This window comes from Chitinophaga sp. CF418 (genome assembly GCF_900142925.1).
Lineage (GTDB): Bacteria > Bacteroidota > Bacteroidia > Chitinophagales > Chitinophagaceae > Chitinophaga.
Genome location: NZ_FRCN01000003.1, coordinates 204,642 through 435,327, shown reverse-complemented (window position 1 = coordinate 435,327; position 230,686 = coordinate 204,642). Strand labels below are relative to the sequence as shown.

At 45.9% G+C, this 230,686-nt stretch carries 185 protein-coding genes (1 of these 185 running past the window's edge); 104 read left to right on the top strand and 81 right to left on the bottom strand.

The annotated features are described in order from the left end of the window. Window positions 1–184 precede the first annotated feature (184 nt). Window positions 185–1,069, bottom strand: coding sequence for a cysteine synthase CysM (gene cysM / locus F3I09_RS09435; RefSeq protein WP_149694780.1), 885 nt, complete (start codon window positions 1,067–1,069; stop codon window positions 185–187). Further along, window positions 1,070–1,885 (bottom strand): serine O-acetyltransferase, encoded by an 816-nt coding sequence (locus F3I09_RS09430; RefSeq protein WP_149694779.1) that lies wholly within the window; start codon window positions 1,883–1,885, stop codon window positions 1,070–1,072. 188 nt (window positions 1,886–2,073) lie between these two features. On the opposite strand from F3I09_RS09430, the gene F3I09_RS09425 reads away from it, so the two are divergent. From F3I09_RS09425 to F3I09_RS09405, 5 genes are all read left to right on the top strand, one after another. Continuing rightward, the gene (locus F3I09_RS09425) at window positions 2,074–3,258 is read left to right on the top strand and encodes a sigma-54 dependent transcriptional regulator (RefSeq protein ID WP_149694778.1); all 1,185 of its coding nucleotides are present in this window, start codon (window positions 2,074–2,076) and stop codon (window positions 3,256–3,258) included. 54 nt (window positions 3,259–3,312) lie between these two features. Next, window positions 3,313–3,969, top strand: a complete 657-nt coding sequence (locus F3I09_RS09420) for an alpha/beta fold hydrolase (protein ID WP_149694777.1) — start codon at window positions 3,313–3,315, stop codon at window positions 3,967–3,969. A 155-nt stretch (window positions 3,970–4,124) separates the two neighbouring features. Continuing rightward, a complete protein-coding gene (lepB, locus tag F3I09_RS09415; RefSeq protein ID WP_149694776.1) occupies window positions 4,125–5,303 on the top strand; it encodes a signal peptidase I in 1,179 nt (392 codons plus the stop codon). A 134-nt stretch (window positions 5,304–5,437) separates the two neighbouring features. Further along, the gene (cdd, locus tag F3I09_RS09410; RefSeq protein ID WP_149694775.1) at window positions 5,438–5,923 is read left to right on the top strand and encodes a cytidine deaminase; all 486 of its coding nucleotides are present in this window, start codon (window positions 5,438–5,440) and stop codon (window positions 5,921–5,923) included. A 93-nt stretch (window positions 5,924–6,016) separates the two neighbouring features. Further along, entirely contained in the window at window positions 6,017–6,649 is a 633-nt protein-coding gene (locus F3I09_RS09405; protein WP_188133750.1) for a lipopolysaccharide assembly protein LapB, read from the top strand. Between the two features lie 73 nt (window positions 6,650–6,722). Here F3I09_RS09405 and F3I09_RS09400 read toward each other — a convergent pair whose 3' ends face one another. Together F3I09_RS09400 and F3I09_RS09395 are read right to left on the bottom strand one after the other, a co-directional pair. Next, window positions 6,723–8,651, bottom strand: coding sequence for an arginine--tRNA ligase (locus tag F3I09_RS09400; RefSeq protein WP_149694773.1), 1,929 nt, complete (start codon window positions 8,649–8,651; stop codon window positions 6,723–6,725). Between the two features lie 142 nt (window positions 8,652–8,793). Next, window positions 8,794–10,137: an OmpA family protein gene (locus F3I09_RS09395; RefSeq protein ID WP_149694772.1), complete on the bottom strand. Its 1,344-nt coding sequence runs from the start codon at window positions 10,135–10,137 to the stop codon at window positions 8,794–8,796. A gap of 275 nt (window positions 10,138–10,412) precedes the next feature. On the opposite strand from F3I09_RS09395, the gene dnaK reads away from it, so the two are divergent. The 3 genes from dnaK (at window position 10,413) to F3I09_RS09380 (ending at window position 14,755) form a co-directional block, all read left to right on the top strand. After that, the gene (gene dnaK / locus F3I09_RS09390) at window positions 10,413–12,314 is read left to right on the top strand and encodes a molecular chaperone DnaK (protein ID WP_149694771.1); all 1,902 of its coding nucleotides are present in this window, start codon (window positions 10,413–10,415) and stop codon (window positions 12,312–12,314) included. An 86-nt stretch (window positions 12,315–12,400) separates the two neighbouring features. After that, window positions 12,401–13,411 (top strand): dipeptide epimerase, encoded by a 1,011-nt coding sequence (locus tag F3I09_RS09385; protein WP_149694770.1) that lies wholly within the window; start codon window positions 12,401–12,403, stop codon window positions 13,409–13,411. 27 nt (window positions 13,412–13,438) lie between these two features. Continuing rightward, a complete protein-coding gene (locus F3I09_RS09380) occupies window positions 13,439–14,755 on the top strand; it encodes a PmoA family protein (protein WP_188133749.1) in 1,317 nt (438 codons plus the stop codon). Here the strand turns inward: F3I09_RS09380 and F3I09_RS09375 are convergent. Further along, window positions 14,727–15,020 carry a hypothetical protein gene (locus tag F3I09_RS09375; protein WP_149694768.1) on the bottom strand — a complete coding sequence of 98 codons (294 nt, stop codon included), beginning with the start codon at window positions 15,018–15,020 and terminating at the stop codon, window positions 14,727–14,729. The genes F3I09_RS09380 and F3I09_RS09375 overlap by 29 nt on opposite strands. An 81-nt stretch (window positions 15,021–15,101) precedes the next feature. Further along, the gene (locus tag F3I09_RS09370; protein WP_149694767.1) at window positions 15,102–15,740 is read right to left on the bottom strand and encodes a redoxin domain-containing protein; all 639 of its coding nucleotides are present in this window, start codon (window positions 15,738–15,740) and stop codon (window positions 15,102–15,104) included. Between the two features lie 346 nt (window positions 15,741–16,086). On the opposite strand from F3I09_RS09370, the gene F3I09_RS09365 reads away from it, so the two are divergent. Further along, complete coding sequence (locus F3I09_RS09365) at window positions 16,087–16,944, top strand: DUF1266 domain-containing protein (protein ID WP_149694766.1); 858 nt, start codon at window positions 16,087–16,089, stop codon at window positions 16,942–16,944. Window positions 16,945–17,137: 193 nt separating this feature from the next. Here the strand turns inward: F3I09_RS09365 and F3I09_RS09360 are convergent, their stop codons facing one another. The 7 genes from F3I09_RS09360 to tssD (F3I09_RS09330) form a co-directional block, all read right to left on the bottom strand. Continuing rightward, the gene (locus F3I09_RS09360) at window positions 17,138–18,265 is read right to left on the bottom strand and encodes a hypothetical protein (RefSeq protein WP_149694765.1); all 1,128 of its coding nucleotides are present in this window, start codon (window positions 18,263–18,265) and stop codon (window positions 17,138–17,140) included. A gap of 10 nt (window positions 18,266–18,275) precedes the next feature. Continuing rightward, window positions 18,276–22,379 (bottom strand): DUF6531 domain-containing protein, encoded by a 4,104-nt coding sequence (locus F3I09_RS09355; protein ID WP_149694764.1) that lies wholly within the window; start codon window positions 22,377–22,379, stop codon window positions 18,276–18,278. A gap of 5 nt (window positions 22,380–22,384) precedes the next feature. Beyond that, window positions 22,385–23,767: a hypothetical protein gene (locus F3I09_RS09350; protein WP_149694763.1), complete on the bottom strand. Its 1,383-nt coding sequence runs from the start codon at window positions 23,765–23,767 to the stop codon at window positions 22,385–22,387. A 9-nt stretch (window positions 23,768–23,776) separates the two neighbouring features. Next, window positions 23,777–25,630 carry a type VI secretion system Vgr family protein gene (locus tag F3I09_RS09345; protein ID WP_149694762.1) on the bottom strand — a complete coding sequence of 618 codons (1,854 nt, stop codon included), beginning with the start codon at window positions 25,628–25,630 and terminating at the stop codon, window positions 23,777–23,779. A gap of 73 nt (window positions 25,631–25,703) precedes the next feature. Further along, window positions 25,704–26,513 (bottom strand): hypothetical protein, encoded by an 810-nt coding sequence (locus F3I09_RS09340; RefSeq protein ID WP_149694761.1) that lies wholly within the window; start codon window positions 26,511–26,513, stop codon window positions 25,704–25,706. 7 nt (window positions 26,514–26,520) lie between these two features. Then, entirely contained in the window at window positions 26,521–27,018 is a 498-nt protein-coding gene (locus tag F3I09_RS09335; RefSeq protein WP_188133748.1) for a type VI secretion system amidase effector protein Tae4, read from the bottom strand. Between the two features lie 84 nt (window positions 27,019–27,102). After that, the gene (gene tssD, locus F3I09_RS09330) at window positions 27,103–27,495 is read right to left on the bottom strand and encodes a type VI secretion system tube protein TssD (RefSeq protein WP_149694760.1); all 393 of its coding nucleotides are present in this window, start codon (window positions 27,493–27,495) and stop codon (window positions 27,103–27,105) included. Between the two features lie 959 nt (window positions 27,496–28,454). On the opposite strand from tssD (F3I09_RS09330), the gene F3I09_RS09325 reads away from it, so the two are divergent. The 7 genes from F3I09_RS09325 to F3I09_RS09295 all read left to right on the top strand — a co-directional run bounded on the left by F3I09_RS09325 (window position 28,455) and on the right by F3I09_RS09295 (window position 36,479). Beyond that, complete coding sequence (locus F3I09_RS09325; protein ID WP_149694759.1) at window positions 28,455–30,908, top strand: AAA family ATPase; 2,454 nt, start codon at window positions 28,455–28,457, stop codon at window positions 30,906–30,908. Between the two features lie 49 nt (window positions 30,909–30,957). Continuing rightward, window positions 30,958–31,404: a hypothetical protein gene (locus F3I09_RS09320; protein WP_149694758.1), complete on the top strand. Its 447-nt coding sequence runs from the start codon at window positions 30,958–30,960 to the stop codon at window positions 31,402–31,404. Between the two features lie 23 nt (window positions 31,405–31,427). Then, the gene (locus tag F3I09_RS09315; protein ID WP_149694757.1) at window positions 31,428–32,804 is read left to right on the top strand and encodes a DUF5458 family protein; all 1,377 of its coding nucleotides are present in this window, start codon (window positions 31,428–31,430) and stop codon (window positions 32,802–32,804) included. Between the two features lie 90 nt (window positions 32,805–32,894). Beyond that, window positions 32,895–33,764 (top strand): hypothetical protein, encoded by an 870-nt coding sequence (locus tag F3I09_RS09310; protein ID WP_149694756.1) that lies wholly within the window; start codon window positions 32,895–32,897, stop codon window positions 33,762–33,764. A 12-nt stretch (window positions 33,765–33,776) separates the two neighbouring features. Continuing rightward, a complete protein-coding gene (locus F3I09_RS09305; protein ID WP_149694755.1) occupies window positions 33,777–34,820 on the top strand; it encodes a lytic transglycosylase domain-containing protein in 1,044 nt (347 codons plus the stop codon). A gap of 349 nt (window positions 34,821–35,169) precedes the next feature. Then, a complete protein-coding gene (locus F3I09_RS09300) occupies window positions 35,170–36,261 on the top strand; it encodes an AAA family ATPase (protein WP_149694754.1) in 1,092 nt (363 codons plus the stop codon). Further along, the gene (locus tag F3I09_RS09295) at window positions 36,258–36,479 is read left to right on the top strand and encodes a DUF4276 family protein (RefSeq protein WP_149694753.1); all 222 of its coding nucleotides are present in this window, start codon (window positions 36,258–36,260) and stop codon (window positions 36,477–36,479) included. Before F3I09_RS09300 ends, F3I09_RS09295 begins: the two co-directional genes overlap by 4 nt. A gap of 49 nt (window positions 36,480–36,528) precedes the next feature. Here the strand turns inward: F3I09_RS09295 and F3I09_RS09290 are convergent, their stop codons facing one another. From F3I09_RS09290 to F3I09_RS09280, 3 genes are read right to left on the bottom strand one after another with little or no spacing between them, the layout of a single operon-like run. Then, a complete protein-coding gene (locus F3I09_RS09290; RefSeq protein ID WP_149694752.1) occupies window positions 36,529–38,358 on the bottom strand; it encodes a type VI secretion system baseplate subunit TssF in 1,830 nt (609 codons plus the stop codon). Window positions 38,359–38,367: 9 nt separating this feature from the next. Continuing rightward, window positions 38,368–38,799, bottom strand: coding sequence for a GPW/gp25 family protein (locus F3I09_RS09285; RefSeq protein ID WP_149694751.1), 432 nt, complete (start codon window positions 38,797–38,799; stop codon window positions 38,368–38,370). 17 nt (window positions 38,800–38,816) lie between these two features. Further along, window positions 38,817–39,854, bottom strand: a complete 1,038-nt coding sequence (locus F3I09_RS09280) for a PKD domain-containing protein (RefSeq protein ID WP_188133747.1) — start codon at window positions 39,852–39,854, stop codon at window positions 38,817–38,819. 181 nt (window positions 39,855–40,035) lie between these two features. On the opposite strand from F3I09_RS09280, the gene F3I09_RS09275 reads away from it, so the two are divergent. The 5 genes from F3I09_RS09275 to tssD (F3I09_RS09255) all read left to right on the top strand — a co-directional run bounded on the left by F3I09_RS09275 (window position 40,036) and on the right by tssD (F3I09_RS09255) (window position 44,220). After that, window positions 40,036–40,989 carry a type VI secretion system baseplate subunit TssG gene (locus tag F3I09_RS09275; RefSeq protein WP_149694749.1) on the top strand — a complete coding sequence of 318 codons (954 nt, stop codon included), beginning with the start codon at window positions 40,036–40,038 and terminating at the stop codon, window positions 40,987–40,989. Between the two features lie 74 nt (window positions 40,990–41,063). Continuing rightward, window positions 41,064–41,924 (top strand): TssN family type VI secretion system protein, encoded by an 861-nt coding sequence (locus F3I09_RS09270; RefSeq protein ID WP_149694748.1) that lies wholly within the window; start codon window positions 41,064–41,066, stop codon window positions 41,922–41,924. Between the two features lie 84 nt (window positions 41,925–42,008). Further along, a complete protein-coding gene (locus F3I09_RS09265; RefSeq protein WP_149694747.1) occupies window positions 42,009–43,184 on the top strand; it encodes a hypothetical protein in 1,176 nt (391 codons plus the stop codon). 21 nt (window positions 43,185–43,205) lie between these two features. Beyond that, window positions 43,206–43,718: a type VI secretion system TssO gene (tssO, locus tag F3I09_RS09260; RefSeq protein ID WP_149694746.1), complete on the top strand. Its 513-nt coding sequence runs from the start codon at window positions 43,206–43,208 to the stop codon at window positions 43,716–43,718. Window positions 43,719–43,833: 115 nt separating this feature from the next. Further along, on the top strand, window positions 43,834–44,220 hold the full coding sequence (gene tssD, locus F3I09_RS09255) for a type VI secretion system tube protein TssD (RefSeq protein WP_149694745.1): 387 nt from the start codon (window positions 43,834–43,836) through the stop codon (window positions 44,218–44,220). A gap of 647 nt (window positions 44,221–44,867) precedes the next feature. Here tssD (F3I09_RS09255) and F3I09_RS09250 read toward each other — a convergent pair. Next, on the bottom strand, window positions 44,868–45,263 hold the full coding sequence (locus tag F3I09_RS09250; protein ID WP_149694744.1) for a hypothetical protein: 396 nt from the start codon (window positions 45,261–45,263) through the stop codon (window positions 44,868–44,870). Window positions 45,264–45,271: 8 nt separating this feature from the next. Continuing rightward, window positions 45,272–45,805 (bottom strand): YceI family protein, encoded by a 534-nt coding sequence (locus tag F3I09_RS09245; RefSeq protein WP_149694743.1) that lies wholly within the window; start codon window positions 45,803–45,805, stop codon window positions 45,272–45,274. A 174-nt stretch (window positions 45,806–45,979) separates the two neighbouring features. Here F3I09_RS09245 and F3I09_RS09240 point away from each other — a divergent pair, with 174 nt between their 5' ends. Further along, on the top strand, window positions 45,980–46,426 hold the full coding sequence (locus tag F3I09_RS09240) for a DoxX family protein (RefSeq protein ID WP_149694742.1): 447 nt from the start codon (window positions 45,980–45,982) through the stop codon (window positions 46,424–46,426). 25 nt (window positions 46,427–46,451) lie between these two features. Here F3I09_RS09240 and F3I09_RS09235 read toward each other — a convergent pair whose 3' ends face one another. The 4 genes from F3I09_RS09235 to F3I09_RS09220 form a co-directional block, all read right to left on the bottom strand. Continuing rightward, on the bottom strand, window positions 46,452–47,027 hold the full coding sequence (locus tag F3I09_RS09235) for a Crp/Fnr family transcriptional regulator (RefSeq protein ID WP_149694741.1): 576 nt from the start codon (window positions 47,025–47,027) through the stop codon (window positions 46,452–46,454). Window positions 47,028–47,043: 16 nt separating this feature from the next. Next, a complete protein-coding gene (gene coaA / locus F3I09_RS09230) occupies window positions 47,044–47,985 on the bottom strand; it encodes a type I pantothenate kinase (protein ID WP_149694740.1) in 942 nt (313 codons plus the stop codon). A gap of 48 nt (window positions 47,986–48,033) precedes the next feature. Beyond that, a complete protein-coding gene (locus tag F3I09_RS09225; protein ID WP_149694739.1) occupies window positions 48,034–49,392 on the bottom strand; it encodes an NAD-dependent succinate-semialdehyde dehydrogenase in 1,359 nt (452 codons plus the stop codon). Window positions 49,393–49,495: 103 nt separating this feature from the next. Then, a complete protein-coding gene (locus F3I09_RS09220; RefSeq protein ID WP_188133746.1) occupies window positions 49,496–50,500 on the bottom strand; it encodes a helix-turn-helix transcriptional regulator in 1,005 nt (334 codons plus the stop codon). Between the two features lie 516 nt (window positions 50,501–51,016). Between F3I09_RS09220 and F3I09_RS09215 the strand changes: the two genes are divergently transcribed. Further along, window positions 51,017–53,863, top strand: coding sequence for a TonB-dependent receptor domain-containing protein (locus tag F3I09_RS09215; RefSeq protein ID WP_149694737.1), 2,847 nt, complete (start codon window positions 51,017–51,019; stop codon window positions 53,861–53,863). A 78-nt stretch (window positions 53,864–53,941) separates the two neighbouring features. Here the strand turns inward: F3I09_RS09215 and pyk are convergent, their stop codons facing one another. Together pyk and pfkA are read right to left on the bottom strand one after the other, a co-directional pair. Then, window positions 53,942–55,432 (bottom strand): pyruvate kinase, encoded by a 1,491-nt coding sequence (gene pyk / locus F3I09_RS09210; protein ID WP_188133745.1) that lies wholly within the window; start codon window positions 55,430–55,432, stop codon window positions 53,942–53,944. 11 nt (window positions 55,433–55,443) lie between these two features. Then, the gene (gene pfkA, locus F3I09_RS09205) at window positions 55,444–56,424 is read right to left on the bottom strand and encodes a 6-phosphofructokinase (RefSeq protein WP_089832908.1); all 981 of its coding nucleotides are present in this window, start codon (window positions 56,422–56,424) and stop codon (window positions 55,444–55,446) included. A 332-nt stretch (window positions 56,425–56,756) separates the two neighbouring features. Here pfkA and F3I09_RS09200 point away from each other — a divergent pair, with 332 nt between their 5' ends. Both F3I09_RS09200 and F3I09_RS09195 read left to right on the top strand, forming a co-directional pair. Beyond that, window positions 56,757–58,883: a prolyl oligopeptidase family protein gene (locus F3I09_RS09200; RefSeq protein WP_223233189.1), complete on the top strand. Its 2,127-nt coding sequence runs from the start codon at window positions 56,757–56,759 to the stop codon at window positions 58,881–58,883. Window positions 58,884–59,118: 235 nt separating this feature from the next. After that, a complete protein-coding gene (locus tag F3I09_RS09195) occupies window positions 59,119–60,012 on the top strand; it encodes an SDR family oxidoreductase (RefSeq protein WP_149694736.1) in 894 nt (297 codons plus the stop codon). Window positions 60,013–60,445: 433 nt separating this feature from the next. Here the strand turns inward: F3I09_RS09195 and F3I09_RS09190 are convergent, their stop codons facing one another. The 3 genes from F3I09_RS09190 to F3I09_RS09180 form a co-directional block, all read right to left on the bottom strand. Beyond that, the gene (locus F3I09_RS09190; RefSeq protein WP_149694735.1) at window positions 60,446–61,501 is read right to left on the bottom strand and encodes a hypothetical protein; all 1,056 of its coding nucleotides are present in this window, start codon (window positions 61,499–61,501) and stop codon (window positions 60,446–60,448) included. A 131-nt stretch (window positions 61,502–61,632) separates the two neighbouring features. Next, a complete protein-coding gene (locus tag F3I09_RS09185; protein ID WP_149694734.1) occupies window positions 61,633–63,282 on the bottom strand; it encodes a hypothetical protein in 1,650 nt (549 codons plus the stop codon). A gap of 17 nt (window positions 63,283–63,299) precedes the next feature. Then, window positions 63,300–66,371 carry a tetratricopeptide repeat protein gene (locus tag F3I09_RS09180; RefSeq protein ID WP_149694733.1) on the bottom strand — a complete coding sequence of 1,024 codons (3,072 nt, stop codon included), beginning with the start codon at window positions 66,369–66,371 and terminating at the stop codon, window positions 63,300–63,302. Between the two features lie 539 nt (window positions 66,372–66,910). Between F3I09_RS09180 and F3I09_RS09175 the strand changes: the two genes are divergently transcribed. Genes F3I09_RS09175 through F3I09_RS09160 form a run of 4 tightly spaced genes read left to right on the top strand, consistent with a single transcriptional unit; the run spans window position 66,911 to window position 70,534 of the window. Further along, on the top strand, window positions 66,911–67,318 hold the full coding sequence (locus F3I09_RS09175) for a DoxX family protein (RefSeq protein ID WP_149694732.1): 408 nt from the start codon (window positions 66,911–66,913) through the stop codon (window positions 67,316–67,318). A 39-nt stretch (window positions 67,319–67,357) separates the two neighbouring features. Further along, window positions 67,358–67,825: a thioesterase family protein gene (locus tag F3I09_RS09170; protein WP_223233188.1), complete on the top strand. Its 468-nt coding sequence runs from the start codon at window positions 67,358–67,360 to the stop codon at window positions 67,823–67,825. A gap of 3 nt (window positions 67,826–67,828) precedes the next feature. Further along, entirely contained in the window at window positions 67,829–69,085 is a 1,257-nt protein-coding gene (locus F3I09_RS09165) for a CinA family nicotinamide mononucleotide deamidase-related protein (RefSeq protein WP_149694731.1), read from the top strand. A 42-nt stretch (window positions 69,086–69,127) separates the two neighbouring features. Next, a complete protein-coding gene (locus tag F3I09_RS09160) occupies window positions 69,128–70,534 on the top strand; it encodes a dihydrolipoamide acetyltransferase family protein (protein WP_149694730.1) in 1,407 nt (468 codons plus the stop codon). A gap of 283 nt (window positions 70,535–70,817) precedes the next feature. Here F3I09_RS09160 and F3I09_RS09155 read toward each other — a convergent pair whose 3' ends face one another. After that, entirely contained in the window at window positions 70,818–71,144 is a 327-nt protein-coding gene (locus F3I09_RS09155) for an RNA-binding protein (protein ID WP_089832925.1), read from the bottom strand. Between the two features lie 191 nt (window positions 71,145–71,335). On the opposite strand from F3I09_RS09155, the gene F3I09_RS09150 reads away from it, so the two are divergent. Continuing rightward, window positions 71,336–72,055 (top strand): hypothetical protein, encoded by a 720-nt coding sequence (locus F3I09_RS09150; protein WP_149694729.1) that lies wholly within the window; start codon window positions 71,336–71,338, stop codon window positions 72,053–72,055. A 111-nt stretch (window positions 72,056–72,166) separates the two neighbouring features. Here F3I09_RS09150 and F3I09_RS09145 read toward each other — a convergent pair whose 3' ends face one another. From F3I09_RS09145 to murC, 8 genes are all read right to left on the bottom strand, one after another. Continuing rightward, a complete protein-coding gene (locus F3I09_RS09145; protein ID WP_149694728.1) occupies window positions 72,167–72,781 on the bottom strand; it encodes a DUF4230 domain-containing protein in 615 nt (204 codons plus the stop codon). A 257-nt stretch (window positions 72,782–73,038) separates the two neighbouring features. Then, entirely contained in the window at window positions 73,039–73,557 is a 519-nt protein-coding gene (locus F3I09_RS09140; RefSeq protein WP_149694727.1) for a cupin domain-containing protein, read from the bottom strand. A 96-nt stretch (window positions 73,558–73,653) separates the two neighbouring features. Then, entirely contained in the window at window positions 73,654–74,478 is an 825-nt protein-coding gene (locus F3I09_RS09135) for a DUF6597 domain-containing transcriptional factor (protein WP_149694726.1), read from the bottom strand. Window positions 74,479–74,875: 397 nt separating this feature from the next. Then, window positions 74,876–77,644: a S9 family peptidase gene (locus F3I09_RS09130; protein ID WP_223233187.1), complete on the bottom strand. Its 2,769-nt coding sequence runs from the start codon at window positions 77,642–77,644 to the stop codon at window positions 74,876–74,878. A 60-nt stretch (window positions 77,645–77,704) separates the two neighbouring features. Next, window positions 77,705–78,586, bottom strand: a complete 882-nt coding sequence (locus tag F3I09_RS09125; protein ID WP_149694725.1) for a DMT family transporter — start codon at window positions 78,584–78,586, stop codon at window positions 77,705–77,707. 6 nt (window positions 78,587–78,592) lie between these two features. Next, window positions 78,593–79,339, bottom strand: coding sequence for a polyprenol monophosphomannose synthase (locus F3I09_RS09120; protein WP_149694724.1), 747 nt, complete (start codon window positions 79,337–79,339; stop codon window positions 78,593–78,595). Window positions 79,340–79,408: 69 nt separating this feature from the next. Further along, window positions 79,409–80,182 (bottom strand): 3'-5' exonuclease, encoded by a 774-nt coding sequence (locus tag F3I09_RS09115; RefSeq protein ID WP_149694723.1) that lies wholly within the window; start codon window positions 80,180–80,182, stop codon window positions 79,409–79,411. Between the two features lie 9 nt (window positions 80,183–80,191). Then, window positions 80,192–81,544: a UDP-N-acetylmuramate--L-alanine ligase gene (gene murC / locus F3I09_RS09110; protein ID WP_149694722.1), complete on the bottom strand. Its 1,353-nt coding sequence runs from the start codon at window positions 81,542–81,544 to the stop codon at window positions 80,192–80,194. A gap of 332 nt (window positions 81,545–81,876) precedes the next feature. Between murC and ytxJ the strand changes: the two genes are divergently transcribed. The 3 genes from ytxJ (at window position 81,877) to aroQ (ending at window position 83,335) form a co-directional block, all read left to right on the top strand. After that, window positions 81,877–82,206 (top strand): bacillithiol system redox-active protein YtxJ, encoded by a 330-nt coding sequence (gene ytxJ, locus F3I09_RS09105; RefSeq protein WP_149694721.1) that lies wholly within the window; start codon window positions 81,877–81,879, stop codon window positions 82,204–82,206. A 92-nt stretch (window positions 82,207–82,298) separates the two neighbouring features. Further along, window positions 82,299–82,868, top strand: a complete 570-nt coding sequence (locus F3I09_RS09100; protein ID WP_106602662.1) for a UbiX family flavin prenyltransferase — start codon at window positions 82,299–82,301, stop codon at window positions 82,866–82,868. 53 nt (window positions 82,869–82,921) lie between these two features. Next, window positions 82,922–83,335: a type II 3-dehydroquinate dehydratase gene (gene aroQ, locus F3I09_RS09095; RefSeq protein WP_149694720.1), complete on the top strand. Its 414-nt coding sequence runs from the start codon at window positions 82,922–82,924 to the stop codon at window positions 83,333–83,335. Between the two features lie 883 nt (window positions 83,336–84,218). Here the strand turns inward: aroQ and bioB are convergent. From bioB to F3I09_RS09070, 5 genes are all read right to left on the bottom strand, one after another. Further along, window positions 84,219–85,214 carry a biotin synthase BioB gene (gene bioB, locus F3I09_RS09090; RefSeq protein WP_149694719.1) on the bottom strand — a complete coding sequence of 332 codons (996 nt, stop codon included), beginning with the start codon at window positions 85,212–85,214 and terminating at the stop codon, window positions 84,219–84,221. A 122-nt stretch (window positions 85,215–85,336) separates the two neighbouring features. Then, complete coding sequence (locus F3I09_RS09085; RefSeq protein WP_149694718.1) at window positions 85,337–86,437, bottom strand: M42 family metallopeptidase; 1,101 nt, start codon at window positions 86,435–86,437, stop codon at window positions 85,337–85,339. Window positions 86,438–86,514: 77 nt separating this feature from the next. Then, a complete protein-coding gene (locus F3I09_RS09080; protein WP_188133744.1) occupies window positions 86,515–87,291 on the bottom strand; it encodes a UbiA family prenyltransferase in 777 nt (258 codons plus the stop codon). A gap of 164 nt (window positions 87,292–87,455) precedes the next feature. Then, the gene (locus F3I09_RS09075; RefSeq protein WP_149694716.1) at window positions 87,456–88,994 is read right to left on the bottom strand and encodes an acyl-CoA carboxylase subunit beta; all 1,539 of its coding nucleotides are present in this window, start codon (window positions 88,992–88,994) and stop codon (window positions 87,456–87,458) included. A 71-nt stretch (window positions 88,995–89,065) separates the two neighbouring features. Then, window positions 89,066–89,509 carry a hypothetical protein gene (locus tag F3I09_RS09070; RefSeq protein WP_149694715.1) on the bottom strand — a complete coding sequence of 148 codons (444 nt, stop codon included), beginning with the start codon at window positions 89,507–89,509 and terminating at the stop codon, window positions 89,066–89,068. Window positions 89,510–89,638: 129 nt separating this feature from the next. On the opposite strand from F3I09_RS09070, the gene F3I09_RS09065 reads away from it, so the two are divergent. Next, entirely contained in the window at window positions 89,639–90,622 is a 984-nt protein-coding gene (locus F3I09_RS09065; protein WP_149694714.1) for an acyl transferase, read from the top strand. A 75-nt stretch (window positions 90,623–90,697) separates the two neighbouring features. On the opposite strand, the gene F3I09_RS09060 is transcribed toward F3I09_RS09065, so the two are convergent. After that, a complete protein-coding gene (locus F3I09_RS09060; protein ID WP_149694713.1) occupies window positions 90,698–91,396 on the bottom strand; it encodes a hypothetical protein in 699 nt (232 codons plus the stop codon). Between the two features lie 287 nt (window positions 91,397–91,683). Here F3I09_RS09060 and F3I09_RS09055 point away from each other — a divergent pair, with 287 nt between their 5' ends. Both F3I09_RS09055 and F3I09_RS09050 read left to right on the top strand, forming a co-directional pair. Next, on the top strand, window positions 91,684–91,878 hold the full coding sequence (locus tag F3I09_RS09055; protein WP_149694712.1) for a hypothetical protein: 195 nt from the start codon (window positions 91,684–91,686) through the stop codon (window positions 91,876–91,878). A 604-nt stretch (window positions 91,879–92,482) separates the two neighbouring features. Beyond that, window positions 92,483–93,907 (top strand): gliding motility-associated C-terminal domain-containing protein, encoded by a 1,425-nt coding sequence (locus tag F3I09_RS09050; protein WP_188133743.1) that lies wholly within the window; start codon window positions 92,483–92,485, stop codon window positions 93,905–93,907. Window positions 93,908–94,143: 236 nt separating this feature from the next. Here F3I09_RS09050 and F3I09_RS09045 read toward each other — a convergent pair whose 3' ends face one another. Together F3I09_RS09045 and F3I09_RS09040 are read right to left on the bottom strand one after the other, a co-directional pair. Then, entirely contained in the window at window positions 94,144–94,524 is a 381-nt protein-coding gene (locus F3I09_RS09045) for a response regulator (RefSeq protein ID WP_149694710.1), read from the bottom strand. Between the two features lie 9 nt (window positions 94,525–94,533). Beyond that, complete coding sequence (locus F3I09_RS09040) at window positions 94,534–95,262, bottom strand: sensor histidine kinase KdpD (protein WP_149694709.1); 729 nt, start codon at window positions 95,260–95,262, stop codon at window positions 94,534–94,536. 416 nt (window positions 95,263–95,678) lie between these two features. On the opposite strand from F3I09_RS09040, the gene F3I09_RS09035 reads away from it, so the two are divergent. The 25 genes from F3I09_RS09035 (at window position 95,679) to F3I09_RS08915 (ending at window position 122,923) form a co-directional block, all read left to right on the top strand. After that, complete coding sequence (locus tag F3I09_RS09035) at window positions 95,679–96,383, top strand: response regulator transcription factor (RefSeq protein ID WP_149694708.1); 705 nt, start codon at window positions 95,679–95,681, stop codon at window positions 96,381–96,383. Between the two features lie 144 nt (window positions 96,384–96,527). Beyond that, window positions 96,528–97,319 (top strand): polysaccharide biosynthesis/export family protein, encoded by a 792-nt coding sequence (locus F3I09_RS09030; RefSeq protein WP_149694707.1) that lies wholly within the window; start codon window positions 96,528–96,530, stop codon window positions 97,317–97,319. Window positions 97,320–97,366: 47 nt separating this feature from the next. Further along, entirely contained in the window at window positions 97,367–99,754 is a 2,388-nt protein-coding gene (locus F3I09_RS09025; protein WP_149694706.1) for a polysaccharide biosynthesis tyrosine autokinase, read from the top strand. A 184-nt stretch (window positions 99,755–99,938) separates the two neighbouring features. Further along, complete coding sequence (locus tag F3I09_RS09020; RefSeq protein ID WP_149694705.1) at window positions 99,939–100,496, top strand: UpxY family transcription antiterminator; 558 nt, start codon at window positions 99,939–99,941, stop codon at window positions 100,494–100,496. 19 nt (window positions 100,497–100,515) lie between these two features. After that, window positions 100,516–101,535 carry a mannose-1-phosphate guanylyltransferase gene (locus tag F3I09_RS09015; RefSeq protein WP_188133742.1) on the top strand — a complete coding sequence of 340 codons (1,020 nt, stop codon included), beginning with the start codon at window positions 100,516–100,518 and terminating at the stop codon, window positions 101,533–101,535. 15 nt (window positions 101,536–101,550) lie between these two features. After that, window positions 101,551–102,492 (top strand): GDP-L-fucose synthase, encoded by a 942-nt coding sequence (locus F3I09_RS09010; protein ID WP_149694703.1) that lies wholly within the window; start codon window positions 101,551–101,553, stop codon window positions 102,490–102,492. Window positions 102,493–102,527: 35 nt separating this feature from the next. Beyond that, on the top strand, window positions 102,528–103,874 hold the full coding sequence (locus F3I09_RS09005; protein WP_149694702.1) for a UDP-glucose/GDP-mannose dehydrogenase family protein: 1,347 nt from the start codon (window positions 102,528–102,530) through the stop codon (window positions 103,872–103,874). Window positions 103,875–103,913: 39 nt separating this feature from the next. Beyond that, a complete protein-coding gene (gmd, locus tag F3I09_RS09000) occupies window positions 103,914–105,011 on the top strand; it encodes a GDP-mannose 4,6-dehydratase (protein WP_149694701.1) in 1,098 nt (365 codons plus the stop codon). Between the two features lie 25 nt (window positions 105,012–105,036). Then, window positions 105,037–106,353, top strand: coding sequence for a lipopolysaccharide biosynthesis protein (locus F3I09_RS08995; protein ID WP_149694700.1), 1,317 nt, complete (start codon window positions 105,037–105,039; stop codon window positions 106,351–106,353). Between the two features lie 12 nt (window positions 106,354–106,365). Then, window positions 106,366–107,376 (top strand): polysaccharide pyruvyl transferase family protein, encoded by a 1,011-nt coding sequence (locus F3I09_RS08990; RefSeq protein ID WP_149694699.1) that lies wholly within the window; start codon window positions 106,366–106,368, stop codon window positions 107,374–107,376. Continuing rightward, window positions 107,333–108,454, top strand: coding sequence for a glycosyltransferase family 4 protein (locus F3I09_RS08985; RefSeq protein WP_149694698.1), 1,122 nt, complete (start codon window positions 107,333–107,335; stop codon window positions 108,452–108,454). The genes F3I09_RS08990 and F3I09_RS08985 overlap by 44 nt, the downstream gene beginning before the upstream one ends. Before the next feature lies 1 nt (window position 108,455). Continuing rightward, a complete protein-coding gene (locus F3I09_RS08980; RefSeq protein WP_149694697.1) occupies window positions 108,456–109,685 on the top strand; it encodes a glycosyltransferase family 4 protein in 1,230 nt (409 codons plus the stop codon). 14 nt (window positions 109,686–109,699) lie between these two features. Beyond that, window positions 109,700–110,893, top strand: coding sequence for an acyltransferase (locus tag F3I09_RS08975; protein ID WP_188133741.1), 1,194 nt, complete (start codon window positions 109,700–109,702; stop codon window positions 110,891–110,893). Continuing rightward, on the top strand, window positions 110,874–112,283 hold the full coding sequence (locus tag F3I09_RS08970) for a hypothetical protein (protein WP_223233186.1): 1,410 nt from the start codon (window positions 110,874–110,876) through the stop codon (window positions 112,281–112,283). Before F3I09_RS08975 ends, F3I09_RS08970 begins: the two co-directional genes overlap by 20 nt. Before the next feature lie 48 nt (window positions 112,284–112,331). Next, complete coding sequence (locus F3I09_RS08965; protein WP_149694695.1) at window positions 112,332–113,465, top strand: acyltransferase; 1,134 nt, start codon at window positions 112,332–112,334, stop codon at window positions 113,463–113,465. Window positions 113,466–113,501: 36 nt separating this feature from the next. Further along, on the top strand, window positions 113,502–114,509 hold the full coding sequence (locus F3I09_RS08960; RefSeq protein ID WP_188133740.1) for an acyltransferase family protein: 1,008 nt from the start codon (window positions 113,502–113,504) through the stop codon (window positions 114,507–114,509). A gap of 24 nt (window positions 114,510–114,533) precedes the next feature. Beyond that, on the top strand, window positions 114,534–115,664 hold the full coding sequence (locus F3I09_RS08955) for a glycosyltransferase family 1 protein (protein WP_149694693.1): 1,131 nt from the start codon (window positions 114,534–114,536) through the stop codon (window positions 115,662–115,664). An 11-nt stretch (window positions 115,665–115,675) separates the two neighbouring features. Then, the gene (locus F3I09_RS08950) at window positions 115,676–116,338 is read left to right on the top strand and encodes an acyltransferase (protein ID WP_149694692.1); all 663 of its coding nucleotides are present in this window, start codon (window positions 115,676–115,678) and stop codon (window positions 116,336–116,338) included. A gap of 47 nt (window positions 116,339–116,385) precedes the next feature. Then, window positions 116,386–117,513 carry an XrtY-associated glycosyltransferase XYAG1 gene (locus tag F3I09_RS08945; RefSeq protein ID WP_149694691.1) on the top strand — a complete coding sequence of 376 codons (1,128 nt, stop codon included), beginning with the start codon at window positions 116,386–116,388 and terminating at the stop codon, window positions 117,511–117,513. A 6-nt stretch (window positions 117,514–117,519) separates the two neighbouring features. Continuing rightward, window positions 117,520–118,386, top strand: a complete 867-nt coding sequence (locus tag F3I09_RS08940; protein ID WP_149694690.1) for a glycosyltransferase family 2 protein — start codon at window positions 117,520–117,522, stop codon at window positions 118,384–118,386. Further along, window positions 118,383–118,844 carry a VanZ family protein gene (locus tag F3I09_RS08935; RefSeq protein WP_149694689.1) on the top strand — a complete coding sequence of 154 codons (462 nt, stop codon included), beginning with the start codon at window positions 118,383–118,385 and terminating at the stop codon, window positions 118,842–118,844. The genes F3I09_RS08940 and F3I09_RS08935 overlap by 4 nt, the downstream gene beginning before the upstream one ends. A gap of 5 nt (window positions 118,845–118,849) precedes the next feature. Continuing rightward, a complete protein-coding gene (locus F3I09_RS08930; RefSeq protein WP_149694688.1) occupies window positions 118,850–119,416 on the top strand; it encodes a WcaF family extracellular polysaccharide biosynthesis acetyltransferase in 567 nt (188 codons plus the stop codon). Between the two features lie 27 nt (window positions 119,417–119,443). Further along, window positions 119,444–120,694 (top strand): WcaI family glycosyltransferase, encoded by a 1,251-nt coding sequence (locus tag F3I09_RS08925; protein WP_149694687.1) that lies wholly within the window; start codon window positions 119,444–119,446, stop codon window positions 120,692–120,694. A gap of 22 nt (window positions 120,695–120,716) precedes the next feature. Next, entirely contained in the window at window positions 120,717–122,102 is a 1,386-nt protein-coding gene (locus F3I09_RS08920; RefSeq protein WP_149694686.1) for an undecaprenyl-phosphate glucose phosphotransferase, read from the top strand. A gap of 134 nt (window positions 122,103–122,236) precedes the next feature. Beyond that, complete coding sequence (locus F3I09_RS08915; protein ID WP_149694685.1) at window positions 122,237–122,923, top strand: hypothetical protein; 687 nt, start codon at window positions 122,237–122,239, stop codon at window positions 122,921–122,923. A gap of 108 nt (window positions 122,924–123,031) precedes the next feature. Here the strand turns inward: F3I09_RS08915 and F3I09_RS08910 are convergent, their stop codons facing one another. From F3I09_RS08910 to nirB, 7 genes are all read right to left on the bottom strand, one after another. Then, window positions 123,032–124,519 (bottom strand): malate:quinone oxidoreductase, encoded by a 1,488-nt coding sequence (locus tag F3I09_RS08910; RefSeq protein ID WP_149694684.1) that lies wholly within the window; start codon window positions 124,517–124,519, stop codon window positions 123,032–123,034. Between the two features lie 158 nt (window positions 124,520–124,677). Continuing rightward, entirely contained in the window at window positions 124,678–126,159 is a 1,482-nt protein-coding gene (locus F3I09_RS08905; protein ID WP_149694683.1) for a rubredoxin, read from the bottom strand. A 2-nt stretch (window positions 126,160–126,161) separates the two neighbouring features. Then, window positions 126,162–129,719, bottom strand: coding sequence for a nitrate reductase (locus tag F3I09_RS08900; protein ID WP_149694682.1), 3,558 nt, complete (start codon window positions 129,717–129,719; stop codon window positions 126,162–126,164). A gap of 2 nt (window positions 129,720–129,721) precedes the next feature. Further along, window positions 129,722–130,969, bottom strand: a complete 1,248-nt coding sequence (locus F3I09_RS08895; protein WP_223233185.1) for an MFS transporter — start codon at window positions 130,967–130,969, stop codon at window positions 129,722–129,724. 87 nt (window positions 130,970–131,056) lie between these two features. Continuing rightward, window positions 131,057–132,412: an alginate export family protein gene (locus F3I09_RS08890; protein ID WP_223233184.1), complete on the bottom strand. Its 1,356-nt coding sequence runs from the start codon at window positions 132,410–132,412 to the stop codon at window positions 131,057–131,059. 60 nt (window positions 132,413–132,472) lie between these two features. Further along, on the bottom strand, window positions 132,473–132,841 hold the full coding sequence (gene nirD / locus F3I09_RS08885) for a nitrite reductase small subunit NirD (protein ID WP_149694680.1): 369 nt from the start codon (window positions 132,839–132,841) through the stop codon (window positions 132,473–132,475). Between the two features lie 44 nt (window positions 132,842–132,885). Beyond that, window positions 132,886–135,390, bottom strand: a complete 2,505-nt coding sequence (gene nirB / locus F3I09_RS08880; RefSeq protein WP_149694679.1) for a nitrite reductase large subunit NirB — start codon at window positions 135,388–135,390, stop codon at window positions 132,886–132,888. Window positions 135,391–135,585: 195 nt separating this feature from the next. On the opposite strand from nirB, the gene cobA reads away from it, so the two are divergent. Both cobA and F3I09_RS08870 read left to right on the top strand, forming a co-directional pair. Further along, window positions 135,586–136,344, top strand: a complete 759-nt coding sequence (cobA, locus tag F3I09_RS08875) for a uroporphyrinogen-III C-methyltransferase (protein WP_149694678.1) — start codon at window positions 135,586–135,588, stop codon at window positions 136,342–136,344. Further along, complete coding sequence (locus F3I09_RS08870) at window positions 136,331–137,023, top strand: Crp/Fnr family transcriptional regulator (RefSeq protein ID WP_149694677.1); 693 nt, start codon at window positions 136,331–136,333, stop codon at window positions 137,021–137,023. Before cobA ends, F3I09_RS08870 begins: the two co-directional genes overlap by 14 nt. On the opposite strand, the gene F3I09_RS08865 is transcribed toward F3I09_RS08870, so the two are convergent. Further along, complete coding sequence (locus F3I09_RS08865) at window positions 137,020–137,643, bottom strand: response regulator transcription factor (protein ID WP_089834170.1); 624 nt, start codon at window positions 137,641–137,643, stop codon at window positions 137,020–137,022. The two genes, F3I09_RS08870 and F3I09_RS08865, sit on opposite strands and share 4 nt — an antisense overlap. 22 nt (window positions 137,644–137,665) lie before the next feature. After that, window positions 137,666–139,594, bottom strand: coding sequence for a sensor histidine kinase (locus tag F3I09_RS08860; RefSeq protein ID WP_188133739.1), 1,929 nt, complete (start codon window positions 139,592–139,594; stop codon window positions 137,666–137,668). Window positions 139,595–140,020: 426 nt separating this feature from the next. Between F3I09_RS08860 and F3I09_RS08855 the strand changes: the two genes are divergently transcribed. Together F3I09_RS08855 and F3I09_RS08850 are read left to right on the top strand one after the other, a co-directional pair. Then, window positions 140,021–142,378 carry a histidine kinase dimerization/phosphoacceptor domain -containing protein gene (locus tag F3I09_RS08855; RefSeq protein ID WP_149694675.1) on the top strand — a complete coding sequence of 786 codons (2,358 nt, stop codon included), beginning with the start codon at window positions 140,021–140,023 and terminating at the stop codon, window positions 142,376–142,378. Next, window positions 142,378–143,742, top strand: coding sequence for a sigma-54 dependent transcriptional regulator (locus F3I09_RS08850; RefSeq protein ID WP_149694674.1), 1,365 nt, complete (start codon window positions 142,378–142,380; stop codon window positions 143,740–143,742). Before F3I09_RS08855 ends, F3I09_RS08850 begins: the two co-directional genes overlap by 1 nt. Here the strand turns inward: F3I09_RS08850 and F3I09_RS08845 are convergent. After that, window positions 143,735–145,417 (bottom strand): sigma 54-interacting transcriptional regulator, encoded by a 1,683-nt coding sequence (locus F3I09_RS08845; protein ID WP_149694673.1) that lies wholly within the window; start codon window positions 145,415–145,417, stop codon window positions 143,735–143,737. The genes F3I09_RS08850 and F3I09_RS08845 overlap by 8 nt on opposite strands. A gap of 213 nt (window positions 145,418–145,630) precedes the next feature. On the opposite strand from F3I09_RS08845, the gene F3I09_RS08840 reads away from it, so the two are divergent. Then, a complete protein-coding gene (locus tag F3I09_RS08840; RefSeq protein ID WP_149694672.1) occupies window positions 145,631–146,323 on the top strand; it encodes an alpha/beta hydrolase in 693 nt (230 codons plus the stop codon). Between the two features lie 65 nt (window positions 146,324–146,388). Here F3I09_RS08840 and F3I09_RS08835 read toward each other — a convergent pair whose 3' ends face one another. From F3I09_RS08835 to F3I09_RS08825, 3 genes are all read right to left on the bottom strand, one after another. Then, entirely contained in the window at window positions 146,389–147,894 is a 1,506-nt protein-coding gene (locus F3I09_RS08835; protein ID WP_149694671.1) for an RICIN domain-containing protein, read from the bottom strand. 41 nt (window positions 147,895–147,935) lie between these two features. Then, entirely contained in the window at window positions 147,936–149,642 is a 1,707-nt protein-coding gene (locus F3I09_RS08830) for an RICIN domain-containing protein (protein ID WP_149694670.1), read from the bottom strand. Between the two features lie 387 nt (window positions 149,643–150,029). Further along, window positions 150,030–150,446: a DUF983 domain-containing protein gene (locus F3I09_RS08825; RefSeq protein WP_149694669.1), complete on the bottom strand. Its 417-nt coding sequence runs from the start codon at window positions 150,444–150,446 to the stop codon at window positions 150,030–150,032. A gap of 200 nt (window positions 150,447–150,646) precedes the next feature. On the opposite strand from F3I09_RS08825, the gene F3I09_RS08820 reads away from it, so the two are divergent. From F3I09_RS08820 to F3I09_RS08800, 6 genes are all read left to right on the top strand, one after another. Further along, a complete protein-coding gene (locus F3I09_RS08820) occupies window positions 150,647–153,862 on the top strand; it encodes an AsmA-like C-terminal region-containing protein (RefSeq protein ID WP_223233183.1) in 3,216 nt (1,071 codons plus the stop codon). A gap of 279 nt (window positions 153,863–154,141) precedes the next feature. Next, a complete protein-coding gene (locus F3I09_RS34380; RefSeq protein ID WP_223233182.1) occupies window positions 154,142–154,789 on the top strand; it encodes a GNAT family N-acetyltransferase in 648 nt (215 codons plus the stop codon). Window positions 154,790–154,822: 33 nt separating this feature from the next. Then, window positions 154,823–156,652: an IucA/IucC family siderophore biosynthesis protein gene (locus tag F3I09_RS08815; protein WP_223233181.1), complete on the top strand. Its 1,830-nt coding sequence runs from the start codon at window positions 154,823–154,825 to the stop codon at window positions 156,650–156,652. Window positions 156,653–156,654: 2 nt separating this feature from the next. Beyond that, the gene (locus tag F3I09_RS08810; RefSeq protein WP_149694667.1) at window positions 156,655–158,160 is read left to right on the top strand and encodes an aspartate aminotransferase family protein; all 1,506 of its coding nucleotides are present in this window, start codon (window positions 156,655–156,657) and stop codon (window positions 158,158–158,160) included. A 1-nt stretch (window position 158,161) separates the two neighbouring features. Beyond that, window positions 158,162–159,481, top strand: a complete 1,320-nt coding sequence (locus tag F3I09_RS08805; RefSeq protein WP_149694666.1) for a lysine N(6)-hydroxylase/L-ornithine N(5)-oxygenase family protein — start codon at window positions 158,162–158,164, stop codon at window positions 159,479–159,481. A 113-nt stretch (window positions 159,482–159,594) separates the two neighbouring features. Next, complete coding sequence (locus tag F3I09_RS08800) at window positions 159,595–160,827, top strand: TCR/Tet family MFS transporter (RefSeq protein ID WP_149694665.1); 1,233 nt, start codon at window positions 159,595–159,597, stop codon at window positions 160,825–160,827. Window positions 160,828–161,000: 173 nt separating this feature from the next. Here F3I09_RS08800 and F3I09_RS08795 read toward each other — a convergent pair whose 3' ends face one another. Beyond that, window positions 161,001–162,443 (bottom strand): hypothetical protein, encoded by a 1,443-nt coding sequence (locus F3I09_RS08795; RefSeq protein ID WP_149694664.1) that lies wholly within the window; start codon window positions 162,441–162,443, stop codon window positions 161,001–161,003. 194 nt (window positions 162,444–162,637) lie between these two features. After that, complete coding sequence (locus F3I09_RS08790; protein ID WP_188133738.1) at window positions 162,638–163,645, bottom strand: hypothetical protein; 1,008 nt, start codon at window positions 163,643–163,645, stop codon at window positions 162,638–162,640. 695 nt (window positions 163,646–164,340) lie between these two features. Between F3I09_RS08790 and F3I09_RS08785 the strand changes: the two genes are divergently transcribed. From F3I09_RS08785 to F3I09_RS08740, 10 genes are read left to right on the top strand one after another with little or no spacing between them, the layout of a single operon-like run. After that, the gene (locus tag F3I09_RS08785; RefSeq protein WP_149694663.1) at window positions 164,341–165,546 is read left to right on the top strand and encodes an aminotransferase class I/II-fold pyridoxal phosphate-dependent enzyme; all 1,206 of its coding nucleotides are present in this window, start codon (window positions 164,341–164,343) and stop codon (window positions 165,544–165,546) included. Then, entirely contained in the window at window positions 165,547–166,731 is a 1,185-nt protein-coding gene (locus F3I09_RS08780; protein WP_223233180.1) for a hypothetical protein, read from the top strand. After that, window positions 166,728–167,711, top strand: coding sequence for an NAD(P)-dependent oxidoreductase (locus tag F3I09_RS08775; protein ID WP_149694662.1), 984 nt, complete (start codon window positions 166,728–166,730; stop codon window positions 167,709–167,711). Before F3I09_RS08780 ends, F3I09_RS08775 begins: the two co-directional genes overlap by 4 nt. A 33-nt stretch (window positions 167,712–167,744) precedes the next feature. After that, window positions 167,745–169,070: an inositol-3-phosphate synthase gene (locus F3I09_RS08770; RefSeq protein WP_149694661.1), complete on the top strand. Its 1,326-nt coding sequence runs from the start codon at window positions 167,745–167,747 to the stop codon at window positions 169,068–169,070. Further along, on the top strand, window positions 169,067–169,531 hold the full coding sequence (locus F3I09_RS08765; protein WP_149694660.1) for a phosphatidylglycerophosphatase A: 465 nt from the start codon (window positions 169,067–169,069) through the stop codon (window positions 169,529–169,531). Before F3I09_RS08770 ends, F3I09_RS08765 begins: the two co-directional genes overlap by 4 nt. Beyond that, window positions 169,528–169,923, top strand: coding sequence for a GtrA family protein (locus F3I09_RS08760; protein WP_149694659.1), 396 nt, complete (start codon window positions 169,528–169,530; stop codon window positions 169,921–169,923). Before F3I09_RS08765 ends, F3I09_RS08760 begins: the two co-directional genes overlap by 4 nt. 1 nt (window position 169,924) lies before the next feature. After that, window positions 169,925–172,471, top strand: a complete 2,547-nt coding sequence (locus F3I09_RS08755; RefSeq protein WP_149694658.1) for a DUF5686 and carboxypeptidase-like regulatory domain-containing protein — start codon at window positions 169,925–169,927, stop codon at window positions 172,469–172,471. Window positions 172,472–172,490: 19 nt separating this feature from the next. Beyond that, a complete protein-coding gene (locus F3I09_RS08750; RefSeq protein ID WP_149694657.1) occupies window positions 172,491–173,765 on the top strand; it encodes a DUF4833 domain-containing protein in 1,275 nt (424 codons plus the stop codon). A 26-nt stretch (window positions 173,766–173,791) separates the two neighbouring features. Further along, complete coding sequence (locus F3I09_RS08745) at window positions 173,792–174,412, top strand: sterol desaturase family protein (protein ID WP_149694656.1); 621 nt, start codon at window positions 173,792–173,794, stop codon at window positions 174,410–174,412. 6 nt (window positions 174,413–174,418) lie between these two features. Further along, entirely contained in the window at window positions 174,419–175,369 is a 951-nt protein-coding gene (locus F3I09_RS08740) for a phosphatase PAP2 family protein (protein ID WP_149694655.1), read from the top strand. On the opposite strand, the gene F3I09_RS08735 is transcribed toward F3I09_RS08740, so the two are convergent. After that, window positions 175,359–176,573: a tetratricopeptide repeat protein gene (locus F3I09_RS08735; RefSeq protein ID WP_149694654.1), complete on the bottom strand. Its 1,215-nt coding sequence runs from the start codon at window positions 176,571–176,573 to the stop codon at window positions 175,359–175,361. The two genes, F3I09_RS08740 and F3I09_RS08735, sit on opposite strands and share 11 nt — an antisense overlap. 291 nt (window positions 176,574–176,864) lie before the next feature. On the opposite strand from F3I09_RS08735, the gene F3I09_RS08730 reads away from it, so the two are divergent. Both F3I09_RS08730 and F3I09_RS08725 read left to right on the top strand, forming a co-directional pair. After that, window positions 176,865–177,557 (top strand): sulfite oxidase-like oxidoreductase, encoded by a 693-nt coding sequence (locus F3I09_RS08730; protein WP_149694653.1) that lies wholly within the window; start codon window positions 176,865–176,867, stop codon window positions 177,555–177,557. A 292-nt stretch (window positions 177,558–177,849) separates the two neighbouring features. Beyond that, window positions 177,850–178,695, top strand: a complete 846-nt coding sequence (locus F3I09_RS08725) for a hypothetical protein (protein WP_149694652.1) — start codon at window positions 177,850–177,852, stop codon at window positions 178,693–178,695. A gap of 114 nt (window positions 178,696–178,809) precedes the next feature. On the opposite strand, the gene F3I09_RS08720 is transcribed toward F3I09_RS08725, so the two are convergent. From F3I09_RS08720 to F3I09_RS08710, 3 genes are all read right to left on the bottom strand, one after another. Then, entirely contained in the window at window positions 178,810–180,405 is a 1,596-nt protein-coding gene (locus tag F3I09_RS08720; protein WP_149694651.1) for a hypothetical protein, read from the bottom strand. Window positions 180,406–180,467: 62 nt separating this feature from the next. After that, on the bottom strand, window positions 180,468–182,375 hold the full coding sequence (locus F3I09_RS08715; RefSeq protein ID WP_149694650.1) for an AAA domain-containing protein: 1,908 nt from the start codon (window positions 182,373–182,375) through the stop codon (window positions 180,468–180,470). A 75-nt stretch (window positions 182,376–182,450) separates the two neighbouring features. Next, window positions 182,451–183,440 (bottom strand): glycosyl hydrolase family 18 protein, encoded by a 990-nt coding sequence (locus F3I09_RS08710; protein WP_149694649.1) that lies wholly within the window; start codon window positions 183,438–183,440, stop codon window positions 182,451–182,453. Between the two features lie 412 nt (window positions 183,441–183,852). Between F3I09_RS08710 and F3I09_RS08705 the strand changes: the two genes are divergently transcribed. Next, window positions 183,853–184,449 carry an HD domain-containing protein gene (locus tag F3I09_RS08705; RefSeq protein WP_149694648.1) on the top strand — a complete coding sequence of 199 codons (597 nt, stop codon included), beginning with the start codon at window positions 183,853–183,855 and terminating at the stop codon, window positions 184,447–184,449. Between the two features lie 216 nt (window positions 184,450–184,665). Beyond that, complete coding sequence (locus F3I09_RS08700; RefSeq protein WP_149694647.1) at window positions 184,666–185,466, top strand: phosphatase PAP2 family protein; 801 nt, start codon at window positions 184,666–184,668, stop codon at window positions 185,464–185,466. An 86-nt stretch (window positions 185,467–185,552) separates the two neighbouring features. Here the strand turns inward: F3I09_RS08700 and F3I09_RS08695 are convergent, their stop codons facing one another. The 4 genes from F3I09_RS08695 to F3I09_RS08680 form a co-directional block, all read right to left on the bottom strand. Beyond that, window positions 185,553–186,089: a hypothetical protein gene (locus F3I09_RS08695; RefSeq protein ID WP_149694646.1), complete on the bottom strand. Its 537-nt coding sequence runs from the start codon at window positions 186,087–186,089 to the stop codon at window positions 185,553–185,555. A gap of 241 nt (window positions 186,090–186,330) precedes the next feature. Beyond that, window positions 186,331–187,017 carry a ribose 5-phosphate isomerase A gene (gene rpiA / locus F3I09_RS08690; RefSeq protein WP_149694645.1) on the bottom strand — a complete coding sequence of 229 codons (687 nt, stop codon included), beginning with the start codon at window positions 187,015–187,017 and terminating at the stop codon, window positions 186,331–186,333. A 20-nt stretch (window positions 187,018–187,037) separates the two neighbouring features. Further along, window positions 187,038–188,288 carry an adenosylmethionine--8-amino-7-oxononanoate transaminase gene (gene bioA / locus F3I09_RS08685; RefSeq protein ID WP_149694644.1) on the bottom strand — a complete coding sequence of 417 codons (1,251 nt, stop codon included), beginning with the start codon at window positions 188,286–188,288 and terminating at the stop codon, window positions 187,038–187,040. A gap of 31 nt (window positions 188,289–188,319) precedes the next feature. Continuing rightward, complete coding sequence (locus F3I09_RS08680; protein ID WP_149694643.1) at window positions 188,320–188,709, bottom strand: VOC family protein; 390 nt, start codon at window positions 188,707–188,709, stop codon at window positions 188,320–188,322. Window positions 188,710–188,921: 212 nt separating this feature from the next. Between F3I09_RS08680 and F3I09_RS08675 the strand changes: the two genes are divergently transcribed. Further along, a complete protein-coding gene (locus tag F3I09_RS08675) occupies window positions 188,922–189,929 on the top strand; it encodes an RNA ligase (ATP) (RefSeq protein ID WP_149694642.1) in 1,008 nt (335 codons plus the stop codon). Window positions 189,930–189,966: 37 nt separating this feature from the next. Here the strand turns inward: F3I09_RS08675 and F3I09_RS08670 are convergent, their stop codons facing one another. From F3I09_RS08670 to F3I09_RS08645, 6 genes are all read right to left on the bottom strand, one after another. Next, entirely contained in the window at window positions 189,967–190,668 is a 702-nt protein-coding gene (locus F3I09_RS08670; protein ID WP_149694641.1) for a porin family protein, read from the bottom strand. Between the two features lie 88 nt (window positions 190,669–190,756). After that, complete coding sequence (locus F3I09_RS08665; protein WP_149694640.1) at window positions 190,757–191,461, bottom strand: outer membrane beta-barrel protein; 705 nt, start codon at window positions 191,459–191,461, stop codon at window positions 190,757–190,759. A gap of 86 nt (window positions 191,462–191,547) precedes the next feature. After that, complete coding sequence (locus tag F3I09_RS08660; protein WP_149694639.1) at window positions 191,548–192,246, bottom strand: outer membrane beta-barrel protein; 699 nt, start codon at window positions 192,244–192,246, stop codon at window positions 191,548–191,550. A 288-nt stretch (window positions 192,247–192,534) separates the two neighbouring features. Further along, a complete protein-coding gene (locus F3I09_RS08655; RefSeq protein ID WP_149694638.1) occupies window positions 192,535–192,939 on the bottom strand; it encodes a PKD domain-containing protein in 405 nt (134 codons plus the stop codon). 169 nt (window positions 192,940–193,108) lie between these two features. Beyond that, window positions 193,109–194,956, bottom strand: coding sequence for a hypothetical protein (locus F3I09_RS08650; protein WP_149694637.1), 1,848 nt, complete (start codon window positions 194,954–194,956; stop codon window positions 193,109–193,111). Between the two features lie 98 nt (window positions 194,957–195,054). Next, window positions 195,055–195,783 (bottom strand): GntR family transcriptional regulator, encoded by a 729-nt coding sequence (locus tag F3I09_RS08645; protein ID WP_149694636.1) that lies wholly within the window; start codon window positions 195,781–195,783, stop codon window positions 195,055–195,057. A 215-nt stretch (window positions 195,784–195,998) separates the two neighbouring features. Between F3I09_RS08645 and F3I09_RS08640 the strand changes: the two genes are divergently transcribed. Genes F3I09_RS08640 through F3I09_RS08625 form a run of 4 tightly spaced genes read left to right on the top strand, consistent with a single transcriptional unit; the run spans window position 195,999 to window position 202,897 of the window. Further along, window positions 195,999–198,875: a glycoside hydrolase family 38 C-terminal domain-containing protein gene (locus tag F3I09_RS08640; RefSeq protein ID WP_188133737.1), complete on the top strand. Its 2,877-nt coding sequence runs from the start codon at window positions 195,999–196,001 to the stop codon at window positions 198,873–198,875. A gap of 17 nt (window positions 198,876–198,892) precedes the next feature. Next, window positions 198,893–200,749 carry a class I mannose-6-phosphate isomerase gene (locus F3I09_RS08635; protein ID WP_149694634.1) on the top strand — a complete coding sequence of 619 codons (1,857 nt, stop codon included), beginning with the start codon at window positions 198,893–198,895 and terminating at the stop codon, window positions 200,747–200,749. Then, window positions 200,733–202,049, top strand: coding sequence for an MFS transporter (locus tag F3I09_RS08630; RefSeq protein ID WP_149694633.1), 1,317 nt, complete (start codon window positions 200,733–200,735; stop codon window positions 202,047–202,049). The genes F3I09_RS08635 and F3I09_RS08630 overlap by 17 nt, the downstream gene beginning before the upstream one ends. Next, window positions 202,046–202,897 carry an ROK family protein gene (locus F3I09_RS08625; RefSeq protein WP_149694632.1) on the top strand — a complete coding sequence of 284 codons (852 nt, stop codon included), beginning with the start codon at window positions 202,046–202,048 and terminating at the stop codon, window positions 202,895–202,897. The genes F3I09_RS08630 and F3I09_RS08625 overlap by 4 nt, the downstream gene beginning before the upstream one ends. A gap of 6 nt (window positions 202,898–202,903) precedes the next feature. Here the strand turns inward: F3I09_RS08625 and F3I09_RS08620 are convergent, their stop codons facing one another. Further along, entirely contained in the window at window positions 202,904–203,470 is a 567-nt protein-coding gene (locus F3I09_RS08620; RefSeq protein WP_149694631.1) for a dihydrofolate reductase family protein, read from the bottom strand. 143 nt (window positions 203,471–203,613) lie between these two features. Here F3I09_RS08620 and F3I09_RS08615 point away from each other — a divergent pair, with 143 nt between their 5' ends. After that, window positions 203,614–204,594: a GlxA family transcriptional regulator gene (locus F3I09_RS08615; RefSeq protein WP_149694630.1), complete on the top strand. Its 981-nt coding sequence runs from the start codon at window positions 203,614–203,616 to the stop codon at window positions 204,592–204,594. Between the two features lies 1 nt (window position 204,595). On the opposite strand, the gene poxB is transcribed toward F3I09_RS08615, so the two are convergent. After that, window positions 204,596–206,320 (bottom strand): ubiquinone-dependent pyruvate dehydrogenase, encoded by a 1,725-nt coding sequence (gene poxB, locus F3I09_RS08610; protein WP_149694629.1) that lies wholly within the window; start codon window positions 206,318–206,320, stop codon window positions 204,596–204,598. A gap of 161 nt (window positions 206,321–206,481) precedes the next feature. On the opposite strand from poxB, the gene F3I09_RS08605 reads away from it, so the two are divergent. The 3 genes from F3I09_RS08605 (at window position 206,482) to F3I09_RS08595 (ending at window position 210,357) form a co-directional block, all read left to right on the top strand. Continuing rightward, a complete protein-coding gene (locus F3I09_RS08605; protein WP_149694628.1) occupies window positions 206,482–206,934 on the top strand; it encodes an AraC family transcriptional regulator in 453 nt (150 codons plus the stop codon). 97 nt (window positions 206,935–207,031) lie between these two features. Then, the gene (locus F3I09_RS08600) at window positions 207,032–207,796 is read left to right on the top strand and encodes an SDR family NAD(P)-dependent oxidoreductase (protein ID WP_149694627.1); all 765 of its coding nucleotides are present in this window, start codon (window positions 207,032–207,034) and stop codon (window positions 207,794–207,796) included. 197 nt (window positions 207,797–207,993) lie between these two features. Continuing rightward, complete coding sequence (locus tag F3I09_RS08595) at window positions 207,994–210,357, top strand: ABC transporter permease (RefSeq protein ID WP_149694626.1); 2,364 nt, start codon at window positions 207,994–207,996, stop codon at window positions 210,355–210,357. 142 nt (window positions 210,358–210,499) lie between these two features. On the opposite strand, the gene F3I09_RS08590 is transcribed toward F3I09_RS08595, so the two are convergent. The 3 genes from F3I09_RS08590 to F3I09_RS08580 form a co-directional block, all read right to left on the bottom strand. Continuing rightward, window positions 210,500–211,270, bottom strand: coding sequence for an alpha/beta hydrolase (locus F3I09_RS08590; protein ID WP_149694625.1), 771 nt, complete (start codon window positions 211,268–211,270; stop codon window positions 210,500–210,502). A 370-nt stretch (window positions 211,271–211,640) separates the two neighbouring features. Next, window positions 211,641–212,414 carry a response regulator gene (locus F3I09_RS08585; RefSeq protein WP_149694624.1) on the bottom strand — a complete coding sequence of 258 codons (774 nt, stop codon included), beginning with the start codon at window positions 212,412–212,414 and terminating at the stop codon, window positions 211,641–211,643. A gap of 5 nt (window positions 212,415–212,419) precedes the next feature. Further along, on the bottom strand, window positions 212,420–215,575 hold the full coding sequence (locus F3I09_RS08580) for a two-component regulator propeller domain-containing protein (RefSeq protein WP_149694623.1): 3,156 nt from the start codon (window positions 215,573–215,575) through the stop codon (window positions 212,420–212,422). A 191-nt stretch (window positions 215,576–215,766) separates the two neighbouring features. Between F3I09_RS08580 and F3I09_RS08575 the strand changes: the two genes are divergently transcribed. Next, complete coding sequence (locus tag F3I09_RS08575; protein WP_149694622.1) at window positions 215,767–217,320, top strand: family 43 glycosylhydrolase; 1,554 nt, start codon at window positions 215,767–215,769, stop codon at window positions 217,318–217,320. A gap of 148 nt (window positions 217,321–217,468) precedes the next feature. On the opposite strand, the gene F3I09_RS08570 is transcribed toward F3I09_RS08575, so the two are convergent. From F3I09_RS08570 to F3I09_RS08560, 3 genes are all read right to left on the bottom strand, one after another. Beyond that, window positions 217,469–217,993: an SRPBCC family protein gene (locus F3I09_RS08570; RefSeq protein ID WP_149694621.1), complete on the bottom strand. Its 525-nt coding sequence runs from the start codon at window positions 217,991–217,993 to the stop codon at window positions 217,469–217,471. 33 nt (window positions 217,994–218,026) lie between these two features. Continuing rightward, window positions 218,027–218,896: an SDR family oxidoreductase gene (locus F3I09_RS08565; protein WP_149694620.1), complete on the bottom strand. Its 870-nt coding sequence runs from the start codon at window positions 218,894–218,896 to the stop codon at window positions 218,027–218,029. Window positions 218,897–219,241: 345 nt separating this feature from the next. Further along, window positions 219,242–220,060 (bottom strand): helix-turn-helix domain-containing protein, encoded by an 819-nt coding sequence (locus F3I09_RS08560; protein WP_223233179.1) that lies wholly within the window; start codon window positions 220,058–220,060, stop codon window positions 219,242–219,244. Between the two features lie 562 nt (window positions 220,061–220,622). Between F3I09_RS08560 and F3I09_RS08555 the strand changes: the two genes are divergently transcribed. The 8 genes from F3I09_RS08555 to F3I09_RS08520 all read left to right on the top strand — a co-directional run. Then, window positions 220,623–221,057 carry a VOC family protein gene (locus F3I09_RS08555; protein WP_149694619.1) on the top strand — a complete coding sequence of 145 codons (435 nt, stop codon included), beginning with the start codon at window positions 220,623–220,625 and terminating at the stop codon, window positions 221,055–221,057. 378 nt (window positions 221,058–221,435) lie between these two features. Further along, window positions 221,436–222,320, top strand: coding sequence for a hypothetical protein (locus F3I09_RS08550; RefSeq protein WP_149694618.1), 885 nt, complete (start codon window positions 221,436–221,438; stop codon window positions 222,318–222,320). A gap of 585 nt (window positions 222,321–222,905) precedes the next feature. Further along, entirely contained in the window at window positions 222,906–225,989 is a 3,084-nt protein-coding gene (locus tag F3I09_RS08545; RefSeq protein ID WP_149694617.1) for a TonB-dependent receptor, read from the top strand. A gap of 26 nt (window positions 225,990–226,015) precedes the next feature. Beyond that, complete coding sequence (locus F3I09_RS08540; protein ID WP_149694616.1) at window positions 226,016–227,902, top strand: RagB/SusD family nutrient uptake outer membrane protein; 1,887 nt, start codon at window positions 226,016–226,018, stop codon at window positions 227,900–227,902. 171 nt (window positions 227,903–228,073) lie between these two features. Next, window positions 228,074–228,205: a hypothetical protein gene (locus tag F3I09_RS34585; protein WP_255479440.1), complete on the top strand. Its 132-nt coding sequence runs from the start codon at window positions 228,074–228,076 to the stop codon at window positions 228,203–228,205. Window positions 228,206–228,339: 134 nt separating this feature from the next. After that, complete coding sequence (locus F3I09_RS34375; RefSeq protein WP_223233178.1) at window positions 228,340–229,452, top strand: hypothetical protein; 1,113 nt, start codon at window positions 228,340–228,342, stop codon at window positions 229,450–229,452. Between the two features lie 183 nt (window positions 229,453–229,635). Further along, window positions 229,636–230,214, top strand: a complete 579-nt coding sequence (locus tag F3I09_RS08525; RefSeq protein ID WP_149694615.1) for a YdeI family protein — start codon at window positions 229,636–229,638, stop codon at window positions 230,212–230,214. 171 nt (window positions 230,215–230,385) lie between these two features. Beyond that, window positions 230,386–230,686: the 5' portion of a hypothetical protein gene (locus F3I09_RS08520; protein WP_149694614.1), read on the top strand. Its footprint extends 68 nt past the window's final position; the window shows 301 of its 369 coding nt (coding positions 1–301); the start codon lies at window positions 230,386–230,388; its stop codon lies beyond the right edge, outside the window.

Below are 230,686 nucleotides of genomic sequence, written 5' to 3'. Positions count from 1 at the left end.
AAAGAAAGCCGGTCTGTCCTACAGGCCGGCTTTTTGTTTTATAATTTTTTGAATGAGGTTTTGTGAACCGGTTTCCTGTGCTGTTCTCCGGGTCGATATTCAATATTTTCGGGAGCGGTAATATGGTTGAACCGGGAACCAACGGAAGTCAATCCGTTACGCACATAACAATCCCCGATGATATTTAATTCCCAAACAGATCTGACGACAAATACCTATCGCCGCGGTCGCAGATAATACATACCAACACCCCGTGGTCCAGCTCCCTGGAGATCCTTGCCGCTGCGGACACTGCTCCTCCGCTGCTCATACCGCAGAAAATGCCTTCCTCTTTCGCCAGCCGGCGGGTCATCGTTTTTGCCTCTTCTTCCGAAATATCCATGATGCGGTCTACCCTCGATCTGTCGAAGATTTTAGGCAGATATTCCTCCGGCCATTTACGGATACCAGGTATCCTGGAGCCTTCCGTAGGCTGACATCCTACGATCTGTACCTGGTTATTCTGCTCTTTCAGGAATTTCGACACCCCCATAATGGTACCGGTAGTGCCCATGGCACTTACGAAATGGGTGATACTCTGGTTGGTATCCCGCCATATTTCCGGTCCGGTGGTTTTATAGTGCATGCCGTAGTTATCCGGATTGCCAAACTGGTTCAGCATATGATAACCACCTTTGGCCACCTGCTCATTGGCATAGTCAATGGAGCCTTCCATGGATGCTTCTTTAGGCGTCAGTATCACTTTCGCGCCAAAGGCTTCCATGGTCAGTACCCTTTCGCGGGTAGCATCTTCCGGCATCACCAGTTCAATTTCTACGCCGAACAGGCTGGCAATCATGGCTAATGCGATGCCTGTGTTGCCGCTGGTGGCCTCAATCAGTTTAATGCCCGGTTTGATCTCGCCTCTGTCCAATGCTCCTTTGATCATACCGTAAGCCGCTCTGTCCTTTACACTGCCTCCCGGATTATTTCCTTCCAGTTTCGCATAAATCGTAACTCCGGGATTGGCGCTGATGTGATTGAGCGCCACCATCGGAGTGTTGCCAACAAGATCTAATATCGAATGCATCTAATAACTATTTTCTACTACACTAATACTGCCGTCCGCCCGGTAATAGATCCGGCTGAAGGGGGCAGTGCTTTTTATAAGCCATACATTTCCGCCTATAATACTATGATGTCCCACCACAGTATCGCCTCCCAGGATGGTGGCGCCGGCGTATATAATGACATTGTCTTCGATTGTCGGGTGACGCTTGCTTCGCGCCATATCCTTATCCACGCTTAATGCGCCCAGTGTAACACCCTGATAGAGCTTTACATTGGCACCGATAACGGTAGTCTCACCGATCACGATACCGGTACCGTGGTCAATGCAGAAATAGGGCGCTATCACTGCAGCAGGGTGGATGTCGATACCGGTACAGCTATGTGCCCGTTCAGTGATCATACGGGGCAGCAGCGGTATTTTCAGCTGATGTAATGCGTGCGCAATGCGATAAAAGGCGATCGCGTAAAACCCGGGGTAGGCGCGTATCACCTCGTACATACAGGTAGCCGCAGGGTCTCCTTTATAAATAGCTTCTGCATCTTTTTTTAACGCATCATAAATGACTTCCGCCTGCTCCATAAACTGACGGCTCAGTGCCTCTGCCGCCGCAGGCAGCTGTTGTTGCATAGGCACTAACAGGTGCTGCAACTCGGATTGCAGTCCATTTGCGTATTCTTCCAGTAATACGATATCGGCCATCACCTTCCCGGTATATTCTGGAAAAAGCCAGTTGATAAAATTGTTGGCAAAGTCGTTCACCGCACTGGTAGTCGGATAGGCAGTAGCTGCAGCCAGCTGATGCCTCCGCCTTAATTCTTCTAAAAGTTGTTGCATATCCAAGTGAATTACAGGATTGAGGGAAACGATCAATGAAATTACGTATTAATGTCGAGAGTCCATAAAGTTAGTAGACAAATGGCCCATATCGAAGATGGGCGCATGGTTGTTGCCCCATTTTGTTATCTTGGCGGGGGATCAGGTAATTTCCCTTAATTTTGTACGTTGTTCACTAAAATAATGATATGGCCAACATTCTGATAATTGATGACGAGAAAAGTATACGTAAAACGTTGTCTGAGATCCTTAGCTATGAAGGTTACAAGGTAGACGAAGCGGCTGACGGGGCAGAAGGCTTTAAGATGTTCAAAGAAAAACAGTACGACGCCATCCTGTGCGATATTAAGATGCCCAAGATGGACGGGTTGGAATTCCTGGAAAAAGCCAAAGAAACCAATCCGGATGTGCCTATTGTAATGGTATCAGGACATGGAAATATTGATACGGCCGTAGAAGCAGTAAAGAAAGGGGCTTACGATTATATCTCCAAACCACCGGACCTCAACAGGTTGCTGATTACCCTGCGTAATGCCATGGATAAAAGCACGCTGGTGACAGAGACGAAGACCTTGCGCCGTAAAGTGAACAAAACGCAGGAAATGATCGGCACTTCTGCTCCTATCCTGAAAATAAGGGAAACAATAGAAAAGGTGGCGCCAACAGATGCCCGTGTGCTGGTAACAGGTGAGAACGGCGTAGGGAAGGAGCTGGTGGCCCGCTGGATACATGAACGCAGCAACCGTGCTGCTGGTCCTATCGTAGAGGTGAACTGCGCGGCTATTCCCAGTGAACTGATTGAAAGTGAGTTGTTTGGACATGAGAAAGGCTCCTTCACATCCGCAGTAAAACAACGTATCGGTAAGTTCGAACAGGCCAGTGGCGGTACGCTGTTCCTGGACGAAATTGGAGATATGAGCCTCAGTGCACAGGCAAAAGTGCTGAGGGCCCTGCAGGAAGGAAAGATCACCCGTGTGGGCGGCGACAAGGAGATCAGCGTGGATGTAAGGGTGGTGGCCGCTACCAACAAAGACCTGCTGAAGGAAGTGGAAGAGAAGAACTTCCGTCTTGACCTTTATCACCGTCTCAGTGTGATCCTGATACATGTGCCTTCCCTGAATGACCGCCGGGATGATATTCCATTGCTGGTGGAACACTTCCTGGAAAGCGCCTGCCAGGAATATGGTATGGCGAAAAAGGTTGTCGATAAGGAAGCCATGAAGGTTTTACAGCAGCACAACTGGTCAGGTAATATCCGGGAATTGGGCAACGTGGTGGCCCGTCTTGTGATCCTCTCCGGCAAAACGATCATGGCAGATGATGTATATGATTATGTGTTGCCCGCCAGGGACAAAAAGAAAATAAACGCTTAGTAATATCAGGGCTGTCCGCCGAAAGCGGGTAGCCCTTTTTCGTGTTATTGACCTATGAACAAGCATGTGTACCTGATCAGCGGTATGGGAGCAGATGAAAGGATCTTTAGATACCTTAGTTTTCCGGAGGAGTATACCATACACTATCTGGATTGGCTGACGCCCGACCCAACGGAGACTTTTCCTGACTATGCTGCCCGGATGGCCGCGCGGATTGAACATGAAGATGCCATATTGTTAGGCGTCTCCTTCGGTGGTATGTTATCCCTGGAAATAGCCCGGCAAAGACCGATACAGAAAGTTATCCTCATCAGCAGTATTAAAAGTACCGGAGAAAAACCCCCTTACCTGGCCTGGGTGAGAAAAACAGGTCTGCTGCAATTGCTGCGGCTACCGGATGCAATCATTTTCAGACGTAGGAAAGGATTGGTAAAACTGTTCCTGGGCGCTGAAACAGCAGAGGAAAAGGAACTGCTGGCTGATTATATGAACAAAACGGCCTACGGTTATCTTCGATGGGGCATCCGGACAATAGTGAACTGGCAGAACGATTTTATTCCGGCTTCATTGGTGCACATCCATGGAGGCAGGGACAGGGCTTTTCCGCCAGGACTTGTCAAGGCTGATTATATAATTCCCACCGGTGGCCACTTTATGGTGTATAACCGGGCTACGGAAATCAATGAAATCCTGAGAAAGGAGTTGGTGTGACTTCAAAACTCCTATGAACCAATTGAATTACATGTAAAAAAGTTTATTAAATCAACCTAATCCCCTTATTTTAGCAAAACTTTTGATTAGTATTAATTAGCTTGCAGAACACAGAATATTATATTTGATCTTTTAAATATCTTAAACAAATCTTAATGAACCTGGCTTTTTGGAGAAGAAATAAAGAGGGTCAGCCAAAGAAGAAATCTGCCGTTAGAGAGTGGTTTGATGCCGCTATTTTCGCCATCATCGCAGCTACCTTGATACGCACCTTTATTTTTGAGGCGTACACTATCCCAACCCCATCTATGGAAAAGACATTGCTGGTAAACGACTTCCTGTTTGTCAGTAAGATTAGTTACGGGCCTCGTATTCCCATGACGCCACTCGCCGTACCTTTTACACATCATACACTGCCATTTACCAAGTATAGCAAGGCTTATTCCGAAGCAGTACATTGGAAATACAGACGTTTGCCAGGTTTTTCAGACGTTGAGCGTTATGATGTAGTGGTATTTAATTTCCCCGAAGGAGATACCGTAGCCCTGGAACAACAGGAGCAAAGCTACTACCAGCTGGTAAGAATTTTTGGACGTGACAATGTATGGGAACAGAACCATGTTACTTCCCGTCCTGTTGATAAACGTGAGAACTATATTAAACGCTGTATGGCTGTTGCCGGCGATACCCTGACCATCAAAGACGGTATTGTTTTCATAAATGGAACACAGGCGCCGATCCCGGCGGAAAGCGAGCGTACATATTGGGTAAAGACCACGGGAGATCCTCTGAATCCCAGCCGTCTTGATGAACTGAACATCGATCCGTCTCCACGCAGTGTTGATGACTCCAGCACCTTCAGGTATGATCTGACCCCTGGTATGGCCAACCTGCTGAAAACATGGCCGGCGGTAAAGGATATAACGCCGTATGTGAAGTCTCCAAGACAAGACGTACAGGTGTTCCCGCATGATACCGCACATTACAGATGGACAGAACATAACTTTGGCCCGCTGTATATTCCGAAGAAAGGTGTGACTGTCAACCTGGATAGCACCAATATTGCTTTCTATGACCGTATCATCAGTGTATACGAAGGCAACAAACTGGAGGCGAAGAACGGACAGTTCTATATCAATAATAAGCCAGCCAATACCTACACTTTCAAAATGAACTACTACTGGATGATGGGTGATAACCGTGATAACTCACTGGATTCCCGTTTCTGGGGTTTTGTGCCTGAAGACCACATCGTGGGTAAGGCATGGCTGATCTGGATGAGCTATGGTCATGGCAGCATCCGCTGGAACAGGCTGTTCAGAACAATCAAATAAACGCCCTGGAAGCGCTGTAACACAGGTTACAAGGTCTTTCCAGGTGCTGAACAATATTCTATTACGAATTACGCATGACATCCAATTACAAACACTAACTTGTAATTCGTCATCCGTAATTCGTAATTTAGTGTATGGACATCCGTAAACATTCTTTTGAATACAATTCCTTCCAGGACAGTGCAGCCTTACCCATTGCAGATCTCCGGTTGCTGGAAGAAGCCCGGGAAGTAACCGCCCAGGCCTATGCCCCTTATTCCAACTTTTATGTAGGCGCCGCCATTTTACTGGCCAACGGCATCGTGGTGAGAGGAACAAACCAGGAGAACGCTTCTTTCCCTGCCGGCATCTGTGCGGAAAGAGTGGCGTTATCTACCGCAGCATCCCTCTATCCCGGAGTACCTATACTCACTATTGCCGTCAGCTATCATAATCCTTCCGGAAGCAATGATACCCCGATTTCCCCTTGTGGCATCTGCCGGCAGACCTTATCAGAATATGAAGGCCGCCAGCAGCAGTCTATCCGTGTTATCATGAGCGGACAAACGGGAAAAGTGTTCATCATTCAGACTATCAGACACTTGCTGCCACTGGGATTCTCTGCAGAAGATATGCAATAAAATTGTTATCTTTGCCGTAGTCTATGAAACGCTATGTTGAACGTCCGTGTCTTATGTCCGCTGCTATGGACGGTTTTATTCGTGCAAGTTGCTATGGCTTTTCCAGGAAATAAGTTAAAGGGTCTCTACAAGGAAGGAGTGAACTGCCGCAATGAAGGCAGGTTTCAGGCTGCAAAGAAATGTTTCAATGAAATCTTACACCAGGATAGCAGTTACACGGTAGCATACCTGCAAATGGCAGAGATCCTGGCGTTGGAGGAAGAATATCATGAAAGCATCCGTTATTACCAGCATTTCCTGCGCCTGGATGAAGAACAGCCCTCTTCCTGGTATGCCATCGGAGTGTTATACTTCAATACTAAAGATTTTCACAACGCAGTAGGTGCTTTTGAAAAGGCACAAAAGAAAGGGCATCCTGTTGATGCGGATTATTATCTGCATCTGGGAACAGCTTATCTGCATATCCGCCAGATAGAGAAAGGTGTGAAACACCTGAAGTCCTGCCTTACTTTACGGGAGAACGATCCGCGGCCTATGCAGGCGCTGGCCCATCACTATTACCTGGCGGGCAACTACAGCGCTGCTATTACGTACTGGGATAAACTACTGACTATTCAGCCTGAGAATGCTTTTGCCATGTTTATGCTGGGCAAGTCATACATCGGCAATGGAGAGGTGACAAAAGGAGAGCAGCTGTGTGACAAGGCGCTGGCGGTAACGCAATAATATTATCCGAATAAAGATAAAAGAAAAAAGCTCCCGGAGATGGGAGCTTTTCGCTTTATAAAACAGTACGTTGTTACATTCTTTCAGGTACATCAATACCCAGCAGTTTCATGCTCTTTGCAATCGTTCTTGCAGTGAGCATAACGATCTGGGTACGGAGTTTCTGCTTCTCAGGAGTTTCTGCATCCTGTACAGAGTAGGTGTATTTACCTTCCACTTTTTCTGCATAGAATGAGTTGAACTGTTGGGCAAGCTGGAACACATAGTTAGCTATCACGGAAGGGCTCATTTCTTTCAGGGCTTCTTCCAGTACACTATCATACTGTTCGTTCAGCAGGATCAGTTCTTTCTCCAGCGGCAGTAAGCTGCCCTTATGACAGTAACCTTCCAGTTTATCCGCATTAGGTGCTACCTCACGCAGAATGGATTTGATACGGGCATGCGCATACTGAACGAATACGCTGGTGAACCCGTGGAGTTCGATAGACTCTTTCGGATCGAATACCATTCTCTTTTTAGGGTCCACACGCAGCAGGAAGAATTTCATGGCACCGATACCAAGCATCTTATGAAGCGTCTGAAGGTCTTCTTCAGGCATATCATCCAGCTTACCGGAGTTTGCCGTCTGTTCTGCCGCTGCGGTAATGGTTTCATCGATCAGGTCATCTGCGTCTACAACAGTACCTTCACGGCTCTTCATACGGCCGTGTGGTAACTCCACCATACCGTAGGAAAGATGGAAAATACCATCAGCACAAGGCTCCTGCAGTTTCTTCAGGATCAGCTGCAGCACCTTAAAGTGATAGTTCTGTTCATCTGCCACCACATAGATGCTTTGCTCCATCTGGTAGTCGTCATATTTAAGACGGGCGGTACCGAGGTCCTGCGTCATATATACAGAGGTGCCATCTCCGCGTAGTAACAGTTTCTCATCCAGTCCGTCAGCGGTCAGGTCTATCCAGATAGAGTTATCCGGTTTTTTGAACAGTACTCCTTTAGCCAGTCCTTCCTCTACCAGGTCTTTACCCAGCAGGTAGGTCTCGCTTTCATAGTACATCTTGTCAAAGTCGATGCCCAGGCGTTTGTAGGTTTCATCGAAACCTTTGTACACCCAGCCGTTCATGGTAGACCAGAGTGTCCGCACTTCATGATTGCCTGCTTCCCATTGCTGCAGCATGATCTGCGCCTGCTGCATGATCTCTGTCTGTTTACGGGAGAGTTCCTTGATCTCATCATTGAGCTTGGCGTGTTTCTCTTCATCCGCCTTTATTTCAGGCTTATGGAACAGGGTAACCAGCTTCTCTATACGTTCCAGGTCTGTACCCTGGAAATCTTTAAAGTCGTTTTCAAGCGCGCGGGCTATGATAGGTTCTGTCTGTTCTTTCAGGATGGTCTCAAACTTCACATAGTAGTCGCCTACCAGGTGGTCGCCTTTGATACCGGTTGATTCGGGGGTATCTCCGTGGGCAAACAGCTGCCATGCCAGCATGGACTTACAGATATGGATACCCCGGTCGTTCACCAGGTTAGCCTTGATCACGTCATAGCCGTTAGCTTTCAGGATCTCTGCGATAGAATAGCCGAGGAAGTTATTACGCAGGTGACCCAGGTGCAAAGGCTTATTGGTATTGGGGGAGGAGTACTCCACCATTACTTTTTTCCCGTTGGAAGGTTTCTTACCGATATTACGGTTATTGAAGTGTTGCTGCAGGTACTGCGCCCAGTACTGCTCACAGATCTGCAGGTTGAGGAAGCCCTTGATCACATTATAGCCGGCCACGAGGTCGGGATTATGTTCAACAAGGTATTTACCCAATTGATCAGCAGTTTCTTCCGGTTTTAAGCGGCTGAACTTAGTGAAGGGGAATACCAGGACCGTATATTCACCTTCGAATTCAGGTTTGGTAGTATTGATCGCAATGTCCTTTGCAGGAATTGTCTGTTCGTAAAGCGCCTTAATTGCTGCTGCAGCAGCAGATCTGATGGATTGTACAACACTCATGCTGATAAACGGTTAATGCCAAAAGTAACGTCAAAGGTATAAAAAATCCGGTGGGCAGCCCGGGGGACTGAATAATATAATAAAGAAAAAGGGCCGGCAAAAAGCTGCCAGCCCCTTTTCAGGGTTTATCGGATGCTGAGTATTAATAAATAGTAAACTCCACCCTTCTGTTTTTCTGCCTTCCGGCTTTTGTTTTATTGCTGGCTATTGGCTGTTCGGAACCATAACCTACGGCTTCAATTTTGGAAGGATTCGCTCCCTGGTTCACCAGGTATTGTTTTACTGATTCTGCGCGGTCTTTGGAGAGGGCCATATTTTTATTTGCATTGCCTACATTATCCGTATGTCCGCCAAGTTTCAGGCTGAAGCCCCTGGTCTTGAGCATTTCTGCCAGCCTCTCCAGAGAAGTATAAGAACCGGGTTTGATGCTTGATTTGCCGGTTTCAAACTCCAGGTTCTGGATAGCATTCCTGACTATCCGGCGGTCTTCATCTGTAATAATTACCTGGGTTGGAGGTTTTGTCTCGGTAATTTTCGGCAGTTCGCAGCCGCTGCCATCTACCTTGCTACCGGAAGCTGTGCCGGGGCATTTATCGAAAAAGTCGGATACGCCATCTCCGTCCGCATCGCCCGTCAGTTTATTCACTTCTGTGCTCAGACGGTTATTTTCGGCCCGGCTGGTTTCCAGTTCGCGCTGCAGGTTAGCCTTTTGCGCTTGCAGTTCATCATACATTACCTTAGCGGGGTTCTGCCAGCCCAGCTGTGGTTTATTCCGTGGTCCCAGCGGGAATTCCAGTCCGGCATATCCGTAGGAATATTTGTCTTTATCGGTACCGAGATAAAAGCCGTCCAGGTTATCCCCATCCACATAATGCATGGTATATCCCAGGTCCAGGTTTATTGCCTCGGAGAGTTTGAATTTCAGTCCTGCGCCTATGGGCACATAAAACTCAGTGATGCTGCCACTTGGTTTATAGTCCGTCAGGCCACCCTCCTTTAGTTTGCTTACCTTGGGGGAATAACCCGCCAGTCCTGCGCCGCCGGACACATATATCTGAATGGCATTCTTTCTGTACATCCAGTTGATGGTAGCCAGATTGATAACCGCATTCAGGCTGGTAGACCACTTCAGTTTGGTTTCGAATGAGTTTATGCGCCGGATGGCTTCTTTTTCGTTCCCCAATTTGCGGTCATTATTGCCTGCCAGCTTGCCACCTACATAATCTGCCCGGATGCCCAGGGAGTGTAAGATCTGCCATTTTACATAAGCGCCGTAGCCGGGCTTGGCTTTCCATTTCGTAAAATCATTGCTGCCTCCGGTAGGGGCAACTGGAGCCAGCAGCCCTCCGTTTATGCCAACTGACCATCGCCTGTAGCCAGGGCCATCAGTAAAAATAGGGCCGTTTACAGTGGTCTGGGCAATACTGCATAGTGGAGTGGAAAGGGCCAGCACACACGCTGCCCGTAGAAGTGAGGTGTTTTTCATAATAATTCAGGGTTACTCGGTTATTTAAATTAGCAGGTGAATTAATTACATTAATAGCATTTTGCACGTCGGTTTCGTACACTTACCATAAAGAACCCCTGTTGCATATAAATTGTTCATTATTAATCTTATTAAACGTATGGGAAGAGAAGCTGACGGTAAACTGACATGGAGGACTGACATATTTGCATGCTTTGTCCCTTGGCATAATCATTGACATTTGCATTGTCGGAGACAAAAATCTATCTACAACTACAAGCGAGAATATAACAATTATGGGAAAGATAATAGGTATTGACTTAGGAACTACCAACTCATGCGTTGCTGTAATGGAAGGTAACGAACCGGTAGTAATTGCCAATGATGAAGGACGCAGAACGACGCCCTCCGTTGTGGGTTTCTTAAAGAATGGTGAGAGAAAGGTAGGTGATCCGGCAAAACGCCAGGCTATCACTAACCCTGTGAACACTATTATGTCAGTAAAGCGTTTCATGGGACGCCATTTTGACGAGCTATCCAATGAAATACCTCATTGGAGCTATAAAGTTGCGCGTGGTGAAAATAACACTACACGTATCGATATCGACGGCAGACTGTATACTCCACAGGAGATCTCTGCTATGATCCTGCAGAAAATGAAGAAAACTGCTGAAGACTACCTGGGTCAGGAAGTAACTGAAGCGGTGATCACTGTACCTGCTTACTTTAACGACGCTCAGCGTCAGGCTACAAAAGAAGCAGGTGAGATCGCAGGTCTGACTGTACGCCGTATCATCAACGAGCCTACTGCTGCTGCATTGGCTTATGGAATGGATAAAAAACATGCAGATAGCAAGATCGCCGTATTTGACCTTGGTGGTGGTACCTTCGATATCTCCATCCTGGAACTGGGTGATGGCGTATTTGAAGTAAAATCTACCAACGGTGATACTCACTTAGGTGGTGATGACTTTGATAAAGTGATCATGGACTGGCTGGCAGATGAATTCAAGAAAGATGAAGCGGTTGACCTGCACAAAGATCCAATGGCATGGCAGCGTTTGAAAGAAGCAGCTGAAAAAGCAAAGATCGAACTGTCTTCCTCTCAGGAAACAGAGATCAACCTGCCTTATATCACTGCAGTAGACGGTGTACCTAAACACCTGGTAAAGAAACTGAGCCGCGCTAAATTCGAGCAACTGGCAGATTCCCTGGTGGAAAGAACACTGGAACCTTGCCGTAAAGCGCTGAAAGATGCAGGCATGAATACTTCCGAGATCGACGAAGTAATACTGGTAGGTGGTTCTACCCGTATCCCTAAGATCCAGGAAGTAGTAGAAAAATTCTTCGGTAAGAAACCAAACAGAGGTGTGAACCCTGATGAAGTAGTAGCTGTTGGTGCTGCTATCCAGGGTGGTGTACTGACCGGTGAAGTGAAAGATGTACTGCTGCTGGACGTTACCCCGCTTTCTCTGGGTATCGAAACCATGGGTGGTGTATTCACCAAACTGATCGAGTCTAACACTACCATCCCAAGCAAGAAATCTGAAACCTTCTCCACTGCCGCTGATAACCAGCCAAGTGTTGAAATTCACGTACTGCAGGGAGAACGTCCTTTAGCTAGTCAGAACCGTACACTGGGCCGCTTTATCCTGGATGGTATTCCACCGGCTCCGCGTGGCGTACCACAGATCGAAGTAATCTTCGATATCGATGCCAACGGTATCCTGCACGTAACTGCAAAAGATAAAGGCACCGGTAAAACACAGAATATCCGCATCGAAGCAGGTAGTGGTCTGAGCAAAGAAGAGATCGAAAAGATGAAGGCAGAAGCGAAAGCGAACGAATCTTCCGATAAGGAACAGCGTGAAAAGATTGAAAAGCTCAACCAGGCTGACAGCCTGATCTTCCAGACTGAAAAACAGCTGAAAGAATATGGCGATAAGATCCCTGCTGATAAGAAAGGCACAATTGAAACTGCCCTGAACAAACTGAAAGAAGCACATAAGACCGGCGATATCGCCCAGGTAGATGCAGCTGTTACAGAAATGAACAATGCATGGACCGCAGCTTCTGAAGAACTGTACAAAGCAACACAGGAAGCACAGGCTAACGGTGGAGCTGGTCAGGAACAGCCACAGGGAAGCGCTGCAGGTAACGAAGGCGTAACTGATGCTGAATTTGAAGAAGTAAAGTAACATAAGCATTTTAGGGATATTTGGTAAGAGGGCTGATCTGAAAAAGGTCAGCCCTCTTTTTTGTGTCTATTTTTTTATTTTGTGTTATGCAATTGACACTACACCCGTTCGAATTAAAGTTCAGACATACCTTTACCATCTCGCGTAAATCCAAAGACGTTCAGCCATTACTGGTGGTGGAACTGAAACAGGATGGGTTCAGCGGTCTGGGAGAAACAGCCGATAACTCATATTACAATATGACCGTGCCCCGCCTTATGGAAGCTATCAATGCGCACCGGGCGCTGATAGAAGGGCACACGCTAACAACTCCCGAAGCCTTCTGGGAATTGTTATACCCCCAGTTCAAAGACAACCTGTTTGCACTCTGTGCCATTGACCTGGCCGCGCATGATCTCTATGCCAAAAAACTGAATAAGAAACTGTATGAGGTGTGGGGACTCGACATTTCCCACAACCCGATGACTGACTATACGATCGGTATTGATACAGTAGAGAATATGGTCAGTAAACTGAAAGAGTTCCCCTGGCCGATCTATAAGATCAAACTGGGTACGCAGGACGATATAGCCATTATAAAGGAACTGCGCAGGCATACAGATGCCATCTTCCGGGTGGACGCCAACTGCGCCTGGGGCGTGGAAGAAACCTTACGTAACGCCACGGCTTTCAAATCGCTGGGAGTGGAATTCATCGAACAGCCTATGCCGGCAGAAGATGTGGAGGGCATGAAAAGAGTGTATGCATCATCAGCGCTGCCGCTTATTGCTGACGAGAGCTGCATTACGGAGGCAGACGTGGAACGCTGCAAAGGGCTCTTTCATGGTATTAACATCAAACTGACCAAATGCGGTGGCATTACGCCCGCCCGCAGGATGATCGATCATGCAAAACGCCTGGGCATGCAGGTCATGACCGGCAGCATGAATGAAAGTACCGTCGGTACTTCAGCAGTAGCCCATCTGCTGCCTTACCTGGACTATGTAGATATGGATGGTCCGCTGTTACTGGCGGAAGATACTTCCGACGGCGTAAAGATCGTTGACGGACGTATCATCTATGCCGATAGGGCCGGTACCGGCGCCATATTAAAATAAAACTATTACCCTCAAATGTTACCCGTTATGAAAAACAGACAATTATTGTCCTTTCCCGTCTTTCCGGTTGAGCTGCACAAGTCGCGGCACAAGCCGGCCAGACCTATGCTGTACATAGTTCAACTGCTCCTGTTGTTAACAACGGCCTTCCCGGCCAGCGCCCAGCTGCTGGCTCGCATCAGCGTAAAAACAGGCGTCCGCCAATGCGTAAACGTGCCTGTTTCCACTGTGATGAAGGATGCAGTGATATCCCTGCAGGATTCATTACAGTTCTTCGAAATACAGCAGGGAGGTCGCAAGCCTGTCCCTTTTCAGGTTTCCGGTGGCCGCTATCTCTATTGGATAATGGACGGAAAAACAGCTCCGGGAAAGATCCGTACATACGAACTGGTAAAAGGTACGCCGGTTCCCGCTATTGTCCGGATGCAGGCTAAAGACAGTGCTGACGCCCTGGTGCTGGAAGAAGGTGATCAACATCTTCTTCAATACAATTATAACATAATGGAACCACCCGCCGGTGTGGATACCGTCTATCGCCGCAGCGGTTTTATACACCCCCTGTGGGCGCCCGATGGACAGGTTATCACTAACATACATCCAAAGGACCACTGGCATCATGTGGGGATCTGGAATCCATGGACGCATACTTCTTTTAACGGGAAAGAGACTGATTTCTGGAACCTCCAGAAAAAGGAAGGCACTGTCCGTTTCAAAGGCTTCATCGGTCGTACGCAGGGGCCGGTACTATGTGGTTTTCAGGCATTGCACGATCATATTGCCTTCTCCGGCAAACAGGAAAAGGTGGCTATCAATGAGGAATGGGATGTCAGGGCATTTAACAGCAACGGCAACACCAGCCGTATCTGGGACATCGACAATACCATGAGCTGTGCCGATACTGCCGGTATTACCCTCCTGCAATACCGCTATGGTGGTGGTTTTGGCCTCCGTGCCACTGCGGAATGGAAGGCTGCTAACAGCAAGGTGCTTACCTCAGAGGGGAAGACACGTAAGGATGCTGACAGCACCCGTGCCCGCTGGATAAAGATCACCGGTCGTACAGATAAAGGAGAAGCTGGCATTCTCGTCATGAGTCATCCTGCTAATTACGACTATCCCCAGCCCGTACGTGTATGGCCAGAGAATAACGAAAGAGGGGAGATCATGATGAATTTCAGTCCTACCAAAATGAAGGCCTGGCAATTGAAATACGGGCAGACCTATCGCCTGTGTTACAGGGTGATAGTATTCACTAATGATCTCTCAAAAGAGGAAGCAGAAGAGGCCTGGGAAGCATATGCAAAGCCTCCGCAGGTTACTGTTTCCTGGAGCGCAGGTCTCTGAGGTTGATAATGGCATTATAAAGCCCGAAAACGCCCATAATTATAAAAATAGCTATCACGCCCCAATGACCGGTAGCGCGGTAAATATACAGCTCTATACGTGTCAGGCGAACGGCATGCAGCTGACCAGCAGTCTCTGAGAACTGGAGGAAGCGGTAAATGGCAAAACCAAAGCCGATCAGTGCTACTACAAGCATCCAGATCACTGTTGTCCAGGAGGCAGGTTCCGTTTCTTTGGGAGTGGGTTGTTCAGGGGTAGTACGCATAGCAACAAGATACAAATAAAAACACAACACCCTGTCCATCATAGACGGACAGGGTGTTGTGCCTTTTTTCTAATATGTATTTTATATAGCTATTCCATGTGATCCCTGGTGACTTGCCTCATACACTGCAGACAGGAGGTCTCTTCTTTCCACTGATTTTTCCAGCCACAGGTCAACGGCACTGTAGACGATCTTCAGTGAAGGTGTCAGTACATAAATGGCTGGTGCAGGTACATCTTCATTCACGCCTGATATTCTGTCCCAGATAGGGTCTGTAGCAGAATAGAGACCCGCTTTGCCGGCAATCAGGTTGTGCTGATCCCAGATGCTGGCGAAAGGCAGTTGCAATGCTGATGTAGCCTCGTCGAAATGTTGCTTTTCATCAGTGGTTACCAGTAGCAGCTGACCGCCCATTACGCGGATATCTGCGTAAATGTCCTTTAGTTCTTCCAACCGTTTGTTACCGTAACCATTCCAGTGAATAGAGTGGAAAGCCAGCACCAGTGGACGATCTATCAGTTGTGTGATAGACTGCGGCCCTTGTACAGACTTTAAGATATCTGAAGCGGCGATAATATTTTTCTTATTTATATGGAATGCAGGTAATGTATCCCCTGCATGTAAAGGGCTGATCGGGGTCCTGGTCTTAAAGGCTTTTTTCACATTTTCAATCTCAAATTCAGGATAGAGATCTGCATATCTGTTGAAGTTGTTGGACATAAAATAAATTTAAGGGATGGTTGGTAAACAGTGTTTGAATAAATGGTTGTAATGATTTTTATGAAACGGTTGCCGGCAGATGACCTGCGGCAATGAGGTATCAGCTACAACAACAGACGGCAGAGGTCTTTCTGTTTTTAAACTGTGTTAATACTTTGAATTGAGGCATGTGAACTTTTATTTTGTGTGAGTGCCTGTATTGACAATGCAAATATAGGAATATTTATCTAATACCCTACAAGATTTGTAGGGTATTTATTAAGTTGTTGATAATCAGATATGATATTTTAAAGAATTTGAAAAGTTTTATATTTGATGCTTCTATGTTCATCAAAACAATAGCTACATGAAAGGAATTCAGTTAAATATCATCCCGGCCATCTGTTTGCTGGCTATCAGCATGGCAGGATGTAACAGTAATAATAACAAACAGGACAAACAGGTGCAGGTGGCTGCAACCAATGATGCGGCTATTATCAGAAATGATGAATTATATCCCTTCATGCTCGCAGGTGTGTACTTTGTACATGGTTACGGCGGCCCTGAGCATACTTTCGATGCACTGATCAAACCGGAAGTAAAGGGGGAACCCGGCTCGGAAGCTTTTTCCAAATCTATACAGGCGGCCTACAGCAAGTACTTTATCTTCCCGTTTAAACCGGGAAGTGATCAGGAGGCGAAGGAGGCTAAAGCTGGCCTGGCAGACTACTGGGACATCCACAATACCGCAGAACTCGAGAAATCACTGAACTGGTTGCTGGATGAAGGTCATCAGGCACAGTATACACAATACCGTAAAGTGCTGGAGGAAAACGGTGGTGCAGGCGCTGACCTGGCAGCTATTGATCTCGCTAAATACAAGCTGTCTAAGACCGATATTCCCGGCTTACAGTTCATTAAAGATCATTATACTGAATTCAGCAAGGCGGGTATTAAAGCCTGGGATATCGCCCGTTATATCAATAACATCTGCGTGGCTTACCAGGCAGGATATTTCAACAGGGGAGAAGCGACAGCATGGCTGAGGAAAGCACCGCAGGTGATGCAGTCACAGTATAGCGACTGGAAGGCTTATTTTAATGATTTCCTGCTGGGTCGTCAGTTCTGGGGTGGTGCTGAGAGTGACAACGATCGTTTCAAAACAGAAGTAGCAGGTATGCTGGAAGGGAAGTACAGCATCTATACCTATATGCCGGTTAAGTAATCTGATGATCTTATATATGAAGCGCCCGTCTCAATTTACCGGGACGGGCGCTTTTCTTCGGTTTCGCTTGCCATTAAATATTTCAGTACTTCTTCTGCTGGTTATACAGCCTTCAGCATTTCATATACTTTCCTTTGGCTGGTATATTTATTTCTGCGGATGCCCTGGTAGCCAAATACCTCCCGCTCTTTAATCAGATGGAATAATTATATATGGGTAGAAGGGTAGGCTGATTATCCGGTGTAATACCTTCAGGCAATAGCCCTGCATGCAGCATAGCATGCGTGTGTATTTTCAGTGTATATAACCGTTCCAGGCAATACCGCTGTACTTCGTTCAGGTCCGATACGTCAAGTATGCCGCCTCTGTTCAGAAAATTACGGAACACAATACTTGTAAGATCTTCTGCCATGTAAGGATATAAGGGAAAATCCATTTCCTGCTCTTCCTGTTCGAATATCGTCTTCTGCGCTTCCAGTATCGGGAATATGCCGTCTAATGCAGTCTTTAACCGCTCAGTGTCCGACAGGCTGCCTATCAGCAATGCATCCGTTGCTACGACTATAATAAATGCCTGTGCCCATTGCACTTCTATATCTTCTTCCATATCCAGCAATCCCTGTAACTGTTCCTGCTCCACCGGGAAGCCACTGATACCATTGAACACCGGAATATATGACGCCAGTGATTCATCTCCTGCTAATAACTGTGTGATTTCCGTCGGAAGTCGGGTCTTTTCTCCCAGCAGGTAGTTGATCAGCGCCGCGCTGATCAACGCATTTTTGATTAGGGCCGTATTATCACTATTGTTTATGATGATGTCAAAGATCCTGTTGATCTCCACTGTTGCAGGAAATAATACAGCGGTATAGTAAACATCACTGGGCACCAGTACCTCATTGTCTGTTTTATAAAAATGTGTTTTGAAGAATGTTTTGAAGGAAGTAAATCCCGGATCGGGCTCCTCTTCTTTCTTTCCAAAGCTATACCGCACCGGCATTGTCAATACAGGCACGGCAGACCTGATATCCAGCGTATACACATAAGCCAGGAAATCCAGCAGTACCGCAGGATATGCAAAGTCTTCCTTACATAAACTGTCAAATACCTGTATGACCGGATCTGTTATCTCAAACACGAGATATCCCTGTTTCACATGACTGAGCATATCGCCAAATAACAATGAAAGCATTTCGTCCTCTTCTTCCGTGTCACAAAGTGCTTCCAGTATGGCGGGTATTTCTTCTGCTGAACTGCTATACCCTCCGGTAAAGTTGTTCCATTGTATGCCCTGTATAAATTGTTTTGTTGTCGGATACATAATTGGTTTATTAAGGACAAGGATGAGGCGCCTTGAGTTTTTGATTCTCCAGTCCGGCCAGTGGGTATTTTACGGTAAATACTTTTCCTTTCCGGTTGGTATGTTTGTAAATGATCTCCATTTGGTTATCTACTGCAAAGTTATGCATAGCAGGATTACAATAATCACATGGCGCAATTCCTGGTATATAGATAGTTGCCCCGCCCCGTCTCATGAATATTGGTTTCGATTCAATTTCCAGTGTGGAACCATGTAGTTTGTCCATCTGTCCATCGAACCGCTCTTCCAGCTTGCGTAATAACTTCTGCTCCGCATCCTCTGTGCGGCCCGCCACCTCTTTTGCTCCACTACTTGCTCTTACAGAGGTCAGTTTCTCTGGCTGCTGGCCTTTCAACGTCAGCACAGCATCTATCAGGTTCAGCCCCAGGATATCTATCTGGCTGTTGGTATCTTTTACATAACTGTAGAAGGTAGCATTAGTACCGGCAAGCCGTATTGGGTCCTGACTGATATAGACGCCTTCCTCTGGTAAGTAATACCTGAACCGGTTGTAATATAACTCAGTTTCCATATCATGGTACTGTCCCTGATAGCGGAAAGGTATGAAAGACAGGTCGCCTTTCGTTTTACGGGGCTTACCATAGATATCCAGCTCACAGGCCCATACCAGCGAACCATCTGCATCATATGCCTGGCAGGGTGTACCCAGGTAATCTGTAACAATAGAATACGCTTTATTGCCGATGATCTTTGCTGCCGGAACACCAGCTCCTTCAAAGACCCAGGTGATCAGCGAAGCAGGCGGTACCGGTTCCGGCGACTGTATCACATTACCCATTTCATCCACCTCAGCTACCGGCCGTTGTCCGGCTTCATACGTCCATTCATGCAGTGGCGCATCTTCGTTCCATATCCAGCGGGTGATCTGTTGTTTGAATATTTTAGCAGTCCTTCTGCCCAAGGCATCATATTCAAAACACACCGCGCTATTATCAGGGCGGACTACCTTTTTAAGCATACCATTGCCATACCATTCATACTGCCACGTTTTCAGATCAGTGGTGATCTTCCTGATAAGATTACCTTCTTCATCATATTCAAATCTCGCCTGAGAGGAGGCTTTTAATTGTCCGCCGGCATTATATTTACGGTCTTTCCGCTGTTCCGTGCGGAACAGGTTGCCCAGTTTATCCGGCAGCCTGAAATCGTAGTGTCCGCTCTCATATTGCGCCCATGAAAGATTGCCGAATTCATCATGTCCGAACTTAGTAACACCTTTATCCAGCGCATTCACGATCTGACGCAATCTGTCATTCGGATCCCAGCGGTAGTAAAGATTTCGGGTGATCTCATCTCCATGATGTACGGTATGCGCCGATGGCATTGCCCCATTATCGTAAGTCCATTTGCTTTGGATGTTTCCGGGAAGATGGCGTGCTACTTCCAATCCCAGGTGATTGCGCAGGATCTGCGTAACCCAGGTATTTTTTGTTCCTTCATAGCTGGCGTTGATGCCAGTCACAGTGCCCATCTTGTCGTGCGTGACCTCTATCAGCGCTCCCAATGAGCTTTTAATATTATGCTTGTGCCCTCGTTTGTTATAGCTGCCCGTTACAGTATGTTCATTTTGCTGTTCTTCTATCACACGTCCCAGATGGTCTCTTTTAAAGCAAACAGTATTAAATTCATTGGCTGCTTCTATCAGTAATCCGTTACGGTCATAACTGTAAGTCTCCCAGCTACCATCACTGTATTCACAACGTGTGATCTGATGCCTGCTGTTATATTCAAACGTTGTCTGTCGGCCGCCGGGACGGTGAATGGTGAGCAGATTTCCTGTAGCATCCATATTATAGCGCCGTATCAGGCCGTCAAAGCTCTTATCTTCGATGATCTCTCCCCGTGCATTGCGGATAAACAGGAAGCTGTTGCCATGCTCGTCAACAACCGTATTCAATTGCCCTTCGGTATCGTATACAAAGTGCTCCTTCACGCCATTTTCCTCACGTAATTTCAGCTTGCCCAGCGGTGTGTACTGGAACTTCACATTATTCTGTTTATCCTTCGCATGTACTACATCGTAATAGGCGTTGTATTGAAGGTGCACGATGTTACCATCCGGCACATGTACTTCTGTGACGCGTCCTAATTTATCATACCGGAAAAGTTGTTGCTGTTCCTGCGGATTGACAGCGCTCAGGCATTGTCCCCAGTTGTCATATTTCCAGCTGGCCACGCCTTCATCCGGGAGTCTTAATGCTACCAGGTTGTAATCCTCATCATAAGTGAAGCTGGTGTTGCCACCCTGATGTTCTGCTATATTGCTCAGCAGGTTTTGTTCATTGTAAGAGAAGAGTTGCAGTGAACCATTAGCGTCACTACGGCTATGCAGTAACCCGTTTTCATAATAGACATAAGAAGTACTGTTATTTTGCGCATCTGTAGCCACCAGTAAATTGCCTTCCTCATCATAACTGTAGTTTAGCTGACTGCCATCCGGATTAACAACAGATGTACAATTACCCATCTCATCATATACATAACCGGTCATATTTCCATCTTCATCGATCTGCCTGTATATTTCAAATTCAGGAGTGTATTCTGTGAATGTGGAAAATCCCAGTGGATCTTTGATCTGGTATACTACAAAATCTGGTGTATAATAGTAAGTGCTTGTCTGCCCGAGCGAATTAGTGATGAGGTTATAACCTTCTTTCGGATAATAGGCAATACGCCCTTCCAGCAGTCCGTCATCACCCCAGGTGTGCACGCAGCGGCCCTGTTTATCATATTCCCAGTAAAAAGACTGCCCGTTACGGTCGGTCTTTTTTATCATCAGGTGATCGCGGTAGGTCATGGAAGTGCTCTGTCCCAGCGCATCGGTGATGGCAATGAGGTCGCCGTCTTCATTATAGGCGTAACTGATCAGTGGTCTTTCCTCACCCCGGTGACGCGCTATGACGCTGGTAATACGTCCCGCATTGTCACTGCTCACATGCAGATGCCGGCCGGCGCTATCTATAATACGCACGATCGTTCCACGATGATTGTAGTGGAAACTGATCATGAACTGTGCTTTATCGTGAATAGTGGAAAGATGATACTGTGTAGCCCCGGTGTATGTTTTACGGAAGGTATAATACAATCCGTTATCATGGTTATACAACTGGTATTCGTCAATATCGGTCCGTTTCAGTGTCATCTTCTCGTGCCGGTTATAATCACTGTCGCCACTGGCAGGTAAGGCATCAAACACGGCACTGCGTCCATCTTCCAGTAGTACCACTGCGGCGCCATCGTTGATAAACTCTTCGATACGCATATCATAGCAAAGGTGTGTACCATGCCCCAGTGCCCCTTTAAATGAGCTGTCACTGTTCCATGACCTTTCCCATTTCAACGGAATAGGACCAGGCAGCTCAAAGTCCAGACCATCATAGATCATAATGCCCTGTACCAGGTCTACCGGCTCGAAGCCTTTTTTACACAGCGTCTTGCTTAATTTATTACTGCCTATCTTCCCCTTCAGGGCATGATTGAATTTAGTCAGCCCTTTCCTGCCGATCTTACCCAGTCCTTTCATCAATGCGCCAAATCCGAAGGACATGACGAGGTTCAGCAATACACCTGCCCAGTCGGGCACATAGGGCCCGCCTACCATCACAGGTTTTCCAAATGACAGTGGGATGGTGAACGAAGTGGGCAGGTACATACTGGGAATGGGTTTCAGCTTCTTACCCGGCTGCAGGGAAAGTGGAATGCCAATATCGTTACAGGTCATCAGCATATGGCCTGTAGGGCTGAGCAACCTGCCTTCCGCCTTTACAGTCTTGCTGCCGAAGAAGTTGACAGAGTCATGGCCTATCATTGGCGCCAGCAGCCATGGGCCTCCCATCGGAAAGTGAAATAATATCACGATGATACCGCTTGTATCACTTACACCTCTGGGTACGTGATTGACCTTGGTGCTGGCGCCCATATATGGAATGTAATCCATAGGGTCCAGTACAAAACCAATGTAAGGATGGGGCAGGGGAATGGGGAATCCCAGCAGGATAACAATATGTATGTCGAGCCCTATAACGGGAATGAAATGTTTATTGCTGACAAGCATAAGCTTTATTTTTGAGGCTGAAGCGTCTCTGTTTGTTCCATTTCAAGCGGAAGGATCATCGGTTCACGGTTCTTCCTGACGGTGTCTACGTCTGTTTTCCAGTCGTTGCCAAACACTCTGCCCATTTTTTCATCTATGGCCTGTACAATATCATGTTTGCGATGAGCGTGGGCATAATCATAGTAATCACGCAACAGGTATATGTAGATGGAGGCGCTGATCTCTTCGTCAGTTAAATGCAGGCCCGCCATGTATCCTTTTTCCAACACGTCATAGTACCTACCGCTATCTTTCCTTCTGCACAGCTCTGCTGCCTGGTACCAGGCATTCAGCGCCTGCTGTGAAAATTTATGTTGTTCGGCCAGTTCTGCCTGTTGAATGAACCAGTTGATGGCTTCCGTAAAACGGCGGCGTATCTGTGCATAGGCGCCATGATAGCCGTAGAATTGCACCAGCAGTGGCAGACATGCGCCGTCTCCCATTTGTGTGCCCTGTTTGGCAATGCGTTGTCCGCGCTCCAGTAGCTCGGGTATTTTTGGGTCTTTTTTGAAATGAAATAACATGCCGGCATACATGATATGGGCGGTAGCAAACAATCCCTTATTACCACTCCGCTGTGTAGCGTCGAGTGCCTGCTGTCCCCAGCGGTGAAGGCGTTTTACATCCTTGTCTTTCATGGCTGCACCCATTTCAAACACACATTTGCGCAGCATGATCTCCGGGTCATTGGGATTGCCGGTGGTAGCCAGTTTCTGTATAGCAGCATTAAGGTCCATCGGCACATGGATACTACAGATCATATCAGGGAACTGACGGTCATGGAAAGCAAAGTGTTCCGCAATCACATGGTCGATGACCAGTAGTTTCACACCGGCGGGAATACCTTTCTTCAGCAGGGTAGAGATCCAGTTCTTCATGTCTTTTGTACTGCTAACCTGCCGGGGTATCAGTGCAAGGACCAGTTGTTTGTTTTGCTGCGGCAATGATTGCCTGAAGCTACCCAGTAAGGACAATAGTACATCATCCATCGGGACGCCGTTATTACGTTCCAGCAGCTGTTTAAAAGGACGGGGATCCCAGGCAAAGAGCGACCGCTCGTTCACCCGTTCTACCAGGGCCATACTTTTCTCATATGTATCCAGCCAGTCTTTGATCAGTGCCGCACTGAAGGTATCTTCATCTTCAAAAGAGGTGAACTGGGTAACAAATACTTCCGGCAGGCTTCCGTGTTCTGAAGATTCCAGTTTACAGAATCCTTCATATACACGTGCTTCTTCCGGCTTAATGATAAACCGTACGAACCGGAGTGATGGTTTATTAGCCGTTTTCTCCAGCCATTGTTTCTGGATAAGATTGACTAATTGCGCTATAGGATTATGCTCGTTCATAGGATGCGTTTAACAATTCAGATTGAGCATGCCACCAACTATGTCAGTAGTTGTATTTCCATCTATTTTCACAGTCCCTTTAGTACTGTCGATCTTCACTACCTGCTCGCCGGTAGCGTAAAAGTTCTTGGAATCAATGTACAGGTTGGATTTGCTGGCAACTGTATTGGCGTCTTCTGCCGCAGATATGATGGTCTTGGCGCCGCTTTCGATATTGTTGGCAGCATTATCCACCAGTATGCTGGCATTCTGTTCACCGATGAATACTTTCTCTGACCCTATAAGATGGATCTCTTTGGATTTGAGCTCGATCTTATTAGGTGCTTCCACCACAATATGATCTTCCGTCTTCACCGTGATCAGTGTCTGCGAGCTGACTGTAATATTGCCTGCTCCGTCCATGGCCATACTGCTGCCATTTTTATCAGTTACAGTAATACTGCCGGTGGCATCATTGAGCAGGATGGTATTACCACTTCTCGTCTTCAATGCCTTCATATCATTGCCGGAGTTGCCATAACTACTTTTAGCGCCGCCATTGTAGGTAGCACCTATTATGAAAGGTTGTTCCGGGTTACCACCTTCAAATTCTGTAATCACTTCTTCACCTACTTCGGGCATAATGAACATGCCTTTATCGCCACCACCCGAAGCAGATACAACGCGTACCCAGGGGGTCTGTCCCTGCTGCATCCAGCGGAAGCGCACCCGTATGCGGCCTAATCCTTTTGGATCATTGTTGTCGGTCACCACTGCCGATTGTGGCTCTGTATAAGGAATGTTGGTCAGGTCAACATGAGGGGCAGCTGCATCAGCCGGAATGCCTTCGAACATATTGTGATAGCTGCCGTTGGCCCCACAGTAGTGACGGATATTAGTGATCATGAACTCACCATGATGCTGTTCCTGTCCCAACGCAGATTCTTTAATACTTACGGTATCGCCAATACGGAAAGATGGATTGGTGCTGCTGCCTTTGATTGTTACCATCTTGGCCAGTTTACCCTTTTTCTGCAGGGTAGCCAGTTTGTCCATCTGCGATTTGGCGCTGCTGTTGAAAGCAAAGTTCATTTTATACAATCCCTCGCGACTATACAGCTTACTACTGATATCGCTGGCATGTTGTGAATATGCATTGAGTTTACCTGTTTCTTTGGATTGCGTGGTATCTTCCACAACCTTGTCCTGGCGGTAATCGTACCCATTCAACTTGGCATTGTTAGGCAATACAGACAACGCGATGTTGAAATCGAGCAGGTCTATCTGGTGTGTCAGTGTCACTTTTTGGGGAGAGAACTTACCAAATATCTGCTGCTGGCCGTCATAGAAGAACCATTCTCCATGACGTTCAGCCAGGCGGGTGATAAAGGTCTGAGAGCTTTCCTTATACTGTACCACATATTTCTGTGTTTCTTTGGTCTCCGGGTTGATGGACGTTTTCAGCACATTGGGAGGATAACTCTTGACAGTAGTGGAAATAATATCCGACAACGATTTATTTTCATAAGCGGCAATATGCAGATCATCGTCCAGCAGGATGCTGGGACTATGTCCGCGGATGATACAGTGTCCATGTGTACCGTCGCCTGCTTTACCTGTCGTGATATTGGTGACCAGCCCTTTGAAGATGAGGTCTTTTACGCCTGGCAATTGTTCTGCGGGCGCTACTGTGATCTCCACTTCTTCACCCAGGAATTTATTGGCCGCGCCAGACATGCCGCCTCCCAGTTTTTCAAACCAGTCATAGCTCACATATATTTCAAACTCGTGATGGTCATTAATGTATTGTCGCAATTCGATCGTGTTAAACGTCTCGAATTGTTGTCCGGCTATGGAAAATGAGGTCTTTGTATTCAGTGCCATTGGAAAAAAAGTTAGGAATTACTAATGAGGCATGTTGCCTCTTCTGTTAAAAAAAGTTCCCGATTCCTGATGCTTAATTCTTATTTGTTTTCTCTTTCAGTACAAGCGGTTTATTTAGCGGTCCTACAGCCTGTTCTGGTTGCAGCGAGATATTCTCTCCCTTGAAAGCAACATTGAAACTGGAAATGCCGGGATCGCCCTGATTATCGGATATTATCTGGAAGATATTGTTTGCCGTAATACTCCAGGATTTAAACCCGGGTAATCCCTCAATGGCGCCATTGGTATCTGTTTTTACATTGTCGTATAACAGTGCGCCTTTGTCGTCATAGATCTCAAACTCTTTTCCCTTAAAGTAGTAGGCCAGGTAATTATTGGCATGCATCCATAGCGGCGCATTCCCATCTTGTTTGGGTACAGGCGCCAGCTGTATGGAATCCTTTTTGCCATCTCCGTATATCAATCCTATCCACAGATCCGTCCGGTCATTATTATGGCTGATCAGGCTGAAATGTACACTATCATATACTGCCGACTGTCCGCCGGTGAAAATGGGTTTATCCAGCAACCATTCCTTACGTGTGCCTGCATGTTTTGTACCTGTTACAGCGATCGGAAAATTCTCTGCACCATAAGTATACACACTGACCTGTTGCTCCTGTTTGGAATTGGCAATGCGCAATGCGCTTACTGGGCTGAGGTATTTCGCAAAGTCTACTGTCTTCCAGAATGCATCCTGCGGAGGATGCACTTTTCTCGCATCCAGGTAGGCTTTAGGCATCCACACAGCATCCTGAACGGCAACTTTATTGGCTTGCGTCTGAGCGCAGGCAGTAGCGGCAGTGCATAACAGTGAGATACAAACGATGTGTAATATCTTCATACGGTTTTTAGTTTACTTCCCAGAACCAGATCTGTTTTACGCGGCTGTCATTGGTATAATCACCTGTGGCCGTTCTGATCTGTGTATTGACATGGTACAGGAGATCAATATGATCGCCTGTATTGTTGGTTCCATAAAAATCTTTAAAGAAAATAATGCCATTCTTTGACCAGTATTGATTGGTGATGAAGGCATTCTTTTTCGAAGCGTCGGCGCAATCCACCCGGAGGGGTTCACCAAAATTGCGCCAGATCCAGGTAGCCAGACTTTCTGCACCGCGTGCATAACCATGTTTGCATTTTGGGTCTGTGTAATTGGCCAGGGAAATACCAGCTTTGATGAGGCAGTGTGACATGCGGATGGCGCACTGGTTTTCGTAACTATAATAACCGTTTTTATCCTTTTCATCACAGGGCATAGCATGTGCACTACCGGGAGGTGCCTCGGAATCGTGTGGATAACTGGACCATAATGTGCTGAAAGCAGGGAATTTTTTCAGGGCCATGGATACATGTTTTTAATAAAACTTACATGTTTATATTGATGCATACAGCGCAGGGAAAAAATGCTGTGAAGCGTGGTCAATATATCACGACTGCGGCCAGGGATTCTGGTAGGTGGAACTTCCCAGCTGCACTTCCCTGGCGGATAGGACAAGTCTTATCTGCATGGGAACATCGCCGGCTGCCTTGAAATGTTCAGCATACTCTACACAATAGGCATCTGTAAATTTCAGTTCTTTCATTTTGGACATGGCGTCGCGACGGTAAAAGACAATGCTACCACTTTTGGTCTGTGTGTTGGAGATCATCCAGTCGAACAGGTTTGTATTTCCATCTGATTCCAGTAATACAGTCAGTGCTCCTCCCGTAGGACGGGCAGCTGGTTTACCGTTGTGGTCTGTATGCTGAGCGAAAGAAAACTGGCAATCCAGCACATTGATTTCTTCACCGTCTAAACGCAATACTGCTTTGAATGACATACCCTTGAGGTTTAGCTTGATAAATATGGTATTGTTAACAAATTTATTTATGACAGCAAATGAAGTATGTATATGGAAATTGGGGACAACGTGTATTCATTTTCAGTAGGTCCCGCTCGGATTAACTGCTTTGTAAGCGGCAGGTTTTTCCATAGTTACTAAATTCAAATGCCGGATTAACGAATATAACTACTCAATTAAAGATACATGGTCAGCACGAAAATAATTATTCTGAGACATATTGTAAATTATTTTATCAAAAATCAGGAATTAAAAATGAAGTTATTGCCCTGTTCGCTGACGTGATGATGCAGGGGAGTGTTGTTGCGGGGTGTTCTATACCTCAACTCCGATTCGACTGTCATACAAACGGCTTTGAGATGGCTTTAACTTACGTTCATCTTACGTCTTTGAACGTAGGATGAACGTAAGTTAAAGCTATCTCAAAGCCGTCTCAAACGGATCCCAACCGGATTGAGGTTGTTGATCCAGGATACAACTATACTTTGGTTTAAGTTCACGTATGCGTCGGGTATACGTCAGGGATGCGTCGTGTATAAGGTCTGATCAAGTCAACATCTTAATGGCATGGTAAAGGCATGGTAAAGGTATGGTAAAGGCATGGTAACGTGGCCCAATTTTGCCCCCATGTGCGTGGTAACCTGATCGGACGGCTGTTACTCTTTAAAACAAACCAACACCTGCATTATTTTTATCATCTGTTCACCTTTCTTTTTCTATAATTATTCCCTGTTACAGCTGTATAAACGATGTATACACGATACTTACAAATGGTATAATATATTAATCCCTCTTTCCTGTGCGTAATAAATATTTCATATACATTTTCGCAGTATCTTTACTTCGATTAATAAAAACCCGATATTACATTTGAGTAACAGATTTATGTAATATTATGTAACCCTTAAACAGTTAACTGAAAAACCTGGACGACCCAAATGACCCTGACTACGTATACCATATATGCACCTGAGGTGCAGGCTGCAATACGCATTGCACAGGCGCTGGCAAAAGAACATCACCATGTGAACTATACGCCCGCTCATCTGCTACTGGCATGTCTGCATAAAGAAACCGGTCTTGTTCCACAGTTACAGGCAATGGATGTTGACACCTACTATCTGGAAGAATGGGCAGAGGTGAGGCTGGACAGTATACCCAAAGCGGGCCGTTCACCAGAGGAACCAGAGGCGGATGATTACGCTGCAAATGTGTTGCAGGAAGCAGATGCTGTAAGGCTTGAATATGATCTTGACACTGCTGATGCCTGGTGTTTGCTGGTAGCACTTAGCACGCCTGGGGTAGGCTTTTCATTTGAACAGTTAAAAACATTCCCGTTGCAGAGAGCACAACTGCTCACTCACTTTAATAAAAAAGATAATAATAGCACTGCACCTAAAACGACGGTTGTTACAGGTAAAACGACTGCGCATAAATATATCTATCGCCTTACAGATCCTCAGCGCCTGCAAGCCAAACATGCACTTGCCGGACGGGATGCCGAAGTGCGTTCCATGTTTGAGATACTGACCCGTAAAGGACGTTCCAGCATTCTCGTAACAGGTGACGGAGGTGTAGGTAAAACGGCACTGGCTGACGCATTGGCCCGTGCTATTGTCAATAAACAGGCGCCACAGCAACTACAACAGACGGATATTTATGCGCTGGATTATGGGGCATTTATCGCAGGCGCTGCGTATAAGAATGAGCTGGAAGATCGCCTGCAACAGATCATCGCACAGTTGCAGGGTGCCGGAAGGCATGTGTTATTCATCGATAATCTGCATACCCTGCTTGACAAACAGCCAGGTTCCGCGGGGGGCATTGGTAACGTATTGAAGGCTGCCATGAACAAGGGAGATATTACTCTTATTGCTACCAGCACCCCGGAAGGTTTCCGCAAGCTGATAGAGCCGGATGGATTACTGCGCCACTGCTTTGAGATCATACAATTATCCGAGCCCGATGAGCCAACGGCTGCACGAATGATACAGGCTGTTATGCCGGATTATGAAAGCTATTATAATCTGAAGGTAGCGTCCGATGTGGTTACGGAAGCTATTAAATTGTCCCGCCGCTATCTCAAGGAACGTAGCTTGCCGGACAGCGCTGTTAATCTGTTGGATCGTACGCTGGCGGCCATACGCACCACCCAGGATACCGGGGTACAGACATTGGAAGACCTGAAGGTAAAACTGGAAGCAGCAGGTGATAACAGGGAAGAATTACTGTGGTGGTATCAGCAATGCATGCAACGTTTCAGCGCATTACTGACCACCCGTTTACAGATAGAACAGGATGTATATAAGATCGATGATGTGCCTGCATTAAAGGTTGCATTGAACAATATTGTCTCGCAACTGGAGCCATTGGTGCAAACGCAGCATACGGCGGTTACAGCTACAGACCTGGCTACCATGATCGCTGAAAGCACGGGTATCCCGCTGGGTAAGATCCAGTCGGGAGAACGGGAACGGCTGGTGAATATGGACCTCGAATTGCGGAAGCGGGTAGTAGGACAGGATCATGCATTGAAAACTGTTGCTGATGCTATCCTGGAATCACGCTCCGGTCTCAGCAGGCCCGGCCAGCCGATAGGGTCATTCTTTTTCCTGGGACCTACCGGTACCGGTAAAACGGAACTGGCAAAATCTTTGGCAGACTTCTTGTTCCAGGATGAGCGGTGCATGATCCGGTTTGACATGTCCGAATTTAAAGAAGAACATTCGGCGGCATTACTATATGGCGCTCCGCCGGGATATGTTGGATATGAAGAAGGGGGATTGCTGGTAAACAAGATCCGTCAGCAGCCTTATGCCGTAGTCCTGTTTGATGAAATAGAAAAAGCGCATCCATCAGTATTTGATATTTTCCTGCAGATAATGGATGAGGGCAAATTGCATGACCGCCTGGGTAAGACCGGCGATTTTTCAAATGCCCTGGTCCTGTTCACCTCCAATATCGGAAGCGACGTTATTGCCCAGTCGTTCAGACAGGGAGTGATACCAGCTTCTCAGCAATTGATGGAGATCATGTCACGGAATTTCAGACCCGAATTCCTGGGCAGATTGACAGAGATCGTACCATTCGGCCCTATTCAGCAGGAGAACGTGGTAAAGATATTTGATATTCACCTTAAACATTTGCTGCAGTTACTCGCACAGCAACAGATCACCCTGGAGGTATCTGCTGCCGCAAGAGAACAACTGGCGGCAGAAGGATATTCGCCACAGTACGGCGCGCGTCCATTGAAAGAAGTGATCCGTAGCAGGTTACGGAAGCCCTTGTCTCGTATGATAATAGAAGGTAGCCTGCAACCCCACATGACTGTTAAGCTGGATGTAGACGCTCAGGGTACGCTGCAATGGTATACCGGCGCTCAGGAAGTTTAGGAGCAGAAGAAGGACCATAGAACATTTATTGTTGTAAAAACCAATTGATATGAATGACAATTACGGTATTGGTGGTAACGAGGTGAAACTCGACGCCAATGAGGCCATTGTTGAGATCTCTCATAACCGGACCCTGTTTGCTGAAAAGTTAACCCAGCAAACACCTGTTAAACCGGAAATCGTGCAGGGATTAACTACTGTAGAAGCGGTATTCGAACATTACAAGCCTGCAGTGAACATGCTGTTCCACGATGCGGAAGGCCGTACTATTCCCGAAAATCTGGAGTTCCACAACCTCGGCGACTTCGGTGTAAAGGGTATTACCGCCCAGAGTGATTTCCTGGATAATCTCGCTACTGAAAAGGAACAGTACCTCAAGATCATGAAACATCTGAAGACAAACAAAGTGTTAAAGGCAGCCCTGGCTGATCCCGCTGCCAGACAGGCATTACTGGAAACTATCCGGACACTGGTGGCAGACTTGAAAACAAAATAATTGACAACTGACAACTTGTTCTTATGGCAGAATTAGAAAAACAGCAGGAGCAGCAGGAAGTGCCGCAAACAGCGGCGGCGAAACAGCAACCCGCGTCTCTGCAGGAAAATTTAGATATACTGACCAAATACGGGGGCTTTGACCTGCTGGAAGGCACTATCGAAGGGGTGCAAAACCTCAGCCCCGAACGTAAGGCACGCCGTAATATCTTTTTAACAGAAAGCTCCAAAAAAGGAGAAAGAGATAAACTGAAAAAGACCCTTGAACTCTGGGAGAAAGTGCTGACCGAAGCACAGGACCTGCCCGATATGGTCAGCTACTGTACAGAGCATTCAGAACAGGCGGAAAGAATACTGAACAATAACCTGGCTGAAGCAGTGGAATCAACCCGTGAGCTCGAACAATCTTATCGTAACGTTGCACTCTTCTTTAAGAATACGGAATCGGATAAAGTGAAAAACGTTGCCTTCATCAACGTGGAACCGGACCAGATGAAAGATCTGGACAACACCCGCTTTATCGACGCCATTCACCAGGAGCTGGTCAGCAATTATGACCGTCTCGATCTGCGTGACAACTACAGTCTGCTCGTTGTACCCGGTTATCTCGGTTCCAACAAAGTGCTGGAGAAATGGGCGAAGATCGCTTATGAAAATAAAGTGATGCTGGTGACGGACTTTTCTCATCTCGATGCGCCTGATGATGTGATGGAGATGTTTGAAATCGCGAACCTGACCGGAGGTGAAATACACCGTTCCAACGTCATGATGACCTGTAACTGGCTGGTAGGCCGCGGTAAGTTTGATGAGATCAATGAACAGGATAACCTCTATGTTCCTCCATCCGGTGCACTGGCGGGTAAGGTATACAGAACGCTGATGTCGCAGGTAACCGCAGGTAAGAAATTCGGTGGCATGAATGAAGTGGATGGTGTGAGGTTTGAGCTGAAGAAGAGTGAAATAGCCAGCCTGGAAAAGATGGGACTGATCCCCATGGTAAAAGAATACGGCAAGGTAATGGCCTTCAGCGCCAAGACCCTTTTCAATGGTGATAATATTGGTCTGCAGACCTACTCAGTAGTGCGTGTATTTGACTATGTGACCAAAGTGTTGATGGACTTCCTGAACCGTCGTGCTTTCGAGAACTTCAATGCGAATACCCGTAAAGACCTGATGAAACAGATCATTCGTTTCCTCGACAGTATTACCGGACCTGAGAAACTGATCGAAGACTTTAACGTCCGTAAGTTTGAACAGGACCCTATTCAGAAAGATCGTATTCACCTCAATATACATCTGAAACCATACTTTCCTGCCAAGAATTTCATGATTAAAATGGAAGGTCATAAAGGGGAAGATGCAACAGAATGGGATACTGAATATGAACAGGATAAATCCTGATATGAAAATAGTGAAGCTGAATGGTCGCATAGCTTTCAGCTTCACTGTTTCTCGCCATTATAAAAATTAAAGAAAGGAAAAGAATATCAGATGAAGTATGTCTTAACAGGCGTCTTCTGTTTTTTATTGTCATGGTGCAATGCGCTCGGACAATCACAGACAGATAGCATTATTACAACTAAAGGCGCTGTCACCCTTATTACCTGTGGATCAGCAATCACTACATTTCAGATCGGAGATGGTAAGAATTCAGATTATGATTATCGCATAGTAGATGGTAACGTAGTATTCATACGGCCAACAGTAGCCAATCCTAAAGCTACCAATCTGGTGATCAGGGAAGGAAATAATATACACTACCTGATACTGGCATTCCGTGATAGAGCAGAATTATCACGCCTGAAATACAATCTCTCTGCAGGTGGTAACAAGGCAGGTGCCAGCAATACCAGTTCAGGAAGTAATACCACTTTGTCGCAACCTGAGGATAATTCCACGGAGAGCGATGATGCAGCTATAGCGGCATCTGGTATTGATACGGTAACGGTTGGCAACATTGCAGAAGATTTCAGGAAGCAGCGAAAAGGTGGTCACCAGTATGAAACAAGCGCCGATGGCATTACGCTGAGCTTTTCCCAGGCGATGAGCCTCAACAACCTCGTATATTATAGCTTTCATATAAAGAATCGTTCAGGGAAAGCTTATGAGATCAGAAAAGTAACACTGATGCACAAGACGAAGGCAGATACCGCCGGTTTGTTCACAATGCCTGTGCTTTACAGGAAAGGAGTTCCCTCTATTGCCGGTAAAGCGGATGAAAATATTGTGTTTGTTGCCGCTGTGCGGGATTTCAAAAAGGATGATGAGATCATCCTGGTGATGTACAACAAGGCTACCGAAAACCAGGTAGTGCTGTATACACCCGTGAGCGCCTTGCCAAAGTATATGATCAGCAAATAGTAATTTATTCACGTGCGTACCATTATTCACATATTGTTTGTTGGCTGTCTTTGCCTCTTTGCACTGACAGGCACTGCGCAGCAGGTGACTTTCTGCGGAGAGATTGTGCCAATGGAGCGTGACTTTGTTTCTTACAAGTTAATGGATGTTATCAAAGGACATCTCAAGTACCGCAACTTTTTACCGGTGCTGAAAGCTAAGACTGATATTTACTTCCCGGTGATTATTCCCATCTTACATCAGTACAATATACCTGAAGATTTTAAATACCTGCCGGTCGTTGAGAGCGGTTTTACCAATGCCACTTCTGCTGTGGGGGCGCAAGGTGTCTGGCAGTTTATGCCGGCTACAGCTGCAGCTATGGGACTGGAAGTGCGATATGATAACGACGAACGCAACCATCTCCTGAAATCCACACATGCTGCCTGCCGTTATTTGCAGCAGCTTTATGGTCAGCTGCATTCCTGGACGCTTGCAGCTGCTGCTTATAATGCCGGTGCGGGCAACATATCCCATAATATCAAAAAGCAGGGGAGTAGCGACTATTATCAGTTAATGCTGAACAACGAGACTGCTCAATATATTTACAAGATCATTGCAATTAAGCAATTATTCGAAAGTCCGGAGTTATATATTCCGGGGTTCGGATATAATGTGTTCAATAAGGAGAATGTGAATGTTTCTGTATTTTCCAAACCTTCGTCGGGGGCAACACCGACTAGTAAAGATTTTAAGTCTATCCGTATTACAGTGGATGTTAAATCCAGAAGTAAGGCTCCGGTGGCAGCGGCTGTTTTTGCTGCCCGGCTGCAGCAGAATAATAGCTTTGAGGATGGGCAGCTGGTGAGTATTCTTTTGCTGGATGATTTGCAGGCGAATGGTGTGTATATACGGAAGAATACTAAGCTGTCGGGGAGGGGGTGGATTGTGAGCGATCGTGTTTATGTGGATCTTGGTTTTGGGAATACGATTACGCTGTGCGATGCGGGTGGGCGTAAAGGAGTGCCGGCGGGATCGTTGAAGTCGGGGGAGGATGTGAGGTTGTTGAAGATTTAGTTTTTTAACCTGCGTTTTGTTCCGCTTTCAGGTTTCGCCTGGTTTCAGGTGGGCCCACTGGCTGTAGTTCTTTGAAGCTACTACAGCCAGTGGTCTCCACCTGAAACCGCCGCTACACTGGGCATCCAATAGGGATGTAAGGTTGCTGTTTTTATTGTCTTGTCATAGTTTGTTTAATAATTGGTTTTTGATGCTGAATCCCGATTTGTTTACTGTGTCAAATTTGGCATAGGGTAAGAATTGTTGCTATATTTGTAACTATTTCAAATACTTGAATGCTTAAAGTGCTACAAATGAAGTTTATATTTCTTTAAGACCATTTCTTCGTATTTTGGAATTGCAGTTATTTATGGCAGATTACCACAAACTTAATAAGGTCAGCATAGATGGTTATAAATCTATAGAAAGCCAGGAAGTGATTCTTGGGGACATGAACGTGTTGATTGGACAAAATGGAGCAGGAAAAACTAATTTTATTTCGCTGTTTCGTTTTTTAAGAAATATTATAGATCTGAGGTTAAAGGATACTTCTAAGAAAGTCGGTGCTGAAAATTTGCTTTATTATGGAGGTAAAACAACGGAACAAATAAAGATCTCTCTTGATTTTCGTCCCAATCTATACCAAATAACATTACAGCCATCCAGAAGTGATAGTCTGATTGTATCCAGAGAGTACTGTGGTTTCTGGGGAGATGATTATAATGCACCATACTGGGGAAATGCTATAGCTATGTCTGAAGATGAAAGCAAACTATCAGAGATAGCCAAGAGAGACAAAATAGCTGGATACGTCTATGATGTTTTAAAGGATTGGAGAGTATATCATTTTCATGATACCAGTGAATCGGCGGGAGTAAAAAAATATGCTTCTCTTGCTGATATACATTTCCTGCTGGAGGATGCTTCTAACTTAGCTGCGTATTTATTTATTCTGAAAGAAACCCAGGCGGAATACTATGAGAGAATTGTAAAAACAGTTCAATTGGTAATTCCTTTTTTTAAAGACTTTGTTTTAAAACCCAATCCACTAAATGAGAATACTATAAGGTTGGAATGGCAGGATATATTTTCTGATAAAACATTCACTGCACATGAATTATCAGATGGGTCGCTAAGATTTATTTGCATGGCTACCTTATTGCTCCAGAAAACACTGCCCCAACTGATCCTTTTGGATGAACCCGAACTTGGACTTCACCCCACCGCAATTACTATTTTGGCCGGCTTGTTAAAGAAGGCGTCTAAAAGAACTCAGGTAATAGTATCAACACAATCTGTAAGTCTTGTCAATGAATTTGATGCGGAAGACATTATCGTTGTAGAAAAAGAAAAAGGTGCAACGATATTTAAAAGATTGGATACTAAAAAGCTTGAATCCTGGCTTAATGATTATTCATTAGGCGATTTATGGGATAAAAATGTAATAGGAGGGAATCCATGATAAGATTGAATGTTACTGCTGAAGGGTTTTCTGAAGAACGGTTTGTATCAGATATCCTGCCGCAAACAGCTCCCTCCAAAAGGATACTGGATTTATGCGACTCATACGATAAGATCGATGATGGCATACTTATTCTTAAAGAAATAGGGTTAGCTAAATTAAGAAAAGAGTGTAGTCACTTCAATCAATGGCTAACAACACTTGAACAATTAAAATAACCCCTCGTCTTTCCTTGTTGAAAATCAGGTCGGAATTCAGAAATTCACCTTACATCAACATCTCATTCATAAATATCCTGTAAGGATAATTATTCGCTGAATGCTCTTTCAATTGCGACAGCAACTCATCTTTCAGATAAACGAGATTCCCGGCAGCATATGTACTGGAAGGTTTGGAGAGTGTGAGCCTGATATCCAAAGTACGGCTGTAACCTTCAGCGGTACCGGGTAGTACAGATACACCTTTTGATACAGTCACTTCCCGTAGCTCATTGCCGATTACATAGCGGCACAGCGCTTTTATGTCTTCAGGTGTGACAATACGGTTACGGCTGAGCAGGTGATAACGGTAGAGATTGATCTTCTCATCTATGCTGAGACGGTCCTTACCACCCTGTGTGTTGGACAATAAGGTAATGGATCCTGGCTGTAACTGTACGCTGCCATACTCCTGCAAGCGGGTGCCCATACGTATGTTATTGGCGATACTGCCATTGGTCGTATAGAACTCTATGAACAGGAAGTCTGCGTCTTCTCTTGGTTTGATCATCAGGTAGGGAATGTTGCCCCGGTTGGTGCCTGGTTGCAATTGTTCTTCGAGAGAGGCGATCAGCTGATGTAGTTCACGTATACGGCTGGCAACATAATCATTCCGCACTTCTTCGAAGAGAGAGCTTTCATCCCTGATCACTTCAATGAGATAGGCAATGATCTCCTTGGCCTCGCGGGAGTCAAATCTGCCGATACCACTGCTACGTACCACCAGCTCTCCTTCCTGCATTTCACCGGTAGTGGTGAAGTTGCGGACATGATAATCTGTCCCTGCTACATCATGTACCCGTTTTATGTCGAAGTAAATATCTGATGTGTGCAATGGCATGATGTTGAGATAACGATTCAGGCGTTGCGACTGCTCATTGATACGTTTGTTGACAACAGGGAAGCAGTTGATATTGCAGAACAGATCTTCCAGTAATGTGTGCCGGATGGCTTCGGGAAATTCAACCCTGATCCATTGAATGTCTGGCTGCAGCTTTGATAGCCCTTGTCCGAATACCTGTTGCAGGGCAGCAGGTGTTGCAGGCTGGGAGGGAAGTGATGCCGGCTTGCTGATGGTGAGAAAATGATGCCTGAAACGTTGTAATATCTGCTGACTATACCGTGTATTCGTATCGAAGGCAGGTTGCATAATACTATCAAGCTCTTCGGAGGCAGCGTCACGGCTATGACTATAACCGTTTTTTACTGTGAGTTCGGTATTGCCCAGGAAGAAACGGGCCAGTGGCAGGTAGTAATAGAACATTTCCTGCTGATGGATATTCCTGAGATCAAAGAAGAAGGACAGCTCTTCAAGAGAAGGATTCCCTTCCAGTGAAAGACCCAGCCATAAGTGATTGGTAGGAGTGTCTGGTTGCAGGACGCCTTGTAATACCTGTTCTTTGAACCAATGTTCCCGGGTCTCAAACAGTTTATTACCGATGGCCATGTATTTGATCTGCCCGCGGAACAGGCGGTGCCTGGTCAGGGGCATGAAGAAAAGGTCCTTTGAATTGAATCCGTTCCTCAATGTGTGGAAAAGTTGATGCTCAGCCGTAATAACGGTAGCAGGTTCATTGCTGGAGGCATGTAGTATACCATAGGCCGGCTGACTGCTGGTGATGGGCTCCGGCATCATGATCTGGGCCAGTCGCTCCACCAGGCGCGCATGTGATACATCTACCTCGCCCGAGATCTTCTCAAGTTCACTGGCGCAGGCTTCCAGTAATAACTGCACAATGGGGTCGAAGGAAGACTCTACTTCTGCATCGGGATAACCCCAAAGCCTGGCGGCTGTCTTCAGCATGCGGTCTTTTATCCGTTCTTTTTGTTCTCTGGGCATGATATGGCTTTAATCGTAAGACAGCGGGCTTACATAGAAGAAGCTGCTGTAGTGGAATGGTGTTTTATTGCGGGACAGCGTACCGGTGATGGTCACTTTGATCTTCTTCTTGACCTTACGTGTACTGAAGCCGGTCAGCTCTTCCTGGCTGACGACGGCCATTACCCTGATCTGTGTTAACCGTTGCTCGTACCGCGAGATGGAAGCTTTTACAGCCATCTCTACCTGTTCTTTCACTTCGTTGTTGGATGCCCGGATGTCAAAATCCGAGTCCCACAACTTGCACCCATACTGAGGATCGTCTTTATTCTCCCCAAGTACGGTAGTGATGAGCAGGTGTATGTGCTGGGCCACGGAATCTTCCAGGCTGCAGTCAGGAAGGTCCTTCTTTTGCAGGATGCGGGAGAAGTCCAATGGCAGTTTATAATACTGATTTTTCATACAGGTTGTGTAAATGATCAGAATATACCAAGGAATTTCTTATCATATCTCACGCGGATCTCTTTCACGCAGCCGTTCTGATCTTTGATCAGATTCACGAGTTCTATTTTGAACCGTTTTTTGCCACGGATCCTGGAACAGAAATGTGAAAAAGTATCGGTGTCTTTATCATTCAGTAGTACCCGAGCCCCGAGATTATCGCAGAGGTATTGCGAGAAGTCGGAGGCATTTTTCTGCTTATCGATCACCTGTGTCAGGAAGAACTTAAACTCGTCATCCGAAATAGCAGGTGTTTTAGGCTTTTCTGGCGCCGCAGGTGCTCCGGCTGATGGATCAGCTGGTTTGGTCTCTTCGGGGAAAGGAATAGGCTCAAAATGGTCGTTTGAGGGCCGTTGGGCAGGAGCATTGAACACGGTGATACGTTTTGTCACCATTTTGCTGCTATCCCCGTTTACGATCAATGACAGGATACGCTCTCCCGGAGAGCCGAAAGTATACTTAACTGTGTTGCCTGAATGGGTTTCTGCGTTGGGTTGCAGCAACTGCCAGGACCAGCTGGTAGCGTTAGGCAGATGGTTGGAGTAGGTCACAGGCCGTCCGACAAACACTTCATCCGGGCCTTCTATGACAGGGTAAATGTCTCCTCTGGTATCGGGTTCTTTCTCGGGAGGGGCATTCAGGACAATTACTTCCTGGCGCCAGTCACATTTGCCACGGCGTAAGGTCACTGTATAACTGCCCGCTTTGCTGAAGGCATGATACACCTGTAAGCCGGGTGCTGTTGCTGTAGAATCACCGAAATCCCAGCTCAGTCCATCATTGCTGCTGCCTTTCAGGTCTGCTCTGAACGTGATCACTTCGCCGGCTGTAAATGAACTGGTTTTGCCTGCATGCTGCTGACTGGCCAATACAATGGCAGCTTCGCTACAGGTTTCCCGGTTAGACGCCTGGAATGCCAGCAGAACTATGCTGATAGCCAGTAGTGACAGGAATGTATACAATACCATCGGGTCAATATGGCTTGTAATTTTGCTGAAGGGCGTGTACGAATTCACTTTTCGCTCATTTTGGGTCTTGCGCGGGGTCATGGGTTTTTCAATTTCTGCAATTTTAAATATTTTTTTAGATAAATGAGTAAACAACCTACATTCGTAGTTGAAATTTTAATAATTGTTGTGTTGGTTGAAAGCCTGAAATAAAACCCTGATTAATCGAAAAACCTAAATTAACCCGTTGATGGTAAATAATGCCCAAAAAGCCGCAGTGCTGGAAGAAGTAATCGATCATATCCATCGTCTGCATTATGATGTGCGCGCTGAAGTAGTGGTAGGCGAGCTGCTGGATAATCATGTACAGGAAGCTGAAGTGGCAGTACAGATGAAGAACGTTTTTACAAGAGCTTTTAATAAAGATATTTTAGATGCACAATTGGATGACTCACAACCATATCATCCATTTGTAACCCTGACGCTCTCCCGCGATGGGCTGTACGACCGCTTACCGGAAGGCCTGTTTCATACCTTCTCGCCGCAGAAACAGCAGGACGTGAGTGAAATGGTGGCGAACTATAAGAAACATCAGCAGGAGGAACAGGAAGCCCGTAAATTCTTCCGTCCGCTGGAACATGAATTCTTCCTACAGCGGGTATTCCTGGAACAACGGGAGAAACACCTGTTGTTTGATGCTTTCGGAAAAGATGCCGATGCACTGTTCCTTTCTTTCTGGGGTATTCCACAGGGGCTTCCCAGGGGACCGGTTAATAAACTTATCAGGTTATTGCCGTATATTCATCGTATAGCAGGTAATCTGTCACTGGTACAATTATACCTACAGGCTATACTGGATGAACGGGTGGAGATCTCCCGTGAGAATGGACCCGTAGCCGTATTCACCGGCAATCAGACCGGCCTGGGAGAGTGCAGGCTGGGAGTAGATACAATGACTGGCAACCTGTTTTACACCGATATGCCGAGGGTACTCGTAAAAGTAGGCCCTTTGCAACATCACCGGGTATACGATTTCCTTTCCTGGCAGCCTTATGGTAAATTGCTGGAGACTTGTCTGGGCTTCCTGATGCCTGCGGACGTGGAAGTAGAAACTTTGCTGGAGCCCCACCCTGATGAGAAACAAGTAGTTGTGGCCGATAGCAGATATAAAGAGGGAATTATGGGATATAATTTTTTCCTGTAGTCTTAAATGGAACTATTTTTGCATGTAATGTTGGCTCTGTAAACTGTTTTAACCCTTTTCCCAATTGGAAAACTATGATACTTAAAGCGAAAATTTATCTTGTATTAGCTGCAATATTAGCGATCGGATCGCTGATAGTTGGATTGCTGAGCCGTTATATTAAAAACTTTACCCTATATAAGAAAAAGGCATTGTGGTATCTGTTTTTGCTCACGCTCGTATTTGCAGTTATCAGCTCCATTCCTTTCCTGTTCACACATCAGAATCTGGTCAGCCAGTATCTCTTTTACCAGGTATGGTTCCTCGGTCTTGGCATTGCCCATTGCCACATTATGTATACACGGTTTTGGGCAAATGAACGCACACTTGGCTCTGAACTATCCTTTATTCTGGCCATCTGTCTGTTTGGCGCTGTAGGCTTTATGCTGGTGCAGTTCCTTTTCACCAAAGGAGATTTCCTGTACTACCCGATGCTGACCTGTTTCCTCGCATTCGCACTACCGACCTTCGTGTACAAGACCTTTGAAAAGATGATGGCTATACCTGCCAAAGTACACAAGTGGTGGCAGTACCCGGCCTATCACGAACAGCCGGAAGTGAATGAAGATGATATGAGAGACCTGATCGTAATAGGGTTTGAACTGGAGAAGAACAGTAAAGACGGCGACCGCACTTATTTCAGGGCACGCACCCCTATTAAGATGGATCTCGGTGACCTGTTCTATCATTTTGTAAATGACTACAACGACCGCTATCCAAATACACCGATAGATGTGATGGACAAGAACGGACAACCTTATGGATGGGTATTCCATCTCAAATCGAAATGGCTGGGAATAGCCCGTACGCTGGATCCTGAGAAACCGGTGTTCATGAATGGTATGCAGGAAAATAGTGTGATCATTTGTAACAGGATTATGTTGAACAATAATTGAATGATCAATAGGAGTAGTTGACCTGCGCAGTTGATCCCTTATATATGTATGTAAACAATCATTTCTTACGTAAACAATCATCCCATGGCAGAGCCGCTCAAACATTTTCCCGTTAACTGGGTGGATGGAATGAAAATAAAGAAGCAGCATTTCGTAGAAACAGAAAATGCAATGCTTGATCAGATCCGGGATGCTATCTCCAGCGGTTTGCATGCGCAGAACTATGGACTACTGCCGGCAAAAGCAGAAAACAAGGAGTCTCTCCGTTGCTGGTTTGTAACAGACAATCAGCATCAGTGGCGAATCAAGCTGACGGAGTGCCGTGCTGTTACTCCGGGTGGCGCCCGTATCGAGATTCCTGAGCATACCGTGCATTCATTGAAATATGCAACGACGTTCCCTGAAGCAACTTTCAGCTGGGACCCTCAACATACAGAAGGAGCTTACTATATCATGATCCAGGTGAATCCCTTTGACCGTCAGCCAAGCGGAGAACCGCTGCTGCATGAAGATCCGCCCCGCCTTCCGTATGCTACGCCTGAGTACCAGTTGTTCGTTCAGCCGGTATCTCAGTTACCACAGGGACAGCTGGGCAGTTATCAGATGGTACTGGGCCGTATCTCCGTTACAGATGGACGACCTCAGCTGGATGACGATTATATACCACCTACCAGTATTGTGTCTGCTCATCCTGCATTGGCAGACCTGCACCAGGAGCTGGACCAGTTCCTTGGTCAGCTGGAACTGCATGGCGTACAGATCGTACAGAAGATCTACGGCAGGAATCAGAATAATGATCTGGCACAGGTAGTGCTATATATAACAGAAAGGCTTGTACAATACCTGGGCACCCGTATTTCACAGTTCCGCTGGTTAGGTATGTATCAGTCGCCCGCAGCAATGCTGGAAGTAGTGGCCGGCCTGGCGCGCACTATAAAAAATGCAGTTGATCTTCGTGCAGGCACAGGCAAGGAAGAGCTGCTGAACTATTTCTCGGAGTGGTGTGAGTTGCGGCAGGGTGAACTGGAAACGCTCATGGTAAATTGTGCTAATATCCGCTATAAACATATTGACGTCAGGGAATGTCTGCAACCCATGGTCCCGTTTGTCCGTGCCGTTAATAAACTGTTTGAAAGCCTGAGCAGACTGGATTATATCGGACGCAAAACAGACAGTGGCATCTTCGTGAAAGAGGAGTCTGCCGAAGATGCAGAATACCTGCGCAAACACAAGACCAAAAGATGGTTCTTCACAGATTAATTTATTCAAACTATATAATACATGCGTGTACTAAACAAACAGGAGAGAACGTCCGCCTTCCTATGGTTCCTGCTTTTCTTCGTTATCACTGTAGGGCTCTTTGTACTGGCCGTATTCTTCAACTTCCAGGTACCTTCGAGAGAGAACACAGCGCTGCGTAAACAACTGAGCGCTTTCCGCCAGGAGCAAGCCTTTCAGGGAGATTTTCTGCAGAAGATGGAGAAGGTAAAGAATAATCTTGATTCTATTAATCTGCCTAATCAGAATGCCAATTACATGGACCAGGTAATTGCACAGGATCTTGTAAATATGCGTAATACCATCCCCAAAGAATCAGTAACGCACTACGGGCTGTACAATAATATTATTCAGAATTTATTGTCCATTCAACAGAGCAAACAACAGATGAGAGGTTTACAGAATGCACAACAGACTATTGCAGAACTGAAAGAGAAAATTGCAGACCTCAACAGGGAACTGGAAACCACGAGGAATGAACTTGATTATAACAGACAGATTATGAGATCAAGATGAGTTAAATTTTTGGTTGTATTAAAGGATTAATTTAAATTTGGAACATAGATAAATACTTAAATAGTTAGCTTCATTTGTTAATTCTTTATTGCAAACCTTAAACATTTAACCCATCATGTCCTTCAAATCAGTCTTTGAAGTAGCTGGCAAAAAAATGGTAGTAAAACATTGCAGCTATGATCTCACACAGGAAGTAGACGCTACCGGCCGCCCCTCATCAATAACCCGTGGTGGTCGCATCCGTCTCGTTGTCGAATCAACTGGTGAAACAGATCTCTTTGAATGGATGGTGAACAACTTTGAAAGAAAAGATGGCACCGTTACATTCTTCAAAAGAGATTCTGATGCCGAGTTGAAAAAACTCAATTTTAAAGAAGGTTATCTGGTAAAGTTTGAAGAGTCTTTTGACTCGGATGACAAGAGCCCGATGACCGTTACATTCACCATTTCTGCCCGGGAATTGAGCATGGGCAGTGGCACCCATATCAATGAATGGGTATGAGTGGTATGATTTGTTAGCTTAACGAAATTATGCCATGGCCCTCGCGGATAACGCGGGGGCTTTTTGGTTTTTGTTCCTTTTCTTTTTGTGATTGATTTATGTTGCGGGTTATAGTGATAGAATTATATTCCAGCTCTTAGAGGTTCAGCTATCATTGTGATATTTTTTTGATTGGGTTATGCTGCGGTTTCAGGTGGGATCACGGCAGTTATCTCTGTTTTAAACCACCTTGCTCTTTATATCTTGAACTAAAAGCACCATTCCACCTATTCCAGTTTACCGTCCGTTTTCTGTTTACTATTCATTTAATGTCCATTTACTCCCTGTTGGCTTGCGTGGATATTTCTTTTAAGCCGGATATGAAAGAGGGAGTTATTTATAGAACAGGCTCAAAAACAGTAGCAGCTTTAAATATAAGGGTGAGCCAGGAAGTAGCGAAGGTTTCATATAGTATACGGGCCTTCGCCCGGTTCCCTGCACGGCGGTGCTGCTGACCAATGCATCAATATTCATCCTGCTTACCAATGTCTAATAGCATTACAAGCGGGCACAGACCGGATACTATATGAAACCGGAGTGGATGCCGAATAAGTATGTCAATTATTGGATTAACCCAATGATGCGATTATAACGCAATGTGTGAACGTTCATCTACCCCAATTGCTAAAGAAAGGCTTTAACGCAAACCAGCCAAGCACTGGAAATAACTGCATCGGCACAACCAGGCCCGGAAACAATTCAGGCCGATCCACATCTAAGGGAAGACTGATCATAAAAGGAATGATGATGCTGACAAGCGTGCCACCAGCAAGTAGGAGGCTGGTTAAAGTTTCCATTTCTTTTTTGAATAGTTTATCCATACAAAAAGAAAACAACGCAATCAACATCCCGGCAAACAGGGAAGCACTGAATATACTTGCCGGCGATACGATACTAACGTAAGAAACGTCCAGTGCAGTAACGTAGATGCGGTAATAAGAAAAGGCAGCAAGCCCTGAGAATATGCCCGCTGCCAATCCGGTGAAGAAATATTTCTTAAACATGTAATTGTTTATTGGGTAACGGGAACGGTTACATTTAATTTGAACACGTCATCAACCCTGCCGCCAGCTTCGCCAATACCAAAGTCTACACGGTTTACATCAAAGTTACCATTGAAAGTACCTCCTCCGCCGTTTCTTGCGAAAGTAAACGGAACAGTGAACGGTTTCTTTACACCATGCAGTTCCAGTTCACCCTGCGCCTCATAACCTGCCGCTGTCTTATTCACTTTTGATGCAATGAAATGAATAGTAGGATATTTCGAAGCATCAAGCCATTTGCTGCCTTTAGCATGTGTATTTTTTAAACCATTGCCGGTATTGATGGAAGTTACATCAATGGTCACGTCGAATTTGGAAGCGGCCAGGTTCTTTTCGTCGAATATTACCTGTCCTTTCAGATCCCTGAAGATACCATTGGCGCCCGAGCCGGAAAACTTAATGGAGTGCCCCTCTGCGATCTTCCAGTTCTGTGAAGATACAAAGGTGAACGCAGAAGCCAGCAAAATGATGGCAGCCGCAAACGGATAAAATACTTTTTTCATTGTAGTGTTCATTAAATTGATTGTGTAATTCAAATGTAATCGGATAATTACTCTACTGCAAAAACGATACCTATAAATAAATGTTAATAAGTGCTGCCTGGCGGAGGGTAAAAGCTAACAAATGTTAGTCCGGCGGGCGGGGTTTTACAGGAACTTTGTGTCAAAATCAAGGTTATGGCATTCCTTTCCGGACTTTTATCAATAGGGTTAATATTACTGCTGGCAGGCCATTTATTCAATGTTCCCTGGCTGCAGCAATGGCAGCATGATGCCCGGTTGGCTGCTGCTGTTATGTTTGTGCTGATAGGCTTTATGCACCTTGCCACACCACGGAAACTGACGTACATGATCGAGGGCTGGCTGCCATATGCACTGGAGCTGGTACTGATCAGCGGCGTACTCGAAATAGTATTGGGAATAGGGTTATTGATTCCTGGTGTCAGGATGTATGCAGCATGGGGACTGATCGGACTGCTGATCCTCATGTTCCCGGCGAATATTTATGTGGCGGTAAAACAATTGCCGGCTCCCGGCGGACTACCGGCAAAAGCCTGGTATACCTGGAGCAGGCTGGCCTTTCAACCTGTTTATATTGCGTGGGTGTGGTGGTGTGTGCGCTGACGCCATCGTGCTTGTCATCATCACCTCATGCAAGCCCCCTTCTGATACGGCTCAGACTCTCGGGTTCTATGCCCAGGTAAGAAGCAATATATTTTATGGGGATTTGCTGCACTACCTGCGGATGTTCCGCCAGCAACTGAAGATACCGTTCTTTGGCGCTGTATTGTAAAAAGGCTAGTTCCCGCTGATATTTACGGACGTACTGGTATTCTGCCAGCAAACGGCCGGTATGTTCTGCCGCATGACTTCTTTTATACAGTTCCTGCAGATCAGCATAATAGAAGGCAAAGCCATTTACAGGCGTTATAGCCTGCAACGAGACGATGGATGGCTGCTGGGTAATAAAAGAGGCGTAGGCAGTCGAAAACTGGCCGGGAAATGCGAAATCGAGGGATACCTCCTTGTCCTGGTGTACCGTGAATACCCGTACAATACCCGACGTTATAAAATAGATAGCAGAAGAGATCCTGCCCGCATGGGCAAGAAAAGAGCCGTTACTGAACTCCACTGGTTGCAGTAACGGCTCAAATAAATGCCAGTTATCCTCCGAATGTTTGTCAAGCTGTAATAATGCCTGTTTTACCTGGTTGATATCTGGCATCGTGCAGTATTTTAAATCAGATCCTTCTTAGTTTCAGCGACTGTACAAAATGATGGCTGCCCTTTTCCAGTATCAGGCTGGCCCTGAAACGGGTAGGCATAATGTTCAGCTCCAGGTTGGGTTTGTTGATCTCATTCCAGATATTGGTGGCAAATTTTGCTGATTCTTCATCAGATAAGTGCGCATACCGGTGGAAGTAGGAATCCGGGTTCTGGAAAGCTGTCTGCCGCAGGGACTTGAACCTGGCGATGTACCATTGTTGCAGGTCCTGCAGTTCCGCATCCACATAGATGGAAAAGTCAAAGAAGTCGGAAACGAAGATGGTAGGCTCGCTTTGTTGCTGCCTTGGTCTTACCTGCAATACATTTACGCCTTCCACGATCACAATATCAGGAGATTCTATCCATTGTAACTGGTTAGGCAGGATATCATATTCCAGGTGACTGTATACTGGGGCGGAAACCCTTTCCCTGGCAGATTTAACATTGGCGAGGAACTGTATCAGGCGGCGGATATCGTAGCTCTCAGGAAAACCCTTACGGTTCATAATACCCCGTTGCTCCAGTACCCGGTTGGGATAAAGGAACCCATCTGTAGTAACCAGGTCCACTTTGGGGTGGTTAGGCCAGGCTGACAACAAACGTTGCAGCACGCGGGCCGTTGTGCTCTTGCCCACAGCCACGCTACCGGCTATGCCGATAATAAAAGGCACTTTCAGGAACTGACTGCCCAAAAAGCTGTTTGTGGCAGCATGGAGTCGCTGCGCACTGCTCACATACAGATTCAGCAGGCGGGAAAGCGGTACATATATCTGGGTGATCTCGTCCATTGTCAGCGGCTCGTTCAGGCCCTGCAGCGTGTCGATGTCATTCAGTAGGTGTAACATAGGATCGTCACTCCTTTTCGCCCATTCTTCCCTGCTGATTGTAATATAGGGAGCATAATTATTCCTCGTCATGAAGATTTTGTTGCCAGTTTACGTGTTGGTACCTGTTTTTTCAGCCTGCTAAGCTATATAAACCGTTTTAACATTCAAAAATTCATGTGTGCCTTCAAGGGCCAGCTCCCTGCCATAACCGGACTGTTTTATCCCTCCGAAAGGCAGGTGGACGTCTGAGCGTACCATCGCATTGATAAATACGTTCCCGCTTTCTATCTGCCGGGCCAGCCGCCTGGCCTTGTCAAGATCGGTGGTCCAGAGGGAAGATCCCAATCCGAAAGGCGTCTGGTTGGCCAGTTGGATGGCATGGTCTTCATGGGTGGCTTTGATGATCACTGCCAGGGGACCGAAGGTCTCCTCGTCAAAGGCGGTCATGCCGGGCTGTACGCCGGTTAGCAGGGTCGGAACGAAGTTGGCTTCCTGGTGCTGCCCACCCAATGCCAGACTGGCGCCCTGGGAGACGGTCTGCTTCAGTTGCTGGGCCAGTTCTGCCGCCAGGTCGGGTCGTGCCATGGGCCCCATATCCGTTTCCTGGTTGAAAGGATCTCCCTGGCGCATATGCCCCAGGATGCTGCTTACCTTGTCGGTAAAATCCCCCAGTATGGCTTCTTCCACGATCCAGCGTTTGGCCGCAATACATGACTGTCCGGCGTTCTGCATACGGGCCTTTACGGCTATTCTGGCAGCTTCATCCAGGTTGGCGTCCTTCAGCACAATGAATGGATCGCTGCCGCCCAGCTCCAGGACAGACTTTTTAATGTATTTCCCCGCCAGCGCCCCGACACTCATACCCGCGCCGGTACTGCCTGTGAGGGTAACACCCTGCACCCGCGGATCTGCTATGATGGGTTCAATGTTCTTTGAATTGACCAGTAATGCCTGAAAAGCCCCTTCCGGGAACCCTGCCCGCAGGAACAGGTCTTCAATAGCCAGGGCGCAGCCGCTTACATTGCTGGCATGTTTCAGCAGGGCGGTATTGCCGGCCAGCAAATTCGGAATAGCGAAACGGAACACCTGCCAGTAGGGGAAATTCCAGGGCATAATAGCCAGTATAATACCTTTCGGCTCGTATGATATATAGCTTTGCTGCGCATCCGAGGTGATGAGTTTGGGTTGCAGCATTTCAACAATATGTTCTACATAATATTCAGCAGATGTAGCGCACTTCAATACCTCCGCCTTTGCTTCCCTGAGGGTTTTCCCCATTTCCCTGGTAATGAGGGCCGCATGCGCTTCGACATTCGTCTTCAGTAAACCGGCCAGGGTCAGCATCCAGTCACAACGCTCCTGCAGGCTGCTATGCGATAAATGGCGGTATGCCTGGTGGCCCCATGCGAGCCGCTGTTCAATATCAGCCTCCGTATAAGGGGCATATTCAGCTATTGTTTCCTGATTATATGGATTGATACTTCTGAAGGTGCTCATATAAAACAATTTACACTATTGCAGACAACATACATGCCCGTCTGCAGCGGTGTAAATGTAACGTTTATAAAATATCTCCGATGGATTGGATGATGTGTGGAAATTATGATGGATAACGGAACAGAAAAGGACTGCAATTGAAGTACTTTCTGAAAGCGGCAGCAAAGGATTTAAAGGTACTGTAGCCTATTGCCTGCGGAATGCTGTTCAATGGCAGATCCTGATTAGCCAGCAGACTGGCAGCGCTTTCCATGCGATAAAGATGTATGAAATGATTGACGGAAATACCGTTCAGCTGAAGGAAGCCTTTCGCAAGAAAAACTGTGCTGATGTCGAACTGCTGACACAGGAACTGCAAGGTAAGTGACCTCTGTACATTCCGTTTGATATATTTTTTTACACTGTCCAGCAGAATAACATCATCACCTGTCAGTGCTATCTTGCTCTTCTTTTGCGGCAACAACTGCCGTATAAAATGTTCCAGCATCAGTATACACTTTTTCTCCCGGTAAAAGATAGTAGCCAGTTCGTTAAGACGGCAATGCCTGATGTGCTGTATCAGCATCATGAAATATGCATCCAGCATTACCTGGCGGGGAGCGTTGATCATGCCGCCCATGTTTTTCTCTGCTTCCTGTACCTTCTGTCTGATATCGGAAAACAGCCATCTGAATGGCGGTCGCTTTAATAGGTAGAATAATGTATCCTTGTTGAAGCTGATGTGGAAAAAGCAATGTTTGCCTTGCGGAATAATGGCAACATTGATCGCTTCCAGGTAAAAGAGGTTCACTTCTTCCTTTTTCAGTTCCACGTTGTCCGTACCATTTACAAACGCATCTACATTGTTATCGTCGAGGGAAATATGCAGATGAAGAGAGGGCTTTAGCGGGGTAGGTAATACTTCTGTTTCAAGGGCTTCACATATTACCTGATGTTCAAATACTTCGAATAAACCTGCTGCCATCATCTGCTGGAGAATAGTTTTCCGTGCATCGCCATGCAGAACCCTGGTCGAATGTCGGAGAACAGCGCCGGAAAATCTCCGGGGAACATCTGAGGCAGAAAGGATGTCTTTAAAAAATTCAAATGATGCCGAAAGCAAAAACATTTCAGATTGGTTTTTAGGGTGATAAAATGATGCGACACTCATCCTGCATTATGCAGGTATGAACATCATCGGGATGTGCATAACGTGGTATCAGTTGTAGCGTTAACAGCTATCTTGTGATGAAAAGGCGGCGGTAACCTTAACAGGATAACAAGACAGGGATATTCTTACTTTGGTTTAGTAAACTTTCACAATGACAAAAAATAGCATTCACATTATAGTTCTAATGGCTATCTGATCATAAAATTATTCTTTTGTTTATTGCCAAAAGTTAATGACTCGTTAACGATGGCTGATCCTTTTCCTGCTTATCTACATCTCAAAAGCTGATCACGGTATTAGAGGGGATGTTAAACAAGTATTGGAAAAATGTGTTAATATTCAGGGCAATCCATAATAATAGATGAGATATAAATGTTATAACATTCAAGTAGTTAATACTTGAGTATAATAACGCTATTTTATCTATATGCCTGAAATAGGTTATATTTAAATAATAACCCAAACCAAACACAAATGAAGTCAACCAGTAGTCTAATTCGTATTGTACTCTTATTATTATGCCTGTATGTACCATTAGCGGCGGCATATGCCCAGAAACAAAGAATAACCGGTAAAGTCACAGACGCCACCACAGGAGTACCACTCGAAGGAATCACTGTGAGGGTAAAACAGGCCAGTTCCGGTACACTAACCGGTAAGGATGGTACCTTTTCCATTGAAGCAAAGTCAGATGATGTGCTGGAACTCAGTGCTATTGGCTTCAGAGCCTTATCTGTTCCCATAAGCGGCCGCACAACGGTGGATATCCAGCTGGTTTCCACGGTGTCGGAACTAAGCCAGGTGGTACTGGTAGGTACCCGGTCGGGTGGACGGGCAAAGATTGAAACCCCTGTTCCGGTGGATGTCATTTCACTCAGCCAGGCGGCTTATCCTACTGCCAAGATGGACCTGACAGCCCTGCTCAATGTATCTGCGCCTTCATTTAACTATAACAAGCAAAGTGGTAGTGACGGAGCCGACCAGATAGACCTCGCCACCCTCCGTGGCCTCGGACCAGATCAGACCCTCGTGCTGGTGAACGGCAAACGCCGTCACCAGACAGCCTTCGTGGCCGTATATGGTACCCGTGGCCGTGGTAACTCCGGTACCGACCTGAACGCCATTCCGGAAGCGGCTATTGACCGTGTGGAGATACTCCGTGACGGTGCTTCCGCTCAGTATGGTTCAGACGCTATCGCGGGTGTGATCAATATCATTCTTAAGAAAGATGTGAATCACCTGTATGTAAATGCCGGTTATGCCGGTTACTATGACCATAAATACAACACCTACTTCGGTAAGGAATTAAACCAATACAAGAACAATGGTGCAATTGACGGTAATGCCGTTTCCGTTGGACTGAATTACGGTGTGTCTTTGGGTAAGCATGGCGGCTTCCTGAACTTCTCCGGTAACTTCCTGAAACAGGGCAAAACCTTCCGCCAGGTGCTGGATACCAACATGACCCATGAAGATGCTTTGCCTATTAACGTGGTAAGAAGGTCTTACGGAGATGCTTCCAAAACTACCGGTGGCGGTATGCTGAACCTGGAGCTACCTTTCGCTGACGGACGTACTACTTTTTATGCCTTTGGCGGTTATAACCATAAATTTTCTGATGCCTATGCCTATACCAGGCATTTCAACGGAAATAACCCCAGTTCCAGTGGGCATCCCGACCGTTTCCCTACAGATGCGAACGGGAACCTGATCTTCTATTCGGATATCATGTACCCGGTTACATCTCCCGGTGGTTTACCTAACGATACAGTATTTGATCCGCATATTCAGAACAAGATCAATGACTGGTCAGCAGCAGCCGGTATCAAGGGCGAATTTGGCAATGGCTGGACCTGGGACCTGAGCAATGTTCTGGGCCGTAACGATTTTCACTTCTATGGAGATAAAACTTTTAATGCTTCTCTGGGAGCCAACACACCTACCCATTTTGACGACGGAGGATTCTCTTTCCTGCAGAATACAGCCAATCTGACTGTGGGTAAGGAACTGCCCAACGTAGCCGCAGGCCTCCACCTGGCCTTCGGTGCTGAATACAGGTATGAGAATTACAAGATCTATGCAGGCGAGGAAGCATCCTACAGAAACTATGATCCCACTTTCTTCAAGGCTACAGGGGCACAGGGTTTCCCCGGTTACCGTCCTTCCGATGAAGTGGATGCAAACCGTTCCAATATTGCCGGTTTCGTGGACGCGGAGCTGGATGTAACAAGCAAATGGTTAATAGGGGCTGCTGTACGTGCTGAGAACTATAGTGATTTTGGTTTTACCAGCAACTATAAGTTTGCCACCCGCTATAAAGTAACGCCCAACTTTAATATCCGTGGTTCTGTCAGCACAGGTTTCCGTGCTCCTTCACTGCAACAGATCAATTTCAGTTCCCAGTACACCAACGTACAGGGAGGTCTGATCACTGAGGTGAAGATCGCTCCCAATACCAACAGTATTACCAGGGCGGCAGGTATTCCCGATCTGAAACAGGAGAAATCAGTGAACGCAAGCCTGGGCTTCACCTGGAAACCGGTTAGCGCATTGTCTGTAACTGTGGATGGTTATCTCGTGAAGGTAAAAGACAGGATCGTATTGTCTGGCCAGTTCAGTGCCAGCGATACTACACTGTCTCAAGAATTGTACAATACTTTGAACGAACTGCATATAGATAATGCACAGTTCTTCGCCAATGCAGTAAATACCACCAACACAGGTATCGATGTGGTGATCGACTATAACAAACGTTGGGCGAACCAGCGCTTCAGGGCATTGGTGGCAGCTAACTTCCAGCATATGGAGATTGACAAGATCAATGTACCAGAAAGACTGAATGACACCTACGTGCATAGAAAATCTTTCTTCAGCGACCGTGAGGAGCGCTTTGTACTGGCTTCTGCACCTCCGGTGAAGATCGGTCTGAACCTGGACTATGGTATCAATAAGTTTGGTGTAAGCGCTCACGTGACCTATTTTGGTAAAGTGGAACTGTATGGTTATGGTTGGAGCGGAGACCTGGCAGGTACAGGTATTAACCCGGTAGTAGGCCTGGACAGCGATCCTGACAAGCTGGTGCCTGAGCTATTCAAATATAAAGGTAAGGCTGTAACAGACCTGGCTGTAAATTATAAATTCACCAAACAGCTTAACTGGTTCATCGGTGCTGATAATATCTTCAATGTACACCCTTCATTGGGCGTTGCGAACGGAGCCAGGTTATCAGCTTACGACAGTGAGAGTGGCGGTGCATGGGATGCTGTGCAGATGGGCTTTAACGGGATCCGTCTCTTTACACGTTTTGTGCTGACACTATAATGGATGATGTAAGTATAAATAAAAAGGTCTCGTTTAATACGAGACCTTTTTATTTATATAATGTTGTTCCGTTCCCGCTTATTCAGCAACGGTAGAGATCTTGATCGTGTTGGTAGGCAGGTGTTCTGCTACTGGTGTGCTGCCGGTGTTCACTACAACGTCAGCTGGTTGCACGAAACCTCTTTCTTTCAGGATGTTGATCTGGTCAGAGATGATCTCATCCAGGCCTTCTTCACCATCATAGAAGAACGCACGTACACCCCAGCTCAGGCTCAGCTGATTCACCAGTGTTTTTTCTTTGGTGAAGATGAACAGCGGAGAGCGTGGACGGTAGCTGCTCAGCATGAAACCGGTGTAACCGCTCTGGGTCATACCGATCAGCGCATCTGCATCCAGGTCTTCTGCCATCTTACAGGCGTTGTAGCACAGGGCATCGCTCAGGAAGGTAGGAGAGTGGCGGTGAGGGATCAGGTTACGATTGTAGATGATGTCTTCTTTCTCTACTTCACCGATGATCTTTCTCATGGTCTGGATCACCAGCTCAGGGAATTGACCTGTTGCGGTCTCACCACTCAGCATTACGGCATCAGCACCTTCCAGTACCGCGTTCGCTACGTCAGTGATCTCACTACGGTTAGGACGGGTACGGTCTATCATGCTTTCCATCATCTGCGTAGCCACGATTACAGGCTTAGCACGGTGGATACATTTACGGATAATATCTTTCTGGATCATTGGGATCTGCTCAACAGGCAGTTCCACACCCAGGTCACCACGGGCGATCATTACGCCGTCGCTTTCCCAGATGATTTCCTTCAGGTTCGCAATTGCTTCAGGTTTCTCGATCTTGGAGATCACCTTCATTTTGGAATTACGTTCTTTCAGGCGTTTGCGGATCAGCAGGAGGTCATCTACGTGTCTAACGAAGGACAGGGCAACCCAGTCACATTCCTGATCGATGATGAATTCCAGGTCCACGATATCTTTTTCGGTCAGAGCCGGCAGGGAAACTTTAGTGTCTGGCAGGTTGAAGCCTTTCTTGGAAGACAATACACCTGGCAGGCTCACTTCAGCTTTGATCTCGCCATCGGCAGTGATCTCTCTTACTATTGTTTCAATTTTACCGTCATCCAGGAGGATTTTCTGACCTGGTTTAACGTCTTTATGTAGGTCTGCGTAGGAAACGTAGATCTTTACAGCATTACCTACCACTTTCTCATTTACGAAGGTCAGGATCTGACCAGCTACCAGTGGTAATGCATTGTTCTCGATCTCACCAACACGCAGTTTAGGGCCTTGCAGGTCAGCCAGGATGGCTACATTGTAAGGCTCAGTTTTGTTGATCTGACGGATATACTGGATAATACGCAGTTTATCCTCGTGAGAGCCATGTGAAAAGTTCAGACGGAACACGTTAACGCCGGCTCTTACTAATGCCAGTAAGCCTTCATAGGTATCGCAGGCCGGGCCGACAGTTGCCACGATTTTGGTTTTGTGCTGGGAATGCGCACGGGAAGCTTCATGATCCATCTGTTTGTGTACGTATTTTGATAAATCTTTTGTACTCATAGCTCTATTTTTTAACTCGCAAGTATTTTAACCATCTTTAACCATTCCGGATCGAGGTGTTCTTTGGCTTTGATAGCCTGTTCCAGAGGGGTATATTGGATTTTGTTGTTTACAATGCCTACCATAACATTAGAAGTACCGTTCAACAGTGCTTCTACTGCTGCATAACCCATACGGCTGGCCAGGATACGGTCCTGGCAGGAGGGAGAGCCACCACGTTGTATGTGTCCGAGGATACATACACGTGTATCCAGCTGCGGACAGCTGGCTTTTACCTGACGGGCTACTTCTTCAGCGCCGCCGGCGATGGAACCTTCAGCAACTACAATGATATTCACCAGCTTCCTGCGGCGCTCGTTGGTCTGCAGATCTTCTATAATATCCTGTACATCGATCAGGTGTTCTGGGGTCATGATGTGCTCAGCACCAGTAGAAATACCACTGTGCAGGGCAATATAACCTGCATCACGTCCCATTACTTCTATAACAAATAAACGGTCGTGCGCATCAGCTGTATCGCGGATCTTGTCAATAGCATCCACAGCTGTGTTCACTGCCGTATCAAAACCAATGGTAAAATCAGTACCTGCAATATCCTTGTCGATAGTGCCTGGTAAACCGATACATGGAATGTCAAATTCCTGGCTCATCTTATATGCTCCGTTGAATGAACCGTCTCCCCCGATAACTACGATACCATCAATATTGTGCTTCTTGAGATTTTCGTAGGCTTTCTGTCTGCCTTCCGCTTCATAAAACTCTTTACAACGTGCGGTCTTTAAAATGGTACCCCCGCGCTGAATGATATTGGCCACAGACTTGGACTCCAAGGGAAATATTTCATTCTTCAGCATTCCCCTGTAGCCATACATAACACCATACACATTTAACTGATGGTAAATTCCGGTCCTTACAACTGCACGAACGGCGGCATTCATGCCCGGCGCGTCTCCACCTGATGTAAGGACTGCGATGTTAGAAACTTTTTTCATAGTTATGTTTATTTCCCTCTCTACGTTTTTATGTTGGATTCAGGGAATCCGGTGTCTTTTTAGCTTCTATATCCTCGAAATACCCCTAACGTGTGATATTGCATCCCCTGTTTTCCAACCCCCTGCTTTTACCTTTTTTCCTGAAAATCACGCTGCTTATGCATAAATTGCCAGGAAAATATCTAAGTGGCGCACAAAAATAACATTTTGCGTATTCTTTCTAATAGTATTCTGATGAATTACATGAAATTTTCATTTTTAATTAACCAACCTGACAAATTTTTTAAAAAATATACATAGATATAATTTAAATGTAAACCCAAACAATTCAGATGAAAGCACATAAACTCAGACGCCCTATCTTTACTTTTTTGTATTTATTTATGATAACAGGACCTGCAATAGCACAACAGACAGGAATTATTTATCCGCAAGCTAATAAAACAGACGTTACCGATAACTACCATGGTACTATTGTAGCCGATCCGTATCGTTGGCTGGAAGATGATAACAGCCCTGAAACAAAAGCATGGGTGAAGGCTGAAAACGTCGTTACCAACGCTTACCTCGACAAGATACCTTTTCACGGAGCTGTTAAGAAGAGGCTGGAAGAACTGTGGAACTATCCTAAAATAGGGACACCTTACAAAAAGGGTGACTATTACTACTTCTTTAAAAATGATGGTCTGCAGAATCAGGCTGTGCTGTACCGCCAGAAATCTCTTACAGGCACTCCCGAGGTTTTCATCGATCCCAACAAGTTCTCAGACGCTGGTACAGTAGCGCTCGGAAGCCTCTCTTTTTCAAAAGATGCGAAATATGTGGCCTACCAGATCGCCAAGGCAGGTTCAGACTGGCAACAGGCCTTTATAATGGATGTGGAAAGCAAACAGCTGCTGAAAGACTCAATAGACTGGATCAAGTTCAGCGGCATCTCCTGGCGGAAGGATGGCTTTTACTACAGCCGCTATGACAAGCCTACAGAAGAGAGCAAGCTGTCTAAAAAGAACGAATTCCATAAGGTATACTACCATCGCCTGGGCAGCTCCCAGGAGCAGGATGAGCTGATCTACCAGGACAAGGAACACCCGTTGCGCAACCTCGGTGTAGAAGCTACGGAAGACGAACGCTTCCTCATCCTGCATGAGTCTGAAGGCACATCCGGCAACCAGTTATCTTACTGGGACCTGCAGGACCCTGCCCAGAAAGAATTTAAGCTGCTGGTAAAAGGGTTCGAGTTTGAGCCTAACGTGATCGATAATGATGGCGATAAGCTGCTGCTGATCACCAACGAGGGTGCACCCAATTATAAGGTAGAGCTTGTAGATCCGAAGAATCCCTCCAGCCGTAAGCTGATCATCCCCGAGCAGAAGGAGGTATTACAGGGTGTAAGCACTGCCGGCAAAAGATTGTTTGCCACTTATCTGAAAGACGCCTCTTCAAGGGTAGCACAATATAATTACGATGGTAAGCTGGACTGGCAGATTGCCCTGCCGGGCATTGGTACTGCCAGTGGTTTTGCCGCAACTGCCAAGGATAAGGAGTTCTTCTATTCCTTTACATCTTTTGTGGCCCCGGCAACTATTTATAAATATGACATTGCCACAGGGAAGTCAAGCCTCTTCGCTAAAACAGAGGTAAAATTCCGCCAGGAGGACTATGAGACCAAACAGCTTTTCTTTACCAGCAAGGATGGTACTAAGGTACCTGTCTTCCTGTCTTATAAGAAAGGTCTTAAACTGAACGGCCAGAATCCTGTACTGCTCTACGGTTATGGTGGATTCAATATTCCTATGACGCCCGGGTTCAGCGTCTCCAACCTTTTCTTCATGGAGCAGGGAGGCATTTATGCAGTAGTATCTCTGAGAGGTGGCAGTGAATATGGCGAAGCATGGCACAAGGCTGGTATGCTGGAAAAAAAGCAGAACGTATTTGATGACTTCATCGGAGCTGCGGAATTCCTGGTAAGCTCTAAATATACCAGTCCTTCCAAACTGGCTATCCGTGGCGGTTCCAACGGAGGATTGCTGGTTGGCGCCTGTATGACACAACGCCCTGACCTGTTCAAGGTAGCATTGCCTGCAGTAGGAGTGATGGATATGCTGCGTTTCCAGAACTTCACTATCGGTTGGGCATGGGTGACTGAGTTTGGTACAAGTGCTAAGGCAGATCAATTCCCCTACCTGTACAAATACTCTCCGCTGCATAACCTGAAAGCAGGTACGCAGTACCCGGCTACCCTGATCACAACAGCTGATCATGATGACCGTGTAGTACCAGCGCACTCTTTTAAATTTGCTGCTACCCTGCAGGCAGCCAACGCCGGTACTAACCCAACGCTTATACGTATAGAAACCCAGGCAGGCCATGGAGCCGGTAAACCGACTTCCAAACTGATCGACGAATCAGCTGATATCTGGGCATTCACCATGTATAACCTGGGTATGAGCATTAAATAAATATATAGACTCATTAACGTCAAAGGCCGTATCACACCGATACGGCTTTTTTTATGCAGTATAGCTTTAAGCCCGGCAGCCCGCAGTTTACAGTGTATTACCTGACCTGGGGCCTTACGGCTGCGGGTTCAGTGCCTCGCTATTACAGATAAGAATGGATATAATCCTCCTGTTCCACTGTAATTGGTAATTCGGAATTGAAACTGAATTCGTAATTTTAGTAAAAGGCATAGAAATGAAGGTATTAATCACAGGAAGCAACGGATTATTGGGCCAGCACCTTATTCCAGTTTTTTTGGAGGATGGCCGGTATCAGGTAATAGCCAGCGGAAGAGGCCCGAACCGCCTGCCGATGCAGACGGGATATACCTACGAAGCTACCAATCTGCGGGACGCCACCAGTGTGCGGCACCTGCTGGAAAAGCATCAGCCGGATATACTCATCCATGCTGCCGCTATGACCCAGGTAGATGACTGTGAACGCAATAAAGACCTCTGCTGGGACACGAATGTAGCGGCAACCCGTTATTTATTGCAGGCTGCTGAAAAGCACAACACCTTCTTCATTTTCCTGTCCACCGACTTTGTATTTGACGGTTTACAGGGACCCTATGCGGAAGAGGACGTAGTCAACCCCATCAGCTATTATGGCTCCAGCAAGGTAGCGGCAGAGAGTATGGTCCGTAACAGTAAGCTTCCGTGGGCTATCGTACGTACGGTACTGGTATATGGCGTTGCGGCAGATCCTAAACGGAGCAACATTATCACCTGGGTAAAGAGCAATCTGGAGCAGGGAAAAAAACTGAAGGTTGTGGATGATCAGTGGCGTACTCCTACGCTTGTACAGGACCTTGCAGCGGGATGTAAGCTGGTAGCAGACAAAAAGGCCACCGGCATATTCCATATCTCCGGCAAGGAAACACTGACCCCTTATCAGATGGCACTACAAACCGCCGGTTATTTTAAACTGAACACACAGCTTCTTGAAAAGGTAGACGCCAAAAGCTTCACACAGCCTGCCAAACGCCCCGCTAAAACAGGTTTTGTTATAGACAAGGCTGTGAAAGAGCTGGGTTTTGCTCCCCATAGTTTTGAAGAAGGGCTGGATATTGTTGCAAAAGAGATTTAGTGTATCTATAGCTCCAGGGTACACGTTTCCCCAAGTAATTCAGGATCAGAGCTGGCTGTAGTTTCCACGAAGAGGCATTTTGCCTTAGGGAGGGCTATTGTCTGTTGCCAGGGGGACGAGGGGGGATACCTTCGGTTGACAGGTCCCCGGGTTGTATCCCGCTGAGAGGACGTGCTGTTGTGTGTTGTCAGATGTTTCAGCTTTGGATTGCTATTTAACCCCTGTCGAATGTTTCGGCCCCCTCAAAGGGATAAGGTCCGGGAGCTCTACCTGCAATTAAAGCGCCTCGTGGCCGTCGCCATATCCGGAGGTGACAGCATTTTGAAACTTCAGATTGTAGATTGTATAAAAAGAGGCGGGGTAGTATTTCCGAAATAAAGGAAATACTACCCCGCCTTGTATGTTTGCCCGTTTGGGATCATGTAGATCACTCTTATGGCTTACTCAGCTCAAGAAAGACTTTAGTTACACCATACTTCTTGGCTATCGAATCTTTGATAGCAGTGGTATCGACCGGAGGAGTGCTAAAGTGTTCGCCCAACATAAATTTGGAGGAATCAGCATTGGTTCTCAGCACTACTGGTTGCTTCCATGCTGTTCGCGTTCTATACATGTTTTCTGCCGCCTTTCTGGCTTTATATACCTGGAAAATAACATCATATTCCAGCACAGCCGGTGTTGCAGCTGCCTGGGCGGAACTGTCCACTGCTGGTGGCTCAGGTGCGGGCTCTGCCTCAACAGGGGCCGGATTTAGAGCACTCTCTGCTCTTGTGATCTCTGGCCTGTTCTTGTTGACGGAATACCATACAATAACAGCAGTCGCCACTGAGGCTACAGGGATAGCGATCCACAGCCAGCGCAATTTGGAGGGTATTTCCCTTGTATATTCTTCGTATTCGTAGTCCTCTGTTGCCGGTGTTGTAGTGGCAGTCGTTGTGGGCGGTTTAACTCCCTGATCGGAAGACGCCGCCGGGGGAACTGAAGATGCGGATGAGGTTGAAGAAGAAGATGCCGATGCCGTCAGGTGATCTACCACTTGCTTATTCACTACTTCCTTCGTACCTACAGTTACTTTGTGACTGGCATCCTGCCTGATCACCGGGCTGACGTGCAGTACATCTCTGGTAATGGCAGGCGGTTCCTGTTCAAAGGAGATCCTGCCCACTGTATTGGCACGTAATATTCCCACACCGGGTATTACAACAGGCTCGCCCTTTTTCAGGAGCTGCTTGAAATCATCTATGTATTTCTCCATCTTGAGCTGCGCAATGGCAGGCACCAGCAGCTCTTTCTGGGAGATCCATTCCACCAGGCCTCCGTCGTTTGTCAATGTTTCCTCAAATGTGATGATCTCTCCCGGAGGGGATATTGTTTTATTGGTAACATCGTAACGTGCCGGGGTATGCGTCAATTTGAATACGCCTAGTTGGGGCAGACAGCAGGTATGCTGCCTGAACAAAATTTCCTGTATGTATTGCTGTAGTACCAATTACGTAGATATTCCTATTATTATAAAATGACTCTCTCGAACGAAATCAGGAGCTAAGGATCAGGAATGGGGCAATATATTATCTTAATTCCTGATCCTTAATCCTTGATTATGACTGCAATTTTACGATTTTAAAATTTAATCATCACGCCTCCCAGTACATTCAGGCCGTAAGTGGGGTATCCGTACCACCGCTGGTATTTGGAATTAAACAGGTTATTGGCATTCACCCAGATGTTGAAATTCTTGCCAATATCGTAATTCGCACCGGCGCTCAGGTCCCATTTACCTTTGGTTTTGTCGAAATCCTGCGTAGCAAATACCTGGTAATAAGTACCACCCAGGTAGTACAGGTTCGCATTCAGATGCAGCTTTTTAGCAATAGTATACTGTGCAAAAGCGTCTGCCTGGAAAGGGATCAGGCCCCAGGGCTTGATCTCGGTCTTCTGTTTGTTATAGTTGAACCAGTCGAACGCTAGTCTCAGCTGGAACTTTTCTTCCTGTATATAACCTACTTCTGCATGCAGGTTGAAGGCTTTTAACTCCTCTTCGTTTTTGGTGTAGAAGGTTTTACCGTCAATGCTGTCATTCACGAACAGCGGCAGGTTATGCCAGGTAACAGCGGCAAATTTGGTATTGTAGTTGAAGTGGCTGCCGATCGTTCCTTTGATACCGGTGTATTTCTCTTCTATTCTTGTGTTCAGGATACCTTCGCCATAGCTGCCGATGAACGGATTCTGGTTAGCCAGGTTACGGTAGCTGTTCTTGTTAACGTAAGAGATCCATCCACTGCTCAGGATCACTTTCTTGTAGATGATGTGCGACTCGTTCACGATGTCTGGCAGCAGGTAGAACTTACTGTTGGTCCAGGTAGGGTTTACACCTGCATGTAATACGAAGCGCGGTTTGATGATCTCCAGCGCCGGGTGAATGGCCACTACGTTGTTGTTGATCTGCGCATGATCGTCTTCTTTAAAGGAAGACAGGTCAAAGATACCCTCAGCTCTCAGGTAAATGTCCTCAAACAGCTGCTTTGATACCGGGATCTTTAAGATTGCGGTAGGCTCCTTACGTTTATAGGAATCGCTGAAGTAGATGAACTTAGCGGAAGGCTCGAATTTAAATGCCCAGTCGTTCAGTGTCCTGTTCTTTACGCCCACCTGCGCGGTGAACTGGTTGAAGGTCTGCCTGACATCGTTTTTAGAGAATTCCAGCGTTGCATGATCATACCCATAATAATGCACCTGGTTACGGTCGTACCCGATACTGCCATTCACTTCCCAGAGAGGAGTGAAGTAAGTACCTGAACCCAACACATTGAGGGCGCTGTAGTCCTGGTTTTTGATATCTCCCTTGGAAGATGTGTAGTTCACATACAATCCGAAGTTATATTTCTCCTGCCTGCCGGTACCAAAACCTGCCTGTATCAGTGGCGTGCTGAGGTTACCATAACCAACTTTGATAAAATTGTTCTGTAACTGGCTCAGTGAATCCTTACCCAGCGCCAGCGGTTTAAGCGGAATGGGCTGGTACATGAAATAAAGGTTCAGGGCCGGTACCTGGTACTGCAGACGCGGACGGGTAGTATCAAAACCAGGCAGGGAAGCTGTCAGGTTCAGTTTTGCCGCGTCCCGCAGTTTGGGGCGGTAATTGGAAATGATATCGATAGTTTCCTCTTTCAGGTTCTCCTGCGCGTATGCCTGCTGATGCATCAATATACCTGCTGCACTGCAACCTGCTACTGCCAGAAACCGGTGAATATGTTTGATATAAGCGTTCATGCTAACGTAATTCGGAATTATTTATTGGATTTGATTTTAGAGGCAGCTTTTTCTTCTGCTTCCGCTTTCGCCAGTTTGTCCTTTGCTTCCTGTTTCAGCTCAGGTATCGGACAGTTCTCTGCAATGCTCTGGAAGGTAGCCTTTGCATTGAAGTAGTCTTTCTGACGGGCATATACATCACCCAGGAGGATGTAGGCTTTAGCCACCCATACTTCGTATCCCGGTGTATTCTTTATTACATCAAAACCGGCTTTCTCTGCACCTGCCAGGTCATTTTTCTGCAGCAGGCAGTAAGCCAGGTTATAGCGGGCCTCAGCGCCTATTTCCGACTTGGTAAGACCTGCTGCTATCTTATATTCTTTGATCGCTTCATCGTAGTTACCCTGTTCCTGTTCCGCGCGGCCCAGGTAAGCGTGACCGATGATCTGGTCGTCGGTACTGATATTACTGCTGGACAACAGGATCTCAGCGTAGCTGTTTACTTCATCCCAGTGTTTCAGGAAATAATTGCTGCGCAGTAATCCGCGGGTAGCGGCAAAGGTGTTCTCTTTGGTGGTGGAAAGATCCTGCAGCTGCAAATAGTAGGTGCGGGATTTCTCATAATTCTTCACCTGGTAGAAGTTGATATTGGCAGCCTGCAAAGCGGCACGTTCCGCATAAAGGCTATTGTTCTTTGTCAGTACAAACTCATAACCGGGCAATGCGCCTGTATAATCTTTGGCGTTGTAAGCACATTCTGATTTATAGAAATTGGCCGGTAATATGAAGGCGCCATTCGGGAACTTTTGCAGGTAACTGTTGAAGGCGATGGTAGCGCCGGCACAGTCGCCATTACTGAACTTTGTTTCTGCTGCTGCATAGCTCAGGGAGTCTTCAGCAGATGCGCTTACCGACTGGCCTGTAGATCTCAGCAGGGCTATATAAGCATCAGTTTTACCCTGGCTCACATAGATATCTTTTACGGCGGCCAGTGCCTCGTTTGCTTCCGGAGAGTTAGGATATTTCTCTACCACCTGGCGGTAGTAGGAGATAGCCTTATCGTCATTATCCTTGTTGAAATAGCAAAGACCCAGTTTCAGCAACGCGCGGGGCGCATTAGGTCCGTTAGGTTGTTTCTGCAATACGTTTTCCAGGTAAGGGATGGCCTCATTGTATTTTTCTTCTGCCAGGTAAGTATTGGCTATTTCCAGGTCAGCGTCATTGCCAAAACCTGAAGAAGGATATTTGCTACCCAGTTGTTTCAGGAGGGCTACTTTTTCATTGGTTTTACCCTGGATACCGAGAATGATACTCTTCTGGTAGGTGGCATAATCAGATCCCGGCTGGTTGTTGGCAATGATCTTATCGTACATCGCCAGTGCCTTTCCGTAATCTTTCAGCATATAATAACAATCAGCAGCACGGAGGGCAGCATCGGTAGTGATACGCGCTGCATTCGGACCAGTAGTACGCTGCGCTGCCTCAAAGTGCTGGAGGGCGCGGGTATAGTCTTCTTTTTTCAGCAAACTGTAACCCATGTTATAGCTGGCCGTCTGCGCATTGGCTTCGCCGGAAGCAGGTACACCGCCGGTAAGGTAAACGTTCAGGTGACCGATGGCGGCATCTGTTTTATTCTGTCGCATGGCGATTTCAGCTTTCCAGAAATGGGCCAGCTGCGTCAGGTTCTTATCGTAAGGATTCTTCAGTGAAATATCCAGCAGGCGGTCGGCTTCTGACAGCTGCTGGTCATTGATCAGTTCTGTGGCGCGGCCATAGGCTACTTTCTGATAAGCCTTCAGTACTGTAGGCGATTTGTCCGGCATGGCCTCAATGATGGTCAGCGCATCATTGTAGTTGTTGGTGTTCAGGAACAGGTTCACCAGTATCTCACGGGCCTCTTTGCTGTAAGTGGACTGTGGATAGGCGCTTATGAAGCTGGTCAGTTCAGTGATAGCAGCATCCTGGTAGCCCAGCTCGTAGGACAGTTTGCCATAGTTGAACCGGGAGATTTCCTGTTGCTGTGCATTGGCGCTGTTACGGGCGCAGAAGGCAAACGCATTGCGGGCATTGGCTTTCTGGTTAGTACGCAGGTAACAGTCGCCCAGCAGGTACATAGAGTTCTGCCCCAGAGAATCCTGCTCACTGCTTAACTGTTTGAAACCGTTGATGGCCTTATTATAGTTACCGGTCTGGTAATAGCTGTATGACAACTGATAAATATCTTCTTTCCTTACTTCCTCGGCATTGTCCTGGAATTCCTGCAGATAAGGCAATGCTTTCTGATAGTCTTTCCTTTCGAAATACGCCTGACCCAGTAATTGTTTCAGTTCTGCCTCGTAATAGAGCCCTCCTTTTTTAATAAGAGGTTCTGCATAGCTGATCAACTGGTCCTTTTTATTCTGGAAATAATAGATCTCCGCGATGTAATAGGGAACGATGGTGCTGTATTTAGGATCGTTCACCACACGCTGGAAGCTGGTGAGCGCGTCGTTGTACTGCCGGTTATAATAGGCAATGAAGCCATAGTAGTAATTGGCAGGCTGGTAATATTTGCCGGGCACCTCCCTGATGGAGCCAAACAGGGGCTGGGCCTTCTGGAAGTCTTTTACATTAAAATAGCAGTAGGCCAGTTCAAACTTTGCCTCTGCGATCTCGCTGTTGGATAGGTTCTCAATGTTGGCCTTTTCATACAGTGGGATGGCCTCTTTCAGCTTATTCTGATGGAAGTAGTACTTCGCCAGCTGGTAGCTGACGAGCTGCTCCCTCGCGCTATTGTTGTAGAAGGCCAGGAAGTCCAGCGCCAGTTTTTCCGCGTTGGCCTGTCCCAGTTTCAGTGCACAAACGGTATAATAATACTGGGCGTCTGTTTTTACCAGGCTACGGCTGGTTTCCTGGAAATAGCTGATATTATCAATCGTTTGCCGGAACAATTGCATGGCCACTGCATATTTTTCCTGCTGGAAAAGTTGCTGGGCATCTTTGAAAACTTTATCCGGCTCAGTATAGACGCGCGTTTGCTGTGCTTTTGACACAGGCGCAGCCAGTATACAGAAAGACGCCAGGAATAAGTACCAATGTCCGGGAACAAGAAACTTTCTTATGAATTGCATGCTTTTAACCTGTTATATCTTAAATATGCGTTTAAAACGGATCCCGAACAGAAATTATTTTCTATTCAGAATCAATAATATATTGCTTTGAGGGAGACAAAAACAGCAACAAATATAGCTATTGCATTTAATTAAGCTATACGCCGTCCCAAGGGACCTGGCGGGAACCGGATGACCGGCACCTGGTACGCGGAACCTTGCTTTCGGATATTGCCTGTGCTGATGTGAAATTCAAGGTGTTGACTCGCAAGAATTAAACCAACTTATCTGAATAGCAGGTACTCATGGTACTTGCTTTACCGGGATGTGCTGGTTTTCAGGGGTGTTTGTGTGGAAAAAATAATTGCCTGGGTCAATTACCGGAAGGTGTACTAACTGATGGAGAGCGCCTGTATATAACGGGGTTTTAATTGTTTATTATTAATCATATTTTTGGCGCAATCTGTAACCAGTTCATTTAAATTTAAAAACGACCTGCATTGTTCCTGTCGGCAAAACAGGAGAAGTAAACAGATCTGCAGGACTAAACCATTTTCTCTATGAGCAAACTATTTACATCACGTGTGAACACTGGCGCTGTCAACTTTGCTATGCTGGTATTGCGTGTGGTATTCGGTGCATTGATGTTCACACATGGCTTGTCAAAACTGAAGGGCTTTTCCCAGATGGTAGACAAATTTCCCGATCCGCTGCACGTAGGACAAACAATATCCCTGTCCCTGACCGTTTTTGCAGAAACCCTCTGTGCGGCCCTGGTAGCTGTTGGGTTACTGACCCGTCTTGCTGCTATTCCGCTGGTGTTCTGTATGATCATTGTCGTATTTGTGGTAATGAAGAACGCACCGCTGTCGCAGAATGAAATGGGCATCCTGTTCCTGGCTGCGTTTACTGCCATATTATTTGCCGGACCTGGCAAATACAGCCTGGACCACCTGATTGGAAAATAATTTACACACCCGGTGCCTGTGAATGCCGGAAAACGCGGAATGCATTTTGCGCTAAATGCAGGCACCAGGGCTTATAAGACTGATATTATGTTCACACAGACGACACAGATCCGCGTACGTTATGGAGAAACGGACCAGATGGGATACCTTTACTACGGCAATTATGCATTATACTACGAAGTAGGACGTGCAGAAGCCATCCGGACGCTGGGTTTTACCTATGCCGAACTGGAAAAGCAGGGGATCATTATGCCAGTGGCGGAGTTAAACTCAAAGTATCTGCGCCCGGCCTATTACGATGATCTTATAACAGTGAAGACTATATTGAAGGAATTGCCGGTCGATCATAAGATCCGGTTCCATTCCGAGCTATATAATGAAAAGGGCGAGTTACTGAACGTAGGCGTCACCACCCTGGTATTCCTGCATGCAGATACCAAACAGCGGTACGGGATGCCCCCGATCATGATGGAATGCCTGGCTCCTTTTTTTGAGAAAAGCCTGTAAATCATGAAAATGCAAGCGGATAGGGTAGTAGCAAGTATCATCACGATCGGAGATGAACTACTGATAGGACAAACGATAGACACCAATTCGGCCTGGATGGCCCAGCAACTGAATGCGATGGGAATATGGGTACATCGCCGTGTAGCCATCGGAGATGTAAGGGAGGCTATCCTGGAAGCACTGGAAAAGGAAGGAACGGTCTCGGATATCGTGCTGATCACGGGGGGACTGGGACCTACGGCCGACGACATTACCAAACCCGTGTTGTGTGAGTATTTTGGTGGAAAACTGGTAAGGGATGAAGCTACCTATGTGCAGGTAATGGAATTCTTCGAAAGCAGGGGCCTGCCAACCCTGCAGCGTAATGTGGACCAGGCGCTGGTACCCGATGTGGCTACGGTGCTGCACAATACCAGGGGCACTGCACCGGGTATGTGGTTTGAAAAGGGCGGAAAGGTCTATGTCTCCATGCCGGGAGTACCACATGAAATGAAAGGGCTTATGTCCGATCATGTGTTGCCACGCTTACAGGAATATTTCCAGACGCCGGCAATTGTGCACCAGACATTGCTGACTTCAGGCATGGGAGAATCGTTTATTGCAGAACGACTGACGCATTTTGAGGCCAGCTTGCCACCACATATCAAACTGGCCTACCTGCCGTCTTACGGCTTACTGAAGCTGCGGCTTACTGCTTTCGGCTCAGATAAATTATCCACTTCAGCGGCATTGTCCATCTATTTTCACCAGATGAAAGAATTGCTGGGGGATATTACCGTGGGGGATGAAGACCTTCCCATTGCGGAAGTGCTGGGCAAGCTGCTGAAGGAAAAGGGCAAAACGGTAGGCACGGCGGAGAGCTGTACGGGAGGGTTCATTGCGCACAATATTACCCTGGTGCCGGGAAGTTCTGCCTGGTATAAAGGCAGCATTGTTAGTTATGCCAACGATATTAAAAGCGGCTTGCTGGGGGTAAAACAGGAAACATTACAGGCCAACGGTGCGGTGAGCGAAGCAGTGGTGCGGGAAATGGCGAGAGGTGCCCTGCAGCAGTTAAAAACTGATTATGTTATAGCGGTATCTGGTATTATGGGCCCTGATGGCGGTACTCCGGAAAAGCCCGTAGGCACCGTATGGATAGCTGCCGGCAGTGCCAAAGAACTGGTGACGGTGAAACACCAGTTGCGTTATGACCGCTTGAATAACATACAGATGACAGCAACTTATGCAATGAATGAATTGAGGAAGTTGATAGTATAAACCTTACTTTTGTTTCCGTACCAAAACGCTAAACACAATTTTATGGCCATTGTAGAACTGGTAATGCCCAAAATGGGGGAAAGTATTATGGAAGCCACCATATTACGCTGGCATAAGAAGCCGGGAGATCATGTAAAAACTGATGAAACCGTGCTTGAAATTGCGACGGATAAGGTGGATAGCGAAGTACCTTCTATCGCCGATGGGGAAATTACTGAGATACTCTACGCGGAAAATGATGTAGTACCGGTAGGTACCATTATCGCACGTATCAATACCGCTGCTGATGCTGGTTTTGCGACTGCTGCTCCTGTTGCTCCCGTGGCAGCACAGGAAGCGCCTGCCGCTGCTGTATGGGAAGAAGCGCCTGTCTCGCAACATGAGCCGGGGGGGGCTCCTTACGAGGCGCAGTTCACTACCAGTGGGGCCCGTTTTTATTCTCCGCTGGTGCTGACTATTGCACAGCAGGAAGGTATCAGTTTTGCTGAACTGGAAAAAATACCTGGTACCGGCAATGAAGGCCGTGTGACCAAAAAAGATATATTAAGCTTTGTGGAGGCGAAGAGCAAGGGCCTTCTTCCTGCAGCTGCGCCGGCACCACAGAGAACACAAACGCCGGCTCCTGTAGAACAACCGGTAAGCCGTCCGGCAGCCGCTGTGGCTCCTGCCGCTGTTCCGGTTAGCAATGGTATAGGCTCACAACCCGCAACTGCTCCGGTTAGCAATGGCAACTATGGTCCTAATGTGGAGATTATTGAAATGGACCGTATGCGTAAGCTGATCGCAGAGCATATGGTGCGTAGCAAACATACCAGCCCGCATGTGACCAGCTTTGCAGAGGCAGATGTGACAAATATGGTGAAATGGCGCGACCAGGTGAAAGGGGCTTTTGAGAAAAGAGAAGGAGAGAAGATCACCTTTACACCACTCTTCATCGAAGCAATGGTGAAATGCATCAAACGTTTCCCACTGTTAAACAGTTCACTGGACGGTGATAAGATCATTATTAAGAAAGATATTAATATAGGTATGGCTACCGCATTGCCGACAGGTAATCTGATCGTTCCGGTGATCCGCAATGCTGACATGCTGAACCTGGTAGGCCTGACCCGTCAGGTGAATCAGCTGGCCAATGCAGCCCGTCAGAACAGGCTGAAACCTGATGATACACAAAACGGTACTATTACCCTGACCAACGTAGGCACCTTTGGTAGCCTTGCTGGTACGCCGATCATTAACCAGCCGCAGGTGGCCATCCTGGCAGTAGGTACTATCAAAAAACGTCCTGTTGTGATAGAATCGCCTTACGGTGATACCATCGCTATCCGTCATATGATGTACCTGTCACTGTCTTACGATCACCGTATTGTGGATGGTGCAATGGGCTCTACTTTCCTGAGTGCAATAGCGCAGGAACTGGAGAATTTTGATGTGAACAGGGGGTATTAACTGAGAACGGCGGCACGCCGGCTCATACTACGCCGGGTTGCATAGTGTATTCAGAGGTCCTGCTTAATAAGCACATTTGAATAATACTTATTACGATTTGATGAATACAGAGAAGATCTATCTGACCTGTATTCATCATTCGTGTTTTAGGGATAAAGTGCCGCCTAACCCCTTGTACGGGAACATCATATCCATAAATAACACAAATATACCAGCATAAAAAAAGCTCCTTTGCAGGAGCTTTTTTCAATTTCTTGACCGAGATAAGCTTAGGCCAACAGAATTAATAACGACCACGACCGCCGCCGCCGCCGTATCCGCCGCCGCCACCGCGATTGAATCCACCACCTCTTGAGTTATTATTCGGTTGTTTAGGTCTTGCTTCGTTTACCATCAATTGCTTGCCTTCGATTTCAGTACCGTTCAAACTATCCATAGCCTTGCTACCTTCTTCCTGGTTGGGCATTTCCACGAATCCGAAACCGCGTGAACGGCCAGTCTCGTGGTCCTTGATAATTTTAGCGGAAGTAACCTCTCCAAATTCGCTAAATATCTGGTGAAGGTCTTCATCGTTCAACCTGTAGTGCAGGTTGGCTACGTAAATGTTCATGACTAAAAAATTAAAAAAATGAAAAATAATATTGAAGATAAACAAATAAGTTCAATAAATACACCGCGTCCGGAAATAATTTAATAAAGTAAATATACCGGTAACACTGGCCGGAATTACCACTTCTGTTTTATGGATAGTTGCCTGATTTTTTGTAAATTAATATATGTAATCCATTAAAATATTTTAGTATGAGTGGCCTAAGCGAGACGTGGTTTGCGGATGGTTATATCGATTTTGAGCAGAAAAAGTATACGCTATTGGCTTATCTGCAGCAAATAACCCGCTATTTCAATGAAAACAAGCTGTATCCGCAGCTGGGGGACGTTGTCTTCCATTACAATAACCTGGTAGCTTTCAGGGAAAACAAACAGTTCCTGCAGCAGCAGTTTCCCAAACGTCTGACGGCCGTGAATATGGAGCGTCTGCAATTACTTTATGAACAGATGATTGCAGATGATGAATTGATGCAGGAGCTGGAAACCATTATCCAGTACGCCATTCAGAAGATGAACGGTGCTATCCGCGAAGGCACTGAGATCTATGAATTTGTGGAGGAAAGCCTGAATATCTCACCCGTAGGACTGATACCACTAGATTCGCAGGAAGGGTATCTATTCCTTTGTGATGGCCGTTATGAGGATGTGATAGTGTATGAATACAGGTTGAGTATTTTTGAGCGCCATGACGAAAAATACCGTGGTATCCATACACAATACCTCGACACTTATACCAAAGACCTGGTACATACCTGTGAGCATATTAAGACCAGCCTGATCCGGCAGCGTACAAAACTGCCTACTCCTGCAGTATACCGCATCGATACAAAGCTGGTGTTTCCTGTAACAGAAACCCTATTACCTGTTGCAAAGCGCTCTCTGGTGAAGTATATCGCCATTAACGCCGCATAAGTCATCCGCGGATGGCAGATACTGGTATCAGCAATGGCTGACACAAAACTGCTAATGCCACCGGATGTAGGCCTGCATTATGTTTCACTTTGACAAGTAACGAAATAACGATCAATTCAGTAATACCGGCGCACTGTTGCCAAAGGTGATCTCCAGTTCATGATCATGAAGGAAAGGCTCATAGTATTGCCTGATGATCTTGGTGAGTTTCTCTTTCGACTGATTAATGTACAGGTTGTTGTTTTCCAGCTGTTCGCGGGAGGACTGGTATAGCTTTTTCTGCACGTCAGTATAGGTTTCATCATCCTGGAACAGGAACCAGCCTTTCCTGTTGGATGTTTCCATTTTGTCCACTTTCAGCTCGTAACTGAGCAGCTTTGGCTGTGGCAGGCTAATGGTGATCTTCTTATCCGAAACCGTTATCCGGAAATTTTTCTCATCTGCATTGATGCCATATTTGGCCAGGTAAGGGATGGATACCCAGATGGTATTCTCCAGGAACGCCTTTTTCAGATTGCTGGTCCATTCGCCGTCGTCAGTAATATTACTGCGTTTGATAGTGGCATTGCCCTGCACTTCAAGGCTGGCCAGTTCCGCGATTTCACGCACGATCTGACTATTGGAAAGGATGCTCTGATTTACACTTTTACTGCCGAATTGTTTGCCTAACCAAAACAGCAGAACAGCCAGGGACAGAAAAAAAACGAAACGAAAAAATCTTTTCATAACGGAAGAGATAATTGCTGTGGGCCACAGTCCATAGCAGAACAGAGGTCCATAGTGATCTTGTTTTTTGTTTGTTAGTAATGTATGTATGCAAAAGTCTACAAACGTTGGGCCGCGGCCCCGATATACAGTTAGTAGCTTGTTGTGCTTTAATATATAAGTTATAACTCCTAAATGAGTACCCGACAATAAGTATCCCGACGACTTCAGCGAATATAATATTTATGGCTGATAGTCCATAATGATCCTTGTCAGTGTTATGATCCGTGTACCAGGGAGGCGATCAGTTCACTATGCTGCGGGTATACCGCCTGCAGGCTTTCTTTCCCGGCCAGTTCAAAATCAGCGAAATCAAAGCCTGGTGCTACTGTGCAGCCTACCAAAGCAAAACCGCCTGGTACCTCCGTACGGGATGCAAACCAGTGGCCCGCCTTGATCACCAACTGGGGCTGTTCACCTTCTTCGATGTTGAGACCCAGCTTGTGGACCGTCAGTTTTCCGGCAGGATCAATATCATAGATAGCCAGGGAATGGCCATCATAGAAATGCCATACCTCATCGGATGCGATACGGTGAAAAGCGGAAAACTGCCCTTCTTCCAGCAGGAAATAGATAGCGGTAGACGCATTACGCTGGCCGTTCATGGCTGGTGGCAGTTCGGATTGTTTAAACTCCCAGGAGGAACGATAGGTTTCCCGGAAGGAACCTCCCTCCACATGGGACTGTAAGTTGAGATGTTCCCGCCAGTAGGCGGCGTTGTGTCTTGGTTTCTGCATGATAATACAAAAGAAAGGAAAATAGATTAAAATGAAAAAGCCGTCCCGGGAACGAGGCGGCTCTCTTATTTTCCATTTTTTTAGTCTGAAATCTTGTTACGCCACGGCTACAGGGCGTGCTATCGGCATTTGGGCAATAGCTGTTTCCTGGTTCAGTACCGGTGGTTCTCCCTTAAAGAAAAGGAAATCCTGTATGAATAAAGCCTGGTTGTAATAATCGTTGTTGGTGATAAAGGTCTGCCATTCTTCCACATTCATCTGCTGCATATGACGCATGGCATCCCTGAAGCGAAGCATACGGGCAAACAACTGCGGCGTCAGCCCGATCACTTCCATGAACTTCCTTTCCAGGGTATGACGGGACGTTTTAAACTTCTTCGTCAGCCTCTCAATATTCGTATATCCCTGGTGGTCAATAATGTAATCTGCAATTACATCTACCTGTTTCAGATTGTGCACTTGTGAGCACATCATGTTGGTAAATGCATCGTCCAGCACGGCATCCAGTTTGGTAATATCTGCAACGGAAGCAATTTTATTGGCAAGGTCCTTCCAGCATTCACGATCCTGCTTCTGCAGATCACGGAAATAATTGTTGAAGGATGACATGTCCAGACCCGCCATTCTGTAACAGCCATAGGCGTTCAGCTGGATCACGGTCATTTTTACCGGACCTTTTACCCTGATCTGATGATGACAGGTAAAATGACCCACAACGGAAGCCTCCGGTAAAGTGAAAGAAGCATGCTGGGTAGGTTGGAAGATCACTTCTCCTTCCTGCAGAAACACCATGTACAAATCTCCCAGGGAGAACAGGTTCTGAGGCAGGTTGATCAACCCATTATTAGCGCTTTGTAAATGATAATACTGCTTAACATACGGTGCCAGCGAAGTTGCCGGTTGATAGATACGGAAATTCATAGGAACATGTATAAGGTTATCAGATATTCAAAACATCCACAGATCTGAATCAGGTCTTCAATTTCTTATACAAACTTATATGTTTGTAAGTATATAAAAAAAATTAATTTGAGTAGCTTGAAAGACAAACCGTTGTAGCGGTTAAAATGGATGAAAGCCTGCTGAGTAATGGTTTCAGTGGAATATTAGCGGAATATTCCGTCCTGCGTGCATTACTTAAAGAAGTATATACCGTCTGAGTGGGAAGCAAAAAAAAGCGAGGGAACTTAGTTGACTTTAGCGCTTCAAGTCCACCTAAGTTCCGTCGCTTCTTCTCTCCTTGTTCTCTGCGTCTTCTCTGCTTGTTCTCTCTTAGTTCTACCGCTGAGGCCAGGATGTTTTATTGAGCAGTTGAGTATTATTGTGCGTTGCCAGTCGTTTCCCAGCCCCAGTTCTTACCCTTCTCTGTTGCCGGTACACCTTTTTCCATCCACTCCGGAGCCGGGGCATTTTTCAGGAAATGATCAAAGAACTGCTGTTCGCGGCGCTGGATATCCTTACGGTTCTGGCGGAGCACCAGGTTATGGGCTTCGTTGTTGTAGTTCAGCAGCCATACCTGTTTACCCAGGCGGCGCAGGCCGGTGAACAGTTCTATGCCCTGGTACCAGGGTACTGCTCCATCTGCATCATTGCTCATGATAGCCAGTGGCGTTGTTACCTTAGGCAGGTGGAAAAGGGGGGAATTCTCTATGTAGCGCTCCGGTTTTTCCCATAAAGTAGCCCCGATACGGCTTTGAGAGCGCTCGTACTGGAACTGGCGGTTCATTCCGGTTTCCCAGCGGATGCCGCCATATGCGCTGGTCATATTGGCCACAGGCGCACCTGCCCAGGCAGCTTTGAAGAGGGTGGTGCGGGTGATCAGGTAAGCCACCTGGTAACCGCCCCAGCTTTGTCCCTGGATGCCCATATTCAGGCTGTCTGCCCATGGATGTGCTGCCACTGCGCGGGCGCCGCTAACAACATAATCGTATGCTCCCTGTCCCGGATAACCGTTTTCGTAGGTAATATCAGGCGCCAGTACCACGTAACCACGGCTCACAAAGAACGGAATATTCAGCCTGGAAGGGGTAGGGGACGGTGGCTGATAGCTATACAGGCCATCTGTCAGTTTCTCGTAGAAATACAGCAATACAGGATACTTTTTCGTACTGTCAAAGTCCTCCGGTTTATACAGGATGCCTTCAGCCGGTTTGCCATTGTAGGCTGTCCATTTGAACAGTTCTGCCGTACCCCAGTTGTATTGCTGCTGCTGCGGATTAATATGGCTGATCTGTGTAGCATTTGCCAATGAAGTACTGGTATATACATCGGGCGACTGTACATAACTTGCTTTAGTAAAAATGTAATTTCCGGCGTTTTCAGCCCTTACAGGATCGCCGAAGGTATATGGTCCCATGACGAGCAGTTCGGGCTTTAAAGGGGCCTTTTTGAACGTACAGGGGGCCATGTAGAAACCGTTCTCTTTACTCGTTTCGTTGAAGGTTTCCAGCAGCAGTTGCTGACCCGGTTTAAAGAACCGTTCTTCCTGCACCACCTTGGTATAACGGAAACGCAATTTCTGCTGACGTCCATAACCAGCGGTGATCATCTGCGGAGCGGTTTTCCCGGTAGGATCTACCTGCCAGATGTCATACCTGTCGTAAATGTAAACGGTCTTGTCGTCTTCCAGCCATCCGGCCATACCATAGGGGCCGGGTGCGTCCGGATGATCATCATCTTCTTCAGAAAGGGAAACGGGTATCTTCTCGGTTATATTCCTCGTAATACCTGTAGTTGTTTCGTAGGTGAACCATTGCTTCAGCTGCAGGTTATACCAGGTAATATAGCGGCCGGCAGGAGATATGCGGGCAACGCTGTCCAGGTTTTGCTGTATCAGTTTGCGGTTGCCGTTTTCCAGGTTCACCAGGTAGGCGGTTTTCAGGGAGTGCCCCGTCCATTGCAGCGCCACACGCTGGCCTTTGTCAGTATATCCCACTGCATACGGACTGTTACCTTCTTTGGCAAAGGCGATGTTTTCCATGTCTATATCCGCCAGCTGCAGGATCTGTTTATTGCCGGGATAATACACGGCCTGGTAACTTCTTTTCAGCTCTTTATCTGCATTCTTCAGCTGCATGGGCTGCAGGTAATCATCCTGGTAATTCCAGATATCCACCTTCGCCACTTCAAAGTCTACGATATTGGTATCTTTTGGAGGCTTTATGGGAGCTGTACCGAAGAATAGCCGCTGTCCGTTCTGGCTGAACCATACTTTACCATCGGGGCTTACAGACCAGTTGGCAGGGAATGCACGGGTATTTCTGTCGGCAGTAATAACGCCGCTATCCTGTCCGGGGCGGTAGTAGTACAGGGAGTAGAACTGCTGGAGGGCTTTGGCGCTGTCACGGGAACTGCACCAGGCGGCCTGTTCTCCAGCCTCGTCGAAGGCAAACTGACTGCGGAGGGCGGTACCACGGCTCAGGGTATCCGCTTTGCGGGCCGCTACATTCCACAGCAATACTGCAGCTTTTGACAGGGAGTCTTTCTTATCGGTCAGTACTTCTGCCAGCAGACGGTTGCCCGGTTTGCTGAAAACATAGTCCTGTACGTTCCTGATAGTATCTGCGGATTTTTTATCGAGGTAATAGATCACCAGGTGACCAGTGGCAGTGTCCGTCTGTGGCTTTTCCTTCAGATAGGCAACTACGCCGCTGCCTTTTTCAGGTGTTCTGAAAGATCTTACTGCAGGGACTTTATAGACATCATTGCCACCCAGCGTAACAATCCCCAGGGAATCTTTCGGCATATCTGCCGCCTTCTTCTTTTTGATCTTCGCCAGTCGCACCGCTGCAAAAGGCGCTTTGATGGCGAAGATGGCATAACGGCTGTCTTCCGTGATCACCGGATTGCTGCCACGGGGCACTTCCAGCCTTTGTCCATTCTGGTTGTTGTAAATAATGAGGGAGGCGTCGCCTTCCTGTGGTGTGATGGTATAGACGGTCCATTGACCGTTATTACTGATGGCCTTACTACCGATGTTTTGCCAACTGTCATACACTGAATGATCAAGTGGCTTTTTCGGCGCCTGTTGCGCATAAGATAGTAAGGAGAGGCCGGTAAGTGCGGCTGCACACATGATTTGCTTCATGTGGTCTAAAATATAAAAATCAGTATTACTTACATGCGATTTGCGGATAGACGGTCGAAATCAGGCATGAGTTTGCCGGATATTCCGCGTTACCCTTGTCATCTGCAATGCTACAGACAATACGATGCAGGCAAGGCCAATGTAAAATGCGTAGGTCAGCTCCCGGTTTTCATGAAAGAGAATAAAGGCCATCACGATACTATATACCGGTTCCAGGTTGAAGGATAGGTTTACCGTGAAAGCAGAGATCTTCGTCAGTGCGTTCATCAGCAACATATACATGCACACGGTGCAGGCCCAGGCCAGGATCAGCAGGTAACTGAGATCCGCAAACGAAGGCAGGCTTAAAGGCTGCGGGAAGAAATGCAGGTATATGGGCATGATCAGGGTAAGCCCCAGCCAGCCAACAGACAGCTCATAAAAAGTAATGGTAGGCGTATCGTATTTAGCGATCAGGCGTTTGTTGAAGATGGTGAACAGGGCTGCAAACAGGGCGGAAATAATGCCCAGGATGATGCCTGTACGGTATTGTACGTCGAAATGGAAGATGAGGAAAATGCCGCAAAGTGTGATGCCGCTCAGCAATAGCTCTATCTTATCCACCCGGTACCGGTTGATCAGCGGATCGAGCGCCGCGGTGAACAGGCTGGTGAGCGCAAAACACACCACTCCGATGGAAACATTCGAATATTTGATGCTGGCATAGAAAAATAGCCAGTGGAGTACAACTACCATGCCCGTGAGGCCGATAGGGACGATCTGTTTAAAGGAGAGTTTTGTAAGCATCTTTTTCCACCGGAAAATGATGTACAGTGTGATGATGGTGAACAGGAGCCTGTACCAGACAAGCATTCCTTCGTTGAGGGTGATCAGTTTTCCTAAAATACCCGTAAAACCCGCCAGAAATACCGACAGGTGTAATTGTATCAGTGCTTTTTTCATTTCCGCTTAATCGCTATTTCTTACGCGTCTTTCATACTTGCGGAACAGGCTTTCCCATTGAATTTTGAGTACTCCCAGTATCCCTTCTTTAATAATCCCCTTACTCATTTTGGAATATCCTTCTTTACGGTCCTTAAAGGTGATAGGTACTTCTTTTATTTTGAAGCCCAGTTTCCAGGCCGTGAATTTCATTTCTATCTGGAAGGCATATCCTACGAAACGGATCGCATCCAGGTTAATAGCTTCCAGTACCTGCCTTTTGTAACATACAAAGCCGGCGGTGGCATCTTTTACCCTGATCCAGGTAACCAGGCGTACGTAGACGGAAGCGCCATAGGAGAGGATTGCCCTATCCCAGGGCCAGTTTTCCGTTCTACCGCCTTTTACATAGCGGGAGCCTACGGAAACATCGCCACCTTCCTTCGCACAGGCGTCATACAGTCTTATGAGATCGGCCGGGTTGTGGGAAAAGTCAGCATCCATCTCGAAGATGTACTGATATCCTTTCTCCAGCGCCCATTTGAAACCGAAGATGTAGGCAGTGCCTAATCCCTGTTTGCCGCTTCTTTCCACCAGGAACAACTCGCCGGAGTGGGACTGCTGCATATTCCTTACAATATTACCGGTACCGTCGGGCGAACCATCGTCCACGATCAGTACATGAAAGTTTTGTTGCAGGGCAAACACCGCGTCAATGATGTTGCGGATATTATCCTTCTCATTGTACGTGGGAATGATGACGAGCTTTTCCAATCTAGCAAATGTTGTTTTAGGAGTGCGAAATTAGTGTAATCGCTAAATAATGGAAGGATTTTATAAATATTAAATCTTTTTTAACATCATACTATGATATATTTCTGTGAGTTTCTGCTTGGTATTCAGCGGAAAATCAGCTTTCATCATCCAATCATAGTACTGAGGTTCTATTTTTAGCACCTCTCTTACAGGTCTTCCCTTATATTTACCAAAATTGAATACTTCCTGGCCATTCTGCATCACCATACGCCTTGCGAAGTCCACGTAGTCGTCTTCTTTCGTGAATTCAGCCAGCGGAGCTACTTCGGCCTGCAGCTGTTCATAGCGGGATAGCTGAGCTTCCAGTATCTCGTAGGTAGCCAGGGCGTCTGCTTCAGCGCTGTGTGCATTCTCCAGGTTTTTGTCGCAATAGAACTTATAGGCGGCGCTGAGCGTACGTTTTTCCATCAGGTGGAAGATCTTCTGCACGTCAATGAATTTGCGGTCTTTCACGTCAAATTCAAGGCCTGCGCGGAGGAATTCTTCTACCAGTAATGGTATATCGAAACGGTTGGAATTATAACCTGCGAGGTCACAGTTATCCAGGTACTGGCGCAGTTCATTAGCGCATTGTTTGAACGTCGGACAATCCTTCACATCCTCATCGCTGATATTGTGAATAGCGGTAGAGGAGGCAGGAATAGGCATGCCGGGGTGAATTCTTTTCACCTTGGATTGGGTACTCTTGTCAGGGAATACCTTGATGATAGCAATTTCAATAATACGGTCCGTAGCCACATTGGTGCCGGTCGTCTCCAGATCAATTACGGCCAGGGGCCTTTTCAGTTGCAAAGAGGGCATGACTAATTTTTATAGATACTTTTTCAGCGAATTTACATCCAATCCTTCATAATCACCCGAACTCATCATGAGCAGGTTAGCATTGTGGTAATCCTGTTTGTCGAGGAATGCCTGCAGGTGCTCCCTGTTGGTGAATATTTCCAGGTCATTACGGCCAAAGCCCTGTGCCACCAGGTCGGGGGCCAGGTCTGGCATACGTTTGATCTCCAGTGCATGTTTACTGTAGAATACTACAGGCACATCTGCTTTATCCATCACACCCTGGTACTGCACCATGAAATCAGCATTCAGGCTGCTGTAGGTATGCAATTCCAGTACAGCTATCAGCCTGCGCTGCGGATACTGGGACTGCAGGGCATTGATGGTGGCCATTACTTTGGACGGTGCATGGGCAAAGTCGCGGTAAATAGCGCAGTGATCGTTCTTGCCTACCAGTTCCAGCCTTTTGGCAGCGCCTTTGAAGGTGGAGATAGCTTTCAGGAAAGTCTCGTCGCTGATACCCAGTTCATTGCAAACCAGGCGTGCAGCATGCATATTCAGCAGGTTATGATCGCCAAATACTTCGAGTACGGTTTGTCCGCTACCGAAGGTCACGGTTGTGGTGCCATTGACGATCTGGTGTTGTGGTATATCGTAAGGAACCAGTTTCAGGTGCAGGCCTTCCGCCTTTACCAGTTTTACCAGTTCCGGATCTGTACTGTTGTAAATGAGGATATTGCCGGCCTCCATCGTACGGATGAAGATGGCAAACTGTTCCAGGTAGTTATCAAAAGTGGGAAACACGTTGATATGATCCCAGGCAATGCCGGTCAATACGGCAATATGCGGATGCAGGAAATGGAATTTAGGCCGCTTTTCAATGACAGAAGCAGGGTATTCGTCTCCCTCACAAACGATGACAGGGGCATCGGTAATGTTGACAGATTGTGCGAAACCGGCAAGCCGTGCGCCTACCAGGTAGTCAAAAGCCTGTCCTGACTGCTGCAATACGTGCATGATCATAGCCGTGGTAGTTGTTTTACCGTGACTGCCGCCTACAACAACCCTTTTCTTCTGCTGGCTTTCCTGGTAGATATATTCCGGGAAAGAGTAGATCTTCAGGCCCAGTTCTTTGGCTTTGATCAGCTCGGGATTATCGCCCCGGGCATGCATACCCAGGATAACAGCATCGAGATCGGCCGTAATACGGCTATCATCCCAGCCCATTGTGGCCGGAGCAATACCCACCTGGCGCAGATTGCCCAGCGCAGGTTCATAGATCTCGTCATCACTGCCGGTTACCTGGTAACCCTTGTTTTTCAATGCGATAGCTAACTGATGCATTACACTGCCGCCCACCGCAATAAAATGTACTTTTGCCATATACTTTTAAACCAGTTACCTGCGTTTTATCGTTATATTTATACCTAGGGAAAAAGGAACGATATTATATCTAAAATCTTTAATATAAATTTTATATTTGCAAAGTAACGTCAAAAATTGGCGATTAAAAAAGTGATATCACCATTCCCTATGAAATTTCATTATTCAAATAAACATCCCTTTATGCAATCATCTTATCTGAAAGTTTTGGGCGGAGCCTGTCTTATCCTTATCTTTGCGGCTTTCTTAACTTCCTGTGCGTCACAGAATAAATTAGGTTGTCCGATGAAAATTGGTAAAGCAACGCACGGAGTAAATGTGAAGGATTGTTAATGAACTGGATACCACTTACTACAGAGCAACAGTTAACAGAGATCAGGGAGGCATCGGCAGCGAAGCCGGTAGTAATTTTCAAACACAGCACGCGTTGCTCCATCAGCGCTGTAGCCAAATCCAGACTGGAAAGAGGAGCTGCTCCACAAGAGATCTCATTTTACTATCTTGACCTGATCAGATTCAGGGACATTTCGAACAGGATTGCAGCGGATTTTGATATACCGCATGAATCGCCACAGGTTTTGCTGATCCGTAACGGGGAATGCATTTATGATGAAAGTCACAGCGGGATCACCATGGATGACCTTGTGAACAAGTCAAACTGAGGAAGTAATCAGACTATTTATCCAAAGAATTTAGTACCGGCCTATGGCCGGTATTTTTTTTGACCTAGCTTTGTACTTTATTAATCGAGTGAATGAAACATCGTATAGTTGTAGCGGTTACGGGTGCCAGCGGTTCCATTTATGCCAGGCAGTTGCTGAACAAATTGCAGGCGGCTTCCGCACAGACAGACCAGATAGCACTGGTCATGACCACCAATGCACGTACCGTATGGGAAACAGAGCTGGGCACTGATGACTACAAGCAATTACCTTTCAAAACATATACACAGCAGGACTTTCATGCACCTTTTGCTTCAGGTTCCGGCAGGTTTGACACCATGATCATCTGCCCCTGTTCAATGGGTACACTGGGACGTATTGCTACGGGCATTTCAAATGATCTGATCACCCGTGCAGCAGATGTAGTGCTGAAGGAGAGAAGAAAGCTGATATGTGTGGTAAGGGAAACGCCTTATAACCTGATGCATATCAAAAATATGCTGGCGGTGACAGAAGCGGGCGGCATCATCTGTCCTGCTACGCCATCCTTCTACAGCGTTCCTAAAACGCTGGAAGATGTAGCAGCTACTGTTGTAGACAGGGTGCTCGATCTTGCAGGAATAGAGCAGGATACCTTCCGCTGGGGAAGTGAGGAAAAATAAAAAACTGGAGAATACACAGTTGCGTTTATTGCCACAATAATACCAAGAATCATATGCAGATAGCGATCATCAACGGCCCTAACTTAAATCTCCTGGGAAAGCGGGAGCCTGGTATCTATGGAAATGAGTCTTTTGAGTCTTATTTCGAAAAACTGAAAGCGCAGTATCCCAATGTGCAGCTGACCTATTTCCAGAGCAATATTGAAGGGGAAATGATCAATCATCTGCATGAAATAGGATTCTTCTACGATGGTATCCTTCTGAACGCGGGTGGTTACACCCATACCTCCGTTGCCCTGCGTGATGCTATTTCTGCTATTAAGACCCCTGTACTGGAAATACATATCAGCAATATCCATGCAAGGGAAGAGTTCAGGCATAAAAGCATGATTGCTCCTGTCTGCGTAGGAAGCATCTGCGGCCTGGGCATGAAAGGATATGCACTGGGAATAGCGTATTTCCTGTAACAGGTGCTATCACCCACGCTACAAACATATGCCGCCCGCCACAGGCGGGCTATCGCCGGGAATGATCCCATTATGTGAATCGGGGTTTACGAAACCCGTTTCAATGCCCGGGGTGAAACCCGCGTTGCAATACCCGGGGGTGAAACCCGCGTTGCAATACCCGGGGGTGAAACCCGCGTTACAATACCCGGGGTTATCACCCCGCGCTACAATACCCGGGGTGAAACCCGCGTTACAATACCCGGGGTGAAACCCGCGTTACAATACCCGGGGGTGAAACCCGCGCTACAATACCCGGGGTGAAACCCGCGCTACAATACCCGGGGTTATCACCCCGCGCTACAAACACTTGGACTCCGGAGGAGTCCTATTATGGTTTGTTAATGACGTTTGATCCATGTATAGTACAGATAGTGTTCAACTATAGTAGAGTTCTATAGCTATAGGCGCTATAGTCCTGCATTACTCCTGCCGTTCTATAGCGTTGGCTATAGAACAGTGCCTATAATGCTATAGTAGAGCGCCTATAGGATATACCCTCCACCGGATCTTCACCGAATAGATACCGAATACATACCCCCGGAATGTCTTCCGGTACCCGGTAGATAATACGGATATTCCATCAGCATGGATAACTAAAACAATACTTCGTACACTTGCTTTAATTCGCTCAGGCAAGGTATCAGCTTCGTTTCTCCTATGTCTATCTTACGTTCATCCTAGGTTCAAAGACGTAAGATGAACGTAAGATGGACATAGGAGAAACGAAGTTTGTACCTGTTCAGAACGAGGATGTATGCTGATTTCACCAGGTATTATACCCAATAGGAAAGGGTGTTCTGGCAACGGCCGGAACACCCTTTTTCTTATTTTCAGATGAATATTAGTTCAGTGTTTCAGTTTCAACTGGTTGATCTTTGAAAGCCTCTCTTGGTTTCAGACCTAACAATTCAAACATCATGTGATCTTCTTCGAAGGAAGGATTGTTGGTGGTCAGCAGTTTCTCACCGGTGAAGATGGAGTTGGCGCCTGCCATGAAGCAGAGGGCCTGCTCGGAAATGCTCATTTCAGCACGGCCGGCACTGAGACGTACCATTGCTTTAGGTATTACGATACGGGTGGTAGCGATCATACGCACCATATCCCAGAACGCAACTTTCGGCATATTTTCCAGCGGAGTTCCTTTTACACGGGTCAGGGCGTTGATAGGAACGGAATCAGGATGGGTTGGCATATTGCTCAGCGTGTGCAGCATACCGATACGGTCTTCGTGGGACTCTCCCAGGCCGATGATACCACCGCAGCAAACGCTTACACCTGCTTTGCGGACGTTGTCCAGGGTACGCAGACGGTCATCGTAGGTACGGGTGGTGATAATGGATTCGTAGTACTCGTTGGAAGTGTCCAGGTTGTGGTTGTAAGCATGTAAGCCTGCATCCGCCAGTTTCTGGGCCTGTTCTTCGGTCAGCATACCAAGGGTAGTACAAACCTCCATACCCAGCTCATTCACGCCCTTTACCATATCCAATACACGGTCGAAGTCGCGGTTATCCCTTACTTCTCTCCATGCGGCACCCATACAGAAACGGGTAGAGCCAGCGTCTTTTGCTTTCTGGGCGTATGCCAGCACTTCTTCTTTCTTCAGAAGACCATGTACTTTGATATCGGTATTATAACGGGCAGCCTGAGGGCAATAAGAACAGTCTTCCGAGCAACCGCCTGTTTTAATGGACAGCAGGGTACAAACCTGTACTTCTGCAGTATCCTGCGTTTGTCTGTGTATGGAAGCAGCACGGAAAACCAGTTCCAGCAAGGGAGTATTATAGATCTCTTTTATTTCTTCAATAGACCAGTCGTGACGGATCTGCACATCTTGCATAATAATCTAATTTGAGAGCAAACCTACAAATTAAAATTGAATTAGAAATTAGGAATTAAGAATGAGGAATAGTGCTCAATTGCGGCTTATTTTTAATCCTTAGTTCCTGATTTTCAATCGGTTTACAGGTATTTGAAATTGGTTTTCGGTGTAATGTTCAGAAGTGTCTGATAAATCAGCTGAATGGTGTTTTCCACGTCATCCTTTTTGATCATTTCCACGGTTGTATGCATATAACGCAGCGGGATGCTGATCAGTGCTGAGGGGGTACCGTCATTGGAATAGGCAAAAGCATCCGTATCGGTACCGGTGCTACGGCTTACCGCATGCAGCTGGTGGGGAATTTCGTTCTTTTTGGCTGTTTTGATGATCAGATCGCGGAGGATGTTGTGCACCGCAGGTCCGTATGTAATGCTTGGCCCACTGCCACAACGGATCTCACCTTCGATGTTCTTGTTGATCATCGGGGTGGTGGTATCGTGCGTTACGTCAGTAATGATCGCTACATCAGGCTTGATCCTTTTAGCGATCATTTCCGCTCCGCGGAGCCCTACTTCTTCCTGCACGGCATTTACAATGTACAGGCCGAAAGGCAGCTGCTGTTTCTTTTCTTTCAGCATACGGGCTACTTCAGCAATCATAAAGCCGCCGATACGGTTATCAAAAGCGCGGCAGATGTAATAGTCGTAGTTCAGTTCTTCAAAACCATCCTCAAAGGTGGCAACACAACCCACATGGATACCGAGGTCTTCCACTTCCTTACGGCTGCGGGCGCCGCAATCCAGGAAGATGTTCTCTACCTTGGGCTGAGGATCTTTACCTTCAGTACTACGCAGGCGGGTATGAATGGCAGGCCATCCGAACACGGCTTTTACAATACCGTTCTCAGTATGGATGTTCACACGTTTGGAAGGCGCGATCTGCTGATCAGAGCCTCCATTGCGGATCACGTATATCAGACCTTCAGGAGAGATGTAATTGACAAACCACGATATTTCATCAGCATGTGCTTCAATCACCACTTTGAACGGGGCCTTCGGGTTGATGATACCCACTGCCGAGCCGTACGCGTCCACATAATACTCATCTATAAACGGCTGCAGATACTCCAGCCACAATTTCTGTCCTTCTTTCTCAAACCCGGTAGGGGAGGGATTATTGAGATATTTACGCAGGAACGTAAGCGCCTCTTTACTGAGTATGGATTTTTGCTTTTTAGACATTGCTGTTAAGTTAGCTGTTAAGTTATATTGTGCTGCAAAAGTAAGTGTTTGCCAGCTTACGGCAAGCCGGGTGTTGGTTATGACAACGCCGCTATAATAAAATGGAGCAGGGCAGAAAGCATCACCATGCCATCCAGTACAAAATAGTAGAAATGATCTGAACGGTTACGGAGGGTATATCGTGTAAGCAACGCTGTTATCGCTACCGGGGCCAGCAGGATGACCGTCACCACCCAGCCATTCACCGGGGAAAGTGCCATTGCAAAGACAGTAGCGAGCACCAGGGAGCTGATATATAGTTTTCTAAGGCCTGGTTGGCTCAGGTAGGTGATAAGAGAGCGGATGCCTTCCTTTTTGTCCGACTCCAGATCCCTGTAATCGAACAGAATGCAGATGGCATAAACCAGGAAGAAGCGGTGTAATGTCAGGAACAGTATAGTGGATGAATAAGGCTGTTTTTCTATAAATACCGGCAGCAGGGTAGTGACGTAGATCCAGACAGCGGTCAGGAACAGTGTCTTGCCGACAGCGATCTTCCTGAGCCATATAAAAGCCCTGTGTGGCAGTTTAGGCGCGGAATACAGAAAAGTAAGCACGGCAGCACCCGTCAGTGGTAGCCAGTGTTCCTTTAGCAGGCAGAAGCCATAGGCTGCTCCCAGTGCGCCCAGGGCACAAAGCGTCAGCTGTAATGTCTTGTGGCGGGCGCCCCAGAGAATGCGTTCGGAGGTGGAATAATCCGCAGGGGTCAGGTACCAGTGGAAATTATAACTGCAGATGGTAGCGCAGAAGACGAAGAAGTAATAGGCCTCGTTAATGTCCCGGATATGCAGCAGCGTATTTGTCTGCCATATCATGAGTATGGCGCAGCAGGCTACATAAAGAGACGAGAATATGATAAAATTAAAAAGACCGCGAAGCATTAACTATCGGCATTAGGAAATTAAGAATCAGAAATTGGAATGCGAAATTAGGAATTATACATCCGAAGATTGCATTAATTCCTGATTCTTATGCTTAATTAAAGCGGGATATTACCATGTTTCTTCCGGGGCATTGTTACCACCTTATTTTCCAGCATAGCATATCCTTTAATCAATTTTATGCGGGCCTGGTCGGGAACGATGACTTCGTCAATATATCCCTTTTCTGCGGCCAGATAAGGATTGGCGAAGCGTTCCGTATATTCTGCTACCAGCTCGTTTGTGCGGGCCTCCGGATCTGGGGCCGCATCTATTTCCTTTTTATAGATGATCTCTACTGCGCCTTTAGGTCCCATCACGGCTATTTCAGCCTGTGGAAAAGCGAAGTTGAGGTCTGCACCGATATGTTTTGAGTTCATCACACAGTAAGCGCCGCCATAGGCTTTACGGGTGGTAACGGTGATCTTCGGTACGGTGGCTTCACTCAATGCGAAAAGCAGTTTGGCCCCATTGGTAATGATGCCGTTCCATTCCTGGTCAGTGCCCGGAAGGAAGCCCGGTACATCTACCAGTACCAGCAGCGGAATATTGAACGCATCGCAGAAGCGGGTAAAGCGGGCGCCCTTTACAGAAGCGTGGATATCCAGCACGCCTGCCAGGTGGGCCGGCTGATTGGCAACAATGCCTATACTTCTGCCGGCAATGCGGGCAAAGCCTACAATGATATTTTCAGCAAAGTCCTTATGTACTTCAAAGAAGCTCTCAGCATCGGTCAGCTCACTGATCACATCTTTCATATCATATGGCTGATTGGAGCTGGCCGGTATGATGGTGTTCAGGGCAGGACGGATCTCATCCGAAGGCTCGTATGGATAGACAGGTGCATCTTCTTCACAGTTCTGTGGCACATAACTGAGCAGCTGCCGTATATTATTGATACATTCTACCTCGTTGGTACAGGAAAAATGGGTCACACCGCTTTTTACAGCATGGGTGTGCGCCCCTCCCAGTTCTTCTGCCGTTACTTCCTCATGTGTAACTGTCTTAACAACGTTAGGACCGGTTACGAACATATACGAAGTTTCTTCCACCATCAGGATGAAATCTGTAATGGCAGGGGAGTATACAGCCCCACCGGCACAGGGGCCCATAATAGCAGAGATCTGCGGGATAACGCCGGAAGCGCGGGTATTGCGATAAAAAATATCCGCATAACCACCCAGGCTTACCACGCCTTCCTGTATACGGGCGCCGCCACTGTCGTTCAGACCAATAACAGGGGCGCCATTCTGCATGGCGAGGTCCATGATCTTGCAGATCTTACGGGCATGGGGCTCCGAAAGACTACCGCCGTAGACGGTAAAGTCCTGAGAGAAGACGTAGGTCAGGCGGCCGTTGATGGTGCCATAGCCGGTTACGACGCCATCGCCGGGAAATTGTTCCTGGTCGGTGGTCATACCACGGTTACGGTTATGTACGAACATATCCAGCTCTTCGAAGGAGCCTTCGTCCATCAGGAGTTGTAACCGTTCCCTTGCTGTAAGTTTTCCTTTTTTATGTTGGGAGGAGATGCGTGCTTCGCCGCCACCAAGGATGGCTGTAGCGATTTTGTTCCGGAGTTCGTGGAATTTGTCCATGGAACAAATATAATCAGGAATCAGGAATTGAACGTGTCTGTAATACGTATTCCTGATCCCTGACAGGTATTTTATTGGTAGAGGATCTCTGTTTTGGGTGTTGCGACGGTATCGCTGATGTTACCGGCATTGTCAGTAATAAACACAAGAAAATGCACGCTGTCTTTCGGAATGCCGGTAGTGTTTCCGGGGAAATCTATCGGCTCCAGGTGCAGAATTACTTCTGCTGTCAGGTTCGTTCCCTTATGGGCATCCAGATTGGGCATTTTACGGCCGCTGAAAGACGTATCTTCTGGCTGGGAATCGTAAATAGCGGTGAAATTGAAGGTGTTTTCAATATCTCCGTCACCATCCTTAACCTGGAAGTGAACATCCAGTCCGTTGGAAGGTATTACAGGGTCGGAAGAGTAGGAGAGAAAACTGATCATCGGCTTAGTGCCTATGGAATCTTTCCCACAGCCAGACCCGGATATAACTGCCAATGCGAACAGGGATAAAACGAGTATTTTCTTCATATAACAAACCTACATTATTTTTTTTACTATAGCTAATGCGCACAGGTAACCTGCCCACTGTCGGTATAACGTAAAATCTGGTTTGATTGTTACGTATCCCCTAAATTTGTGCGTTTAAAGCAAGCGAACATGAGTGGCATTAATACGGCAGCGTTATTTACATTGGAGGAGCAGGATATGGAAGCGGCAGCCCTGGAGCTGTTCCAATACCAGTACAGGGAGAATACCCTTTACCGGGCTTATACGGACGCCCTGCGCAGACGGCCGTCGGATGTACGCTCATTGGAACAGATCCCTTTTCTGCCTATCCAGTTCTTTAAAACGCATACCGTCACCTGTGGCAACTTCACGCCGGAACTGATCTTTGAAAGCAGTGGCACTACCCAGACCATCAACAGCCGTCACCTGGTAAAGGAGGCCGCTCTCTACGAGCGCAGTTTCCTGGCAGGATTTGAACGCTCATACGGCCCTGTTTCCGACTTTGTGATACTGGGATTGTTGCCTTCCTACCTGGAACGTCAGCATTCCTCCCTGGTATACATGGTGCAGGATATGGTGAAAAGAAGCGGGCACGCAGCCAGCGGTTTCTATCTTTATGAGCATGATAAATTGGCAGACCGGCTACGGGAACTGGAAGCAAGCGGACAGAAAACCCTGCTGATCGGTGTTACTTTCGGTTTGCTGGATTTCGCAGAGCATCATTCCCTGCAACTGAAAAATACCATTGTGATGGAGACAGGGGGGATGAAAGGCCGTCGTGAGGAATGGACCCGGCAGGAGGTGCATACTTTTCTTAGAGAAAAATTAGGTTGCGAACATATTCACGCAGAGTACGGAATGACGGAATTATTATCCCAGGCGTATTCCTATGGGAATGGATTGTTTACAACACCGCCATGGATGAAAGTGTTGGTAAGGGATGAAAATGATCCTTTTCAATTGTCAACAGCCAATGCTTCAGGGGTGATCAATGTAGTAGATCTCGCCAATGTTTATTCCTGTGCGTTCATAGCCACGGAAGATATCGGGCGGCTGCATGAAGAGGGGCGTTTTGAAGTGTTGGGAAGGTTGGATAATTCGGCCTTGAGAGGGTGTAGTTTGATGGTGAGTTAAGAGGATAAAAATCACTTTGAGAATTTTTTATTTAATCAATTCACTGAACGGGATATTTACTCAAATAGTCTGATTTTACATCCTCGCCTTCTTCAACAATTCTTCCATTCTCTCCGGATGCCCGCTCATGTCCATCAACTCCGCCATGTACGGAAAACTAAAATGATCCATACCAAATTTCTTCATCAGGTAAGAATCCAGTGCTTCAATATGTTGTGGCTGTTCTAAAAAACTACGCAGGAAATATAGAAAAAGCTGTTGTTCTTTTTCTATCAGCAGTGTCAATGCGATCTTCTCTTTTAATGGATTTCCCCCTTGTTGTTTAAACAGCTGTAAAGCCTTTGTGAACTGGTGCCCGGTCAGCTCTTCATGATAGGCGGGCAGGAAGTCGAGGCAGAAATATTCCACGGCAAAATCATCCATAATACCTGCACTAAGCTGATCTTCTTCAATGGTATACCAGGTAGCCCAATCGAGTAGTTCCTGTATAGTGATCTCTTCTTTCAGCAGCGCTTCAAGGTGATGGATAAGGCCTTTACGGGTAGGAACAGTGCCGGAAGTGTGTTGAATACTATCTACGATGTCTGCATAAAAAGCTTCATTCATCTGGTGTGCAGCAGCAGTAAGCAGCTGGCTGACCTCGTTTTGGGAAGAAGGAGGAAGTAAGTCCGCAGTTTCCGCAAGTATTTCGGGCTTTGTTTTATGACCCTGAAGATATGCTTTTATCAAGGCGATGAAATAGGTTGAAGTGATATAAGGCAACTTGTCCTTCATACTTACAGGTTTTTTCTTTTGTTGACTAATAACAGCCGTTCAATGTGGGCTGTATTAGCAGAGTTCGGGCATAGGTGTGTAAACAATCTGTTTACTACAATTTACCACTAAAATCCGGGAAAAATAGTTAAACGGACAGAAATGATCAATCTGGTGTTAAATTTTAAGAGATTTTTCACATATGAAAAATGCTGAGTACTATAGCTGCGCCTGCTCCTGCTGGCATGGTTTTGGCGCATTTAAGAGTGTGAGAGTATTTTATTTTTAATCATCAAAAACGTAGCGTTATGACAGTCAGGGATAGATCGATCGGTAGTACCGGTCTGGAACAGGGAGGTCCAAATCTGGGGAATGACTATAGTCGTGATATTACCCGTGAAAAGACCGCAGATGATACAATTAAAGTGATCTTGCCAAAAGATAAAAGACATCCGGCTAAAAAAGATAAAAACAAGCGCGGAACCAAAAGGGCGCAACAATGAAAACAGGTGACAATGGGTTAAACTATGATCTGCTTGTTCCATAAAAAAGGGATAGTTTAAACATGCACAAACAAGTCATCTGTACTTAATAAAGGCATAGAAAGTTCTATGCCTTTATTCGTGCGGTAGAGGGCGCTACTTTATTGAGTATTAATTTACTAGATGTAATAAAAATCTATAGATAGCGTTATATTAATGAAAAACATATTGTATCTTTAGCGTATTGTATCTTTTATTGAAACCGAAAATACAAATACTAGCAAGCCAATTTAATTAACGGGGGATCCCCGATGTCCTCCTCACCATACCTGTGAATTAAATCAGACACTAAGCTGTGCTGGCTACTCGAGTCCATTGGATTTGCTAATCACAAGAAACAGAAAGACGATTTATTGACCGAACGACCTAACTATTAAGTCCTATGTTGCTAACTATCGAGGCCGCCCACACACGGCTAAGGGAAATGCCATGTTGTTATCTCACATATTCTGCTGTAAGGATATGTGTATTACTAATGATCCTGTTGACATGCTCTTTTATATTCAATGTAGCATTTGCGCAGAATCTTACTTTACAGAATTCTTCACTTGAGGGTAAACCCGGAGTGAAAGTTGCACCACCGGGGTGGCGCGTGGCTGACAATACGCCTGACATATTACCAGGTGTCTATGGGGTCCACAAAGTTGCCAAAGCGGGTAAGACCTTTATTGGTCTTCAGGCTGGCCCTGTCTACAGGGAAGGAATAGAGCAGGAGCTGTCCTCTCCACTAAAAAAGGAGCGGATCTATAACCTGTCCTTTGATCTGGCCTTCAGTAAGATCTATGGCCATGAGCATTGCTATGGCAACCTCGCAATTTTCGGTGGCGATACACCCGGTGATACATCGGAGTTGTTATGGGTGTCTGGTAGTTTTACGGACACGATGTGGCATAGATGGACAGCAGAAATCAAGCCCCGTGCATCACATAAATTCATCTCCTTTTATGCTTATCCGGAGGAAAAATGCGCTTTAAACAGTTATGGAGTGGTGGTGTTCATGGATAATCTGTCAACTATCCGGCAGATCCTGAGAACAGAACTGACAGCTACTGCTTCCTGTAACAATACTTCCACTGGTAGTGTAAGCGTAAATGTGACAGGAGGCGCGGCGCCTTATACATATCTATGGACGCCGGGTAATTATCGAACGCCGCAGGTATCTAATCTGCCGGGAGGGCTTTACGAAGTACAGGTGACTTCCGCAGATGGCGTTACCGCAAAGGGTGCTGTGACAGTGGGGGAGTCCGACCTGGTTACCAGTACAGACCTTACATTATCTAATTGTGCAGGTGATAATAAAAACGCGATATCATTAAACATCACAGGCGGCGTACCACCGTATGACCTGTCTGTAAATGGTATTGAAAGAGAGGGAAACAAGTTTGATAACCTGGTACCTGGTAACTACGTATTCATTGTAAAAGATAAACAGGTATGTTCAGATACACTCGACGTCCTTATAAAAGAGCCGGATCCGCTGGTCATCAAACAGGTGGATATATCGCCCTGCAGCTGTAGCGAAGTGAGTGACGGCAGTATCAGGTGGGTAGTGGAAGGAGGAACACGGCCTTATAAGTATCGTGTAGACGGAGATATGTGGCAGCCGGATAGTTTGCACTCCAATTTGAAAACGGGTAGTTACCGTTACGAAATAGAAGACGCCAAAGGATGTGGTGAAACAGGAACAGCATCTGTTACCTCCCCCTGGCAGAATTGCCTCGTTGTGATGCCATCTGCATTTAGTCCAAATGGGGATGGGAATAATGATCTTTTCCGTCCGAAAGTGTATGATGCGGTGACGAATTATCAGCTGAAGATATTTAATCGCTGGGGAAGCCTTGTGTTTCAGACAAATGATCCTAAGCGGGGATGGGATGGTTATTATAGCGGCATGCCGCAGAGTTCACAGGCATTTGTTTATGTGTGTTCATTTAATACCAGCCGGAATGAACTGAAGGAGTACAGGGGAACGGTGATGCTCGTGAAATAAAACCATTGTCGTAATTATTAATATTGTCGGGATTATTATGTTATCATGGTTATCACGACTATCGTTTGTCGTTTGTCATGGTTATCACGATTGTCACGATTGTCACGTTATCATGATTTCATCATCCCGGGTTATCATCCGGGTCTACAAACACGAGACTCCTTCATTAGCCTGGTGCAGATGTAAGGTGTGTTCAGGATTTTAATGCGGAGAAGTTTAACTCATGAATTATTAACTCATGACTGCTGATTCCTTTTCAATGCCTTTTTTATTTGTTCATGCAGATGTGCAAATACAAAAGGTTTGATGAGGTATCCTGCTGCACCTTTTTGCATGGCAGTTTCTATTTCATCATCTTCTTTTTTTGCGCTGGTAATGAGTACGGGTATTTTGCAGAGTAAGGTGTGTTCATGGAAATGATCCAGCAATTCGTAACCGTTAATAACAGGCATATAAATATCACTGATCACGAGATCTGGCAGGTGCCGGATGGCCATTGCGATACCTTCCTCCCCATTCCTGGCGGTAATAACGGCATAGTCGTGCAGTTCTAGCAGACTTTTAAGTGTATCCAGAAGACCGGCTTTGTCTTCAATCAAAAGAATTCTGGCGTTCATGTCTATATTTTACTGGCAGGTATCAGGGTACCTGAAAACCAGTGTAAAAACCGTGCCTTTATTGGGCTCGCTGCTCACGGCAATATCTCCGTCGTTGGCTGTAACAAATGTTTTTACAATAGTAAGACCTAATCCGGTACCGGCAATATCTTTTGTATTACTTCCCCTGTAATAGGGCTGGAACAAATGAGGCAGATCTTCTGCAGGTATACCTATGCCATCGTCGGTAACAGTGATAACGAGCGCTTTGTCCTCGTAGGACAGGTGAACGACCGGTGCGTTTTGACGGGAAAATTTGAAGGCATTGCTGACAAGATTTGAAAAAATTCTGGTCAGTTGACCAGAATTGGCCAGTATTTTGCAGGGCGTACCGGACACATTGATCTGCAATGTTCTATTGTCATCTGTGAATGAACGGAATTGCTCCTTTAAAGGCAATAACTGTTCTTCTACGTAGAGTAGTTCTTTCTTTGCCTCAAAGCTGCCGGATAGTATGTTGTTGATAGTCAGCATTTCGTCAAGCATACTATTCAGGGAAAAGATCTCTGAAGTGATCCTGGACAGCTGTTGTTCGTAAAATGGATTCATATAACGATCTATCCGGAGCTTGGTGGAAAGTAAATCAACGATAGATGTAATGGTGGTCAGCGGTGTCTTAAATTCATGGGCAGTAATAGCTATTACATTACTGGCATTATTCAGTAATGAGCTGCTCTCTGAAGTATGCGTGGAGTCCATTGTTCTAACTTTTAATGATTGGCGGCTTATTTATCTCCAATTAATTGAAGGACAACATGTAGAGAAACACCACATGTGTTGATTACACGATTCACTGCCAATTGAAAGGCAAAATACTTAATAAAGGAGTAATTATCTAGTGAGTATTTAATTTTAAAATGTATTTTTACCTTAGCATTGAAATGGTTGTGAATTTTCAGAAAAAGTTAACCGAAAGATCATATATAAAATAGTGTTATAAAATAGAGGGGACTGAGAGTGAACATGGCTTTATCTTTATTGTTTTCATATTCAAGGAGTTATGAATTTGCCTTATAAATTCTCGTTTTTGGAACTATTTTTGCATCGTTAAGTAACTTTAATATGCCATATTTTTTTATTGAACCGATTATGAACCTTGCTAACTTTTTACCCCTATGATCAATATTGGAATTATAGAAGACAATTATTTCCAGTTGAACAATTACAAGGAGTTTTTAGAGGATTTTCAAGAGTGTAAGGTCGTATTTGCTTGTAAGTCAATGGAGGAGTTCAGAGCCCTCCCATTCAAAGAGACAGAGGTAAACGTAATATTACTGGACATTTCATTACCGGGGGAATCAGGCATACAGGGTATGCAGGAATTAAAAAGGGTTTACCCTGAGGCCAAACTTATTGTATTGTCGGGGCACGATGGTAAGCACTTTGTAATTGAATCGATCCGCCAGGGAGCGAATGGTTATATTATTAAGACCAGCCGTTTGATGGAGATCTACCATTCAATTATGGACGCTGTTAGCGAAGGAGGAACTCTTTCTCCCAAAGCAGCCCATTTACTCATTAATTATATTGCCAAGGACCCCCTTGAGGATATAAAACACAAGCTTACTAAAAGAGAGTATGAGTTGCTCGCCCTGTTAAAGGAAGGCTACTCATATAAGGAGATGGCAGAGAAGCTTTTTGTGACTGTTTTCACTGTGAACCAACATCTGAAGAAAATTTACCAGAAACTTAATGTTGCCACAAAATCAGAATTAATTTCGAAGATCTGGTCAAATAGTTTGTATTCTTTCTTTTTAATTACGAATTCTTGGATTTTTTTTCAAATGCTTTCGTTTAAAGATATGACGCTATTTTTGTGACAGAGTATACTATAATCAGTAGGCACGTTCGTGTTATATGGGCGTTTTTTACTGTATTGAGTAGTAGTGGTGACGACCTCTATAAGCTAATATTGTAGTACGGAAAGCGCGGAAGAAAAACCTTTAAATATTTAAAACGGTAAGATGATTCTAAAGAAGGATTATTTGCGTCGTATCTTTGTTATTCCGGTCCTTATCTGCTGTTTCTTTACATCTTGTGTCAGTACACAGAAATCAGTGTATTTTAAAAATCTTCCTGATACTGTTATTGCCCCCGTGAAAGGAAATTTTGAGCCGGTAATTCAAAAAAATGACGTGTTACAAATTGTTGTGAGTAGCATGAACCCCGAGGATGTTGTTGTATTTAACACCCCAAGTATGGCATCCACCGGAGCTGTGGGAGGTGGTCCTCAGGCAACAGGCTATCTGGTTAATGAACAGGGATTTATTGAGTATCCGGTGCTTGGTCAAGTAAAAGCTGCCGGACTTACAAAAGAGCAACTTACTACATATCTGCGAGATGAGTTGAACAACAGGAAACTCATGAGAGATCCGGTGGTAAGTGTCAGATTCCTCAATTACCGGGTAACAGTTCTTGGCGAAGTAAGCCGCCCTGGCGTTTTCGCCATCAATAACGAAAGAATGTCGATAATGGAAGCATTGGGCGTGGCTGGCGATATTACTATCTACGGTAAAAAAGACAATGTACTGTTAATCAGAGAGGTAGACGGTCAAAGAACAGTCAAACGCCTCAATCTGAACAATGATGATATTTTTTCATCTCCTTATTATTACCTGCAGTCTAATGATGTAGTGTATGTTGAACCAACTAAAGCAAGAGTAGCTAATGCAAGTGGCAACCGCCAGACGATTTCAATTATTCTGAGCAGTATTTCACTGTTTGTAATTATTCTGGACCGGTTGATATTGAACTAAGCTGATGTTATTCCAATAATTCATCCTACAAACTTGTGTTGAGAGCTATGCAACAGAAAGTAATAAATACGCGCACAAAACGAGAGGACCACACGGGCCTCCTGGAAATGATCAGGCATAAATATCAGCCTTACTGGCCTTTATTTGTGATTGCGTCTATAATTTCTTTCTCCATAGCATATGTTTATCTGAAATATGCTACTCCGCTCTATAAGATATCTTCTTCATTATTGATAAAGGAAGATGCCAGGGCTGTGGAAAGCTCTATCATAGAAATGATGGACCCCCTGGGATCAGGAAAGAAAATAGAAAACGAAATTGAAATACTGAAGTCCCGTACAATTGCTAAGGCTGTTGTAAGGAACCTTAACCTGTATGGAGAGATCTTCGAAAGAGGTACTATCAGGGATGTGTCTATGTATAAAAGAGCCCCTGTACAGATCACCTTTCTCGACCCTGATCAGATCAATCCTATGGAGGGTGTTATACTGGACCTGAAGTATGATTATAATGGCCGTAAGCTTACCATGGGTGACAAAACATATCCCCTGAATGATACGGTTACTACTACCCGCTGGGGACGTATATTAATAAAAGCCACTCCCGGTTTTAACCCGGCGAGCCTGCGTGATAAACAACTCTATATACGCATTGCAGGTGAAAAAGCATTGGCAGGAGTATTCCTTGGTAATGTCAAGATTGCAGCTGCCAATAAACAGTCAAACGTACTGAGACTGGAATATGTTGACGCTGTTCCGCAGAAAGGCATGGATATGCTGAATGAACTGATGAGGACATATGATGCAGAATCTATTGAGGACAAGAACAAGACGGCGTCAAAGACAATGTCATTTGTGGAAGAGAGGTTACGTATCATTACTGCAGAACTGAACCAGGTGGAAGGTCAGATCGAACGTTATAAAACAGATGAAGGAATTGTTGATATCGGCGAGCAGAGTAAACTGTTCCTGGCATCCGTAAAGGATAATGACGCCAAACTGAGTGAAGCCGATATGCAATTGTCGACACTGGAATCTGTTGAACAGTATGTAAGAAATAAACAATCCGAAGATAATGTGGTACCTGCTACGATCGGTATTGCAGACCAGACATTACTGACATTGCTGGGCAGGTTGCAGGATATTGAATTACAGCAGGAAAAACTGCGTAAGACTACCGGTGAGAACAGTCCGGCGCTGGAAAGCCTGAGTGCCCAGGAAGAGCGGCTGAGACCCGCTATCATGGACAATATCCGCAGCTTACGCGCCAACCTGGAAGCAGGAAGAACGAAGCTGGCTGCTCAGAATACCCGCTTTCTGGCAATGCTGAAAGGTGTGCCTAATAAAGAAAGAACATTGCTGGAAGTAAGCAGGCAACAGGTTATCAAAAACAATATTTACACTTTCCTGCTTGAAAAACGTGAAGAGACAGCATTACAATATGCTGCTGCTATCTCCGACAGCCGTATCGTTGATCTGGCTGAAGCAGATACCTTCCCTTTCAGCCCGAAAAAATCTATGGTGATGGCACTGGCTATCATAGCCGGTCTGGCCGCTGTAGCAGGCTTCATAGCAGTGAAAGATATGATGAACCATAAAGTAATGTTCCGCGCAGATATCGAAAAAGGTACTTCTGCACCGATCATTGCCGAGATCATGTTCGACAAGAGTGGTGGTATTGCCATCACTGAAGGAAGACGTACCCCTGTTGCAGAACAGTTCAGGGCACTCCGTACTACCTTGTCTTATATCGGGATCAATGGAGATAATAAAACCATCCTGGTCACCTCTTCCATTTCAGGTGAAGGAAAGAGCTTTGTTGCAGTAAACCTGGGACTGAGCCTTTCACTGACCAAGAAGAAAGTAGTGTTGCTTGAGTTTGACCTCCGTAAACCGAAAGTAAGTAAGATCCTGAATGTGCCACATCACCCGGGTATCAGTAATTACCTGGCCGGCCATTCTTCACTTAACGATATTTTAAAGCAGCCAATAGAGAATAACGAATACATGTACCTGCTGTCTGCAGGTGTGATACCACCAAATCCAACCGAGTTGATTTTGAATGGCAGACTTGAACATCTGCTGGCCACTTTAAGGGCTTCTTTTGACTATATCATTATTGACACAGCTCCGGTAGGACCTGTTACTGACGCACGTTTGCTGGCGCCATACGCTGACGCTACGCTGTATGTGGTACGTCATGAAAGGACACCGAAGTTCAATCTGAAAATGATAGAAGATCTGTATGAACAAGGGGATCTCGGCAAGTTGAATATTGTATTCAATGGCCTGAAAATGCGTGGAGTGCCTGGTTACGCATATGGTTATGGCGGAGGCTATGGCTATGGCAGCGGGCAGGGATACGGGTATGGGTACACAGACGACCAGAAAAATGGCGCTGTTAAAAAGGGACGTTTTACAAAAATTTTCAAATAAACAGAATGTATTCCGCCGGTCCACCAAACTGACGGAACTCATTGAAAACTATTACTATTGAAAACTACTCATGTGACTGAGGAGGCGAAGCTATGCCAATTTTCTTCCTCCTCGCTTCCCGCCTTTGTACTTTCCACCTTATCTGATAAACAGTCATGCTTTATTAACTTTTAAATCCTCTGAAATGGAACAGAAGACACACACATGGTATGCAGTCTACACTAAACCAAGATGGGAGAAAAAAGTGGCGGATGCACTTGTTCGTAAACAGGTCGAAACGTACTGTCCACTGAACAGGGTAACGCATCAGTGGAGCGACAGAAAGAAGATCGTAGAAGAGCCCCTTTTTAAATCGTATGTGTTTGTGCGTATCCCCGAAGACAAAAAGACACTCGTGCGCGAAACGAGTGGTATCGTAAACTTCGTTTACTGGCTGGGTAAACCTGCCAGTATTCCTGATCATGAGATTGATCTGATCAAACGTTTCCTGCGTGAATATCAGGACGTGGAAGTTGAACGTTTCCCGATCCACGAGGATGATCTGATCCGCATCACCGCAGGTCCTTTGATGCATCAGCATGGAAGGGTAGTGGAAACAGGCAAGAATACTGTTAAAGCTGTATTGTACAGCATGGGATTCTCGCTGATCGCTACCGTGAAAACAAGTGACCTGATGGTGCTCAGTAATGACAGTAAAGAATATGCCGGCGCCAGGAAATTCGGCGTTGGAAATCCTATTTAAAATATTAACGCTGAACACTATGCTACACGTATTATTATGTGGAGGGTCAGGAACCCGTCTCTGGCCGCTATCCAATAAACAGACGCCAAAGCAACTGCTGCCGTTATTTGACGGACAGAGCTTATTACAGCTCACATGGGTGCGTAACAGCATTTTCTGTGAAAGTGTAATGGCTGTCGTGAATGAACAGCAGTCTGAAATGGTGTCCAAACAACTGGGAGAAGCAGGTGCTCAGCATGTACAGATGATGGAGGAGCCGGTGGGTCGTAATACCGCTGCTGCTATTGCATTGGCGGCATTCTCCGCAACACCTGAAACTATTCTGCTTATTACACCGGCAGACCATCTCATAGGTACGCCTGACCTCTACGAAGAAACGGTAAAGAAAGCTGCGGAACTGGCTGCAGAAGGACATCTGGTAACGATCGGACTGCAACCGGCATATCCTGAAACGGGATATGGTTATATCCAGTATTCGGGCTATGATGTAGTGCGTTTCACAGAAAAACCAAATGCAGTTACTGCTGAAGCCATGCTGAAAAGCGGCGACTACCTGTGGAACAGTGGTATCTTCTGCGGTAAGGCTGGTGTATTATTACAGCAATTGCTGGAATATGCACCGGAGATCTATGCAGCAGCATCAGAAGCAGCGCTTATCTGGAAAGAGACCGGATCTATTCCGCTGGCGGCAATGGAAGCCATCCCATCAGACAGTATAGACTATGCCGTGCTGGAGAAAAGCAATATTGTAAAGGTAGTGCCCAGCGCTATGCAATGGAGCGATGTAGGTGGTTATGAAGCACTGGCGGAAGCCCTCGCAAGTCATTACCGCTATAGTAATCACCAGGCAGTATTTATAGAGAGTGATCCTGTGAATAGCATGGTAATAGGAAAAGATAAACTGGTAGCATTGGTGGGCGTTGAAAATGTGGTGGTAGTAAATACACCGGAAGTGCTGCTGATCTTACAGAAAGGAAAGGGACAGGAAGTAAAACAACTGCATCAGTGGGTAAAGGAGAACAGGCCTGAACTGCTATAAACAATATTCAACCGTATGCAACTTAACGATAAGATCTATATAGCCGGTCACCGTGGTATGGTGGGCGGCGCCATCAGCAGAAGACTGAAGACACTGGGATATGAGAACCTGGTAACGAGAGGATCGGCAGAACTGGACCTGCGTTCGCAGGCTGATGTGAATGAATTTTTCAGCAAAGAGAAACCGGATTATGTGTTCCTGGCTGCTGCCAAAGTAGGCGGCATCCATGCTAATAATACTTATCGTGCAGAATTTCTGTACGATAACCTCATGATGGAAACCAACATCATCCATGCTGCCTGGAAACATGGCGTTAAAAAGCTAATGTTTCTTGGCAGTTCTTGTATTTATCCTAAAATGGCCCCCCAGCCATTGCAGGAAAGCAGTCTGCTGACAGGCCCTCTGGAGCCAACCAACGAACCTTATGCTATTGCCAAGATAGCGGGTATCAAATTATGTGAAGCATACCGCGACCAGTATGGTTGTAACTATATCAGTGTGATGCCGACTAACCTTTATGGTATCGGCGATAATTACCACCCTGAAAATTCACATGTACTGCCGGCATTGATCCGCCGCTTCCATGAAGCGAAGGAAGCCAAAGCGCCCAGTGTGACTGTATGGGGGAGTGGTACGCCAAAACGTGAATTCCTTTTTGCAGACGACCTGGCAGCTGCCTGTGTATTCCTGATGCTGCATTATGATGAAAAGGAACTGGTGAACATTGGTACAGGGGAAGACCTGAGCATACGTGAACTGGCAGAGACTGTGAAAGAAGTAGTATGTTATGAAGGCGATATCGTTTTTGATACTTCCAAACCCGATGGCACGCCCCGGAAACTGATGGATGTGTCAAAGCTGCATAAACTTGGATGGAAGCATAGCGTGGAGCTGAAAGAAGGACTGGTACAGGCTTATGCCGATTTCCTTCATAAGCAGCACATGGTTGCATTATAAACAACATTTTAAAACAGCGTCTCAATCTTATATACATGAAAGCAATTGTAATTGGAACTGGATATGTAGGGCTGGTTACCGGCGCCTGTCTTGCTGAAGTAGGTACTCAGGTGGTTTGTGTGGATGTTAATGCGGAAAAGATTAATAATCTTCAGAAAGGCATTTTACCTATTTATGAACCGGGTCTCGAAGAGATCGTTACCCGTAACTATAACAATGGCCGTCTCTCTTTCAGCACCAAACTTGCTGAAGTAATTCCAGGTGCAGATATCGCCTTCATTGCGGTAGGTACGCCTCCGGGTGAAGATGGCAGCGCCGATCTGCAATATGTATTGCAGGTAGCGAAAGAGATCGGTACATATATGACCGATTACCTGGTAGTGGTAACAAAGAGTACCGTACCGGTGGGCACTGCTGTAAAGGTGAACAGGGAGATCAAACAGGCAATGCTGAACAGAAATGCACTGATTGATTATGATGTGGCATCTAACCCTGAGTTCCTGAAAGAGGGCGCTGCTGTACAGGACTTCCTGAAACCTGACCGTATCGTGGTAGGTGTGAATACAGACAGGGCGAAAGAAATGCTGGAGCGTCTGTATCATCCTTTCCTGCTGAACGGCCGTCCTATCATCTTCATGGACATCGCTTCTGCAGAAATGACCAAGTATGCGGCAAACGCAATGCTGGCAACAAAAATTTCCTTCATCAATGATATTGCCAACCTGTGTGAACTGGTAGGCGCTGACGTGAATAAAGTGCGTAAAGGCATCGGTAGCGACGCCAGGATCGGTAATTCCTTTATCTACCCTGGTATTGGTTATGGCGGTTCCTGCTTCCCGAAAGATGTAAAAGCACTGGTGCAGACAGGTAAGGAGTATGGCCACGGATTACGTATCCTGGAGGCTGTGGAAGCCGTGAACAATGATCAGAAGAAAGTATTGTTCGCTAAGATCAACAGGCACTTCGACGGTATGCTGAAAGGCAAGACCTTCGCAGTATGGGGCCTGTCCTTCAAGCCTGCCACAGACGATATGCGTGAAGCATCCAGCCTGGTAGCGATAGAAGCCCTGCTGGAAGCCGGCGCTAGTGTACAGGTGTTCGATCCTGTAGCGATGCATGAAGCGAAGAAAACACTGGGTGATACCGTTAAATGGTGTAATGACATGTACGCTGCTGCCGAAGGTGCAGACGCGGTACTGCTGGTAACAGAATGGAATGAATTCCGTCTGCCTGACTGGACACGTGTAAAACAATTATTGAAAGCTCCTGTTGTATTTGACGGCAGGAATATATATGATAACACATATCTTGAGAAGAACGGTTTCACCTGCTACAGCATTGGCATATCTCAGCCTGCAGTAAGCGTGCTCTCCGGAAGTTAATCATATTCCCCACTTATCTTAATTAAATTTTTTTTTTGTATGAAAGTTGCTTTAATCACCGGTGTAAATGGACAGGACGGTGCATACCTGTCAGAATTGCTGCTCGAAAAGGGGTATATGGTGCATGGTGTAAAACGTCGTGCCTCACTGTTGAATACTGACAGGATCGATCACCTCTATCAGGATCCTCATAGCGAAAATGTACGTTTCAAACTGCATTACGGCGATATGACCGACAGTACTAACCTGATCCGCATCATACAGGAAACACAGCCTGACGAGATCTATAATCTCGCAGCGATGAGCCATGTAAAAGTGAGTTTTGATACACCGGAATATACCGCTAATGCGGATGGTATAGGCACCCTGCGTATACTGGAAGCATTACGTATTTTAAAGCTGGAGAAAAAGACAAGGGTATACCAGGCAAGTACTTCAGAACTGTATGGCCTGGTGCAGGAAGTACCACAGAAAGAAACCACTCCTTTCTATCCGCGTAGTCCTTATGCTGTAGCGAAATTATATGCATACTGGATCACGGTGAATTACAGGGAGGCATATGGCATGTTTGCCTGCAACGGTATCCTGTTCAACCATGAAAGCCCGCTGCGTGGTGAGACTTTCGTAACCCGTAAGATCACCCGTGCTGTTGCTGCTATCGCATTGGGTTTACAGGACAAACTGTTCCTGGGTAACCTGGATGCCCGCCGCGACTGGGGACATGCAAAAGATTATGTTGAGGCGATGTGGAGGATCCTGCAACAGGATACACCGGAAGACTATGTGATCGCTACGGGCGTCACTACACCAGTACGTGAATTTGTGCGTATGGCATTTAATGAACTGGGCATTGAACTGAAATTTGAAGGCACAGGTGTGAGCGAAGTGGCTTATGTAAGCGCCTGCCGCAGCAAAGAATATATTCTGCCAATAGGCAAACAGGTATTGGCCGTAGATCCTGCTTACTTCCGTCCTACCGAGGTAGAACTGCTGATAGGCGATCCTACGAAATCAAAGACAAAATTAGGCTGGGAACCGAAGTATGATCTGCAGGAGCTGGTAAGTGAGATGGTAACCTGCGATGTAGAGTTATTCAGAAAGGACAGTAAAACACAGTGGGAACAACTGGCAGGATAAGGGCTTGCTTTGCCGAAAATGCGTTATGCGAGTAAAAGTTTTTAATCAGTTATCTAACAATCCGAAGTACACCAAAACGTTAGAATGGGTCAAACTGGTTACCATGACCGGTTTCGCCCAGGTTTTTGTACAGGGTATCAGTCTTGTGAGCGGTATCCTTGTGATACGTATGCTGGAACCCGAAGAGTACGCGTTGTATACTCTTGGTAATACCATGCTGGGTACGATGACGGTACTGGCCGACGGGGGCATCTCTACCGGGGTAATGTCGCAGGGAGGAAAGGTCTGGCTGGACCGTGTCAAATTAGGTACTGTCATGGCCACAGGAATGGACCTGAGACGGAAATTCGCTGTCGGCAGCTTACTGGTATCCGTACCGGTACTGCTGTACCTGATGCGGCACCACAATGCCAGCTGGCTGATGTCGGTGCTGATCATCCTCTCGCTCATTCCATCTTTCTTTATGGCGTTGTCGGGCACTTTGCTGCAGGTAGCGCCTAAACTGAGACAGGATATTGGCCCGCTGCAAAAGAATGCGGTCATCCTGAATGTTGGCAGGCTGTTATTACTTGCATTGACCATTTTTATTTTCCCATGGGCGTTTGTAGCTATCCTGGCTGCCGGTCTTCCGCAGATATGGGGTAACTTCAATCTCCGGAAGATCTCTGCCAGTTATGCAGACTGGCATCAGAAGCCGGATCCGGAGGTCCGCAATGAGATCCTGAAGATGGTAAGACGGTTACTGCCGATGGGTATTTATACATGTCTTTCGGGGCAGATCACCATCTGGCTGATCTCCATCTTCGGAACGACAAGGGGAGTGGCTCAACTGGGCGCGCTGGACAGGTTATCTATGGCGCTTAGCTTTATTACGATATTATTTGGTACCCTTATCTTACCGAGGTTTTCCCGGTTGCCGAATAACTCAGGTCTGTTATTACGGCGTTTCTTACAGATCCAGGCAGGGCTGCTGGTCATGAGTGCCTTCATTGTCCTGACGGTCTGGTTATTCTCCACACAGATCCTGATGATCCTTGGGCCCAATTATGCGGGGCTGACAAAAGAGGTGGTGCTGAAGATCATTATCAGTTGCCTTGGGATTATCTCTGCTTCCACTTTTTCTCTTTTTACCAGCAGAAGCTGGGCTATCAATCCATTCATTTCAATTCCTGTTAGCATTGCTTCGATAGCGCTGGGGGTTGCATTCATTGACGTCTCTTCCCTGAGAGGGGTACTGGGACTGAACATCATGATACAACTGATCCAGGTAACGATGAACGTTACTTATACGCTGATCAAGATCCGCAGGACTAACAACTCAACATTACCTACAGAAATTTAATAAGGACATTATATGAATTATTACTATCAGGTAGAAGGATTACTTCGGAACAATATCGGAGATGTACTTCAGGGAATGGTCGCAAAAGACCTGCTGCCTGAAGGCGCGAAGGTAGCTGACAGGGAAGCGCTGGCTGACCTGGCAAGTAACGAAAAAGGAATGCTGATAGCCAATGGCTGGTACATGCATTCCTTTAAGAAGTTTCCCGCACCAGATAATATCACGCCTGTATATGCTGCTGTACACATCGCTAATTCTGCCCTGCTGGCAGATGCCGGTGTAAGGGAACATTTCAGGAAACATGCACCTATCGGTTGCCGTGATACCAAAACATTACGTCTGTTACTGGGCTGGGGTATTCCTGCTTATTATTCCAGCTGCCTGACCATTACAGCGAAGGCGCGTGGCCCGGTTACACACAATCCTGATGGAGATGTGCTGCTGGTGGACAACGTAGACCATCCGGTACCTGATGCGGTATTCAATAAGCTGGAAGAATTACTGGGTAAAAAGCCGGTAAGGATCTCCCACGATCCACCAGATACATCCGGTGATATCGAGTCTTACGCAAAAGTGTCTGAAAAGCATATGGACCATTTGCTGTCGCTGTATTGCAAGGCTTCCATGGTGCTGACCACTAAGATCCACTGTGCATTGCCAGGTCTTGGCATGGGTGCGAACGTAAAGCTGATCCATCCAAATCCATCTGATCCCCGCCTGGCAACAGTAGCGGAGTTCATTGATATTATCTCTTACAAAGAGATCCTGGAAAGGAAAGACCTGAACACTTCGCCTGTCAATAAAGAGGCGTTAGAAAAGAGAAGACAATTCCTGTTGGAACTGGTGGCCGATTCAATAAAAGAAGGCGCTAATGCTGTGCAGGCATCAGGTAAGATGAAATACCGCCTGATCAGGATGAAAGCTGCGTTGATGGCAAAACTGTATCGCATGAGCGTAGTATTGTCTTACCGTGTGGGATTTGCAAAGGATAAGATTGAAAGAGTATATGGCGCAGGCTTCTGATAAAAAACGGATACTGGTCTATACCACCCAGTTAATGGAAACAGGGGGCATAGAAAGTCATCTGCAGGAGTTTTGCAGGCAGATGGCAGCAGCAGGTTATGACATAGACCTGGTGGTGCTGAATGCTGCTATGACGCGGGAAACAGAAGAATTTTACAAACATACATGCCGCTGGGTATACTTCGGAAAACATGGACGTTCCTATAAGCGTCTGTTGTGGATGTTGCAGCTGGGCATTAAACTGCGTAGCACCAGGAAGTACGATGCAGTATATACTAATGGGCAGGGGGAAAGCATCTGGTTATTTTCCCGTATGCTACCTGCCTACAATAAGTGGGTACATCATCACCATACTTCCGGCGACGCCAAAGACCAGTCTACCTGGGGAGCAAAATACAGGAAGACGTTGCAGGAGGCCAATACCATCATTGCCTGTTCCTTCAGGAATGCCGGCGATATGAAGGAGGTACTGAACCGCCAGATAGACGTTATACCAGTATTTTCCAGGAATGTGGAAGTGCCTTTTACTGAAGGCCCGGCAGGTAAATTGCGATTTGGTTATTATGGCCGCCTGATTCCTGAGAAAGGGATCGATCTGATTTGCCGGATGAGTGAAGACGCTGACCTGAAAGACATAGAGTTTCACCTCTGGGGAGAAGGAAAACAATATCCTGCAGGATATTTTGACCGTTATCCCAACATACGCTTTCATGGTCCTTTTGCAGGTGAAGCAGGATTAAAGAGGGCTATTGCGCAACTGGATGCATATCTCCTGTTGTCTACTCACCCTGAAGGACTGCCTGTGAGCCTGCTGGAGGCAATGAGTGCAGGACTTCCCTGGCTGGCAACCGACAAGGGAGGCATTCCGGACATCGCCTGCGATCCGCAGGCAACACGCGTAATACCGGCCGGTTCTTCCTATGAGGAGGCAAAAGCGGCTGTGATGGCGTTTGCAAAAGATATCAGGAGCGGTCTGGTAACAAAAACGGCCCAGAAAGAACTGTATGCGCACAGGTTCTCTGCAGCAGCACTACGTTCAGCATGGGGCGATATACTTGGATTACATAAGCAAAACTAAGATGGTCATCATATCTCATCCTACAGGCAATGCGAATGTCAGAGCTGCGGTGGCGGGGCTGGCAGATGCAGATATCCTGTCTGAGTTTCATACAGCGATTGCTTCGTTTCCCGGGAGTACCCTGGACCGCCTTGGCGGAATAGGACCGTTATCGGAGATCAGGCGTCGTGGTTTTGAAGCACGCCTGCAGCCTTTTACCAAAACCTGGCCCTGGTTTGAACTGGGCCGCCTGGTAGCGGCAAAGGCAGGGCTGAAAAGCCTGGTGAGGCATGAGAAAGGCATGTTCTCGGTAGATGCGGTGTATCATAACATGGACAGAAGGCTTACGAACCATCTGAATAAAGTGGCCCGTAAGGTGAATGCCGTATACGCCTATGAAGATGGCGCAATGTTCACTTTCCGCGAAGCAACCCGACTGGGGCTGAAATGCCTGTACGACCTGCCTATTGGCTACTGGCGTACTTCCAGGCATCTGCTGGGCATTGAAAGGGAACGCTGGCCGGAATGGAAGAATACGCTGATAGGCTTTAGCGCTTCACAGGCAAAGCTGGACAGGAAGGATGAAGAGCTGAAACTGGCTAACAGGATCTTTGTAGCCAGCAGTTTTACTGCAAAGACATTGAATGATTATCCTGGCAAGCTTGCGCCGGTAGATGTAATACCTTATGGTTTCCCCGCTGTGACCAGCAGCAGGAACTATGAAAAGATAGCAGGACGTCCGTTGAAATTATTATTCGTAGGAGGGCTGTCGCAACGTAAAGGCATCGCAGATCTTTTTGCAGCAGTAGAGCGGCTGGGAGATGCGGTAACGCTGACAGTTGTCGGAAAGAAAGTAACAGAGGATTGTCCGGCGCTGGATGCAGCCCTTGCTAAACATACCTGGATACCCAGTATGCCGCATGCGGAGATCCTCAAAACAATGAGAGCACACGATGTACTGTTGTTCCCATCGTTGTTTGAAGGTTTCGGACTGGTGATCACAGAAGCGATGTCGCAGGGCACACCGGTGATCACGACAGACCGTACAGCGGGACCGGACCTGATCACGCATGGAAAGAACGGTTGGCTGGCAGAAGCCGGATCTACTGATGCTTTATACAATGCCATAGCAGATCTGCTGGACCAGCCGGACAATATACCGGTAGCAGGGCTGGCCGCAATGGAGAAAGCCCGTAGCAGACCATGGCAGGTTTATGGACAGGAACTGGCGACAGCAATCATACATGCATAAATGACCCACTAACTATGAATAAAAGGCCAAGACTTGAATTTCTCGATGGCATAAGAGGGCTCTGCGCTCTTTACGTGGCGTTTTATCACGCGGTGTTCTTTACCGGAAACGGTATTGAGAAAACACAGTTCACCGGTGCGCTTAAGCCGCTTACCGGTCTGTTGGAATTCGGTCATTATTCCGTTGCTGTGTTCATCGTGTTATCAGGTTTTTGCCTGACTATTCCTGTAGCATTATCAGAGAACAGGGACCTGCGCGGAGGCTTCAAAACTTATATCAGAAGGCGCGCGCACAGGATATTGCCGCCTTACTATTTCGCGTTATTGCTTTCATTACTGCTGATATGGGCATTGCCCTTACTGCAAACCCCGCATGATACTGCCTGGGACTCCAAACTACCGGTGAACCTGGAAAGTATCGTAACACATCTTTTGCTGGTGCATAATATCCATACGCACTGGATCTTTAAAATAAATGGCCCGCTGTGGAGTGTGGCTACGGAATGGCAGATCTATTTCACCTTCCCGATATTATTGCTGTTATGGCGCCGTTATGGCCTGGGAGCAGCAACTGCGGCAGCTGTGATTGTGGGTGTCTTACCTGAACTGGTATTGCCTCACCGTGTCAGCTTCTGGTGGTTACATCCCTGGTACCTGGGGCTGTTTGGTATAGGAATGGCGGCGGCTATTGTTGCTTTTGATACAAAGGGTACTACAGAAAAGGTGAAACGCCTTGTTGCCAATGGCTGGATAGTGAGCGGACTCGTAGTGCTGGTAGTGGCTACACTGGCAGTAAGCAAACCATTGAAATTGTCGCTTGCCTTCACGGAAGTGATGGTAGGACTGGCAGTGAGTGCCGTGATAGCATATTATACATTGAAGGAACATGCTATGCAGGGCCGTCCTTTATTGTTACGTTTCCTGAATGGAAAGGTGGCTGTGGGGCTCGGCGCATTTTCCTATAGTATTTACCTGATCCACAGCCCTATACTGGCTGCGATCAACCTGTATACATTGAATATTCAGATGACAGATAACACACGTTTACTATTCATGCTTTTAGTAGCCGTACCGGTGTCTGTATTGTTGGCATATGTGTTTTATTTACTGGTGGAACGCCGTTTCCTGAATATGCCGCCAAAGGCAGCAGCAACGCCCGCAACACCTGTTATAAATGTTTCCGGAAATTATGAATCAGTATCCCAATAAAAGTCAGCTTGCAGCTGATCGTTTAGCTGAAATAGCCAGCCTGCGTTATCAGCAGCTCACGGCACTCAACTCGCAGAAGTTGATGCTGCGGCTGAAGCAAGGGGTATGGGCATACTTTTTACTGTTACTGTTCGAAGGTGCTTTGCGCCGCTGGATATTGCCAGGTCTGGCTACGCCCTTGCTGGTAGTACGCGACCCTGTGGCTTTGTGGCTGATCATTGTTTGTTTACAGCGGAAGATACTCCTCCCTGCATATTCACTTACGCTCATGACAATCATCGGAGTACTGGGGCTCATTGCCGCACTCACGGTAGGGCACGGGAATCCTTTCGTGGCAGCCTACGGAGCGCGCATCCTCCTGATACACTTCCCGATGATGTTTGTAATAAGGAGCATCTTTACCCGTAAGGATGTTGTACAATTAGGAAAGATCACCCTGATGATCGCCATACCGATGGCGGCGTTGATTGCAATACAGTTTTATAGTCCTCAAACGGCCTGGGTGAACAAAGGTGTGGGTGATACTGAAGCAGGCGCCGGGTTTAGCGGTGCCTTAGGGTTTTTCCGTCCGCCGGCAACATTTTCATTTACCAATGGAACTACCTTGTTCTTCAGTTTTGTGGCGCCTTTTGTCTTCTATTTCTGGCTGAGTAACGAAAAGGTCAATCGCTGGATACTGATTGGGGCCACCGGCGCCGTGCTGATGTCGATACCGCTATCTATCAGCCGTGCATTGCTTTTCCAGATTATTATCACGCTGATGTTCTGCCTGTATGCAGGCTCCAGCAATCCTAAATATGCCGGCAGAATGTTTGGAGCAGTGTTCGGCCTGCTGGTGTTAATAGCCGTTCTTAGCCAGACAAGCATTGTGGGGGGAGCCATTGAAGCATTTACGGCGCGTTTCGAAAACGCCAATGAAAGTGAAGGTGGTATGGAAGGCGTATTCCTTGACCGTTACCTGGGAGGGATGCTGGGCGCCTTCTCTGCAACCTCGGACATGCCCCTGTGGGGATATGGTATTGGAATGGGAACGAACGTAGGCGCCATGTTGCTGACAGGAGGATTTACCTTCCTGATAGCGGAAGGCGAGTGGGGAAGGGCGGTAGGTGAACTGGGACCTATTTTAGGATTAGGACTGGTATTCATACGCGTAGGGCTGGCTATCAGCCTGGGCTTTGAGTCATTCAGAAAATTACGCACAGGTGACCTGTTGCCGTGGATGTTAGTGAGCAACGGATTTCTGCTGGTGGCACAGGGCGGATGGGGACAACCTACGTCACTGGGATTTGCAACCCTGGTGGGAGGTCTTTTGATGGCATCATTGCGTGATGATGAAGAAGTAGAAAAACCGGAAACAGAAGAAGAAGAAGTGGGGGAAATGGCAGTTTAGCATATTCCACACAATACATTTACAACCATAACCAAACCGGATTCCCATATGAAACACCACGCCAACCCCGGGAGTAGCAGGATCGTCGTGCTGGACAGCCTGAGAGGGCTTGCCGCCATAATCGTTTGCCTGCATCATTTTTTGTTTATCAATAAGGACTATTTCCAGGTCTATAAGGGACAATCCTGGTATGATATTCTGTTCTGGATCTCTGAGTATAACAAAGAAGCGGTGCTGTTCTTTTTTGTTTTGTCCGGTTTCTCTATAGGATTAAGTCTCAAAAATAAAGCACCAGACAGCCCTGAAACGATCGATGAATACATCTATCGCCGGTTCAAAAGAATATTACCGGTGTATATCATAGCCCTGCTTTTCACACTGATCTCGGGTTTGGTAATGCATCAGGCACACCTGCCGAATTACAGTGCCTGGAATATGCTGGGGAACGTGCTTTTTCTGCAGACGGCGGATATTATCGAAGGTTCCTGGTTCATCCCCTATGGATTTAACGGACCGCTGTGGTCATTATCTTTTGAGTTTTTCTTTTACTGCTTTTTCCCGTTGGTATACCTCGTCAACAGGAAATATTTAAGCAGGATCAATATACTGGTGAAATATGCTGTACTGCTGGTGTTGTCTATTGCCGCATTTGCTGTTAACAAAATCTTCTTTATACCATATTTTGCTTTCTTCACTTCATTCATTATCTGGTTATCAGGTTACCTGGCATCCAGAACTTACCTGAAGGGAGAGACTTATCACTTATTGTTTACAGGCGTCTTTGTGTTTGGCGTACTGTACCTCGTAGCAGGCAGGCATTTTCTCTCATCCAATACGCTGGCCTTCATTTGCAAGGGACTGCTGATGGGCGCAGTGTTTTACATGATCACCTTCTTCAGTAGATTTGAAACAGCACAGACTATTTTTAAATGGCCTGTATGGGTGCTGAATAAAATATTCAACTATGTAGGCAAGGGCAGTTATGCTACCTATGCGTTACACTACCCACTAATGCTGATGCTGCGGTATTTTCATGTAAACATAATCGCGCAGGTAGCAGTGATCCTGCTGTTTATCATCCTGTGTACTACCATAGAAGAGAAGACGATCAAATGGAAGCTCAATATGCTGCGGTTGAATTATACATCATTTTTCTTCAGAAGGTTTAATATGGCCAGCTAAGAGGCCGCTATGCTACTTTACACCATGAGTAATACTATGAATACCTCCAGAATAGGATGGGTCGATACCTTAAAAGGCATCGGTATTTTAACCGTAGTGGCGGGGCATATATTCCCTAACAGCATCGCCAGATACCTGTTCCTTTTTCATATGCCCTTATTCTTTTTTATAGGTGGTTTTTTATTTAAACCTTCTGCCGACTGGAAAGAATATCTCACCAAAAAATCATTTCATTTACTGGTGCCTTATGTGGCATTCCTTTGCCTGATCTACGTGCCATATGAGATCAAGGAGATACTGACAGGCAGGGAAACGATCGCCAAAGGTCTTGTAAGGCCTTTGCTGGGAGGCCGCTTCCTGATAGGATGGACAGCTGTGTTCTGGTATGTGACCTGCTTCTTCCTGGTGCAGCAGTTGATGAATTTCCTGGTAAACAAAGTGAGTAAAAAGATCATTGGTTTGCTGATGTTCGCAAGCCTTGTGATCAGTTATGCTATCAATAAATTCTTGCCTCATTTTCCGGGACTGCCATGGAATGCGGACGTTGTATTCGCTGCCTTACCCATCTTTTACATGGGCTATCTGTATAAAGGTATGGAGGGCGAGCCGGGAAAATATAAATGGGTGTTTTTTGTACTGCTGGCAGCAGTGATTGTATTCACTTATTATAATCCTGCCAATACGTACGACATGAAGACAGGCAGTTATGGTATTCCTTTTGTTACATTGTTCTCCAGCCTGGTGGTGGTGGTGTGCCTGATAGAAATAGCAAAGATCATTGCGGTGAGTTCCTTTGCCAGCAAGCCATTCAATGAGTTCGGAACTGCGTCAATGGTGATTATGTACCTGCATCAGCCGGTACAGTTTATTGCGCTGGAACAATTTTCCATTTTGAATCCTCTGGCACGATTCTTTATAGCATTGGCCGTATCAATGGGAGGATACTATCTCCTGAACAGTTTTGCCATAGGACGTGCGCTTTTTATGGGCTCTCTGCCTGACTTTAAAAAGGTTTTCAGACGGGAGAAATTAGCAACGGTATAGCAGATAAATATTCAGACAATATATATGCGAATTGTTTTAGTAGGAAATTATCGGAAGGACAGGCAGGAAAGTATGGAACGGTTTTCCCGCATGCTGGAAAGTGGTTTAAACAACGCGGGACATACAACTGAGATCTGGCGGCCAACCGTGTGCTTCGGATCTTTTTTTAAAGCTACTTCCGGTGGGATCGGTAAGTGGTTCGGATATGTGGACAAGTGGATATTATTTCCCTTAGTACTTCGTCTTAAAAATGCTTTCAGACCAAAGGATACACAGTATCATATCTGTGATCATTCCAATGCTTTTTATCTCAAACACCTGCCAAAGCAGCGTACCATCATTACCTGTCATGATGTATTAGCCATCAGGGGCGCCAGAGGACATGCAGACGCTTATTGTCCTGCATCTTCTTTTGGTAAGGTGATGCAGGAGTGGATACTCTCCAACCTGATCAGTGCAAAAAAGATCGCTTGTGTATCTCATCTCACACTGAACCAGCTGAAAGAACTGGCTGCAGGAAAGGGAAAGGACGAATCCAGCTGGGAGGTGATTCATAATGGTTTCAATGGGGACTTTTCCCCTGTAGCCAAAGCAGAAAGTGATGCCTTGCTAAAAGATACGGGCCTGACAGCAGATGAACCTTATATTCTGCATATCGGTTCCAAACTGCAGCGCAAGAACAGGAAGATGCTGCTGGATATGGTGCATGTACTGGGCGATAAATACAAAGGAAAGATCTGTTATGCCGGCAATGAAATAGAAGAATCATTATATGCACATGCTGTAAAACTGGGATTGCAGGACAGGCTGGTATCAGTGAAAAAGCCACCGCATGCCATATTAAAGGCATTATACAGTTCCTGTTACGCGTTTATTTTTCCTTCCTTTTCTGAGGGCTTCGGATGGCCGGTGATAGAAGCACAAGCTTGTGGAGCGGCTGTTGTTGCCAGCAGTATTGAACCTATGCCTGAAGTAAGCGGAGGAGTGGCACTGCATGCAGATCCTCATCAGCCACAGGCATTCGCTACTGAGTTCCTCAAATTATCTGACAAAACAACCAAAGACGCTATAATTAACCAGGGTTTTGGTAATGTAAAACGTTTCTCTCCTGATATCATGATTAAGGCGTATTTATCCATGTATTCAAAGAACTAATATATCAGCAGATGATCCTAAAACTGATTACAGTGTGTTTACCGTGGCGCTTAAAACGCCTGGCATTACAAAGCTGGTTTAAATATAAAATTCATCCCACTGCACGCATAGGACTGGCATGGGTATTCCCCGGGAAGCTGATCATGGAAAAGAACAGCCGTATTGATCATCTTACTGTAGCTGTGAACCTCGACCTGATGCAGATGAGCGAACATGCTAAAATAGGCAGGGGGAACTGGGTGACAGGATTTGCTACCAATACCAACTCTAAACATTTTCGTCACCAGCCGGAGCGCAGGGCGGAACTGATCATGGGAGAGTGGGCAGCTATCACCAAAAATCATCATATAGACTGCACTAATTCTATTACGATAGGAAAATTCACCACCATCGCCGGATACCAGTCACAATTACTTACACACTCTATTAATGTATATGAGAACCGTCAGGATAGCGCACCTATAGTAATCGGTGAATACACCTTTGTAGGTACGAACGTAGCGATCCTTGGCGGGGCGGTGTTACCCAGTTATTCTGTGCTGGGTGCAAAGTCTTTACTGAATAAGCCATTCGATGAGGAATGGAAACTATATGCCGGCGTTCCTGCAAAAGCAGTGAGTGATATTGATAAAGACGCGAAATACTTTAACAGAGTAGATGGATTCGTCTATTAAGAAGTACTGTAACATTAACCGACAAATTGTTAAAAAGAGCGTAAAAGATGAACATCCTTCATGTAATCCCTTCTTATAAACCTGCTTACGTATACGGCGGCCCTATCTATTCGAGTTCAGCGCTGTGCGAACAGTTGGTGGCAGAGGGACATAAGGTGACTGTAGTAACTACAACTGCCAACGGAAAAGAGGAACTGAATGTACAGGATGGCGTAGTACAGCAAGTGGATGGAGTGGATACAATCTACTTTAAACGTTTAACAAAAGATCATACGCATTTCTCACCAGGACTTATCAGTTATCTGTACAGGAATATAAGAAAGTATGATGCCGTACATATCCATTCCTGGTGGAATCTCGTAAGCATCTTCACGCTGCTGGTTTGTTATGTGAGAAGAGTGCGTCCCGTAGTTTCTCCCAGGGGCATGCTGAGTGATTATATCCTGGAGACAAATCACAATTTCCAGAAGAAGATCATCCAGAAGGTTGTCGGTGATCCGCTTTTATCTAAAGTGAAGTTTCACGCTACATCCCTTGCAGAAGTACATGAGATAAAGAAAATGTATCCTGCATCACAGGTAGCAGAGATCTTCAACTTTGTTACTGTGCCCGGAGGGCCGGTAGCACCTAAGACTGTTCAACAGAAGATCAGGTTTGTTTTCCTGAGCAGGATAGATCCGAAGAAAGGGCTGGAGTTGTTGTTCAAGGGACTTAGCATGGTAACATTCCCTTATGAACTGACCATTGCCGGTCCTTATAAAGAAGATTACCTGGAGCAGTTGAAAGCACTGACACGTGAATATGGTATTGAGCAACATATCACCTGGGTAGGTCCGGTATATGGTGATGCCAAGTTCAAATTGCTACGTGACCATGATGTGATGGTGCTGACCTCTTACAATGAGAATTTCGCCAACATTGTTATAGAATCCCTTGCTATGGGTACGCCTGTATTAATCAGTAATATGGTGGGATTAAGCACTTACATCAGTGATAATGAGCTGGGCTGGATCTCTGGTATTGATCCTGAAAATATAAAGGAAATACTGGAGCAGGTATATGCAGAGAAGGACAGGTTGCCGGCCATGTCAGCAGCTGCACCGGCACTGATGCAGCGTGACTTCGACAGAAGCCGGCTGGTGAACAAGTATATTGAATTGTATAAGTCAAAATAAATCAGGGTGTCTAATTCTTTAACAGTTATCATCCTCAGTTATAACGAGGAAAAACATATTACCCGTTGTATTCAGAACCTGAAGCGCGTATCAGATAACATCATCATCATCGATAGCATGTCTACTGACCGCACTGTTGAAATAGCGACTGCACTGGGCGCCAGGGTTGTCCAAAGGGCATGGCCGGGCAATCACTCTGACCAGTTCAACTGGGCACTGGACAATTGCAATATCAATACGACATGGACGATGCGTATGGATTGTGATGAATACCTGCTGGATGAACTGATAGATGAGATCAATACCAAACTGCCACTGGCAAAGCCGGAGACAGGAGGTTATATCATCAAACGCCGTGTGATATTCATGGATAAGTGGATGAAGCGCGGTGGCTTTTATCCGCACCGTCTGCTGCGCATCTGGCGTACAGGAACAGGCAGGCTGGAAGAGCGTGCCATGGATGAACACGTTGTATTGGAGAAAGGAGAAACAGAAGCCTTCGAGCATGATATGGTGGATCATAATCTGAACGACCTCACCTGGTGGACGCATAAGCAGAATAACTATGCTTCACGTGAAGTGCAGGATCTGCTGGATATAGAGAAAGGAACAACATCTGAGAATAATGTGGATGTATCTCTGAGTGGAGAGCAATCTTCCCGTAAGCGATGGATCAAGGAGAAAGTATATAGTAAGATACCCTTGTTCGTACGTCCATTCATTTATTTTATTTACCGCTATTTTATACGCTTAGGTTTTCTGGATGGAGGCGCAGGGCTTGTATGGCATTTCCTGCAGGGATTCTGGTACCGCTTCCTGGTAGATGCCAAGATGTATGAATTAAAACGCAATAACAGGTTAAGACAGGGATGATATTGAGAGTAAAGAGGCGTATGGTCGTAGTGGCAATGATCATCTATATAGCTGCATTGTTGTATGTCGTTTTCCTTGAGCCAACAAGGAGTGCCGGTGAGCATTATGCTACACCGAGATGGGTGCCGCTGAAGAGTACTTATGGGTTCATTATTGAAGCCGGTCATTCCATCAGACACTGGTTTTTTTTTCTGCTGAATTTGTTGGGCAATATCATATTGTTCATGCCGTTCGGCTTCTTTGGAGATGCATTGTCAGGAACACCTGCCAATAAATTTAGAGTAATAATCACTGCATTCTTTTTCAGCCTGTGCATTGAGTTGTTGCAGCTGGCCTTTATGATCGGTGTTTACGATGCTGATGATATCCTGCTGAACACACTGGGGGCTTACCTGGGGATTTGCACATACCGTTATCTGGTAAAAAAAGATGTAGTACTTGTTGATAATAATTCCTGATAGCAATGGATAACTTTTATCTGTCACAGGTCCGCTTAAAAGACTTCAAAGCCTCTGAGGGCCTGGACCGCGGCGCTGGTAAATTAAAGGAAACCAGCTGGTACATTGTCAAAATGCTGTTCTTTCTGACAGCCTTTCCTGTGCCCTCCGGAGTTAAGGCCAGATTACTGCGCCTGTTCGGAGCCAAAGTAGGAAGTGGTGTGGTGATCAAACCAAGAGTGAACATCCATTTCCCCTGGAAACTGGAGATAGGCAATGATGTATGGCTGGGTGAAGAAGCTTATTTGCTCAATTTCGAACAATTGGTGATAGGCAATAACGTATGTGTATCACAACGTGCGTTCCTCTGTGGAGGCAATCACAATTTCAGGCATCCTGCCATGCCTTACCGTAATGCTCCTATTACGCTGATGGATGGATGCTGGGTGGGAGCCTGCGTATTCATCGGGCCAGGTGTTACTGTGGGCACGGATACAGTGATCACAGCAGGTTCTGTCGTGACTGCCTCAGTAGCGCAGAACGGTATTTTTAAAGGCAATCCACTGGCTTTTGTGTCAGAGAGATGGAGATAATAAAAAAACAGAAATCTATATAGCGGTATGTCCAAGCGATTACTATTGATTGGAGGTAATTTCTCACCGGAACCCACCGGAATAGGTAAGTACAATGGTGAAATGATCAAATGGCTGGCAGCCCAGGGATACGATTGTACCGTCATCACCAGTTATCCTTATTATCCGGAGTGGAAGGTGCAGCCTCCATACGACAAGAACAAGAACTGGTATAAGAAAGAAGTGTTTGAAGAAGGTAACGGACAGGGAGGAAAGATCACTGTATATCGTTGTCCGCAGTACGTGCCTGCAAAACCTTCCGGTAAGACGCGTATCATGCTGGACTTCTCTTTTGCGGTATCTGCCTTTTTTAAAATACTGCAACTGCTGCCCCGTAAAAAGTTTGATGTGGTGATTACGGTGGTGCCGCCTTTTCATCTGGGATTACTGGCTGTATTGTACAAGAAGTTCAAAGGTGCGAAGTTCCTCTATCACATACAGGATATGCAGATAGAAGCCGCGCGTGATCTGAATATGATCAGGTCTCCAAAACTCATCAAAGCATTGTTCGGACTGGAGCGCTATATCTTCAAACATGCGGATATGGTGAGTAGTATATCTGATGGTATGATGCGGAAGATACAGGAGAAAGCCGGCAAGGATATTTTCTTCTTCCCGAACTGGGTGGACGTCACCCTGTTCCATCCCATTGAAAATCGTGCATCACTGAAGGCAGAATATGGCTTTGACGTCAATGACAGGATCGTACTGTACTCCGGTGCGATAGGAGAGAAACAGGGACTGGAAGCTATTCTGAATACTGCTGAAACACTGAAAGATGATAAACAGCTGAAATTCCTGATCTGCGGCTCGGGTCCTTACAAGGAGAAACTAAAGGCAGAGGCGGAGTCAAGAGAACTTAATAATGTTATCTTCTTCCCGCTGCAGCCGTTCGAGAAGTTCAATCATTTCCTCAATATGGCCGATGTACACCTGGTGATACAAAAAGGGAATGCAAGCGACCTGGTAATGCCATCTAAACTGACCACTATCCTGTCAGTAGGAGGATTGGCGCTGATCACTGCGAATAGCGGAACGAGCCTGCATGAACTGGTAAGCAAACATAATATGGGCATACTGGTGAAAGCAGAAGATCAGCAGGCGCTTACTGATGGTATCGTCAGGGCTATGCAGGACAATGCCTCAGAAATAGCAAGGAACGGACGTGTGTATGCAGAAACACATCTGTCTGTAGGAAAAATAATGTCACGTTTTGAAGAAGCCGTAGTAGTTAGTTAACATCATTTGAACCTTACTTTATATGTTGGACCGATATCTTAAAATATGCAGCATCCAGATCCTTGTGCTGGATTTTATTTGCCTCAATGCCTTCTTCTTTTTTACGCTTTACTGGCTGCAGCAGTATGGTGTGCCGGTAAGCGTGAACAGAGACACTTTCCTGCTGGCTTCAAATATCGCATGGATTGTTGCGCTGTATACAACAGGTATTTATTTTATGAGCCAGCAGATGTCTGTGGAGAGGATCATCAAAAAGCTGCTGCAGAGTATCATGTTATACCTGCTGTTGCTGCTGGCCTTTGTATTCCTGAATAAGGAAGCTTTTAACAGGATCTTTATCGTGACCTATATGACATTGTTCATACTGGTCGTGCTGCTGGACAGGCTCTTCTTTTATATGCTTACTAACTATATCATTCATCGTAAGGAGATTGAGCGTAAAGTGGTAATTGTGGGCTATAATGAGCTTTCAAAACAACTGGTGGACAATTTTATCGGCCGCAAAAGTAATCTGCGTTTTGAGGGTTATTTTGAGGAATACAGCAATGTGCATGAACTGTCCTTATACCCGGTAATAGGCACGCTGGAGGATTGTATTCCATATGCACAGTCCAATAATATCAGGGAGATTTACTCTACATTATCGCCTGAGCAGTTCCCATATCTGTATACGCTGGCGCATGAAGCAGAACGTCATTTTATCCGTTTCCGCTTTGTGCCTGACTTCAAGATGTTTGTGAATCGCCAGATATATGTGGACTACCTGGACAATATACCTATCATATCATTGAGGGCGGAGCCGCTGGATGATATTGCCAACCGGTTGAGGAAGCGTATTTTTGATATTGTGTTCAGCGGCGCTGTGATGCTTTTCATTCTGAGCTGGCTGATACCCTTGCTGGCACTGCTGGTGAAGCTGGAATCGAGAGGCCCCATATTCTTTGTTCAGCACCGTACCGGACGTAACAATGAGACCTTCCGATGCCTGAAGTTCAGAAGTATGTATGTGAATAATGACGCAAACTCCAAACAGGCTACAAGGAATGACCGTCGTTTTACGAAGATCGGGCGTATATTGCGTAAGACAAATCTGGATGAGATGCCGCAGTTCTTCAATGTGTTCATGGGCGATATGTCTATCGTAGGTCCACGTCCACATATGCTGAAACATACAGAAGAATATTCTGCTATCATTCAGAAATATATGATCCGTCATTTCCTGAAACCTGGTATCACAGGCTGGGCACAGGTGAACGGGTATCGCGGTGAGATCACTGATGAACTGCATTTGCGTAAACGTATAGAACATGATATCTGGTACATGGAAAACTGGTCAGTGTATCTCGATCTGCGAATCATATTTTTAACTGTATTTAATACAATAAAAGGCGATAAGAACGCATTTTAACATTTCCTATAGCATATTTTACTCGTATTAGTAGGAATGTTAATAGAAAAGAGATCGCCTTAAGTGTTATTTTTACACTCCGGTAGTCAGGGTACGCCGGGGTCAACTTCAGGGATGCCTGTAAACAGCGTTACATGAAAAGTTCTGTGTCAGCACAAAATTTCCTTGATGACAGCCGGCTAATAGAAGACATCTTTCACGAATTGAAATCTATTGTAGCAAGCATTCTTTCAAGTGTTGAACTCATAGTACTGTACGACGGGAAAGCGATGGGAAACAAGATCACCCGTCAGGCAGAATCGATTAAATCGCAGGTGATAGAGCTTGATTTCCAGCTGCAGAATATTCGGATCATACAGCATATGCTGGACAAAACCTTCCAGCTGAAGCGAAAGATGACCAACTTACATTTTTTTTTGGGACAACTGGTACGTGAAGAGCCATACAACAATCTACTGTCTCCCGCCGTTGAATTACAGCATAGTAAAATACCTGTGGAGGCTAACATTGACGAGTCAGTGATGCGACAGTTGATCCTGAACCTTTTTTTCTGGATGATGCGGCACTCAACCACCCATCAGATACCGAAGATGGTATTTAGTTTTGAGCCCGGATACTTTGAAATAAAGGGAACCTTTTATGCGAATTATATCTTTTCGTCTCCTTTCAAGTCATCAGAAAAAGGAGATAACGAAATATTCCACCAGCCGATATGTCATATGATGTCGTATTTCGCCGCCTTACATGACGGCAGTTTTGAAATACTGGCGGAACCGGAGAAGAATGTGGTGGTGCTGGTGAAAATACCCTGTAAGGCATAAGTCTTACAGCCTGAAACACGTCTCTTAGAAACAATAAGATAAGGTTAAAACAAAAGGGGATATTTCCATATCCCCTATTCTTTTTTATAGCCTGTATGTAAACTTCGCTTATTTCTTCAATTCGAGTACAGCATTTGACCATGTCCTTACCTGTTCCAGCAGAATAGAGTCGTCAGCCAGTTTCTGTCCATAAGAAGGGATCATCTGTCTCAGCTTGGACTGCCATGCTGGTGTTGCCAGCATTTTAGGGAAGCAGCGTTGCAGCAATTCCAACATAATGGATACCGCAGTGGAAGCTCCCGGAGAAGCGCCTAACAGGGCTGCGATAGAACCATCTGCTGCACTTACCACCTCAGTACCGAATTCCAGGATACCGCCATGCTCAGGGTCTTTTTTGATCACCTGTACACGTTGTCCTGCTACTTCCAGTTCCCAGTCTTCTATCTTTGCTTCCGGCAGGAATTCCTGCAGGGCTTCCAGTCTTTCTTCCGGCGACTGACGCACCTGGTCAATCAGGTATTTGGTCAGCGGAAGGTTATCCAGGCCGGCAGCCAGCATAGGACGGATATTATTGAACTTAATAGACCTGGGCAGATCGAGCCAGGAACCATTTTTCAGGAACTTGGTGGAGAAGCCGGCATAAGGTCCGAACAGGAGGGCCTTTTGACCATCTATCATACGTGTATCCAGGTGAGGCACAGACATAGGAGGTGCACCCACGGAAGCCTTACCATAAACTTTCGCGGCATGTCTTTCAACAACTGCCGGATTTTTGCAGACCAGCCACTGGCCGCTTACGGGGAAGCCGCCGAAGCCCTTGCCTTCAGGAATGTCTGATTTTACCAGCAGCGGCAGAGAACCACCACCGGCGCCTATGAATACAAATCTTGTATGCAGCTTTCTTTTCTTACCTGTCTCCAGGTTTTTCACCTTCAGATACCACCTGCCATCTTCTTCTCTTTCAATGTCGCGTACTTCGTGTTTCAGGTGTACATGTACGCCTTCCTGCTGTTGCAGGTAGTTGATGAGCGCACGGGTGAGGGCGCCGAAGTTGATATCGGTACCCACTTCCATACGGGTAGCCGCTACTTTTTCAGAAGCGTCTCTTCCTTCCATCACCAATGGGATCCATTGTTTCAGGACGGCAGGATCTTCTGAGTACTCCATACCCTTGAATAAATTATTGCTTTCCAGCATCTGCTGGCGTTTTTTCAGATATTGAACGTTGTTCTCACCCCATACAAAGCTCATGTGAGGAACGCTTTGTATAAATGTCTCCGGGGATTTAATGCAACCTTCCTGTACGAGGAAAGACCAGAATTCCTTGGATACTTCAAATGACTCGGCAATTTTGATGGCTTTACCGATCTCAATGCTACCATTTGCCTTTTCGGGGGTATAGTTGAGTTCACAGAAAGCAGAATGTCCTGTACCTGCGTTATTCCATGCATCCGAACTTTCTCCTGCAATGATATCCAGTCTTTCGAATATCTCAATGGTCAGTTCCGGTTGTAATTCTTTCAACAATACACCAAGCGTTGCACTCATTATGCCCGCACCGATTAAAACGATGTCAGGCGCCGATTTAGGAGACATATTAATTTATTTACGCGATTTGCGCTGCAAAAATAATACGAAAAACAATAGTTCTATAACGTTTTAGTGTATGTATTATGGCTTTTTATGATAAAATAACGCCAATTTTCACTGTAACTACCTGCTGTAGTGCATATGCGAAAAATGCAAATATATTGTTAATCCTGTGCTCCGGCCAGCCATCCGAGGGATGTTGCTGTAACAGGTATGAAGTCGGATAGGGGAGCCTCGCAGAGTGAGCAGCAGTATTGTTCCGGCAGATCATGAAAGGAAGTGCCAGGAGCAATATCCTGGCCCGGATCGCCAATGGATTCATCATAAACAGTCAGGCAGCGGGTACATTGATGTACCTCTTTCTCTGGCTGGGTGGTAGTGATAACTGTCTGCTGACCAGCTACATAATTCAGCAGGGGATCAGTAACAGCACTGTTCTCGTAAAATTCACGGCAAAGGGACGTGATATAGGGGCCGAGGTGCTCTTTGGCTACTCCTGTCCGATAGGGTAGTAAAGTGCCCGAATTCGGGTTAAAATCCTGCGTATAAAGAATGTCAAAGCGCTGGTGACCTTTCAGGCGACTTTTGGTTTTGCTTTCCTGTTTGCTGATCACAACGGAACCGAAACAGTTGTTTCCCGGATTGATCCGGATACTGAAACACAATCCGTAGGTCCTGACATCGGCATTATCAAAATGCCGGATGATATGCCTTTTAATGATCAGGGCATCTTCACTGTTATCTTCCACATGCCAGTTCAGTTCATTGGCTGCATGCCTTACATTGATTCCGTATTTACCGAGAATATAGTCCCACAGCCTTCTGTGTTCAGGCGCTATATTCCTGATGATGAGAGATTTCCAAGAAGTGGCGTACAGTTGTCCTGTCCGGGTTTCCAGGCAGATCTTACAGAGGTTCTGCAGGAATGCTACAGGAAACTCCTCATCCCGGCGGTAGATACCCAGCCAGTAATGATTCTCATGCCGGTTGAAACCTTCATAATAGGGCAGATGGAAAGGCGGCAGCTCCAGCTCGGCTGTTACCGGGCGGCAGGTGTATTCCAGCCTGCCCTTAACAAGTGCATATAATTCGTCGTTACTGATGAATGGACGCTCATAGACTATAGACTCGATACATTGACTCAGCTGCCCGATACTGTTCGTATAGACCAGGTCCGGCCATGCAAAAAGACGGCTGCTTTTAGGAAAGCGGATGAACAGATGCCAGTAATGCGCAGCTCCTGCCGCTATCCAGTTAATATGTCCGGAGAAGAAAGGTGTAAATGTTTGTTTACTGTCGCAGATATTCACCTTCAGGGCAGGTGTATAATCAAATAGCGCAAATACGTCCTTGTAGAGACCTTCAGTTAACCAGCTGTCACTAAGGAAAATGCCAGCTGCAGGATAAGAGCTGGTGATATTGGGCGCAGTGCCGTAAGCATGGAACACGATCTGCTGGCGGGCGCAATCTTCTTCAAATTGTTCCCAATATTTACCGGGTACCTCTATCAGCAGCTGTTGTCTTAAGCCGAATTTTACCTGGGTTACCCTGGCTGCTGCCGCTATATCCAGAATGGTCAGCAGTTGTCCGGGAGAGACGATCCCTCCCGTAAAATTGATGCCCACTGTCTGCGAATGTCTGATCATGATTAAACTGCTTGCATGATAAATACTGCCTCTTCCTTCTTACCGGTAGGCAGTTCCTTCTCCAATATGGCTTTTATCTCCGGGCGGCAGCTGCCGCATCCCATTCCTGCGCCCGACGCCTGGCATACACTCTCCAGGGTGGTGGCGCCTTCTTTTATTTTCTCACAGATATTGCCTTCTCCCACACTTCCACAACTACACACAAGTTTGCCGATCACAGGGGTGGCTTTCTTGCCTGAACGCAATAGTTCCAGCCTTTTTTCAGATAACTCTATTTTATTGGAGATCAGGTCCCTGAATTCCAGGAACTCTGATTTGTCACCGATCAGGATAGCGCCTACCAGCCGGTCGTTATGGATAACGCACTTCTTGTAGTAGCGCTTTGACTTATCAATGAATACCACCTCTTCATATGCAGGATCATCAGGTGTTTCTATCATACCCAGCGAACATAGATCTGTACCGTGCATCTTGAGGATATTCATAAACAAAGATCCTTCATAATAACCTGTCAGATCGCCGGCCAGGTAACGGGCTACTACAGCTGCCTGTTGCTCTGCTGCTGCTGTAATACCATACAGTGTGCCATTGAACTCTGCAATCTCTCCGATGGCAAAGATGCTGGAATCACTGGTCTGCAGGTATTCATTTACCACCACACCTCTTTTGCAAAGCAGGTGAGTAGCGCGTGCCAGTTCGATATTCGGCACAGTACCTATCGACATAACGACAGCCTGACAGGCCACATGCCTGCCGCTTTTCAAGCGTATGCCATCAAGTTTGCTCAGACCGGTAAATCGCTCTATTTCATCGTTATACAGGATCTCAATCCCGCGGTCTGTCAGCTCTTCAAATAACAGCTGGCTGCCCAGGGCATCCAGCTGTCGATCCATCAGTTTAGACGTGCGTTGTATTACAGCCACGTCTATATCCATTTCTCTTAGTGAAGCAGCTAATTCAATACCCAGCAGTCCGCCGCCAACAATCATCACTTTTCCTGCTGCCGGGTCTATATGCCTGACGAATGCATCTGCATCACGCCGGTTACGCATGGTAAAGATGCCCTCCAGCGGGGGAGTGTCCCTGAGGGTGGCCGCACGGCTACCCATGGCAAGGATCAATACATCATATGCGTGTATATTGCCATTACTGTCTGTTACCGTTTTCTGCTCACGATCTATTTCATTAACACTCACGCCTCTGTGCAGGGTAATGTCCAGCCTGTTTTCTTCTTCGTCTGTCATCTTCACCAGTTGTGCCCATTGCTGGGTGCCACTGATGTAATCGGGTAACATCACCCGGTTATAAAAAGGCTGATCTTCTTTACTAAATACCGTAATGGTATCAGTAGCGTTTATTTCACGATAAGCCTTTACAAATCCACAGGCGCCTGCACCTGCGCCAATGATAACAATCTTCTGGGCCGGCTTCTGGTATAGCTTTACCTGCACGGCGGTATACTTCAGGTCCGGTTGTTTGGAGATCTTATCTACCAGCCGGTTGGTAAGATTGTTGGCGCGGTTCAGGTCATTGTCAAGTATTTTACCCCAGTGCATGGGGAGGAAAACCACCCCTTTTTTGATGGATTTGCTTAATTGTGCTTTTACGCGCACAACGCCGTTCTCACTGAAGATTTCCACAATGTCTCCTTCACTGATATCTCTATCCATCGCATCTTCCGGATGGATTTCCAGTAGCGGCGCCGGAATATGTTGTTTCAGTTTGCTGACTTTACCGGTCTTGCTCATGGTATGCCACTGGTCGCGGATGCGGCCAGTAGTAAGGATAAGTGGCCACGCCGGATCAGGTGGCGCTGACCGGTTATCATCAGGAAAAGAATGAATAATCGCTTTAGTAGATGCGGTATAAAATTTATGATCAGTAAATAGTCTTGGTGTACCATGATCTGTACCACCGGCAGGATATGGCCATTGTAAAGATCTTTTTTCCTTTAACAACTCATAGCTAACGCCACTCACGTCGATATTGGTCCCTGTGGTCAGCCGGCAATGTTCTGCATATATTGCAGCAGGGCTATCATAGTCAAACCCCTGATATCCCATTTTTTTTGCAAAGCGGCAGATGATCTCTGCATCTGGTAATGCTTCTCCGGGAGCATCATTTATCTTTTGCAGATAAGTGATACGTCTTTCTGCATTGGTCATGGTGCCTTCCTTTTCTGTCCATGCGGCAGCAGGAAGCACCACATCTGCATAACGTAATGTTTCAGGCTTTGAAGATATTTCCTGTACAACAACAAACTTCGCCTTCTGCAAAGCCGCTTCGGCCATACGTGCGTCAGGGAGGCTCACCAGCGGATTAGTGCACATGATCCAGATCGCTTTCAGCCGGCCGTCATTTAATGCTTCAAACATCTCGGTAGCAGTCAGTCCCGGCTTATCAGAGATAGCAGTACCACCCCAGAATTCCTGTACTTCTTTCCGGTGTGCAGGGTTGTCCAGCACACGATGTGCAGGCAGCATATTGGACAGGCCACCTACTTCCCGTCCACCCATGGCATTGGGCTGACCGGTCAGGGAGAATGGCCCGCAACCGGGTTTCCCGATCTTCCCGGTGATGAGGTTGAGATTGATAAGGCTCAGGTTTTTGTTTACGCCTACAGCGCTCTGGTTCAATCCCATTGTCCACATCGTCATAAACCCTTTTGCCTGTCCGATCATGGCAGCTGCTTCATAGATCAGGTCTTCCGAAATACCGCATACTGTTGCCGCGCTGCTAATGCTGCGCTGCATGACAGTATCCCGGTATTTCGCAAAACCTTCTGTGTGTTGCTGAATAAAATTGTGATCGGTATGACCGGCTTCTATCAGCAGTCTGCCAATAGCGTGATGCAGTACGATATCCGTACCTGGCATCAGTTGCAGATGAATATCTGCTATCGCGCAGCTCTGCGTCACACGCGGATCGCTCACAATGATCTTCAGGTCTGGGTTCTTCGCTTTGGCAGCTTCTATCCTGCGCCACAGTATCGGGTGACACCAGGCCGGATTGGCACCGGCTACGAATATGCAATCTGTCTGTTCTATATCATCATAATTTCCAGGCACGCTATCCTCACCCAGTGACAGTTTATAGGCAGCTACTGCGCTGCTCATACACAAACGCGAGTTTGTGTCTATGTTGTTACTGCCAATGAATCCTTTGATCAGTTTATTCACCACATAATATTCTTCCGTCAGGCATTGACCGGAAGCGTAGAAGGCTACAGATTCAGGGCCATACTGCGCTATCATCTGGCTGAACACTGCAGCTGTACGCTCCAGTGCCTGATCCCAGGAAACACGCTGCCGTGGCATATGCCGGTGGTAGCGCATTTCTGGGTAATAAAGCCTGTCTGATGTGTCCATCACGGTGTAATGCAGGTTCATGCCTTTCGAGCAAAGCATGCCCTTGTTCACCGGATGGTCTTTGTCTCCTTCCACGCTGAGTTTTCCCTGCCTGTCCCTGTGTACAATAATACCGCAACCTACACCGCAATAGCAGCAGGTGCTACGATAACTGCCCGCAGGGAGTTTACTATGTTGATGATTGCCTGTCATTGTTATTCTGCAAATGCTACATTCCCGGCAGTTGAGGTGGCCGTTTCTGTAGCAGGTTTCTTAATGAATCTTGTGATCATCACTATAAATGATACAGCTATCACGATATAACCGATATAAGTAAATGCTTCTACATAAGTGATGCTTTCAGACTTGAAAAGGAAGCCGAACAGCATACCTCCCAGGTTACCACCAGCACCTACAATACCACTTACCAGCCCTACATTTTTTTCATTGATAAAAGGTACAATACCATAGGTGGCGCCATTGGCCATTTTCAGGAACAGCGCGAAGCTGAGCATGGATATGATAGCCAGTGCCAGGGAACCTGCCTGTGCAAACAGCAGCAGTCCGATACCTTCCAGCAGTAATACAATTGCCAGCAGAATACCTTTTCCCTTCATGCCTCTCTTGGCGCCTACTTTATCTGATATGATACCGCCCAGCGCTCTTGCAAAAATGTTCATGAAACCAAAGATGCCCGCCCAGAAACCAGCGCTGCTCTGTGATAAATGAAAGGTATCAACGAAGTGTAAGGAAGCGACATTATCAAAGGTGATCTCCATACCGAAACACATACCGTAAGCCATTGTCAGTGCCCATATGCGCCAGTCGCCCAGTATTGTCCAGTCGGTCTTAGTTTTAACACTATTGCTACGGTCTATCTCATCGAAATTGCCTGCAGGGGTGTCTTTGGTGAAACGATGATACATCCAGGCTACTATCAGCATCATTACTCCCGGTACGATCATCGCAAAACGCCATGCTTCCTGTTTGGTATATCCGAATCCTACAATGGCCGCGAAGATGAGCGGCATTACCATATTGGTCACACCACCGCCGAGGTTACCCCATCCGCCGGTAACGGCATTGGCAGTACCTTTTATATTCGCTGCAAACATCATGGATGTATGGAACTGTGTTATTACGAAAGAAGCGCCTATCACGCCGATAGCAAGACGGAACAATAAGAAGGTTGTATAATCATGTGCCAGTCCTACAAGAAATACCGGCAGAGAACCTGCTATTAACAGTCGTATGGCAGTTTTGCGTGGTCCCCAGGTATCGCACAACTTACCGATGATCAGTCGTGCGATAATAGTACTGGAAACAGATGCAATAATAATATTACCCACCTGTGATTTCGTCAGCCCAAGGTCTTCCCTGATGGTAGGCATCAGCGGCGCCAGACCGAACCAGCCGAAGAAACAAACAAAGAACATCAGCCAGGTGGTGTGAAATGTACGCATCTGCACCGAGTTCAGTGAAAAGAGAGGAAGTTTATTAAGAGGTTGTTGAGTATTCATGTTGAAAAAGATCCTGGTGAATAATATTGTTTACTTATTAAAGATCATCTCCGGTCTGATATTAACTGACAAATATGCCCAGTTACTGTTGCTTTGTGCATTGGAGATATTCTTAACTGCGGATGAAGTCAGTGAAGCTGTATTCCAGAAGTGACTGTACCCTGCTTCAAAAGATATCACCTTTGTCATAGAGTACGTTGCCACCAGGTCAGCTTCAGTGCCGAATTTCCGGCTGAGTGAAGCCCCGTTCACCACTACATCACTTGCACTGTAAAACTCATGTACATCTCCGGTCATCTGAAACTTTGATCCCGCCTTATATTTTGTCTTCAGGTAGTAGTCCTGCAAGCCCCGGTTACCGAAGCCACTGGCCACATAGAAGTAATCCATATATCCCCAGAATTTATGCGGTGTACCATACAGCGGATCGAATGCATGGCTCTTGCCTGTTGTACTGACGCCACCGGTGGTATAATCAGCTCCCAGACCGGCGCTGAAGGACTTGCACAGCTGGTATTGAAAAGCGGCAGACAGTAATCCGGCGCTGAGCTCCTGTGCATTGGCGTTCTTTCCGAACTGGTAATATCCTGCTGCGGTAAGCGTCAGCTTATTGAACGTATTAAGAAAATATAGCCCGGTCGTCATGCGTGTATGTGCGCCCTTGTCCCAGATCTTAACACCTGTGCTGTCTGGATGGAATTTGGAGAACTGGTCGGCCAGGAATAAGAAAGAGATAGTTCCTGCAGATAGTTTCCTCGCGCCATACAGATATTCCAGGCTTTTATACATGGTACCACCATTTGTGGTAGTAGTGTAATTTCCCGGGGGAGTAGGATTATAAACCGTACCGGCTGCATTTTCTTTATTCTGGTTGAAAGCAGCACCCAGATGTAAAGTATATGGTCCTGTTTCATACTTCAGCACCGCTGCATCGTGCCGGCGGCCTTGTTGCGCCCAGTCCAGGTTTCCCAGCAGGCGGCTGTCGTCATAAAGTAGTTCCTGCCTGCCGATTTTGAGACTCAGGCTTTTGTTCTTTACTACTGTGTCCAGCAGCATAATTTCGGCCCAGGCTTCGTGCAATAGCAGTCCATTGTTTTCCTGTGTAGTGACCTTGTTAATGGTGGATACGTCCTGTCCCCATATCCGGACGTCCTGTACTGTCAATCCCAGCTTAAAACGGTAGCCACTGAAGCCTGCAAACAGGCGACTGCGTTGGGAGGTAAAAAATGCAGGGGTAGCGCCTTGCGGCAGTGGAGCCCCCTGGCCGTCCTTTAATTCGGTGCGTGTTCGGAGTTGAGCGCCCAGCGTAAATTGCGCATGCGCTGACGGACGGAAAAAAAACATGCAGAGCAGGTAAAAGAAACCTGCTGAGAATAAACGTTTCATGCAGTCTTGGTTGATAATGTGAGCAATAAGAGATATTCCCGCTCTCTGCTGATGCTGATATTATGCTTCCTGCATGATCCCTATGTACACCTTTTCATTTTCGACCCTGACAGGGTAGGTGGTGAGGGAGCATTCTGTCTCGTCTGACAGGCAACGGCCGTCTTCGAGAGAGAATGTTTTTTTATGGAACGGACAAGCCACTTTAGGCTCGCCGTCATGTGTGCCTGTCATGCCGCGGCTGAGGGCCATCTGCTGACGGTGAGGGCACATGTTCTGGGTAGCGTACCAGGCATCGCGCCTGGCGAAACGGAACAATGCAATTTGTACATCATCATATTTCACGCATACTCCTCCGTTTGGCGGAACGTCTATCACATTACAGGCATAGAACCATTCTACGGTTGTGTTTGTGCTAATGGCGGTGGACATAAGTTATCTGTTTATTGATGAGTGTCTTTTAATGAGCCGGGCAATTATTTCCATTCTGCGGCTTTCTTCTGTTCGCGCATTGTGTCAAATTTTACAGTCGGATCTTTTGCTCCCGGCGCATTCACAAAGTGATTAAAGCGCTTGCGCAGTTCAGGATTATCTACTACTTCCTTCCACTCGCATTTATATTTATCTACAAGGGCCTGCATTTCTTTTTCCAGTTCTTCTGCTATTCCCAGGCTGTCATTTACCAATACGTTACGCAGGTAGGTGATGCCACCGTCCAGCTTATTCAGCCATGTAGCGGTACGGGTCAGCGGATCGGCGGTCTTGATGTAGAACATCAGGAAACGGTCTATGTAACGGATACAGGTTTCGCTGTCCAGATCAGCCGCCAGTAAAATGGCGTGCTGTGGTTTGGAACCACCATTACCACCTACATAAAGGTTCCAGCCTTTTTCTGTGGCAATGATGCCGAAGTCTTTTGACTGCGCCTCTGCGCATTCACGGATACAACCGGATACGGCGGATTTGATCTTGTGCGGAGCACGGAGACCGCGGTAGCGTTCTTCTATCTGTATAGCAAAGCTCACGCTATCGTGCAGCCCGAAGCGGCACCAGGTGGAACCCACACAGCTTTTAACTGTACGCAGGGCCTTTCCATAGGCATGGCCGCTTTCGAAACCTGCAGCGATCAGTTCTTCCCAGATATCCGGGAGGTCGCTCAGGTGAGCGCCGAAAAGATCGATACGTTGTCCGCCGGTGATCTTGGTATACAGATTATATTTCAGGGCCACCTGTGCAATGACCAACAGTTTTGCGGGAGTGATCTCTCCTCCGGGGATGCGGGGCACTACGGAATAGGTACCACCCTTCTGGATATTGGCCAGGAAACGGTCATTGGAATCCTGTACAACATCATTCCCTTTGTCCAGGATCATATCATTCCAGAGGCTGGCCATGATGGAGGCAACAACAGGTTTGCATACTTCGCAGCCATCGCCATGACCATAGTGGTCCAGCGCCTCATCAAAAGAGCGTACATCTTTGATGCGGATAAGGTCATAGAGTTCCTGGCGGGAGTAAGCAAAGTGCTCGCAGATAACATTACGGATATATTTACCCTGGGCCTTCATGGTGCCGGTAATGAGATCTTTCACCATTGGGGTACAACCACCACAGCAGGTGCCCGCCTTTGTGCATTTCTTAACGGCGTCCAGTGTTTCATTGCCCGCTTCTACCGCAGTACAGATGGCGCCTTTGCTCACGCTTTCGCAGCTACAGATGATGGCATCATCCGGTAAACCCAGTACGCCCGGACCAGCCTCCTGGCTGCCACCACGGGCGCCCAGCAGTACGTCTTCCGGGTTAGGAGGGAGGATTACCTTGTTTTTGGACGTCTGTAGTAACATATTATATGCGTCCGCATCTCCGATCAGGATACCGCCTAAGAGGTACTTTCCGTCATTGGTGATGCTGATACGTTTATAAACCCCCTTCATGGTATCTTCAAACACGATACTCCGGCTGGTTTCTGCCGGTACAAAAGGATCACCGAAGCTGGCCACGTCCACACCGATCAGTTTCAGTTTAGTGCTCATGTCAAAACCGGTGAAGGTTTTCTGTTGCGCCTCACCAGCAATATGAGTAGCTACCACTTCCGCCATTTCATATCCTGGCGCTACCAGCCCGTAGATCATACCATGATAGAGGGCGCATTCACCGATAGCATATATCTCAGGATCAGTGGTTTGCAGGTATTCGTTCACCACAATACCACCCCGGTGACCGGTTTCCAGGCCACTCAGTTTAGCGAGTTCATCCCGTGGTTTGATACCGGCAGATATTACCAGCATATCAGCCTCCAGGATGCTTTCATCGGCAAACTGTAAGCCGGTGATGGTATCCTCACCTATTACTTCGCTGGTATTCTTATTAGTATGTACTTGTAAACCAAGCTGTTTCAACTGCTGTTCCAGGATGCGGGAACCGCTTTCATCGATCTGCCTGGGCATGAGCCTTGGAGCAAACTCTATTACGTGTGTATCAGAGATGCCGAGGTCCAGCAGCGCTTTAGCTGCTTCCAGACCCAGCAGGCCTCCGCCGATCACCACCCCTCTTTTCGCTTTGGGGGCATAATCACGCATCAACTCCAGGTCCTCTATAGTACGGTAAATAAATACGCCTTTTTTGTCCACACCAGGGATAGGGGGTACAAAAGCGGAAGAGCCTGTGGCAATGACCAGATAATCATATGCTTCTGTAATACCTTTATATGAGTGAACTGTTTTAGTATTACGGTCGATCTGCTGAACAGGATCGCCGAGGTGGAGTGTAATATGGTTAGAGGCATACCAGTCAGCGGGAGCCATTAAAAGGTCGTCTGCTGTTTTGCCGGCAAAAAATTCACTTAAATGCACACGGTCGTAGGCAGGGCGGGGTTCTTCTCCAAAAACTACGATCTCAGCAGCCTGGGCTGACAATTTGGAGATTATTTTCTCGCAAAACTTGTAGCTAACCATGCCATTGCCTATAATTACAATTTTCATTGCCAAAGATTTGTGTTGATAAATTTGAAACGGCTTTTATATGTTTAAATGTTTAATATGATAACAATTTTCCTGATCGAGTCTTAAAAAGTACCGTTTTTTATGATCTGCATCATGAAATTAGCAATAAGAGTTCTAATTTTATAGTGATTGATGTGATTTTACTCATATAAATATTATTGTAATATATCTCGTATGGCATATTTATCTTTGGTGGGAGCAGGACCAGGGGATCCTGAACTGATCACTTTAAAGGCAGTGAACGTTATCCGGCAGGCGGATGTAATATTATATGACGCCCTGGTGAATGAGGCTTTATTGACTTACGCAAAGCCGGGAGCTGTGATCCGGTTTGTTGGCAAACGCTACGGGTGTCATTCTTTATCGCAGCAGGAAATCAATCACCTGATTGTGTCCTATGCCCAAAGCCATGGACACGTAGTAAGATTAAAAGGAGGAGATCCTTTTGTGTTCGGCAGGGCTACAGAAGAGATAGCCGCCGCTAAGGGAGCGGGCATTCCGGTACAGGTTGTTCCCGGTGTCTCAAGTGCATTGGCAGCTCCGGCGGGCCAGATGATACCGCTCACTTCAAGGGGCGTTACCGAGAGCTTCTGGGTAACCACCGGTACCACCCTGACGGGAGAGATCTCTTCGGATATAGACCTCGCGGCACGTTCGACCGCCACTGTTATTATATTAATGGCGATGAGCAAGCTTGAGGCTATTATGGATATATTTGCAGGGTATGGTAAAAGTAATCTGCCTGTGGCCATTATCCAGAACAGTTCTACTGATAAGGAAAAGATGGTTACAGGTACAGTGAAAGATATTGTATTTAAGGCGCAGCATGCCGGCATGTCCAACCCGGCAGTAATAGTGGTGGGAAAAGTGGTGGACCTGAAGGACATGACCGGAACGGTGCAGCAATTAATCGACAGGCATGAAGAAAGATAAACATGATTGCGACCTGCAATCCTGTATGTTATGTAAGTTGTGTATTCCTGCATGGAAACCCGCTATTGCGGCACACAGAAAAAGTTTCACGTTAAAAAAAGGTCAGATGCTCTTCCGGGAAGGAGAGCCGGTGAATGGGATCTATTTCGTGAATGCAGGCAAAGTAAAGGTACACAAGCATTGGGGCGAAGAAAAAGAACTGATCGTCCGCTTTGCAGAAGAAGGTGACATTGTCGGGCACAGGGGTGTGGGCAGTGAAATGGTCTATCCCGTGTCGGCAACCGCGTTGGAAACAGTGGACCTCTGCTTTATAGACCTGGCCTTCTTCCAGGCTACGCTCAAGGTCAATCATGAATTCCTGCACGCTCTTATGATGTTCTATGCAAGTGAGTTGCAGGAGTCAGAGAAGAATATGCGCAATCTTGTGCATATGCCCGTAAAAGGCCGTATTGCACATGCCCTGCTTATTCTCCAGAAAAAGTTCGGGACAAATGGTGATGGTTATATTAATATGACGCTCAGCCGGCAGGACCTGGCATCCTATACCGGCACCACCTATGAAACTGCTTTCCGCATCATGAGCGAGCTTATACAGGAAGACATTATTGCCATTTCCGGTAAAAGCATCGTCGTAAAAGATCCAGCCAGATTGGCGCTCCTGGAAGCAGACGCCGGTTAAAGCAGTTTGTATTCCGATGCCAGCTTCACAACGGAAGTGGTGTTATTTACCCCGAATTTTTCCATCAGGTTCTTACGGTGACTTTCCACCGTATGGGTACTGATGAACAACTGGTCAGCTATCTGCATCGTGGTCAATCCCTTGCCAATCAGCTGTAAGATCTCCTTTTCCCTGCGGGTAATACGTGGTATGGCTTTCAACAGTTCCATATCGGCATTTTTCAGCGCCTCCTTGGTACTGCTGCATAAATATTCCTCTCCATCCATGATAGCATAAATAGCCCTGATAATCTCATTACCGAGTGCATTCTTCAGCACATAACCACTCGCACCGTTCTGCAGCATGCTGTGGATGACAGGCTGCTCATCATGTATGCTCAGCGCGATAATCTTTACATCCTCATATTTCTTTTTCACTTCTCCGCAAAGGGTTACACCGCTGATGTCCGGAAGATTAACGTCCATCAGTATCACATCAGGCTGTCCTTTTTCCAGCGCCTGTAATACACTCTTACCGTCTCCATAATCGCCGTTCAGTTCTATTCCTGCATCACTCCGCAGAATGTTCTTCAACCCCTCTACCATGATAGGGTGATCTTCTACCACTACTACTTTGATCATAACTTCTTACAATTAAGTTTAACTAATTAATGGATGTCGCGCATTCAATGGTAATAGCCGTACCGGTGCCGGGTTCTGACTGAATATCTATCTTACCGCCCAGGAATTCTACGCGGGCTTCTATATTCGCCAGTCCGGCGCCTTTCAGTTTATTACCTACTGTTGTATCAAATCCTTTTCCGTCATCTTCCACAGTAAGGAAGAGGGTATTGTCGGTTTGCTGTAGTAACACAAGTATCTGCGAGGCCTCTGCATGTTTGATGGCATTGTTCACCAGCTCCTGCATGATCCTGTATAATACTACCTGCCGGGTATGTTCCATTGCTTCCGCCTGGAAATTGAACACCTGGCAAATAATATTGTCAGTACCGGTCTTCTTCAGTCCCCTGCAATATTCCACGGTAGCCTCTCCCAGACCATATTTGATAAGTATCTCAGGCATCATGCTACGGGCTATGCGGCGTAGTTCATCCATTGCGCCATCCAGCCGCTGTAGGGTATTCTGTATCAGCGACTGCCTGTGTACTGTTGTCTGGGAGGGAGTAACAGTAGACAGTTCCAGTTTAATGCCTGATAATAGTCCGCCCAATCCGTCATGCAGATCACGCGCCAGCCTGGTACGTTCTTTTTCCTGTCCTTCCAGCATTGCAGAGAGGAGGGATATCTTATGTTCCTGGCGGATGCGTTCCACTTCAAATTCATGCAGTTGTCGCTGTTGTTCCAGTAGCTTGCGGCCGTTACGGTAAAAGAGATAACTGAGCGCCGCTACTACCAGTAATGATAATATAATCACCACCATCAGCGATATCAACAGCCGGTTCTTCTGCAATGCAAATTCCTGGCGTTCGTTCTCATGCTGCAACAGCTTGATGCGGTTCTCTTTTTCGGAAGACTGGTAGTGCGCCTCCAGCTCATGTATCTTCTCCGTCACTTCCCGCTCCTGCAGACTGTCTGCAAGTATGATGTACTTCCGCAGATATTTGTATGCTTCGTCAGGAAAGTGCTGTTTGAACGACAGTTCTGCCATCAGGTCCAGGGCATGTAAACGGAAGGGGAAATCCTTCAGCGTATAGGATAAGCGCCCGTATTCGTCCATCAGCTTCATGGCCTTGTCGTACTGGCCTTGTTTTTCAAAGAGTTTTGCCAGTGAGTACAGGTTATTGCAGATGGCGACGTTGTAGTTCAGTCTGCGGGCAATAGTTAATCCGTTGTAAAACATATTGGCCGCATGATGATACAACTGGTGCTTCACATCCAGCAGTCCCTCGTGGTAATAATAGTCTGCCCATATATTAATGGAGTCTACCCCCGTCTTGTCCAGCTTTTCTTTGGCCTCCAGCAGATGGTTTTCCATTTTCTGCAGGCTGTCCAGGTGATACATACAACTCGCCAGGCTGAGATGCCTGCTGGCTATCAGATCATAATAACGCGAAGGATCTTCGTAGCTGGTCAGACTTTTATAATAATATGTGATAGCGGTCTTATACTGTGATTTACTAAAGAAAATATCTCCCAGGTCCTGATAGGTAGCGTTCAGCTCAGGGATGGCGTTCATTTTCTCCAGCAGGGGAATGGTCTGAAGGTATTCTTCCGTCTGTAACTGCGTTTGCCCCTTATTGCCCAATACCTCCGCCAGGTTGATCTTGATGTTGGCTAACAGCATACGGCCTTCCCGGCTGGTATCTTTCAGAATATCCTCTCTGGCGATGAGCAGGTGTTTTTCCGCCTCCTGGAAGTTATTGATGGAATTGAACCAGGCGCCTATTGCCAGGTAAGTACGTGCAATACCCAGTCTGCTCTCATTCTTTTCTTCCAGCTGCAATGCCTGCTGGAAATATTTCAGGGCCTGTATAGTGTCTCTCAGCGGTAGTTTCCTGGCCAGCCTGATATATAGATCAGCAGATACCGCGTCGGAAGACCCCCGCTGGCTGGTCGTTTTCTGGGCGTACAACCGGGCAGTTATACAAAATAGGACGATAAGTATAGGTATTCTCATGGACATAAATCAGGGCGGAAATATATAATTATTTGAGATACATATCCTTATTATTTTTCCTTTGTAAAAGTATCAATAGGTCCTCCCTGGGAAAACCCCTGTTTTCCGGGATTTTTTTCCCTGACTTCGTGATTAATTTTGCACTGTGATTTTGAAAGCCCTTGAAGAAGAATGTTACAGGTATATATGCTGCTTTAATTATCCCTGAAGATTGTTTATACACAATGTTTTATGTGGATTGGCATGTATACTCCGACGATATCACAAGCACATTACCAGAAATATTTTAACCGTCTTTATAGTATCAACATAGTATCAACACGAACGAAATCGTGACCATTTTTGTAAGGCCCCAGATTGTATTTTTGTTGAAGAACCACGATGAAGGGCAGCGGGTGTGTGGACCCGCTGCCATCCACCATCGCCTCCTTTTTTAAAAAACTCTTCCATTTTCAGGCTAAATTCGTACCCGGCAACAACAGTGAACGGTTTATGAATAAGTATATTTTTATTGCCAGCTTTATTGGAATCCTTTTAGCTACAACAGGGGGGGGATGTAAACGGCAGCGCGATAGTGGCAGGGCTGCAATTCCGGATACAGCGATGGTCGGGGAATTAATGCAGCATGCAGAACGCTGTCTGAACAAGCCAGGGTCTTTTGCATCAGACATGGACAGCGCCATGAACATGGCCGGGGAAATGGAACGGATAAGCACTCAACAACAATATAAACGTGGTATTGGGTTAAGCAGGTTATTGCGCGCCAAAACGCTCAGGGAAATGGGGAAGGGCACTCAGGCGAGGGAAGTGGCTGCACAGGCCCTGGAAATACTTAGTCAGGCCGGTACTGCCAGGGAAAAAGCCCAGGCACTGATCGAGCTGGGAGGCTCGTACAGTAACGACGGAGATGATATGTCCCGTAAAATAGCGCTCTATGAACAGGGAATGCAGATTTATGCCGGCCTGGGTGAGAAGCTGACGGAGGCGCAATTGAGGGAATTCATAGGAGATCTCTACCAGGTGAAGCAGGACTATCCCAATGCGCTGAGCAACCTGAAAAAGGCAATTACCCTCTACCACGAAGTTGGCTACAAACGCCTGCAGGGCGTTTACGGACTTATCGGGTATGTTTATATACAGACAGATAATTTCCAGGAGTCGCTCCGCTATAATACGCTTGCTGTAAAGATCGGTGAAGAGATGAAAGATAGCGGATCATTAATGGCAACTGTCTATGGCCGGCTTGGCGACTGTTACTTTTCTGTTGAGAACAATCAGCAGGCGATGGGCTGTTACAACAAGGCATTACCGCTTGCCCGAGCCAATAAAGACTCATTTGCGGTAATGAATATACTGGCCAACATTTCCCGGGTACTGGCAAAAACGAAGTCCTACAGACAGGCGCTGGATTCAATTGACGTAGGAGTAGCTATAGCACCGGAACTGGACGTATATGATGAAGGCCTCTTTAATATTTTACGGATGCATATCTATATAGCGGCAAACGATATGCCGCATGCAGAAATATATTTCCGGAAACTAAAGAAGGTATATGACCAGGAGGATTTACACGAAAACATGCGGCAGGCCCTGCGGTATTCAATGGCATTCTACCTGGTGAAAGCCGCTCACTTCAATGAAGGACAACAATACCTGGATGCTATGTCCCGTATGCTGGGCCGCTATCCTGTGATAAAATCCAAACGGGCTACAACGGAGTATCTCTACTACCAGATAGACTCAGCTGCAGGAAACCTCGGGTCAGCAATAACGCATTTCAGAAATTTTAAGACGATATCTGATTCTCTCAGGAATATGATGCAATCCAGACAGATGGGAGAATTGCAATTCCAGTTTGAAACAGAAAAGAAGGATAATGATATTAAACTGCTGGTACAGAAGAGCAAGGCCCAGGAAGTCTCCCTGCAGAAAGAAAAGATCATCAGAAATGTAACCATCGCTGGTGTTTTCCTGCTGATCGTTTTTCTGGGACTGATCTATAGCCGGTACAGGAACAAAAAAATCATGAACATCAGGCTGGAGACTCAGCGGAATGAGATCAACAGGCGAAACGAGGACCTCAGGAAACTGGTGGATGACAAGGAATGGCTGTTGAAAGAGATCCATCACCGCGTGAAAAACAACCTGCAGGTCATTATCAGCCTGCTGAACACACAGTCCCGGTATCTTAACAATAAAGATGCACTTGAGGCCATCCGGAACAGCCAGCAGCGCATGTATTCCATGTCGCTTATACATCAGCGGCTCTACCAGACGGATAACCTCGGTAAGATTGATATGCGCTGGTATATTCCGGAGCTGATCGGTTATATGAAAGATGGGCATGAAGCAGGGAATAACACCGAATTTATTGTTGACTGCGGGCATATAGAACTTGAAGTTGTACAGGCAGTACCGCTGGGACTTATTCTCAACGAGGCTATCAGCAACGCACTGAAATATGCATTTCCTGACGGAAGAAAAGGAACGATCACTGTAAGCCTGAAAATGGGAGCCGATAAAAATTGCCTGCTCTTTATCAGTGATGATGGGATAGGCATAAAAGATCTCAATGATGCGCTTGAAAGCGATTCCCTTGGTATGCGTCTCATGCAGGGATTGAGTGATCAGTTGGATGGTGCGTTCTTGTTGCAGAACAATCATCCGGGAGTATCTATTAGTGTGACTTTTCCGTACCATGAATTTGCACCGGAGAACAGAAAATATATATTGAACTGATGACGCATAAAGGGAAAATACTGATCGTCGAAGATGAATTCATTGTTGCCAACGATCTGCAGCAAATGTTGCAGAAGGCAGGATATGTGGTTTGTGGCATTGCATCGTCTGTTCATAAAGCGCGGACACTGCTGCAACAGCAACAGCCGGATTGGGTGTTGATAGATATCATATTGAAGGGTGATTATTCAGGGATCGATCTTGGTAATGAACTGATGCAACAGCATATTCCTTTCCTGTACATTTCTGCGAATACAAACCAGCGTACACTGGAAGCTGCCAAACTTACCCGTCCGCACGGGTTCCTGGTGAAACCTTTCCGGGAAAAAGACCTGTTCATTATGCTTGATATTGCCAGGTATAAGTTGCAAACGGAAGCCGGTCAGGATAAAAGCCAGAAGCCCCTGAAAGCAGGTAATACGAGTCTGCAGATAGCTGATACCGGATCTCATACGGAAGAAACGCTGGAAAAGATAAAGATCGTTGCTCCTGCAGATACATCTGTGTTGATCACAGGAGAAAGCGGTACGGGTAAAGAACTGGCGGCAAGAGCAATTCACAGGTTATCGCGTCGCAGCGAGTTGCCGATGGTAGTAGTGGATTGTGCTGCACTACCTGTGGCGCTCATTGAGACAGAACTGTTTGGCCATGAGAAAGGTGCTTTTACCGGCGCAGGTCAGAGAAGGGTAGGGAAGTTTGAACAGGCGAACCAGGGAACGATCTTCCTGGATGAAGTAGGAGAGTTATCGCCGGATGCACAGGTCAAACTATTAAGGGTGCTTCAGGAAAAAGAAGTTGTCCGTATAGGAGGTGATATACCGGTTAAAATAGATGTGCGTGTGATTGCTGCCACTAACAGACAGCTGGAAAAGGAAGTGGCTGAAGGGCGTTTCAGGCTGGATCTGTATTACAGGCTCAGTGTTTTTCCGATTGAGCTGGTTCCGTTACGGGAGCGGAAACGGGATATTCCTCTACTGGCCAACTATTTTCTGAAGAAATATACTGAGAAAAACAAGGCCGGTGTTGAAAAGATAACGGAGAGTGCGATGCAGCAGCTGATGTCATATGACTGGCCAGGCAATATCCGGGAATTGGAGCACCTGATAGAACGCCATGTACTCCTGGCCACGGGTAAAGATATCTCTGTATTTGGGCTGCCCTCATCCAACGTAGTTCCTGGCGTTGAACAGGCAGGTAGACTTAAAACAATGGATGAAATGGAGCGTGATCATATCCTTGCTGCATTAAGGGCCAGTAAAGGCAAAGTATCAGGCCCCGGCGGTGCTGCCGAAATGCTAGGGCTTCCTGCACAGACATTATATTCAAGAATAAAAAGACTGGGAATAAAACAGGTGTTCAAATAACATTCACCTTCCTGGAAGATTGGCGGATATTAAAATGCTCTTTTTTTATGCCTAGTTTCTGCATCCGGGAATTGAGGGTGGTAGATGGTAATCGCAACTTCGCAGCAGCCCCATTAGGCCCGGCAATCCTGCCATTGCAAAGCCTGACCACTTTCAGGATATATTCCCTTTCCATTGTTTCCAATGGCACTATGCTGAATGCGTTTTCCTTGTCAGCTGAAGGTGTTTTATGAAGTGCGCCAGGGAGGTCTATATGCAGCACATTCTCTTTACTAAGCAGTATTGAACGTTCCAACAGGTGTTCCAGCTCCCTGACATTTCCTGGCCAGTCATGATGCATCAGGCTTTCCATAACTTTATCCGGCACTACAGGCGCCTTTTTCCTGTTGACAGTTGTATAACGCCGGAGGAAGTGAGTAACGAGGACCGGAATGTCCTCTTTGCGGTTACGCAGCGGGGGGACTGAAATGGGTATTACATTCAGACGATAATACAGATCATGCCTGAAATTACCAGCTCTCACTTCCTCTTCAAGATTACGGTTGGTGGCGGCAATAATGCGCACATTCACTTTAATAACACCTTTACCTCCTATACGCTCTATTTCCTTTTCCTGTAATACTCTTAATAGTTTAGCCTGGAATTCCAACGGTATTTCTCCTATTTCATCAAGGAACAGCGTACTGTTTTCTGCCAGTTCAAACTTACCGATCCTGCGCTGTAAAGCTCCTGTAAAAGCGCCTTTCTCATGACCGAAAAGTTCGCTTTCAAAGAGGCTGTGAGGCAATGCAGCACAGTTTATTTTTATCATCATGTTATTCCTGCGTGGGGATGCGGCATGTATGGCACTGGCAATTACTTCCTTGCCCGTACCTGTTTCTCCCAGTAGCAAGACTGTCGAGTCAGATGGCGCTATCCGCTCCACCACAGTTATTATATTTTGTATTCCGGGGGATGTGCCGATAATACTTTTAATGCCATTACACGATCCTGCCTTATCCTGTAAACTGAGGTTACCTTCTTCCGGATCTCCTTTGTACTTCCTTATTTCCCGGAGTTGTTGTTCAATCTTCTCACCGAAAATAATATTGCCGAATCCTGCTCCCAATATATCTGCTATACCTTTGAACAGTCTGAATTTTTCAACCTGAAAGGAGCCTTTCTTCTCTCCATAAAGATATAAGACGCCTATGGGCATACCTCCTCCTGAAATTTTTACCAACAGCATTTCCCTGATACCTGCATTGAACCAACGATAAACATAGCGGGGAACAGTGTTCGCCTTCATGGCCGTCTGCAGGTCTATAAGCACCGGTTCTTCCGACGCAAGCGCCTTTTCAAAAATGCCATCATTGATAGAATGACTGGTCACGATGATAGGTGTTTCACCCCTGTAAGAAGGAATAGTGTTTTCTTCCGTATGCAGGAATGGTGAATGCGTCACTCCGTCTTCATTGATCAGACAGAGTGTATAATATCTTCCTCCGAAAAGCTCGGGGAACTGGTCGGTGATAACCGCGCGGAGATCCTGCCTGCTCTTTGCTCCGGCAACGATGCTGCTCAATTCCAGCAGGACGGCCTGTTCTCTTTTCTGTTGTTCAAGGCTTTCAATAAGAAAATGGCTGTCCGGAATAGATAGACGGCTATTCTCTTTGGGAGTACTTTCTTTTTCCATATGCTCACGATGTTCCTGAACAAACATAATCACAATGCAGAAGATCCTGCCGAAATGTTACGTTTTCCCGCAATTTTAGGCTCCTGCATAAATTCACGAAATATCGTAAATAAAAGTTCGTGTCTCCGGGAATGCTTGTATTGATAATCAATTGAATAAGAGTGGGTATGGCATTTGACCTGGTAATTATCTCATTTAATAAAAACGATAAGAATGAAACAGTTGTCAGTTAAAAATGTGGTCATCGTTCATGGCGCATTTGCCGATGCTTCCGGTTGGGAGCCTGCGTATCAGTTACTCCGTGCGCATGGTTTTAATGTTACGCTGGTTCAGAATCCGACCAGTACGCTCCAGGCAGATGTAGCTGCTACTGTTGCAGCGCTCGACAGGCAGGATGGTCCGGTGGTGCTCGTTGGACATTCATGGGGTGGCACCGTCATCACACAGGCGGGGTTGCACGCTAAAGTAGACAGCCTGGTGTATGTAGCGGCTTTTGTTCCCGATGCTGGTGAGTCTACACTCGATCTCGTGCAATCTGCACCTATACTGGAAGTGAATGGCATCCTTCCGCCGGATGAAAAAGGACTGGTCTACCTGGACAAAGACAAATTCAATGCTACTTTCGCTACGGGACAAACAAAAGCGAAATCAAGCTTCATGTATGATTCCCAGATCCCGCTTACGGTAACCGCTTTTACCGATAAGGTAACGGTTGCGGCATGGCGTTCAAAGCCTTCTTTTGCTATAATGCCAACAGACGATGGTACAGTAAATCCTGTATTGGAACGTAAAATGTACGATCGTGCAAAATGTAATGTCACAGAGGTGACTGGTGGGCATACATTCTTTATGAATGATCCTGAAAGTGCGGTACGTGTTATTCTCACTGCTGCGGGCGTTAAGTGATCTTTCAGCTTAAAAATAAGGGTGGGATTATTGTCCCACCCTTATTTATTGAACGCTGTTGTGCATTAAATACGCTTAAATGACCACAGCTGATGATTCCCCCCGTTGTTTGTATATTGTACTACGCGTGCGCCCGGCACTGTTGATTGTGCTGTTATCTCCAGGACCTTACCACTTTGTACACCCGTGATGGTATAATAACCATCTCTCTGGGCTGTGATGGTCCACTTTTGATTATCACCGCCATTATAGTCATACAACTGCAGGCCGGCTCCATTTAGAATGGATTGTCCTGTGATATCCAGGGCTCTGCCGCTTTGTACACCGCTTATCTGGTACTGATTATTACCCAGATGTCTGACCTGCCAGCGCTGGTTCTCTCCGTTGTTGGCCGTCCATTGCTGTATCGGTGTTGCATTAGCGGTAGATTGTCCGGTGGCGTCAAGTGCTAAATTGCTGTTCTTATTGACGATATTGTAGATGCCGTCCGGTATCGCCTGACTAGCTCCCGTATATGAGGCCAACACCTCCTTCAGCAAGGCGGCGGCTTTTATATGACCGGCTTCGCTGGGATGCAGGTTATCCGGCAGGTAATCTGCTGTCGACTGCGTTAACCACCCTTCTGTATTGATGTAATGCACCTTTTTGTCGCCGGCAGTGATACGGTTTTCAACGGCGGCTACTGTAGGTTGTGAACGTATGCCGAGAAAAGTACGCATGACAAATATCTCCGCCTGCGGAAACCTGGAGCGGATACCTGCCAGCAGCCCTGTATACACCTCCCGGAACGTACTGTCGGAATCTTCATAGTCACTGTCGTTCGTACCAAGGTTGAGCACCACTACCTGTGGTGTATACTTCGTGAAATCCCAGGCAGGAGAGGAGGGATAATTCGGTGGCTGCAAGCGGAAATATTGTGCGTCCATGGCTGTTCCATGCCTCGGACTGCTCACCAGTGCAATGCCGGGGTAGGCGATCTGTGTATGTTCAGCTCCCAGCTCTTCCGAACAGATCCATGCATAGTCAGACACATTTGCCTGACCATTCAGGTATCCTGCGGTAATGGAATCACCAATGTATTCGATGAGATAAGAACCGGTGGATGGCTTGCTGGTAGCCGCTCCCGCGTCCAGTATCAGTCCCATAAAACTGAACACATAGTCATAGTCCCTTCCCTGTGCTACTGCCAGTGTGTGTGTACCGTTTGCAAGTGGCATGGCCGTAAGGTCAATAACACCGCCTACATTCTTATAAGAGATCCAGGGACCATTATCGATCCTGGCATAGAAATTACTTGTGTTGCCGGTCCTTATTTTGACAGTGGTACCTGTAAAGTTCACTTTAAAATAAGCGCCACCCCAATAACTTGTATAGCGGCTGTTATCGCTGACATCCCAGCGTCCGAAATACCTGATATTGGCATCATCAGGCGTGCCGCTGCCTGCCGCTGCCAGCGCATAGGCCATCTTATCCGGTGCAGTCATGGCATCCTGGCTGTTATCCTTCTTTGTGCAGGCATTCAGCAGGAAGGAAAGTATCAGTATAAAATTTACACTTAATCTGCGTAACATGTTTTCCTGTTTTATAATTACAATCTTCACAAACTATCATCTCATGGAGCACTGATGATCCATTGCTGATTGGCGCCATTGTTCAGAGAATATTGTTCAATAAGCGTTCCTGCTACTGTGGATAATGCCGGTACTTCTATAACTTTCCCGCTTTGCACACCCTGTATCGTGTAATAGCCTCCTGCAGTTGGCGTGATGACCCATTGCTGGTTGGCGCCATTGTTATAATCATAGAGCTGCAGTTTAGCGCCATCATCGAGGCTCTGCCCGGCAATATCAAGAGATTTCCCGCTCTGCACCCCAATGATCTTATAATGATCGCCGCCAAGACTGGTGATGACCCATTGCTGATTGGCACCGCCGCTGTATGACCATTGTTGTACAGGCGTCTGATTTACCGTACCCTGTCCCTTTGCATCCAGTGCCAGGTTGCTGTTGCGGTTAATGATCCTGTAGGTGCCGTCGGCCAGCGGACCTTTTCCACCTATGATATGTTGTGTGGGATGTGTAGCCTGGTAAGGGATCTCTCCCTTGATCATTCTCCCTGCATCATGTACGAGGCGCAGGTAGAAATCTGATGACACGGCCACACCATCCTGGTCAAGATTGACAAACGTAGTGCCTGCGGGACTCTGTGATGCATTTTCTGCCACTTTGAAAATAGCGGTGCCCTCATTCACCTCGTCGAACATGGCGATATAAAGACTTTTCACACCTACTTTTTTCATCACTGCTACCTGGGCCCACATAAAATCTCCATGGCTTCTTGGTATTTCATTAAGAGGACTGCCGGCGTTAGTGTTATGGAAGGAGAAGCCTGGATAGGCAATCGGCTGGTAGTCTATACCATGAGATTCACAATAATCATAATCGCCCTGTATCCATGGCTGATAGGACGCTACCACCTGCGCCGCCACTGCCCATGGGGCCAGCATATTGAAGGATTCATAAACCTTCGTGAAGTTGGTCCGGGAAAATACATCAGGTGTACGCCAGTCCATGGGCACACTACCAATGACATAACATCCCTGGCTCTTAAACCAGTTGACAACATCGATACAGGCAGCAGAGTCGCCACCCCCCGGTTCTTTTGCGCCCTTATAACCCATCCCGAATATACAAACCACAGGTTTCCCGTTCTGTCTTGCATAAGCAGGCGAAGACAGCAGGTCCAGGCTGCCGGTAATGGTATTGACCCAATCCGTTTTCAGGCGGCTCTGCATCTCAGCATCTCCTGAGATATCGTACATGATATAAAACTTTCTCCCGGTAGCTTCTGCGGCAGCCCTTACTTTCCGGGCCATACCATCCCTTTGCGACTTAAAGGGCGGATCAGACAATTCCCCGGTGAACCGTTGCAGTGCCGCACAGTCAATACCGTTTTCCTGCATCCATCTGAAATGAACATCGACGGTCGACTGGTCGTAGGAGGAGAACATCTTCGCCGGTTGCCCGTTTCCGAGAGCAGGGAATGGGGTTTGATAAGTCACCGAATACTCCCTGGTATCGGGCCACATTTCCAGGTTCTGGTGTGTCCACCGGTCCACAGCTGATCCATCGCCAGGAGCGGTGAACCATCCCTGATAACCAACGGTTACTTTTCCCACCACATCACCGACGGGAGAACCTTTTAAAGCAGCATCAGCGGTCAATGCTGCAGGTGGCATAGTTTCCGTATTAGTTTCTTTTTTGGTACAGGCAGATAGCATAGCTATCAACAAGCCTAAGGCAAGACAGGTTTTCTTCATAAGATAACTGGTTACTTGAAATGGTTATTGGTTTCCGGTATTCCGGGTTTTCGCCCCGTATATCGCAAAGCAGGGGCCATATCACTAATGACTTATCTATGAGAACATTTGCTGCCGGAATGAAGAATTTATTTTACGGTATATCGTAAAATTGCGAAAGATAATTATGAAGTGAAATAAAACAGGAATCAAGTGTCTGCAAAGAAGGGACAAACCAGAAACCAGGGAATGAAATAGAAAAAAATAGAAACAGGAAGTGGAAATAACAAATGGATATTAATATAGAATAGTAGAGAATGGGGGAATTATAGTTCGCAGGGCCCTATAAGTAGGCGGCAGGTTTAAGGATGGCCCGCCAGCCATCCCTGGAACCTGCCAGCACGACTCTTATGCCAATGTACGCGTCTCCGGCTTATACCTCACAAAAAACGCCAGCCATATCGTCCTCGATACCCGCATAATTGGTGGTTGCAATAGCACCAGCAATACCGCATTAATCCCCAGCCACCAGAACATCCGGTTATCGTACAAAGAAAACCCGATAATCACCCACCAGGCAACAAATGTCGCCACACTAAACGCCACTGTCAATGCATAGCTGACATATCCTGTCCCGTAGTAAAATCCTATCTCTCTTTCAAAATCCTCCCCACACACCGGACAGTGATCATTCATCTCGGTAAAGTGCTTCAGGTTATAAGCATTATCTGATGTAAATATTTTTCCCTTGCGACAGGCAGGACACCTGTTCTGTAGTATGCTGCCCGGCAAGTTAGGCTTTTTGTCAAGTTTCGCTGCACACATATAATAGTTGTTTAACTACATCAAAGGTACTTCAGGCCCTCCCCGCCATTATGGTGGTATTCCGCTTAATTATGGTATTTTTTACTGATTCGTCGCAGGAAAAAGGGAGTACATATAAAATATTTTTATTTTATAGGGGTGCTTTCTATTTTTGTCGTTATTATTATCTTAAGACAAGTCTCAACACCATGACGGGCAAGATGCGAAAGAGGATTCTCCGGATCGTTTTAATACCTATTGCTATCCTGATAATACTGGCCGGTATCGCAATAGGCGTACTATATTCCCAACAGCAACGCCTCATTAACCTGGCGATCAAAGAGTTAAATAAACAACTGCCCGGCGAGCTGGTCATAGAAGGTAGTACTATCTCCCCATTTCAGAATTTCCCTTACATCTCCATAGGACTAACAAACGTCCGGTTTTTCGCCACAAAACAAAAGACCGGCAGACCTATGTACCAGCTTGAAAAGCTGTATGTGGGATTCAGCCTGCCAGATATACTCAGGCAGAAATACAACGCCAAAGTAATTTTACTCAAAAAGGGGCACCTCGACCTGGTAAGGGACGTGAATGGTAACCTGAACATCGTTGAAGCCAACAGGATACAACAGGATACTGTCGCGACTGCGGAAGCCGGATCCGCAGCCCTGGACCTGGATATCAAAAAGATAGTACTGAAAGATCTGGATATCGATTTTTCCGATAAACAAAGCGGTCAGCATGTCAATGCACATATAGGGAAAGTAAAAACCGCATTCCGCCTGGACAGCGCGAACATCTTTGCCCATCTGGAAGGAGGTATGATAGCCGATTATACCACCCCGGTAGATACTTCCCTGTTCCGGCATAAAAAGGTAGAACTGGACCTGAAGCTTACATATGACCAGCGCCATGAGTTTGTCAGCCTGTCGGAAGGTGGCCTGAAACTGGAAGATGCCAGCTTTAGCGTAACCGGAACAGCAGACCTGAAACATGGTAATAATGTCAACTTCAAAGTGAAGGGGGATAAACCTGATATCGGCCAGTTATTGTCCTTTGCACCGGCATCGGTCGCAGAGCAACTTAAGCAGTTCCGTTATGATGGCCGCCTTTATTTTGATGGGATCATCAAAGGAAAACTCTCTGGTGATCAGCTGCCACTGATAAAGATCAACTTCGGATGTGAGAATGGCTGGTTACTGAATGCCACTGCCAATAAAAAGATCGACTCCCTGGGTTTCAAAGGTTTTTATACCAACGGTGCGGAACATTCCCTGAAAACATCAGAACTGCACCTGCTCAGTGTGAGCGCCCGTCCCGAGAAAGGTATCTTCAAGGCCAATTTTGTGATGAAAGACTTTACTGATCCGAAGATGATCATGCAGATCAATTCGGATCTGGAACTGGAGTTTATAGGCGCATTTCTCGGCATCGCCGATCTGCAGCGTCTAACAGGGCATATCAACCTGAAGATGGATTTTAATGAGCTGGTTGACATGACCGTACCGGAAATCTCTATGGGTAAGCTGAAACAAGGTATCCAGAGTGAACTGAACGTGAGTAACCTGACTTTCCGTATTCCCAATTACCCGCATATCATCCATAACCTGAACCTGCATGCTGACATGAAGGGCGGTTTCGTAAAACTGGATACGCTGTCCTTCTACTTCGGCAACTCCGACTTTGCCATGAATGGCTCCCTGAGCGATCTGCCGGCGCTGTTCCACCAGCAGGAAAAGCCGGTGCTGTTAAAATTCAATGCACGTAGTAAGAAGATGATCATGAAGGAGCTGTTGTCATACGATTCAACAGTGGCAAAGAAAGCAAAGGAAGAGATCTATGGTTTTAATATAGGACTGTCGCTGGAAACATCTGTAAAAGAACTGCAGCACCCTGCTCCCTTGCCCAAGGGCAAATTTAAAATGGAGAAACTGTACGCCAGTTTCAAAGAATATCCGCACGCCTTCCATGATTTCGGAGCTGAGCTCACCATCAATGATACAGCCTTATTACTGCGGAATTTCGGAGGTATGATAGACAGTAGCGACATACGTTTCAGCGGCCGTGTGATCAACTACCAGCTTTGGTTTGATAAAGTAATGCGCGGAAAGACACAGGTAGCCTTTGATCTGAAATCGCAGCACCTGGCCATGAAAGATGTACTGGGACCCATCAGCCGCACCTTTGTTCCGAAAGACTACCAGCAGGAAGTGGCTTCCGGTATATGGCTGCGTGCGAAGGCTGATCTGCGCTACGACTCCATATTCAAATTCGCCAAGGTAAAACTGGCGAATGTATCGGGAGAGCTGCAGGAACATAAGATCAAGGTGGATAGTATCAGGGGGACAGTAAAGGTAGGATCTGATAGTTTCCTGAAACTCGATACGCTCACAGGCCGTATCGGTAAAACGGATTTTGATATCAGCATGCGCCTGTATATGGGAAAAGATACGGTGAGACGTAAGAAGGAAAACTTCCTGCAATTCACTTCCCGGAATCTTGACCTTGACCAGCTGACCAACTACAAATTAACAGCAAATGAAGATGATGAAACCGTTGTCGCAGCACCGGCAGCAGGCCGTACCGTGATCAAAGACACTACTCATTCCAGCGGCTTTAATATCTTCAAAATACCATTCATTGACTTCCGCGCTACAGTCAATATCGGCAGGGTAAAATACCACCGCCTGTGGCTGAAGAACGTTACCAGCAACATCCGCATGCAGGCTAACCAGCACCTGTACCTGGATACGCTGGGCATGGGCATAGCAGAAGGCCAGATAGGAATGAGAGGTCATTTCAATGGTACTGATCCGAAAAAGATATACTTCCGGAGCAGGATAAGGGCATTTGACGTCAATATCGAAAAACTGATGCTGAAGCTCGATCACTTCGGACAGGACTATGTGATCAACAAGAATGTGAAAGGCCGTCTCAACGGACAGATCAGGAGCCGTATACAGATGCATCCTGACTTTACGCCTATCATCGATAACTGTGAGGCGCAGCTGGATCTCGATATCCACAATGGCAGCCTGGTGAACTTTGCACCCATGCAGGCGATGGCGGGTTATTTCAAAGACAAAAACCTGAACATGATCCGCTTTGATACATTGCGGAATAAACTGACGCTGAAGAATGGCGTGCTGGAAATACCGAAGATGAATATCAACTCTTCCCTGGGTTTCATGGAGATCTCAGGTAAACAGTCGCTGGATATGAAGATGGAGTACTACATGCGTATACCAATGAAGATGGTGACACAGGTAGGTTTTCAGTCCCTTTTTGGACGTAAAAGGGAAGAGGTGGATCCTGACCAGGTGGACGCCATTGAATACCGCGATAAGGATAAAAAGATCCGTTTTATGAATATCAAGGTAACGGGTACACCGGATAATTTTAAAGTCGGATTAGGAAAAGCTAAAAAGGCATAAAGCAACATAAGCTGAAGAAGAGAGCCGCTCTGTAAAAGGGGCGGCTTTTTTGTTGCGTGGACATAAAACTAAACTCAGTCACGCATTTGTTATTCCCGTTTGCGTAAAAGAAATTCCCACTTTGATCAATTCCCCTTAGCTTTTTGAAATAGCTTTGCTTCAATCTAATGAAATAAAAGACACCTATTTAACCCATTTTAAAACCATTTTAGCAGGCCGCAGTTCGTCAGTTCCTGCAGCCGTCTATAGCGGAAAAACCGATTGATACTATTTTGATTTATGCAACAGAAGCGTAACAAATGTGGTGACCACATACCGGCCTTTCTATGCCCGGAAAGCGGCACCTGTTTTGACAGATTGATTCCCTCCTGCGGTCATTTTTATCTCCGGCCATTACAGCTGGATATAGATGTCCCGTTTATACATGAATGGGTAAATAAACCTTATGCAGTTTACTGGCAGTTGCAGAACAGCACAGTAGAGAAAGTAAGGAATATGTACAGTGATCTTATCAGCACAGAACATATACAGCCATTCATGGGATTTTATAATGACAAGCCAGCCTTCCTTGTAGAATTTTACTGGGCGTTCAGGGACAGGATAGGCGAATATTATGACGTGCAGACAGGCGATTATGGCTTTCATATCCTTATGGCGCCTGCAGATACGCCGGTCAGGAATTTTACCTGGAATGTCTTTACGGTATTGATGGATTTCATGTTCAGTGAAGAAAAGGTAGAGCGGCTGATCGTGGAACCTGATGCCAGAAACGAAAAGATTCATCTGCTTAATAAACGCGCAGGCTTCAAATATCATCACCTTATTAATCTTCCTGAGAAAACCGCCCATCTGGCCTTTTGCACCAGAGAGCAATACGCGACTGCATTGAAAAGAGAACGGCAGTTACAATCCGCCGGTACCATTTAACCACAGTTTTAAGGATTTAATAAAAACTTTATAATGCATCCCTCACTAGCACTGTCTCCCGGGAGCGCAATCGCACACTTGCGCCCTGAAGTCTGGAGCAAAGCAAATGCTTTGCATTTACGTAAGATCATCAGCGAATTTGCCCATGAACTTTTAATACAGCCTAAGGAGCTGTTTTTAAAAGACGGCTGGGGGCATTATGTGCTCACGGCAGACACGCCAGGTATCGAATACCGCTTCCGTGCAAAGATCCTGAGCCTTGACCACTGGTATATAGAGAACGGGGCAATAGAAAAACTGGAGGATGGTAAAAAGGTACCGCTCGACTCAGCCAGCTTCATTGCAGAATTCAGTGAAACTATTGGCATCCGTCCTGACATCCTTCCCAAGTACCTGGAAGAGATCTGCAGTACCTTATATGGCAGCGCTTATATGCGTGCGCAGGAAGGCCCTGGCTCAGAAGCACTGGCGCATGCAGACTACCAGGAAATAGAGCATGCCATGATGGAAGGGCATCCATCTTTTGTGGCCAACAACGGACGTATCGGTTTTGATGCGGCAGACTACAGGGCATATGCACCGGAAGCAGCTGCGCCGGTTTCTCTGCTGTGGATTGCTGGCCATCGTAGCAGGGCTACTTATACAGCCACAGCCGAATTGCCTTATGAGACACTGCTGGCACAGGAACTAGACGCCGCCACACTCGGGAGATTTAATAAGGTATTGCTTGAACAGGGATTGCAGCCGGCTGACTACGTGTATTTCCCTGTACATCCCTGGCAATGGTACAACAAAATGAATCACATCTTCGCTGCGGATATTGCCACGTGTAATATGGTCTTCCTCGGTATCAGCGACGATACTTACCTGGCGCAGCAATCTATCCGTACCTTCTTCAACATTAGCAAGCCGGAACGTTTTTATGTGAAGGTGGCGTTGTCTATCCTTAATATGGGATTCATGCGCGGACTATCTCCTTACTACATGCGTACGACTCCTGGTATTACCCAGTGGGTAAGAGATGAGCTGGGAGATGATAAATACCTGCAGGAGAAAGGGTTCATCCTGCTGGGAGAGGTGGCTACAGTCGGTTATCGCAATCTGTTATACGAAAAAGCAGAAAAGAACGATAGCCCATATAAGAAGATGCTCGCTGCCCTCTGGAGGGAAAGCCCCATTCCGATGTTGAAAAAAGGGCAGCGCCTGATGACCATGGCAGCGCTCCTGCACATCGATCGTGAAGGCAAGGCCCTGTTACCGGAGCTGATCCGTACCTCAGGACTGGATACAGCTTCCTGGCTGCAACGTTACCTGGATGCTTATCTGAGCCCTATCCTTCACTGTTTCTACTATCATGATATGGTATTCATGCCACATGGCGAGAACCTGATCCTCATTATAGAAAATAATGTACCGGTGAGAGCGATCATGAAAGACATCACAGAAGAAGTATGTGTTATTAACAAGGACAAGGTATTGCCCGATGAAGTAAAACGCTTAGCTGTAGATATGCCGGAAGAAGTGAAGATCCTTTCCATTTTCACAGATGTATTTGATTATATATTCCGTTACATCGCGCATATACTGGTTGAACACAACGGGTATCCTGAAGAGCAGTTCTGGGAGCTGGTGGCAGATTGTATACTGGCTTATCAGGCGTCCTTCCCTGAATTAAAAGACAAGTTCAGACAACATGATCTTTTTGCGCCTGAGTTTATCCGCTCCTGCCTGAACCGTTTGCAGATCTGTAACAATGAACGCATGGTAGATCTGGCTGATCCGGTAGGCAGTCTCCAGTTTGTAGGAACACTGAAAAATCCGGTAGCTGTATTTGCGAAAAATTCAAAATTTCCAATTTATTAACGATGATCAAGAATCCATACAGTGACCTCTTTTATGAAGGCACTGCCGATGAATATAGCAAAGCCATACAACTGGCCAGCGGCTCAGTGGTAAGGTTCCTTGAGAAGAACAGGAAACCATTCAGCGGTATTACACCTGCACAGCTGAAAACGGCATTCGAACAGGTAGATCTGAATGCACCCTTACCTGACTATGAAAGCCTGCTTTCTGAAGTAGAACGACTCTATTCCGATCATGCCATCACATTCCATCTGCCACAATATATTGCTCACCTGAACTGCCCGGTGGTGATACCTGCTATTGCAGCAGAAGTGCTGATCTCTGCTATCAACTCTTCTCTCGATACCTGGGATCAGAGCGCGGGTGGTACGCTGATAGAACAACGCCTGATAGAATGGACATGCAATGAGATCGGTTTCGATAGCAATAGTGATGGTGTGTTCACCAGTGGCGGTACGCAAAGTAACCTGATGGGGCTATTACTGGCCAGGGATCATTATGCAAAGGAACGGCTGCGTTATAATATCAAACAGAAAGGATTGCCTGCTGAATCTTCCCGCTTCAGGATATTCGTAGCAGCCACGGGACATTTCAGCATTCAGAAAAATGCTGCTTTACTGGGCCTGGGTGAACAATCAGTAGTCAGTATACCGGTGGAGGGTTACCGCATGAATGTAGCATTACTGGAAGAAGCTATTCAACAGGAGCTGGAAGAAGGCAACATTCCCATTGCCGTAGTGGGTACTGCGGGCACCACTGATTTTGGCAACGTGGACCCACTGGAAGAAATAGGACAGCTGGCCGCCCGGTATAAATTATGGTTTCATGTCGATGCCGCCTATGGCTGCGGATTGCTGCTCACTTCCAAATATCGTCATCTGCTGAAAGGCATAGAGCTGGCCAACTCTGTAACGGCTGACTATCATAAGTCATTCTTCCAGCCGGTTAGCAGTAGTGCCTTTCTGGTAAGGAACAAACGCTCACTCGACCTGTTGACACATCATGCAGACTATCTCAATCCGAAAGAACATGATGAAGACGGATTGCCTAACCAGGTAAATAAATCAATCCAGACCACCCGGCGTTTTGATGCATTGAAACTTTGGTTCACGTTGCGCCTGATGGGTAAGCAGAAACTGGGCAGTTATATGGAAACGATCATTGACACTACTGCTAAAGTCGCGGATATGATCAGCCAGGATGCTGAGCTGGAGCTGGTAAGTTATTCTGATATCAGCGCGCTGGTATTCCGTTATTTTCCCGCGAGTCTTGATGAGGCAGATGTTACAGAAGTGAATCTGCATATCAAAAAAGAAATGCTAAAAGATGGTGCAGCATTGCTGGCAGGTACGCGTATCAACGGTGCTTTTTATCTCAAGTTCACTTTACTGAACCCACTTACCACTACAGATGATGTAGCAAAATTGTTATCCATCATTAAATCTCACGGTGCCACTTACATGAGGCGGCACAGGGAAACACTTTATGATACAAGAGAAATAGCATAATATGAACACTCCACATACATATGACATAATTGGCATCGGCATAGGACCATTCAATCTTAGCCTGGCAGCCTTATTACAGCCTGTCAGCAGGATCAATGCCATATTTTTTGACCAGGCGCCGGGCTTTGACTGGCATCCCGGATTGATGTTAAGCAATGCCACCTTACAGGTGCCATTCATGGCCGATCTGGTGACTATGGCCGATCCTACCAGTGAATACAGTTTCCTGAATTATCTGAAACAGTCAGGACGTTTATATAAGTTCTATATCAGGGAGGACTTTTTTATCCTGAGAAAGGAATACAACGCCTATTGCAAATGGGCTGCGGAGAAACTGTCCGCATGCCGTTTCTCCCACAAGGTTACTGAAGTGCATTATGAAGAGGATAGGCAATTGTATGCAGTGAGTACAGTACATACTGTTACAGGAAAAACAGCGTTGCACTATACCCGCAAACTGGTATTAGGTACCGGTACACAACCTTACCTGCCTGCATTTGCAAAGAAGGGAATATTGCCGGATGTGATCCATACATCGGAGTACCTCAACTATAAAGATAGGATAGGAGGAAAGCGTTCCGTAACCGTAATAGGCTCGGGACAGAGTGCAGCGGAAGTGTTTGCAGACTTGCTGCCACTGGCGGAAGAAGGCATGCAGCTAAACTGGTTCACCCGTCCTGACAGGTTCTTTCCTATGGAGTATTCCAAGCTAACACTGGAGCTGACATCACCTGAGTACGTAGATTACTTCTACAGCATGCCTCCAGAAAGCAGACAGGAATTATTATCCAAACAGAATCCTCTTTTCAAGGGTATTAACTATGATCTCATCAACCAGATCTTTGATACGTTGTACGGGATGAGTGTTGACCGGGATATTTCACATATACAGTTACGTCCCAACGTACAGCTCAATGACATCAGCGCCAGCGGTAACAATAGTTATACACTTGATCTGACACAGGTACAGCAGCAACGGTCATTTACCCAGGAAACGGATTTTGTGATCCTTGCCACTGGTTACAAATACCGCGAGCCGGCTTTCCTGGAGGGTATCAGCGAGCGTATCATGAGAAGGGAAGATCAGTTGTTTGACGTACAACGCAACTATGCCATAGACCTGCATGGTGATGAGATCTTCGTGCAGAATGCAGAATTGCACACACATGGTTTTGTGACGCCCGACCTGGGGATGGGCGCTTACCGCAATTCGTGTATCATCAACGCAGTAGCAGGAGAGGAAATATACCATGTAGAGAAACGCATTGCTTTCCAGCAATTCGGGGTAGAATCATCCATACCAACGCTTACGGCTATATAAATAACCATACGGGACATTGTTCAATGAAATGCAGGAGGCATGGCGTCTGTTGGCGCCGTGCTTCCTGCCCCCATTCATAACAGCATTTTTATACAAACGATACTGCATCTGACATGCGAAAAATAGTTTCACCGGGGCAAACGCGTTCGGCGCTCATTTTCATCTTTATCACACTGCTGATTGACGTAACAGGACTCGGGATCATTATTCCTGTGTTACCAAAACTGATAGAACAGCTGATCCATGGCAATATGGGAGAAGCAGCAGCTATTGGCGGGTGGCTGACGTTTGCCTATGCCCTTGTGCAGTTTATCTGTGCGCCGGTACTGGGCAACCTGAGCGACCGTTATGGCAGACGCCCTGTATTGTTGTTGTCGCTGCTTGGCTTTGGACTGGATTACTTCTTTATGGCATTTGCCCCCACGATCGTTTGGCTATTTGCTGGCCGTATCATATCTGGTGTGATGGGCGCCAGTTTTACGACGGCGGCGGCCTATATAGCAGATGTCAGTACACCGGAGAAACGGACCCAGAACTTCGGAATTATCGGCGCTGCCTTCGGATTGGGTTTTATACTCGGTCCACTGATGGGAGGTGTTTTAGGGCAGTTTGGTCCGAGGGCGCCTTTTGTGGCGGCAGGTATCTTAAGCCTGTTGAATGTTGCATATGGCTACCTGGTGCTGCCGGAGTCATTAGCGGCAGCGAACAGGCGGGCCTTTGCATGGAAACGTGCCAATCCGGTAGGCTCTCTGGTACAGATGAAGCAATATCCGGCTGTATACGGGCTGATTGCCACCCTGGTGCTGATCTATATCGCCAACAATGGGGTCCAGACTACCTGGGCATTCTACGGTATGCAGAAATTTGGCTGGGATGAGGCCTGGGTAGGTTATTCTCTCGGTTTTAGCGGCTTGCTGGTAGCTGTAGTACAACTGGGGTTGATCAGGTTGATCATTCCCCGTATCGGGACTAAAAAGAGCCTGTATATAGGGCTGGCATTCTACAGTCTGGGATTGTTGCTATTTGCCTTTGCCACCAGTGGATGGATGATGTTCGTGATACTGATGCCTTATTCTCTGGGGAACATTGCCAGTCCGGCGCTTCAAAGTATCATCACAGGGCAGATCTCTTCTTCGGAACAAGGGGCATTGCAGGGGGGACTGACCAGCCTGATGAGTGTTACCACGATTGTAGCACCACCCTTAATGGGAAGTCTATTTGCTTGGTTTACAGGTAGTAGCGCGCCTTTCCTTTTCCCGGGTGCTCCCTTCTTTGTTAGCGGGATGCTGGTGCTGGTGAGCATTTTCCTGGCCATCAAAAGCATGGGAAAACCTACTGGTAGCTGAGAATTGGATTTGTTTTCTATATTTCCATATCGCTTAACCGTCGTCTGGATATCACTTCACCGTCATTTCTATATCGATTCGATATAGAAATGACGGTGAAGTGATATGGAAATGATGATGAAGCGATATGGAAGGAACGGGAAAAGATGCTATTGTTAAGCATCTTAGGTGAATTAATTTCCTCTGGTGCGGCCGGCTCTTCCGCTGGAACTGCTGTTGGTTCTGCCTCCGGCAGAATTATTGTTCCGGGAGTCACCGCGATAACTTCCTTCAGTTCTCCCTCCACTTTGTGAGTTACCGCCACGGGAACCGCCCTCATTTCTTCCACCACTTTGTGAGTTGCCGCCCCAGTTACCGCCACGGGAACCTCCTTCATTTCTTCCGCCGTTTTGAGAGTTACCACCCCAGTTGCCGCCACGGGAGCCTCCTTCATTTCTTCCGCCATTTTGTGAGTTACCGCCCCAGGTACCACCCTGATAATTTCCTGATCTGCCACCACCCTGAGTGCGTCCGCCCCTGATGCTGCCATCAATCCTGCCAGGGGCCCTGTTGTCGTTGTAATATCCCTGACGTCCACCTGGGTTGCCGTTGTTCCAGCCATAGTTGTCCCTGCCGGAGCGATTGTCCCGGTAGCCGTTATAATAATTCCTGCCGCCATTATAGCCGTTCCCGTAATACCCATTGTACCTGCCGCCATTGTATCTGCCAGGGAAGCGCCCCCGGTCGGCTCTAGCCGAACGGTAGTTTGTCACTATCACGCGATTACGGTTGTAAACGAAGCCGGAATAGGTCCTGATGGGATAATACATGCCGCGGGCAGGAGCGATCCTTCCGATGGGAGCATATGCGTATCCATACCTGTAGTGATGGCATACAGGGCGATAGGAGTATACCGGCATCGGGCGCCATGGTCTCCACCATACAGGTGGATTGATCCATGACCAGGGAGAGGTCCATACTACATAAGCGGGAGCATATACCCGGCGTACGCAGGGCCAGAACCACACATTCACGATCACGCCGGCAGGTGCCATCCGGGGGATGCCTGCATCTGCAGCAGGGCCATGTACGCGGGAGGAAGTGTTATAGTCGAAGGAGTTATCCTCAGCGGAATAAAGGCTGTCGGATATTTCTACCGGCTCGGCCAGGGTCGTTTCGCCATAGAGATCTTCGTCGCCCGCTATCTGGATGACGGCGGTATTTTCGCCCGTCTTTTCCAGTTCGATAACGGCCACATCCTGGCTTTCCTGGTTGGATACCAGCGCCTGTATGATAAAGAGTTGTACCTGGTTTTGCTTTTTATTGATCACCCGCAGATAATCGATATTGCCATCCCCGTTCAGGTCGAGATTGTTGACCCGATTGTTTTCGGTATTCAGCAGCCTTTCAAATTCTTCCGGGGTATTGGCCTGTTTAAAGAGGGTAAGTGCGCCCTGCAGGCTGAAGTTATCGCCGGGCAGCCCAGTGGAATCCTGATCGGGAGGAGACCAGCTGGCATTATCCCATTCGTCGGATTGTTCCTGTAATTGTTGCCGCGGATAGTAATCCTGGGCGTTGGCATGTAATACCGGTAACAGGGATATGAACAGTACAGGTAGGGATTGGCTGATCTTCATGACAAAAATGTTTAGTATATAACTAAATAAACGAAGTTGAATGTACGAATAGTTTAATAATGCAATATGTGTGCCGTAATTTAGAAGGGGCGCGGGTTTAAAAAAGGTGAGGGCCTTTATAACATATTGTTGTAATACAATATATTATAAAGGCCCTTACTATGATGAGTAGTTTCTTCTGTTGGCGTTGGCGGTTAATTTCCTCTCTCTGCCCTTTTGCGTTTACCGCCTGTTCTGTTCCCGGTTCTTTCGCCGGAGCGGTTATTATTGGTCCTGGCGCCTCTGTCCACTCTTGTGGCGCCTCTATCGGCTCTTGCGCCCCTGTCCGCATTACCACCTCTGTCAGCTCTTTCGGGAGTGGATGATTGGTACTGTCTGCCGCCACTGTTGGTCCTGTTAGGCGTATACCTTTCTACTCTTCTGGTAGTACGGTAGTTGTTCACTACCACCCGGTTACGGTTAATAACGGTCACGGAAGTGGTCCTTACGGGACGGTAAATGACCCTGGCGGGAGGTATCCTGCGTACAGGCACTACGACATACCTGCGTGCATAATTGTAACGAACCGGCCGGTATGCATACCAGGGCACGGGATGCCATGGATGGTACCATACGGGGCGGCTAACCCAGGTCCAGGGGGATACCCATACCGTATATGCCGGAGCATATACGAAGCGTACGCAGGGCCATAACCATACGTTTACTACGACGCCTTCCGGAGAGGTGGCTGCCGGACCATGGGTGGTGGGAGTATAGTTAAACGTGTTACCCTCTTCTTCTGCCGGCTCCGCAATGACGGATTCGCCATATATGTCAGCATCGCCCACAATCTGGACAAGGGCGTCGTTATCGCCTGTCTTTTGCAGTTCGATAACAGCTATATCCTGGCTTTCTGTAGAGGAAACCAATGCCTGCAGGATAAAAACCTGTACGTCGTTATCCTTTTTGTTGATGACGCGGACATAGTCGGTGTTGCCGTCTTCGTTGAGGTCCAGGTTGTTAACTTTGCTGTTGGAAGAGTTCAGGAGCTTTTCGAATTCCTCGGGGGATGCTGATTGTTTAAACAGGTCCAGTGCCCCCTGGAGGCTGAAATTGTCGCCCGGCAGGCCGGTAGAATCCTGTTCGGCCTGTTCCTGGGCAGATGCCGTCAGGGTCATGCCCAGGCATACGATAAATGCGGCAAAATAATTTCGGATATTCATTACTAAGGTTTTTTGGGATACTCCAGGGTTTCACCTGATAATGCGGGGAATATAGGTCCCGGTTATCTTTGCTGTAACTTCTATGAGTATACATAGGTAGACTGCCCGAAATGAGCATGGTTTAACCAAGGGGACGGGCGGGCCGGAAAAATAATAAATTGAGCTTTGTTTCTATGTTGATTTTATTGATTATAAATCAATTGGATATATCTGACAACCACTGCTAACACAGATGATGAAATTATCGCTTTGTTGTATATCTGTAATATTTTGGCGTTCCCCCCTAATGTTTTTGACGTTTAATTGAAATTTTTTCCTAATTTGGTGCCGTCATTCTGGCTTGATAATCATAAAAAGCCAGCTTATGGCATACCTTAGACCACAACTGGATATACTGTTAAACCGCCGTATTCTTATCACCTATTGTTTAGTTACAACCCGTAGCTACATGTTTAAACCGCAACTAGCATACTGTTAGCGTTACGAAATCCGTCGTATGCCGGTCTTCGTAATTGAATGAAATATTATTAAACACTGCTTGTTTGCGGGGGACTTTATCGCTTACCGTCATCGATTCACTGCAAATTTTTTAGTGTTAATATATAAATTTGGATCTGAAAAACATTTTCAGAACACATAATCTTATACTTTCGCATAAAGTAGAAAGATTATACAACAGCTTAAGATATATCAGAATGAGCAAATTGTTACGTGCAAAGGAAGCCTCATTGGCCAGAGTTTACACTACCAAGGAAAAAGGGATCTACCCTTATTTTAGACCGATCTCTTCTTCTCAGGACACTGAAGTTGATATTGACGGTAAGAAAGTGTTAATGTTCGGATCAAACTCCTACCTGGGACTGACAAATCATCCCAAGGTGAAAGAGGCCGCCAAACGTGCCATTGACAAGTACGGTACGGGGTGTGCAGGATCGAGGTTCCTCAATGGTACCCTTGATCTTCACCTGGAACTGGAACGTCGCCTGGCGGAATATGTAGGCAAAGAATCCGCTCTGTGTTTTAGTACAGGGTTCCTGGCTAACCAGGGTGCGTTATCGAGCCTGACGGGCCGTAATGATTATATCATTCTGGACGAGCTGGATCACGCTTCCATTATTGATGGCAGTCGTCTGTCCTTTTCGAAAGTTATCAAGTACCGCCACAACAACATGGAGGACCTGGAGGCTAAATTATCAGCACTGCCACAGTCTTCTATCCGTCTGATCGTTGTGGATGGTGTGTTCAGTATGGAAGGTGATATTGCCCGCCTGCCGGAAATAGTAGCCCTGGCTGATACCTATGGCGCCAGTGTCATGGTAGATGATGCACACGGACTGGGGGTAATTGGAGTGAATGGTGCCGGTACAGCGTCTCATTTTGGTCTTACCGACAAAGTAGATGTCATCATGGGTACTTTCAGTAAGTCTTTTGCGTCTCTCGGTGGCTTTATTGCCGGCGATAAAGATGTGATCGAATACCTGAAGCATGCTGCCCGCTCCCTGATCTTCAGCGCGAGTATGACGCCTGCAGCCGCAGCCAGCGTAATTGCCACTCTGGACATCATCATGTCCGAGCCTGACCACATTCAGCGCCTGTGGGACAATACCAACTATGCACGTAACTTATTAAAGGAAGCAGGTCTCGATACCGGAGATGTATCAGAAACACCTGTTATACCGATCTATATCAGGAATGAAGAAAGCGTATTCCGCATCACGCGTATGTTGCAGGATGAAGGCGTATTCGTGAACCCAGTGGTACCTCCGGCAGTTCAACCGGATGCGACACTGATCAGGTTCTCTCTGATGGCAACGCACACCTTCGCCCAGATCGAGACGGCAGTAGATAAGATAACGGAGACATTTATACGTGCCGGTGTACCTTTAAAGCAAAAAATATAAATGGAAACATTGCAGACATCTCAGCAAACGGTACATGCTCCACAACAAACCAACGGTTTACCCAAGGTGACTATTCAATCAGTTACCAGCAAGAAACAGTTGGCCCAGTTCATCGACTTCCCGCACGATCTGTACAGGAACGATGAAAATTATGTACCTGAGTTGTTTATTGCTCAACGTGACCTTCTGACTCCGGGAAAACATCCATTCCATGAACATTCACAGCTGCAGGCGTTCCTTGCCTTCCGCGGTAATGAAATAGTGGGCAGGATAGCAGCTATCGACAATACGAACCACAATATTTTCAATAAAACGAACGATGGCTTCTTTGGTTTCTTCGATTGTATCAACGACAAAGAAGTAAGCCAGGCCTTGTTCAATGCAGCCATCCAGTGGCTGAAAGAACGTAAGCTGAGCACCCTGATCGGCCCTGTTAACTTCTCTACCAACGAAACCTGCGGGTTACTGATAGAAGGGTTTGACGGTCAGCCGGTGGTGATGATGACTTACAACTATCCCTACTATGTCAAACTGATTGAAGAGGCAGGGCTGGGAACGAAGATCACCATGTTCGCCTGGAAGATCATTCCCCAGTACATGAACGACCGGCCTTTCCGTGTGATGACAGTATTGAAGGAGAGACTGACCAGACGTAATATCACCTTCCGTAGTGTCAATCTGAAAAATTTTGATGAGGAAGTAAAGAACATCCATGCGATCTATAACAGCGCCTGGGACAAGAACCTTGGTTTTGTGCCGATGACAGAGAAGGAGTTCGAGTACCTGGCGAAAGATCTGAAAATGATCCTGGATCCTGATTTCGGTATTGTAGCAGAAGAAAATGGGAAAATGGTGGGGTTTGCCCTGGCTATCCCGGATATTAACCAGATCCTTAAAAAGATAAAAAGGGGACGCTTATTCCCTACTGGTATACTGAAACTGTTACTGGGCAAAAAGAAAATAAATGGTGTGAGGGTATTGGCATTGGGTGTATTGGAATCTCACCGCAAACTCGGAATTGATGCCTGTTTTTATGGGGAGTTAATGAAAGTGGGCAGGGCAAAAGGCGTTGCTTACGGAGAAGGATCCTGGATCCTGGAAACTAATGAAATGATGAATGCCGCTATGCGGGGTATAAACGCAGATCCTTACAGGACCTACAGGATATACGAAAAAGAAATATGAAACCCCGGATACTGATAACAGGCGCCAGCGGTTTTGTAGGATATCATCTGGTGGAGACAGCATTGGCTGCAGGAATGGAGGTTTACGCTGCCGTACGTGCAGCCAGTAATGTCTCTCACCTGAAACATTTGCCGGTAAATTTTGTTTATCCTGATTTCAGCAGTAAGGATGATCTGAAAGATCTGATCGTGAAGTATGGATTCGATTATATCATTCATGGAGCAGGTATAACAAAGGCAAAGTCTTTGGACGAATATAACAGGGTCAATGCAGGATATACCCTTAACCTGGCGGTAGCAGCCGGGGAATCGGGAGTATCCATTAAGAAGTTTGTATTTATTAGCAGTCTGGCGGCCGTAGGCCCCATAGCATATGATGCCAGCTGGCCTGTACCGGATGTGGAGAAGCCCCAACCGGTGACCAGTTACGGAAAAAGTAAATTACTGGCTGAAGAATACCTGGGAGTTATTTCAGATGTCCCCTGGGTAGTATTAAGGCCCACCGCAGTGTATGGGCCAAGAGAACGGGACCTTTTCGTATTGTTCAAGACATACAGACGGGGTTTGGAACCTTATATGGGTAAAGGCGCCCAGTGGTTGAGTTTTGTCTACGTCAAGGATCTCGCACAAGCAGCATTGCTGGCACTGACAGCTCCTGTGTCAGGAACTGTGTATAACATTTCAGATGGTAACAGGTACAATCGTTACGCACTGGCCGATGTTATAAAGCAATATCTGAAGCTGCATACTTTTCGTGTTCACCTACCTCTGCCTGTTATCAGAACTGTTGCCACTATTATGGAAATGGTGAGTCGTGGGGCTCCCTTGCTGAATAGGGACAAACTGAATGAATTGACGGCTGAGAACTGGGATTGTAACATTGAAAAGATACGGCAGGACCTGGGCTACCGCCCTGCATATAACCTTGAAAAAGGAATGCGGGAAACGTTAGACTGGTACACCACCAACAAATGGTTTTAGGTTAAAACAGTTAAATAAAAGTCTCACATTTTTATGAAACATCAAATTAAAGAAGCAAAAGGGAAACTGGGTGTCCTGATGCCGGGCCTTGGCGCGGTAGCCACGACATTCATTGCCGGAGTAGAATCAATTAAGAAAGGGCTATCCAAGCCCATTGGCTCTGTTGCACAGATGGGCCATATCCGACTGGGAAAAAGAACAGAAAACAGGAATCCGCTGATTAAGGACTTCGTTCCTTTGGCGAATCTGAATGATCTTGTATTTGGTGGTTGGGATGTGTATGAAGACAATGTGTATACCGCTGCAGTCAAAGCTGAAGTACTTGACAGGTTTATGCTGGAAGCTATCAGGCCGGAACTGGAATCTATCGTTCCAATGAAGGCAGCTTTCGATAAAAACTTTGTTAAAAATCTGGATGGTACACACGTTAAGGACTACAAGACCCGTTATGACCTGGCACAGGCCGTAATAGAGGATATCAAAAATTTCCAGAAAGAGAAAGGTTGTGACCGTGTTGTAATGGTATGGTGCGGTTCTACCGAAATATATCACGAAGCTGCAGATGTTCACCAGTCACTGGCGACATTTGAACAGGGGCTGAAAGATAACGATCCGCGTATTGCTCCGAGCATGATCTATGCATATGCGGCGCTGACGCTGGGCGTTCCTTTTGCGAACGGTGCGCCTAACCTGACCTGTGATATCCCTGCTCTCGTAGAATTGTCCAAGAAAACTAAAACCCCTATCGCCGGTAAAGACTTCAAAACTGGTCAGACCCTGATGAAGACCATCCTGGCCCCAGGTTTGCAGGCACGTGCACTGGGAATGGAAGGCTGGTTCTCCACCAATATCCTGGGTAACCGCGATGGATGGGTACTGGACGATCCTGATAACTTTAAAACAAAAGAAGTATCCAAACTGGGTGTGTTGGAAGATATCCTGATGCCGGATGAACATCCTGAACTGTATGGTGATATGTACCACAAGATCAGGATCAACTATTATCCTCCGCGTAAGGACAACAAGGAAAGTTGGGATAACATTGACATATTTGGTTGGATGGGCTATAAAATGCAGATCAAGGTGAATTTCCTTTGCCGCGACTCTATCCTGGCTGCGCCAATCGTACTCGACCTCGCTCTGTTCATTGACTTTGCGAAACGTGCCGGTATGAGCGGTATCCAGGAATGGCTGTCCTTCTATCTTAAATCACCACAAACAGCACCAGGCCTGCGTCCTGAGCATGACATCTTCAAACAGCTGATCAAGCTGCAGAATACGCTGCGCTACCTGATGGGTGAAGATCTGATCACGCACCTGGGGCTGGATTATTACGAAGGAATTTTAAACGAAGGATGATCCGAATTCATAAAATAATCGCTACCAGCCTGGGCATAGGCTACATTGGCAAGGGCGGAGGCACGGTTGCTGCCGCCGTGACAGCTCTTTGCTGGTACCTTGCGCAGGCTGGTGGTAATATATCTGTGATGTGGCCGCTGGCAATTACCATCGCAGTTACATTGTTAGGCATTTGGTCCGGTACGGAAGTTGAACCTTATTGGGGTAAGGACGACAAAAAAGTGGTGATAGATGAAGTGTCCGGTATGTGCTTTAGCCTGCTGTTCCTACCGGTAACCCCGGGGTACATACTGGCAGGGCTTGTATTGTTCAGGTTCTTTGATATCCGTAAACCATTACTGATCCGCCGTACCGAGCAGTTACCGGGAGGACTTGGAGTAATGATGGATGACGTAGTAGCAGGAGTATATACCAACTTGTTGCTGCAGATTGTTTATCACAGTAACGTTTTTGGAAAATGATGAAGTTTTTGAAGGCTCAGGCCTCATCACTGATAGCGACAGGTCTGGATTTCCTTGCGGTGATCCTGCTGTCAACCCAGGCTGGAACCTGGTATGTCGGTGCTAATATGGCCGGTACCTTTACAGGTGGGGCCGCCAATTTTATGATTAACCGGCAGTGGGTCTTTAATAAGGAGAAAGGCGCGATAGGAGGACAAGCACTGCGCTATGGTATCACCTGGGTGGGGAACATGCTGCTGAATGCAGCAGGAGTGTGGCTTATACTACATTTTACAGGATGGTACAGTCTTATAGAAAGAGTAGCCATGGTTAAAATGATAGTATCATTGCTGATTGGGTTTACTTATAGTTATATAATGCAGAAGCGGTTCGTTTTTAAAGATGTTAGATAGAATGAATGGTAGTAAAAATATTAGTTTAGGTCTTTTGTTATTGCTTACGCTCGGCTTTAGTTCAGTATTTGCGCAGACAACGAAGGTGAAGGGTGTGGTTACAGACAAAACAGGTGCCCCCTTGCCCTTTGTAAGCGTTTTTGTGCCCGGTACTTCCTTTGGCATCTCTACTGATGCTGCAGGCCGGTACGAATTGCAGTTTGATAGCCCAAAAGATAGTGTACGCTTTTCCCTGATGGGGTACAAAGCCGTTGTAATACGGATACAGAGAGGTAACGAACAGGTGAGGAATGTGAGCCTGGAAAATGGTGCAAAAACCCTGGGTGAAGTGGTAATCAGGCGTAAGAAAGAAAGATATCGTAACAAGGATAACCCGGCTGTAGAGTTGATCCGACTGGTCATTGATAACAAATCAAAGAACAGAATGGAGCATTATGACTATGCCAACTATAACCAGTATGAGAAACTGGAGTTTGCACTGAGTAATGTCTCTGAAAAAATCAGCAACAACCGGTTCACCCGGAAGTATAAATTCGTGTTCGATAACCAGGATACAACCAAGATGGCAGGACGCTCGCTCCTCCCGATGTACCTGGAAGAGAAACTGGCGGATGTATACTACCGCAGGGATCCCGAAAAGAAGAAAACGATCATCACAGCTGATAAGAAGGTCAGCTTTGAGAATTATATCGATAACCGCGGTCTGAGCGCTTATCTGAACCACATTTATCAGGACGTGGATATCTACGACAACAATATGATGTTGTTCACCAACCAGTTCCTGAGCCCCATCGCAGATGCGGGTCCTACTTTCTACAAGTACTTTATTGCCGATACCATCAAAACGGCAGACAGCACAAAACTGATTGTCCTGGAATTCTATCCCAGGAACAAAGCAGACCGTTTACTGGAAGGTAAAATGTATATCACGCTGGATGGGAAATACGCTATACAGAAGGCGGATATGACGGCCAATAAAGAGATCAACCTGAACTTTATCCGTGATTTCCACCTCTATATGGACTTCGAAAAGACACCAGATGGCCGTTACTTCATGAATAAGAACACCCTGATGGCCGATTTTGGTCTCTTCAAGGGTAAGAGCGGTCTTTACGGAGAACGTACAGTGTCCCTGAAGAACATGGTGATCAACAAGCCTATGCCGGAAAAGTTCTATGAAGGAAGCTCCTATGTTGAAAATGAGGAGGAGGCTGTGAAGCCGGAAAGCTTCTGGGAACAGAACAGGCATGATACGCTGACCACCGCAGAATCGAAGGTATATGCCAATATTGACAGCCTGCAGCATATGAAGTCCTTCAGGCGCACTATGGACATTGCAACCCTGTTGCTGGCCGGCTGGAAGAGCGTAGGTCCCAAGTTTGAAGTAGGCCCGGTGAATACGTTCTATAACTTCAACCCGGTGGAAGGCTTCCGCCTGAGGTTGGGAGGAAGGACCACACCTAAGTTCAATAAGAGCATTTACCTGGAAGGATACGGCGCCTACGGTTTCAAGGATCAGAAATGGAAATATTACTTCGGAGGCTCTTATGCCTTTAACCATAAGTCCATTTACGACTGGCCGGTACGCGCTGTCAAGGCGAGCTACCAGCACGATACTAAGATCCCGGGTCAGGAGCTGCAGTTCGTACAGGAAGACAACTTCCTGCTGTCCTTCAAGCGTGGTAACAACGATAAATGGCTGTACAATGACATTTACAGGGTGTATTACCTGCATGAGCTGTACAACCACTCATCTTTCCAGGTAGGGTTCAAACACTGGCAGCAGACGCCAGCGGGTACCCTGTCTTATTACAAAGGCACCAGCATTGCTGACAGTGTGAAGAAGATCACTACTTCAGAGTTGTCGCTGGAGCTGCGTTGGGCGCCTCATGAACAGTTCTACCAGGGTAAGAACTTCAGGATCCCCATCCCCAACAAATATCCTATCTTCACACTCAGAGCAATCGCGGGAGTGAAGGGGCTGTTCAACAGTGGTTACAATTACCAGAACATCACCCTGAATATTTATAAGATGGTATACCTTTCACAGCTTGGATATAGTGAGGTGGTTGTAGAGGGTGGCTACATCTTCGGACACATACCTTATCCGTTGTTGACCATCCACAGAGCGAACCAGTCATATGCTTACCAGTTACAGTCTTATAACCTGATGAACTTCCTGGAATTTGTGAGTGACCGCTATGCTGGTATAAATATTGACCATAGCTTTAATGGATTTATCTTCAATAAGATACCTTTGCTGAAAAAATTGAAACTCCGTGAGGTAGCAACGGTGAAGGTGCTGTACGGAGGATTGAGCAAAGGCAACGATCCAAGGCTGGATCCGACGAAGATACAGTTCTCAAATTATTCAGATGGAGTGCCGATCACCTATACACTTGGCAATACGCCATATGTGGAAGGTAGCGTCGGTATCGCCAATATATTTAAACTGCTCAGGATAGATCTCGTAAAGAGGTTTACTTACCTGGATAACCCATTGATTTCTAATTGGGGTATCAGAGGCAGAGTTAGATTTGATTTTTAATGTTTTTCAATCGTAAGCCATGAAAAAACGATTCAGAGATAAGTTGCAGCAAGCAATTTACGTAGTGATCAACCCTTTGGTAAAGGGCCTGATCAAGATGGGGCTGACGCCTAACGCTGTCACCCTGATCGGATTCCTGCTGAACATAGGTGTGGTAGTGATATTTGTGACGGGAGTCGAGGAAGGCAACAGGGGAGACCTGTCCTACGTAGGATGGGCCGGTGCCCTGATCCTTTTTGCAGGGTTATTTGATATGCTGGACGGTCAGGTAGCCCGCCTGGGAAATATGGGGTCGCGTTTCGGGGCCCTGTTTGACTCTGTACTGGACCGATACAGCGAAATGGTCCTGTTCCTGGGGATCTGTTATTACCTGATCGGACATCACTATTTCCTGAGCTCCATATTCGCCTTTATTGCGCTGATCGGCTCTATGATGGTAAGCTATACCAGGGCGCGTGCGGAAGGTCTTGGTATTGAGTGTAAAGGAGGGCTGATGCAACGCCCGGAAAGGATCGTGATCATTTCCGTATCAGCCATCGCCTGCGGTATCACTTCACATTTCATTGGCGGGGATTACAAACTGTTTATACCGGGTATTCCTTTCCATGTATTTGAAACCATCTCGATCTTTACCTTCCCACTGTTCATTATGGCGATCATGACCAATATAACAGCGGTAGGCCGCCTAAAGGATGCAAAGAAGGCAATGGATCAGCAGGACCAGGTAACCCGCGTGATCAGAAGCGCTACCACCACTCCGGTGATCGCACTGCTCATCATGGTAATGCCTGTTATGACAATGGCGAATGTACAGAAGGTGAGAACAGAACCGGTATTCCCGGTACCGCAGAATATTCCGCATATGCTGTTCTACATGCAGCGTACGCCGAATGCGAACACGATTGTGTACGACCTGAATCTGCAGAAAGATGGTACACTGGACGAAGATCAGCCGGTGAATATTTACTGGATCAGGTACACGGAAAATGGTGAAAAGAAAGGATTAAATTATATACAACGTAAATTTGCCTACGGACTGAAGGTAAAACAACTGGCGAAGGACAGATATGAAATACGTTCCGTAGCCTATGATAAGAAAAAGATGTACCTGATGAGGTCTGCCCAGGGCGACTACCATATCTACACGCAGATCGGTACCGTAATGGCGCAGCTGAACAGGATCTACCTGCAGATCGAAGGTGGCACCTTCTGGTTCCCGAACGTGGTATACATAGAAATGAAAGGAGTAGACCCTGCTACCGGCAAAGAAATAAAGGAGCAGTTCAAGCCATAAATGGTTGATAGTTAAATTCAAGACGAATGAGTAATAGACAGTACGTTTCCAACTCGCAAGAGTCTGTGCCTATGTTCAAGAACGGACTACTGGAAAAATTATCTAAGGTACATTTCAGCATTCCGCTGTTCTTATACGTTCCTGTTATCGTTTATTGCTGCTGGACGGCGCTGGTAACAGTGAATACAGGTGTACTGATATGGCTGCTCAGCGTACTGGCGGGTATCTTTATCTGGTCGCTGACAGAATATATCATGCATCGCTTTGTATTCCATTTTGAACCGGAGTCTTCCTGGGGAAGAAAGCTGCACTTCATTTTCCATGGTGTGCACCATGATTATCCCAATGACAGATTACGCCTGGTATTGCCGCCATCTGTGAGCATACCGCTGGCGCTGGGCTTCTGGTTCCTATATAGAAGTTTTATACCCGAAATATATTTCTACGGATTTTATGCAGGCTTTATAGGCGGATATCTTTTCTACGATATCTCCCACTATGCCCTGCACCATTTCAATTTTAAGGCAAAGTTCTGGAAGAAGTTAAAGAAACACCACATGATGCATCACTATGCCGATGCTTCCAAAGGGTATGGTGTGAGTTCTTCGTTCTGGGACAAGATCTTCGGATCAGATTTTCAAAAGTGAGATAAGATGGATGCACCGGTTCCTGCCAGGCCTACAACTGCTTTTTTTGATAGGCGAAATATGCTGATCGTTACTGCGATCAGCATAGCTTATCTGTTGCTTTCAGGCTGGCTGGTTGGCTTTAAGACTGATCAGCTATGGCTGATTGCTATTTTTAATGTTTGCTATTACGTATCAAGACCGACCCGGCGTTTTATACTGGGTTTTTCGATCTTCATTTTTTATTGGATCGTGTTCGATTATATGAAGGCATTCCCGAATTACCTGACGGGGCCTGTACATATCAAGGACATTTATGAGACGGAAAAAGCATGGTTCGGCGTGATGATGGATGGGGTGAGAGTAACCCCGAACGAATACTGGCTGCATCATACCAGGGTATGGCTGGATGTGCTGACAGGATCATTCTATTTATGCTGGGTGCCGGTACCGCTGGCATTCGCTACTTACCTGTTTTATAAGGACAGGCTTGAATTCCTGCATTTCGCCTTTAGCTTTATACTGGTTAACTGGATCGGGTATATCATCTATTATACTTATCCTGCCGCACCACCATGGTATGTACAGTTACATGGTTTTGACTTCATAGCCAGCACTCCGGGTAATACCGCCGGACTGGCCAGGTTTGACACCGCGCTGAACGTTAATATCTTCGGATCACTATATGCAAAAGGATCAAACGTATTCGCAGCAATGCCATCATTGCATTCTGCCTATCCGCTGATCGTATTCTTTTACGCCAGGAAGACCACCAATCTGTTCTTTACGACTATTTTTGGGATCATCTCCCTCGGTATCTGGTTTGCAGCAGTTTATACCAGCCATCATTACGTACTGGATGTATTGGCAGGAATTGCCTGCGCCGGCGTAGGTATTGCCTTATACAGGCTCGTACTGATGAGGAGTGTGGCTTATAATGAGCGGATCAACAAGTATTATTTAGCTGTTACGAAGTAGCTTTTTGTTTGCCCAGGCGGCGTAGCAATTCTTCCACTTCATTGCCATAATTACGTTTAAAGTGAAATCGTTGCGCCTTCAGGAGCATTTCCCTGGCAGTGTCTTCGTCTTGTTCTTTCAGGGCGAGCAATGCCAGGTTCCTATAGGCATAGGCATTACCTTTATTGAACTGCAGTGATTTCAGTATGAGTTCCCTGGCCGCCGCCGGAAATCCCAGGTGCATCAGCACATAGCCTTTATTGTTATAGGCATAGGCGCATTCCTCATCATACGCAATGGCCTGATCAAAATAAGAGATCGCTTCCACATACAGTTCCAGCTTGATACATTCAAATCCGAGGCTGTTCAGCAGTTCGGAAGACCCCGGATTCAGGGATAAGGCATGTGCGTACAGGCGTTGTGCCCCTGCATGATTGCCCAGCTCACTGTAACAATGCGCTACTTCTGCCAGTACGCCTGTATGCTGCGGATGTTTTTTGTGTACCTTTTCATAAAAGGGGAGGGCCTTTTGAAAATTCCTTTCCACTCTCCAGGTCACCCCCGACAGCCATAATGCATTCACATGATCGGGCTGCATCTGTAACACCAGGTGGCAGAGCGCCCGGCACCTATGGATATCATTATACTGCAGCAATGCCTGTGCCTCCCTGAAATACCTTTCTACAGCTAATTTCTTCTGCTGAGGGCCATAAAACAGCCGGATCAGCGGGTGGAAGAAACTGATATGGGAAGTCTTGACACGGGGGCTACGGAAAGGGACATCGGTCTGTATATTCCTGAGCGCCCGGATCTGTTCCAGGTAGCTGTCGAAGATGATACCAAGGGACTGGAATTTGTACTGGCAGCGGTTTTCTATGCTGAGCAGCGAGAGGATGATGTGCTGCGGATGGAGTTGTTCATCTCCCAGTTTTTTCTGGTAATAAGCCGCATTTTCCAGCATTCTTTCCGCCTCTGTCATAATAGGAACCTTTGGCCTGTTACCCGTGGGGATGATAGTACCGGGGCGTTGTTCCCAGTTGAGGGCATGCAGCCACCCGATCAGCTTTTCCCTGTCTGCGGTATCGATCGCGATATCGCTGGCATAAGAGTCCAGAATACCCAGGAGGATCATCTGGCTATCTATGTAAAAAAGCTTCCTCTCCAGGCTAAAAGTCCTGGCATAGGCAAATGCTGTCTTCAGTTCATAGGAGGAAGTCAAAAGCATCAGCAATGGTTAAGTACAATATCAAATTTATATTATTTATGGGTATCTGCCAGCGGTCAAATTGCCAGAATTCAATGCGCTGATACCTCATTCCGGGGGCGTTCCGGTCAATCATCACAAATGCAGATCCTCCGTTAAAACAAGTATACCATTTTTCACTGCAATTGGATTGTGACTGAGGGTGTTATGCCGGGAAAAATGAAAAGAATGGTACAGGCCGTATAGGCGTTGGCTGGTTAAATGTTTGATATTCATATTCACAAATTTTTCAATAATGCCTAACTTCATCTCATGGAAGAATCAGAAAAGTTAAAAAGGGTGGTAGAAGCGCGTATGAAGCTGAAAGCCCGTTTTGAGGACAAGATCAGACAGACGCCTTCTGTTGCCGACGATAAGCCAATGGGTTCCGGTAAGCCGAACCGTCATGGCATGCCGGTAGTACCTGTTGGTCAGATCATCACCCATAAATGGCCAGTGCTGGACCTGGGTATTGAACCGGAGATTCCCCTGGATGAATGGAGACTGGTGATAGATGGAGCGGTGGAACACCCGGTGGAACTCACCTGGGACGATTTTATGGCTTTGCCGCAAACAGAAGATACTTCCGACTTCCACTGTGTAACCACCTGGTCCAAACTGGACATGAACTGGAAAGGAGTACGCCTGCTGGACCTGGCAGCACTGGTGCAGCCTAATGAGAATGCCACACATATCCTGTGTTACGGATATGATGATTATACCACCAATGTTTCCCTGGAAGAAGCATTGAAACCCGATGTGTTGCTGGTGCATACCGTTGAGGGAGCGCCTTTGCCGATAGAACATGGCGGTCCTGTAAGAATGATTACGCCTCAGTTATATGCCTGGAAGGGATCAAAATGGATCCACAGGATAGAATTCCTGACACAGAACAAATTAGGCTTCTGGGAAGAGCGGGGTTATTCCAATACTGCGTATCCCTGGAGGAACGACCGTTATAGCTGATTTGCCCGGCCCGATTCCCGGGGGCATTGTGTCCCCGGGCTACAAACACACAGTGTTACCCCTCCATTTCCTCCCTAATTGTTTGATTTTTATCATTTTTACTTTGTTATGTATAATTCTGTTGATGTGACGAGTTGTAGCTTTGTGGTCTCAAAAAGTGAGTACTTCCGGCGAAAAATGGTGTCAGATCACTAGAATAGGGGATGAATATGACCAGGTTTGGTAATTTTCAATGAACGCAGATATTTTGAGCTTTGCATACTCAATCAGAGTAATCATTAAACAACTCAAAATGAAGTTCAGAAAAACCTTAGCTGCGATGTCTCTCTTTGTTTTAGCAGCATGTATTGTAAGCTGTGATGATGATGATGATGTTCAGAACCCTTCTGTGGCAGATGTAAAACTGCAGACCAACGAGAAACTGGGAAAAATATTAACTGACAAACAGGGACGTACCCTCTACTCCTTTGCATTGGATGTGAATGGACAGGCTGCCTGCAGCGGCGACTGTATTGTGAAGTGGCCTGTATTCTACAAAGCCAACCCAAGCCTTGAAACAGGCCTTGACGCCGCAGATTTTGGTGTGATCACCCGTGCCGACGGCGCAAAACAGTCTACCTATAAAGGTTGGCCGCTGTACTATTTCCAGGGTGATGCCAAAGCCGGTGATATCAAAGGTGATAGCGTAGGCGGTACCTGGTTCACCGCAAAACCTGATTATTCTGTAGCATTAGGTAAAGCACAACTGGTTGGTAAAGATGGTGTTAAATACACCGGCAAATATGTTCCGGGAGAGGAGCTGACAGCATTTATCACGGATGATTACGGCAGAACGCTGTATCAGTTCTCAAAAGATTCGTTCAACATTAACAAATACACACTGCCTGATTTCAGTAATGATGCCGTATGGCCTGTTTACCAGGAAGCAGCAGTACAAAATATTCCCACTATCCTGAAAAAGGTTGACTTTGGAGTGATAGATGTACATGGTAAGAAACAACTTGCCTACAGAGGCTGGGCCTTGTATTACTATGGCGGAGACGAAAGTAAAAGGGGTAACACCAAAGGTGTGAGCGTTCCGACACCAGGCATCTGGCCTGTTAATAACAACGGAACGTTACCAGCGCCTGAGAAATAGTAACTGGTAACACCCCGCTGTCATGACAACTGTGACAGGAACTTATGTTACATGAACAGTGTAAACAGTTGTAGGTTTAGCAATGGCTGGAGTATTCCTACTTTAGCCTTTTTTTTATTCTTCCGGCGTCAGCCACACCAGCCTGGATTTTCTTTCCTTCGCGGTCATTTCCAGCTTGAGTGTTACATATGTATTGGTAGCGTTGTTATAATCTGAAAGATTGAATACCGCCAGTGCATGTTTTTCCTCTTTCTTCAGCGGACCAAAGAACAGGCTCCGTTCCGGCGCAGGGCTTCCTGTTACATAGGAAAATGCCTGTCCACCGGCCAGTGAACGCAATTGTACTATATTCCCGTTTTCCGGATGTGTGTTTTGTTCTGCATCATTCAGGAGAACGTATAATTTACGCTTTGTATGCAGGTAAGAAAATGAACGGTATTGATCCGCCTGGATCAGGTGCTGGGTGGAGAGTTTTCTATGTGCGATATAGAAAGAAGGGTAGGCGGTATTTTTGAGATACTGTTTTTTCGGAATGAAGCTGGCAGACAGCATTTTGCCATTCACATCAAATGAGGCAACCGCGACGTTGTCCAGCATGTAGTAAGTATAAGGCGTAGCATCCCTTGGGGTATGCGCTTCGTTGATCAGTTCTTCATAAATAACAGAAAAGCTGCCGTCATCGTTGATGACGAGGTCCTGCGGCATTCCTGTAAATGTTTCTTTTGCCCCATATAACTTCTTTTTCTGCACATCTGCTTCGGCAGGATATAGATTGATCTCCTGCTCAACTTTGGCTTTAAAAGGGTCTATAACGAGCAGGAACCCTGCATATGGCTGCGGGTTGGCGTCCTCTATATGAGCAGCGCCCAGCAGCATCAGTTTCTTTGTAACAGGATTGAACCGCACAATAGCACTATCGGCAATGCGGTTGTCAGAAAGGTCCAGTAGTTCAGACGTCATACGTCTTCCGCTTTTGGTCAGTGTCATCATCACCAGTTGCCCTTCCCGGTCATTGGAGGCGATTTCATTGTACGCAAACCCCAGGATGCATACCCTGTCATCTCCCAATACAGCCATATCCAGGTAGTTCAGGGAGGCATATTTAAAAGCCGGCTGGTAAAAGGCCCGGCTGATCTCCTGGTGGTCCCCGTTATAAACGGCTACCTCCATCTGGTTTTTATCTGCCCGGTCGCTTTTATCGCGACGGATGAATATTGCGTAATTATCGCTGGCAGGATCTTTACTGACAGAGAAAGAGTTCACAGGGTCAAATTCGGGTATCCAGCGTACGTCCTTGAACAGGTATTTTTCCGCTTCCGCGATCTTTTCTTCCCTTTCCAGGTTGCCGGTAGCACCGTCAAACAGTAATCTGTAGAGGACAGGCATTCTTTCCTGGACTTCGCTGATCAGGACTGCGATAGTACTATTGGTTTCGAAAATGGCATTGACACGGGCTCCTTTCAGTTTTCCAAAAGAGGGATCATGATGTTTATGACCCGCCAGCTTATGTTCGGGATTGTAAATGGTAATATCTATTCCGTTTCTGGCGCTCAGATGTACGACGACGGTATTGCCATTTTTAAGCTGGAGCAGTTTCGCATGACCGGTTTCAGGTTCCTCAAATAAGGGAGATTCAGCTACAGTTTTGAATTGCCCATAGGCAAATGCCTGCAATAGTGTCACCAGGCACATCAGGGTGATTCTTTTCATAGGTTCAGGTTGTTAGGATGGATATAATGACAATTGGCAATAAAGGTATCAAAATTTCCGGCCTAGTTATCCATAAATTCCCAGGCGCTCTGGTAGGCGTTTTGCTGTTCTGCATAGGAGATAAACCCGGCATAGAAGGGCAGTTGGGACAATGTGGCGCTGTCGCCGATGATTACCAGCTTCTTTCGGGCCCTTGTCATGGCCACATTCATACGGCGAATGTCGGAAAGGAACCCGATCTTATTATCGTTGTTACTCCTGGTCATGCTGATATATACAATATCCCTTTCCTGGCCCTGGAAACTATCGATCGTATTCACGGAGATCTTGTCCCCATAGGATTGCAGTTCCGGAGAATCCTGCAGCTGTTCCTTCAGGAGATGGATCTGTTGTTTATAGGGGGAAATGATAGCGATGGAAGGGAAATCTTCCTGTTGATAATGCGTGTTAAGCCCTGTTACAAACTGCGTAAGATGTTTGAACAGGAAGGCAGCTTCCTCCGGATTGGTGGTGCTGGTGCCTTCAGATTTTTCGTCAAATCCACAGCCAGCGGTATCCACGAAGGAGAGGGGCATATCCTGGGGGAAGAGGGTATGTCCGGCCACAGAGGCGTGGGCCTTCAGTTTATCTTTATAGAAGATGGCTGAGGAGTAGCCCATGATCAGCTGGTGCATGCGGTATTGCTCTTCCAGCAACACAACAGATTCCGGATGCCTGGCAATGCATTTTTCCAGCAGGGTGGTGCTCAACCCGTTCCTGGCGGCTTCGTCCGACTTAACAGTAGGAGACAGCTGGCAATGGTCGCCGGCCAGCACTACCTTCTGTGCCTTCAGTATGGGGATCCAGCAGGCGGGTTCCAAAGCCTGTCCGGCTTCGTCAATGACGATGGTATGGTATTTCAGCTGGCGTACGGTGTAGTGATTGGCGCCTACCAGGGTAGCCGTTATCACCTGGGCCTTTGCCAGCAGGTCGTCCATGATATATTGTTCGGTATTTTCGATGGATTTCATGATACTGCGGGCCTCGTCAAACAGCGCCTTGCGTTGTTCCCGTTCTGCCTTTCCGAAGTTCCGCTTGTATTTGTGGGCCATGTCCCTGAATTCATTGGCCTGTTTTTTCAGGCGTTTGATCTCCTTCATGCTGTTATGTTCCGCCATCCGGCTGTCCAGCGTCAGGGCTGAAAGCCTGTCGGAAACACGGGCAGGATTACCTACGCGTAGCACGTTGAGGCCTTCGTCAGACAGTTTTTCACTCAGCAGGTCCACGGCGGTATTGCTGGGTGCAACCACCAATACCTGTTTGTTATCCTGTTTGATCAGTGCCTTGATGGCCTGCACCAGGGTAGTGGTCTTTCCGGTGCCGGGAGGGCCATGTACGATAGCCAGGTCATTTGCAGCGAGTATCCGGTTCACAGCTGCCTGCTGGGACTCATTCAGGCGGGAGGTGGGTACAGGGGCAAGATCATCCCGGAAGGTAGGCGATTTCTCACCGGTCAGTATCCTGATGAGGTGATCATTCTCTTCCTTGCTGATACGTGTATCGGCCTGTTTTAGGGCATTCTGCATCTCATCGTAGCTGTTGTCGTCAAACAGCAGGTCGATGCCCAGTTTGCCATTATTGGCCCATTCGGGCAGCTCATCCGTGCGGAGGGTGATTTTCAGGCGGTTTCCGCCCTGGTAGGAGATAGTACCTTCTACCCGGTCGGTTTTAGGATCATGATTCGAAAAAAGGACTGCTGATACGCCAAAACGGAGCTGGTGACCGATATCCTGGTGGGTGGTACGTTCTACTTCCACGGTGAGATAGTCTCCGCGGCTCATTTCCGAACCTCTGATGGCGATAGGGTACCAGGTAAGTCCATTAGCCCTGCGTTCGGCTACGGATGTTGATGCTGTCATTTCCAGATATGCTTTCCTGTCTACTTCCCGCTCTGTTTTCAGTAATTCAAGCAGCTTTTTGAAATAATCCATCCTGCAAAGGTAAGACGAATAGAAGATATTAGGGGAACAGCCGGGTTATGTTACTTACCCGGCTGTTCCGGCGGCTTATTTCTTCAGCCGCTGAATGATATTTGTTGTGTAGCTCACGTCCTTCATGATATTCCCGCTCTGATCCTTGTTATGATAGCTGCATCCGAAGATGAATTCCATCATACCGCTGCCGGGAGCGGAAATTTTCAGTGTATCTGCTATTTTCAGTTCCTCGCCCGGTAAAGTAGCCTGACCGGCATTGATAGCGCAGCCAGCGCCTACACCGATCAGTACGTTCTGACGGTTGCCAATGCCATCTCCATATGATTTTACCCACTTCATTACATCAGTGGCCTTGTTCCAATAGGACATGGTCATCACGTAATCAATGTATTGTTTTGACCTTTTGATCTGCTCCAGGTTGTAGTTGTTATAGTCCACTACAGACAATATCCTGCCCGTCTTTGATACCGGGCCAACATATTTGCTGAGGGCTATAATACTGCTGTCGATATTCGCCGTTCTGACATTACCATATTCGAGGTCAAGGTCTATACCGTCAAATTTCCATTTGTCCAGGGAATCTTTTACGACTTTCGCCATAGAGTCAGCCGCCGCAGAGGATAGTTTTACCAGTCCGCCGGCAAAGGAAGTAGCCACTATCCTGATACCTCTTTGCTGCAGGACATGTGCCTTGGTTAGCACATCGCTCCATTCGTTCTGACCAGATACACCCCTGTGTTCAAATTCCCAGCCTCCTGCGGCTGTTCTGCCTATACCGAGGGTGAAGATATTAACAACGTCCACGCCGTCAGGCATCGCATCCAAAGGTCCTACCGTTGACCTGTCGTAGCAACAGCCTCCCCAGTAGTCGACCATAATGGGTCTTTTTGTGAGCGGTTTGCCATAAAAGGGAGAAGTGTCTTCATGATGGGTAGTATCAGGGCCTGGTCCCGGTGGGTTGTTACCATTGTCTTTTTTACAGGAATGAGATAGGGTCAGCATTGTACTCAAACATAACAGCAGAGCGGAAGTTTTTACGATAAAGTAGAATTTGGGTCTCATGTGTAACCGGATAAATTTTTAGCGTTAAATAAATCTTTAAAATAGGTATCAGCAATGCCGGCATGGGTAATCATCACGCGGTTAGCAGGTGTATAATTTTAAGGTAATAAAACGGGTGATTTTAATGTTATGAAGGCTTCGCTGATAGCAATAATAAACGCATGAAATGAGATATTCGTATAATCTGAAGAGTTCCCCCCGGTCTGTCGTTAGAAGTAATTAGCAGACAGTCCATGCTATAACAACATTATGGGGATAGATTCCCCTATGCCAGTGCGGAAAATTAGATACCTGATCCGGAGCAGGGAGTAATGACATTGTTGGTAAAACCACAGGGAAACAACAGAATTTTCACAGAATTGTCTCCGATATTTGAAAGACTACATTCCGGTAATCAGATTATTGATAAACTATGGAACTAACAAACACGGAGTATCTCGCTGAAAAATATGTTGTTGATCTGTTTACCCGGCTGGCTTCCACTTCTCTGGTATATCACAACCTTTCCCATACTGAACGCGTTGTAGCCCGTTCCATGGAAATTGCAGATCATTACGGGCTGAACGGAAAAGACAGGTTTATTTTGAGTATAGCAGCCTGGTTTCATGATACAGGTCATCTTGTTGCCGATATAGAATTACATGAACAGGCCGGCGTCCGGCTAATGAAATCCTTTTTTATTGATAAGGAGATCGATGAAGCACTGATTGATACGATTTCGGAATGTATAATGGCTACTAAATGGCCTCCGGCTCCCAAAACATTGCTGGAGGAAATTATCTGTGATGCAGACACTTATCACTTCGGAACGAAAGAGTTTGAAATAACCGATGAGCTGGTAAAGAAAGAATTCCAGCTGCGGACGAAGAAGAACTACGCCAACTGGTGTAATGATACTTTGAGACTATTGAAAGCCCATCGTTTCTTTACTTCCTATTGCCGCGATAAACTGGTTGATGGGAAGGAGGCTAATATTGCATACCTGGAAGCCAAAATAAGATCCAATTAAATATACGTTCGTCAGTTTCTCTACAGATTTAACATTTAAGTTTGTTTTGTTAAACAGAAAATATATGGTAATAATTTAAAATATTATCCTATTTTTAATAGCAGCCAGGTGTTTCCACCGGCAGATAAAAACGGGAAAGATTACACTGCAATTATCTGAATAATCTACCTGATATCTAAATCGACATTTTACTTATTCCTACAACTGTTATACATCATGTGTAAAAAGTTCTTATGCCTTTTTTTGCTCATAGTAGTGCTGCTTCCTCATTTATCATTAGCACAGCAGCAGGATTCTATTATGGCAGGGCCGGAGTTTCAACCGGATTCGCTTTATCAGCATCAGCCGGAGAATATTAAAAGACATTACAAGGGCCTACTATTAGTGCCTGCCACGTTTATTGTTTATGGAGTAGCTTCTCTTGGCGTAAATGGCTTAAAAGGCGTAAATAATCACGTTAAAGAGGAAATATACCTGGAGGGAAGCCGCAAGGTCCATCACATAGATAATTACCTGCAATATGCTCCAGGCTTAGTGGTATATGGACTGAACATTGCCGGCATCAAAGGAAAAAATAATTTCGGGGACCGTACTGCTATTTATGCCATGGCTAACATCATCATGGGAAGCACGGTCACGGTCACTAAACATCTTACGCATGAGAAGAGACCGGATGGTTCTAACTATTTATCATTTCCTTCAGGTCATACTGCTACAGCATTTGCTGCTGCTGAATTTATGATGAGGGAATACCAGGATGTATCGATATGGTATGGAGTAGCGGGTTATGCAATGGCCGCCACAACAGGATATCTTCGTATGTCGAATAACAGGCACTGGTTTGGAGATATAGTAGCAGGAGCGGGTGTGGGTATACTATCGACGGAGCTGGCTTATTATTTATATCCGTCAGTGAAAAGAATATTCCAGCCTAAGAAAACAGATTTGGCAAATGTAATACTACCAACCTATCAGCAGGGAGCTTTTGGTTTAAGTATGGTACATACTTTCAGATAGATATTCTTCATTGATAAGAGAGCACATACATATCCCCATAAAAGGGGATGCCATATCCCCGGATTTGGGGATATGGCTTTCACCTGTTATTTATTCACGACTGGCATTAATCCGTTGAATGCTCCGGACACTTTGGCATCGCCATAATCCAGGATGTATGATATGCGGTAACTTTCACTTGGCGGATCTTTCTGAATGGTGATGGTGCCGTCCTGCAGGTCTGTTAGCTGTTTGCCGGTACCGGGTGTAATGGCATTGTTGGCAAAGCTGGCGCCCAGTACCACATCAGCAGCGCTGAAATTCACACGTTTGTCGAATCCGGCGGCACCTGCTTCCTTGAACGTATACGTTTGTCCGTTCACGAATGTATCCACCTGAAACGAAACACCATCGATCTTGCCACTAAAGGCGGATGCATTGATGTTCACGTTGGACATCAGCATTCTTCCACCTTCTTCCACACTCCATTGTACACGGAAACCGAAAGGCGTTGCAGTAGTTTGTTTGTCTTGTCCTTCAATGGTAAAAGCGCTTGAAGGAGCCTGGTTTTTGTTATCGTCATCTTTGTTACAGGCAGTAAGCAATGCTACAGCGGCAGCGACGCTGAAAAGTAGTCTTCTCATGGTTTTGTAATGGTTTTGTAGTTGTTTTAATTGAAATTCAGGTTTCTAATAAATGGTTGCATGTTTCATCGGAGAGGAAATGTTGTGTCTTAATATTGTCCCACTAGTGAAAATATATTTTTGCGCATGATTGCCAGACAAGAATAATGCCAGATCATTTTGAGGGCATGGGAGGATTGGAATCGTTTATACCTGGTAAGATGAATCAGAATGGAGAGGTCTGATAGCAGCATTTTGAATATTACACAGGATAAATGTGCTTTATGCCATCGTCTCCTGATATAACCGCCTGATGTGCCATCCTGTAGAACAATGAATGTCCGACAACCCCGGGGATCATTTTTACCTGGATATCCAGTTGCTCCAGATCGGGAAATACGTCGAAATATACGTCAGCCAGCATATTACCATTGTCAGATATCAGTGCTCCGTTCTTTTCAGTACTCATACGTTGGATGAATCTCGTCCCGGGAAACAACAATGATATCCTGCGGCTCACTATTCCCAGCGCCTGTGGTAAAAATTCTATTGCCAAAGGATATTTTGGGTTCAATGTCGCCTCAAATTTACCGGCATCTCCCAGCAAAATAAACTTATCCGCCGCTGCCGCCAGCAGCTTCTCCATGACATGAATGCCACCGCCACTCTTCAATGCATTCAGTTGTCTGTCAAACACATCACAACCATCGAAGTAAATATCCAGCCTGCTGATAAGTGAAGGTGCTACCAGTTTGAATCCTTTGGCGTGTAATAGAACGGTGGTGTCGAATGATGAAGAGGTAATAGTGAGCGATTGCATCAGCTGAGGAGCACCGGAAAGGTATTCCGCGAGCCAGGCAATTGTTTTGCCGGCTCCTAATCCAATTGTTTGTCCGGCGCTGATCATCGCTGCCGCAGCTTTTGCCGCCTCCTGTTTATGGTCTGTCATCTGTCTTTGTTAAAGCATTATTATTTTATCTGTTGCACCCAGTCTCTCATCACTTGTAAGATAGTTAATAGCTCTTTCTCACTGATAATATATGGAGGCATCAGGTATAACACATTGCCGATAGGACGTAGCCATACGCCATGTTGCTGGGAGAATTCCCTGAAGCCAGACAGACAGGCTACGTCTTTCATTTCAAGGGCGCCTATCGCGCCTATTGATCTTTTTGCAACAATAGCAGGAGACGTGAAAGTATCGAACTGTTCGCGGATGATTGATTGGATTTTTTCTATTTTCCGGAGATAACGCTCCTCCTCAATAATGGATATGCTTTGCAGTGCCACGGCACAGGCAAGTGGATTGGCCATAAAGGTAGGACCATGCATCAGCGCCTTTTCATAATTGTCTCCGAGGAAGCTGTCGAATACTGCTGATGTGGCAAGTGTGGCCGCATGTCCCATATAACCTGCCGTCAGCGCTTTGCCGAGTATCATGATATCTGGCGTAACGTCAGCATGTTCCGCAGCAAACAATTTACCTGTGCGGCCAAAGCCGGTGGCTACTTCATCAAAAACGAACAGTACATTATATTTTGTACAGAGCTCACGGGCCATTTTCAGGTAAAGGGGAGAATAGATATTAAATCCGCCTGCACATTGTACGATAGGCTCGACAATAAAAGCGGCAATGTTCTGATGCTCCCGTTGGAGCAGCGCCTCCAGTTTGTCTGTAGCCACTTTTACAACCGCTGCATCGGCGTCAAATCCTCCCTCAGGAATATCGAGTATAAATCCTCTTCTCAGCACATCTGAAAAAGCGCGTGTGAAGTCAGAATCATCGCTGACTTCCATCGCTTTGAAAGTATCGCCATGATAACCGTTCCTGAGTGATATAATCTTGCTTTTACCATGATAGCCGATGTTTTTCCAGTACTGAATGCTCATTTTCAGGGCTACTTCCACACCAATAGAACCACTGTCAGAGAAGAAGACATGGTTGAGGCCTTCGGGTGTAATGCTGACAAGTTTGGCTGCCAGGTCAATGGCAGGGTTATGTGTCATGCCGCCCAACATCACATGGGCAAATTTGTTTGCCTGCGTAAGTAAGGCTGCATTGAGCGCCGGATGATTATATCCATGTATGACTGCCCACCAGGAAGAAATCCCGTCAATCAAAGAGCGGCCATCTTCCAGATGCATGATCACACCCTCTCCTGATACCATCTTTGGCAGCTCACTTATCTGTCTCATTTGTGTATACGGATACCACAGCATAGTCTTAAAAAATTCCCCGCAAAGATATATCTTAATGTTCTTCTCTTTGTAATACGGAGAGAATATTGCCGGCGGGATCTTCAAACCAGGCTATCAATGGTCCGCCACTTCGCCTGCAGATGCCTTTCTCATCTGTTTTGATCGGCTCATTATATTGCAGAAAACGGATACCTCTTGCAGTGAGTCCGTCTACAGCCTCTTCTATATTCTCTACCGGGAAATTAAGTATCGTAAAAGTGGCGGGCGTGTGATTGTCTTTTTGATAAATCATGATGTTTCCGCCCCCATGGATGTTCAGCTGTAACACGCTACCACCCATTATTTCTTCTATATCAAGCCCAAGTGTTTTACTATAAAATTCTTTCGCCTTATTGATATCATTTACCGAAAATCCGCTGAATGCTTTGGTGTTTGTAAACATAGTGGTGAAGTTTGGTGATTGATGCTAAGTTAGCATCAATAAATGGACCGGACAGGGGCAAACGCGACATATAAGAGGGTAGATTAACCAATTATTTGATAGATGAAATAAAATGCATATATTTGCGCCCCTTTATCTATATACCTGGCCTCTATAGATGAAATAAACAACATTTGTAACCCAACAAAAACTTCACATTCGAAAGTTCAACAATGGAAAGGAAATTGGTATCCCCGGTTGTCATAGACGACATACAACCTATTGACGGGGCTGACCTGATAGAAGTAGCCACCGTTAAGGGGTGGAAATTAGTGGTCAAGAAAAATGAGTTCAACATCGGCGATCATGCCGTGTATTGTGAAATAGATTCATTCCTGCCTGTCAGGGAAGAATTCGAATTCCTGAGAAAAAGCTCTTACCGGAAAATGGGAGAGCAGGAAGGTTTCAGGTTGAAAACAATGAGGATGAGGGGACAGATCTCCCAGGGTTTATTGCTGCCTGTCAGCCTGCTGGAAGGATACACTTACCAGATCGGGGAAGACGTATCTGCGCGTTTAGGTATCATCAAATATGAACCTCCTGTACCAGCTGCACTAGGTGGCATTGCAAAAGGTTTATTCCCTTCTTTCATGCCTAAAACAGACGAAGAAAGGATACAGAACCTGAGTGGTCAGTACGAAGCGTTCAGGCAACATACTTTTTACGTAACCGAAAAGCTGGATGGTTCTTCTGTTACCTTTTACCTGAATGAAGGTGTGTTTGGCGTATGCTCGCGTAATCTTGACCTGGAAGAAACTGCAGATAATACCTTCTGGAAAATAGCAAGAGCTGAAAACATTGAAGAGAAGCTGTCTGCTATGGGAAAGAATATTGCTATTCAGGGAGAGCTGATCGGAGAAGGAGTTCAGGGCAACGCTTATGGCCTGAGAGGACAGGCTGTACGATTCTTTAATGCCTTTGATATAGATCGCTATGAATACCTGGCATTGGATGAGTTTAAAGCTTTAATTGCATCGCTTGCATTACAGACGGTGCCTATCCTGGATCTGCAGTACACCTTGCCTGCATCATTGGAGGAATTGCTGACCATCGCTGACGGTGTGTCGGTGTTAAGTCCGCAGGGTAAAGCAGTGGAAAGGGAGGGATTGGTGATCCGCTCAACGGATAGAAAGATATCATTTAAAGTGATTTCGAATAAGTTCCTGCTGAACGAGAGATAAAAAAGGTGCTCTGCCTATAGGCGAGCACCTTTTTTCATTAACTGAATTTTTTGAGGAAGTAGCCTACTGTTATGCCTAAATAGCCGTTATAACTTTTGATTGCATAATAACTCGTATTATTAAATCCCAGGCTATAAATAGCATTAAAGAACAGACCATTCTTTAGCTCATAACCTGCGAGCAGGTTGAGTCCCACATCGTAAGGCTTCATATGAGTTGCATCAAACTCACTGTAATAAGGATTGAATGGTGAAGGCTTTTTGTATTTTATGACGTTATATTCAACAAATTTATACTGTTGTCCATCCTGATCAAGCTGATAACCTTCTATTCTTTCTCTGCCACTTATACCACGGCCGATATAGGGACCTGCTCCCAGTAATAACTTGCCATTGCCGATCTGTGGTTTGTACAGCAGGTGGGCTTGTAATTCAAGATAGAGAAGGTGTCTTTTGTATTTGTAATGAGTGTCAGCAGATGTGTCGACGCGGGAATAATTATAGCCCTTCTGGTTCAGTATCAATTGTGGCTGCAGATAGAAATTCTTCGATAACCGCTGATCTGCTATCAACCCGGCGCGCCATCCGGCTCTGTAGGATACTTTATAGTTCCAGGTTTCCCAATTGGTTTCAGGATAAACAAAGGATAAGTTATTTCCTCCGACAATACCCACGGATGTCTGGGCGTAAGCGGGTGCCAGGCCAATGGTCAGTAAGATAAATAGTATGATCTTTTTCATGAATCTGGATTATTCTGAACAGTGAATGAATGACATTTAAGCGTTAGATGTTGCGTTCCAAAATATGCTGTAATAATATATTCCCCGGTTAACTGAATTTTTTCAGGAAGTAACCTGCTGTCAGACCGAAATAAGTGTTTTTATTTTTGTAGTTGTTATCATACCCCCGGTTATTCAATTCCAGGCTATACACAACGTTAAAAAAGAGACCGTTTTTCAGTTCATATCCTGCAAGGAAGTTTAATCCCTTATCATAAGGCTTTATATGTGTTATATTACCATAGGCATAATCAGGTGCTTTGCTCCTGTAGTTTACGACAGAATATTTTGTGAATCGCACTACACTACCCATATTGGAATTGTAAGATTGACCGTCCCATCTTTCTAAACCACTAATGCCCCGGGCAATATAAGGACCTGCGCCAACAAATAATTTACCATTACCGGTCTGTTGTTTAAACAGGAGGTTGGCCTGTAGTTCGAGATAGAGAAGCCGTGTTTTGAATTTGTTAAATGAATAAGTGGGTGCTTCATTCATACCGTAAGTATAATTGTAGCCTTTCTCGTTCAATAATAGTTGTGGCTGAAGGTAGTATTTCTTCCATAAACGTTTATCTGCTACCAGTCCTGCATGCCATCCTGATCTGGAAGATACATTGTATCCCATCGCTTCTATTGAGGAATTAGGACGAATTGAGTTTAAATTATACCCTCCAGTAATACCCACGGATGTCTGGGCATGAACTGGCGCAATGCCAACGGCCAGTAAGGCCAACAGGATGATTTTTTTCATGATCTTTATATTAAGGTTAGTTATACCGGAATTTAAATGCCGTTGCTGTTATACCTTTTGGCTAAGCTTGGGCAGACTATATTTATTTAACTGAATTTCTTAAGGAAATAGCCCATACTTACACCCCAATAGGCATTTTTAGGCTTGTCCCCAGTTGGGTTATAACCCTGATAGGTTAATCCGCGGCTATAAACGGCATTAAAGAATAGACCATTCTTGAATTCATAACCAACCTGAAAACTAACGCCCGCATCATAAGGCTTTTGATAATAAACAATAGGATTATTTGCGTCTGCTTTCCTCCTGTATCTCACCGGACTAGTGCTCCAGGAAGCATATGTCTCTGGGGTGGAGAATCTATAGAATTCATATTTGTGCTTGCCATTTATACCGCGACCCAGGTATGGTCCGGCTCCGGCAAAAAAGTTTCCATTACCCCATTGTTGCTTGAAGATAAAATTGGCTTGTAATTCAAGAAACATTAATCTTGTATTACCTCGAGTTGCATAAGTAATACCTGATATCTCTCCATTATATTTATATTTCTCTCCTTTGTTATTTAACAGTAACTGCGGCTGCAGATAAAATTTCCTCCATAAATGATGATCTGCTATCAGACCGGCGCGCCATGCCGATTTGATAGAATAGTCCGTAGTGCCAGGCGATGAATTGGGTCGTGGATACCGGGTTGCTGCATTATATCCTGCAATAACGCCAACGTATGTCTGAGAATAAACGGGTAATATGCTGATGACCAGCAAGGCTAACAGTACGAATTTTTTCATGAACGTTTGGGTTTGTTGAATCGAAAATAAATCAATCGCTCTAAAAGAAAAGTTAAACTGAACAGTTTGTATGACCGCTTATGCCATTTTAACTTTTTATTTTCGTTTAATCAATAGGTAAAACATTTACTACAACTATAGCCACTATTTGTAGTATTTGTTACTACATATTTCAGCAGGTCATTTTCGATATCAAATACAATATCCGGAATTCTCTTAACAGTATAAAAACAATCAGGAGAAGGATATACTCCTCCTCCTCCTGATATGCAGCAATACAGAACAAGATTACAAAGTAATCGTGATTGGTTTCACGATCACAAACGTTTCACCTGTTACATAATGGAATGTCATCGTTACATCGAAGGTGCCTGCCTGGTAGTAAGCGTGATTGACAATACCAATGGTGTTTAATGCAGGAGAGGTTCCATCGCCGAAGTCCCAGTCAACAGAGCCGATAAGATCGTGCTCACCAGGGCCGGGTACAGATACAATGAATGAAACAAGTCTTGCGCCAGGATAGGGACTGCCTACAGGACGGATGTAATAAATGAAATCAGGAGTGGGCAGCGTGTCAGCAGTGGAGGTAGTCACTTTTGTCACAACATTACCGGAGGCAGATTGAATGGTAGTATTTGCGTACGTGCCAATGCTTGCAAATAAGAGGAGAACGGCTAACAATGATCTTTTCATGGTAGAAGGGATTTTTGGGTAAACAAGAAATAAATATTATCACAATGAAAATAGACAGGAACTAGTGAGATGAAATGTTAAAATACCGCAGTTGAGTATATGTACTCAACTGCGGGTAGGGGCTGTCCACCACGGGCGAACAGCCCTTGGTTACGCGAAAATTAATCCATTAATACGCGTCTGTTTCTATTGTAAGGAATGAGTGATAATCAACTCCTGTTGTACCACCAAGATAATTTAGTACGGCAAGGCTCACACTTAAGCTGCCGGTAGCATTCGCCGTGAATGGGATCACATGACAAATCATGCGCATGCCGGTGCTATAAAGTGTGTGGAACTGGGCGCTGTTGCCAGGCGCATTAGGAATGGTCACACTCACCCCGGATGTGGCGAGTTGAAGTACCTGTCCTGCAACAGAGGGATTAAATGCACCCACAAGGGTGATCCTGCCTTTCATGCCATTATACACAGGAATAGAAGCAGTGATAATTGACAACGGATTACTGCTGCTGTAGGTATTTACGGGAATGTTTGCAAAGGCTTTCTGAATGGATAAGCCATTTCCCTGCATATTCGACACCGTAATACTGTTGTTAGACGGGTTATTGATGATAGCACTACTTCCTGCATGTACAATACCTTCAATATTGGTGAATGTAACATTGGCTCCTTTTATGTTCACTGCGTTTACAACACTCTGATTGCTTGTCAGTTTGGAAATATTGATCACGGTGGAGTCGCTGTCCAACTCTACAATGGCGCCGTTAACGCTGGTGGGAGAAACCTTTTCCACATATGCGCCCGTGATGTTAAGATGAGCCATTCGTGGTCCGATCTGAATAGCGTTGTCGTTCATGCCACTAAACAGGTTGTCAGATATTTCACTCAACAGGCTCCATATACCGGTGGTCAGATTGCTGATCTTAATGGCTCCCTGATAGATATTGTTATTCGCGATGGTATTGGTGCGTGAATTGGCAGGTGTTACTAACGCATTATCTCTTTCCAGGAGAATTGAATAAGCCCTGTAGCCGGTGCCATACAACGCGCTGTCAAAAGATAATTGAGTACCAATATAGTTGCCAATGACCTTCCAGAAGATAGCATTCCTGGCATAGATGCCGTATTGTGCCTGATCGAGTGTGCATCCTTCTATAACAAGTCCTTCATTGGTGTTATAATCACCACTGTAACTGGATTCTGACTTAATACCGTAGGAGCCCGCATTGGCAGAACCGGCACAATAAATAACGGTATCCCTCACCATGCTTTCGGCATGTTTATCCTGAAAATAGATACCATTCTTATTGCCTAAGATCCAGCAATTATCCACCAGTATATTACGGCAGATGTTAAACTTGATGGCAGTGTCAAAATTCGCGATATTACATTGAATAATCCGGACAGCTGCATAGTAGTTGTAGTCCTCGGGACCGGCAGGATTCGCAACTTTGGGATAACCGCTGAAACTGAGACAGGTGGTACCGGAATCATATCCTTTTCCCTGGAAGGTTACTTCTACGAACTCAATTCCTTCAGCCCTTTGTTGTGCCGGCTGATTCAGCGTGAAAGTGAAAAGTGTACCGCCGCTAAAATCAGCTGTGATAGTACATCTGTTCCCGACAAATCTCACGTTCGAATATCCTGCAAAAGATAGGCCGGCTGTTAATCTGTAGTTGCCACGGCCCAGTAGAATTTCTGATCCGGAACCTGCCGTCTGGATACATTTGGTAAATGCTGTATCATCTGCTGAAATACCATCTCCTTTTGCTCCAAACCAGCGAATATTCAACGAAGAAGTATAAACGCGTTTCCATCTTCCGGTTATTACCGGCGTGCCTCCGACGGTCACGGTGAAGATCGTACCAAGGTTGTCTGCTTCTGTTGAATTTGCATCCCAGTAAAACTCACCACCTCCCTTATCATCCTGCGCATAATATCCCAGCAGGGTACAAATTTCATTAGAGGAGGGAAGTGCAGAGAGAGTTTTCATCGCACTGACGTTGTTAAATGTCATGTTCTAAATCTTTGAGGTTAATTGCAATAATGCTACTCAAAGATCGCTTGTCACTACGCATGGAAAATACGCAGTCGCAACATTTAAAGAACATTCATTTATCTTCTGCTTTCTACTGTATAAATGAAGCTGTCAGACTTATAATATCCTAAGTTTAACTCTATCGGCTTATCTGACTGATCGTACACAAAACGTTTACGGAATAATATGGGACTACCGGTGTCTATCTCCAGTTTAGCCGCAATGAAATTGTCTGCTGCTTTTGCGCTGATCTCTTCTTTTGAAAGCGTGGCAGTAACTTTATAATCCTGTTCCAGTATTTCGTACAGCGGACGCTTAAAATCCTCTTCACCGTTAAGACCGATGCTGGGATGAAAGTAAGACACGAAATATACGAACGGTCCTTCAGGACGTCCTCTCAGCCTTTCGAGTTTTAGCACTTTTTCTTCCGGTTTGATACCAAAGAAATGAATGATATCTTCGTTCGGTTTCACCCAACTGATATGCAGTTCGAAGTTCCTGATAGGAATCCCCCTGGCCGCCATTTCCTGTGAGAAACTTTTCCAGTTCATGGATTTGGAACTGACCGTCTTCTCCGACACCCGGGTACCGATCCCTTTTTTGCGGATCAGCAAACCTTCGTATACAAGTTTGTTCAGGGCTTGCCTGAGCGTGGTACGGGATATTTCCAGCTGTTGGGATAACTCCACTTCATTAGGCAGGAACTTGCCATTCCTGAACTGAGGATCCTCAATCATTTTCCGCAATAATTCCTCCGCCTGAACATGCAGGGGAATGGCACTGTTATGGTCGATAGAAAACTTCATATACTGAAAGAAAATATCAAAAGTAATAGACTACGCGCATAAAGACATCAAAAAATATTTGCTTTCTATGATCATTGTCTATATGTTTGTACATATGAAAGGCGTTGAAAGTACTAATTTAATGCTATTTATCTGTAAATAGGAATAAAATAGGAGTGATTGTATGAATATTATGTATGTACATATAGCTTATCTGTAAACTAATGACCTGGAATATGACAAAGTATTACCTGCTTTTGCTCCTATGGTGCAGTGTCTGTGCCACTGCAAAAGCACAAAACAAAGAACAGGCATTCACTTCAATAGAACTGAAACCTACCGTTGCCTATCTGAAGTATGAAGGACGGGCTGCCAGAATGGTGCGCCTCCTGTTCCATGGTGGAAAGAACTATACCTCAGCCACAGCTTTCATCAGTTTCAACGGACTGAAAGACAGCATCAGGATCAATGCCGGCGGAAAAGGAATGGAAGTGTTTGAACTGCCTCTGCCAGGAGGCCCTGTACTGCATGAAACGCAGGTATACGTGAAGCTGGCGGCAGGTGGAAGAGAATACACCGCCCGCTGTACGGTAGCGCCAGCTCCCGAGTGGAAAGTGTACCTGTTGCCACATTCGCATGTGGACATTGGATATACCAATGTACAGGATAAAGTGATGCGCCTGCATATGAACAATATCGACGAAGCTATTAAGATTGCGCAGCGTACACAGAACTATCCAGCAGATGCGCGTTATAAGTGGAATACAGAAGCTTTCTGGGTGGTAGACCACTACCTTGCGGCAGCAGATGAGGCAAAGAAAAAGGCCTTCTGGGAAGCTGTTAAAAAGGGATGGATCAATGTCGACGGTGCATATGCCAATATCAATACCAGTGTGACCGATTCACGCCAGCTGATGCAGATGTTCCATACAGCAGTTAAAACCGCGAAAGAACACGGACTGATCATCAATACTATGTTCCAGGGCGATATACCCGGTGCTTCCTGGGGGCTTTCCAGTCAGTCGGCTATTACCGGCATCCGGTATTTCTGGGGCGCCCCTAACGCCGGCGACCGTATCGGTAACTCTCCAAAATGGCGTGACCGGCCTTTTTACTGGCAGTCGCCTGGTGGTGAGAAAATGCTCTACTGGCAAAGTGAACCTTATTCCATTGGTTATACCCTGAAAGGTAGTAAGATCCCGAACTTTTTTACCGTGGAGGATCCCGTGCCTTATTATACCGGCAAGCCATCGGAGAACTTCCTCAACCCTTATCTCTTCGATTATCTTGCAGAACTTGACAGGAAGAAATTCCCTTACAATATGACCATCATGACATGGGCTATGAGTGATAACGCACCCATAGATCCGGAGTTGCCCGATGCAGTCAAAGAATGGAATGAAAAATTTGCTTCACCCCGGCTGATCATCACATCCGTAAAGCAGTTCTTCGGAGATTTTGAAGCTGTTTATAAGGATAAGATCCCAGTTGTATCCGGCGACTATACAGAATTCTGGACGGATGGCATTGCTTCTGCTGCACGGGAAACAGGATACAACAGGAATGCCTCCGAAAGATTGCAACAGGCAGATGCTATCTGGGCACTGCGTAATAAACCGGGTTATCCTGCCAAAGACTTCGATACCACATGGAATAATATCCTGCTGTTCAACGAACATACCTGGGGCGCATACAACAGTACCTCCAATCCTGAAGATCCTAAAGCTATTTCCCAATGGGGATATAAACGCTCGTTCTCACTAAAGGGAAAAGAACAATCTACCAGCTTGCTGGAAAAAGCGGCAGAAGGAGAGGTGATACCTAATGCAGTGGATGTCTACAATACTATCGGCAACACACGCTCTGAACTGGTGATCCTGTCTGCTGCACAAAGTACGGCCGGTGACCTGGTAAAAGACGCCAGCGGGAAAAGTGTACCTTCCCAGCGACTGAGCACCGGTGAACTAGCCATGCTGGTACAACAGATAGCGCCTTTCTCCAAACAACGCTTCACCATTCATGCAGGTAAAGCATTTGCCAATACAAAAACAAGTGTTACTACATCCACAGTACAGAACGGTTTGTACAGAATAGTACTGGACGAAAAAACAGGTAATATCATCCGCCTTGAAAGAACTGGCATCGACCGCAACCTGGCAGATTCAGGAGGTTTGAACCAGTACTCGTACCTGCCGGGCGACGCTATCGAAAAGATACAATATGCAGGACCGGCGAAGATCAGCATTAAAGAAAAGGGGCCCTTGGTAGTAAGCCTGCAGGTGGAATCATCCGCTCCCGGAGCGAACGCATTAAGCAGGGAAATACGTCTGGTCGCAGGTGTAGATCGTGTAGAGATCATCAATACGATCGATAAGAAAACTGTCAGTGCAAAAGAAGGTGTACACTTTGCATTCCCTTTCAATGTAGCAGATGCACAGGTGAGATACAGTATTCCCTGGGGAAGCATTAATGTGGAAGCAGACCAGTTGCAATACGCCAACAGGAACTGGTACACCGTACAACGCTGGGTGGATGTCTCTAACAAAGAATACGGTATTACGTGGTCAACACCCGATGCTCCACTGTTTGAAGTAGGTTCGCAAACAACGGCCAACCTGCTGGGAGGATTGTATGATTCTCCGAAATGGATCAACTTCACAGAACAACATCCTGCGTTGTATTCCTGGGTAATGAACAACCTGTGGCATACAAATTTCCGCCATGCACAGGAAGGTATTACTACATTCCGCTATTATCTGCAGGCACACAATGCCTATGATGCGTTTGCAGTAAATCAGACAGGACTGGCTGATCACCGGCCATTGATAGCTACTCCAGCGGCAGGGAATGCTAACGAATCGCTCTTCTTTAACATCGACTCAAAGGCGGTATACATAGAGAGTATCAAACCTGCAGATGATGGGAAGGGTGTAATACTATGGCTGGTGAATGCATCGGCAACAGCAGCTCTTGTTGTTTTCACACCAAAGGACAAATCAGCTGGTTTGAACATATGGGAAAGTAACATGCTGGAAGAACATAAGCAGCAATTAAATAACAACGTAACACTGCCTGTAAAAGGTATTATGATGTTACGTGTAGAGAAGCAATAACAATAATAAGATTGGACATGTTGAATAATGCAAAAATAAACCCGGGTATCAGTAGGGTAGAAGAGGAGTCTGATAATTGGCGTACCTCCGGACAATACCTGCTGCCCTTGCAGCAGACAACAGCTCCGGAAGGATATAATATCTATCCAACGCATGCTTTAGGACGCGGTAAGATCAGTGAAGGGTATGAATCACTGGCTGCCTGGATCATCACACAGCGGCGGGTGCAGATAGACGGTTATACAGGCGTGCTCTGGGACAAGATACAGCACGCATTGGATGAGATCTTCAGCCGGCAGTCCTTAAAGGTGAAATGGTATTTCACAGAAGATGCTTTGAAAAATGAGGATATCATTGAGCAAATGATCAGCCCTTTTGTTGGTGAACCGGGAACAGTATGGGGAACACGTACTTCCTTACAGCTGGCAGATTTCTTCGATGGCGGGAAGCTGGCTGCTATGCAGCCGGAACCCGGATATGATCTGCATATCGTGATCGGTACAGGTGCGGCATTGGTACAGGCGGATATTCCACTGATCTACTTCGATATGCCAAAGAATGAACTGCAATACCGTATGCGCGCAGGTGTAGTCACAAACCTTGGCAGCAGTAAAATGGATACAGCGGCTGAGATGTACAAACGCGCCTACTTCGTGGACTGGGTTGTGCTAAATAATTACAAGCAGTCCCTGGCAGGCAGGATCTCTATATTTGCAGATACACAGTGGGGGCATACACTGACATGGATAAAGGCAAAAGATCTGCAGGCTGGTATTGAACAGATCTGCCGTGATACTTTCCGTGTACGTCCCTGGTTTGAGCCTGGCGCATGGGGTGGGCAGTGGATGAAAAAACATATTCCGCAGTTGCCACAGGAAGAGGTAAACCTTGCCTGGTCATTTGAAATGATCGTGCCGGAAAATGGTGTGCTCTTTGAAAGCGATAGTTATCTCTTTGAAATTCCATTCGAATGGCTGATGTTCCTGCAGCATACTGCTGTGCTGGGAAAACATGCCGCTATCTTCCAATATGAGTTTCCCATCCGTTTTGATTTCCTGGATACCTTTGATGGTGGTAACCTGTCTATCCAGTGCCATCCTGCGCTGTCTTATATCAGGGAGCAGTTTGGCGAGACCATTACACAGGATGAAACATATTATATTCTCGATTGTAAGGAAGATGCGAGTGTCTATCTTGGTTTTGCAGCGCATATTGATCCGGTACAGTTCAGGGCAGCGCTGGAGAACAGCCAGTTGGAAAACAAGCCGGTGCAGATCACAGATTATGTGCAGCAGCATAAAGCCAATAAGCATGACCTGTTCCTGATTCCCAATTGTACCGTGCATAGTGCCGGGGCCAATAACCTGGTATTGGAGATCAGCGCTACTCCATACATCTTTACATTCAAGATGTATGACTGGCTGCGTCCCGGACTGGACGGAAAGCCAAGGCCGATCAATATCGATCATGCATTCAGGAATCTGGATTTCAGCAGGCAGGGTGCCGTAGTGAAAAAAGAACTGATCTCTGCGCCGCTGCTGACAGCAGAAGGAGCCGGCTGGCAGTTATGGCATTTGCCTACACATCCGCAGCATTTTTATGATGTACACCGCCTGGAAATAGATCATGCAGTTACCTTTGATACTAATGGTCTTTGTGGGGTGATGATGCTGGTGGAAGGAACGGCTATCGCAGTTAAAACCGCTAATGGAAAGGAGACGGTGTATCATTATGCAGAGACGTTCGTGATCCCTGCCGCAGCAGAAAGTTATACCCTTGTTAATAAAGGACCGGGAAAAGCAAAGGTGATAAAAGCCTTTATCAAAGCAGAACACCCGGTCTTCAGTACCATCAGTTATGAAAGCACAATCTGATTTTCTCCTCGTTATGACCACAGTGGTCGCCTCATTGGGAGGCTTCCTCTTTGGCTTTGATATGGCGGTCGTATCCGGCATATTACCTTTTGTGAGGCAACAATTCGCATTGTCCGCCTTACAGGAAGGATGGTTCGTATCATCTGCACTGGCAGGTTGTATTGCAGGTGTTATCGTTGCCGGTAATCTGAGCGACCGGCTGGGCAGAAAGAAACTGCTCTATATGGCTGCTTTGCTCTTCCTGCTGGCAGCATTGGGGTGTGCTTTCTTTCATGACCTTTCCTGGGTCATTACAGCACGTATTTGCGGCGGGGTGGCAGTTGGTATTGCTTCGAGCATTGTGCCCCTGTATCTGTCTGAAATTGCCCCGGATAATAAAAGAGGACGCCTGGTCACCTATTACCAGTTGGCTGTCACTATTGGTATCCTGGTGGCCTATTGCAGCAATGCGCAGTTGCTGTCTTACGCAGAGGCCCATCGGCATGATACCGGCGGAGGCCTGGTTCACTTCCTGTTTGTACAGGAGGTATGGCGCGGTATGTTTGGTATTGGCATGCTGCCGGCAGCATTATTTCTTTTTGGGCTGCTGTGGGTACCCGAAAGTCCGCGCTGGCTGATGCAGCGGGGAAAGGCCGCCGCCAAAGAAGGATACGGTCCCTTGTTCGATCCTGCCATGCGCAGGGCTTTACTGATAGGGATACTGTTGCCATTGTTCTCACAGTTCAGCGGTATTAATGCCATCATCTACTACGGGCCTACTATCCTGAATAACGCCGGTATTACATTGAGTAACTCATTCCTTAGCCAGATCATTTTCGGGGCGGCTAATGTGTTCTTTACCATCTTCGCCATCTGGAAAGTAGATAGCCTCGGCAGACGGCCGCTGTACCTCTGGGGCACAGCTGGCGCCACCATCAGCCTGATCATGACCGGTATCTGTTTTTACACCGGTGCTACGACAGGTATCGCCCTGCTCTGTTGTGTACTGGCTTTCCTCGCTTTCTTTGCTTTCTCGATCGGACCACTGAAATTTGTGATCGCAGCAGAGATCTTTCCCGACAATATCCGGGCAAGGGCATTATCTTTAAGCATCATGGTGATGTGGGTGTCAGATACTATCGTAGGACAACTAACGCCTATACTATTGCGCAGCCTGGGCACGGCGCAGACCTTCTGGTTCTTTGCCGCATTCTGCCTTGCCGCATTCATCGCAGTTTACAGACTGCTACCGGAAACGAAAGGACAATCTTTTGAACAGATAGAGCAATATTGGAAAAATACAACGAAACAAACAGCATGAAGGATACGCAGGTCTTAAGTGTGGATATAGGAGGCTCACATATTACAACTGCATTGGTGGATATGCAGCGCAGAACTTTCCTGCCTGATTCCATCTATCGTGAACACATCAATTCACATGCCGGTGCAGCAGAGATAATCGGCAGATGGAGCTACGTGATGAAGAAAAGCCTGCTGGCGGGTAATGACGTTCATCGTATTGGTATTGCCATGCCGGGACCTTTTGATTATGAAGAAGGGATCAGCTTTATCAAAGGACTGGATAAATACGAAGCCCTGTATGGCCTGAATGTGAAAGAGCTGTTGGAAGAGCAGCTGGGCATAGACAAGAAGTATATCAGGATCATGAACGATGCCTCCTGTTTCCTGCAGGGAGAACTGTTCAACGGTGCAGCGAAAGGAGAGAAGGAGGTCCTGGGACTGACATTGGGTACAGGCTTCGGATCGTCTGTGGCAGACAACGGTATCGCGCAGGAAGGCACTTTCTGGAAAACGCCCTTCCTGGACGCTACTGCAGAAGAATACTTTTCTACCCGCTGGTTTCTTCGCCGTTATGAAGAACTGAGTGGCCAAAGAATAGCAAGCGTAAAAGAGCTGGCTGCAATAGTGCGCCAATCGTCATATGCGTTAACGGTATTCCAGGAGTTCGGCTATAACCTGGCCATGTTCCTGCAGGAACAGCAGCCTATTCCATCACTGGTGGTGTTAGGAGGAAACATCACGCAGGCATTTGACCTGTTCCGTTCCAACCTGGAATATCATATGGAAGGTACCCGTTTCGTGGTCTCTGAACTGGGAGAAGAAGCGATCCTGCTGGGAGCAGCTGGTTTCTGGGAAATAGCGGGATAGTTGCCTTCATTGCTGCCATGGTTTATAATACAGGATCACCACACCTGACCTGAAGGTCCTGGCTTTCATGAATTGCAGGTGTATGTTTTCTTCCATATCCCTGAACATGGGTACGCCATGTTGTATGAAAACGGGATGTACCCATATCTGGAATTCATCTATCAGGCCTTCCTGTATAAAGGATCTTACGATGCTGCCACTGCCGTAGATGATCATATCTTTCCCAGGCGACTGCTTCATTTTCAATACTTCTTCACCGATGTTCTCTCTCACCAGCCTGGTATTGCTCCAGGTGGCACTTTCCAGCGTCTGGGAAAATACGACCTTGTTATGATTGTTCATCATATCGGCATATTCCAGCTCTATTCCGGTGAATGTCTTGTTGGGCCAGTAGCGCGCCATTCTTTCATAGCTCACGCGGCCCAGCAGGATGGTATCTGTTTTACCCAACTGATCGCAGAAATAGATTGACATTTCGTCGTTCCACAAGGGGAAGTGCCAGTCCAGCTCTCCATTGATCCCTGCCATGAAACCATCAAGCGTAACATTCATAGATACGATTATCTTTCTCATTCACTTAGAGTTTCTCATTTTCAAAGATACTATGACAAGACAGGTTGAAGGGGGCGTAATCCGGACTTGTAGCGGGGTTGTTTCTGACATCTAATTTTCCTTATTTTTGCCATGCAACCTGTTTATTAAACTGCTGATCCCAGATGAAACACATTTCAATCCTCGTGCCGGATGAGGCTGTATTAGGTACCATCTCTGATACACGTTACATGTTCACCACGCTGAACGAGTTCCTTGAATCAGATGGCAAACCGGCAATGTTTAAAGTGCAGCTGGTCGGTCTGAAACATGACATACCTCTGAACCAGGGGCTTTTCTCTGTGCATCCTGATGTGCTCATGCAGGATGTGAAGAAAACAGACCTGATTGTCATCCCCGCACTAAGCGGCAATCTGAAAGCAACCCTGGAAAGGAATAAGGCATTCATTCCCTGGATTATCGATCACTATCATAAGGGCGCAGAAGTAGCCAGCCTGTGTATCGGTTCATTTATGCTGGCCGCTACCGGATTACTGGACGGGAAAGAGTGTTCCAGTCATTGGGCTTCCGCTGCTGAATTCAGGGATATGTTCCCCGACGTAGATCTGATAGATGGCAGGATCATAACGGAGGAACAGGGCTTATACTCAAGTGGTGGCGCCTCTTCCTACTGGAACCTGCTGCTGCACATCGTTGAAAAATATACAGACCGCGCACTGACTATCAGGATAGCCAAGCTGTTTGCGCTGGAAATAGACAGGAAAACCCAGTCGCCTTTTGTCATGTTCAACGGGCAGAAGAAACATGAAGATGAGCCTATTAAAAAGGCACAGGAGTTTATAGAAAGCAACCTGACAGAAAGGATCTCTGTGGACGACCTGGCTTCTAAATTTGCTATAGGCAGGAGGCATTTTGACCGCCGCTTTAAGAAAGCGACCAACAATACACCCGCTGAATATATTCAACGGGTGAAGATTGAGGCCGCAAAGAAATGGCTGGAAAACAGCCATAAGAATGTGAATGAGGTCATGTATGAAGTAGGCTACAACGACACTAAATCTTTCAGAACTGTCTTCAAAAAGATCACAGGGTTATCGCCTATCGATTACAGGAACAAATACAATAAAGAAGCGGTGGTAGCCTGACCTAATCCAGGAAATTGGAGGTCAGGGTATCCCATACTTCTTTTCCATTACCGTTAAATACCTGTTTTAACGCATACATCCCGAACCCTTTCGCCTGAGAGAATTCTATCTTAGGCGGCATTACCAGTACAGACGGATTCACAACGGCATCTATCAGTACCGGCCCTTCGTGCGCAAATGCCTTTTCCAGCGCAATACCTACATTAGCAGGGTCCTCAAGGCGGATGCCTTTGATGCCTATTGCCTCGGCCATACGGGCGAAGTCAGGATTCTTCAGATCAGTACCGTAAGGCGGCAGTCCGGCCACCTTCATTTCCATCGCCACAAAACCTAAAGAGCTGTTGTTAAATACAATAATCTTCACCGGCAGATTATACTGTGCTATGGTGAGGATATCTCCCATCATCATAGCAAAACCGCCATCTCCTGAGAGGGAAATCACCTGTCTGCCGGGGTAGGTAAGTTGCGCGCCGATAGCCTGTGGCATAGCACTGGCCATAGAGCCATGATTGAATGATCCCAGCAGGCGTTGCCCCTTCTTCATCCTCAGATAGCGGGCTGCCCATACAGTAGGCTCTCCCACATCGGTGGTAAAGACAGCATCATCTGCCGCCAGTTTATCTATCATCTGCGCCAGGTATTCCGGGTGTATAGGTGTCTTATCTGCTTTGCCGGTAGCATGATTTTCAAGCGATTCACGACTATTCCTGTAATGCTCCACACATTTATCCAGGTAAGAACGGTCGGTCTTCCGTTTTACCAGTGGCAACAGGCAATGGAGGGTTTCCCTTACATCTCCTACCAGCCCAAGCGCAATATTACAACGCCTGCCGAGGCGCTCTGCACGGATATCTATCTGTGCGATCTGTGCACGGGAAGGAAACCAGTCCTTGTAAGGAAAGTCAGTTCCCAGCATGATCACCAGGTCGCTGTTTTCCATGGCATGATAACCGGAGGAGAATCCTATCAGGCCTGTCATGCCCACATCAAAGGGATTATCATATTCTACATGTTCTTTCCCCCGCAGGGCGTGTACCATAGGAGAAAGCAGCTTTTCCCCGGCAGCCATCAGTTCATCATGTGCACCGGCACAGCCGCTGCCACAAAGCAGGGTGATCTTTTCTGACTGATTGATGAGCTCTGCCAGTTTATTTAACTCATGGTCGGAAGGACGTATAGTCGGGCGGCTGATCATCAGGCTATGTTCCAGACCATTGCTTTCTATGGCCTGCATGGCTACATCTCCCGAGAGAGCGATCACGGCTACGCCACCCAGTCCTACGGCATTCTGCATGGCTATCTGCAACACCCGTGGCATCTGCCGGGCAGAGGCAATGGTCTCGCAATAGTGACTGCACTCCCGGAAAAGGGCTTCCGGCCGGGTCTCCTGGAAATAGGAGGTGCCTATTTCCGTACTGGGAACCTGGGCCGCAATAGCCAGTACAGGGGCCATACTCCGGTGGGCATCATACAACCCGTTAATGAGGTGCATATTGCCGGGGCCACAGCTTCCTGCACATACTGCCAGTTTGCCCGTCAGCTGCGCTTCCGCACCCGCAGCAAAGGCCGCCGCTTCCTCATGGCGGTAATGTATCCATTCAATCTCCCCGTGCTGACGGATCTCGTCTGTAATGCTGTTCAGGGAATCCCCCACCACGCCATGTACTCTTTTGACGCCGGCGGCTACCAGTTGTTCCACTATTTGTGCAGCTATCGTTTTGGGCATAAAACAAAGTGTTATTTGCTTAAATTTACATTTAAAATCAAAGTGTTATAATTTAGTAAGGATTCTGCCAACAAGAACCGTGATCTGTACAAAAAAACTGAAGAGGTCACCATTTTTTTGCAGGCAGATTGTCTTATACTTGCTCCTTAAACGTAAGCATCATGATCACTGTGTTATCAACTCCGTCCGGAAATAGTGCCATTTTAAAAGCCATCACAAAGGAACAGGCAGCGCAGATCAAAATCCCCAAAAAATATATCAGCCGTAAGGAAGAGATCTACCAGGATTTTCTCAGACTGTTAGATGAGCATCTGGCTGATATAGTTGCTGAGCGGACAGACAAAATGCATGAGCTCAGAGATTTTGCTGAAGCACTGTTCATCCACCCCACACATCTTAGCAATGTTATCAAAGAACATACCGGCCATCACCCTTGCTTCTTTTATGAAGAAAAGCTGCTGACGCTCGCAAAAGAATTGTTGCTGGATAATAAACGCTCTGTGGCGGATGTTGCCTATCTGCTTACCTACGACGCCTCCAACTTTACCAAGTGGTTCAAATCGTTTGAAGGAGTAACACCCTCACAGTTCAGGCGTTTACATCAACAAGCTTAAAAAATACTGAAGAGGGTACCATTTATACTGAAGAAGGTACCATGATTCCGGAGCCCCGATGTGCCAACTTTGTACTGTAATTAAACACAGTACAAAAATGAAAACAACGAAGAAAATAGCACTCGTAACCGGTGGCAGCCGCGGATTAGGTAAGAACATGGTGATGGAACTTGCAAAGGACGGACATCATATTGTGTTCACTTATAACAGTAAAAAAGAAGAGGCACAGAATGTCGTAGCTGAGGTTGAAAAATTTAACGTGGAAGCTGTAACCCTGCAGTTAAATGTAGGCGACACTAAATCATTCCCTGCTTTTAAAGCCAGCCTGCTGCAGGTCCTGAAAGAAAAATGGGATACCGCAAATATTGATTTCCTGGTGAATAATGCAGGTATTAACCGTGCCTCACTAATCTCCGATACAATGGAAGAAGACTTTGATGCGCTGGTGAACACGCACTTCAAAGGAGCCTATTTCCTTACACAGACATTGCTGAACGTCATTGCCGACGGCGGAAGGATCGTGAATATCTCCACCGGTCTGGCAAGGTTTGTAACTCCGGGTTATGCTGCATACTCTTCTATGAAAGCAGCCATATATAACTTCACAAAATACCTGGCGAAAGAATTAGGCCCAAGAAAGATCAACGCAAATGTGGTAGCTCCCGGTATCATTGAGACTGATTTCACCCGTGAGGCGCTTGAAAACCATCCCGGTGCGAAAGAGTACCTGTCAACACAGATAGCGTTGGGACGTGTTGGCGTGCCAGACGATATTGGAGGTGTTGTGGCATTCCTTTGCAGTGAAAGAGCAAGGTGGATCACCGCACAGTGTATAGAAGCATCAGGCGGGATGTTTCTGTAAAAGTAATGGGTGAATACCGGAAAGGTTGTCCGCTACGGCGTACAGCCTTTTTTATTTTTACCCGATACCGGACAGGGAATGTCTCAAAAGTGAACATATGAATATATGAATAATATATAGTTATTTTTATAATAGTATTATATAGATTGGCATTGGCTTGGCATACCAACATGCTGAATAGTCTAACACTCCCGCTGATGCTTAAAAACTATATCAAAATAGCCTGGCGCAACCTGATGAAGGACCGCCGGTTTACCCTGCTTAATCTGGTTGGTTTGTCTACCGGATTGACCTGCGCAATACTGATCTACCTGTGGATCAATGATGAAGTACATGTTGACAAATTTCACGCGAACGATAGTCTGCTGTACCAGGTAATGACCAATGTGGAGAATTCGGAAGGCATACAAACAATGGCTGCCACGCCCGGTATCCTGGCAAGGACACTGAAAGAGGATATGCCGGAAGTGGAATACGCCACTGCAGTTATTTATCCTTACTGGGCGGGAGAGACGACGCTGTCGGTGAAAGATAATAACCTGAATGCAGTGGGATATTATGCGGAGAAGGATTACTTCAATATCTTTTATTACCCGCTTTTACAGGGGAATAAAGACCAGGTTTTATCAGATAAGAACAATATCGTCATATCAAAACAGCTGGCGCTGAAACTATTTCACACTACGGGAAATGTAGTGGGTCGCACTATTGAGTGGCAACATGAAAAGCAATACCAGGTGTCGGGTGTGTTTGATGATATTCCCGCCAATTCCTCAGTAAAGCATGATTATATCCTGCCTTTTGATGTGTACCTGGCGCAATATTCCTTTCTGAATTCCTGGGGAAGCATCGATCCTTCGACTTACCTGGTGTTGAAGGAAGGTACAGACATAGGCAAGTTCAATAAAAAGATAGCAGACTTCACCAGGACTAAAGATAAAAATGCCGGCTACAAGTTGTTTGCCCGGCAATATTCATCCGGTTATTTGTACAACCGCTATGTGAATGGCACGATGGTAGGAGGAAGAATAGAATATATACGCATGTTTTCCATTATTGCTCTTTTCATTCTCATCATTGCCAGTATCAACTTCATGAACCTGTCCACTGCGAAGGCGTCTAAAAGATTGAAGGAAGTGGGCATCCGGAAGGTGGTAGGTGCAAACAGGAAGCTGCTTGTTTTTCAATACCTGGGAGAATCTGTTCTGATCACCTTTTTATCATTGGCCGCCACGTTGGTGCTCTTACCTTTTCTATTGCCTGCGTTTAACAATATTACCGGCAAGCAGATATCATTGCAGGTTGATCCGGTGTTATGGCTGTCTGTTTTGGGCATTACTCTTTTTACAGGCATCCTGGCCGGATTTTACCCAGCATTTTATCTTTCTGGCTTCAATCCCATTGCTATCCTGAAAGGCAAATTACGGGCTTCTTTAGGCGAGATATGGGTAAGGAAAGGACTGGTTATGTTCCAGTTCATTATTTCAGCGGTGTTCATTATTGCCGTGTTGGTGGTATATAAACAGATCAGGTATATACAAACAAAAGACCCTGGTTATAATGTAGACAATATTATCAGCTTCCAGTTAGGATCAGAGGTGGTCACTAAAACGCCCGTGTTTGTGAATGCCATCAGGGACCTGCCGGGAGTCGTAGCTGCATCGAGTATAGACCATGCGAGTATAGTGGCCGACTATGGCAGTACTTCAGATATCCACTGGGAAGGTAAGCAGCGGGACGATAAAACCAGCTTTGCCAACATAGGTGTGTATTATGGTGCTATTGAAACGCTGGGCATGACCATGAAAGAGGGCAGGAGTTTTAATAGCAATGTAAGCTCAGACAGTACAGAGATCATCTTCAATGAAACTGCCGTCAAAAGCATGGGGCTTAGTAACCCGGTAGGCAAGGTGGTGAAGATGTGGGGAGTGAACAGGAAAATAGCAGGAGTAGTAAAGGACTTCAATTTTGAATCAATGCATGAGCATGTGAAACCTTTTGCTATGCGACTGGAGCCTGCTGCCACTTACAGGATAATGGTCAGGATCAAAGCGGGTAAGAACCGTGAAACGATAAACCTGCTCCGAAAGGCTTATGAGAAATTTGACCCAGGCTTCCCATTCAGTTATAAATTTGTCGATAATGAATACCATGCACAATACATTGCCGAAGATCGCCTGGCGACTTTGTCCGGTTATGCCGCAGGACTGGCGGTAGTAATATCCTGCCTGGGATTATTTGGTCTGGCCGCTTTCACCGCACAAAGAAGAAATAAGGAAATTGGCATCCGTAAAGTATTAGGGGCATCGGAAAGAAGTGTCGTGGTCATGCTGTCGGCCGACTTCCTGAAACTGGTGCTGATCGCTGTTTTTATCGCTTTCCCTTTAGCCTGGTGGCTCATGGATCATTGGCTGGCAGGTTTTGCTTATCGTACAGCCATTGGGGCGGATGTATTTTTGATTGCCGGCGTTTCAACCATTCTTATTACATTGATTATCGTTAGTTATCAGGGTATCAAAGCCTCGCTGACAGATCCGGTCAGGAGTCTGAGAGCAGAGTAGGAGACTGCAATACGAGGGGTTATCACCAACGCTGTAAGGAGCAATGTCAGTAGGGGAAATAGTAGGAGAAGCGGGTCTTGCGTTTTTGCCCGGTAGCGGTCTCCGGAAGGGCATAAGGTTTACATTCAGGATGGAGAGCGTATTAATCACCCAGGTAATTAGTGATAATTTTACTAATAGTATCTGCTTTATTAAAAACCATGAGATGTCCTCCACCCTTAATGCGATAATCAGTATGCACGCGCCTGCCGGTTATTACTCTATCGGCCGTGCCGTGTATTTGAATAGTTCTCTCCGGCGCTACTTTATTATCCCAATAAGCAATACTTTTCAGTGCCCAACGAAAAAAAGATACATCTGTATGCTCCAATAAATTCGTTAATGTCTTTTTATCTTTTTGGGACCGGGCGCCAAAATACCGATAGGTGAGAAAATTAGTACGTCGTATTAGTGAACCGGGAATGATTCGATATAGACCCAATTTCATAAAAAAAGCCTGTACCCTGTTCAATTCACTCTTTGTTCTGACTGAGGATATCAACACCATTTTATCTACCTTTATTTGCCTGGATACTTCCACAGCAACTATTCCTCCAAAAGAAAGCCCGATGATATCTGGATTTTCAACTGTGATCTGGCTCTTTATCCTACCTGCATATTGCCTTATTGATTCGTTAGGCAACGCAGGAATCCAGGTTATGTAAACTTTGTGATACCCCGGAAGTTCCAGGTTCATAAATATACTTGAGTCTGCCCCCAGGCCGCTAAAAAGATAAACAGTTTTTTGTTCTTTTTTTGCTGTATCCTGCGGAGTTTGAGCGCCCACCACGACGCTACTGAACATAAATAACACCCCAAAAATCACTTTCACACTTTGCGTCATAGATTTCTTCGCTTCTTGCCTGATAGGCATTTTTAATATAGTTGTTTACGATATTAACCAGTCCAGAACATAATATTTTGCAATACTATTGCCCTCTGTAGTACAAGTTCCTTTCTGAAGGTTAGCCGTACTTCTTATGGAAAAGTTTAGGAGAACCCGCCGAAAAATATTACCTATGGCAAGTATAATACCAGTTCTCAAAATGGGAGCCATTCTAAAACAATCAAACCCCCGTAAACATCCATAGCCTGTGGCGAAATTTCCCTGGTTATATCAAATGGTATTGATTTTCAATGTGAAAGGCATAGATATCGTCATTATATATGCAAATGCGACTCATAAAATAGTTGGTCCCGTGATACGCTGGAAGCTAACATCAAAAGTAACTATCATTTAACGTCTATTGTGTGGAAATGCGGGGCAGTGAATTCATATATTCCTGAGGAGACGCGTTAAAGTGCTTTTGAAAATTCCTGCTAAAAAGACTGTGAGTACTATAACCGACCATCCTGGCAATCTCAGCCAGACTAAACTCATTTTCAGCAATAAGACAAGCTGCCTTTCTGAGTCGGGTGATATCAATCAGTTCTTTCGGCGATAAAGCAGAAAGAGATTTTATTTTCCGATAAAAAGTGGGCCGGCTCATATTCATATGTTCAGCCAGCGTATCAATATTCATTTGAGCATCCCGAATATTTTTATGAATATAATCATTCAGTTTTTTTAGAAAAATTTCATCCGTTTTTGAATGAGCCATCACCCGTACATCTTCAAATGGTGAACTCGCAAAATGAGTTTTTATCTTTAAGCGGTTATTAAGCAAATTGGTAATTTGTATCTGAAGGAATCTGGGAGAAAAAGGTTTTTTAATATAAGCGTCAGCGCCAGCCTCCAGTCCTTTTATATGTGACAGATGGGTGTTTTTGGACGTCAATAATATGATCGGAATATGGCAGTATTCAACATTTGATTTGACCACCTGACATAGTTCAAAACCATCCATCCCCGGCATCATAATATCTAATACGATGAGATGTATCATTTCGGTATCCAGAACCAGCAGCGCATTTTCAGCATTTTCTGCCAGATGTACTTTATAAGTATCACCTAAAACTTCTGATAGAAATTCCAGGATATCCTGGTTATCATCTATAATTAAAATGCTTTCAGTCATAGTTATTATATTTTTTTCCAGCTACCCAGATTAAACTCGAATTTTTGATGTATCGGTAATGTTAATACAAAAACGATTTCATTGATACTACCCGAAACCAACTCTAAAGATCCGTTATGTAATTCTGTTAACGACCTGGCCAGAGGTAATCCAATACCTGTTCCTGGCTTTTCCTTGTTGTTCAGCCTGAAAAATGGTTCAAATATTTTTTCCTGAAATTTGGCTGGTATCTCTTTCCCATCGTTACTGAAAATAATTGTAAATTTTTCGTCGCCGGTATTGAGCGGGAGCATCTTTATAATAGCGCGGCATGCGGCATACTTAATCGCATTGGAGATCAGGTTATCGCATATTTTAATCAGCGCTTCTCTGTCTACAAATGCCATAATATGGATTTCAGGGAGATCTATATGTAAACTTATTTTGCTCTCTTTAGCAAGTTCTCTGAATGAATCTGTTTGTTCTATGAGCAGTTTATTAATGTCTGCGTTTACAAAGTTTAATCCGAACTGTTCTATTTCGGTCTGCCTGAAATCCAGCAACTGCCCGGTAAGTTCTGTCAGTCTGTTTGCATTCTTCTGCACCATCAACAGGCTCTTTTTAATATTCGGCTGGTTCTCTGCCATTTTTATCAATCTTTCGACTGGACCTACAATCAGGGTCAGGGGTGTTTGGATTTCATGTGCAATGTTGGTGAAAAACTCAATTTTAAACTGATAAATTTCTTTCTTTTTTTCGTGTTCAAATAGTTGGAGTTTAATCAGGTTTTTACTGTTCAGGTAACTATGATAATAGCGGATCAACAGGAACAAAATGGTTCCTGAAATCAGCACATATAAAAAGTAAGCAGTATTGCTTTTCCAGAAGGGGGGTGAAATGCTGATAAACAGGCGCCGTTCTTTACCTGTCCAGTTGCCGACATTACTTTCTGCACGCACTGTAAACGTATAGCTCCCCGGTGCCAGGTTTGTAAAATAGGCGTTTCTGTTGGTGTTAAGATATGTCCAGTCTTTATTTACCCCGGTCATGAAATATCTATACCGGGTGGCCCTGGCCGAAGAGTAATTCAGCGCAGCAAACTCAATACTGAAATTATTCTGATCGTGGGTCAGCACGATGGTATCGGTAAATAGAATTGATTTGGTGTGTGGGTCATCTTTATTGTTTATCTGAAATCCGGTAATGTAAGTTGGCGGAGATACATCTTTGGTGCCAAAATCGGCGGGGTTAAAGGCGATCATTCCTTTCACAGATCCGAAATACATTTTGCCGGTAGCGTCTTTGTAGGCTGAATTGTAATTAAACTGATCTGTTATAAGCCCGTTCGATTGTGTATAAGTCTTACACTGTTCGGTGCGTAAATCAAAACAGATAAGACCTCTGAGTGAACTTATCCATAAACGTTTCGAATTATCTTCCAGGATACAGAACACAGCGTTACTGGGTAGGCCGTTTTCTATCGTAAATTTTTTAATGGTTTTCCGATCTGGATTTAACTTTATCAGGCCACCGCCGGCAGTTGCAAACCACAGTGAGTGATTGCTGTCTTCAAAAATATTATACACCGGAAATTCATTGATCATTTCGTTGTGTTGCTTGTCGCCAAATCGGAAATTACCGTGTTTGCCGGTTTTTCGATTATAGTAAAAAGCGCCTTGCGACACGCTGCCAGTCCAGATATTTCCCTGTGCGTCTTCAGTGATGTCAAAAACATACGAGTTATAGGGTATTTGCTTAACACGGCTGAATGTTTTGTGCTTCCTGTCATAAAGAAATAACCCTGAGCCATTATATGCAGTGCCAACCAGTAAGGTGCTATCCATTGTGAGATAGAAACGAAGTACGAAATCACTCACCCTGTCGTTTTTGTCACCAATAAACTGAAAGCGGTCCGTCACTGTTCCGGTGCGCATGTCCATTATTTCCATACCATGTAAAAACGGGCCAATGAATAACTGATTACCTAATGTTAAAAGACCGTGGATATTGGGGTAAGAGATAGCGCCCCTTTTTCCCGTTGCCGTATAGTTGGTAAATTTCCCTGTTTTTATATTGAACTTATTGATACCTGCATCTTCGGTACCAATCCATAAGTTACCCTTGGTATCAGGACAAATTGTTCCCACAGCGTTGCCTGATATGGAGTTAGTGCCTTGCAGGGGATAATATTTTTCAAACCGGGCATTCTCTGCCGAATAATAATTTAAACCACCAAAAAATGTACCTGCCCACATGCCTCCCCGATTGTCTTTGCATATTGTATAGACAGCGTTATCTGTGAGAGAATAAGGATCACTGATCTGTTTTCGTAAATTCTGGCTTGTGTTGGTGGTCAGGTCGTATACATATATGCCTGATTCAGTGGCTATCCAGTAATGCTGATTACTGCCGGCAGTAATATCACGTACATATACATCGGTATTATCATTGTTGCGAAGTGGTAATGATGTGATTGTTCCTGTTTTAGTGTTATAATTTTTTAATCCCTGTTTAAAACACCCTACCAAAATTTCTTTATCACTGACGGGACATATTTTGCTGATAGATCGCATATTTGCAGGGATACGCTGATCAATTATCCGAACATTGGTCATCTTTTGGTGTGAATAGATGCTGATGACGCCATCGTCATTTCCCACCCACAAATTCCTGCTGCTGTCAATAGCCACGCAGGAAGCATGTAATCTTAAATCTTCAACTTTTTTTTGCCTCTGATCATATTTGTAGAGTGAATAGTTAGCCAGGAACCATAAATTATTGTCGCTGTCAATCACAAGATGGCTGATGTAAGTTGGCGGGGTGATGTCAAGTGGAGTAAAAACTTCGTTACAGGGATTATACATAAAAATACCCTTACCTGTACCAATCCATAACATGCCTTTTTTATCTTCGGAGATAACGTTTATGACATTATTTCCTATACTGCCAAATTTGTTTTTTTCGTTTTTGTAAGTTTTGAATGTATAACCGTCAAAACGGTTTAATCCTCCTCTGGTACCGATCCACATGAAACCTTTACTATCCTGTAAAATGGACATCACTGAGTTGTGTACCAATCCATCATCAACCTGATAGTGTGTAAAATAATATTGCCCACAACAGGATAGTGTGGCAAGCTGTAATATCAGGCTTACAAAAATGGCATGAGGGAATAATTGCATAACGTTAATTCAAATATAAACAAATGTCCGGTTTTGGAAATGAACGAGTTTGCCTGCGCTGCGCCCGCATATGAGAATCAATTATTTGTGAATGGGTTGAGATAAATCGACAAAAAGTTGAACAGATTATGCACTATCTATTCGTTTATTTTGAATGGCACTAAAATCAAATCACTTAACCACAACTTCCCATGAAAAGAGAGTTATTTGCTACAACTGCTGTCGCCATCGTATTGCTGGCTGCCGGTTGTCAAAAAAAGCAATCGGAGAGTATTCCTCTGTTGAATCCACCCACGACGCTCAGCGTTGCACCACCATTGGGTACACTGGTGGATAGTGGTATTTATCGCATCAGGGGTTTCTCTTCATTACCAGCCGGCCCGGTAGTTGAAGTAACCGGAAACTCAACGGCGGCAGGTGCAAAAATTCAGCAATGGGGATGGTTTCCAAATAACGGACAGAAATGGAAACTTATAAAAACCGATGCCACTTATTATAAGCTGGTCAATGTTACCAGTAGTAAATGTCTCCAGTCACCATCGGCAACTTCGGGCGAGGTATTACAGCAGGGGGCTGATGATGGCTCTGATGCACAACGTTGGGAAATTGCCTATTCCGGCAGTAATAATATTTTTTCACTGACCAACAAGCAAACAGGTATGAAAATGGTTGTTGATCCTGAAGACAGTGTGCCAGGCAGAAAAATCAAGCAGAAAAGTAGTGTAACAGGCACACAGGATCTCTTTGAATTTCGTAACCTCAATTTTCAGAATCCTTTAACTACTAACAGCCGTCCTGATCCCTTCATAGCGCAAAAAGATGGATATTATTATTTCCTGTGTACTAAAGGCAATAGGATAACCATTACGAAAACCCGATCAGTGTCATTACTGGCGGCTATGCCTGAGACCACCGTCTGGACTCCTCCCACAGGTACTGCGTATTCATCTAATATATGGGCGCCTGAGTTACATTTCCTGTCAGGCAAGTGGTATATCTATTTCGCTGCTGATGATACAGGAGGGGATGATAATCACCGCATGTTCGTGCTGGAGAATCCCAATGCTGATCCAACAACCGGAACATGGACATTCAAAGGAAAGATATTTGATTCAACTGATCAATGGGCTATTGATGGTTCGGTACTGACCATTGGTACGAAAAATTACTTCATATGGTCGGGCTGGGAGAATGTGGCTACCAAATATAAACAATATATATACCTTGCTCCCATGTCTAATCCGTGGACCATCAGCGGTGCCAGGGTAGTAGTATCATCGCCTACCAATACCTGGGAAAAATATGAGCCCAGTTCATTAGGGCTTGGTGTTAATGAAGGTCCCATCATGCTGCAGAAAGATGCCAGCAGCCCGGTATTCATTATATATTCAGCAAGTCGTTACACGAGTGACAATTATTGCCTGGCGCAGATACAGTTAAAAAGCGGAGGTAATCCCACAGTTGCAGCCGACTGGATAAATAAGAAACAGGTGTTTGTCAGAAATGATGCTAACGGTGTTTATGGACCAGGGCACAATGGCTTTTTTACCAGTAGTTATACCGATGCAAACGATGTGTTGCATACCGAAAACTGGTTTGTATATCATGCGCGCAGTGTAGCCGCCACTACAAACGGAGGCAGACCGGTAAGAATACAAAAACTAACCTGGAATGCAGATGGATCACCAAACTTTGGCGTAGCTGGAGCGACAGGTGTTAATATCCCCATTCCGATAGGTGACTGATAAGGGTGTCAGCGCAATTTATGAAACAGCCCGCTTGTAATGGCGGGCTGTTTCGTTGTGTCTGATAATTTTAACGTGTCTTCCGGCTATTTTTAAAACGGGGCGTTTCCGATATGTTATGGACGAATCTTGGTGTACGTGACATCGGCTACTCTTCAGCTTTTACCTTCAGATTTTTGAGCCATACCTGCAATGAATGCTCTAATCCTTTTTGGAATTTATTGCGCATTAGGGTTACCATCCAGCCTTCCATGCTTTCCTCAACTTTTACCGTCGTTTGCCCATTGTTTTCTACGAAGGACCAGTTATGGATCGCAAATGCTCCAAATGCTTTGCCTGACCAGCCAATTTTATGTCCACGGGAGACTGTATGCAGCGTCGAGTGAATAGTCAAGCCCCCGCTTTTCCAGTCAAAACTGCTCCCTTTTTCAAAGGGTCCGGTTAACTTGGGATCTTCGACGTCGAGATGCCAGGTTGCCCAATGATCTATGTCACTCATCACCTGGTAAACTTTTTGCGCAGAAGCGTTGATAGTAATTTCCTGATAAGTGATGACAGGTGCATTCTTATTGATAGATGGCGAGACTGCGTACGAACTGTGCAACTCCAAACTTGCAATGGTTATTACGAGTAGCCCGACTAAGGTAAGTAGGATATAAATAAACTTTTTCATTTCTATTGTTTTAGTAAGATTATAGTATGTTATTTAGCAGAAATATTGTTTGTAGTCCTGGGCAAATTGCTCAAAACTAGTAGCTTGCCGTCCAGTGATATCTTTGACGGTATTAAAAACACCAGCGGCCTCACCCCTGGCATAGTGTGCATAGTCTTCGATTAGGCCACCAACCTGCCACTCCGGAAATCCGGCTACTGTAAGTGCGCCTTGCATTTGTTCGGGACTCAACTCTACATATGTTACGGCGGTGCCCAGAACATCAGAGAGTATTTCTGCCATTTGAAGATGTGTGATCGCCGCCGGTCCGGTAATTTGATAGGTTTTATTGTCATGACCTGGCTCTGTCAAGGTCGTTGCGGCAACCGCCGCGATGTCCCGGACGTCTACCGCGCTAACGGCAGCGTTCCCCAATGAACCATAGAATTTTCCTTCATATTTGATATAATGCCCAAAGGCCGTTAGACCCTGCATGAAAAGGTTGGCCCGAAGAAAAGTGTAGTCCATACCCAATTCTTTGATCCTGTTTTCTACGACGGCATGGTAGCGAAGGAAACGTACTGGTGAAGTTTCATCAGCTGCCAGTTGGGATAGCTTTACAATGTGTTTCACCCCGGCTTTATGAGCTGCATCTACAAAGTTTAACTGAAGTTGTTCGGATTGTTCCAAAGAGTTCGTTAGTAAAAATGCCTTTTCGATCCCTTGTAAAGCCTGTACCAGGCTATAAGCATCTGAAAGGTCTCCAACTGCGACTTCCGCTTGTGGCAAATCGCTCATCAGATTGCCCTGCTCTTTATTGCGGACAAGTGCTCGAAACGAAGTATTCCTGCTTACCAACATCTTAATCAATTGTGTGCCCACGGTTCCCGTTGCTCCTGTAATCAATAGATTGCTATTTTCCATAAACTGCGTTTTTATATTACAAAATTCGGTTTGCTGCGAGACCAAAAATTGTACGAAAACGAAGAACGCTCATCGGGTACTGTTGGCTACGCTGGTGGTGTCTTACTGGAGTGTTTGAATTTTGGGGATTAATTTGCAAACAACCGGTGTACAGGTCATTGTTATCAGTACAACTGCCAGGGTGAGATAAAGGGTTATTTGACAACGCGTAGGCACCCGGCCACCATTCGCGGTTAGTAATAAAAGCAAAACTCAATACAGAATCGATATTCACGTGCTGCTTATCCACGACGGGTGGTAATTGGCCTACAACGCTTTATGTAGTAGCAGAGCAGAAATGTACAATCAGTGTTTGGGGTTACAAATAGCTTCCTGGAATTTCAGGTATTGAGAGGGACTAAGATGTAAATAGTGATTAAAATCTTTGATAAGCTGGCTTTGGTCATAATATCCACACCGATCTATTATTTCAAACCAATCCATTTTAGCATTTCCTTGGGAAATTTCCTGGAGAACTTGAATAGCTTTTAGGAAGCGGCCATAGCGATACATTTCTTTTGAGGTATAACCGAAATATTTTTTGTGGTTGACCTGCACAGTTCTTTCGGACAATTTGTTTTTTTGGGATATCTCCTTAATAGGGCTGAAAGTATTTCGGTCAAATTCGGCAATTTGTTCTGCTATTTTATCGCGTCTTCGCAAGTAGGGTTTGCTGAAATCAAGCACTCCTTCAACGCGCTTTTGATTGCAATTAATTTGCTTTAATTCAGACCAAAGGGTGGTGAAGCAATTTTTATGAAGCAGTTCATCGGGATGCAGGGCCGTCTCTTGCGTTAGATCTGCATTTCCGAAGAATCTGAAAAAGGCGTCATCTTTAAAATTGCACACGAATATCTCAGCGCCCACGGGTAATAAATAGTTAAAGGCATGTTTTATTGGTCCAAGTACCATACACGTTTCCACGGTGATCTGATCACCGGTTTTAGAAATAAATGACGCTGGGGTACCGAAATTAAAAATCATGATCGTTTGGTAAGAAGGGAAAAGTGTCTTTTCTATTGCTGCATCGGACTTGTTTTCTGCACAGTAGAAATGAGAAAAGACATCTTCGAATGCCGGCGTCACGCAAATTCGATAACTATTATAACCTGCCATATCTTTCATCCTTAAAGAGGGGAATAACTCCCACACGTGCGAATGTAATAAGACTTTGAATACGTTGTTACGGTCATTTGCAATAATTTTACAATACCGCTACGTGCCCGGTACCGCTAAGTCTTCGAATCAAATAATGTTGATCATTAATAAACTACGCAAAGTTGGACAATAAGGACGGTGCTTTCCCGGCCAATTCGTTGATAAGTTGTTAGCCTGAACAATATATTATTATGTGTTGCTTTTGATTTGTGTTTTTTTTACACAAAGTTTTGAACTGCCGGGATCCTGAGCTATATTGTGTATAATTAAAGTGAATATGTACGTATTAACTCCTCCTCAAAGAGTGTTAGCTCATCAACATAAAACTATTTTCCTGGCTGGTCGGTTATAAAGTGATGTAAGCTTTGCTGGTTGGCATTTTGAAGTTCCTGTGCCATCCGTTCGGTTTCTACTGTTTGGGCTTTTCTTTTGGGATGATGCAAATGTATGCAAAACCCGCTTCGTACAAAGTTTCGACTATAATATGTAAAGAACTATAATTTGATCAGATCAAGATAAACTAAAAATCATGAGAGCAATTAATCCCTGGATCAACTTCAATGGCAATGCCGAAGAAGCATTCACTTTTTACAAATCAGTTTTTGGCGGTGAGTTTACAAAAATCACCCGTTTTAAAGACTTATCAGGCCCCGAGTTTCAGGTAGCCGAAGATGAGGCAAATAAAATAATGTACATCGGCTTGCCGCTTGGCAAAAACAATGTGTTAATAGCCAACGATGTTCCCGGATTTTTAGGGCGGGTAAGCGAAAATGAAAACCGGTCTAAAATATACCTGAATGCCGAAAGCCGTGAAGAAGCAGATAAAATATTTAACGGATTATCAGCAGGCGGAGAAGTGGAAGGACCCATTGGCGACAGCCCATGGGGTACCTATGCCGGAATGTTCAGGGATAAATATGGTATTGAATGGATTGTAGAGTTTGACCCGGGTTATAACGGGTAAGGTTAGCACGGATATCGAACCTCGTATATAAATAAATTCATCGCTCTAATTACCATTATATCTGTTTCAAGCCATTTTTAAAGCCGGAAGAAGCTTTAATTTTTTGCAATCCTGGCCGAACCCAAATCGCTGAAAAATGTGAGGAATTTAGCGTGTATATGAACAACAATGGCTACTACAAAAGGGAAGATCTTGAAAAAATGTTAGCCGGAGAAAAAGTTTCAGTGATGGACTCAGTCAAAAAAGGAGACGTTGAAATTTTGCTTAAATGAAGGGGCCGACCTAAAAGCGCTCTTTGACTTTTTGGTCAGCCCCATAAACAGGTATCGGACATAAGGCAATCTTTTGTATGTAAAAAATTGTATATTTGTAGCTCCTTTGAGCAAGGAGTCTGTAATTATTTCTCCCAATAAATTGACTTTTAATCTTATGCTGCACTTTAGCTATAATGCCTTTTGTTTAGGTGCATTGATTTTCTTAGCTATTTCGCTTGGCAACTTTATTTATGTATGGCTTTGTAAAATGTGGAAGGTTAAGATCACAGAGTTTTCAATTTTCTTAAATCCTTACTTTTCTTTACTCAAAAAGGAAATTAATGGCACAATATATCAATTAGGCTGGTTGCCAATAGGGGCTTATATTAAACCATTGGGAATGTTAAAGGAGGATTTGGGAAGCATTGCTATAGAAGAATTACCATTTTCTCTTTTGAATAAGTCCAGAACAAAGCAATTGGTCTTTCGCCTTATACCTTCCTTGGTTTGGTTATTTGTCTTACTATTAAGTCTATGTACCCTAAAAGGACCTGGGAATATTCTTCAGACTACAGCAGAAATGCTGAATTACATTTTAGTTGCCATCAAAACAATGTTTGGTTTGAGTGCAGCTAATGAACTCGTGATGAGGACAAATAATATGCTGATTGATAAGAGTATTATATCATTCGCTTTGACATTATTGATTTCAATGTTTCTTGTTCTTACCTCGCTGTCAAAAATCATGAGTATATACTCCCGGGATGGAAAAAATATCAATTGGCTGATAAAGCTACCGGGCTTTATAATAACCATTTTCGGTGTGTATTTGACCTGTTGGAAAATTCCTACATTTGTTTTTTCTTTTTTTTCATTTCGCCAAAATGTAAGCTACATCCTTAGTTTTACTTTAGGGCTATATCTTATAGGTTCATTGGTTTTTATACTTGCAATGATATTGGTAAAACTTAAAACTAGTAAGTTGGCCAGTGTTACCGATCGAAGATGAAGAATGCCATTCAAGTATTAAACGAAGCCTCATCAACAACGAAATCAGCGCAAAGATAAATACTCGGAATATTTATTCGGGAATGCCTGGGACCGACTATTTAGCTTACAGATATAAAGAGGATCAGTCTAACTTTGGACTGATCCTCTCTTATTTTGTCCCTCACCGATTATTGCACCCTAATCCCCCCTCCCAAAAAAGATTTGTTAAAATTTGCAAATAACATGTCATTATCTGTCCATGATAAACCTCCACTCTTGAGTAAGTTAGCGTATTGTATTAAAAGACTATGTTAATCAAAATCTGTTAGTAGAAAACTAACTAGCATTAAGAAAATATCCCTGGATTATACGCTTGTGGCATTTCGAATTCAACATTTTATTTAGATAGTATCACTCAATGTAAGAGTATTATTCCCTTGTACCCGTAGTTGGTCACCATTGTAGTAGTTACTGACAAAACCATTTCTGCCGGTTTACCGCAGCTATTGCGCAGACAGAAGTGGCTGTTGCGTGCTTAAGAAGGGGTGTGCATGAACGTTACTGCATTCATATTCAGACTGTGTACTTTACCTCAATTGATATTATGAAAAAACATGTAATTAATCTGTACATCTCAACGTTGCTATGCGTTTGTTTTAGTGCTTACAGTGGACATTTGCAGGCACAAGGACAACCAGCAACAGACACAGGCTTTGTAACCGGTAAAGTGGTCACTGACGAAAGTGTGCCTATACCTGGTGCGACTGTTCAATTGGTGAATAGCAAGCATGTCACTAATACAAATGAAAACGGCGTATTCCGTATCCCCCGTACGAATAATGCTTCCGCTATCCAGGTTTCTCATATCGGCTATCTCACGCTGGTAGTACCTGTCAGTGAAGCCAGGAGCATTGTCCTGAAGACGGTTTCAAGTGATATGAGTGAAGTTGTCGTTGTGGGATATGGTAAACAAAAGAAGATTTCCCTGACAGGAGCTATTGCTTCTGTAGGTACAAAGGAACTGAAGCAAAGTCCTGTTGCCAACCTAAGTAATGCGCTTGCCGGGCGTTTACCCGGTCTCGTAACCTTACAAAACAGTGGCGAACCAGGCTATGATGCATCAGCACTCTGGATCAGAGGTATGGCCACTTTTACGGGTAGCCAGAGTCCTCTTATCCTGGTGGATGGGGTAGAACGTGCGTTCTCTGGTATTGATGCCAACGAAGTAGAAAGTATTTCTATATTAAAAGACGCATCTTCTACTGCCGTGTATGGGGTGCGGGGTGCTAACGGAGTAATATTAGTCACCACCAAAAGGGGCATGAAGTCAAAGCCACAGATCAACTTTACTTTTCAGGGAGGCATCCAGGAGCCAACAAGGTTGCCTGAATATCTCGACTCTTATGATGCACTGAAATTATACCGCGAAGCCCTGATCAACGATGGTCAGAATTATGCCATGTACACGGATGAATACCTGAATAAATTCAGGGACAGATCACACCCGGCTTACAAATATCTATATCCGAATGTAAACTGGTTACATGAACTGCTGAAACCAACTGCCCCTATGTATTCCGGTAACTTAAACGTGTCAGGTGGGAATGACTTTGTACGCTACTTTACCTCTATCTCTTACCTTAGGCAAAGTGGTTTATACCAATACGCCAACTTATCTGATTACAATATTCAGGCTCTTAATAACAAGTATAACTTCCGTTCGAATATTGACCTGAACATCACCAAAGATCTGACTATGGAATTGAACCTCGGCCAGATCGTATATGACAATAACTATCCGAACGTAGGTGCTTCTGCACTTTTCGCAGATATGCAGGGTATACCTCCATACCTGTACCCAATGCAGAATCCGGATGGATCTGTTGCCTATCAATCTGCCAAACCTTACAACCCGTTTGGCCGTTTAACCCAGGGAGGTTACCAGCGTAATTTCCAAAATACACTGCAGGCCACTACCGGGTTCAAGCTCAACCTGCCCTGGATCACCAAAGGTTTAAGTACCCGGGTAAGGCTATCATTTGACTCTTACAATTACAAGAATATAACCAGGTCTAAATCCTACTACACATATAAATGGTCTATAGCTGATGATCAGGCTACCGACCTGTCTACCGGCACCTACACAAAGGTGACTGATGGTTCCAATAACCTGAGCTATGATGTGGCGGCTAACAGCAATCGCCGTACACAGCTGGAAGCTTATCTGAACTATGACCGTACTTTCGGTAAACATGCCGTTACTGCCATGGCGCTTTACCAGCAACAAACATTTTTTGACGCCGTAGGATCCAATGACGCTATTAACGGTCTTCCTTATAAGTATAACGGTTTAATAGGGAGGGTAACATACGCTTATAACAGTAAGATATTCGGTGAAGTAAACTTTGGCTATAACGGGTCTGAAAACTTTCCGGCAGGTAGACGTTACGATCTCTTCCCGGCTGTTTCTGCGAGTTATGTTATTTCCGAAGAACCGTTCTTTAAAAACCAGCTACCGCTCATCAACCTGTTGAAAATCCGTGCGTCCGCAGGTAGTGTAGGTAATGACAAGATCGGTGGTCAGCGCTTCCTGTACCAAAGTACCTGGGCACTGGGCGGCACTGGTTATCAGTTTGGCCGCAATCACGATGGATCCGCATTTGGTGGGGTGTTGGAAGACAGGACGGGCAACATGGGAGTGACCTGGGAAAAAGCAAACAAGTACAACGTGGGTATAGACCTTGAAATGTTTGGTAGTGCTCTCTCCATATCAGGTGATGCGTTTTATGAATTAAGAAGTAATATCCTGGCTACTCCGGGGACCATTCCAAGTATGATCGGTATCGCCAATTTACCTTATGTAAACCTGGGTAAGGTACAAAACAAAGGATTTGAGCTCACCATGGAATACCGTAAGAACTACCATAAATACGGCTACTTCCTGAAAGCCAATTTCTCGTACAACGTGAACCGTATTATTGCCATGGACGAGCCATCTTTTAACGGCCATACTTATCAGCGGCATACCGGGCGTGCTATCGATGATCAATATGGATATGTGGCACTCGGCATGTTCCAGTCACAGGATGATATTAGTAAAAGCCCAGACCAGTCTTCCTTTGGTGCCATTCAGCCAGGTGATCTGAAATATAAGGATATGAATGGAGACGGCGTGGTTAACTCGCTGGACCAGACTTACCTGGGTAAGCGCTCGGTTCCCTATCAGATTGCAGGTATTGCATTGGGTGGTAATTTTCATTCTTTTGACGTGAGCATGCTCTTCCAGGGCGGATTTGGTGGTCATACCTGGTTTACAGGACCACGTATGTGGCCTTTCTCAGGCGATGCGGGTGTATTGTCGGATATAAAAGGCAACTATTGGACACCTGACCATACAGATGCAAAGTATCCAAGATTGTCTTACGCAGCGAATCAGAACAATGATCAGAATTCAACCTGGTGGCTGTATAACTCAAAATACCTGCGACTAAAGAATTTAGAAATTGGTTATACACTTTCTAACGCTACTTCGCGCTTGGTGGGTATCCGGAGTTTAAGGCTTTTTGTAAATGGCTTGAACCTGGTTACCTGGGATGAGATCAAAATTTTCGATCCGGAAACACCTAATGATTCAGGAAACTATCCCCAGATGCGCGTTTTCAACGCAGGTTTGACCGTGGGATTATAATGCTGTGTGACTTTAAACATTAAATAATGAACAGACTAACATATATATACAGGAATCTTGTGACGGCGGCCATCGTTACCACATTTCTAGCCGCCTCTTCCTGCAAAAAATTCCTCGACGTAGTTCCTTCCGAATTGGTCACTTCAGACCAGGTATGGAGCAATATTAATAATGCCAATGGTGTATTGGCGAATTTATACTCTAAGATGCCGGGATCTCTTGCCGATGGCTGGACGGATGAGATATGTGCAGCAACGGACGAATGTTTTCATCACTGGGGAGCCGGTTTTTACCCCCTTTATTACAATAGCGGAGCCTGGAATGCGGCGAATAACCCATACGATATATGGGCGGATGCTTACCAGAAAATCCGTCAATGTAACCTGTTCCTGGAGAATATTGACAAAGTGCCTGTACCGGAGAATCAGCAATCCTATTACGCCACAGTATTACCCCGGTATAAAGCGGAGGCAAGGGTGTTACGTGCATTTTTCTATTTTGATCTCTTTAGGCGTTATGGTGCGGTACCGGTCCTCACCCGCTCTTATGCCGCATCGGAAGCAGCGGATATGCAGATGCCCAGGATGCCGGTAGATTCCGTGGTGAATTTCATTGCAAGAGAATGTGAGCAAGCCGCAGAAATATTGCCTGTTAGCTATGCAGACGGAGACATGGGACGTATCAGCAAAGGTGGTGCGCTGGCATTAGCAACCCGCACGTTGGCATATGCCGCCAGCCCTTTATTTAATGGTAATCCTTTTTACAAGGATATCAAAAATCCCGACGGTACACCGCTGTTTAGCCAAATGGCAGATAAGGAGAAATGGAAACGCGCGGCAGATGAAGCACAGAAAGTCCTTAACCTAAACCTCTATACGTTAAATACAATAGCTGGTGATCCGATTAACAGTTACGCCAGGGTGTTTAATACCCGTAATTGGGACGAAATAATTGTAGCCAAACAACAGAATAACAGTAAGAATATAGAAAATGAATGCCTGCCATATGGTGGCTGGTTTGGCGGCTGGGGAAAGTATAGCATCCTGCAGGAGTTTGTGGATGCTTACGAGATGAACAATGGATATCCTATACATGCCCCGTCTTCAGGATATGATTCTGTAGGTACCTGGTCCGGCGATATCTTTGGCGCTGATGGTTATAGCGAAAATGTGCATTTCGATAATATTTCAAAAATGTACAGAAATCGTGATCCGAGATTTTATGCAACTGTTACTTTCCACGGTAGTAAATGGGCAATTGGTCATACGGGGAATACACCTGTATGGATGTCATGGTGGGGGGCTAATGGCGGAATATCACAGGGCTGGCCAAAATCAACCGGTACCTACCCTGTGTCTGGATATAATCCTCGCAAATGGCTTTCCCCTGATGTGGATATGCTCAATTATTGGACATCTCCTGATGCTAAACGGAATGATCCTGTGATACGCCTCCCGGAAATTTATCTGATTTATGCAGAAGCATTGAACGAATATAACCAAGGGCCAACCTCTGCTGCCTTTGACGCCATCAATAAAGTGCGTGCAAGGGTCAATATGCCAGCATTGCCTATCATTGCTGATGACAATACCCTTGCTGGCTTCAGAGCACGCGTGCAAAACGAAAACCGGGTTGAGTTTGCCTTCGAGTCACACAGGTTCTGGGATGTAAGGCGCTGGATGATCGGTACAATTGTAGACAACGGACCCGTACATGGATTAAATGCACGTCCCACCACGCAGGAATTACAATCCTCTGGTTTTGACGTAAACAGTAAAGAAGCCGGGTTGTCTGTATTTTACAAACGCGTTGTTATACAAACACGTGTATTTCAGCCTAAACATTACCTCTTCCCAATACCTCAGACGGAGATAGAAGTAAATCATCAATTAGTACAAAACTCTGGTTGGTAAAGATGACATGTTAACCATATTTGAAAGTATGATAAGCGGCAGTGGTACTTATGCATAAACATCCTGCCGGATAATGAATCTGTTTGCATTTTGATGTTAAATAACGGCCGGTGCATAGACGTGCACCGGCCATACATGAAGATGTTATAGTGAATCAGGCAAAGTAGTGGCATGAAACAGGTACAGGCTGCATCTGACGAAGTGCAAAAAATGGTAGTGGATAAACACGTCATGCAGAAAACCGGCTTCCTGTACATATTTACAAATAATGAAACCGCACAAGATGTTGACTTTGTTACATAGGAATTTTATTAAATTTGTTCCTTTATAATATTCCTATGAGCGGACATCGCTATTTCCTGGGCATTTCATGCCTTCTTTTAATGATTTGTTGTAAGAAAAGAGTGGCAGAGAACCAGCGACAAACATTGAAAGGAATGAAACGAATATTTACAATTTTAGTGATAACAATCTTCACTATTTTATCGTGTAGCGAGAATAAATCAGGAACTACAAAAACAAATGCTATTGAGATAGAAAAAGAAAATAAAACTGAAACAAAAAATGCGAAACTCGAAACTTCAGACACACTTAATTCCAATAATTATTCTGACTTAGATAGCCAAACGACATACACCAAAGAGCTTGACTTATTTTGGATACGCGATTTAGAAGAGAACGCAAACAAAAAAATTGGTTTTATATCCTTGTCTGACATTTATCCATTGAGCGAACATCCAGACTCTTTAGCTATTCCAAATTATGAAAATGTAGATAAAAACAGTCTTCAATATTTTAAATTAAATGCATCGTATAGAAAGAGAGTTCTTTCAAAAACTAACATTTCAGAAACAGATAGTCTGTTTATTTACGATTACTCTACAGATGTACTACTCTCTTTTCCTGTTAGAAAACTTAATGTAGTTGCCTATTTAAATGATTATATGGACATAAAAGATTGTCCTTGCAGTCAATCCGACTATATGATTGGATTTGAAGTGACAAAAAATTATTTAATAGGGCTAGGAAAATATTTTAGTGAGGCCTTGGTTTTTATTGGTAAAGAAAATCCTTTTACGCACGGACAAATGAAAGCCATTGTTTGGCAAAAAATCAAAGCTGAAAAATTTCCATTAGGAAAAAGCAATTTGACCGAAAAGCAAAAAGAATATAAACATAAAAATACAATAAAAGGACAAGCATATTTATATGAAACAAAAACTCACCAGATTTTCATTCAAGATTATACAGAGCCCAATAATCTTATTCAGGTTCAAGACCGACATTTAATTATAATAGATAAGCAATCTGATAATGTGGTTAATGAGACAATTTTCAACAATAGTGAAGGAACAAGTGTAACACCGTTGAATTTTGGAATAAACAATACCAATTATCCTGACTTGAAAGAACAATGGATAGGAAAACTTTTCAAAGACAAACCCGAAGTTATATTTGGATTTGAATGGGTTTCGTTTGGATGTCCAAGTATTATATTCGTAAATTCACAAAACAAATACGTTCAGATAAATTGTGACAATAGACATTGAAATAAAACAACGAACCGCTAACAGGCGTTTGGCAAAAAAAAGTGGGCTCAGTGCTTAATTGAACATTCTACCTCGTGTCAACTTTTGTGCTGGGTTGACAGTTTAGTGCTTCGAAATCCGCTTCTTCGCCAAGCGCCAAAACGTTACCGGCAAGCATATCGAACGAGAAAAAGCCACAATCATATGACTAAATTAAATACTATTCCAACAATAGAATTTAAAACAGCCAAAGCATTTGAAACTTGGCTCGTAAAGAATCACGAAAACTCTAATGGGCTTTGGCTCAAAATATTCAAGAAAGATTCCGGGAAAAAGACCATCAGCTATGCAGAAGCACTTGATGTAGCTCTTTGCTACGGGTGGATTGATGGTCAAAAACAAGCATATGACGAACAAGCCTGGCTGCAAAAGTTTTGTCCCCGAGGAGCAAAAAGTATTTGGTCCAAAATAAATACTGGACATGTCGAAAGATTAATCAATGAAGGTAGAATGAGACCTGCAGGGTTAAAAGCTGTCGAAAAAGCCAAAGCAGACGGTAGTTGGGAAAAGGCATACGATTCACCAAGCAAAATCACTATACCTGAAGACTTTCTAAAGGAACTTAGCAAAAACAAAAAAGCAGAAGCGTTTTTTATGGGTCTCAATAAGACCAATCTTTTCTCCATTGGATTTCGCCTTCAAACCGCAAAAAAACAAGAGACAAGAGAAAAGCGCATGAAAGAAATTATTGAAATGCTGGCAAAAGGTGAGAAATTCCATTAAATAATTCAGCTTAGTGGCGACAATTATTTGGAAAATGCCAGCCGCTATCATGGCATTACCGCAATGCGGGGTGCAGTGGTTAGTGTGAGTTTTGTGTTTCTTTTTTAGTTTAGTTTTCGGTGGAGAGTGGGGGTTTTTAAACCCGCACTGCGGCAATCCCCAAACCATTATGTGCTATTCGTTTCTCCCATAGAAGAACAAAATTTAGAAACTGAGTATAAGTATGGCGTTTATACGCGACGTGTTTTGCGAGGCATGTCGCTATACGATCAGGCAACATTGCGACCTATTCAGATCTTCGCAATAAAATATGATTATTGGTATGTGATTACAAAAACTGATGGCGACTTAGAAGAAGGCGAGCAGCCTAAACTTAATGAAAATGGTGAACAGTATATGATCGCTTGGACGGACTGCGGTTACTTCGAATCATATATGCAGTTAAGGTTTGGCGGCTTGATGGTAAAATCAG

Excerpts from the sequence above, each read along its gene's own strand:
- F3I09_RS09030 (WP_149694707.1), top strand. The coding sequence starts at position 96,528 with ATGATTCTAAAGAAGGATTATTTGCGTCGTATCTTTGTTATTCCGGTC.
- F3I09_RS09315 (WP_149694757.1), top strand. The coding sequence starts at position 31,428 with ATGGCAGAATTAGAAAAACAGCAGGAGCAGCAGGAAGTGCCGCAAACA.
- F3I09_RS08650 (WP_149694637.1), bottom strand. The coding sequence starts at position 194,956 with ATGACATTTAACAACGTCAGTGCGATGAAAACTCTCTCTGCACTTCCC.
- F3I09_RS08590 (WP_149694625.1), bottom strand. The coding sequence starts at position 211,270 with ATGCCTATCAGGCAAGAAGCGAAGAAATCTATGACGCAAAGTGTGAAA.
- F3I09_RS09195 (WP_149694736.1), top strand. The coding sequence starts at position 59,119 with ATGAAGGTATTAATCACAGGAAGCAACGGATTATTGGGCCAGCACCTT.
- F3I09_RS08540 (WP_149694616.1), top strand. The coding sequence starts at position 226,016 with ATGAACAGACTAACATATATATACAGGAATCTTGTGACGGCGGCCATC.
- pfkA (WP_089832908.1), bottom strand. The coding sequence starts at position 56,424 with ATGAAAAAAGTTTCTAACATCGCAGTCCTTACATCAGGTGGAGACGCG.
- F3I09_RS08570 (WP_149694621.1), bottom strand. The coding sequence starts at position 217,993 with ATGAAAAAGTTTATTTATATCCTACTTACCTTAGTCGGGCTACTCGTA.
- F3I09_RS08660 (WP_149694639.1), bottom strand. The coding sequence starts at position 192,246 with ATGAAAAAATTCGTACTGTTAGCCTTGCTGGTCATCAGCATATTACCC.
- F3I09_RS09160 (WP_149694730.1), top strand. The coding sequence starts at position 69,128 with ATGGCCATTGTAGAACTGGTAATGCCCAAAATGGGGGAAAGTATTATG.
- F3I09_RS34585 (WP_255479440.1), top strand. The coding sequence starts at position 228,074 with ATGAAACAGGTACAGGCTGCATCTGACGAAGTGCAAAAAATGGTAGTG.
- F3I09_RS09145 (WP_149694728.1), bottom strand. The coding sequence starts at position 72,781 with ATGAAAAGATTTTTTCGTTTCGTTTTTTTTCTGTCCCTGGCTGTTCTG.
- bioA (WP_149694644.1), bottom strand. The coding sequence starts at position 188,288 with ATGCTGTGGTATCCGTATACACAAATGAGACAGATAAGTGAGCTGCCA.
- poxB (WP_149694629.1), bottom strand. The coding sequence starts at position 206,320 with ATGCCCAAAACGATAGCTGCACAAATAGTGGAACAACTGGTAGCCGCC.
- F3I09_RS08905 (WP_149694683.1), bottom strand. The coding sequence starts at position 126,159 with ATGATCAGACATTCGCAGACAGTGGGCATCAATTTTACGGGAGGGATC.
- F3I09_RS09400 (WP_149694773.1), bottom strand. The coding sequence starts at position 8,651 with ATGAGTGTTGTACAATCCATCAGATCTGCTGCTGCAGCAGCAATTAAG.
- F3I09_RS08990 (WP_149694699.1), top strand. The coding sequence starts at position 106,366 with ATGAATTATTACTATCAGGTAGAAGGATTACTTCGGAACAATATCGGA.
- F3I09_RS09215 (WP_149694737.1), top strand. The coding sequence starts at position 51,017 with ATGAAGTCAACCAGTAGTCTAATTCGTATTGTACTCTTATTATTATGC.
- F3I09_RS08765 (WP_149694660.1), top strand. The coding sequence starts at position 169,067 with ATGATCCGAATTCATAAAATAATCGCTACCAGCCTGGGCATAGGCTAC.
- F3I09_RS08745 (WP_149694656.1), top strand. The coding sequence starts at position 173,792 with ATGAGTAATAGACAGTACGTTTCCAACTCGCAAGAGTCTGTGCCTATG.
- F3I09_RS08625 (WP_149694632.1), top strand. The coding sequence starts at position 202,046 with ATGAAGGATACGCAGGTCTTAAGTGTGGATATAGGAGGCTCACATATT.
- F3I09_RS08700 (WP_149694647.1), top strand. The coding sequence starts at position 184,666 with ATGTGTAAAAAGTTCTTATGCCTTTTTTTGCTCATAGTAGTGCTGCTT.
- nirB (WP_149694679.1), bottom strand. The coding sequence starts at position 135,390 with ATGAAAATTGTAATTATAGGCAATGGCATGGTTAGCTACAAGTTTTGC.
- F3I09_RS08960 (WP_188133740.1), top strand. The coding sequence starts at position 113,502 with ATGAATACCTCCAGAATAGGATGGGTCGATACCTTAAAAGGCATCGGT.
- dnaK (WP_149694771.1), top strand. The coding sequence starts at position 10,413 with ATGGGAAAGATAATAGGTATTGACTTAGGAACTACCAACTCATGCGTT.
- F3I09_RS08825 (WP_149694669.1), bottom strand. The coding sequence starts at position 150,446 with ATGTGTGCAGCGAAACTTGACAAAAAGCCTAACTTGCCGGGCAGCATA.
- F3I09_RS08980 (WP_149694697.1), top strand. The coding sequence starts at position 108,456 with ATGGTCATCATATCTCATCCTACAGGCAATGCGAATGTCAGAGCTGCG.
- F3I09_RS08760 (WP_149694659.1), top strand. The coding sequence starts at position 169,528 with ATGATGAAGTTTTTGAAGGCTCAGGCCTCATCACTGATAGCGACAGGT.
- F3I09_RS09070 (WP_149694715.1), bottom strand. The coding sequence starts at position 89,509 with ATGAAGAAAATACTCGTTTTATCCCTGTTCGCATTGGCAGTTATATCC.
- F3I09_RS08565 (WP_149694620.1), bottom strand. The coding sequence starts at position 218,896 with ATGGAAAATAGCAATCTATTGATTACAGGAGCAACGGGAACCGTGGGC.
- tssD (WP_149694760.1), bottom strand. The coding sequence starts at position 27,495 with ATGTCATTCAAAGCAGTATTGCGTTTAGACGGTGAAGAAATCAATGTG.
- F3I09_RS08855 (WP_149694675.1), top strand. The coding sequence starts at position 140,021 with ATGAAGGGCAGCGGGTGTGTGGACCCGCTGCCATCCACCATCGCCTCC.
- F3I09_RS09010 (WP_149694703.1), top strand. The coding sequence starts at position 101,551 with ATGCAACTTAACGATAAGATCTATATAGCCGGTCACCGTGGTATGGTG.
- F3I09_RS08770 (WP_149694661.1), top strand. The coding sequence starts at position 167,745 with ATGAAACATCAAATTAAAGAAGCAAAAGGGAAACTGGGTGTCCTGATG.
- F3I09_RS08805 (WP_149694666.1), top strand. The coding sequence starts at position 158,162 with ATGAACACTCCACATACATATGACATAATTGGCATCGGCATAGGACCA.
- F3I09_RS08595 (WP_149694626.1), top strand. The coding sequence starts at position 207,994 with ATGCTTAAAAACTATATCAAAATAGCCTGGCGCAACCTGATGAAGGAC.
- F3I09_RS09025 (WP_149694706.1), top strand. The coding sequence starts at position 97,367 with ATGCAACAGAAAGTAATAAATACGCGCACAAAACGAGAGGACCACACG.
- F3I09_RS34380 (WP_223233182.1), top strand. The coding sequence starts at position 154,142 with ATGCAACAGAAGCGTAACAAATGTGGTGACCACATACCGGCCTTTCTA.
- F3I09_RS09140 (WP_149694727.1), bottom strand. The coding sequence starts at position 73,557 with ATGCAGAAACCAAGACACAACGCCGCCTACTGGCGGGAACATCTCAAC.
- F3I09_RS08965 (WP_149694695.1), top strand. The coding sequence starts at position 112,332 with ATGAAACACCACGCCAACCCCGGGAGTAGCAGGATCGTCGTGCTGGAC.
- F3I09_RS09320 (WP_149694758.1), top strand. The coding sequence starts at position 30,958 with ATGAATGACAATTACGGTATTGGTGGTAACGAGGTGAAACTCGACGCC.
- F3I09_RS09295 (WP_149694753.1), top strand. The coding sequence starts at position 36,258 with ATGATAAGATTGAATGTTACTGCTGAAGGGTTTTCTGAAGAACGGTTT.
- F3I09_RS09310 (WP_149694756.1), top strand. The coding sequence starts at position 32,895 with ATGAAGTATGTCTTAACAGGCGTCTTCTGTTTTTTATTGTCATGGTGC.
- F3I09_RS09285 (WP_149694751.1), bottom strand. The coding sequence starts at position 38,799 with ATGAAAAATCAGTATTATAAACTGCCATTGGACTTCTCCCGCATCCTG.
- F3I09_RS08935 (WP_149694689.1), top strand. The coding sequence starts at position 118,383 with ATGATATTGAGAGTAAAGAGGCGTATGGTCGTAGTGGCAATGATCATC.
- lepB (WP_149694776.1), top strand. The coding sequence starts at position 4,125 with ATGAACCTGGCTTTTTGGAGAAGAAATAAAGAGGGTCAGCCAAAGAAG.
- F3I09_RS08680 (WP_149694643.1), bottom strand. The coding sequence starts at position 188,709 with ATGTTTACAAACACCAAAGCATTCAGCGGATTTTCGGTAAATGATATC.
- F3I09_RS09340 (WP_149694761.1), bottom strand. The coding sequence starts at position 26,513 with ATGAAGATATTACACATCGTTTGTATCTCACTGTTATGCACTGCCGCT.
- F3I09_RS09370 (WP_149694767.1), bottom strand. The coding sequence starts at position 15,740 with ATGTCCAACAACTTCAACAGATATGCAGATCTCTATCCTGAATTTGAG.
- F3I09_RS08725 (WP_149694652.1), top strand. The coding sequence starts at position 177,850 with ATGAAGTTCAGAAAAACCTTAGCTGCGATGTCTCTCTTTGTTTTAGCA.
- F3I09_RS08810 (WP_149694667.1), top strand. The coding sequence starts at position 156,655 with ATGATCAAGAATCCATACAGTGACCTCTTTTATGAAGGCACTGCCGAT.
- F3I09_RS08890 (WP_223233184.1), bottom strand. The coding sequence starts at position 132,412 with ATGAAACGTTTATTCTCAGCAGGTTTCTTTTACCTGCTCTGCATGTTT.
- F3I09_RS08815 (WP_223233181.1), top strand. The coding sequence starts at position 154,823 with ATGCATCCCTCACTAGCACTGTCTCCCGGGAGCGCAATCGCACACTTG.
- F3I09_RS09175 (WP_149694732.1), top strand. The coding sequence starts at position 66,911 with ATGAGCAAACTATTTACATCACGTGTGAACACTGGCGCTGTCAACTTT.
- F3I09_RS09300 (WP_149694754.1), top strand. The coding sequence starts at position 35,170 with ATGGCAGATTACCACAAACTTAATAAGGTCAGCATAGATGGTTATAAA.
- F3I09_RS08615 (WP_149694630.1), top strand. The coding sequence starts at position 203,614 with ATGAAACACATTTCAATCCTCGTGCCGGATGAGGCTGTATTAGGTACC.
- F3I09_RS08915 (WP_149694685.1), top strand. The coding sequence starts at position 122,237 with ATGAAAAGTTCTGTGTCAGCACAAAATTTCCTTGATGACAGCCGGCTA.
- rpiA (WP_149694645.1), bottom strand. The coding sequence starts at position 187,017 with ATGACAGACCATAAACAGGAGGCGGCAAAAGCTGCGGCAGCGATGATC.
- F3I09_RS08605 (WP_149694628.1), top strand. The coding sequence starts at position 206,482 with ATGATCACTGTGTTATCAACTCCGTCCGGAAATAGTGCCATTTTAAAA.
- F3I09_RS08865 (WP_089834170.1), bottom strand. The coding sequence starts at position 137,643 with ATGATCAAAGTAGTAGTGGTAGAAGATCACCCTATCATGGTAGAGGGG.
- F3I09_RS08795 (WP_149694664.1), bottom strand. The coding sequence starts at position 162,443 with ATGAAGATCAGCCAATCCCTACCTGTACTGTTCATATCCCTGTTACCG.
- F3I09_RS09085 (WP_149694718.1), bottom strand. The coding sequence starts at position 86,437 with ATGTCTAAAAAGCAAAAATCCATACTCAGTAAAGAGGCGCTTACGTTC.
- F3I09_RS08910 (WP_149694684.1), bottom strand. The coding sequence starts at position 124,519 with ATGTCTCCTAAATCGGCGCCTGACATCGTTTTAATCGGTGCGGGCATA.
- F3I09_RS09150 (WP_149694729.1), top strand. The coding sequence starts at position 71,336 with ATGAGTGGCCTAAGCGAGACGTGGTTTGCGGATGGTTATATCGATTTT.
- F3I09_RS08675 (WP_149694642.1), top strand. The coding sequence starts at position 188,922 with ATGGAAAGGAAATTGGTATCCCCGGTTGTCATAGACGACATACAACCT.
- F3I09_RS08755 (WP_149694658.1), top strand. The coding sequence starts at position 169,925 with ATGAATGGTAGTAAAAATATTAGTTTAGGTCTTTTGTTATTGCTTACG.
- F3I09_RS08720 (WP_149694651.1), bottom strand. The coding sequence starts at position 180,405 with ATGAAAAGAATCACCCTGATGTGCCTGGTGACACTATTGCAGGCATTT.
- F3I09_RS09100 (WP_106602662.1), top strand. The coding sequence starts at position 82,299 with ATGAAACATCGTATAGTTGTAGCGGTTACGGGTGCCAGCGGTTCCATT.
- coaA (WP_149694740.1), bottom strand. The coding sequence starts at position 47,985 with ATGACGAGGAATAATTATGCTCCCTATATTACAATCAGCAGGGAAGAA.
- F3I09_RS08925 (WP_149694687.1), top strand. The coding sequence starts at position 119,444 with ATGTCCAAGCGATTACTATTGATTGGAGGTAATTTCTCACCGGAACCC.
- F3I09_RS09075 (WP_149694716.1), bottom strand. The coding sequence starts at position 88,994 with ATGGACAAATTCCACGAACTCCGGAACAAAATCGCTACAGCCATCCTT.
- F3I09_RS08715 (WP_149694650.1), bottom strand. The coding sequence starts at position 182,375 with ATGGATTATTTCAAAAAGCTGCTTGAATTACTGAAAACAGAGCGGGAA.
- F3I09_RS09135 (WP_149694726.1), bottom strand. The coding sequence starts at position 74,478 with ATGAATTTCCGTATCTATCAACCGGCAACTTCGCTGGCACCGTATGTT.
- F3I09_RS09290 (WP_149694752.1), bottom strand. The coding sequence starts at position 38,358 with ATGCCCAGAGAACAAAAAGAACGGATAAAAGACCGCATGCTGAAGACA.
- F3I09_RS08955 (WP_149694693.1), top strand. The coding sequence starts at position 114,534 with ATGCGAATTGTTTTAGTAGGAAATTATCGGAAGGACAGGCAGGAAAGT.
- F3I09_RS08900 (WP_149694682.1), bottom strand. The coding sequence starts at position 129,719 with ATGACAGGCAATCATCAACATAGTAAACTCCCTGCGGGCAGTTATCGT.
- F3I09_RS09240 (WP_149694742.1), top strand. The coding sequence starts at position 45,980 with ATGGCATTCCTTTCCGGACTTTTATCAATAGGGTTAATATTACTGCTG.
- F3I09_RS08665 (WP_149694640.1), bottom strand. The coding sequence starts at position 191,461 with ATGAAAAAAATCATCCTGTTGGCCTTACTGGCCGTTGGCATTGCGCCA.
- F3I09_RS09220 (WP_188133746.1), bottom strand. The coding sequence starts at position 50,500 with ATGTTTTTGCTTTCGGCATCATTTGAATTTTTTAAAGACATCCTTTCT.
- F3I09_RS09270 (WP_149694748.1), top strand. The coding sequence starts at position 41,064 with ATGATACTTAAAGCGAAAATTTATCTTGTATTAGCTGCAATATTAGCG.
- murC (WP_149694722.1), bottom strand. The coding sequence starts at position 81,544 with ATGGCAAAAGTACATTTTATTGCGGTGGGCGGCAGTGTAATGCATCAG.
- F3I09_RS08945 (WP_149694691.1), top strand. The coding sequence starts at position 116,386 with ATGAACATCCTTCATGTAATCCCTTCTTATAAACCTGCTTACGTATAC.
- F3I09_RS08600 (WP_149694627.1), top strand. The coding sequence starts at position 207,032 with ATGAAAACAACGAAGAAAATAGCACTCGTAACCGGTGGCAGCCGCGGA.
- F3I09_RS08735 (WP_149694654.1), bottom strand. The coding sequence starts at position 176,573 with ATGCTTTTGACTTCCTCCTATGAACTGAAGACAGCATTTGCCTATGCC.
- F3I09_RS08790 (WP_188133738.1), bottom strand. The coding sequence starts at position 163,645 with ATGAATATCCGAAATTATTTTGCCGCATTTATCGTATGCCTGGGCATG.
- F3I09_RS09185 (WP_149694734.1), bottom strand. The coding sequence starts at position 63,282 with ATGAACGCTTATATCAAACATATTCACCGGTTTCTGGCAGTAGCAGGT.
- F3I09_RS08895 (WP_223233185.1), bottom strand. The coding sequence starts at position 130,969 with ATGCGTACATTTCACACCACCTGGCTGATGTTCTTTGTTTGTTTCTTC.
- F3I09_RS08850 (WP_149694674.1), top strand. The coding sequence starts at position 142,378 with ATGACGCATAAAGGGAAAATACTGATCGTCGAAGATGAATTCATTGTT.
- F3I09_RS09265 (WP_149694747.1), top strand. The coding sequence starts at position 42,009 with ATGGCAGAGCCGCTCAAACATTTTCCCGTTAACTGGGTGGATGGAATG.
- F3I09_RS09405 (WP_188133750.1), top strand. The coding sequence starts at position 6,017 with ATGGCTTTTCCAGGAAATAAGTTAAAGGGTCTCTACAAGGAAGGAGTG.
- F3I09_RS09355 (WP_149694764.1), bottom strand. The coding sequence starts at position 22,379 with ATGCTTGTCAGCAATAAACATTTCATTCCCGTTATAGGGCTCGACATA.
- F3I09_RS08620 (WP_149694631.1), bottom strand. The coding sequence starts at position 203,470 with ATGAGAAAGATAATCGTATCTATGAATGTTACGCTTGATGGTTTCATG.
- F3I09_RS08575 (WP_149694622.1), top strand. The coding sequence starts at position 215,767 with ATGAAAAGAGAGTTATTTGCTACAACTGCTGTCGCCATCGTATTGCTG.
- F3I09_RS09385 (WP_149694770.1), top strand. The coding sequence starts at position 12,401 with ATGCAATTGACACTACACCCGTTCGAATTAAAGTTCAGACATACCTTT.
- F3I09_RS08830 (WP_149694670.1), bottom strand. The coding sequence starts at position 149,642 with ATGAAGAAAACCTGTCTTGCCTTAGGCTTGTTGATAGCTATGCTATCT.
- F3I09_RS09080 (WP_188133744.1), bottom strand. The coding sequence starts at position 87,291 with ATGATATGGCAGACAAATACGCTGCTGCATATCCGGGACATTAACGAG.
- tssD (WP_149694745.1), top strand. The coding sequence starts at position 43,834 with ATGTCCTTCAAATCAGTCTTTGAAGTAGCTGGCAAAAAAATGGTAGTA.
- F3I09_RS09365 (WP_149694766.1), top strand. The coding sequence starts at position 16,087 with ATGAAAGGAATTCAGTTAAATATCATCCCGGCCATCTGTTTGCTGGCT.
- F3I09_RS09245 (WP_149694743.1), bottom strand. The coding sequence starts at position 45,805 with ATGAAAAAAGTATTTTATCCGTTTGCGGCTGCCATCATTTTGCTGGCT.
- F3I09_RS09395 (WP_149694772.1), bottom strand. The coding sequence starts at position 10,137 with ATGAAAAACACCTCACTTCTACGGGCAGCGTGTGTGCTGGCCCTTTCC.
- F3I09_RS09430 (WP_149694779.1), bottom strand. The coding sequence starts at position 1,885 with ATGCAACAACTTTTAGAAGAATTAAGGCGGAGGCATCAGCTGGCTGCA.
- F3I09_RS09225 (WP_149694739.1), bottom strand. The coding sequence starts at position 49,392 with ATGAGCACCTTCAGAAGTATCAATCCATATAATCAGGAAACAATAGCT.
- F3I09_RS09055 (WP_149694712.1), top strand. The coding sequence starts at position 91,684 with ATGACAGTCAGGGATAGATCGATCGGTAGTACCGGTCTGGAACAGGGA.
- F3I09_RS09360 (WP_149694765.1), bottom strand. The coding sequence starts at position 18,265 with ATGTATCCGACAACAAAACAATTTATACAGGGCATACAATGGAACAAC.
- F3I09_RS08820 (WP_223233183.1), top strand. The coding sequence starts at position 150,647 with ATGCGAAAGAGGATTCTCCGGATCGTTTTAATACCTATTGCTATCCTG.
- F3I09_RS08585 (WP_149694624.1), bottom strand. The coding sequence starts at position 212,414 with ATGACTGAAAGCATTTTAATTATAGATGATAACCAGGATATCCTGGAA.
- F3I09_RS09235 (WP_149694741.1), bottom strand. The coding sequence starts at position 47,027 with ATGCCAGATATCAACCAGGTAAAACAGGCATTATTACAGCTTGACAAA.
- F3I09_RS09130 (WP_223233187.1), bottom strand. The coding sequence starts at position 77,644 with ATGAAGCAAATCATGTGTGCAGCCGCACTTACCGGCCTCTCCTTACTA.
- F3I09_RS08780 (WP_223233180.1), top strand. The coding sequence starts at position 165,547 with ATGGAAACATTGCAGACATCTCAGCAAACGGTACATGCTCCACAACAA.
- F3I09_RS09275 (WP_149694749.1), top strand. The coding sequence starts at position 40,036 with ATGGTAAATAATGCCCAAAAAGCCGCAGTGCTGGAAGAAGTAATCGAT.
- F3I09_RS09420 (WP_149694777.1), top strand. The coding sequence starts at position 3,313 with ATGAACAAGCATGTGTACCTGATCAGCGGTATGGGAGCAGATGAAAGG.
- cobA (WP_149694678.1), top strand. The coding sequence starts at position 135,586 with ATGGCATATTTATCTTTGGTGGGAGCAGGACCAGGGGATCCTGAACTG.
- F3I09_RS08545 (WP_149694617.1), top strand. The coding sequence starts at position 222,906 with ATGAAAAAACATGTAATTAATCTGTACATCTCAACGTTGCTATGCGTT.
- F3I09_RS08995 (WP_149694700.1), top strand. The coding sequence starts at position 105,037 with ATGCGAGTAAAAGTTTTTAATCAGTTATCTAACAATCCGAAGTACACC.
- F3I09_RS08555 (WP_149694619.1), top strand. The coding sequence starts at position 220,623 with ATGAGAGCAATTAATCCCTGGATCAACTTCAATGGCAATGCCGAAGAA.
- cysM (WP_149694780.1), bottom strand. The coding sequence starts at position 1,069 with ATGCATTCGATATTAGATCTTGTTGGCAACACTCCGATGGTGGCGCTC.
- F3I09_RS09045 (WP_149694710.1), bottom strand. The coding sequence starts at position 94,524 with ATGAACGCCAGAATTCTTTTGATTGAAGACAAAGCCGGTCTTCTGGAT.
- F3I09_RS08740 (WP_149694655.1), top strand. The coding sequence starts at position 174,419 with ATGGATGCACCGGTTCCTGCCAGGCCTACAACTGCTTTTTTTGATAGG.
- F3I09_RS08845 (WP_149694673.1), bottom strand. The coding sequence starts at position 145,417 with ATGGAAAAAGAAAGTACTCCCAAAGAGAATAGCCGTCTATCTATTCCG.
- F3I09_RS09350 (WP_149694763.1), bottom strand. The coding sequence starts at position 23,767 with ATGAACGAGCATAATCCTATAGCGCAATTAGTCAATCTTATCCAGAAA.
- F3I09_RS08970 (WP_223233186.1), top strand. The coding sequence starts at position 110,874 with ATGAATCAGTATCCCAATAAAAGTCAGCTTGCAGCTGATCGTTTAGCT.
- F3I09_RS08920 (WP_149694686.1), top strand. The coding sequence starts at position 120,717 with ATGTTGGACCGATATCTTAAAATATGCAGCATCCAGATCCTTGTGCTG.
- F3I09_RS08975 (WP_188133741.1), top strand. The coding sequence starts at position 109,700 with ATGAATAAAAGGCCAAGACTTGAATTTCTCGATGGCATAAGAGGGCTC.
- F3I09_RS08635 (WP_149694634.1), top strand. The coding sequence starts at position 198,893 with ATGTTGAATAATGCAAAAATAAACCCGGGTATCAGTAGGGTAGAAGAG.
- F3I09_RS08950 (WP_149694692.1), top strand. The coding sequence starts at position 115,676 with ATGATCCTAAAACTGATTACAGTGTGTTTACCGTGGCGCTTAAAACGC.
- F3I09_RS08785 (WP_149694663.1), top strand. The coding sequence starts at position 164,341 with ATGAGCAAATTGTTACGTGCAAAGGAAGCCTCATTGGCCAGAGTTTAC.
- F3I09_RS09115 (WP_149694723.1), bottom strand. The coding sequence starts at position 80,182 with ATGCCCTCTTTGCAACTGAAAAGGCCCCTGGCCGTAATTGATCTGGAG.
- F3I09_RS08870 (WP_149694677.1), top strand. The coding sequence starts at position 136,331 with ATGAAGAAAGATAAACATGATTGCGACCTGCAATCCTGTATGTTATGT.
- F3I09_RS08560 (WP_223233179.1), bottom strand. The coding sequence starts at position 220,060 with ATGAAAGATATGGCAGGTTATAATAGTTATCGAATTTGCGTGACGCCG.
- F3I09_RS09250 (WP_149694744.1), bottom strand. The coding sequence starts at position 45,263 with ATGTTTAAGAAATATTTCTTCACCGGATTGGCAGCGGGCATATTCTCA.
- F3I09_RS09015 (WP_188133742.1), top strand. The coding sequence starts at position 100,516 with ATGCTACACGTATTATTATGTGGAGGGTCAGGAACCCGTCTCTGGCCG.
- F3I09_RS09125 (WP_149694725.1), bottom strand. The coding sequence starts at position 78,586 with ATGAAAAAAGCACTGATACAATTACACCTGTCGGTATTTCTGGCGGGT.
- F3I09_RS09060 (WP_149694713.1), bottom strand. The coding sequence starts at position 91,396 with ATGAAGGACAAGTTGCCTTATATCACTTCAACCTATTTCATCGCCTTG.
- F3I09_RS09165 (WP_149694731.1), top strand. The coding sequence starts at position 67,829 with ATGAAAATGCAAGCGGATAGGGTAGTAGCAAGTATCATCACGATCGGA.
- nirD (WP_149694680.1), bottom strand. The coding sequence starts at position 132,841 with ATGTCCACCGCCATTAGCACAAACACAACCGTAGAATGGTTCTATGCC.
- F3I09_RS09170 (WP_223233188.1), top strand. The coding sequence starts at position 67,358 with ATGCATTTTGCGCTAAATGCAGGCACCAGGGCTTATAAGACTGATATT.
- F3I09_RS09040 (WP_149694709.1), bottom strand. The coding sequence starts at position 95,262 with ATGGACTCCACGCATACTTCAGAGAGCAGCTCATTACTGAATAATGCC.
- F3I09_RS09375 (WP_149694768.1), bottom strand. The coding sequence starts at position 15,020 with ATGCGTACTACCCCTGAACAACCCACTCCCAAAGAAACGGAACCTGCC.
- F3I09_RS34375 (WP_223233178.1), top strand. The coding sequence starts at position 228,340 with ATGAAACGAATATTTACAATTTTAGTGATAACAATCTTCACTATTTTA.
- pyk (WP_188133745.1), bottom strand. The coding sequence starts at position 55,432 with ATGAGTACAAAAGATTTATCAAAATACGTACACAAACAGATGGATCAT.
- F3I09_RS08835 (WP_149694671.1), bottom strand. The coding sequence starts at position 147,894 with ATGTTACGCAGATTAAGTGTAAATTTTATACTGATACTTTCCTTCCTG.
- F3I09_RS08930 (WP_149694688.1), top strand. The coding sequence starts at position 118,850 with ATGGATAACTTTTATCTGTCACAGGTCCGCTTAAAAGACTTCAAAGCC.
- F3I09_RS09155 (WP_089832925.1), bottom strand. The coding sequence starts at position 71,144 with ATGAACATTTACGTAGCCAACCTGCACTACAGGTTGAACGATGAAGAC.
- F3I09_RS09005 (WP_149694702.1), top strand. The coding sequence starts at position 102,528 with ATGAAAGCAATTGTAATTGGAACTGGATATGTAGGGCTGGTTACCGGC.
- F3I09_RS09020 (WP_149694705.1), top strand. The coding sequence starts at position 99,939 with ATGGAACAGAAGACACACACATGGTATGCAGTCTACACTAAACCAAGA.
- F3I09_RS09065 (WP_149694714.1), top strand. The coding sequence starts at position 89,639 with ATGAGTGGCATTAATACGGCAGCGTTATTTACATTGGAGGAGCAGGAT.
- ytxJ (WP_149694721.1), top strand. The coding sequence starts at position 81,877 with ATGAACTGGATACCACTTACTACAGAGCAACAGTTAACAGAGATCAGG.
- F3I09_RS09425 (WP_149694778.1), top strand. The coding sequence starts at position 2,074 with ATGGCCAACATTCTGATAATTGATGACGAGAAAAGTATACGTAAAACG.
- F3I09_RS09345 (WP_149694762.1), bottom strand. The coding sequence starts at position 25,630 with ATGGCACTGAATACAAAGACCTCATTTTCCATAGCCGGACAACAATTC.
- F3I09_RS08695 (WP_149694646.1), bottom strand. The coding sequence starts at position 186,089 with ATGAGAAGACTACTTTTCAGCGTCGCTGCCGCTGTAGCATTGCTTACT.
- F3I09_RS08840 (WP_149694672.1), top strand. The coding sequence starts at position 145,631 with ATGAAACAGTTGTCAGTTAAAAATGTGGTCATCGTTCATGGCGCATTT.
- F3I09_RS09200 (WP_223233189.1), top strand. The coding sequence starts at position 56,757 with ATGAAAGCACATAAACTCAGACGCCCTATCTTTACTTTTTTGTATTTA.
- F3I09_RS09335 (WP_188133748.1), bottom strand. The coding sequence starts at position 27,018 with ATGGCCCTGAAAAAATTCCCTGCTTTCAGCACATTATGGTCCAGTTAT.
- aroQ (WP_149694720.1), top strand. The coding sequence starts at position 82,922 with ATGCAGATAGCGATCATCAACGGCCCTAACTTAAATCTCCTGGGAAAG.
- F3I09_RS08800 (WP_149694665.1), top strand. The coding sequence starts at position 159,595 with ATGCGAAAAATAGTTTCACCGGGGCAAACGCGTTCGGCGCTCATTTTC.
- F3I09_RS08710 (WP_149694649.1), bottom strand. The coding sequence starts at position 183,440 with ATGAGACCCAAATTCTACTTTATCGTAAAAACTTCCGCTCTGCTGTTA.
- bioB (WP_149694719.1), bottom strand. The coding sequence starts at position 85,214 with ATGCAAGATGTGCAGATCCGTCACGACTGGTCTATTGAAGAAATAAAA.
- F3I09_RS09035 (WP_149694708.1), top strand. The coding sequence starts at position 95,679 with ATGATCAATATTGGAATTATAGAAGACAATTATTTCCAGTTGAACAAT.
- F3I09_RS08750 (WP_149694657.1), top strand. The coding sequence starts at position 172,491 with ATGAAAAAACGATTCAGAGATAAGTTGCAGCAAGCAATTTACGTAGTG.
- F3I09_RS08580 (WP_149694623.1), bottom strand. The coding sequence starts at position 215,575 with ATGCAATTATTCCCTCATGCCATTTTTGTAAGCCTGATATTACAGCTT.
- F3I09_RS09380 (WP_188133749.1), top strand. The coding sequence starts at position 13,439 with ATGAAAAACAGACAATTATTGTCCTTTCCCGTCTTTCCGGTTGAGCTG.
- F3I09_RS08630 (WP_149694633.1), top strand. The coding sequence starts at position 200,733 with ATGAAAGCACAATCTGATTTTCTCCTCGTTATGACCACAGTGGTCGCC.
- F3I09_RS09325 (WP_149694759.1), top strand. The coding sequence starts at position 28,455 with ATGACCCTGACTACGTATACCATATATGCACCTGAGGTGCAGGCTGCA.
- cdd (WP_149694775.1), top strand. The coding sequence starts at position 5,438 with ATGGACATCCGTAAACATTCTTTTGAATACAATTCCTTCCAGGACAGT.
- F3I09_RS08705 (WP_149694648.1), top strand. The coding sequence starts at position 183,853 with ATGGAACTAACAAACACGGAGTATCTCGCTGAAAAATATGTTGTTGAT.
- F3I09_RS08775 (WP_149694662.1), top strand. The coding sequence starts at position 166,728 with ATGAAACCCCGGATACTGATAACAGGCGCCAGCGGTTTTGTAGGATAT.
- F3I09_RS08645 (WP_149694636.1), bottom strand. The coding sequence starts at position 195,783 with ATGAAGTTTTCTATCGACCATAACAGTGCCATTCCCCTGCATGTTCAG.
- F3I09_RS09180 (WP_149694733.1), bottom strand. The coding sequence starts at position 66,371 with ATGCAATTCATAAGAAAGTTTCTTGTTCCCGGACATTGGTACTTATTC.
- F3I09_RS08525 (WP_149694615.1), top strand. The coding sequence starts at position 229,636 with ATGACTAAATTAAATACTATTCCAACAATAGAATTTAAAACAGCCAAA.
- F3I09_RS08655 (WP_149694638.1), bottom strand. The coding sequence starts at position 192,939 with ATGAAAAGATCATTGTTAGCCGTTCTCCTCTTATTTGCAAGCATTGGC.
- F3I09_RS08730 (WP_149694653.1), top strand. The coding sequence starts at position 176,865 with ATGGAAGAATCAGAAAAGTTAAAAAGGGTGGTAGAAGCGCGTATGAAG.
- tssO (WP_149694746.1), top strand. The coding sequence starts at position 43,206 with ATGCGTGTACTAAACAAACAGGAGAGAACGTCCGCCTTCCTATGGTTC.
- F3I09_RS08670 (WP_149694641.1), bottom strand. The coding sequence starts at position 190,668 with ATGAAAAAGATCATACTATTTATCTTACTGACCATTGGCCTGGCACCC.
- F3I09_RS08640 (WP_188133737.1), top strand. The coding sequence starts at position 195,999 with ATGACAAAGTATTACCTGCTTTTGCTCCTATGGTGCAGTGTCTGTGCC.
- gmd (WP_149694701.1), top strand. The coding sequence starts at position 103,914 with ATGAAAGTTGCTTTAATCACCGGTGTAAATGGACAGGACGGTGCATAC.